General features: G+C 72.2%; 202 protein-coding genes, 1 tRNA gene and 7 pseudogenes (2 of these 210 running past the window's edge). 90 read left to right on the top strand and 120 right to left on the bottom strand.

Annotation, left to right across the window (positions count from 1 at the left end; translation table 11 throughout):
- Nucleotides 1–8, bottom strand: the 5' end (the start) of a protein-coding gene (locus tag ACRAS8_RS04285; RefSeq protein ID WP_438484422.1) for a hypothetical protein. 883 nt of this gene lie to the left of the window's left edge; 8 of the gene's 891 nt are visible here — the first part of the coding sequence; the start codon lies at nt 6–8; the stop codon falls past the left edge of the window.
- 20 nt (nt 9–28) lie between these two features.
- Nucleotides 29–400, bottom strand: coding sequence for a hypothetical protein (locus tag ACRAS8_RS04280; RefSeq protein ID WP_438484421.1), 372 nt, complete (start codon nt 398–400; stop codon nt 29–31).
- Nucleotides 401–538: 138 nt separating this feature from the next.
- On the opposite strand from ACRAS8_RS04280, the gene ACRAS8_RS04275 reads away from it, so the two are divergent.
- On the top strand, nt 539–3,814 hold the full coding sequence (locus tag ACRAS8_RS04275) for a CHAT domain-containing protein (protein WP_438484420.1): 3,276 nt from the start codon (nt 539–541) through the stop codon (nt 3,812–3,814).
- Nucleotides 3,815–3,914: 100 nt separating this feature from the next.
- Here the strand turns inward: ACRAS8_RS04275 and ACRAS8_RS04270 are convergent, their stop codons facing one another.
- Both ACRAS8_RS04270 and ACRAS8_RS04265 read right to left on the bottom strand, forming a co-directional pair.
- Nucleotides 3,915–5,204, bottom strand: coding sequence for a cytochrome P450 family protein (locus ACRAS8_RS04270; protein ID WP_438484419.1), 1,290 nt, complete (start codon nt 5,202–5,204; stop codon nt 3,915–3,917).
- Nucleotides 5,205–5,288: 84 nt separating this feature from the next.
- Nucleotides 5,289–6,053: a TetR/AcrR family transcriptional regulator gene (locus ACRAS8_RS04265; protein ID WP_438484418.1), complete on the bottom strand. Its 765-nt coding sequence runs from the start codon at nt 6,051–6,053 to the stop codon at nt 5,289–5,291.
- A 225-nt stretch (nt 6,054–6,278) separates the two neighbouring features.
- Here ACRAS8_RS04265 and ACRAS8_RS04260 point away from each other — a divergent pair, with 225 nt between their 5' ends.
- The 3 genes from ACRAS8_RS04260 (at nt 6,279) to ACRAS8_RS04250 (ending at nt 9,321) form a co-directional block, all read left to right on the top strand.
- Nucleotides 6,279–6,971: an RraA family protein gene (locus ACRAS8_RS04260; RefSeq protein WP_438484417.1), complete on the top strand. Its 693-nt coding sequence runs from the start codon at nt 6,279–6,281 to the stop codon at nt 6,969–6,971.
- Between the two features lie 575 nt (nt 6,972–7,546).
- Entirely contained in the window at nt 7,547–8,710 is a 1,164-nt protein-coding gene (locus ACRAS8_RS04255; RefSeq protein WP_438484416.1) for a PP2C family protein-serine/threonine phosphatase, read from the top strand.
- Nucleotides 8,711–8,880: 170 nt separating this feature from the next.
- Entirely contained in the window at nt 8,881–9,321 is a 441-nt protein-coding gene (locus ACRAS8_RS04250) for an SRPBCC family protein (protein ID WP_438484415.1), read from the top strand.
- Nucleotides 9,322–9,455: 134 nt separating this feature from the next.
- Here ACRAS8_RS04250 and ACRAS8_RS04245 read toward each other — a convergent pair whose 3' ends face one another.
- Complete coding sequence (locus ACRAS8_RS04245) at nt 9,456–9,743, bottom strand: hypothetical protein (protein WP_438484414.1); 288 nt, start codon at nt 9,741–9,743, stop codon at nt 9,456–9,458.
- 255 nt (nt 9,744–9,998) lie between these two features.
- Between ACRAS8_RS04245 and ACRAS8_RS04240 the strand changes: the two genes are divergently transcribed.
- The 3 genes from ACRAS8_RS04240 (at nt 9,999) to ACRAS8_RS04230 (ending at nt 12,396) form a co-directional block, all read left to right on the top strand.
- A complete protein-coding gene (locus tag ACRAS8_RS04240; RefSeq protein ID WP_438484413.1) occupies nt 9,999–11,132 on the top strand; it encodes a site-2 protease family protein in 1,134 nt (377 codons plus the stop codon).
- An 88-nt stretch (nt 11,133–11,220) separates the two neighbouring features.
- Nucleotides 11,221–11,985 carry a PP2C family protein-serine/threonine phosphatase gene (locus ACRAS8_RS04235; protein ID WP_438490340.1) on the top strand — a complete coding sequence of 255 codons (765 nt, stop codon included), beginning with the start codon at nt 11,221–11,223 and terminating at the stop codon, nt 11,983–11,985.
- A gap of 126 nt (nt 11,986–12,111) precedes the next feature.
- Entirely contained in the window at nt 12,112–12,396 is a 285-nt protein-coding gene (locus ACRAS8_RS04230; RefSeq protein WP_438484412.1) for a hypothetical protein, read from the top strand.
- Between the two features lie 238 nt (nt 12,397–12,634).
- Here ACRAS8_RS04230 and ACRAS8_RS04225 read toward each other — a convergent pair whose 3' ends face one another.
- The gene (locus ACRAS8_RS04225; RefSeq protein ID WP_438484411.1) at nt 12,635–13,522 is read right to left on the bottom strand and encodes a phenylalanine 4-monooxygenase; all 888 of its coding nucleotides are present in this window, start codon (nt 13,520–13,522) and stop codon (nt 12,635–12,637) included.
- A 271-nt stretch (nt 13,523–13,793) separates the two neighbouring features.
- Between ACRAS8_RS04225 and ACRAS8_RS04220 the strand changes: the two genes are divergently transcribed.
- Nucleotides 13,794–14,879: a sugar ABC transporter substrate-binding protein gene (locus ACRAS8_RS04220; protein ID WP_438484410.1), complete on the top strand. Its 1,086-nt coding sequence runs from the start codon at nt 13,794–13,796 to the stop codon at nt 14,877–14,879.
- Between the two features lie 355 nt (nt 14,880–15,234).
- On the opposite strand, the gene ACRAS8_RS04215 is transcribed toward ACRAS8_RS04220, so the two are convergent.
- Entirely contained in the window at nt 15,235–15,723 is a 489-nt protein-coding gene (locus ACRAS8_RS04215) for an Lrp/AsnC family transcriptional regulator (protein WP_438484409.1), read from the bottom strand.
- Nucleotides 15,724–15,923: 200 nt separating this feature from the next.
- Between ACRAS8_RS04215 and ACRAS8_RS04210 the strand changes: the two genes are divergently transcribed.
- A complete protein-coding gene (locus ACRAS8_RS04210) occupies nt 15,924–16,451 on the top strand; it encodes a DUF6624 domain-containing protein (RefSeq protein ID WP_438484408.1) in 528 nt (175 codons plus the stop codon).
- A 12-nt stretch (nt 16,452–16,463) separates the two neighbouring features.
- Here the strand turns inward: ACRAS8_RS04210 and ACRAS8_RS04205 are convergent, their stop codons facing one another.
- A complete protein-coding gene (locus ACRAS8_RS04205) occupies nt 16,464–18,788 on the bottom strand; it encodes a glycoside hydrolase family 3 N-terminal domain-containing protein (protein ID WP_438484407.1) in 2,325 nt (774 codons plus the stop codon).
- Nucleotides 18,789–19,025: 237 nt separating this feature from the next.
- Here ACRAS8_RS04205 and ACRAS8_RS04200 point away from each other — a divergent pair, with 237 nt between their 5' ends.
- The 3 genes from ACRAS8_RS04200 (at nt 19,026) to ACRAS8_RS04190 (ending at nt 22,575) form a co-directional block, all read left to right on the top strand.
- Nucleotides 19,026–19,553: a GNAT family N-acetyltransferase gene (locus ACRAS8_RS04200; protein WP_438484406.1), complete on the top strand. Its 528-nt coding sequence runs from the start codon at nt 19,026–19,028 to the stop codon at nt 19,551–19,553.
- Nucleotides 19,554–19,789: 236 nt separating this feature from the next.
- Nucleotides 19,790–21,292, top strand: coding sequence for an FUSC family protein (locus tag ACRAS8_RS04195; protein ID WP_438490339.1), 1,503 nt, complete (start codon nt 19,790–19,792; stop codon nt 21,290–21,292).
- A 191-nt stretch (nt 21,293–21,483) separates the two neighbouring features.
- Nucleotides 21,484–22,575, top strand: a complete 1,092-nt coding sequence (locus ACRAS8_RS04190) for a lactonase family protein (RefSeq protein WP_438484405.1) — start codon at nt 21,484–21,486, stop codon at nt 22,573–22,575.
- A 342-nt stretch (nt 22,576–22,917) separates the two neighbouring features.
- Here ACRAS8_RS04190 and ACRAS8_RS04185 read toward each other — a convergent pair whose 3' ends face one another.
- From ACRAS8_RS04185 to ACRAS8_RS04160, 6 genes are all read right to left on the bottom strand, one after another.
- Complete coding sequence (locus ACRAS8_RS04185; RefSeq protein ID WP_438484404.1) at nt 22,918–23,856, bottom strand: hypothetical protein; 939 nt, start codon at nt 23,854–23,856, stop codon at nt 22,918–22,920.
- A 72-nt stretch (nt 23,857–23,928) separates the two neighbouring features.
- Nucleotides 23,929–24,969, bottom strand: a complete 1,041-nt coding sequence (locus ACRAS8_RS04180) for an N-acetylglucosamine kinase (protein ID WP_438484403.1) — start codon at nt 24,967–24,969, stop codon at nt 23,929–23,931.
- The gene (locus ACRAS8_RS04175; RefSeq protein WP_438484402.1) at nt 24,962–25,993 is read right to left on the bottom strand and encodes a phospholipid scramblase-related protein; all 1,032 of its coding nucleotides are present in this window, start codon (nt 25,991–25,993) and stop codon (nt 24,962–24,964) included. The genes ACRAS8_RS04180 and ACRAS8_RS04175 overlap by 8 nt, the downstream gene beginning before the upstream one ends.
- Nucleotides 25,994–26,033: 40 nt before the next feature.
- Nucleotides 26,034–26,711 (bottom strand): uracil-DNA glycosylase, encoded by a 678-nt coding sequence (locus tag ACRAS8_RS04170; RefSeq protein WP_438484401.1) that lies wholly within the window; start codon nt 26,709–26,711, stop codon nt 26,034–26,036.
- A 55-nt stretch (nt 26,712–26,766) separates the two neighbouring features.
- Complete coding sequence (locus ACRAS8_RS04165) at nt 26,767–27,852, bottom strand: WD40/YVTN/BNR-like repeat-containing protein (protein ID WP_438484400.1); 1,086 nt, start codon at nt 27,850–27,852, stop codon at nt 26,767–26,769.
- Between the two features lie 91 nt (nt 27,853–27,943).
- Entirely contained in the window at nt 27,944–29,047 is a 1,104-nt protein-coding gene (locus ACRAS8_RS04160) for an NADH:flavin oxidoreductase/NADH oxidase (RefSeq protein WP_438484399.1), read from the bottom strand.
- A 208-nt stretch (nt 29,048–29,255) separates the two neighbouring features.
- Here ACRAS8_RS04160 and ACRAS8_RS04155 point away from each other — a divergent pair, with 208 nt between their 5' ends.
- On the top strand, nt 29,256–29,627 hold the full coding sequence (locus ACRAS8_RS04155) for an ArsR/SmtB family transcription factor (RefSeq protein ID WP_438484398.1): 372 nt from the start codon (nt 29,256–29,258) through the stop codon (nt 29,625–29,627).
- Nucleotides 29,628–29,672: 45 nt separating this feature from the next.
- Here the strand turns inward: ACRAS8_RS04155 and ACRAS8_RS04150 are convergent, their stop codons facing one another.
- Nucleotides 29,673–31,046, bottom strand: a complete 1,374-nt coding sequence (locus ACRAS8_RS04150; RefSeq protein WP_438484397.1) for an FAD-dependent oxidoreductase — start codon at nt 31,044–31,046, stop codon at nt 29,673–29,675.
- A gap of 138 nt (nt 31,047–31,184) precedes the next feature.
- Between ACRAS8_RS04150 and ACRAS8_RS04145 the strand changes: the two genes are divergently transcribed.
- Nucleotides 31,185–32,132 (top strand): DUF6214 family protein, encoded by a 948-nt coding sequence (locus ACRAS8_RS04145; protein ID WP_438484396.1) that lies wholly within the window; start codon nt 31,185–31,187, stop codon nt 32,130–32,132.
- Between the two features lie 204 nt (nt 32,133–32,336).
- Here ACRAS8_RS04145 and ACRAS8_RS04140 read toward each other — a convergent pair whose 3' ends face one another.
- Nucleotides 32,337–32,984 carry a TetR/AcrR family transcriptional regulator gene (locus tag ACRAS8_RS04140; protein WP_438484395.1) on the bottom strand — a complete coding sequence of 216 codons (648 nt, stop codon included), beginning with the start codon at nt 32,982–32,984 and terminating at the stop codon, nt 32,337–32,339.
- Nucleotides 32,985–33,421: 437 nt separating this feature from the next.
- Nucleotides 33,422–34,153 (bottom strand): MgtC/SapB family protein, encoded by a 732-nt coding sequence (locus ACRAS8_RS04135; protein ID WP_438484394.1) that lies wholly within the window; start codon nt 34,151–34,153, stop codon nt 33,422–33,424.
- Nucleotides 34,154–34,701: 548 nt separating this feature from the next.
- Here ACRAS8_RS04135 and ACRAS8_RS04130 point away from each other — a divergent pair.
- From ACRAS8_RS04130 to ACRAS8_RS04120, 3 genes are all read left to right on the top strand, one after another.
- Nucleotides 34,702–35,481: a hypothetical protein gene (locus ACRAS8_RS04130; protein WP_438484393.1), complete on the top strand. Its 780-nt coding sequence runs from the start codon at nt 34,702–34,704 to the stop codon at nt 35,479–35,481.
- Between the two features lie 448 nt (nt 35,482–35,929).
- The gene (pls, locus tag ACRAS8_RS04125; protein ID WP_438484392.1) at nt 35,930–39,889 is read left to right on the top strand and encodes an epsilon-poly-L-lysine synthase Pls; all 3,960 of its coding nucleotides are present in this window, start codon (nt 35,930–35,932) and stop codon (nt 39,887–39,889) included.
- The gene (locus ACRAS8_RS04120) at nt 39,886–41,289 is read left to right on the top strand and encodes a M1 family metallopeptidase (protein WP_438484391.1); all 1,404 of its coding nucleotides are present in this window, start codon (nt 39,886–39,888) and stop codon (nt 41,287–41,289) included. The genes pls and ACRAS8_RS04120 overlap by 4 nt, the downstream gene beginning before the upstream one ends.
- An 81-nt stretch (nt 41,290–41,370) precedes the next feature.
- Here the strand turns inward: ACRAS8_RS04120 and ACRAS8_RS04115 are convergent, their stop codons facing one another.
- The 4 genes from ACRAS8_RS04115 to uriH all read right to left on the bottom strand — a co-directional run bounded on the left by ACRAS8_RS04115 (nt 41,371) and on the right by uriH (nt 44,945).
- Nucleotides 41,371–41,853, bottom strand: coding sequence for a DUF5709 domain-containing protein (locus ACRAS8_RS04115; RefSeq protein ID WP_438484390.1), 483 nt, complete (start codon nt 41,851–41,853; stop codon nt 41,371–41,373).
- Between the two features lie 83 nt (nt 41,854–41,936).
- Nucleotides 41,937–42,353 (bottom strand): DUF2795 domain-containing protein, encoded by a 417-nt coding sequence (locus ACRAS8_RS04110; RefSeq protein WP_438484389.1) that lies wholly within the window; start codon nt 42,351–42,353, stop codon nt 41,937–41,939.
- A 169-nt stretch (nt 42,354–42,522) separates the two neighbouring features.
- Entirely contained in the window at nt 42,523–44,001 is a 1,479-nt protein-coding gene (uriT, locus tag ACRAS8_RS04105; protein ID WP_438484388.1) for a uridine transporter UriT, read from the bottom strand.
- On the bottom strand, nt 43,998–44,945 hold the full coding sequence (gene uriH, locus ACRAS8_RS04100; protein ID WP_438484387.1) for a uridine-preferring nucleoside hydrolase UriH: 948 nt from the start codon (nt 44,943–44,945) through the stop codon (nt 43,998–44,000). Before uriH ends, uriT begins: the two co-directional genes overlap by 4 nt.
- Before the next feature lie 280 nt (nt 44,946–45,225).
- On the opposite strand from uriH, the gene ACRAS8_RS04095 reads away from it, so the two are divergent.
- From ACRAS8_RS04095 to ACRAS8_RS04085, 3 genes are all read left to right on the top strand, one after another.
- On the top strand, nt 45,226–46,290 hold the full coding sequence (locus tag ACRAS8_RS04095; RefSeq protein ID WP_438484386.1) for a LacI family DNA-binding transcriptional regulator: 1,065 nt from the start codon (nt 45,226–45,228) through the stop codon (nt 46,288–46,290).
- A gap of 61 nt (nt 46,291–46,351) precedes the next feature.
- On the top strand, nt 46,352–46,867 hold the full coding sequence (locus ACRAS8_RS04090) for a lytic polysaccharide monooxygenase auxiliary activity family 9 protein (protein ID WP_438484385.1): 516 nt from the start codon (nt 46,352–46,354) through the stop codon (nt 46,865–46,867).
- 189 nt (nt 46,868–47,056) lie between these two features.
- Nucleotides 47,057–48,004: a hypothetical protein gene (locus ACRAS8_RS04085; protein WP_438484384.1), complete on the top strand. Its 948-nt coding sequence runs from the start codon at nt 47,057–47,059 to the stop codon at nt 48,002–48,004.
- 182 nt (nt 48,005–48,186) lie between these two features.
- On the opposite strand, the gene ACRAS8_RS04080 is transcribed toward ACRAS8_RS04085, so the two are convergent.
- The 3 genes from ACRAS8_RS04080 to ACRAS8_RS04070 form a co-directional block, all read right to left on the bottom strand.
- Nucleotides 48,187–48,621: a DUF779 domain-containing protein gene (locus tag ACRAS8_RS04080; protein WP_438484383.1), complete on the bottom strand. Its 435-nt coding sequence runs from the start codon at nt 48,619–48,621 to the stop codon at nt 48,187–48,189.
- A gap of 178 nt (nt 48,622–48,799) precedes the next feature.
- Entirely contained in the window at nt 48,800–49,726 is a 927-nt protein-coding gene (locus ACRAS8_RS04075; protein ID WP_438484382.1) for an aminoglycoside phosphotransferase family protein, read from the bottom strand.
- A 488-nt stretch (nt 49,727–50,214) separates the two neighbouring features.
- Nucleotides 50,215–51,135, bottom strand: a complete 921-nt coding sequence (locus ACRAS8_RS04070) for a ScbA/BarX family gamma-butyrolactone biosynthesis protein (protein WP_438484381.1) — start codon at nt 51,133–51,135, stop codon at nt 50,215–50,217.
- A gap of 99 nt (nt 51,136–51,234) precedes the next feature.
- Between ACRAS8_RS04070 and ACRAS8_RS04065 the strand changes: the two genes are divergently transcribed.
- Entirely contained in the window at nt 51,235–51,894 is a 660-nt protein-coding gene (locus ACRAS8_RS04065) for a ScbR family autoregulator-binding transcription factor (RefSeq protein ID WP_438484380.1), read from the top strand.
- 84 nt (nt 51,895–51,978) lie between these two features.
- Here ACRAS8_RS04065 and polX read toward each other — a convergent pair whose 3' ends face one another.
- Complete coding sequence (gene polX / locus ACRAS8_RS04060) at nt 51,979–53,709, bottom strand: DNA polymerase/3'-5' exonuclease PolX (protein WP_438484379.1); 1,731 nt, start codon at nt 53,707–53,709, stop codon at nt 51,979–51,981.
- 311 nt (nt 53,710–54,020) lie between these two features.
- On the opposite strand from polX, the gene ACRAS8_RS04055 reads away from it, so the two are divergent.
- Nucleotides 54,021–54,686, top strand: a complete 666-nt coding sequence (locus tag ACRAS8_RS04055; RefSeq protein WP_438484378.1) for a nitroreductase — start codon at nt 54,021–54,023, stop codon at nt 54,684–54,686.
- 80 nt (nt 54,687–54,766) lie between these two features.
- Here ACRAS8_RS04055 and exaC read toward each other — a convergent pair whose 3' ends face one another.
- The 4 genes from exaC to ACRAS8_RS04035 all read right to left on the bottom strand — a co-directional run bounded on the left by exaC (nt 54,767) and on the right by ACRAS8_RS04035 (nt 59,476).
- Entirely contained in the window at nt 54,767–56,290 is a 1,524-nt protein-coding gene (gene exaC, locus ACRAS8_RS04050; RefSeq protein WP_438484377.1) for an acetaldehyde dehydrogenase ExaC, read from the bottom strand.
- 173 nt (nt 56,291–56,463) lie between these two features.
- Nucleotides 56,464–57,729 (bottom strand): GAF domain-containing protein, encoded by a 1,266-nt coding sequence (locus ACRAS8_RS04045; RefSeq protein ID WP_438484376.1) that lies wholly within the window; start codon nt 57,727–57,729, stop codon nt 56,464–56,466.
- Nucleotides 57,730–57,818: 89 nt separating this feature from the next.
- Nucleotides 57,819–58,871 carry a DUF6114 domain-containing protein gene (locus ACRAS8_RS04040; protein WP_438484375.1) on the bottom strand — a complete coding sequence of 351 codons (1,053 nt, stop codon included), beginning with the start codon at nt 58,869–58,871 and terminating at the stop codon, nt 57,819–57,821.
- Nucleotides 58,862–59,476, bottom strand: a complete 615-nt coding sequence (locus tag ACRAS8_RS04035; RefSeq protein ID WP_438484374.1) for a DUF6230 family protein — start codon at nt 59,474–59,476, stop codon at nt 58,862–58,864. Before ACRAS8_RS04035 ends, ACRAS8_RS04040 begins: the two co-directional genes overlap by 10 nt.
- 144 nt (nt 59,477–59,620) lie before the next feature.
- On the opposite strand from ACRAS8_RS04035, the gene ACRAS8_RS04030 reads away from it, so the two are divergent.
- A complete protein-coding gene (locus ACRAS8_RS04030; RefSeq protein ID WP_438484373.1) occupies nt 59,621–60,277 on the top strand; it encodes a TetR/AcrR family transcriptional regulator in 657 nt (218 codons plus the stop codon).
- A gap of 125 nt (nt 60,278–60,402) precedes the next feature.
- Here the strand turns inward: ACRAS8_RS04030 and ACRAS8_RS04025 are convergent, their stop codons facing one another.
- Nucleotides 60,403–61,674 (bottom strand): glycoside hydrolase family 18 protein, encoded by a 1,272-nt coding sequence (locus ACRAS8_RS04025; protein WP_438484372.1) that lies wholly within the window; start codon nt 61,672–61,674, stop codon nt 60,403–60,405.
- Nucleotides 61,675–62,040: 366 nt separating this feature from the next.
- Between ACRAS8_RS04025 and ACRAS8_RS04020 the strand changes: the two genes are divergently transcribed.
- The 3 genes from ACRAS8_RS04020 to ACRAS8_RS04010 all read left to right on the top strand — a co-directional run bounded on the left by ACRAS8_RS04020 (nt 62,041) and on the right by ACRAS8_RS04010 (nt 65,697).
- The gene (locus ACRAS8_RS04020; protein WP_438484371.1) at nt 62,041–63,213 is read left to right on the top strand and encodes an acyl-CoA dehydrogenase family protein; all 1,173 of its coding nucleotides are present in this window, start codon (nt 62,041–62,043) and stop codon (nt 63,211–63,213) included.
- A 202-nt stretch (nt 63,214–63,415) separates the two neighbouring features.
- A complete protein-coding gene (locus ACRAS8_RS04015; protein ID WP_438484370.1) occupies nt 63,416–64,570 on the top strand; it encodes a hypothetical protein in 1,155 nt (384 codons plus the stop codon).
- Complete coding sequence (locus ACRAS8_RS04010; protein WP_438484369.1) at nt 64,567–65,697, top strand: phosphotransferase family protein; 1,131 nt, start codon at nt 64,567–64,569, stop codon at nt 65,695–65,697. Before ACRAS8_RS04015 ends, ACRAS8_RS04010 begins: the two co-directional genes overlap by 4 nt.
- A 21-nt stretch (nt 65,698–65,718) precedes the next feature.
- Here the strand turns inward: ACRAS8_RS04010 and ACRAS8_RS04005 are convergent, their stop codons facing one another.
- A complete protein-coding gene (locus ACRAS8_RS04005) occupies nt 65,719–66,144 on the bottom strand; it encodes a hypothetical protein (protein WP_438484368.1) in 426 nt (141 codons plus the stop codon).
- Nucleotides 66,145–66,356: 212 nt separating this feature from the next.
- On the opposite strand from ACRAS8_RS04005, the gene ACRAS8_RS04000 reads away from it, so the two are divergent.
- The 5 genes from ACRAS8_RS04000 to fxsA all read left to right on the top strand — a co-directional run bounded on the left by ACRAS8_RS04000 (nt 66,357) and on the right by fxsA (nt 72,073).
- Nucleotides 66,357–66,797, top strand: a complete 441-nt coding sequence (locus ACRAS8_RS04000) for an Lrp/AsnC family transcriptional regulator (protein WP_026248099.1) — start codon at nt 66,357–66,359, stop codon at nt 66,795–66,797.
- Between the two features lie 61 nt (nt 66,798–66,858).
- The gene (locus ACRAS8_RS03995; RefSeq protein WP_438484367.1) at nt 66,859–68,508 is read left to right on the top strand and encodes an amidohydrolase; all 1,650 of its coding nucleotides are present in this window, start codon (nt 66,859–66,861) and stop codon (nt 68,506–68,508) included.
- Between the two features lie 544 nt (nt 68,509–69,052).
- Entirely contained in the window at nt 69,053–70,714 is a 1,662-nt protein-coding gene (lnt, locus tag ACRAS8_RS03990; protein WP_438484366.1) for an apolipoprotein N-acyltransferase, read from the top strand.
- Nucleotides 70,711–71,466, top strand: a complete 756-nt coding sequence (locus ACRAS8_RS03985) for a polyprenol monophosphomannose synthase (RefSeq protein ID WP_438484365.1) — start codon at nt 70,711–70,713, stop codon at nt 71,464–71,466. Before lnt ends, ACRAS8_RS03985 begins: the two co-directional genes overlap by 4 nt.
- A gap of 34 nt (nt 71,467–71,500) precedes the next feature.
- On the top strand, nt 71,501–72,073 hold the full coding sequence (gene fxsA, locus ACRAS8_RS03980) for an FxsA family membrane protein (RefSeq protein WP_438484364.1): 573 nt from the start codon (nt 71,501–71,503) through the stop codon (nt 72,071–72,073).
- Nucleotides 72,074–72,172: 99 nt separating this feature from the next.
- Here fxsA and ACRAS8_RS03975 read toward each other — a convergent pair whose 3' ends face one another.
- From ACRAS8_RS03975 to ACRAS8_RS03965, 3 genes are all read right to left on the bottom strand, one after another.
- Nucleotides 72,173–72,550 (bottom strand): RNA polymerase-binding protein RbpA, encoded by a 378-nt coding sequence (locus tag ACRAS8_RS03975; protein WP_026170122.1) that lies wholly within the window; start codon nt 72,548–72,550, stop codon nt 72,173–72,175.
- A 276-nt stretch (nt 72,551–72,826) separates the two neighbouring features.
- Nucleotides 72,827–73,693, bottom strand: coding sequence for a glycerophosphodiester phosphodiesterase (locus ACRAS8_RS03970; protein ID WP_438484363.1), 867 nt, complete (start codon nt 73,691–73,693; stop codon nt 72,827–72,829).
- Nucleotides 73,690–74,283 (bottom strand): YczE/YyaS/YitT family protein, encoded by a 594-nt coding sequence (locus ACRAS8_RS03965; protein WP_438490338.1) that lies wholly within the window; start codon nt 74,281–74,283, stop codon nt 73,690–73,692. The genes ACRAS8_RS03970 and ACRAS8_RS03965 overlap by 4 nt, the downstream gene beginning before the upstream one ends.
- Nucleotides 74,284–74,477: 194 nt before the next feature.
- On the opposite strand from ACRAS8_RS03965, the gene ACRAS8_RS03960 reads away from it, so the two are divergent.
- The gene (locus tag ACRAS8_RS03960; protein WP_438484362.1) at nt 74,478–75,983 is read left to right on the top strand and encodes a PLP-dependent aminotransferase family protein; all 1,506 of its coding nucleotides are present in this window, start codon (nt 74,478–74,480) and stop codon (nt 75,981–75,983) included.
- Nucleotides 75,984–75,990: 7 nt separating this feature from the next.
- Here the strand turns inward: ACRAS8_RS03960 and ACRAS8_RS03955 are convergent, their stop codons facing one another.
- Together ACRAS8_RS03955 and ACRAS8_RS03950 are read right to left on the bottom strand one after the other, a co-directional pair.
- Nucleotides 75,991–77,613, bottom strand: coding sequence for a hypothetical protein (locus ACRAS8_RS03955; RefSeq protein WP_438484361.1), 1,623 nt, complete (start codon nt 77,611–77,613; stop codon nt 75,991–75,993).
- A 2-nt stretch (nt 77,614–77,615) separates the two neighbouring features.
- Nucleotides 77,616–77,810: a hypothetical protein gene (locus ACRAS8_RS03950; RefSeq protein WP_438484360.1), complete on the bottom strand. Its 195-nt coding sequence runs from the start codon at nt 77,808–77,810 to the stop codon at nt 77,616–77,618.
- Between the two features lie 192 nt (nt 77,811–78,002).
- Here ACRAS8_RS03950 and ACRAS8_RS03945 point away from each other — a divergent pair, with 192 nt between their 5' ends.
- A complete protein-coding gene (locus ACRAS8_RS03945; RefSeq protein WP_438484359.1) occupies nt 78,003–78,464 on the top strand; it encodes a YchJ family protein in 462 nt (153 codons plus the stop codon).
- A gap of 5 nt (nt 78,465–78,469) precedes the next feature.
- Here ACRAS8_RS03945 and ACRAS8_RS03940 read toward each other — a convergent pair whose 3' ends face one another.
- Both ACRAS8_RS03940 and ACRAS8_RS03935 read right to left on the bottom strand, forming a co-directional pair.
- Nucleotides 78,470–78,883 carry an RNA-binding S4 domain-containing protein gene (locus tag ACRAS8_RS03940; protein ID WP_438484358.1) on the bottom strand — a complete coding sequence of 138 codons (414 nt, stop codon included), beginning with the start codon at nt 78,881–78,883 and terminating at the stop codon, nt 78,470–78,472.
- A 60-nt stretch (nt 78,884–78,943) separates the two neighbouring features.
- A complete protein-coding gene (locus ACRAS8_RS03935) occupies nt 78,944–80,068 on the bottom strand; it encodes a Ku protein (protein WP_438484357.1) in 1,125 nt (374 codons plus the stop codon).
- A gap of 31 nt (nt 80,069–80,099) precedes the next feature.
- Between ACRAS8_RS03935 and ligD the strand changes: the two genes are divergently transcribed.
- From ligD to ACRAS8_RS03915, 4 genes are all read left to right on the top strand, one after another.
- Entirely contained in the window at nt 80,100–81,005 is a 906-nt protein-coding gene (ligD, locus tag ACRAS8_RS03930) for a non-homologous end-joining DNA ligase (protein ID WP_438484356.1), read from the top strand.
- A 52-nt stretch (nt 81,006–81,057) separates the two neighbouring features.
- Nucleotides 81,058–81,600, top strand: a complete 543-nt coding sequence (locus ACRAS8_RS03925) for a hypothetical protein (RefSeq protein WP_438484355.1) — start codon at nt 81,058–81,060, stop codon at nt 81,598–81,600.
- A 41-nt stretch (nt 81,601–81,641) separates the two neighbouring features.
- Entirely contained in the window at nt 81,642–82,865 is a 1,224-nt protein-coding gene (locus ACRAS8_RS03920) for a D-alanyl-D-alanine carboxypeptidase family protein (protein ID WP_438484354.1), read from the top strand.
- 281 nt (nt 82,866–83,146) lie between these two features.
- A complete protein-coding gene (locus ACRAS8_RS03915; protein ID WP_438484353.1) occupies nt 83,147–83,359 on the top strand; it encodes a cold-shock protein in 213 nt (70 codons plus the stop codon).
- 79 nt (nt 83,360–83,438) lie between these two features.
- Here ACRAS8_RS03915 and ACRAS8_RS03910 read toward each other — a convergent pair whose 3' ends face one another.
- The 3 genes from ACRAS8_RS03910 to ACRAS8_RS03900 all read right to left on the bottom strand — a co-directional run bounded on the left by ACRAS8_RS03910 (nt 83,439) and on the right by ACRAS8_RS03900 (nt 85,341).
- On the bottom strand, nt 83,439–84,014 hold the full coding sequence (locus tag ACRAS8_RS03910; protein ID WP_438484352.1) for a GNAT family N-acetyltransferase: 576 nt from the start codon (nt 84,012–84,014) through the stop codon (nt 83,439–83,441).
- 50 nt (nt 84,015–84,064) lie between these two features.
- Nucleotides 84,065–84,259, bottom strand: coding sequence for an antitoxin (locus ACRAS8_RS03905; RefSeq protein ID WP_438484351.1), 195 nt, complete (start codon nt 84,257–84,259; stop codon nt 84,065–84,067).
- Between the two features lie 65 nt (nt 84,260–84,324).
- Entirely contained in the window at nt 84,325–85,341 is a 1,017-nt protein-coding gene (locus ACRAS8_RS03900; RefSeq protein WP_438484350.1) for an alpha/beta hydrolase, read from the bottom strand.
- A gap of 152 nt (nt 85,342–85,493) precedes the next feature.
- Between ACRAS8_RS03900 and ACRAS8_RS03895 the strand changes: the two genes are divergently transcribed.
- Entirely contained in the window at nt 85,494–85,784 is a 291-nt protein-coding gene (locus tag ACRAS8_RS03895) for a hypothetical protein (RefSeq protein ID WP_438484349.1), read from the top strand.
- A 21-nt stretch (nt 85,785–85,805) separates the two neighbouring features.
- On the opposite strand, the gene ACRAS8_RS03890 is transcribed toward ACRAS8_RS03895, so the two are convergent.
- From ACRAS8_RS03890 to ACRAS8_RS03865, 6 genes are read right to left on the bottom strand one after another with little or no spacing between them, the layout of a single operon-like run.
- Complete coding sequence (locus tag ACRAS8_RS03890) at nt 85,806–88,877, bottom strand: alpha-mannosidase (RefSeq protein WP_438484348.1); 3,072 nt, start codon at nt 88,875–88,877, stop codon at nt 85,806–85,808.
- 54 nt (nt 88,878–88,931) lie between these two features.
- The gene (locus ACRAS8_RS03885) at nt 88,932–91,016 is read right to left on the bottom strand and encodes an endo-beta-N-acetylglucosaminidase (protein ID WP_438484347.1); all 2,085 of its coding nucleotides are present in this window, start codon (nt 91,014–91,016) and stop codon (nt 88,932–88,934) included.
- Nucleotides 91,013–92,284 (bottom strand): glycoside hydrolase 5 family protein, encoded by a 1,272-nt coding sequence (locus ACRAS8_RS03880; protein WP_438484346.1) that lies wholly within the window; start codon nt 92,282–92,284, stop codon nt 91,013–91,015. Before ACRAS8_RS03880 ends, ACRAS8_RS03885 begins: the two co-directional genes overlap by 4 nt.
- 32 nt (nt 92,285–92,316) lie before the next feature.
- Nucleotides 92,317–93,168: a carbohydrate ABC transporter permease gene (locus tag ACRAS8_RS03875; RefSeq protein ID WP_438484345.1), complete on the bottom strand. Its 852-nt coding sequence runs from the start codon at nt 93,166–93,168 to the stop codon at nt 92,317–92,319.
- A complete protein-coding gene (locus tag ACRAS8_RS03870; protein ID WP_438484344.1) occupies nt 93,165–94,043 on the bottom strand; it encodes a carbohydrate ABC transporter permease in 879 nt (292 codons plus the stop codon). Before ACRAS8_RS03870 ends, ACRAS8_RS03875 begins: the two co-directional genes overlap by 4 nt.
- 8 nt (nt 94,044–94,051) lie before the next feature.
- The gene (locus ACRAS8_RS03865) at nt 94,052–95,347 is read right to left on the bottom strand and encodes an ABC transporter substrate-binding protein (RefSeq protein ID WP_438484343.1); all 1,296 of its coding nucleotides are present in this window, start codon (nt 95,345–95,347) and stop codon (nt 94,052–94,054) included.
- Nucleotides 95,348–95,626: 279 nt separating this feature from the next.
- On the opposite strand from ACRAS8_RS03865, the gene ACRAS8_RS03860 reads away from it, so the two are divergent.
- On the top strand, nt 95,627–96,703 hold the full coding sequence (locus tag ACRAS8_RS03860) for a LacI family DNA-binding transcriptional regulator (protein ID WP_438484342.1): 1,077 nt from the start codon (nt 95,627–95,629) through the stop codon (nt 96,701–96,703).
- Nucleotides 96,704–96,768: 65 nt separating this feature from the next.
- On the opposite strand, the gene ACRAS8_RS03855 is transcribed toward ACRAS8_RS03860, so the two are convergent.
- The 3 genes from ACRAS8_RS03855 to ACRAS8_RS03845 form a co-directional block, all read right to left on the bottom strand.
- Complete coding sequence (locus tag ACRAS8_RS03855) at nt 96,769–97,221, bottom strand: spore-associated protein A (protein ID WP_438484341.1); 453 nt, start codon at nt 97,219–97,221, stop codon at nt 96,769–96,771.
- Between the two features lie 145 nt (nt 97,222–97,366).
- Nucleotides 97,367–98,245, bottom strand: coding sequence for a lysozyme (locus ACRAS8_RS03850; protein ID WP_438484340.1), 879 nt, complete (start codon nt 98,243–98,245; stop codon nt 97,367–97,369).
- Nucleotides 98,246–98,626: 381 nt separating this feature from the next.
- Nucleotides 98,627–99,283: a transglycosylase SLT domain-containing protein gene (locus tag ACRAS8_RS03845; RefSeq protein WP_438484339.1), complete on the bottom strand. Its 657-nt coding sequence runs from the start codon at nt 99,281–99,283 to the stop codon at nt 98,627–98,629.
- Nucleotides 99,284–99,833: 550 nt separating this feature from the next.
- Between ACRAS8_RS03845 and ACRAS8_RS03840 the strand changes: the two genes are divergently transcribed.
- The gene (locus tag ACRAS8_RS03840) at nt 99,834–100,058 is read left to right on the top strand and encodes a hypothetical protein (RefSeq protein ID WP_438484338.1); all 225 of its coding nucleotides are present in this window, start codon (nt 99,834–99,836) and stop codon (nt 100,056–100,058) included.
- Between the two features lie 102 nt (nt 100,059–100,160).
- On the opposite strand, the gene ACRAS8_RS03835 is transcribed toward ACRAS8_RS03840, so the two are convergent.
- From ACRAS8_RS03835 to ACRAS8_RS03815, 5 genes are all read right to left on the bottom strand, one after another.
- Complete coding sequence (locus ACRAS8_RS03835) at nt 100,161–100,853, bottom strand: transglycosylase SLT domain-containing protein (RefSeq protein ID WP_438484337.1); 693 nt, start codon at nt 100,851–100,853, stop codon at nt 100,161–100,163.
- Nucleotides 100,854–101,296: 443 nt separating this feature from the next.
- The gene (locus ACRAS8_RS03830; RefSeq protein ID WP_438484336.1) at nt 101,297–102,190 is read right to left on the bottom strand and encodes an alpha/beta fold hydrolase; all 894 of its coding nucleotides are present in this window, start codon (nt 102,188–102,190) and stop codon (nt 101,297–101,299) included.
- A 270-nt stretch (nt 102,191–102,460) separates the two neighbouring features.
- Complete coding sequence (locus ACRAS8_RS03825; RefSeq protein ID WP_438484335.1) at nt 102,461–103,699, bottom strand: beta-ketoacyl-[acyl-carrier-protein] synthase family protein; 1,239 nt, start codon at nt 103,697–103,699, stop codon at nt 102,461–102,463.
- Nucleotides 103,696–103,902: an acyl carrier protein gene (locus ACRAS8_RS03820; RefSeq protein WP_438490337.1), complete on the bottom strand. Its 207-nt coding sequence runs from the start codon at nt 103,900–103,902 to the stop codon at nt 103,696–103,698. Before ACRAS8_RS03820 ends, ACRAS8_RS03825 begins: the two co-directional genes overlap by 4 nt.
- A 334-nt stretch (nt 103,903–104,236) precedes the next feature.
- The gene (locus ACRAS8_RS03815; protein WP_438484334.1) at nt 104,237–104,689 is read right to left on the bottom strand and encodes a MarR family winged helix-turn-helix transcriptional regulator; all 453 of its coding nucleotides are present in this window, start codon (nt 104,687–104,689) and stop codon (nt 104,237–104,239) included.
- A gap of 191 nt (nt 104,690–104,880) precedes the next feature.
- On the opposite strand from ACRAS8_RS03815, the gene ACRAS8_RS03810 reads away from it, so the two are divergent.
- The 6 genes from ACRAS8_RS03810 to ACRAS8_RS03785 all read left to right on the top strand — a co-directional run bounded on the left by ACRAS8_RS03810 (nt 104,881) and on the right by ACRAS8_RS03785 (nt 109,672).
- On the top strand, nt 104,881–105,291 hold the full coding sequence (locus tag ACRAS8_RS03810; protein WP_438484333.1) for an organic hydroperoxide resistance protein: 411 nt from the start codon (nt 104,881–104,883) through the stop codon (nt 105,289–105,291).
- A 498-nt stretch (nt 105,292–105,789) separates the two neighbouring features.
- Nucleotides 105,790–106,077 (top strand): DUF6400 family protein, encoded by a 288-nt coding sequence (locus ACRAS8_RS03805; RefSeq protein ID WP_438484332.1) that lies wholly within the window; start codon nt 105,790–105,792, stop codon nt 106,075–106,077.
- Nucleotides 106,078–106,079: 2 nt separating this feature from the next.
- Nucleotides 106,080–106,304: a hypothetical protein gene (locus tag ACRAS8_RS03800; RefSeq protein ID WP_438484331.1), complete on the top strand. Its 225-nt coding sequence runs from the start codon at nt 106,080–106,082 to the stop codon at nt 106,302–106,304.
- Nucleotides 106,305–106,781: 477 nt separating this feature from the next.
- Complete coding sequence (locus ACRAS8_RS03795; protein WP_438484330.1) at nt 106,782–107,651, top strand: SCO6745 family protein; 870 nt, start codon at nt 106,782–106,784, stop codon at nt 107,649–107,651.
- A gap of 413 nt (nt 107,652–108,064) precedes the next feature.
- A complete protein-coding gene (locus tag ACRAS8_RS03790; protein ID WP_438484329.1) occupies nt 108,065–108,763 on the top strand; it encodes a hypothetical protein in 699 nt (232 codons plus the stop codon).
- A gap of 219 nt (nt 108,764–108,982) precedes the next feature.
- Complete coding sequence (locus tag ACRAS8_RS03785; RefSeq protein ID WP_438484328.1) at nt 108,983–109,672, top strand: pyridoxamine 5'-phosphate oxidase family protein; 690 nt, start codon at nt 108,983–108,985, stop codon at nt 109,670–109,672.
- 145 nt (nt 109,673–109,817) lie between these two features.
- Here the strand turns inward: ACRAS8_RS03785 and ACRAS8_RS03780 are convergent, their stop codons facing one another.
- On the bottom strand, nt 109,818–110,519 hold the full coding sequence (locus tag ACRAS8_RS03780) for a TVP38/TMEM64 family protein (protein WP_438484327.1): 702 nt from the start codon (nt 110,517–110,519) through the stop codon (nt 109,818–109,820).
- Between the two features lie 269 nt (nt 110,520–110,788).
- On the opposite strand from ACRAS8_RS03780, the gene ACRAS8_RS03775 reads away from it, so the two are divergent.
- The 3 genes from ACRAS8_RS03775 (at nt 110,789) to ACRAS8_RS03765 (ending at nt 113,547) form a co-directional block, all read left to right on the top strand.
- Nucleotides 110,789–110,980 (top strand): hypothetical protein, encoded by a 192-nt coding sequence (locus tag ACRAS8_RS03775; protein WP_438484326.1) that lies wholly within the window; start codon nt 110,789–110,791, stop codon nt 110,978–110,980.
- A 174-nt stretch (nt 110,981–111,154) separates the two neighbouring features.
- Entirely contained in the window at nt 111,155–112,330 is a 1,176-nt protein-coding gene (gene tuf, locus ACRAS8_RS03770; RefSeq protein ID WP_438484325.1) for an elongation factor Tu, read from the top strand.
- Between the two features lie 308 nt (nt 112,331–112,638).
- Entirely contained in the window at nt 112,639–113,547 is a 909-nt protein-coding gene (locus tag ACRAS8_RS03765; RefSeq protein ID WP_438484324.1) for a spermidine synthase, read from the top strand.
- 319 nt (nt 113,548–113,866) lie between these two features.
- Here ACRAS8_RS03765 and ACRAS8_RS03760 read toward each other — a convergent pair.
- A pseudogene (locus ACRAS8_RS03760) lies at nt 113,867–115,181 on the bottom strand (MFS transporter).
- A 307-nt stretch (nt 115,182–115,488) separates the two neighbouring features.
- On the opposite strand from ACRAS8_RS03760, the gene ACRAS8_RS03755 reads away from it, so the two are divergent.
- Both ACRAS8_RS03755 and ACRAS8_RS03750 read left to right on the top strand, forming a co-directional pair.
- Complete coding sequence (locus ACRAS8_RS03755) at nt 115,489–115,659, top strand: DUF4442 domain-containing protein (protein WP_438484323.1); 171 nt, start codon at nt 115,489–115,491, stop codon at nt 115,657–115,659.
- 147 nt (nt 115,660–115,806) lie between these two features.
- Complete coding sequence (locus ACRAS8_RS03750) at nt 115,807–116,259, top strand: DUF4442 domain-containing protein (protein WP_438484322.1); 453 nt, start codon at nt 115,807–115,809, stop codon at nt 116,257–116,259.
- Nucleotides 116,260–117,232: 973 nt separating this feature from the next.
- Here the strand turns inward: ACRAS8_RS03750 and ACRAS8_RS03745 are convergent.
- Both ACRAS8_RS03745 and ACRAS8_RS03740 read right to left on the bottom strand, forming a co-directional pair.
- Nucleotides 117,233–118,399 (bottom strand): endonuclease domain-containing protein, encoded by a 1,167-nt coding sequence (locus ACRAS8_RS03745; RefSeq protein ID WP_438484321.1) that lies wholly within the window; start codon nt 118,397–118,399, stop codon nt 117,233–117,235.
- A 281-nt stretch (nt 118,400–118,680) separates the two neighbouring features.
- On the bottom strand, nt 118,681–119,010 hold the full coding sequence (locus ACRAS8_RS03740; protein ID WP_438484320.1) for a hypothetical protein: 330 nt from the start codon (nt 119,008–119,010) through the stop codon (nt 118,681–118,683).
- Nucleotides 119,011–119,512: 502 nt separating this feature from the next.
- Here ACRAS8_RS03740 and ACRAS8_RS03735 point away from each other — a divergent pair.
- Nucleotides 119,513–119,941, top strand: coding sequence for a DUF4870 domain-containing protein (locus tag ACRAS8_RS03735; RefSeq protein ID WP_438484319.1), 429 nt, complete (start codon nt 119,513–119,515; stop codon nt 119,939–119,941).
- 133 nt (nt 119,942–120,074) lie between these two features.
- On the opposite strand, the gene ACRAS8_RS03730 is transcribed toward ACRAS8_RS03735, so the two are convergent.
- From ACRAS8_RS03730 to ACRAS8_RS03710, 5 genes are all read right to left on the bottom strand, one after another.
- The gene (locus ACRAS8_RS03730) at nt 120,075–120,398 is read right to left on the bottom strand and encodes a histone-like nucleoid-structuring protein Lsr2 (RefSeq protein ID WP_438484318.1); all 324 of its coding nucleotides are present in this window, start codon (nt 120,396–120,398) and stop codon (nt 120,075–120,077) included.
- A gap of 770 nt (nt 120,399–121,168) precedes the next feature.
- Complete coding sequence (locus ACRAS8_RS03725; RefSeq protein WP_438484317.1) at nt 121,169–123,451, bottom strand: hypothetical protein; 2,283 nt, start codon at nt 123,449–123,451, stop codon at nt 121,169–121,171.
- A 962-nt stretch (nt 123,452–124,413) separates the two neighbouring features.
- Complete coding sequence (locus tag ACRAS8_RS03720) at nt 124,414–124,632, bottom strand: hypothetical protein (RefSeq protein ID WP_438484316.1); 219 nt, start codon at nt 124,630–124,632, stop codon at nt 124,414–124,416.
- A 2,891-nt stretch (nt 124,633–127,523) separates the two neighbouring features.
- Nucleotides 127,524–128,240 carry a MerR family transcriptional regulator gene (locus ACRAS8_RS03715; protein WP_438484315.1) on the bottom strand — a complete coding sequence of 239 codons (717 nt, stop codon included), beginning with the start codon at nt 128,238–128,240 and terminating at the stop codon, nt 127,524–127,526.
- Nucleotides 128,241–128,251: 11 nt separating this feature from the next.
- A complete protein-coding gene (locus tag ACRAS8_RS03710) occupies nt 128,252–129,139 on the bottom strand; it encodes an alpha/beta fold hydrolase (protein WP_438484314.1) in 888 nt (295 codons plus the stop codon).
- 238 nt (nt 129,140–129,377) lie between these two features.
- Here ACRAS8_RS03710 and ACRAS8_RS03705 point away from each other — a divergent pair, with 238 nt between their 5' ends.
- Entirely contained in the window at nt 129,378–129,899 is a 522-nt protein-coding gene (locus ACRAS8_RS03705) for an alpha/beta fold hydrolase (protein WP_438484313.1), read from the top strand.
- Between the two features lie 41 nt (nt 129,900–129,940).
- Here ACRAS8_RS03705 and istB read toward each other — a convergent pair whose 3' ends face one another.
- Both istB and istA read right to left on the bottom strand, forming a co-directional pair.
- Complete coding sequence (gene istB / locus ACRAS8_RS03700; RefSeq protein ID WP_438484312.1) at nt 129,941–130,732, bottom strand: IS21-like element helper ATPase IstB; 792 nt, start codon at nt 130,730–130,732, stop codon at nt 129,941–129,943.
- Nucleotides 130,732–132,237, bottom strand: coding sequence for an IS21 family transposase (gene istA, locus ACRAS8_RS03695; RefSeq protein WP_438484311.1), 1,506 nt, complete (start codon nt 132,235–132,237; stop codon nt 130,732–130,734). Before istA ends, istB begins: the two co-directional genes overlap by 1 nt.
- 165 nt (nt 132,238–132,402) lie before the next feature.
- Here istA and ACRAS8_RS03690 point away from each other — a divergent pair, with 165 nt between their 5' ends.
- The gene (locus ACRAS8_RS03690; protein ID WP_438484310.1) at nt 132,403–132,747 is read left to right on the top strand and encodes an alpha/beta fold hydrolase; all 345 of its coding nucleotides are present in this window, start codon (nt 132,403–132,405) and stop codon (nt 132,745–132,747) included.
- Between the two features lie 313 nt (nt 132,748–133,060).
- Nucleotides 133,061–133,777, top strand: coding sequence for a GntR family transcriptional regulator (locus ACRAS8_RS03685; protein ID WP_438484309.1), 717 nt, complete (start codon nt 133,061–133,063; stop codon nt 133,775–133,777).
- A gap of 697 nt (nt 133,778–134,474) precedes the next feature.
- Here ACRAS8_RS03685 and ACRAS8_RS03680 read toward each other — a convergent pair.
- Nucleotides 134,475–134,867 carry a nuclear transport factor 2 family protein gene (locus ACRAS8_RS03680; RefSeq protein WP_438484308.1) on the bottom strand — a complete coding sequence of 131 codons (393 nt, stop codon included), beginning with the start codon at nt 134,865–134,867 and terminating at the stop codon, nt 134,475–134,477.
- A gap of 117 nt (nt 134,868–134,984) precedes the next feature.
- On the opposite strand from ACRAS8_RS03680, the gene ACRAS8_RS03675 reads away from it, so the two are divergent.
- On the top strand, nt 134,985–135,452 hold the full coding sequence (locus ACRAS8_RS03675; RefSeq protein ID WP_438484307.1) for a MarR family winged helix-turn-helix transcriptional regulator: 468 nt from the start codon (nt 134,985–134,987) through the stop codon (nt 135,450–135,452).
- 422 nt (nt 135,453–135,874) lie between these two features.
- On the opposite strand, the gene ACRAS8_RS03670 is transcribed toward ACRAS8_RS03675, so the two are convergent.
- Complete coding sequence (locus ACRAS8_RS03670; RefSeq protein WP_438484306.1) at nt 135,875–136,483, bottom strand: TetR/AcrR family transcriptional regulator C-terminal domain-containing protein; 609 nt, start codon at nt 136,481–136,483, stop codon at nt 135,875–135,877.
- Between the two features lie 118 nt (nt 136,484–136,601).
- On the opposite strand from ACRAS8_RS03670, the gene ACRAS8_RS03665 reads away from it, so the two are divergent.
- Nucleotides 136,602–138,074 (top strand): FAD-dependent monooxygenase, encoded by a 1,473-nt coding sequence (locus ACRAS8_RS03665; RefSeq protein WP_438484305.1) that lies wholly within the window; start codon nt 136,602–136,604, stop codon nt 138,072–138,074.
- 159 nt (nt 138,075–138,233) lie between these two features.
- Here ACRAS8_RS03665 and ACRAS8_RS03660 read toward each other — a convergent pair.
- Nucleotides 138,234–138,398: pseudogene (locus ACRAS8_RS03660) on the bottom strand (IS701 family transposase); the annotation flags it as partial.
- A gap of 516 nt (nt 138,399–138,914) precedes the next feature.
- On the opposite strand from ACRAS8_RS03660, the pseudogene ACRAS8_RS03655 reads away from it, so the two are divergent.
- Together ACRAS8_RS03655 and ACRAS8_RS03650 are read left to right on the top strand one after the other, a co-directional pair.
- A pseudogene (locus tag ACRAS8_RS03655) lies at nt 138,915–139,217 on the top strand (DUF4442 domain-containing protein); the annotation flags it as partial.
- 556 nt (nt 139,218–139,773) lie between these two features.
- On the top strand, nt 139,774–140,436 hold the full coding sequence (locus tag ACRAS8_RS03650) for a DedA family protein (protein ID WP_438484304.1): 663 nt from the start codon (nt 139,774–139,776) through the stop codon (nt 140,434–140,436).
- Nucleotides 140,437–140,590: 154 nt separating this feature from the next.
- On the opposite strand, the gene ACRAS8_RS03645 is transcribed toward ACRAS8_RS03650, so the two are convergent.
- A complete protein-coding gene (locus tag ACRAS8_RS03645; protein ID WP_438484302.1) occupies nt 140,591–140,800 on the bottom strand; it encodes a hypothetical protein in 210 nt (69 codons plus the stop codon).
- 186 nt (nt 140,801–140,986) lie between these two features.
- Nucleotides 140,987–142,918, bottom strand: coding sequence for an ATP-binding protein (locus ACRAS8_RS03640; protein ID WP_438484301.1), 1,932 nt, complete (start codon nt 142,916–142,918; stop codon nt 140,987–140,989).
- Between the two features lie 295 nt (nt 142,919–143,213).
- Here ACRAS8_RS03640 and ACRAS8_RS03635 point away from each other — a divergent pair, with 295 nt between their 5' ends.
- From ACRAS8_RS03635 to ACRAS8_RS03600, 8 genes are all read left to right on the top strand, one after another.
- Nucleotides 143,214–144,227: an alpha/beta hydrolase gene (locus ACRAS8_RS03635; protein ID WP_438484299.1), complete on the top strand. Its 1,014-nt coding sequence runs from the start codon at nt 143,214–143,216 to the stop codon at nt 144,225–144,227.
- A gap of 718 nt (nt 144,228–144,945) precedes the next feature.
- Nucleotides 144,946–146,160, top strand: a complete 1,215-nt coding sequence (locus ACRAS8_RS03630) for an ATP-binding protein (protein WP_438484298.1) — start codon at nt 144,946–144,948, stop codon at nt 146,158–146,160.
- A complete protein-coding gene (locus ACRAS8_RS03625; protein ID WP_438484297.1) occupies nt 146,157–146,570 on the top strand; it encodes a roadblock/LC7 domain-containing protein in 414 nt (137 codons plus the stop codon). Before ACRAS8_RS03630 ends, ACRAS8_RS03625 begins: the two co-directional genes overlap by 4 nt.
- A complete protein-coding gene (locus tag ACRAS8_RS03620; RefSeq protein WP_438484296.1) occupies nt 146,567–146,947 on the top strand; it encodes a DUF742 domain-containing protein in 381 nt (126 codons plus the stop codon). Before ACRAS8_RS03625 ends, ACRAS8_RS03620 begins: the two co-directional genes overlap by 4 nt.
- Nucleotides 146,922–147,512: a GTP-binding protein gene (locus tag ACRAS8_RS03615; RefSeq protein ID WP_438484295.1), complete on the top strand. Its 591-nt coding sequence runs from the start codon at nt 146,922–146,924 to the stop codon at nt 147,510–147,512. Before ACRAS8_RS03620 ends, ACRAS8_RS03615 begins: the two co-directional genes overlap by 26 nt.
- A gap of 11 nt (nt 147,513–147,523) precedes the next feature.
- Nucleotides 147,524–148,888 (top strand): cytochrome P450, encoded by a 1,365-nt coding sequence (locus ACRAS8_RS03610; RefSeq protein ID WP_438484294.1) that lies wholly within the window; start codon nt 147,524–147,526, stop codon nt 148,886–148,888.
- A gap of 159 nt (nt 148,889–149,047) precedes the next feature.
- The gene (locus ACRAS8_RS03605) at nt 149,048–150,289 is read left to right on the top strand and encodes a cytochrome P450 (RefSeq protein WP_438484293.1); all 1,242 of its coding nucleotides are present in this window, start codon (nt 149,048–149,050) and stop codon (nt 150,287–150,289) included.
- Entirely contained in the window at nt 150,286–151,050 is a 765-nt protein-coding gene (locus ACRAS8_RS03600; protein WP_438484292.1) for an enoyl-CoA hydratase/isomerase family protein, read from the top strand. The genes ACRAS8_RS03605 and ACRAS8_RS03600 overlap by 4 nt, the downstream gene beginning before the upstream one ends.
- A gap of 85 nt (nt 151,051–151,135) precedes the next feature.
- On the opposite strand, the gene ACRAS8_RS03595 is transcribed toward ACRAS8_RS03600, so the two are convergent.
- On the bottom strand, nt 151,136–151,702 hold the full coding sequence (locus tag ACRAS8_RS03595; protein ID WP_438484291.1) for a gamma carbonic anhydrase family protein: 567 nt from the start codon (nt 151,700–151,702) through the stop codon (nt 151,136–151,138).
- Nucleotides 151,703–151,846: 144 nt separating this feature from the next.
- Between ACRAS8_RS03595 and ACRAS8_RS03590 the strand changes: the two genes are divergently transcribed.
- Nucleotides 151,847–152,593 carry an acyltransferase gene (locus ACRAS8_RS03590; protein ID WP_438484290.1) on the top strand — a complete coding sequence of 249 codons (747 nt, stop codon included), beginning with the start codon at nt 151,847–151,849 and terminating at the stop codon, nt 152,591–152,593.
- Nucleotides 152,594–152,666: 73 nt separating this feature from the next.
- On the opposite strand, the gene ACRAS8_RS03585 is transcribed toward ACRAS8_RS03590, so the two are convergent.
- On the bottom strand, nt 152,667–153,521 hold the full coding sequence (locus ACRAS8_RS03585) for an EamA family transporter (protein ID WP_438484289.1): 855 nt from the start codon (nt 153,519–153,521) through the stop codon (nt 152,667–152,669).
- On the opposite strand from ACRAS8_RS03585, the gene ACRAS8_RS03580 reads away from it, so the two are divergent.
- Nucleotides 153,453–153,590 (top strand): hypothetical protein, encoded by a 138-nt coding sequence (locus tag ACRAS8_RS03580; protein ID WP_438490692.1) that lies wholly within the window; start codon nt 153,453–153,455, stop codon nt 153,588–153,590. The two genes, ACRAS8_RS03585 and ACRAS8_RS03580, sit on opposite strands and share 69 nt — an antisense overlap.
- A 44-nt stretch (nt 153,591–153,634) precedes the next feature.
- On the opposite strand, the gene ACRAS8_RS03575 is transcribed toward ACRAS8_RS03580, so the two are convergent.
- Together ACRAS8_RS03575 and ACRAS8_RS03570 are read right to left on the bottom strand one after the other, a co-directional pair.
- On the bottom strand, nt 153,635–154,042 hold the full coding sequence (locus ACRAS8_RS03575; RefSeq protein WP_438484288.1) for a CoA-binding protein: 408 nt from the start codon (nt 154,040–154,042) through the stop codon (nt 153,635–153,637).
- 172 nt (nt 154,043–154,214) lie between these two features.
- Complete coding sequence (locus ACRAS8_RS03570; RefSeq protein WP_438484287.1) at nt 154,215–154,988, bottom strand: type VII secretion system-associated protein; 774 nt, start codon at nt 154,986–154,988, stop codon at nt 154,215–154,217.
- Nucleotides 154,989–155,222: 234 nt separating this feature from the next.
- Here ACRAS8_RS03570 and ACRAS8_RS03565 point away from each other — a divergent pair, with 234 nt between their 5' ends.
- Both ACRAS8_RS03565 and ACRAS8_RS03560 read left to right on the top strand, forming a co-directional pair.
- Nucleotides 155,223–155,849, top strand: coding sequence for a YigZ family protein (locus ACRAS8_RS03565; protein ID WP_438484285.1), 627 nt, complete (start codon nt 155,223–155,225; stop codon nt 155,847–155,849).
- A gap of 128 nt (nt 155,850–155,977) precedes the next feature.
- Nucleotides 155,978–157,477, top strand: coding sequence for an APC family permease (locus ACRAS8_RS03560; RefSeq protein ID WP_438484284.1), 1,500 nt, complete (start codon nt 155,978–155,980; stop codon nt 157,475–157,477).
- Nucleotides 157,478–157,510: 33 nt separating this feature from the next.
- Here the strand turns inward: ACRAS8_RS03560 and ACRAS8_RS03555 are convergent, their stop codons facing one another.
- Nucleotides 157,511–159,919 (bottom strand): glycoside hydrolase family 65 protein, encoded by a 2,409-nt coding sequence (locus ACRAS8_RS03555; RefSeq protein ID WP_438484283.1) that lies wholly within the window; start codon nt 159,917–159,919, stop codon nt 157,511–157,513.
- Entirely contained in the window at nt 159,916–160,680 is a 765-nt protein-coding gene (locus ACRAS8_RS03550) for an HAD family hydrolase (RefSeq protein WP_438484282.1), read from the bottom strand. Before ACRAS8_RS03550 ends, ACRAS8_RS03555 begins: the two co-directional genes overlap by 4 nt.
- 215 nt (nt 160,681–160,895) lie before the next feature.
- Between ACRAS8_RS03550 and ACRAS8_RS03545 the strand changes: the two genes are divergently transcribed.
- Nucleotides 160,896–161,762, top strand: coding sequence for a universal stress protein (locus tag ACRAS8_RS03545; RefSeq protein WP_438484281.1), 867 nt, complete (start codon nt 160,896–160,898; stop codon nt 161,760–161,762).
- A gap of 94 nt (nt 161,763–161,856) precedes the next feature.
- Here the strand turns inward: ACRAS8_RS03545 and ACRAS8_RS03540 are convergent, their stop codons facing one another.
- The 4 genes from ACRAS8_RS03540 to ACRAS8_RS03525 all read right to left on the bottom strand — a co-directional run bounded on the left by ACRAS8_RS03540 (nt 161,857) and on the right by ACRAS8_RS03525 (nt 165,822).
- On the bottom strand, nt 161,857–163,218 hold the full coding sequence (locus ACRAS8_RS03540; protein WP_438484280.1) for a nicotinate phosphoribosyltransferase: 1,362 nt from the start codon (nt 163,216–163,218) through the stop codon (nt 161,857–161,859).
- Nucleotides 163,219–163,294: 76 nt separating this feature from the next.
- Nucleotides 163,295–163,594, bottom strand: coding sequence for a DUF1876 domain-containing protein (locus tag ACRAS8_RS03535; protein WP_438484278.1), 300 nt, complete (start codon nt 163,592–163,594; stop codon nt 163,295–163,297).
- 148 nt (nt 163,595–163,742) lie between these two features.
- Nucleotides 163,743–164,636 carry a universal stress protein gene (locus tag ACRAS8_RS03530; protein WP_438484277.1) on the bottom strand — a complete coding sequence of 298 codons (894 nt, stop codon included), beginning with the start codon at nt 164,634–164,636 and terminating at the stop codon, nt 163,743–163,745.
- A gap of 220 nt (nt 164,637–164,856) precedes the next feature.
- Nucleotides 164,857–165,822: a LysR family transcriptional regulator gene (locus ACRAS8_RS03525; protein WP_438484276.1), complete on the bottom strand. Its 966-nt coding sequence runs from the start codon at nt 165,820–165,822 to the stop codon at nt 164,857–164,859.
- A gap of 228 nt (nt 165,823–166,050) precedes the next feature.
- On the opposite strand from ACRAS8_RS03525, the gene ACRAS8_RS03520 reads away from it, so the two are divergent.
- The 4 genes from ACRAS8_RS03520 (at nt 166,051) to ACRAS8_RS03505 (ending at nt 172,886) form a co-directional block, all read left to right on the top strand.
- On the top strand, nt 166,051–167,421 hold the full coding sequence (locus ACRAS8_RS03520) for an aminopeptidase P family protein (protein ID WP_438484275.1): 1,371 nt from the start codon (nt 166,051–166,053) through the stop codon (nt 167,419–167,421).
- A 165-nt stretch (nt 167,422–167,586) separates the two neighbouring features.
- On the top strand, nt 167,587–168,753 hold the full coding sequence (locus ACRAS8_RS03515) for an exonuclease SbcCD subunit D (RefSeq protein WP_438484274.1): 1,167 nt from the start codon (nt 167,587–167,589) through the stop codon (nt 168,751–168,753).
- Nucleotides 168,750–171,929, top strand: coding sequence for an AAA family ATPase (locus ACRAS8_RS03510; RefSeq protein ID WP_438484273.1), 3,180 nt, complete (start codon nt 168,750–168,752; stop codon nt 171,927–171,929). Before ACRAS8_RS03515 ends, ACRAS8_RS03510 begins: the two co-directional genes overlap by 4 nt.
- A 183-nt stretch (nt 171,930–172,112) precedes the next feature.
- Complete coding sequence (locus tag ACRAS8_RS03505; RefSeq protein ID WP_438484272.1) at nt 172,113–172,886, top strand: ScbR family autoregulator-binding transcription factor; 774 nt, start codon at nt 172,113–172,115, stop codon at nt 172,884–172,886.
- A gap of 137 nt (nt 172,887–173,023) precedes the next feature.
- On the opposite strand, the gene ACRAS8_RS03500 is transcribed toward ACRAS8_RS03505, so the two are convergent.
- Complete coding sequence (locus tag ACRAS8_RS03500; RefSeq protein WP_438484271.1) at nt 173,024–173,701, bottom strand: ScbR family autoregulator-binding transcription factor; 678 nt, start codon at nt 173,699–173,701, stop codon at nt 173,024–173,026.
- Between the two features lie 254 nt (nt 173,702–173,955).
- Here ACRAS8_RS03500 and ACRAS8_RS03495 point away from each other — a divergent pair, with 254 nt between their 5' ends.
- Nucleotides 173,956–174,825, top strand: coding sequence for a ScbA/BarX family gamma-butyrolactone biosynthesis protein (locus ACRAS8_RS03495; protein WP_438484270.1), 870 nt, complete (start codon nt 173,956–173,958; stop codon nt 174,823–174,825).
- 144 nt (nt 174,826–174,969) lie between these two features.
- On the opposite strand, the gene ACRAS8_RS03490 is transcribed toward ACRAS8_RS03495, so the two are convergent.
- From ACRAS8_RS03490 to ACRAS8_RS03470, 5 genes are all read right to left on the bottom strand, one after another.
- Nucleotides 174,970–175,743: an SDR family NAD(P)-dependent oxidoreductase gene (locus ACRAS8_RS03490; protein WP_438484269.1), complete on the bottom strand. Its 774-nt coding sequence runs from the start codon at nt 175,741–175,743 to the stop codon at nt 174,970–174,972.
- Nucleotides 175,744–175,838: 95 nt separating this feature from the next.
- Entirely contained in the window at nt 175,839–176,285 is a 447-nt protein-coding gene (locus ACRAS8_RS03485) for an Lrp/AsnC family transcriptional regulator (protein ID WP_438484268.1), read from the bottom strand.
- 151 nt (nt 176,286–176,436) lie between these two features.
- Complete coding sequence (locus ACRAS8_RS03480; protein WP_438484267.1) at nt 176,437–178,131, bottom strand: DUF885 domain-containing protein; 1,695 nt, start codon at nt 178,129–178,131, stop codon at nt 176,437–176,439.
- Between the two features lie 102 nt (nt 178,132–178,233).
- Entirely contained in the window at nt 178,234–179,634 is a 1,401-nt protein-coding gene (locus ACRAS8_RS03475; RefSeq protein ID WP_438484266.1) for a GNAT family N-acetyltransferase, read from the bottom strand.
- An 83-nt stretch (nt 179,635–179,717) separates the two neighbouring features.
- Nucleotides 179,718–181,304 carry an alkaline phosphatase D family protein gene (locus ACRAS8_RS03470; RefSeq protein ID WP_438484265.1) on the bottom strand — a complete coding sequence of 529 codons (1,587 nt, stop codon included), beginning with the start codon at nt 181,302–181,304 and terminating at the stop codon, nt 179,718–179,720.
- A gap of 208 nt (nt 181,305–181,512) precedes the next feature.
- Between ACRAS8_RS03470 and ACRAS8_RS03465 the strand changes: the two genes are divergently transcribed.
- Both ACRAS8_RS03465 and ACRAS8_RS03460 read left to right on the top strand, forming a co-directional pair.
- Nucleotides 181,513–181,935, top strand: a complete 423-nt coding sequence (locus tag ACRAS8_RS03465) for a VOC family protein (protein ID WP_438484264.1) — start codon at nt 181,513–181,515, stop codon at nt 181,933–181,935.
- Between the two features lie 118 nt (nt 181,936–182,053).
- Entirely contained in the window at nt 182,054–182,953 is a 900-nt protein-coding gene (locus ACRAS8_RS03460; RefSeq protein WP_438484263.1) for an RNA polymerase sigma-70 factor, read from the top strand.
- Here ACRAS8_RS03460 and ACRAS8_RS03455 read toward each other — a convergent pair.
- Nucleotides 182,939–183,586 carry an aspartate/glutamate racemase family protein gene (locus ACRAS8_RS03455; RefSeq protein WP_438484262.1) on the bottom strand — a complete coding sequence of 216 codons (648 nt, stop codon included), beginning with the start codon at nt 183,584–183,586 and terminating at the stop codon, nt 182,939–182,941. The two genes, ACRAS8_RS03460 and ACRAS8_RS03455, sit on opposite strands and share 15 nt — an antisense overlap.
- 296 nt (nt 183,587–183,882) lie before the next feature.
- Here ACRAS8_RS03455 and ACRAS8_RS03450 point away from each other — a divergent pair, with 296 nt between their 5' ends.
- Nucleotides 183,883–184,629, top strand: coding sequence for a GntR family transcriptional regulator (locus ACRAS8_RS03450; protein WP_438484261.1), 747 nt, complete (start codon nt 183,883–183,885; stop codon nt 184,627–184,629).
- 162 nt (nt 184,630–184,791) lie between these two features.
- On the opposite strand, the gene ACRAS8_RS03445 is transcribed toward ACRAS8_RS03450, so the two are convergent.
- Entirely contained in the window at nt 184,792–185,952 is a 1,161-nt protein-coding gene (locus ACRAS8_RS03445) for an ROK family protein (protein WP_438484260.1), read from the bottom strand.
- Between the two features lie 159 nt (nt 185,953–186,111).
- Here ACRAS8_RS03445 and ACRAS8_RS03440 point away from each other — a divergent pair, with 159 nt between their 5' ends.
- Complete coding sequence (locus ACRAS8_RS03440) at nt 186,112–186,603, top strand: hypothetical protein (protein ID WP_438484259.1); 492 nt, start codon at nt 186,112–186,114, stop codon at nt 186,601–186,603.
- 29 nt (nt 186,604–186,632) lie between these two features.
- On the opposite strand, the gene mug is transcribed toward ACRAS8_RS03440, so the two are convergent.
- From mug to ACRAS8_RS03405, 7 genes are all read right to left on the bottom strand, one after another.
- Nucleotides 186,633–187,181, bottom strand: coding sequence for a G/U mismatch-specific DNA glycosylase (gene mug, locus ACRAS8_RS03435; RefSeq protein ID WP_438484258.1), 549 nt, complete (start codon nt 187,179–187,181; stop codon nt 186,633–186,635).
- 12 nt (nt 187,182–187,193) lie between these two features.
- Nucleotides 187,194–188,627 (bottom strand): adenylosuccinate lyase, encoded by a 1,434-nt coding sequence (gene purB / locus ACRAS8_RS03430; protein WP_438490336.1) that lies wholly within the window; start codon nt 188,625–188,627, stop codon nt 187,194–187,196.
- A 145-nt stretch (nt 188,628–188,772) separates the two neighbouring features.
- Nucleotides 188,773–188,928: a hypothetical protein gene (locus ACRAS8_RS03425; RefSeq protein ID WP_438484257.1), complete on the bottom strand. Its 156-nt coding sequence runs from the start codon at nt 188,926–188,928 to the stop codon at nt 188,773–188,775.
- Between the two features lie 188 nt (nt 188,929–189,116).
- On the bottom strand, nt 189,117–191,498 hold the full coding sequence (locus ACRAS8_RS03420; protein WP_438484256.1) for an ATP-binding cassette domain-containing protein: 2,382 nt from the start codon (nt 191,496–191,498) through the stop codon (nt 189,117–189,119).
- Nucleotides 191,499–191,554: 56 nt separating this feature from the next.
- A complete protein-coding gene (locus ACRAS8_RS03415; RefSeq protein ID WP_438484255.1) occupies nt 191,555–191,965 on the bottom strand; it encodes a VOC family protein in 411 nt (136 codons plus the stop codon).
- A gap of 10 nt (nt 191,966–191,975) precedes the next feature.
- The gene (locus tag ACRAS8_RS03410) at nt 191,976–192,419 is read right to left on the bottom strand and encodes a helix-turn-helix transcriptional regulator (protein WP_438484254.1); all 444 of its coding nucleotides are present in this window, start codon (nt 192,417–192,419) and stop codon (nt 191,976–191,978) included.
- A gap of 71 nt (nt 192,420–192,490) precedes the next feature.
- Nucleotides 192,491–193,369, bottom strand: a complete 879-nt coding sequence (locus tag ACRAS8_RS03405; RefSeq protein WP_438484253.1) for an SGNH/GDSL hydrolase family protein — start codon at nt 193,367–193,369, stop codon at nt 192,491–192,493.
- Between the two features lie 88 nt (nt 193,370–193,457).
- Between ACRAS8_RS03405 and ACRAS8_RS03400 the strand changes: the two genes are divergently transcribed.
- Nucleotides 193,458–194,081 carry a TetR/AcrR family transcriptional regulator gene (locus ACRAS8_RS03400; protein WP_438484252.1) on the top strand — a complete coding sequence of 208 codons (624 nt, stop codon included), beginning with the start codon at nt 193,458–193,460 and terminating at the stop codon, nt 194,079–194,081.
- On the opposite strand, the gene ACRAS8_RS03395 is transcribed toward ACRAS8_RS03400, so the two are convergent.
- The 7 genes and pseudogenes from ACRAS8_RS03395 to ACRAS8_RS03365 all read right to left on the bottom strand — a co-directional run bounded on the left by ACRAS8_RS03395 (nt 194,056) and on the right by ACRAS8_RS03365 (nt 201,564).
- On the bottom strand, nt 194,056–195,297 hold the full coding sequence (locus tag ACRAS8_RS03395; RefSeq protein WP_438484251.1) for an FAD-dependent oxidoreductase: 1,242 nt from the start codon (nt 195,295–195,297) through the stop codon (nt 194,056–194,058). The genes ACRAS8_RS03400 and ACRAS8_RS03395 overlap by 26 nt on opposite strands.
- 129 nt (nt 195,298–195,426) lie before the next feature.
- Nucleotides 195,427–196,446, bottom strand: coding sequence for a hemolysin family protein (locus ACRAS8_RS03390; RefSeq protein WP_438484250.1), 1,020 nt, complete (start codon nt 196,444–196,446; stop codon nt 195,427–195,429).
- Nucleotides 196,443–197,780, bottom strand: coding sequence for a hemolysin family protein (locus ACRAS8_RS03385; protein WP_438484249.1), 1,338 nt, complete (start codon nt 197,778–197,780; stop codon nt 196,443–196,445). Before ACRAS8_RS03385 ends, ACRAS8_RS03390 begins: the two co-directional genes overlap by 4 nt.
- A gap of 237 nt (nt 197,781–198,017) precedes the next feature.
- On the bottom strand, nt 198,018–198,443 hold the full coding sequence (locus ACRAS8_RS03380; RefSeq protein ID WP_438484248.1) for a GNAT family N-acetyltransferase: 426 nt from the start codon (nt 198,441–198,443) through the stop codon (nt 198,018–198,020).
- A gap of 72 nt (nt 198,444–198,515) precedes the next feature.
- Complete coding sequence (locus ACRAS8_RS03375; protein WP_438484247.1) at nt 198,516–199,424, bottom strand: LLM class F420-dependent oxidoreductase; 909 nt, start codon at nt 199,422–199,424, stop codon at nt 198,516–198,518.
- A gap of 136 nt (nt 199,425–199,560) precedes the next feature.
- Nucleotides 199,561–199,980 (bottom strand): phage tail protein, encoded by a 420-nt coding sequence (locus ACRAS8_RS03370; RefSeq protein WP_438484246.1) that lies wholly within the window; start codon nt 199,978–199,980, stop codon nt 199,561–199,563.
- A 184-nt stretch (nt 199,981–200,164) separates the two neighbouring features.
- Nucleotides 200,165–201,564, bottom strand: a pseudogene (locus tag ACRAS8_RS03365) (APC family permease).
- 244 nt (nt 201,565–201,808) lie between these two features.
- Here ACRAS8_RS03365 and ACRAS8_RS03360 point away from each other — a divergent pair.
- Nucleotides 201,809–202,096: a hypothetical protein gene (locus tag ACRAS8_RS03360; protein ID WP_438484245.1), complete on the top strand. Its 288-nt coding sequence runs from the start codon at nt 201,809–201,811 to the stop codon at nt 202,094–202,096.
- Entirely contained in the window at nt 202,093–202,464 is a 372-nt protein-coding gene (locus ACRAS8_RS03355; protein WP_438484244.1) for a fic family toxin-antitoxin system, toxin component, read from the top strand. The genes ACRAS8_RS03360 and ACRAS8_RS03355 overlap by 4 nt, the downstream gene beginning before the upstream one ends.
- Before the next feature lie 97 nt (nt 202,465–202,561).
- Here ACRAS8_RS03355 and bioD read toward each other — a convergent pair whose 3' ends face one another.
- The 3 genes from bioD to bioB form a co-directional block, all read right to left on the bottom strand.
- Nucleotides 202,562–203,296 carry a dethiobiotin synthase gene (bioD, locus tag ACRAS8_RS03350; RefSeq protein ID WP_438484243.1) on the bottom strand — a complete coding sequence of 245 codons (735 nt, stop codon included), beginning with the start codon at nt 203,294–203,296 and terminating at the stop codon, nt 202,562–202,564.
- Between the two features lie 84 nt (nt 203,297–203,380).
- Nucleotides 203,381–204,685 (bottom strand): adenosylmethionine--8-amino-7-oxononanoate transaminase, encoded by a 1,305-nt coding sequence (locus ACRAS8_RS03345; RefSeq protein ID WP_438484242.1) that lies wholly within the window; start codon nt 204,683–204,685, stop codon nt 203,381–203,383.
- Nucleotides 204,678–205,829 carry a biotin synthase BioB gene (bioB, locus tag ACRAS8_RS03340; RefSeq protein ID WP_438484241.1) on the bottom strand — a complete coding sequence of 384 codons (1,152 nt, stop codon included), beginning with the start codon at nt 205,827–205,829 and terminating at the stop codon, nt 204,678–204,680. Before bioB ends, ACRAS8_RS03345 begins: the two co-directional genes overlap by 8 nt.
- A gap of 227 nt (nt 205,830–206,056) precedes the next feature.
- On the opposite strand from bioB, the gene ACRAS8_RS03335 reads away from it, so the two are divergent.
- Together ACRAS8_RS03335 and ACRAS8_RS03330 are read left to right on the top strand one after the other, a co-directional pair.
- The gene (locus ACRAS8_RS03335; protein WP_438484240.1) at nt 206,057–207,253 is read left to right on the top strand and encodes an 8-amino-7-oxononanoate synthase; all 1,197 of its coding nucleotides are present in this window, start codon (nt 206,057–206,059) and stop codon (nt 207,251–207,253) included.
- A gap of 277 nt (nt 207,254–207,530) precedes the next feature.
- Complete coding sequence (locus ACRAS8_RS03330; RefSeq protein ID WP_438484239.1) at nt 207,531–207,977, top strand: ATP-binding protein; 447 nt, start codon at nt 207,531–207,533, stop codon at nt 207,975–207,977.
- A 94-nt stretch (nt 207,978–208,071) separates the two neighbouring features.
- Here ACRAS8_RS03330 and ACRAS8_RS03325 read toward each other — a convergent pair whose 3' ends face one another.
- The 5 genes from ACRAS8_RS03325 to ACRAS8_RS03305 form a co-directional block, all read right to left on the bottom strand.
- The gene (locus tag ACRAS8_RS03325) at nt 208,072–208,563 is read right to left on the bottom strand and encodes a C40 family peptidase (protein ID WP_438484238.1); all 492 of its coding nucleotides are present in this window, start codon (nt 208,561–208,563) and stop codon (nt 208,072–208,074) included.
- A 416-nt stretch (nt 208,564–208,979) separates the two neighbouring features.
- Complete coding sequence (locus ACRAS8_RS03320; RefSeq protein WP_438484237.1) at nt 208,980–209,297, bottom strand: hypothetical protein; 318 nt, start codon at nt 209,295–209,297, stop codon at nt 208,980–208,982.
- A 6-nt stretch (nt 209,298–209,303) separates the two neighbouring features.
- Complete coding sequence (locus ACRAS8_RS03315) at nt 209,304–209,939, bottom strand: ATP-dependent Clp protease proteolytic subunit (protein ID WP_438484236.1); 636 nt, start codon at nt 209,937–209,939, stop codon at nt 209,304–209,306.
- A 45-nt stretch (nt 209,940–209,984) separates the two neighbouring features.
- On the bottom strand, nt 209,985–210,221 hold the full coding sequence (locus tag ACRAS8_RS03310) for a hypothetical protein (RefSeq protein WP_438484235.1): 237 nt from the start codon (nt 210,219–210,221) through the stop codon (nt 209,985–209,987).
- Nucleotides 210,222–210,275: 54 nt separating this feature from the next.
- A complete protein-coding gene (locus ACRAS8_RS03305) occupies nt 210,276–210,506 on the bottom strand; it encodes a hypothetical protein (protein ID WP_438484234.1) in 231 nt (76 codons plus the stop codon).
- A 1-nt stretch (nt 210,507) separates the two neighbouring features.
- On the opposite strand from ACRAS8_RS03305, the gene ACRAS8_RS03300 reads away from it, so the two are divergent.
- On the top strand, nt 210,508–211,131 hold the full coding sequence (locus ACRAS8_RS03300; RefSeq protein ID WP_438484233.1) for a hypothetical protein: 624 nt from the start codon (nt 210,508–210,510) through the stop codon (nt 211,129–211,131).
- Complete coding sequence (locus ACRAS8_RS03295; RefSeq protein WP_438484232.1) at nt 211,100–211,297, top strand: hypothetical protein; 198 nt, start codon at nt 211,100–211,102, stop codon at nt 211,295–211,297. Before ACRAS8_RS03300 ends, ACRAS8_RS03295 begins: the two co-directional genes overlap by 32 nt.
- Nucleotides 211,298–211,402: 105 nt before the next feature.
- Here the strand turns inward: ACRAS8_RS03295 and ACRAS8_RS03290 are convergent.
- A tRNA-Met gene (locus ACRAS8_RS03290) sits at nt 211,403–211,476 on the bottom strand.
- Nucleotides 211,477–211,720: 244 nt separating this feature from the next.
- A pseudogene (locus ACRAS8_RS03285) lies at nt 211,721–212,230 on the bottom strand (alpha/beta hydrolase family protein); the annotation flags it as partial.
- 309 nt (nt 212,231–212,539) lie between these two features.
- Between ACRAS8_RS03285 and ACRAS8_RS03280 the strand changes: the two are divergent.
- A complete protein-coding gene (locus tag ACRAS8_RS03280; protein ID WP_438484231.1) occupies nt 212,540–213,817 on the top strand; it encodes a hypothetical protein in 1,278 nt (425 codons plus the stop codon).
- A gap of 720 nt (nt 213,818–214,537) precedes the next feature.
- On the opposite strand, the gene ACRAS8_RS03275 is transcribed toward ACRAS8_RS03280, so the two are convergent.
- Both ACRAS8_RS03275 and ACRAS8_RS03270 read right to left on the bottom strand, forming a co-directional pair.
- Complete coding sequence (locus tag ACRAS8_RS03275) at nt 214,538–214,867, bottom strand: histone-like nucleoid-structuring protein Lsr2 (RefSeq protein WP_438484230.1); 330 nt, start codon at nt 214,865–214,867, stop codon at nt 214,538–214,540.
- Between the two features lie 243 nt (nt 214,868–215,110).
- Nucleotides 215,111–215,341: pseudogene (locus ACRAS8_RS03270) on the bottom strand (DDE-type integrase/transposase/recombinase); the annotation flags it as partial.
- An 893-nt stretch (nt 215,342–216,234) separates the two neighbouring features.
- On the opposite strand from ACRAS8_RS03270, the gene ACRAS8_RS03265 reads away from it, so the two are divergent.
- Nucleotides 216,235–217,881, top strand: coding sequence for a hypothetical protein (locus ACRAS8_RS03265; protein WP_438484229.1), 1,647 nt, complete (start codon nt 216,235–216,237; stop codon nt 217,879–217,881).
- Nucleotides 217,882–218,001: 120 nt separating this feature from the next.
- Here the strand turns inward: ACRAS8_RS03265 and ACRAS8_RS03260 are convergent, their stop codons facing one another.
- From ACRAS8_RS03260 to ACRAS8_RS03240, 5 genes and pseudogenes are all read right to left on the bottom strand, one after another.
- Nucleotides 218,002–218,694, bottom strand: coding sequence for a hypothetical protein (locus ACRAS8_RS03260; RefSeq protein ID WP_438484228.1), 693 nt, complete (start codon nt 218,692–218,694; stop codon nt 218,002–218,004).
- Between the two features lie 57 nt (nt 218,695–218,751).
- Nucleotides 218,752–219,225 (bottom strand): hypothetical protein, encoded by a 474-nt coding sequence (locus ACRAS8_RS03255; RefSeq protein WP_438484227.1) that lies wholly within the window; start codon nt 219,223–219,225, stop codon nt 218,752–218,754.
- Between the two features lie 563 nt (nt 219,226–219,788).
- A pseudogene (locus tag ACRAS8_RS03250) lies at nt 219,789–220,046 on the bottom strand (transposase family protein); the annotation flags it as partial.
- 10 nt (nt 220,047–220,056) lie between these two features.
- Entirely contained in the window at nt 220,057–223,929 is a 3,873-nt protein-coding gene (locus ACRAS8_RS03245) for a hypothetical protein (protein WP_438484226.1), read from the bottom strand.
- A gap of 1 nt (nt 223,930) precedes the next feature.
- On the bottom strand, nt 223,931–224,378 hold the end of the coding sequence (locus ACRAS8_RS03240; RefSeq protein WP_438484225.1) for a hypothetical protein. It continues 1,925 nt past the right edge of the window; 448 of the gene's 2,373 nt are visible here — the last part of the coding sequence; its start codon lies off the right edge, out of view — the gene reads right to left on this strand; the stop codon is at nt 223,931–223,933.

The following is a 224,378-nucleotide window of genomic DNA, read 5'->3' as shown; positions in this document are numbered from 1 at the left end:
ACCGGCATCACAGGAGAGGGCCCATCGATCAGTCCGCCAGCAGCTGCATGGCCGTCCCGAGCACGGCGCAGCGCGGGCGTTGGCCGCCCGGTTCCCGGGTCACCGCGCGCCCGCACCGCCCGGCCGGGCAGCCGTACCGCTCGCCGTGGCTGTGTCCGGAGCCCAGCCCGGCGACGGTGGCCGCGCCGCCCCAGGCGTCTCGGCCCTGTCCGGACGGCGCGATGCCCAGCCGGGCCAGCAGCGGCGCGGCCGGATCTCCGTTCCGCACCGCGGCCAGTCCGTCCGCCAGTTCTGCCGCCAGCGGCGTGCCGTGCACCGCCCGACTCAGCGCGGCGAGTTGGGAGCAGAGCGCGGCCAGATCCGGGTCGTCACTGCCGTGCACGGGTGCTGTCGAGGCCATGGGATGCCCTTCCGATCGGGCTTATGCTGAATTGCCTGGGGAGGCCGTCGGGCCCGTGCGGGGAAGGAAGTCCGTACGGGGTGCAGGGGTGAGAAGAGGTCAGAAGAGGTCACTCATTCTCGGGCCAACGGGGGCGCGATGCGAGAGCTTTCACGGGATCCGGCGCGGGATCCCTCACGGGACGGTTCGCGGGACGGGCTGCTCCTCTCGGTACGGCAGGCCGTGGCCGCCGTCCGCGACACCGGCGACATCGGCGCACTGCGGGCGCTGGAGCGACAGGGGGTGGTCACCCGGCTGGTGATCAGCATGGACGACGCCCGGTGCCCGGACCTCGCGGCGCTGCACGCCGTCGGCATGGCCCGCTGGCTGCAGTACGTCGCCGGCCCCGAGGGCGCGCACCAGGCCGAATGGGAGGCATCTCTGCAACCGCTGTCCTGTGTCTACGCCAGGGAGCCGGATGCGGTGCCGCCCGAGGCCGCCGCCGTACTGGAGGCGGTGCGTTCCGGCCGCCGTCTGGGCGGCCCCCGGGTGCCCCGGGACGTGCGCCGCTGGGTGCTCGCCGGCCTGCGCCTGCGCGAGGAGCTGTCCGAGGACTTCCGCGCGGTGATCCGCGGGTTGGACCCGCGCGGCGGCCGACCACAGCGCGACGCGGCCGCCCTCCGTCCCTTCCTCGACTTGACTCCACGTCATCATGCCGTGCGCGTAAGGGCGTTGCGCCTGCTGTCGGTCGCCCTCCAGATGAGCTACCGCGCCACCGGTGACGCCGCCACCCTGGCCGAAGCGGTCCGCCTCGGCCGTGAACTGCTGCTGCTCATCCCCGCGGGAGGGGCGCGGTGGGCCGACGCGGTCGCCCAGCACGCCCGTGTTGTCGGCGACCACTACCGCCACACCAGCGACCGGGGGGACATCGACGAGGCGGTCGAGTGCGGCCGGGAGGCCCTGCGGCACACCCCGCCGGACAGTGAGTGGCTGGCGAGCCGGCTCGACGAGTTCGGCATGCACCTGTCGTGGCGCCACGACGTCAGCGGCGCCCCGGCCGACCTCAACGCCGCGATCGACGCCGGCCGCGGCGCGGTGCGGGCCGTCCCCGCCGGGTCACCGGACGCCGTCTCCCACCGGGCCCGGCTGGCCGGGCTGTTGGTGAAGCGCCACCGGGTCACCGGAGACGGAGCCGCACTGGACGAGGCAGTGCAGCTGGTCCGTGGGGAACCGCACCCGCTGCCCGCACCGGGCCGCGACGGGGTCCGCCTCGCGCACGCGGAGGTGCTGCACGCCCAGTACCGGCGCACCGGGCTGGCGGGTGTGCTCTATGACGCCATCGAGCTGTACCGGCAGGCCGCCGCCGAACGGCGGGGACATCGCGGCAACCCCACCGAACTCGCGACCGCCCTCAGCCACCTGGGCAACGCCCTCTACGACCTCTGCGCCGACTTCCCCGTCGCCGGCGGCCCCACCCGGGGCGAACAGCCGCCCCCGGAACCGTCCGCGCTGCGCGAGGCCGTCGCCGTCCACCGCGAGGCCGTCGCGGTGAGCGCGGCCGACGACCCGCAACGCCCCGGCTACCTCAACAACCTCGCCCGCAGCCTGCGCGAACGGGCCCGCGTCGAAGGTCGCGCGGACGCCCTCGACGAGGCGATCTCGCTGCTGCGCGAGGCCATCGAGACCGCCCACCCCGACCACGCCTTCCGCTCCGGCATGCTCTCCCACCTCTCCGCGGCCCTGTTGGAACGCCAACGGCACAACGGAGGCGACGAGCCGGAACCCAAGCTCATCCGGGAGGCGTACGCCTTCGCCGAGGCCGCCGCGCGGAACGCCGTCGGCCCGCCCGGCGAGCTCATCCGCCTGCACCGCGCGCTCGCGGAGCTGGCCACCGCCACCGGCCGCCACCGGGAGGCCGCCACGGCCTACGCCCAGGCGGTCTCCCTGCTACCCCAGGCGGTGCCCCACCAACTCCACGGCAGCGAATCGGAGAACCAACTCGCCCGGCACGGCCAGGGACTGGCCGCCGACGCCGCCGCCGCGGTCCTCACCGCGGGCGGCCCGGACGCCCCCGCCCGCGCCCTGGAGCTGCTCGAACAGGGCCGCGGCATCCTGCTCACCCGCGCACTCGGACTCCGCGGCGAGGAGGAAGCACTCCGGGACGCCGCCCCGCACCTCGCGGACCGGCTGATGCGGCTGCGCGCCGCCCTCACCACCGCCCCCGCCGTGGCCGGCGCCGCCCCGGGCGACCGACGCCACCAACTCGCCGAAGAATGGGACGCGGTGGTCACCGAGGCCCGCCGCCTGCCCGGCCTGGAGGGGTTCCTCAAGCCGCCGAGGCTCGCCGCACTGCGCCCGGCGGCCGCCGGTGGCCCGGTGGTGACCGTCAACACCAGCCCGCTGCGCTGCGACGCACTGGTCCTCACCGGCGGGGGAGTGGCCGCCGTGCCGCTGCCCGCGCTCTCGCACGCCGAGGCGGAGTCCCGCGCCGCACGCTTCGCCGAGGCGCTGCGCGTCGCCGAGGCCCCCGGCACCGCCCTCGTGGAACGCCTCACGGCCCAGGCCCACCTGCGCGAAACGCTGGAGTGGCTCTGGGACACCACGGCGGCCCCCGTCCTCGCCCACCTCTCCCACACCACCGCCCTCAGAAACACCCCGGCCGCCACAGGCCCCGCTCAGCCGCCCCGCCTCTGGCTCTCCGCCACCGGCCCGCTGGCCCTGCTGCCGCTGCACGCCGCCGGCCACCACACCGACCCGGACGGCGCGCGCTCCCTCCTGGACCGGGCGGTTCCCTCGTACACCCCGACGGTCGCCGCCCTCGCCGCCGCCGTCCGGACGACCGCCCGCCGCGGCAGGCGGTCCTCGCGCTGTGCGCCGCTGGTCGTGGCGATACCGGAGACGCCCGGCTTCGCTCCCCTGGCCGGCGCCCTCACCGAGGCCCGCGCCGCCGCCGATCGCTACGGGCCCGACACCGTCCTCGTCACCGGCCCGGAGGCCACCCGCGCACGGCTGCTGGCGGCCCTGCCCGCCAGCACGCACGTCCACTTCGCCTGCCACGCCGTCGCCGACCCGACGAGCCCGTACGGCAGCCACCTGATCCTCCACGACCAGCCGCTGACCGTCGCCGAGATCTCCCGGCTCCGCCTCCCGCATGGTGAGTTCTGCTATCTCTCGGCCTGCGCCACCGCCCGTTCCGGCCGCTTCCCCGACGAGGCCGTCCACATCGGCGGCGCCTGCCACCTCGCCGGCTTCGGCCAGGTCGTCGCGACCCTCTGGCCCGTCGAGGACACCACCGCCGCCGAGGCCGCCCGCCTCTTCCACACCAGCTCCCGCCCCGGCCCCGCCCACGCCCTCCACGAGGCGATACGCACCCTCCGGGCGAACGCCCCGCTGCTGCCCAGCAGATGGGCGGGACACATCCACATCGGGCCGTAGGAGGCGGAGGCGGACACGCCGACGTCACCCGCCCACGCCGGGGCGCGTGCGACCGGGCGGAGCCTCGTCAATGCGAGGCGCCGTCCGGTATGGGCGACCGTCAGCCGAGCCGGACCGGCAGTGCGGCGAGCCGCCAGTTGCCCGGCAGCGGCACGCGCTGGAGCGCTTCCGGTTCCACCGCCAGGGCCACGTCCGGGTAGTGGGCGAGCAGCTTGCCGAACGCCACCTCGCCCTCCTGACGGGCCAGGCCGGCACCCAGGCAGTAGTGCATGCCGTGCCCGAAACCGACGTGGTTCTCGGCCCGGCCCGCCGGATGGCGCGTGAGGTCCAGCCGGTCGGGGTCCGCGTAGTGGCGGGGGTCGAAATTGGCCGCGACCAGGATGGGCGTCACGGCCTCGCCCTTCTTGATCTGCACCCCGGCCACCTCGACGTCCTCGGTGGCGTACCGCATCTGCGTCAGCTGCACCGGACCGCACCAGCGCATCAACTCGTGCACGGCACGGGGCAGCAGCTCCGGATCGGACTTCAGCAGCCGCAGCTGATCGGGATGGGTGAGCAGCGCGGCAGTGCCGTTGCCGATGAGATGGGCGGTGGTCTCATGACCGGCGAGGACGAGGGTCAGGACCATCGTGACCATTTCGATGTCGCTGAGCCGGCCGCCGTCGTCGTCATGCACCCGGATCAGTTCGCTGAGCAGATCGTCGGTGAGCGCCGCCCGCCGTTCCCGGATCAGCTCGTGAATGTGCTCGACCATCGCCGGGAACGCCCCGCTGAGCGACTCCGGTTGCAGTGAGACGAGCTTGGCGCCCCATTCCCGCCACTGCGGCCGGTCCGCCTCCGGAATTCCGACCAGTTCGCAGATGACCGTGATGGGCAGCGGATAGGCGAAGTGCTTGATGAGGTCGACGACGCCGTCCTCGGCGTGTTCGGGCAGCCGGCGCAGCAGCTCGTCGGCTATCTCCTCCACCCGTGGCCGCAGATCGGTGATTTTGCGGGCGGTGAACGCCCGGGAGACGAGCCGCCGGAGCCGGGTGTGATCCGGGGCGTCCATGTTCAGAATGCTGCCGGAGAAGTACACCCGGTAATGCTCGGGCAGGCCCATGAGTGCCAGCAGCCGGTCGGTGGGCGTCCCTCCGCCCTCGCCACCCGCCGCGCACCTCGGGTTGTTGGCGAAGCGGTGGTCGCGCAGAACGTCACGGGCCTCGTCGAAGCGGGTGATGAACCACACCGGTGTGTCGTCCACGAACCGGCCGCGGACCACCGGTCCCCGCTCGCGCAACTCGCCGTATCCGGTGAACGGGTCGGTGAGCAGAGCCGGTTCCATCACGTTCGGCTCGCCGGGGTGTTTGCCGACGTGCTCGCTGAAGGGCGAATCCGCCAATTCGGTCATGGCTTTCTCCTGTGAAATGAGCCTGGGGCGACACGGATGCCGCGATGTGGTGCGGCCGGATTCGTGCCGCGGCCGTGCGGGCGTTCAGTCACGCAGTTGCCGGCGCATCTCCCGGGCGCCGTACTCCTCCACCTGCTCGTACAGCGGGATGATTTCGCGCGCCGCGGAGGCCAGTGCCTCCTCCACGGTCGCGTCGCGTGAGAGGCCGGAACCGGACTCGGAAACGGCCCCGGCGTCCGGCGCACGGAAATCCTCCGCCGGAATTTCCAATACGCTGCGGATGGTCTCGGCGAGCAGGGCGCCGCGGACCTCCGGAGTGTCCGGCGCGCGGTCGTACAGCATCGCCTCGGCCATGAAGAAGCCGGAGGTCGTGGCCTGCAGGATGTACTGCTGGTGCCGGACGTCGGTGTCGGTACGCACCAGCCCGTGTTCCCGCAGCACTTCGAGATAGCGCAATGCCACCTGGTGGGTGAACGCGATCAGTTCGGCGAATTCCTTCTTCGCGGCGTCGTTGAGCCGGCCGAGAATATCGACGTCGTCGGTGTAAAGGGCCCGCAGGACGGGCTCCTCCAGGAAGTCGCGGTAGTAGCCGTGCATCATCCGGCTCGGCAGGACATCCCGTGCATCGGCCCGCATTCGCGCCAACTGCCGCCGCTGACCGCGCGATTGGGCCTGCAGTACGACGGCCAGCAGCAGGGAGTCCTTGGTCTTCCAGTGCAGATAGACCGTCCCCTTGCCGACCTTGGCGCGGCGGGCGATCTCGTCGATCGTCACCCGCCGATAGCCCCAGGCGAGCAGCAGTTCTCCGGCGGCCTCCAGGATGCGCTCACCGCGCTCGGCCCGTTCCACGTACCCTCCTCCGTGTCCGTGACCAGATTTTGAATCCGGTCACGGAGTCAAAGCTAGGCCGGGTCCGGTTGCCCCATAAGGCGCTTTCCGGCCACGCCCGGCCGGTGGCACGGGAGTTGGCGCCCTCGCGTATCGGCCCCGAACGGCCGGGAACCATGGCATCGTTCGCCAGAGCCCGCGCCGACCGCGCCGAGGCGGTGACGGGACCGAATCGAGGAGGATGCCATGCTCAAGACCTTCGCCGAGCTGTCCACGCCCCTGGTGGCCGACGCCTGCGTCCGGCTCGGTGTCCCGCTGCGCGCCGCTCCGCCCGGCATCGGCGCGGTGGTTTCCGGCCACCGGATCGCCGGACCCGCACTGCCCGCCCGCCACTACGGGAGCGTCGACATCTTCCTGGAGGCGTTCACCGACGCCCGGCCCGGCGACGTCCTTGTCATCGACAACGGCGGCCGCCAGGACGAGGCATGCGTCGGCGACCTGCTGGCCCTCGAGGCGCAGGCAGTGGGTCTGGCCGGCGTGGTGATCTGGGGGCTGCACCGGGACACCCCGGAACTCGTCGAGATCGGCCTCCCGGTCTTCAGCTACGGGCGCCATGCGCCGGGCCCGGTCCGGGTCACCGAACGGGATCCGGACGCCCTGGTCAGCGCGCGCTTCGGCGCCCACCTGGTCACCGCCGCCGATGTCGTCCTCGGTGACGACGACGGAGTGCTGTTCGTCGCCGCGGACCGCGCCGAGGAGGTACTGGAGACCGCACGCACCATCTGGGAGACCGAACGCGAACAGGCCCGCAGAATCCGCGCCGGCGAGACCCTGCGCCGGCAGACCGCCTTCGACGACTTCCTCGCGCGCCGTGCCGCCGATCCGGCCTACACCTTCCGGCAGCACCTCCGGCGCGTCGGCGGAGCGGTGGAGGAATAGCGAGGTCGGGGGAGGAGGCTCAGGCGCCGGCCGACCGCAGGGGCGCGGCCGGCGCCTCGCGTACAACCTGGGGTTGACGCCGCGTTACCACCCTCGGGTTGATGCCGCCGGACAGCGGATCGCGGACAGTGGAACACGTCGCGGGGCGGCGGAGAACCGCGCCGGACGGACCCGACCGACTGTCCGAAAAGAGGAGCCATCATGAACGACTTCGCAGCACACCGGCCGGCACGTACGGAGCGGTGTACGGGAGGGCGTGGGGAAGGGCGTACCGAAGGGCGGCCGGAGCCACGAACGCAAACCGCGCACGGCACTGCCAAGGGCGTCGGCGGCCGACGGGACAAGGGCCGAGAGGAGGTGACATGCCGCCGATGGCGTAATCGTCGGGCTGGCTGGCCGTGCGCGTCACGCTGTGGGCCTTGGGCACGGTCTGGCAGGAGCAGGAGTCCGGCAGGAGCCGGTGGCGGGAGCCCGGGTGAACAGGTCGCGTGAGTGGGTAGTTGAGCGGTGGCGCTGAAGACTGGGATGACGGCGTTGGCGGGTCCGGTCCCTGCGGCGAGGCAGGAGCCGCCGCCGTGAGGTTGTCGGATCGCGGCCGCCCCGTCCAGCGGATCTCCGGACTGGTGGACAGCAACGGATTCGAGGCGCCGACGGTGCCCACGTGGATGCGCTGGCTGCCCGGCCTCTACGTCCTGGCCGTACTGCTGGTGGAGTTCATCACCCCCACGCAGTGGGCCGTGAGTTCCCTGCTGATCGCCGTTCCGGTGCTGGCCGCCTTCACCCACGGCCCCTTCGGTGTCGCCGTCGTCACCGTCTTCGTTGTCGTCCTGGAAGGCGTGCTCGCGGGAACGCCGTGCTGCACGGGCCACAATCCACATCAGTTATGGGAGAACCACTATGTCGCGACGTATATCTCCACCATCGTCGTAGGGATCATGGGCGTGGCGCTGGCCTGGTACCGGCAGCGTCAGCAGCGGCACCTGGTGCGGGTCAACTCCGTGGCCGAGGCGCTGATGCGGACCCTGCTGCGGCCGGTGCCCCATCAGGTCGGCAAGGTGCTGGCGGCCGGTCTCTACCGCTCGGGCGAGGTCGGCACCATGGTGGGCGGAGACCTCTACGACATCCGTGCCACGAGGGCCGGCGAGCGGGCCATCATCGGTGATGTCCGGGGGAAGGGGCTGCAGGCGGTCCGCACCGTCGCGGACATCCTCGGCAGCTTCCGCGAGGCGGTCCACGACCCGGGTGACCTGCTGGCGGTGGCCACCCGAATGGAACGCCGACTGGCGCGAGAGGCGGCCGAGATCCCCGACGAGGAACTCTTCGTGACCGCGGCCCTGGTCGAGTACGACGCCGGCGCCGAGCAGGTGACGATCATCAACCACGGGCACATCGAGCCGGTGCTGATCTCCGGTGGGAAGGTGACCGCTCTCACGGGGCCGCCCGCCCTGCCGCTGGGGCTGGGCGGACTGGCCGCCGACCCTCCGGTCTCGTACACCCATCGCTTCACCTGTGACGATGTGCTGCTGCTCTGTACGGACGGACTGATCGAGGCCCGGGATCACACGGGTGCGTTCTATCCGCTGCTGGACCGGCTCGGCCAGCGGTTCGGGGGCCGGCCCGCCCCCGGACCGGCCGACGTCATCGACTTCCTCAACGCCGACCTGCCCCGCCACACCCGCATCCTCCATGACGACGTGGCGATCCTCGCCATCGCACCGTGCCGGAAAGACCCCGCCTGACGGCTTCGCCTGACGGACACCCGGGGCGGCGGGCGGTCGGGGACGGGGCAACCGTGGCTGGTCAGGGCGTTTGCATGCAGGCGTAAGCGCACTCGGGTCGCTTCCGGCCCTTGGGCGGAGGACCCTGGAGACGTAATGGGGGTGGCAGTGAAGAGGTTGTGAGGTGTCCGATGAGCACTCTCGAAGAACACATCGACATCGGTGTTCCCCTCGAAACGGCCTGGGATTGCCTCCATCGTGCGGAGAGCTATCCCCGCTTTCTGAACGGCGTCCGGGAGGCCCGGCCGGAGGGTGAACGGCGGGCGCACCTGGACGTCGACGCGGGCGGCCGGACCCAGGAGTTCGAGGTGGAGATCGTCGACCGGGAGATGGAGAACGTGATGACGTGGCAGACCACGAGTGGCCCCGATCTGGCGGGGACGTTCTCGCTGCTGCCCATCGACCGGGGGCACACCCGGCTCCAGGCCCGGTTCGAGTACGACCCGGGCACGATCAAGGAGACCTTCGGCGGGCCCCAGGGGTTCGCGCAGGCGGTCGCGATCGAGCGGGGCGTGCGCACCGATCTCCAGCAGTTCAAGCAACTCGTGGAGGCGGAGGGCAGGACCAAGTAGGAGGAGAAACACGTAGCAGGACGAGAAGGAGGAGAAGGAGGAGAAAGCGGAAGGAGGCGGACGCCAGGCCGGTGATGACGGGGCAGTGCTCCGGGACGGGGCGGTGCTCCGGCCGGGGGCGCTGCTGCTCGGGCTCAGACGAGGAAGCGTTCGGGCATCGGGCGCTCCACGCCGTCCAGTTCGAGTGTGCAGCGGGGTGCGGTGGGGACGAGCCGCGGCTCCCGGACAAGTACCCGGAAGAGCCGGGCGGGGTCGTCGGGAAGTTCGCCGGTGAGGAGGTTCAGGCCGGTGCTGTGTTCCTTCTGGTAGGCGACGACCTTGCCGTTGACCAGGAGCTCTATTTCGCCGTCCCGGCCCGGGCCGACGTTCACGGTGATCGAGTGGCCACCCTGATCGAGGTGGAAGTGATGGCTGCGTCCCATGGCCCTCGCCTCCGTCCCAGGGCGGTGTGCGTTTCCGTGCCGGCGGCCGCACAGCCGGGCGTCCGCACCTCCAGGTTAGTTCCGGGGACGGGGCGGCACCGGCCGGGGCGACGACGGAGTTCGCCAGAAGACGAAGTTCGACAACAGAGGGGGCGAGTGACAATGGGGGGTGAGTGCCGTGCCGGGCGGTCCGTGGAGTGCGGGGCGTGGGGCCCTGCCCGGAGGAACCACCGGCAGGACCGGCGGGAGACGCTGATGAACGGCTCGGTCCGGATCGGACATGTCGTCGGGGTGCCGCTGCGCATGCACTGGAGCGTGCCGCTGCTGGTGGTGCTGTTCGCGTACGGCCTCGGACGGCAGACGCTGCCGGTGATCGCTCCCGGCCGTTCGGCCCTGGTCTACGCCGTGGCCGGCGTCGTCGGGGCCGCGCTGCTCACCGCCAGTCTGCTGCTGCACGAGACCGCGCACGCCGCCATCGCGCGGCGCAAGCAGATCTCGGTAGAGGACGTGACCTTGTGGGCGCTCGGCGGGATCACGCGGATGGGGCGGCCGCAGAGCGCGTCCGCGGCCTTCGCCGTGGCCGTCAGCGGGCCGCTGACCAGCCTGGTCATCGGGGGCGTGGCACTCGGGGCCGGCTTCGGGCTCAGTGCGCTGTCGCTGGGTGCGGTGCCGGCGGTCGTCCTGGTGTGGCTGGGCTGGGCCAATGTGTTTCTGGGTGTGTTCAATCTGCTGCCGGCCGTCCCCCTCGACGGGGGCCGGGTGGTGCAGGCGCTGCTGTGGTGGCGCACCGGCGACCGCGACCGGGCCGATCTGGCGGCCTCCCGGGGCGGGCAGGTGATAGGCGGGCTGCTGGTGGCCGCCGGCTGGATATCCGTGCTGCGCGGCATAGCGGGCGGGCTGTGGCTGGCGGTGATCGGGCTGTTCATCATGGTCGTCGCCGGGTCGGAGCGGCGCCGTGCGACGCTGCAGTCTGCGTTGCGCGGGGTGCGGGCGGCCGATGCGATGTCCAGCCCCGTGACGACCGGGGCGGACTGGCTGACGGTCCAGCGCTTCATCGACGAGGTGGCGGTGCGGACCGGGCACTCCACCGTCCCGCTGCTGGATTTCGAGGGCCGGCCGAGCGGTGTGGTGCAGCTCCGCAGGCTCGCGTCGATACCGCTCGCCCAGCGCGAGGAGCTCCGTGTGCGGGACGTGGCGACGCCGCTGTCCCAGTGCGCGGTGGCCGCGCCGGACGATCTGCTGACCGAGGCGCTGGACAAGCTGTCCCTGCGGACCGGGATGCGGATCCTGGTCGTCGACGCGGGGCATCTGGTGGGGATCATCACCGCGAAGGACGTCTCCCGGCTGATGCAGCGGCACACGCTGAGCGGCCGGGCGGGGACCGGGTGAGCCCGCGGGGCCCGGGGCGCGGCGGGATGCGTCGCGGCGGGCCCGGCGGGGGAGCGACCGCGAGGGAGCGACGGCCATGGACACGCCGATGCGGTACATCACGGTGGCGGCGCTCAGCCACACCGGCCTGGTCCGGGAGCACAACGAGGACAGCCTGGTCGCCGGACCGTGGACGCTGTGCGGCACGGTGACCGAGAACCCCCAGACGCTGGTGTTCCCCGTGGGCAGTCCCCTGGTGGTGGCGGTCGCCGACGGCATCGGCGGACAGCCGGGCGGTGAGGTGGCCAGCGCGCTGACCGTGGCGCATCTGGCGGCCCTCGGGCCGTCGCTGGACAGCGAGGACGCGGTACGGCAGGCGCTGATCCGGTGCAACCGCGCGGTGTACGCCGCGGCCGAGCGGGACCGGGCGCTGACGGCGATGGGCACCACGGTGGCCGGCACCGTGATCCTGCCCGATGCCCTGCTGGTCTTCAACGTCGGCGACAGCCGCGTCCTGGAGGCCGGCGAGGACGGGCTGCGTCAGGTGAGCGTGGACGACAGTCCGCCGCTGCGGGAGGGGCAGCGGACCACGTCGCTGGTGACGCAGGCGATCGGCGGCGCGCCCCGGTTCAGTGCGATCACCCCGCATGTGCGGTCCGTGCCCCTCGCCCAGGACCGGCGGTACGTGGTCTGCACCGACGGACTGACCGACCCGGTCCTGGAGGAGGAGATCGCCGGGGTGCTGCGGGCACACGACGGCGGGCGGGCCGTCTTCGAGCTGTGGAAGGCAGCCCTGGAAGCGGGTGCACCGGACAACATCACGTTGGCATTGGTCGCCGTCGAGGGAGAGGAGGAAGCGGAACCGGCCCGCTGAAGCGCCCGGCCACGGGCGCCGACGGAGACCAGGACGGTGAACTGGCGCCCGCGTGCCGTCGCAGGCACGTGGCGGCGTCGGCCATCTGCCGGGTTGTGAGCGGCGTGTCATGGCTAGCGGTGTGTCATGGCTGATGACGACGAGCGTCAGGCCGCGGTCCGTCCTGGTCGCTGCCAGCAGGTCCATGGCCGCCACGGCGGTGTCCGGGGCGAGCGCCGAGGTGCTCTCGTCGCATGGTGGCACGTCCGGTTCGGCGGCCAAGGCGCAGGCGAGGGCCACCCGTTGACGTTCGCCCCTGGTCAACTCGTGCGGACAGCGGCCGGCGAAGTCGGCGGCCAGCCCGGCCCGGTCGAGGAGTTCGGCCACCTGGCCGGTGATGTCCGGCCCGGTGGCCCGGCGGTGAAGGCGTAGCGGGCGGGGCAGCGTCGCGCCGACGGTGCGGGCCGGGTCGAAGCGTGGCCTCGTCGCAGCCGGACGGCCCGCACACCCCCGCTGAACTGCCGGGCGCGACGGTGAAATCGACGTCGGTGCGGGCGGGACCCGCCACCACCGCTGCCGTCCTCCCGCAGCGCCGTTACGCCACCGCCCTGCGCACGCGCGCCACCCGCACACCCGTCCCGGCCGTGCAGCCGTGGACGACCCGGTCCGCCTATGACCGGTCGCGGGGCATTGGCGGCAACCCCAGCCGGTCGCCGGTGTCGTCGTCGAATTCCGCACAGAACGCACCGATCGCATCCTCAAGATGGGAGAAAGACCGCGCTGCGAACAAAACGGATTGATAGCCGGAAATACGGTACGGAGTGCTGGCTGCCTGGCACATGTCCAGTTCGCGCACTTCTCGGACATCTTGCGCGGCGATCTCCCCGTACGACGACAAAAGTGCCGCGCCGAAGGCTTTCGGCACGCCGGATTCGGTCATCAGCCCGTATTCGAGGGTGTACCAATAGACCCGGCTCAGAATGTCCAGCGCCTCCGCTGTCCGCACCCGGTTCGCGGCCCGGCCGATGACCCGGTACAGCTCCGCGATGCGCGGCGACGACAGATGGATCCCGTGCCCGAACACGTCGTGCAGGACATCCGGTTCGGGGGTGTACAGCGGCACGGCCGGATGGCGTACGAACTGCACCGCATGGAAGTAGCCGTGCTCCATCGCCCCCAGGAACCGCTCGTTGGGCACCACCCCGCCGGCCAGGGTGAGCGCGAACCCGGTGCGGGCCCGCAGCCCGGGGGTGATGTCGGTGTGCTGCGGAACCCCCTCGGCGGGGATCTCGGCGTCGTCCCGCGCCGCCAGCACCTCCCGGCAGGCGTGCGCCTGGTGCGCCGGGGCCAGCGCCTGATGCACCGTCCGCCAGGTCCGGTGCTCCTCCTCGGTGTACGCGACGCCCGGATACGGCGTCCCCACCTGGTGGTTCTCGGCGCGGGCCGCCAGGGCGTCGCGCCGCCGCCGGTAGCCCTGGTCGCAGCGCCCGGGATGCTCGTTGGCGCGCCCCAGCCGCCCCTCCGCGGAGATCGGGGTGTACTTCCGTGCCGTGCTCATGGCTGTGAACCTGCCCCGCCGCGGGGCGAAGTTCACCTGGCGTAGCCCGCCGTACCGCGGGGCACCGGCGGCCGCCATCGGCCCGCCCGCCGCACCCCGCCGCACCCTTCGGTATCTCAACGCAGATCCCGCTTCCGTATCGTTATTACTTCGTTTCTTGACGATTCGGGCTTCGGTGACGTTCACTCAGCCATTCATGGGCCGAGTCAGGGCGGCCCCTGTGGAGGTACTTTTCATGAGGCCGATGAAGGCAATGAACGCAGTGAATGTGATGAATGCAACAATACGTCGCCGCGTCGTCGTCAGCGTGTTGGCGCTTTCCCTCGCCGCTCCTCTGGCGGCCTGCGGAAGTGATCATCAGGACGCGCCCGAAGGGAAGGACCACATCGGCCTCCTCCTTCCCGAGAACAAATCGACGCGCTACGAGAAATTCGACCACCGCATCATTTCCCGCAGAGTCGCCGGGCTCTGCCTCGCATGCACGGTGGACTACGGAAACGCCGAGTCCAGCGTCGAGACCCAGCGCACCCAGTTCGAGGCCCTGGTGAAGAAGGGCGTCAAGGTGATCATCCTGGACCCGGTCGACGCCCGCGCCGCCAAGGACTGGGTGGACTCCGCCGCACGTCAGGGCGTACAGGTCATCGCCTACGACCGGCTCGCCGAGGGCGACGTCAAGGCGTATGTCTCCTACGACAACGAGAAGATCGGCCGGCTCCAGGGCGAGGGAATTCTGGCCGCGCTCGGCTCCCGGGCGGCCACCGCGGACATCGCGATGTTCAACGGCTCCCCGGACGACCCGAACGCGCCGTCCTTCAAGAAGGGCGCGCACGCCGCTCTCGACGGCAAGGTGCGCAAGATCGTTTATGAGAAGGACATTCCCGGGTGGTCCGAGGCCACCGCGAAGAAGGAGATGACCGATCTCCTCAACGCCCGTGGTGCACAAGGCGTCGACGCGGTCTACTCGGCAAATGACGGGATGGCCGGCGGTATCGCCGACGCGCTGAAGTCCGCCGGGGCGAAAAACGTTCCGCTCGGTGGCCAGGACGGTGAACTGCCCGCCCTGCAGAGGGTGTTGAGCGGCACTCAGTCGTTCACCATTTACAAGCAGGTGCGGCCGGAGGCGGAGACCGCCGCGGAGCTGGCCTTCCGTCTGCTGCGGGGGCAGAGCATCACCTCGCTCACCTCCACCACCGCCGACAGTGCCAGCCGGACCGGCATCCCCGCCAAGCTCTTCAACGCCGTGATGGTCACCAAGGCGAACATCAAGGACACCCTCGTCGGCGACGGCGCCGTCCGTACCGACCTGCTGTGCACCCCGTCCGTCGCGGCGGAGTGCGCCTCCCTCGGCATCAAGTGAGCCGCCCCCGGGGCCGCCCCGCACCACCACGGCCGGCCCCGGGCGCCACCCCCACCGCGGCCCGCCGGACCTAAGGGCGCTTCTGACGGATCTCCGCGGCGTCGCGGCGTCTGCACGCACTCCCCCACGCCTGAACGGCGGGGGGGGGGAACCCCCTTGCGGTGTTGCCGAAATGTCTCCATGGCTCCGCTATGAAGCCATCCCGGCGCCTTGTGATCGGCTCGGCTTCCGAGGGATGGATCAAAGAGCCGAGACGGAGCGAGCGAGGGGGTACCTCCCGCGCCCTTAAGGCGTGGGGGAGAGGGGAGTGCACCAGGCGCCGCTCCTTCCTCCACGGAGATCCGTCAGAAGCGCCCTAGCCCGTCTGTCCGGCCGCCGCCGCCCCGCCCACGGCCTCGACCAGTGGCAGCATCCGATGTGGCACCCGCTCGCGCAGCGCCATTTCCGTGCGGGTGCGCACCACCCCCGGCAGGCTGATCAGCCGCTGGATCACATCCTCCAGATGCGCCGCGTCCCGGGCCACCACCCGCGTCAGCAGGTCCCCGCCGCCGGTCGTCGAGAACGCCTCGATGATCTCCGGCACCTCGGCCAGTGCGGTGGCCACCTCCTCCAGGTGGCCCTGCGTCACCTCGATGTGCACGAAGGCCAGCAGCGGATGGTCCAGCGCGGCGGGCGAGAGCCGCGGGCCGTAGGCGGTGATCACCCCGTCCCGCTCCATGCGGTCCAGCCGCGCCTGCACCGTCCCGCGCGCGACGCCCAGCATCCGGGCGTACTCCCGCACGCTCGTCCGCGGCTGCTCCAGCAGCAGCCGCAGGATCTTCGCGTCCAGCGGGTCCACGGACATCGGCCCACGGCCTCCTCACGGTCGGCGGGTTGGTCGGCGGTGCGCCGAAAGTGCTCGGAGCGTTCCGGGGATACATCCATTATCCAGCCGCCGAGCCCCTCCTGTCACCGTACCCAAGAACGATCTTTTGTGCCGATTCGGGCCTTTAGCGTTGAGGCACCCGACCCGACACGGGGTCACCGACGAAGCCTGGAACGCAGATGACGCACGACGCCCAGCCGTACCCCACCGACGACGAGCTCGCCGCGGTGGCTGCCGAACTCGTCGCCATGGCCGCCGAGGACAACGCGGCCGCCCCCCGCGCCAACAGCGATGACTTCGCCGACCAGTTGGCCTGGCGCCGGCTGACCGCCCGCCACGCCGACCGGCTCACCGAGATCCTCGACGTCCACGGCTGGCCCACCGCGGACCGCTTCGGCGCCGACGCCGCCCGCGCCGCCTGGCTGATCGCCCAGCACGCCGACCGCCAACTCGACGTCCAGCGCCGCGCCCTGAGCCTGCTCGAACGCGCCGTGGCCGACGGCCTGGCAAGCCCCCGGGACCTGGCCTTCCTCCAGGACCGCACATGCGTCAACGACGGCCGCGAACAGCTCTACGGCACCCAGATCGCCGGCGTCCGCAACGGCACCCCCACCCCCTGGCCCTGCCAGTCCCCGGAATCGATGGACCGGCGCCGGGCAGAGGTGGGCATCCCACCCTTCGACGACTACGTGGCCCAGTTCTCCTGAGCACCGCCCGCCTCAGAACACCCTGAGCGTCGTCTTCGTCGCGGTGGTCGAGCTGGTGCCCACGTAGAGGTCGAAGGTGCCGGGCTCCAGGCGGAAGTCGCCGTGCGGGTCGTTGCTCCAGAAGCCGAGGTCGTCGGCGGTCAGACGGAACGTCACCGTGCGGGTCGTCCCCGGGGCCAGGGTCACCCGCCGGAAGCCGCGCAGGCGGCGGACCGGCTGTGCGAGGCTGGCGGTCCGGTCGTGGAGGTAGAGCTGGACGACCTCGTCGCCGGTCCGGGAGCCGGTGTTGGTGACGGTCGCCGCGACCTCGACGGTCTCGCCGCGGCGGAGGGCGGTCGCCGCGATCCGGTCGGTGCTCACCTCGGGCGCGCCGGTGCGGAACGTCGTATAGCTCAGCCCGTGGCCGAACGGGAACTCCGGCCCGTCCGGGAGGTCGAGGTACTTCGAGGTGTACTTGTCGTCCGGGTCGTAGGGGCGGCCGGTGTTCTCGTGGTTGTGGTGGATCGGGAGCTGGCCGACCGAGCGGGGGAACGCCACGGGCAGCTTGCCGCCCGGGTTGGCCCTGCCGAACAGTACGTCGGCGATGGCGTGGCCCGCCTCGATGCCGGGGTGCCAGGCCACCAGCACCGCGGGGGTCCGGGCCAGCCAGCCGCCGAGGGTCAGCGGGCGGCCGTTGACCAGCACCACCGCGAACGGCCGGCCGGTGCCGGCGATCGCCTCGACCAGCCGTTCCTGGGCGCCCGGCAGCCCGATGTCGCTGCGTGCGGCGGCCTCCCCGCTGAGCGCCGGCGGTTCGCCCACCACCACGACCGTCACCTCGGAGGCGGCGGCCGCCGCGACGGCCTCCGGGATGCCGCCGGTGTCACCGTCCTGCGGGTCGACGCCGCGGGCGTGCCGCACGGTGCTGCGCGGTGCCGCCTGGCGCACTGCTTCCAGCACCGTGCCGGCCGGGAACCTCCGGGCGGCGGGCGGCATCACCCATGTCCCCAGCAGGTCGGGGGAGTCGGCGAACGGCCCCACCACCGCGATCGAGGCGGCCGTCGCGCGGAGCGGCAGCACCCCGCGGTCGTTCTTCAGCAGCACCATCGACCGGCTCGCGGCGTCCCGGGCCGCCGCCCTGGCCTCGGCCGACGGCTCGCCGATCGCCTTCCCCTCGTCGGTATACGGGTGCGCGAACAGCCCCAGCGCGCACTTCAGCCGCAGCACCCGGGCGACCGCCTCGTCCAGCCGCTGCGCACTGATCCGCCCCTCCTGGAGGAGCCGCCTGCCGTGGGTGACCAGGGTGGTGCTGGTCATCTCCATGTCGACGCCCGCGCCGAGCGCCAGCCGCGCGGCGTCCGCGTCGTCCTCCGCGACCCCGTGCGCGACGAGTTCCCGCACGCCGTTCCAGTCGCTCACCACCATCCCGTCGAAGCCCCACTCCCGCCTCAGGACGTCGGTGAGCGTGTGGGGATTGGCGTGCGCGGGCACGCCGGCGATGGTGTTGAACGAAGCCATCACCGTGGCCACCCCGGCGTCCACCGCGGCCTGGAACGGCGGGAGATACAGGTTCCGCAGCCGGAACTCGGAGACGTCCACGGTGGTGTAGTCGCGGCCGCCCTCGGCGCCCCCGTACGCCACGAAGTGCTTGGCGCAGGCGGCGATCCGGTCCGGGCCGGTGAGCCGGTCCCCCTGGTAGCCGCGGACCTTGGCGGCGGCGAACGCGGCGGTCAGGTACGGGTCCTCGCCGTTGCCCTCCGCGATCCGGCCCCAGCGCGGTTCGTGCGTCACGTCCATCATCGGCGCGAAGGTCCAGTGCACTCCGTTGGACCGGGCCTCCCGCGCCGACACTTCCCCGTCCCGCGCCGCGTCCCGCGGATCGAAGCTGGCGGCCTGCGCCAGCGGGATGGGGAACGTCGTCCAGAAGCCGTGGATGACGTCGAGCCCGAACAGCAGCGGGATGCCCAGCCGCGACTCCTCGACGGCGATTCGCTGGAGCCGGTTGCAGGTACGCGCGCCGAAGATGCTGAGCACCGAGCCCAACCGCCCCGTGCGGGCGGCCTCTTCGACCGCTTTGGTCCCCGGCCCGCCGGGCCCGGTGTCGTACGCCCACGGGAGCTGCTGCAACTGCCCCAGTTTTTCCTCGGGGGTCATGCGCGCCAGCAGTGCGGCGACCTGCCGGTCGTAGGGTCCGGGCCGGTCTCCGGCCGCCGGCGCGGCCTCCGACGTCTCGGCCGGCTCCGTCGCGGCGGTGCGGGGGTGCGCCTGTGCCCGGGGCGTTCCGGTGTGCGTCAGACCGGCGGCCGCCGCGGTACCGCCGGCGGCGGCGAGCAGGGAACGACGTCGCAGCCCACCCATGCCTCCACCTTTTCATCCGAAGCGGGGTAAAGGTTTTCTCAAGGCGCCAGAAGCGGAAGTGACGGTAAGTGGGCGGGCGTTGACCGTCAAGAGTCATGCACGAGCCGGTACGAGAGTCATGCGCGGGTCGGTAGGGGATCTGCGTCGGATCCATGCCCGGTTCCGTGCCCGGTTCCGTGCCTGGTTCCGTGGCGGCCGGGCTGGCCGCGGGACCGTGCGGCGGATCATGATTGCGGCATGACGAAGCTCCCCACGCCGCTCACCGCCGCACGGCTCGACGACTTCACTCCCGGCCACATGACCGAGATCCTCGGCGACGAGCCCGACCCCTTCGGCGTCGACGACGTGGGCCTGACCTGGCTGCCCAAGGAAGAGCACTTCGGCATCCGGCTCGACGGCCGCCTGGTGGCACACGCCGGCCTGCGGTGGCTCCCGATCGAGATCGACGGGACCGCGACCTCGGTCATCGGCGTCGGCGGGGTCGCGGTGGCGTCCGACCTGCGCGGCCGGGGGCTCGCACGGCGGGTGGTGGCGGCCGCGCTGGACCATGCCCGCACCATGGGCCCCGACCACGCTCTCCTCTTCTGCCGCCCGCCGCTGGTCGCCCTCTACGCGCGGCTCGGCTGGCGGGAGGTCCGGGCGGAGGTGCGGGTCGAGCAGCCCTCCGGGCCGGTGGTGATGCCGCTGCGGACGATGTGGACGCCGCTGCGCGACGGGGCCGGGTGGCCGTCCGGTCCGGTGCGGCTGCGCTCCCTGCCCATGTGAGGGCACTGCTGGTCGGAGGGCACTGTCCAGGCGGGCGCGGTCGGGTCAGGCCGTCCCGGCTGGACCGTTGGCCCGCTGATGGCGCACCGAATCCGCTTCGCGCTGGGCCAATGGCCCAGTATTTTCGTCTTCTCTTGAGCCAGTCGACCGCCTGATGGTGAAATGATCCCGTCGATGGCGCTGCGGATTCCGCGGCGCCTTTTTCATGGGTTTTAGGGGAGGCCGTGCTGAAGAGGATGTTCGTGGCCCCGGATCCCGGACGGCTGCGGCTGCGCAGCGCCGCCCGGGCCGTCCTGGGCGTCGGGGCCGCGGTGACGGTGGCGGGACTCGTCGTCCAGTCGCTGCCCGCGGCCATCGCCGGCGGGCTCGCCGCGCTGCTCGCGCTCTTCACCGTCGGCGACCCCACGGTGCGCGGCCAGGGCGTGACCACCGCCCTGCTGCCGGCCGCCGGCCTTCCGGTGCTGCTCGCGGCGACCGCGCTCCACGGACACCCCCTGCTGCGCGATGCGGCGTTCCTCGCCGTCGTCGGCGCCGGCGTCTACGCGCGCCGCTGGGGCCCGCGCGGCCACGCCCTGGGGATCTTCGCGTTCATGATGTTCTTCATGGTGCAGTTCCTGCACGCGACCCCCGCCCGGCTGCCGGAGCTGTGCGGCGCGCTCGCGCTCGGGCTGCTCGCCTCGTCGGCGGTCCGCTTCGGCCTGTGGTGCTACGAGCGCCGGATGCCGCCGCCGGCCGCGGTGCCGCCGCCCGCCGGCCGCGGCCTGGCCCGGATCACCACCCGGCAGGCCGTCCAGGCGACCGCCGCCTGTGGCTTCGCGCTCGCCGTCGGCCAGGTGCTGTCCCAGGACCGCTGGTACTGGGCGGTGGTCTCGGCCTGGTGGATCTTCGTCAACACCGCCTCCCGTGGCGAGACCCTGATCCGCGGCTTCCGGCGGGTCCTGGGCACCGTCACCGGCATCGCGATCGGCCTGCTGGTCGCGATCCCGCTGCACGGTGCCCCGGTCCCCACGGCCGCGCTGGTGGCCGTCTGCGTCTTCGGGATCTTCTACGCCGCGGGGCCGTCGTACAGCTGGATGATGTTCTTCGTCACCGTCATGGCCGGGCTGCTCTACGGCCTGCTCGGTGTCCTGCACCCGGGGCTGCTGGCGCTGCGCCTGGAGCAGACCGCGGTCGGCGCACTGGGCGCCGCGCTGGCGGTGGCGCTGGTGCTGCCGGTCACCACACACGCCGCGACCGACGCCTGGATCCAGCGCGCCGTGCACTGCGTACGGGACTGCACCGCGGTCGCCGCCCGCCGGCTCGCCGGGGACGACGGGGCCGACCCCGCCCCGCACGTCGCCGAGCTGGAACTCCTGCTGGCCCGCGTGCGGCTGTCCCTGGTGCCGCTGCTGCACCCGCTCAACCCGCTGCGGCACCGCAAGGCCCGCGCGCGCCAGGTCGTGGCCTGCCTGGACGAGTGCGCCGCGCAGGTGCGGGGCCTGGCCGAGGTGGCAGCCGACCCGGCGGCCTCGCACGACGCCCGGCTGGCCGCGGCCTGCCAGCGGGTGGCGGCCGTGGTCGGCACGCTGTTCGCGCCCGGCCCGGACGCCGGCGCCGCGCTCGACGGCCCGGCCGCGGCACCGGCGCACCACCCCGGCGCCGAACGCGCCCTGGCCCACCTGCACGGCCTGGAGTCCGCGCTGACCGCACTGGCGCACCCGGTGCGCAGCTCGCCCCGGGCGCCGTTCGCCGCGTCCTGACGCCGGCCGGGCGGGTGGGCCCGGGCGCGCCGGCCGCCGCCCCGTCCACTTCCGGCCCTCACCGGCGCCGCCCCCACCCGCCCTGTTAGCGTCGCCCGCACAGCGGGGCACCGCCCGGACGGCACACCCCGCGCCGAAGCGGCGCCCGGCCGGTCGGGCCCGGCAGACAGGCGGACGAAGGGCGGCGACCAGTGGCGACGACGGGACCAGCGGCCGAGCGGACCACCGGTGGACCGGCGCGCGGGGACGGCCCGCGCGCCTACCTCGGCTCCTTCACCACCGCCGGTGGCCTCGGCATCACCACCGCGGCCGTCGACCCGGATACCGGGGCACTGACCCCGCTGCACTCCACGGACGCCGTCCCCAACCCCTCCTACCTGGTGCCGGACCCCGGCCGCCGCCTCCTCTACGCCGTCAGCGAGACCCCCGACGGCGCGGCCGCCGCCTTCCGCCTCACCCCCGAGGGCCCCGCCCTGCTCGCACCGCCGGTCCTCGTAGGCGGCGCCGACCCCACCCACCTCACCCTGACCGCCGGCCACCTCGTCACCGCCAACTACGGCTCCGGCGACGTCAGTACGCTCCCCGTACGGGACGGCGGCGCACTCCATGGCCCCGCACGGGTCCTCGCCCACTACGGCAGCGGCCCCCGGACCGACCGCCAGGAGGGCCCGCACGCCCACTGCGTGCGGCCCGACCCCACCGGCCGGTGGCTGCTCAGCGTCGACCTCGGCACCGACGCGGTCCGGGTCTGCACCCTCGACCCGGCGACCGGCACGCTGACCGTGCGGCACGAGACGCGCCTGCGCCCCGGCGGAGGGCCCCGCCATCTCGCCTTCCACCCGCGCGGCGACCTCGTCTGCGTCGTCAACGAACTCGCCCCGACCCTCACCCTCTGCCGGTGGGACGCCGACCGCGGCACGCTGACGCCACTGGGGGAGACCCCGCTGCTCCCCGACGGAGCCGCGCGCACCGGACCGATGTTCCCCTCCGCGCTGGTCCTCTCCCACGACGGCCGGTTCGCCTGGGCCGCCAACCGCGGCCACGACAGCGTCGCGGTGCTCTCCCTGGACGCCGCGGCCGGGACCGCCGCACTCGTCACGACCGTGCCGTGCGGCGGCCACTGGCCCCGCGACCTCGCCCTGCACCCCGACGGGCGGCACCTCTACGCCGCCAACGAACGCTCCGGCGACGTCACGTGGTTCACCCTCGACCCGGAGACCGGCGTCCCCGTCCGCGGCGGCTCGGTCCCGGCGCCGGCCGCCTCGTGCGTGGTCTTCGCCTGACGGACCGCCCGGCGGGCGGCCACTCCTTGGGGAAGCGCCCACCGAAGTACACCTCGGTCCGCGGTCGGGAAGCGGACCTCCAGGAACGCCTCCCGGGGGATGCGCCGCAGGGCGCACGAACGGCCGGCGGAGCGCCCCGCTCGGGGGCTCGCCGGCCTCGCCGGGCCCCCGGGGTCCCTTCCGCCTTCACGAGCCGCCTGACGGGCGTTCATGCCGCTCGGCGGGGTGCGGACGGGGGAGGGGGAGGCGCCGGGCAGCGCGGAGGGCCGCCCCGCGTGCGGCGCGGGACGGCCCTCGGTGAACGGAATGCGGCTCCGGTCGTGCCGCCGGTGCCGCGCGGGCCTACCGGACGGGCGCCCCCAGGCCCTGGCCCGGCAGGGTGATCCCCACCGTCGCCGCGTAGTTCGACAGGACCAGCCGGCCCACCGCGCCGTACGCGCCCAGCGCCTCGGCCGAGGCGCAGCCCGCCTCCTCCGCGGCCGCCCCCAGCAGGCCGTCGGCGAGTTCCGGACCGATCAGGTACGGGGCCAGCGCCAGCTGCTGCGAGCCGGACGCGCGCAGCTGCTCCGCGGTGCGGGCGATCGCGCCCTCCTCGTCCAGGCCGGCGGCCAGTACCGGCACCGCCAGCCGGGCGGAGAGCAGCATGCCGGTGATCCCGGCGGCCTGCACCGCCTCCTCGCCGCCGACGGTGGCGAGGATGATGCCGTCCGCCGCGGTGGCGACGGTGAACAGCCGGGCCCGGTCGGCGCGGGCCAGCCCGGCCTCGGACAGCCGGACGTGCAGCGCCTCGGCCAGCAGCGGGTGCGGGCCCAGGACGTCGGTCAGTTCGGCCCCGGAGGCGCTGTTCAGGACGGCCTGGCGTATCCGGCGCAGCAGCGCGCTGTCCGGGCCGGCCAGCAGCGGGACGACGACCGCGGCCGGGCCGGGGTCGGGCTGACCGGTCTCGGCCGCCCGGGCGTTCTGCTCGGCGGCGGCCGCGGCCAGGACCGCCTCCAGGGACGGGAACTCCTCGTCGCCGCCGTCGACGTAGCCGATCCGCGCGTCGAGGCCGGGCAGCTCGGAGCGGGCGATGCTGGAGACCTCCTCAGCCAGGCTGCGCGAGGTGGCGGACGGGGTGCCGGGCACGGCCAGGACCAGGGCGGGTGCGCCCTCGGGTGCGGCGAGCGGCTCCGGCTTGCGGTGGCGGCCGGAGGGCCGGGTGCGCGGCGTGCGAACGGGCAGGCCGGGGGCTGCGGCGTCAATGCGGGGCGAGCCAGGTGCGGGCCCAGTGGGGGAACTCATGGCGCCGCATGCTAACGCCTCGTCGCGCCCGGCCGCCGAGGGAGGGTTCTGCCACGAGGTATCCGTCCCGTTTTATCCCGCGCGTCGTGGCGGCGCGGCCGCCGCATGCCCTGTGATCTGCAACAACTTGCCGTCGACGGGCAGTGCCAGGCGGTCCGTGGCCAGTGCCGCCGCGAGCGCCAGCGCGCCGTCGAGCGGGCTTGCGGACGCCTCGATCGGACGCGCGCCGGGCAGCCGTTCGGCGAGCGCGGCGCGGAGCGGGGACAGCAGCGGTGCGCCCAGGGCGAGCAGGCCGCCGGTGAGCGCGACCGCGGCCCCGGGACCGGGCGGACAGACCGCGGCGGCGGAGTCGGCGACATGGCGCGCGGCGTCCGCCAGGATCCCGGCGGCGACCGTGTCCCCGTCCGCGCAGCGCGCCACCTCGGGGGCGAACGAGGCCAGTACGGCGGGCCGGTCGGGCCTCGGATAGAGCGCGGCGGGCAGCCTGGTGACCGGGCCGAACACCGCCTCCGCCCGGGCCAGCAGTGCCGGTGAACCACCGGGGCGGCCGTCGTGGGCGCGCAGCGCCGCCTCCAGCCCGGCCCGCCCGATCCAGGCGCCGCTGCCGCAGTCGCCGAGCAGATGCCCCCAGCCGTCGGCCCGGCGCCAGCCGCCGGCCGGCGTCAGGTCGGTGCCCAGGGCGACCAGTCCGGTGCCGGCGGCGACCACGGCACCGGGCCGCTGGCCGAGCGCCCCGGCGTAGGCGGTCACCGCGTCGGCGGCGAGTGCCAGGCGGCGGACCCCGAAGGCGGTGGCCAGCGCCTCGGGCAACCGGGCGCGCAGCGCGTCGCCGAGGGTGCCCATGCCGGCGGCGCCGACGCACACCGCGGCGAACCGGTCCGCCCCCGCCTGCCGCGCCAACGCGGCGCCGGCGGGAAGGAGTTGGGCGAGCATATGGTCCGCGTCGAGGCCGGCCGGGCCGGTGCGGACCGGCTCGCGCGAGGCGAACGTGGCCACCGGCTGGGGCGGTTCGCCGCCGGTGCCCACCCGGGCCACCGCGATCCGCAGCCCGGACCCGCCCGAGTCCACCCCCAGGACGTGGTCCCCGGCGCGTGCCCCAGCGGACTCAGCCAAGGCCGCGGGAGTCCTGCTTGAGGGCGGTGTCGACGGTCAGCGCGGTGGCCACGACCAGGCTCGACAGCGGGTCGGGCAGCTGCCGGTGGATCTGCAGGACGTAGTTGTCCGCGGTGGTGAACATCGTCTTGGCCAGGCCCTCCCAGGTCTTGGTGATCCGGGCGATCTCGGTCTCGGTGTGGTCGACGATCGCGAAGTTCCAGGCGCGCCAGTTCTCCGCCTTGATGGCGCCGACCTGCCGGCCGTCGGCCGTCATCGCGAAGTTGATCTTCCCGATGGCGTTCTGCTGGACGATCTCGCCGACCGGCCGGCCGTCCGGACGCGCCACCAGCACCTTGGACTTGATGAGCTTCGCGGGCCGGGTCAGCACCAACTGCGGCTGCCCGTAGGCGTCCCGGATCTCCAGCTTGTGGGTCATGTACTGGTCCAGGCTGGAGACCACCCGGAACACCTTCCGCGCGGTGCTCTGGCCGACCTCGACGACCGAACCGAGGGTGTTGCCGTTCTGGTCGTAGACCGCGTACTCGTTGCTCACCTCGATGAGCTTGGCCTTCTGGTTGACCACCAGCACGGGCTCGGTGAAGAGCGTGCCGCCGCCCGGCCCGGTGGGAGCCACCCCGGCCCGCTGCTGCACCTGGCGCTGCACGCCGGCCTGCTGCTGTGCCTGGTGGTGCGCCTCGGCCGAGTACGGAACCGGCTGGCCCGGCTGCTGCCCCGGCATCTGCTGGGGGTGGCCGCCCTGCTGGCCATAGGGGACGCCGCCGGGCTGCTGCCCGTACGGGGCCTGGGCCGGCTGCTGCGCGTACGGCTGCGCCTGCGGCTGAGGTGCCTGAGACTGAGGTGCCTGCTGGGGTGCGGGCTGCGCGGCGTGCGGGGCGCCCGGCGGACCGGCCTGCTCCGGCGGCTGCGCCTGCTGACCCGGGTGGGTGTGCCCCGTCCACTGGGAACCGTCCCACCAGCGGAGCTGATGGGGGGTGCCCTGCGGATCGGCGTACCAGCCCGCAGGGATGTTCGCATTCGTCATGTGCGGAACACTATCGTCCGGCCGCGGAGCACGGCCGGGGTCAGGGCAGCCGCCAGTCCACCGGCTGGGCGCCCTGCTGGACGAGGAGGTCGTTGACCCGGCTGAACGGCCGCGAGCCGAAGAAACCGCGGTCGGCGGACATCGGGGACGGGTGCGCGGACTCCACGGCCGGCATCCCGCCCAGCAGCGGTCGCAGATTGCGCGCGTCTCGCCCCCACAGCACCGCCACCAGCGGGCCGCCGCGCGCCACCAGCGCCCGGATGGCCTGCTCGGTGACCTGCTCCCAGCCCTTGCCGCGGTGCGCCGCGGGCTTGCGCGGCGCCGTGGTCAGCGCTCTGTTCAGCAGCAGGACGCCCTGCTGGGTCCACGGGGTGAGGTCGCCGTTGGACGGCCGGGGCAGCCCGAGGTCGGAGTGCAGCTCGCGGAAGATGTTCTCCAGGCTCCCGGGCAGCGGCCGGACGTCCGGCGCCACGGAGAAGCTCAGCCCGACCGCGTGCCCCGGCGTGGGGTAGGGGTCCTGTCCGACGAGGAGCACCCGCACCTCGTCGAAGGGTTGTTGGAAGGCGCGCAGCACATTGCTGCCGGCCGGGAGGTACGTCCGGCCCGCGGCGATCTCCGCCCGCAGGAAGTCGCCCATCGCGGCGATCTGTCCGGCGACCGGCTCAAGTGCCTTGGCCCAGCCTGGTTCGACGATGTCTTGGAGAGGTCGTGCAGCCACGGGATCACCCTACTGGCCGATGTGCCCTCCCCCTCAAATCCCGGTCAACCGCCGCTCAGGCCACCGCCGCCGCCCGCACGCACAGCACGTCCGGCAGATGCGAGGCGAGCTGCCGCCAGCTGTCGCCGTCGTCGGCGCTGGCATAGAGCTCGCCGCAGCGGTTGCCGAAATACACCCCCGCGGGGTCGGCGTCGTCGACGGAGAGGGCGTCCCGCAGCACCGTGCCGTAGTGGTCCTCCTCGGGGAGCCCGGCGCTCAGCGGCTCCCAGCTCGCGCCGGCGTCGGAGGTGCGGAAGACGCGGCAGCGGTGCCCGGCCGGCACCCGGTCGATGTCGGCGGTGATCGGGAAGAGGTAGGCGACGTCGCCTCTTCGGGGGTGGGCGGCCACCGCGAAGCCGAAGTCGGAGGGCAGGCCGCCGCCGACGTCCGTCCAGGTCGCCCCGGCGTCGTCGCTGCGGTAGACGCCCCAGTGGTTCTGGAGGTAGAGCCGGTCGTGGTCGACCGGGTCCGGCGCGATCTTGTGGACGCACTGGCCGAACTCGGGGTGCTGGTCGGGCAGGAAGACCGCCTTGACGCCGGAGTTGGACGGCGCCCAGCTGGCGCCGCCGTCGCGGCTGCGGAACACGCCGGCGGCGGAGACCGCGACCGTCACCGCGGCGGCGTCCCGGGGGTCGGTGACGACGGTGTGGACGGCCAGGCCGCCGCCGCCCGGCACCCACCGCTCGCGGCTCGGATGCTCCCACAGCGCCCGGACCAGCTCGAAGGTCTCGCCGCGGTCCTCGGAGCGGAACAGCCCGCCGGGCTCGGTGCCGGCATAGACCACCTCGGGCGCCGCCGGTCCCGCCGGGTGCAGCTGCCACACCCGCTCCAGTGAAGTCCCGGTGTCCTCGGGGTACTTCACGGCCGGACGGGCCGGCTCCTGCCACGTCTCGCCCAGGTCGTCGGAGTGGAAGACCGACGGGCCCCAGTGCGCGCTGTCGGCTCCGGCCAGGAGTCTGGGCCGCGCGCCGCGGGTGTCGATCGCGAGGGAGTAGACCGCCTGGGCGGGGAAGTGCGGTCCGCTCAACCGCCAGGCCCCGCGCCGCCGGCGGCCGATGAACAGCCCTTTGCGGGTGCCCACCGCGAGGATTACGTCTGTCATGCCGGAACACCTCCGGGACGCCGTTGTCTCAGATGGTTGCCAGTGTGCACCCGGCCACTGACAACGGCGTCCCGGTCGGTGTCCGCGCTGGTCAGACGGCCCGGTGGTACTGCTGCGGGATATGCACGGCGGCGCCGAGTTCGCGGGCGGCGTGCTGGGCGAAGCTCGGCGAGCGCAGCAGCTCGCGGCCGAGCAGCACCGCGTCGGCCTGGCCGTCCGCGACGATCTTCTCGGCCTGCCGGGCCTCGGTGATCAGCCCGACGGCGCCCACCGCGAGGCCGGCCTCCTTCTTGACGCGCTCGGCGAACGGCACCTGGTAGCCCGGCCCCACCGCGATCCTGGCGTTCGGGGCGTTGCCGCCGGTGGAGGTGTCCAGCAGGTCGACGCCGTGCTCCTTGAGGTCGCGGGCGAACCGCACGGTGTCGTCGGCGGTCCAGCCCTCGCGGTCGTCGCCGTCGTCCTCGCTGAGCCAGTCGGTCGCCGAGATCCGGAAGAACACCGGCAGGTCCTCGGGCCACACCGCGCGCACCGCGTCGACGATCTCCAGGGGCAGACGGGTCCGGTTCTCGTACGAACCGCCGTAGGCGTCGGTGCGCCGGTTGCTGTACGGGGAGAGGAACTGGTTGATCAGGTAGCCGTGCGCACCGTGGATCTCGGCCACCTGGAAGCCGGCGGCGAGCGCCCGGCGCGCGGTCTCCGCGAACTTCCCGACCAGCTCGGCGATCTGCGCCGTCGACAGCTCCTCGGGGGTGGTGGACGTCTCGTCGAAGGCCAGCGGACTCGGGCCGACCGGCCGCCAGCCGTACCGCTCCTCGGGGCGCAGCGCGCGGCCGCGGTCCACCCAGGTCCGCTCGGTGGACGCCTTGCGCCCGGCGTGTGCGATCTGGATGCCGGGGACGCTGTTCTGGGCCTTGATCGCGTCGGTGATCCGGCGGAACGCCGCGGTCTGGGTGTCGTTCCACAGTCCCAGGTCGTAGGGGGAGATCCGGCCCTCGGGGGCGACCGCGGTCGCCTCGGTGAGGATCAGGCCGGTGCCGCCCGCGGCCCGCGCCGCCAGATGCTGAAAGTGCCAGTCGCCGGGGGCGCCCTCGGCCGGCCCCTCGGGGGCGGCGCTGTACTGGCACATCGGCGCCATCCACAGGCGGTTGGGGACGGTCAGCGACCGAAGGCGGAGGGGTTCGAAGAGTGCGCTCACGGCAGGCTCCTGTACCTGGACGAGGACGACGGACGGGGTCGCGGCGACCCCACGCTTCTACGATAGGCATCGTATTACGGCGGATGTCAAACTACGATGGTTCTCGTACAATGGGGACCTCGGAGGCCGCAGCGACCACCGGGAACGCCCCGCGCGAGCGCGCCGCCGGCCAGCCGCCGGTCAACAGATCCGCAGGTCAGGAGCCGTCATGACGACCGAAACCCCCGTCGCCGGGGCCGCCTCGGGCGCCCGGTCGCTGCCGCATCCGGAGCGCGCGGACATCCGGCTCGCCCAGGTGCTCCACGCCCTCGCCGACCCGATGCGGCTGCGGATCGTCTGCGCCCTGGCCGCCGCCGAGGGCGAGCTGAACTGCGCGGACATCGAACTCCCGGTCAGCAAGTCGACCTGTACGCACCACTTCCGGGTGCTCCGCGAGCACGGCGTGATCCAGCAGTTCTACCGCGGCACCGCCAAGATGAACGGCCTGCGCCGCGCCGACCTCGACGAGCTGTTCCCCGGCCTGATCGACGGCGTCCTCCGCGCGGCCGGCCTCCAGGAACGCCGCCTCGGCGAACGGTGAACGGGCCCGCACCGGCGGCGGCACGGGCCCGGCGGGCACCGCGGCTCAGCGCCCCGCCATCGCCGACCGTGCCGCGCGCAGCAGCCCCTCCCAATCGGCCAGCTTGACCGTCCCGCGGCCCAGACTGCGGCCCCGCTCCGCCTCCGCCGCCTCGATGGCCAGCCAGCCCCGCCACGGCACCGGCCGCGCCCCGGCCCGCTCCAGCGCCGCCACCGGATCCGCCGCCACCGGCCGCCGCGCCAACTCCGCCGCGTCCGCCAGCAGCGACGTCGCGGTCTCCTTGGCGCACGGCCGGTTGGTGCCGATCACCCCGGTGGGGCCGCGCTTGATCCACCCCGCCACATAGACGCCCGGGTACGGCTCCCCGTCCCGCAGGACCCGCCCGGCCGCATGCGGCACCGTCCCGGTCGCCTCGTCGAACGGCAGCCCCGGCTGCGGCAGTCCCCGGTAGCCCACCGACCGCAGCACCAACTGCCCCTCGATCTCCTCGTGTTCGCCGGTCCCCGTGACCCCGCCGCGCCCGTCGGGAACGGTCCGCTCGAACCGCACCGCCCGCACCCCGGCCACCGGATCGCCGAGGATCTCCACCGGCCGCAGGAAGAACCGCAGATGGATCCGGCGCAGCCGGCCCACCCCCGGCGCCCTGGCCACCGGCCGCTCGGCCCAGTCGTGCAGCACCTCGATGTTCCGCCGCGCCGGGGCGGGCAGCGCGCTCGGGTCGCGGTACCCCGGATCCAGCGCCAGTTCCTCCGGCCGGACCAGCACCCGCGTACCGGGCAGCGCGCCCAGCTCCCGCAGCTCCTTGGTGGTGAACTTGGCCTGCGAGGGGCCCCGCCGCCCCACCATCCACACGTCCTCGACCAGGCTGTCGGCCATCGCCCCCAGCGCCCCCTGCGGCATGTCGGTGGCGGCCAGCTCGGCGGCCCCCCGGGACAGCATCCGGGCCACGTCCACCGCGACGTTCCCCACCCCGATCACCACCGCCGAACGGGCCGTGAGCGCGAAGCCGTCGGCCGCCGCGTCCGGGTGCGCGCTGTACCAGGCGACGAAGTCGGTGGCCGGGTGGCTGCCGGGCAGCCCCTCCCCGGGGATGTCCAGCCGACGGTCGGTGGCGGCGCCCACACAGAACACCACCGCGTGGAAGATCTTCCGCAACTCCGCCAGACCCACCCCGGCTTCGCCCACCTCGAGGTTCCCCAGGAAGTGCACCCGGGGGTGCTCCAGCACCGTCCGCAGGTTGTTCTGCAGCGACTTGATCTTCTCGTGGTCCGGTGCCACGCCGTACCGCACCAGCCCGTACGGGCATGGCAGCCGGTCCAGGACATGGACCTCGATGTCCGGGACGGCCTCCTGTCCGACCAGCGTCTGGGCGGTGTAGACACCGCTCGGTCCGGAACCGATCACAGCGACACGAAGCACGGGTGGCCCCTTCCGCGGAGTACCCCCAGGATCGCACCGGCGGCCGTGCGGCGGGAGAGCTGCGCTATCGGGGTTGCTCCCGGTCCGATGAGCGTGCCGCGCCCCTTGGCCGGGTGAGCTGGAGGCTAGGTTTTGTTTGTGTCGGAAAGTGAGTTTTATACCGATAACCCCCGATATAAAGCGCAAGGTGGGGCGCTGGCGTGGCCCGACTGGGAGCTTCAGGCGCAGGGCTCGGCCGCGTCCGAACTGGGCCCCTGGTTCAGTGCCCGGCTGTCCTTCCCCCACGGCGCCCGGATCGACGTCCTGGTCACGGTCAACGGCGACCGCCTCACCGTCGAGGACGTCCGCGCCGACCCGCCCCTGACACTCGACGACCTCGCCTCCCTCGCCCACTGGATCGAGGGCCCGCTCGACGACGCCTGCCGGGCCGCCACCGGACGCCCTCCGAAGTCCCCGGGCGGCGCCGCGGCGGCCCTCGATCCGGCGTCCGGCCCGGCTCCCGCCGCACCGGAAGGGCCCGAGGGCGCGGCCCGGCCCCGGCGGACCCACGCGGGCACCAACGCCCCGGCGGACGACGTCGTCCACGGCGAGGGCGCACTCTGCGGCACCGACACCGCACCGACCGACACCGCACCGGCGGCCGCCACCACCCCGGCCGGTACGGCACCCGACGACGGGACGCCCGCACCGCCGCCCGGCGCCGCACCGGACGACGCCCCCGGCCCGGCGCCCACCGCCGCCACCGAGGCGGCTCCCGGCACGGCGCCCACTGCCGTGACTGCCGGGGACGACGGCCCGGAACCGGATACCGGCCCGCACCCCGCGCCGGGTGCCACCCCGGACGACGGGGCGGAACCCGACGCCGCCCGGCCGCCCGCCGAGCCGCGCTCGGCCGTCCTCGTCCGCTCCCGGGCCGGCGAACGCCGCAAGGTCGCCGCGGCGGCCTACCGCGCGGCCCAGCAAGAGGGCCGTGATCCGATCCAGGCCGTCATGCACGCCACCGGCCGCAACCGCCGCCGCGCCCTGCGCCTGATCGCCGGCGCCCGCGACGCCGGCCTGCTGACGCCACGTCACAACAAGCGGTAGGGACGCCCGGTACGAACCACGACCCCCAACTCCCGCCCACGCAGACGACTTCATGACCCCGACACCCGATTCATGACCCCGACACCCGAAACGCTCGAAGCGCCCGAAACACCTGAAACACCCGCAGTGCCACCGCGCATGCACAGCTCACACCGCACCCGCAGCTCCCGCCGTGCGCGTCACGGTCGGGGGCCGTCGTCCCCGTCAAGCGCCGGGGCGCTCGCGGATCGTCGTGCCCTCGGGCGGTCGTTCGCCCGGCGGAACGCCCAACTCCCAGGCCAGTCCGTACCGTTGGAAGAGTTCGGCACGCAGCCGGACGCGCGGCATCTGGGCGCCCGGGAGCAGCATCGGCACCACCGAACCCATCAGCAGCGCGCGGAGCATCGGATAGTCCGTGTCGGGATCGGCCGACCCGTAGGCCGTCACCGCCTCGCGCAGCAGCTGGGCCAGCCGCTGCTGCTCCGGGCACTGGATGAATCCCGGGGACGTCAGGAGGCCGGCCATGTGGGTGCGCATCAGCAGCGGTTCGTCGTGGGCCAGTCCCAGGATCGCGTCGATCGCGCGGGCCAGCAGCTCCCGTCCGGCGTCCCGCCCCGTCGGGCGGGGTTCGCGCTCCAGGGCGGCCTGGAGCGTGCGGTGCATCAGCCGGTGCACCGCCGACTGGAGAAGCTGGTGCTTGCCGGGGAAGTAATACGAGATCAGCCCGCGGGCCGCCCCCGCGCGCTGGGCGATGTCGCCGAGCGTCGTGGCCTCGTAACCGCGCTCGCCCACCAGCTCGACCGTCGCCTGTAAGAGCCGCTCGCGGGAGCGCCGCCGCAATTCTTCGTTGACCGATGCGCTGCGGGGGGACATGCTGTAACTCCTGCGTTGACTGGCTGAGAGCCAATATACTCAGTGCAGGTTCCGGAGACCCGCTCGTAAGGGCGGTAAATCCGGCCAGGCTGCCTGATTCGGGCGACGCGGGGGATCGCCCGAATCAGGCTCGCGCCCTTTCCGGGGCCGGGGTGTGCCCGCCTTCCTTGCGCGCCTGTCGTCGCTCGCACACTCCTTGTGCCTCACGCATCCCTTGCGCCTCGTTGCGCCTCGCGCATCTTGTTGCGTACCGAGCGCACCGCGCCCCCGGCGCCACACGGTGCCGCGCGGACTCCAATTCCCCATGAAATGTGGATTCTTGGTGAATGGTGGTGGAGGGAGGAGGTGAGGAAATGTAGGCGTGCGTTCTTTTGTGTTTCCTTTTTCGTAAAGAAGGTTTCGCCTGGCGGGAGTTGGGAGCGGGCTCTCGGGACGGATCAGGCCAGTGCGCGTTGTTCCGCGGGGAGTTCGGGCTCTTCGAGATGCCAGTGGAGGTCGCGGACGTCAGGCTCCAGGGAGAGCCGGGCGATGACCTGCTCCAGGGCCTGGGCGGGGGCGCCGGAGACGGTGACCGCGGCGCGGATGCCGGTGGTGTCCTCGGCGTCCCGGCGGGCCCGCAGGCTGACGGGTGTCAGTCCGGAGCCGGTGAGCGCCTGGAGCAGGAGGGCGCGGATGTGGGTCTCCGCGCGGCGCTCGCAGACCACGTGCACGGTGGCGTGCACCGCCGCGTCCGGGTCGGAGCCGGCGGCCGGGGCCCGGTCCAGCAGCCGCCCGGCCGGGCGCAGCACGAGGTGGACGGCGAGCACGGCGAGGGTGCCGAGGACGGCGAGTTCGAGCCGTCCGGAGGCGGCCAGGACGCCGGCCGCCGCCGAGCACCACAGGGTGGCGGCGGTGTTCAGCCCGCGGACCCCCGCCCCGTCCCGGAGGATCACCCCGCCGCCGAGGAAGCCGATGCCGGAAACGACGTAGGAGGCGACCCGGGTGGGGCTGCCGGAGTCCCCGACGGCGGTGCTGTAGAGGACGAAGAGGGTGGCGCCGGTGGCGACGAGGGCGTTGGTGCGCAGCCCGGCCATCCGGGCGCGCCACTGGCGCTCGACACCGATGAGCGCTCCGCAGGCCACGCCGGTGGCGAGCCGGACCAGGAAGTCGACGATGGTCAGGGTGTGCATGGGAGCACCTCCTCGGGACGGGGGAAGGCTGGGGCGTGGGTGCGGCCGAACGGCCAGTGGGTCAGGGCGACTTGGGTGGTCCTGATGACGCGATGGTGATGGCGATTACGACGGCCAGGGGCAGGGCCAGGCGGCGGGCGCGCAGCACGGTGACCCGTGACGGCGGTCGGCCGTACGGGGCGTGGTGCGGCGGGGAGGCCGCGCGGGGAGGTCGGTTACCGCGTGCCGGCAGGGTGCGAGGGCAGGCGGAAACGGAGTCGATGGTGACCCGGACTACTGCAGTCCATGTCTCTCGCCTCCTTCCGGCCGGGCGCACCCGGGGTGCCGTCGTCGATCTCCCGACGGGTGGGATCAGTGGCCTGTGTCCGTGGCGACGCCGCACCGAACGAGGTGACCGCTGCGTCAAACCTCCAGGAGTGTAGCTCCCCGACAGGGTCACTTGCGCATGCGTGCAAGTCCTGACGGATTCTTGATGGCGGGCGGCTCCGCTCGGCCGGTCCGGGGTGCGGCGCTGGACACCGTCCCGGCCCCGGGTGAGCATGAGGCGCATGTCCCACGACCCCGAGCCCGGCGAGGCGGGCGACGCCGGCACCCAGGCCGAGCGCCTGGACCGCATCGAGGCACTGCTGGCGCCCGCCATGGCGGGGGTGGAGGAGGCGGGGCGGCGGCTGCGGCCGGCCTGGCGGCGGGTGACCCGCGGCGAGCCCCGCTGGCCCTCGACCCTCGCGGTGCTGGTGGCGGCGGCGCTGCAGGGCCTCCTGCCGGGGCGGCTGACGATCCGTCCGGGCTGGCTGCTGCCGGGCCTGGAGACGGCGCTGCTGCTGGTGCTGGTGGTGGCCGATCCGTTCCGTATCGAACGGGTCTCCCGGCTCTACCGGTGGGCGGGGCTGGTGCTGATCGCGATGATCAGCGCGGCGAACGGCTGGTCCGCGGTGCATCTGGTGATCGGGCTGGTGCGCGGCACGGAGGGCGGGGACGCCGGGCCGCTGCTGGCGACCGGCGGCGGGATCTGGGCCACCAACGTCATCGTCTTCGCGCTGTGGTACTGGGAGTGGGACCGCGGCGGTCCGGTCGCCCGGGTCCACGCCGTGCGCCGCTACCCGGACTTCCTCTTCCCGCAGATGGCGACGCCGGAGCTGGCTCCGGAGCACTGGGAGCCGCAGTTCGCCGATTACCTGTATCTGTCGTTCACCAACGCCACCGCCTTCAGTCCCACCGACGTGATGCCGCTGACCCGTTGGGCGAAGCTGCTGATGCTGTTGCAGTCGGCGGTCTCGCTGCTGACGGTCGTTCTGGTGGTGGCCCGTGCGGTCAACATCCTCAAGTAGCGTGCGCCGGGCATCTCGCGGAGCGTATGGCGGCGTCAAAAAAGGTGTGGGGGCGGTGTGATGAGGGTATGGCAGCGTCATGACGGGTCGATGAGACGGCCGTGAGATTCCGATGAATACTTGCGCGGTTGCGCAATATTTGATCAAGGCTTGACCGGGTGCCTCGTAACCATTCGACCGCAAGGCTCTGACCTGCGGTTTTGAGGGTGCGGGGGAGTGGTGCCGAAAACAATCCCCGGCAGCGGTCAATTCTTTCCCATGACGTGGTCAGGAGCGGGAGCCGGATTCCGGACGCTGCCTGTCCAAGCGCCCGGTTTCCGTTTTCACAACACGTTCGATTGGGGGAACGGGCAACCCGGGCCGCGAACCGGTGCCCGGGCGGCGGCATCTCTAGTGGCGAACGTCCGAGGGTTTCCACCCACCGGCACCGAACAACAGAGGCATAGCGATGTCGTCGCCCCTTCTCGAATCGTCCTTCGAGCCGTCAGAATCCGTGCCCCCACGGGCCGTCTACCGCACCGTCGGCACCCCGGCCCCGCGAACTCTGCTCGACGTGCTCGATGCCACCGCCGCCGCACATCCCCAGGCGATCGCCCTGGACACGGGTGCCGAAGTGCTCACCTACCGCGATCTGTGCACCGAGGCCGAACGCCGCGCACGGCAGCTCAGGGACCGCGGAATCGGTCCCGGCGACCGGGTCGGAGTCCGTGTGCCCTCCGGGACCGCCGAGCTGTACCTGTCCATCCTCGCCGTCCTGCGCAGCGGAGCGGCCTACGTACCGGTCGACGCCGACGACCCCGACGAGCGGGCCGCCACCGTCTTCCGCGAGGCCGCCGTCTGCGCCGTCCTCGGCCCGGCCGGCCCGCCGCCCGGCCTGGCCCGGCCCGCCGGGGCCACGCGCGCCCCGGGCCTCCAGGACGACGCCTGGATCATCTTCACCTCCGGCTCGACCGGCGCGCCCAAGGGCGTGGCGGTCAGCCACCGCTCCGCCGCCGCCTTCGTCGACGCCGAGGCCGCACTGTTCTGCCAGGACCGGCCGCTCGGCCCCGGCGACCGGGTGCTGGCCGGGCTGTCCGTCGCCTTCGACGCCTCCTGCGAGGAGATGTGGCTGGCCTGGCGGCACGGCGCCTGCCTGGTGCCCGCCCCCCGCTCGCTGGTCCGGGCCGGTCACGAGCTCGGCCCGTGGCTGGTCGAGCGTGGCATCACCGTGGTCTCCACCGTGCCCACCCTCGCCGCGCTCTGGCCGGACGAGGCGATGCGCCGGGTCCGGCTGCTGATCGTCGGCGGCGAGTCCTGCCCCGCCGGGCTCGTCGACCGCTTCGCCGGTCCCGGCCGCGAGATGTGGAACACCTACGGCCCGACCGAGACCACCGTCGTCGCCTGCGCCGCCCGCCTCCTGCCGGGCGAGCCGGTCCGCATCGGCCTGCCCCTGGAGGGCTGGCAGCTCGCCGTCGTCGACCGGGCCGGGCGGCCGGTGCCGTACGGCGCGGAGGGCGAGCTGCTGATCGGCGGCGTGGGCATCGCCCGCTATCTCGACCCGGTCAAGGACGCCGAGCGCTTCCGGCCCGACGACGTGCTGGACACCGACCGCGCCTACCGCACCGGCGACCTGGTCCGCGCCGAACCCGAGGGCCTGCTCTTCGTAGGACGCGCCGACGACCAGGTCAAACTCGGCGGGCGCCGGATCGAGCTGGGCGAGATCGACGCCGCGCTGGCCGCGCTGCCCGGCGTCCGCGGCGCCGCCGCGGCCGTTCAGACCAGCCCGGCCGGCACCCAGGTCCTGGTCGGCTACATCGTCCCCGACCGGCGCACCGCCGACGGCTCCAGCTTCCAGCAGGACAAGGCCCGCGCCCTGCTCCAGGAACGGCTGCCGGCCCAGCTGGTGCCCGTCCTGGCCGAGGTCGAGAGCCTGCCCACCCGGACCTCCGGCAAGGTCGACCGCAAGGCGCTGCCCTGGCCGCTGCCGGCCGCCCCGGCCGACGCCGGCTCCGGCGACCCGGCCGCGGCCCTGCGCGGCACCGCCGCCCGCCTCGCCGAGATCTGGACCGACCTCCTCGGCGTCCGCCCCGGCCCGGACAGCGACTTCGTCGCCCTCGGCGGCACCAGCCTCGTCGCCGCCCGGATGGCGTCCCGGCTCCGCGCCCACCACCCCGGTGTCTCGGTCGCCGACCTCTACCGCCACCCCGTGCTGCGCGACATGGCCGAACACCTCGACTCGCTCGGCGGCCCGGTGGACGAGGTCCGCCCGGTCCGCCCCGTCCCGCGCCGCGCCGGGGTCGTCCAACTCCTCGTCCAGACCGGCCTGTACGGCATCGCCGGGCTGCGCGGACTCGTCGGGCTCGCGCTCGCGGACAACATCCTCGGCCGGCTCGCCCCGCAGGTCTGGGCCCCGCACACCGCCTGGTGGCTGATCATCGTCGGCTGGGTGGTGCTCTACAGCGCCCCGATGCGCTGCGCCCTCGGCGCCCTCGCCGCCCGGACGCTCGCCGGCTCCCTCCGCCCCGGCGCCTATCCGCGCGGCGGCGCCACCCACCTGCGCCTGTGGACCGCCGAACGCGTGGTCGCCGCCTTCGGCGTCCCGTCCCTGCTCGGCACGCCCTGGGCGCGGCTCTACGCCCGGACGCTGGGCTGCGCCACCGGGCGCGACGTGGCGCTGCACACCATGCCGCCGGTCACCGGCCTCGCCGAACTCGGCGACGGCTGCAGCGTCGAACCCGAGGCCGACATCTCCGGCTGGTGGCTCGACGGCGACACCCTGCACATCGGCACGGTCCGGATCGGCGCCGGGGCCCGGGTCGCCCACCGCAGCATGCTGATGCCCGGCGCCGTCGTCGGCCGGGACGCCGAACTCGCCGCCGGCGGCTGCCTGGACGGCGAGATCCCCGACGGCGCCTGCTGGACCGGCTCCCCGGCCCGCCCCGCCGGCGCCGCCGAGCGGATGGCCGGCGCCGCCTGGCCCGCGCCCCGGTGGCAGCGCTCGCGCCGCTGGACCGCCGCCTACGCACTCGCCCTGCTGGGCCTGCCGCTGCTGGCTCTGCTGTCCGCCGTCCCCGCACTGGCCGGCGCGTACTTCCTGCTCCGCGACAGCGGCACCCTGGGCACCGCCGCGGTGCGCCTGCTGGCGGCGGCACCGGTCTTCGCGCTCCTCACCGCCGGCTGCTCGATCCTGGTGACCGCCGGCGCGGTGCGGCTCCTCGGCCGCGGCATCACGCCCGGCCTGCACCCGGCCGGCGGCGGCGTCGCCTGGCGCGCCTGGCTGGTGACCCGCCTCCTGGACGGCGCCCGCGGCAGTCTCTTCCCGCTCTACGCCAGCCTCGGCACCCCGCACTGGCTGCGGCTGCTCGGCGCCAGGGTCGGCAAGCACGCCGAGATCTCCACCGTGCTGCCGCTGCCCTCCCTGCTGCACGTCGAGGACGGCGCCTTCCTCGCCGACGACACCCTCGTCGCCCCCTTCGAACTCCGCGGCGGATGGCTGCGGTTGGGCACCGTCCGGATCGGCCGCCGGGCCTTCGTCGGCAACTCCGGCATCGTCGCCCCCGGCCACGACGTCCCCGACCACAGCCTGGTCGGCGTGCTCTCCAACGCGCCCGCCGACGGCGAACCGGGGATGTCCTGGCTGGGCCGCCCCGCCATGCCGCTGCCCCGGGTGGCGGCCCAGGCCGACCCGGCGCGCACCTTCGCCCCGCCGCGCAGGCTGGTCCTGGCCCGCGCCGCCGTGGAAATGTGCCGGGTGCTGCCCCTGATGTGCGCGGTGGCCCTCGCCGAGGGCGTGTTCCTCACCGAACAGGCCGCCTTCACCCACGGCGGCCTCGGCCTCGCGGCGCTGATCGGCGCCCCGCTGCTGCTGGCCTCGGGCCTGCTGGCGCTGCTCGTCACCACCGCCGCGAAGTGGACGCTGGTCGGCCGGTTCACCGCCGGCGAGCATCCGCTGTGGTCCTCGTTCGTCTGGCGCAACGAGCTCTACGACACCTTCGTCGAGTCGCTCGCCGTGCCCTCGATGGCCGGCGCGTTCACCGGCACCCCGGTGCTCAACTGGTGGCTGCGCACCCTCGGTGCCAAGATCGGGCGCGGGGTCTGGCTGGAGAGCTACTGGCTGCCGGAGACCGACCTGATCACCCTCGCCGACGGCGTCAGCGTCAACCGCGGCTGCGTCCTGCAGACCCACCTCTTCCACGACCGGATCATGCGCCTGGACACCGTCCGCCTCGCCGAGGGTTCCTCACTCGGCCCGCACGGCATCGTGCTCCCCGGGACCGACGTCGGGGCGCGCGCCTCGATCGCACCGTCGTCCCTGGTCATGCGCGGCGAGAGCGTACCCGCCCACACCCGCTGGGCCGGCAACCCGATCGCCGGCGAACGCCCGGCCCGCCCCGCCGCGGCCCGTGCGGAAGGCGGTGCGGCCGCGTGACCCGATGCAGCCGGCGCGCGCTCCTCCGGGGCGCCGCCCTGCTCCCGCTCGCCGCGACGGCCGCGGACGGCCTCGCCTGGTCGCTCTCCGAGCGCTACTTCCCGCGGCACGGCACCTACGCCCACGACACCGTCTCGTACGACCTGCACCTGACCTACCGCCCGGCTGACGGCGGCCTCCACGGGCGGGCCCGCATCGAGGCGGTGGCCAACGGGCCCCTGGACCGGGTGGAGTTGGACCTCTCCCGTCTGACCGTGCACACCGCCCATGTCGACGGGGCCCGGGTCCGCACCCGCCAGCAGAACGGGAAGCTCTACCTGGCGACCCCGCGCCCGCTGGCCACCGGCGCCAGCTTCACCATGGACATCGGCTACCGAGGACGGCCCCGGCCGGTCCGCTCGCCGTTCGGCCCGATCGGCTGGGACCGCACCGGCGACCCGCACGGCGGGACCCTGGTCGCCTCCCAGCCGCTCGGCGCCCCGTCGTGGTTCCCCTGCAACGACCGCCCCGACGACAAGGCGGCCTTCACCTTCCGGATCAGCGTCCCGCAAGGCCAGCACGTCCTCGCCAACGGCACCCTGCTCGAACGCCGCCGCAGCGGGCACCACGAGTGCTGGACCTACCACCACCCCGGCCCCATGGCCCCGTACCTCGCCGCGCTCTACACCGGGCGGTTCCGGCACGACAGCGGCACCGCCCGCCTCGGCCCGGACCACCCGGCGATCACGCTGCACAACTCCTATCCGGCGCGGCTGGCCGAGGACGCGGCGTACGACCTGGCCCGCCAGCCGGAGATGCTCCGGGCGTTCAGCGAACGCTTCGGCCGCTACCCGTTCGAGGCGTACGGCGCGGTGGTCGTCGACGCCGAACTCGCCGCCCCGGTCGAGAACCAGACCCGGTCGGTGTTCGGCAGCAACCACATCGACGGGGAGCGCGGCGCGGAGACCCTGGTCGCGCACGAGATCGCCCACCAGTGGTACGGCAACAGCGTCAGCCTGCGCGACTGGCGCGACATCTGGCTCAACGAGGGCTTCGCCACCTACGCGGAGTGGCTGTGGTCCGAGCACATCGGCGAGGACACCGCCGACGAGATCGCCCGCCGGGAATGGCGCACGCTGCGCGACCGCCCCCAGGACCTGCGGATCGCCGACCCCGGCCAGCGCCGGATCTTCGACGACCGGGTCTACGTCCGCGGTGCCTGCGCCCTGCACGCGCTCCGCCGCGCCGTCGGCGACCAGCGGTTCTTCGCCGTGCTCCGCAGCTGGCACAGTGCGCACCGCGGCGCCAGCGCCGACACCGGGGCCTTCCTCGCCCACGCCGAACGCTGCGCCGGCCCCCGCGCCCGGCCGCTGCTGCACACCTGGCTGTACGAGAAGCCGCTGCCCGTACTGGCGGCCTGAACATCCCGCGTCCCGGATGGCGGGCGGCCGCCACGCCCGCCACCGGGGACGCCCGGCTCGGCCCCGCCTCTCGGCCAGGCCCTACATCTCCCCCTCGACCGTCCCGCCCACGTCGTGGGCGATGTGCACCGCCGCCTCCTCGGCGGACGCCGCACCCCCGTCGATGCCGACGTCGCGGGCGGTGATGTCGTTGCTGCCGCCGCCGCGCCAGAAGCCCTCGTCGTAGCTGACGATCCGCCCGGCGCGCTCCTCGCCGACCTGGTCGTCGTAGGGCTCGCCGTCGCCGTCCGGCAGGTCGCCGATGCCGTCGCCGTCCCGCGCGCAGACGTCCGGCAGCTCGATCGAGAGCCGGTGGGCCAGCGACTCGCGGTCGTGCTGCTCCTGTGCGGTGGTCCCGTCGTGGTTCACCACGAACGGGCGCTCCGGCGGCGAGTAGCCCGTGTCCAGCGTCTCGTCGAGCCCCGGCTCGTCGAGGGCGTCCTCCATGTCGAGGTCGTTGGGGTTGTCCTCGGGGGCAGATCTGGGCGGCTGGTAGACCTCGTCGCCCATGGCGTCGTCGGACATTGCCGCCCTCCTTTTCGCCTCCGTACGGGGTCGGTCGGTGCGCTCCGTCATGGCCATTGTCCGCCGGTGAGCGCCGCTCGGCCTCAGGAGCGCCGGTCCTCGGTCCCCAGCCCGAGCGACTCGGCGATGCCCTGCACATTGCCGTAGCGGTGGTGGGCGGGCAACTGCTCGGCCATCGTCACCAGGCGGTCCGGGGCGTGGTTGCCGCGCAGCGTGCGGATGATGTCGCCGCGCTCGGCCGGATAGACGCTGCGCCCGAGGTACTGGGCCAGCTCGGAGCGCAGGCCGACGTCGCGCTCGGACATGCCGTGCGGGGTGCCGCCCCGATAGACGCTCTCCGGAGAGGGGGCCGCCACCGGCTGGTCCTCGCCGGCCGGCTCCAGCTCGCGGCTCTCATCCGTGCGCAGGGAGCGGTCCAGCGACATCTGGCTCCGAAGCTGCTTCTTCATCATGTCGTCCCGGGCGGGACCGGTCTTGTCCATACCGTGTTCCATGACCATTGCTGCCTCCGTTGCCTCCGCTTCCAGTCTCCCTTTTCCCCCGGCCCTGACAACAGGACGGGACGGGCTGGGCCGCGGCCGGCCGTGCCGCTCGTACGACGCGACCGCCCGCCGCCCCGGGGTCCGGGTGCGGCGGGCGGTCGCGTCACAGGGCCCGGGCGGTCGGTCGTCAGTCCTTGGCCTCGGCTGCCACCGGCTTCGGGATCAGGAACGACGTCGCGATGGCCAGCGCCAGGATGACCACACCGGCGATCATGCCGGCGGTGTAGCCGCCGGCCGAGGCCGGGTCGGCGGGCGCCAGCGCGGTCTTCACCGCGTACAGCGCCGCGAAGCTCAGCCCCGCGCCGAGGTTGAAGGCGCCCGCGTTCAGACCCGGCAGGAAGCCGGGGTTCTCGCCGGGGGAGAGGACGATGCCCAGCCCGTTGAGGACGATGTTGGCCACGCCGGCGTAGGTGATGCCCACCAGCAGCGAGGTCACCAGCAGCAGCACATGCGACTGGCTGTGCATCGTCAGCAGCATCAGCACCACCGACCCCACGGAGCCGAAGAGGCCCAGCCGCAGGATCCGGCCGTAGCCGAAGGTCGCGGCCAGTCGGCCGGCCACCGGGCCCATCGCCAGTCCGGCGAGCGCGTACGGCGTCAGCGTCCACCAGGCGGACTGCTCGGCGGACATCCCCAGACCGGCCTGCGCGTCCTGGGCGAAGGCCGGGATCAGGCCGTTCATCACCGCGAACACACCGGTCATGGTCAGCACCGTGGTCAGCAGCAGCGACCAGGTGGCCCGCTGCTTGAGGTGCCGGGTGGCGACCAGCGGGTGCCCGCTGCGGTTCTCGGTCCGCCAGAACAGCGCGAACGCGACGGCGGCCAGTACCACCAGCACCGCGACCATCGGCCAGTCGGCGGCGGCCAGCTTCCCGGCCTCGTTCAGCGCGATCAGCAGCGCGCCGACCGAGACGACCAGCAGCGCCACACCGGGCCAGTCCATCCGGGCGGCGCCTGACGACCCGGATCCGGGGTTCGCCGGCGCGTCCAGGACCGCGGCCCTGGACTCCGGGGTCAGGGTGGCCACCAGGGCGGTGGCCACGGCCGCGACGACCGCCATCGCCCAGAAGACCGACTGGAAGCCGTGGTGGTCGGCGAGGTAGCCGCCGGCCAGCGAGTCGACGCCGGCGATCCCGCCGTTGACGGCGGTGATCACGCCCAGCAGCGTGCCGTACTTCTTCGGCTCTTTGACCTCGACCCGCAGCATGATCAGGCACAGCGGGACGACCGGCCCGCTCACGCCCTGGATGATCCGCCCGGCGAACAGCATCGGGACGCTCGTCGCCAGCGCGGCGACCACACAGCCGACCGCCATCAGGGCCAGCATGCCGGCCAGCACCCGGCGCCGGCCGAGGACGTCGCCGAGCCGGGGCAGGAACAGCGAGAACAGCGCGGCGGAGGTGAAGAACGCGGTCTGCGTCATGCCCACCTCGGCGGAGCTGGCACCGAGCGAGTCCTCGATGCTCTTCAGTGCCGGGCTGAGCATGCTGGCGTTCAGCTGGAAGGCGAAGCAGGCGGCCAGCAGCGCGGTGACGAGTACGCCGATCCGGACGCCGGACCCGCCGCCGGTGACCTCGGTGGTACGTGGTGCGGTGGAGAGGTTCATGCCCGGCCTTCGCCGATCCGCTCCAGAGCGTCCACCACGAGGTTCCAGAACCGCTCGTGGTCGAGCTCGACCGCGACCTGGGTGTGGCAGTCGGCCGGCGCCGGCGCGCGGAAGTCGGTGACGGTCATGCCCAGGGTCAGCGCGCCGCGCAGCTCGATGTCGACCGGCGCCTTGCGGACGGTCATCACGTCCGGGTCGATGACGTACGCCACCGCGCACGGGTCGTGCACCGGCGGGTGCTCGAAGCCCTGGTTCTCGCGGTACGCCTCACGGAAGAAGTCCAGCAGCTCCAGCACGAACCGGGACGGCCCGGTGCCCAGCGCGGCGATCCGCGCCTCGACCTCGGGGGTGGCCAGCGCCTGGTGCGTGAGGTCCAGGCCGACCATGGTGACCGGCCACTTCTCGTTGAAGACGATGTGCGCGGCCTCGGGGTCGATGATGATGTTGAACTCGGCGACCGCGCTCCAGTTGCCCTCGTGGTAGCCACCGCCCATCAGGACGACCTCGCGCACCCGCTCGGCGATCCGGGGCTCCTTGCGCACGGCCATCGCGATGTTGGTCAGTCCGGCGGTGGGGACGATCGTGATCTCGCCCGGCTCGTGCGACAGCACGGTGTCGATGATCAGGTCGACGGCGTGCCGGCGGTCCAGCTCGAAGGCCGGCTCGGGCAGTTCGGGCCCGTCGAGGCCGGTCTCGCCATGGATGTCGGGGGCGGTCTCGACGGACCGGACCAGCGGCCGCGGGTTGCCCGCGGCGAACGGCACACCGGTGATCCCGGCGATCGCCGCCACCGACAGCGCGTTGCGGGTCACCTTCTCCAGCGTCTGGTTGCCGACCACGGTCGTCACGGCGACCAGTTCGACATCGGGATTGCCGTGGGCCAGGAGCATGGCGATCGCGTCGTCATGCCCCGGGTCGCAGTCGAGGATGATCTTTCTGGCCAACGGGAGAGCCCCTTTGCTCTGCGGAACGGTGAAGCGGGGTGAACTCGATCTCCGGGGCGCGCCGCGCGGCAGGAAAACGTTCTCCGGAAATTTCGCTCATACGCCGCGGAGATGTCAATGAAACATCAAGGAAGTGTGAGGCAGGTGACCTGCCTACCCGCTGGTACCGAGCCGTACGGAGCTGGTACGCCTGTACACGGGCGGTGATAACGTTTGCCGCCATCGTCCGGGACGGCGCCGCTCGCACGGCGGCCGTCCCGTAGTGGAAGGGCACGCCGTCGTGGCCGAAGTGACCTTGCGGGACGTCGCGGACGCGGCGGGCTGCTCCGTCGCCACCGTCTCCCGCGTGCTGGCCGGCACCCGTCCGGTCGGCGCCGAGACGGCCCGCGCCGTGCGGGCGGCGGCCGACCGCCTGGGCTACCGCCCCAACGAGGTCGCCCGCGCGCTGCGCAGCCGCTGCACCGGCACCGTCGGCCTGGTCCTCCCGCAGATCACCAACCCCTTTTTCCCCTCCCTGGTCCGGGAGTTGGAGCACGTCCTGCACGCCGAGGGCCGCGCTGTCCTGCTCGCCGACTGCGACGACGACCCGGAGACCGAGGCCGCCCGGATCGCCGCCCTGCTGAGCCGCCGGGTGGACGCCCTGTTGCTGATCCCGGTGGACGAGCGGCGCAGCCGGGACGCGGTGGCGGCCGCCGCGGCACGGGTGCCGCTGGTGCTGCTGGACCGGGGCTGCGGCCCCGGCGTCGCCGACTCGGTCGCGGTCGACAACGCCGCCGGGATGGCCCTCGTCCTGGACCACCTCGCCGCCACGGGCCGCCGCCGCCCGTGCTTCATCGGTGCCGCCGGAACCGCCTCCGCGGCGGTCGAGCGGCGCACGGCCTACGCGGCGGGGGCGGCCGGCCTCGACCCCTCCGCGCCCGAACGCGCGGTGCTCGGCGACTTCTCCGTGGAGTGGGGCCGAGCCGCCGTGGACCGCGTCTGGCCCGCCCGGCCGGACGCCGTGATCTGCGCCAACGACCTGATCGCGGCCGGTGCCCTGCAGCGCCTGCGCCAGCTGGGCGCCGACGTCCCCGGCGAGGTCGCGGTCACCGGCTTCGACGACATCCCGCTGGCCGGTCTCGCCGATCCGGCGCTGACGACGGTGCGCCAGCCGGTGGCCGAACTCGCCGCCGAGGCCGCCCGGTTGCTCGCCCGCCGCCCCGCCGCGGCCCCGGTCCCCGGCCCCCGCCGCCCGGTGCGCACCGTCCGCCTCGCCCCGGAACTGGTGGTCCGGGCCTCCAGCGCGACGGGTGGGGCGCGCGGTGAGCGCGTGCGACCTCTTGACCGTACGCGGTCAGAGCGTTAAGTCTGGACCAATTGCTCGGCACGTCCCCGCGTCAACCACCCCCCTACGCGAAAGGGTTGACATGGACAAGAAAAGAAGGCTGGCTCTCGCCATAGGCGCCGGCATCGCCCCCCTCCTCGTCGTCACCCTGCCGGCCGGCCCGGCCAGTGCTCACGGCTATGTCTCCTCGCCCCCCAGCCGGCAGGCCCAGTGCGCGGCCGGCACCGTCGACTGCGGCCCCATCAAGTGGGAGCCACAGAGCGTCGAAGGGCCCAAGGGGCTGACGAGCTGCAGCGGCGGCAACAGCCAGTTCGCCGATCTGGACGACGACTCCAAGCCGTGGCAGGTCACCCCGGTCAGCAGCAGCGAGACCTTCACCTGGCGGTTCACGGCCCGTCACGCCACCAGCAACTGGCAGTACTTCGCAGGCGGCCGGAAGGTCGCCGAGGTCGACGGCCACGGCGCCCAGCCCCCGGCCGAGGTCTCCCACACCGTGGACTTCGGCGACATCAAGGGCCGGCAGAAGATCCTCGCGGTCTGGAACATCGCCGACACCGCGAACGCCTTCTACGCCTGCATCGACGTCAACATCGGCTAGCGACGCCCGCTCGACCGGATCCCCCTTCCCTTCCCTTCCCTTCCGTTCCCTTTCGTCGCCGCTCCGCTCACCGTCCCCACGGTCGCCCCGCGTCCCGTCCCCGGCCGCGGGGCGACCCCGCTGTCGGAGGCACCCGTTACCATCGGCGCATCCAAGGCCGATGCGGCCGGCCGCAGCCGGGAGGAAGAGATGGGACTGTTCCGCCGAGGACCGAAGCGGGATCCCCGCGAGCTCGCACGCGACGAGGAGTTCGGCTTCTTCTCGGAGCGGGAAGGCCGCGTCTTCAGATCCGAGGTACGGCAGGCGTTCGCCGAGCGCGGCCTGGAGGTCACCGTGTACGCCGGCGTGGTCACCGACTCCGCGGGCCGCCAGTTCGGCCTGGGCAATCTGGCCGCCGTCTGCCACCGCGACCGCCGCGGCGGTCGCTGCTGGCCGGGGCTCGTCCGCGACCACGTCGGCAAGGTGCTGCGCACCATGGACGGCCCGCAGCCGCTGGAGATCCTCTCCCACGACGAGATCCGGGCCTGCCTCTACCCCCGGATCGTCGCCCAGGAGACCCTGCCCGCCTCCGACTCCTTCCACTACGGCCACGAGCCGGCGCCCGGCCTGTGCGAGGTGCTCGCCCTCGATCTGCCCGAGGCCGTCCAGATGCTCAGCGAGGACTCCCTCACCGACCTCGGGGACGTCGCGGAGCTGCGGATCCGCGCCATGAACAACCTCCGCGCGCTGCCGGTCGAGGGGCACGAGACGGTGCGGCGCGCCGACGGCTCGGCGTTCGAGGTGCTGCTGGGGGACTCGTTCTTCACCGCGAGCCGGGTGCTGGTCCTCGACGACCTGGTCGAGCGCCTGATGGGCACCGCCCTCACTCCCGACGGCGCCCTGGTCGCCCTGCCCTTCCGCCACCAGCTGGCGTTCCACCGCATCCACGACGCCCAGGTCATCCCGGCGCTCCAGGCCATGGCGCAGTTCGCGGCGGCCGGCCACGAGGACGCGGCGGGCGCGATCAGCCCCCGGGTGTACTGGTGGCGGCGCGGACGGATGACACCACTGAGCGAACCGGACGGCGACGGGCTGCGGGTGGTGGTCGACGTGGAGTTCCAGGACATGCTGGAGCGCCTGGTCCAGGACGAGCCGTAACCGCCTGCCGCCCGCCCGGAGGCCCGGGTTCCGATCGTACGGAATTCTTCCGCGAGATCCCCACCGGGCGGGAACTCCGGCCGCCGCCGGCTCGTTGGACCCGGTGAGACCCCGCGCTTTCCCCCGTGCGCGGGGTCTCACCGTTTCCGCCGGAGCGTCCGCTCCCGCCCGTCAGCAGGACCCTATCCGTCGAGCCTTGCCCGCTCCTCGTCCGTGAAGAGCCGAGAGCGGATCAGGAAGCGGACCCCCTCCGGTGCCTCCAGCGAGAAGCCGCCGCCCCGCCCCGGTACGACATCCACCGTCAGATGGGTGTGCCGCCAGCGGGCGAACTGCTCGCCCGACATCCAGAAGTCCACCGTCTCGGGCACGCCCGCCACCGCCAGCCGCCCCAGCAGTACATCCGACCCGCCGGTACGGAACTCCCCGGCCGGGTAGCACATCGGCGCACTGCCGTCGCAGCAGCCGCCGGACTGGTGGAACATCAGCGGACCGTGCCGCTCGCGCAGGGTGCGCAGCAGCGCGGCGGCGGTGTCGGTGAGCGCGATCCGCGCGGCGCCGTCGTGCGGCGGGCCGGCTCCCCGGTCGTCCGCGGTGCCTGTGACGTCCGTGTCGTGCACGTGCTGCCCCCTTCGTCGGCCGGACACGTACGGCGGCCCCTGCCGGGCGGGAGTCGCCCCGCCCGGCAGCATGGCAGAAGCCGCCCGCACCACGGAACACGGCACCGCACGACGGCCCCCTGAGCGGCACCGGTGGAGACCCCCCCGCTCAAGGGACCTCATGCCCGGCCGACGGGCCTCACATCCGGTGCTCCAACAGGGCGGTGGCGATGGCCACTTGGTCGGGTTCGAGCGCGGACTCGCCGTCCTCGATCTCCCACAGGGCGTTCTGCAGCACCCGGCCGAGCGTCCAGCCCGCGGCCCGTTCGCGGTCCAGACCGACCACCTCCGTCAGCAGGTCGAAGCGGCGCAGCACCGCCCGCCGCACATCGCCGGTGGCCACCACCTCGTCCCACCGGTTGCGCAGGGCGGGCAGCAACTCGAAACCGGGGTCGCCGGCCAGCGGCTCCGGATCGATGGCCAGCCAGGGCTCCCGCTCGCCGGCCAGCACGTTGTCGTAGTGCAGGTCCCAGTGGAGCAGACGGTCCCCGCTCTCATCGAGCAGACCGGCCACGGCGGACGCGCAGCGGCGCACCAGTTCCCGTTCGGCCGGGTCGCGCAGCGCGCCGACGGCCCCCGGGGCCTGGTCGAGCATGGCGGCGGCGACGTCCGCGAGCCGCCGCAGCCCCGGCGGGGCCGGCACCGCCACCAGCCGTGCCATCAGCTCGGCCAGGATCCGCAGCGCCTCGGTGTCGTCGGGCACCGCCGACAGCGGCCTGGCGGCGTCCAGCCGTTCCAACAGCAGGGCGGCGCCGGCCTCGTCGTGGTCGAGCAGCCGCACGATGCCGTTCCCGCCCCAGGCCCGCAGGCCGGCCGCGGCACCCTCGGTCTCCTCCCTCGGCTGCTGGAGCTTGAGCGCGGCCGGCGTACCGTCCGGCCGCCGTACCGGCAGCACGAGCGAGGCCATGCCGTAGCGGGCAGGGCCGTCCGGCCGCAGCGCCCAGCGGTCGAGGAACTCCGCGCCCTGCGCGGGCAGTCGGGCGAGCCAGGCGCGCTCCGCGGCGCCGTGCGCACCGTAGGAGGCGGCGAATGCCTGGGGGACGTCGATCGGGGGCGACGTGGTCATGAAGAACTCTCCTTCGTGGATCCGGATCCGGGATGCGATGCGGTGACGAAGGAGTCGGCGGGGGTGCCCGGGCTGCGGGCAGGCGTCAAAGCATGGCTCCACCCTAACGCGGCCGGCCGAGGCGGGCCGCGGCGGTGGCCGGCACACGGGGCGGGCCGCGCGGCCGGGCCCGCCCCGCTGGCGCTGCGGGTACGGCAACTTCCGTACGCCGGAATGGAGTTACTGCCTACCGTCAGCGCCGTTCCCGGCGGATCCGGATACATCGGTGGCGGGCCCGGAGCCCTGGGCGGGAATGCGGGCCCCGCCCAGCCCTGTACGGCCGGTTCCGCCAGGGCGCGGACCCACCAGTCGGCCGGCGCGGCCGGCCGGGGTCCGACGCCCATCACCCGCATCCCCGCCGCCGCGGCCGCCCGCAAGCCGCAGTCCGAGTCCTCGACGGCCGGCGCGCGGGACGGCCGGAAGATCGATAAATGTCCATACTTTATGCCCTATGCGTAACTGAGGGTGCCGTAGGCCGTTGGTGTGCCGCCCTGGACGAAGCGGAACACACAGGTCGCGTCGTGCCGGGTGTACAGGACGCGCGCGGACGGCGCGAGTTCGGTGAACCGGACCGCCCTGAGTCGCCCGGCGCACGGCCGGGCCAGCGCACCCCCGCTGCGGTACGCGACGGCCTGTCGCGCCGCCTCCAGCAGCACTATTCCGGGCACGTGGTCGGTGGGGTGGTCGAAGAGGAACGGGTGCAGCGGGTCCGCCGGCGCCACCAGAAGTCCTTCCCCGTCCTCGGCCAGTACGGCGTCCTGGGGGTGGTTCACCGTCAGCGCGGTGGTGTCCGGCCGGTGCGTCGCCGGGGGCCCGCACGGCGCCGGGCCGGCCGCGCCCCGTGCCCGCAGGGCGGCGTAGACCGCCCGGTCCACGAACCGCACCCCGCCGCCGCCCCGCCCGAACACCGCCCCGCGGGCGGCGAAGACGGCGGACAGGCGCAGGCCGGTGACGGACCCGTTCGGAGCCCGCCGGACGCCGCTGACCTCGGTGCGGCAGCTGACCTCGGTCGCGCCCGGCCCGGCCGCCGGCTCGTTCGCCGGCGCCAGGCGGAAGTGCAGGTCGGTGATGATCGCCCGGCATGCCGGCGGGACTCCGTGGAACCGCAGCGGCACGTACAGCCCGAGCTGGCGCAGGGTCTCGACCAGAACCAGCGGGCTGTGCCGCTCCGATCCGTCGCGGGGGAACGTCGTGTGGGCGCGCGGCCAGCACGCCGCCGCCTCGAAGACGTCCGGGGCGGCCGTCGGCCGGACGTCCGTGAGCAGGACCTCCGCCACGGAGGTCCGGTGCACCAACTCCCGCTCGACGGTCCGGGACCAGCTCAGCGGTCCGGGCCCGCCGCCGGCGCTGCCGACAGGTGACGACTTCATATGACCAGGGAATATCGAATGCCGGACACCTGCACCCGTGAAATGGCGGGGGCCGGGCGCGGTACATTTCCTGCAGAGGGCACGAGGACGACATCCGAGGTGCATGTGCAGAGCCGGGCGAAGACCACCCGCAGGTTCCTTCTGGAAGCGGCCGCGACCCTGTTCGACGAACGGGGCTATGCCGGGACGAGCATCAGCGATATCAGTACCCATTCCGGCCGCACCAGTGGCGCGATCTATTTCCACTTCGCCAGCAAGGAGAAGCTCGCCCTCGCCATCGTCGAGGAACACTTCGCCACCTGGCCGCAGTTGATCGGCCGTTATCGGCAAACCGGGGTGCCGGCACTGGAGAAACTCGTCGGGCTGAGCTTCGAAGTGGCGCGGGCGTTCCGGGACGACATCGTGGTCCGGGCCGGGGCCCGCCTCTGGGCCGAGCGCAAGGCCATCGAGACCCAGCTGCCGACGCCGTTCCTCGGCTGGATCGAGGCCGTCACCCAGCTGTTGGAAGAGGCCGCCCGCAACGGCGAACTCGCCGTCGGCGTGGCGCCCGCCGCCACCGCGCACGGCGTCGTCTGCGCCTTCTTCGGGCTGCACACCGTCTCCGACGCCCTGGAAGGGCGGCGGAACATCGAGGAGCACCTGGGCGACCTGTGGCTGCTGCTGCTCCGCGGCCTCCAGGCCGAGCCCGACCCCGCGGCCCTGCTGGACCGGGTGCGCCGGCGGGCCCGCGACCAGGAGCCGGCCCCCGAGCCGGCCTGACGGACCGCGTGACGTACCGCCTGACGTACGGCCGGACGCACCGCCGGACGCACCGCCGGGCGAACCGGCGGACGGGGCCGGTCGCTACGCCCGGCGGCCGCCGCGCAGAAAGCGCCGGAGTCTGGTGAGCGGCCAGGTGTTGATGACGTCGTCCGCGGTGAGCCAGCCGCGCTGCGCGGTGCCCACCCCGTAACGCATATACGGCAGATGCGTGGTGGAGTGTGCGTCGGAGTTCACCGCGAATTTCACGCCGTGGCGCTTGGCGCGCAGAATGTCCTCGTCGCACAGGTCCAGCCGCTCGGGATGGGCGTTGATTTCCAGCGCGGTACCGGTCCGCGCGCAGGCCGCGAAGACCTCGTCGAAGTCCGCGTCGATTCCCGGGCGTTTGCCGATCAGCCGGGTGGTGGGATGGCCGATGATCGCGACGTACGGATTCTCGCAGGCGCGGACGAGACGGCGGGTCAGGGCCTGCCGGCTCTGGTTGAAATGCGAGTGCACCGAGGCCACGCAGAGGTCGAATTCCGCCAGGAATTCATCGGGCCAGTCGACCTCCCCGTCCGGGCCGATGTTGAGTTCGGTGCCGTGCAGCAACCGCATACCGCGGTGCTTCCGGTCCAGGGCGCGCACCTCCTCCCGCTGCGCCAGCATCTTCTCGACGGTCATCCGCTGCATGTAGAGGTTGGGGGCGTGGTCGGTGACCGCGTAGTACTTGTAGCCCCGGGCGGCGGCCGCGGCGACCATGTCCTCCAGCGAGGACAGCCCGTCGGTGAGGTCGGTGTGGGTGTGCAGATCGCCCCGGACGGCGTCCTCGGCCACCAGGTCGGGAAGTTCGCCGCGGAGTCCGGCGGCGACCTCGCCGCGGTCCTCGCGCAGCGGCGGCGCGATCCACGGCAGCCCCAGCCGGGCGTAGATCTCCTCCTCGGTCTCCGAGGTGACCAACTCCCCGCTCTCGGCGTCGAACAGCCCGTACTCCGACAGCTTGAGCCCGTGCCGTACCGCGATCGCGCGGGTGCGGATGTTGTGCGCCTTGGCCCCGGTGAAGTACTGCAGGCCCGCGCCCCAGGACGCCGGCGGCAGCACCCGCAGATCCACCTGGAGGCCCTTGGTGGTGCGGACCGAGGTCTTCTTCTCGCCGTGTGCGATGACCTCGGCGGTGGACGGGAGTTCCGCCAGCGCCGCCATGAACGGCGCGGAGTGCTCCGCCGCCACCAGGATGTCGATGTCCCCGATCGTCTCCCGCATCCGGCGCAGCGAGCCGGCGTAGGTGCACCGCTCACAGCCGGTGACACGGGACAGCTCCCCGGTGACCTGCTCGGCGACGTCCATCGCGGCACTGATCAGGATGCGTCCGCCGCCCGCCTTCTGCAGCAGCGAGATCCCGTGCAGGATGTTCTCCTCGGTCTTCTCGCCGAACCCCTTCAGATCCCGCAGCCGCTCCTCGTGGACGGCGTCCAGCAGCTGGTCCACCGAGGTGATACCGAGGTCCTCGTAGAGCACCAGAGCCTTCTTCGGCCCCAGGGTCGGGATGGTGATCAGCTCCCGCACCCCCGCCGGGATCGTCGCCCTGGTCTCCTCGATCACCGAGACCCGGCCGGAGCGCAGATACTCCACCACCTTCTCCGCGATCGACGCCCCGACGTGCGGGATCTCCCGCAGCCCCTTCGCGTCGAGCTTCGAGACGTCGGCGGGATGCCCACCGATGGCCCGGGCGGCCTTCTCGTACGCCCGGGCCTTGAAGGCGTCACCACCACTGATCGCGATGAGGTCGGCGTACTCCTGGAGCAGCGCCTCGACCTCCTCATTGGCGCGGACCATATCTCCAGGGTGCCCCCACGACCCCGGGGCGGCATGCGCAGGCGAGGGGCGGGGGCGCCAGACCACCGGTCCGCGCCCTGAGAACGTCCGCTCAGCCGCTGAACGCCGCGGTCCCCGGAGCCCCACCGGCCTCCGGGTGCCCACTCCGCGCCCGCCGGCCAGAAAGGGGGCCGCATCGGCAGGGGTGAGGTGTCCGGTTGCCGACAACGGCTCAACTGCCCGTCAGGGGAATGCCATTGCCGGGTGACGGTCGCCGCCGACCGCTGCATACCGTGGGGAATGATCGTTGTTGCGGGAGAGGGAGCCAAGCCGTGGATGTGTACGAAGCCGTGGACAGTCGCCGCGCGGTGCGAGCGTTCAGCGATGAGCCGGTTTCCAGGGAGATACTCGAACGAGTGCTGGCCGCGGCGACACGGGCTCCGTCGAGTGGGAACCTCCAGCCGTGGCATGTGTATGTCGTGGCCGGCGAGCCCTTGGCCGAACTGAAGAGGCGCGCGACGGCCAGGGCACAGGCCGGAGACCCGGGTGACGAGCGGGAGTACCCGATGTACCCGGCCGAACTGACCTCGCCGTATCTGGACCGTTTCTCCGCTGCGGCCGCCCAGCGTTACGCGGCACTGGGAATCGAGCGCGACGATCCCGACAGGCCCAGAAGGATCGCCACCTTGAACTCCGAGGCGTTCGGGGCACCGGTCGTCCTGTTCTGCTATCTCGACCGCACGATGGGGTTCGGACAGTGGGGGGACGCGGGGATGTACCTGCAGACGGTCATGCTGTTGCTACGGGCGGAAGGGCTGCACAGCTGCCCCCAGGTGATGTGGACGATGTATCGCAGGACCGTCGCCGAGATGGTCGGAGCCGACGACGGGCTCGTACTGTTCTGCGGTGTCGCGGTGGGATTCGAGAAGGAAGGCGTGCCGGCTCTGCGTACGGGGCGGGCGGGCATGACGGAAACGGTGAGCTTCATCGGAGTGTGACCGCTGGACGGTCGCGTTCCTTGACGCCGCCGTCCGGCGCCTGACCGGTGGAAGACCAGGTCAGGCGCCTTGCTGCGAGCCTAGAAGAACCCGAGTTTCTTCGGTGAGTACGAGACGAGGATGTTCTTGGTCTGTTGGTAGTGGTCCAGCATCATCTTGTGGTTTTCGCGGCCGATGCCGGACTGTTTGTAGCCGCCGAAGGCGGCGTGGGCGGGGTAGGCGTGGTAGCAGTTGGTCCACACCCGGCCGGCCTGGATGGCGCGGCCCGCGCGGTAGGCCGTGGAGCCGTCGCGGGTCCAGACGCCGGCGCCGAGGCCGTAGAGGGTGTCGTTGGCGAGGGTGATCGCCTCGTCGAAGTCGCCGAACGAGGTCACCGCCACGACCGGGCCGAAGATCTCCTCCTGGAAGATCCGCATGTCGTTGTGGCCCTCGAAAATGGTCGGGCGGACGTAGTAGCCGCCCTCCAGCTCACCGCCCAGTTCGGCCCGGGTGCCGCCGGTGAGGACCCTGGCGCCCTCCTTCTGGCCGATGTCGAAGTAGGAGAGGATCTTCTCCAGTTGGTCGTTGGACGCCTGCGCGCCGATCATGGTGTCGGTGTCGAGGGGGTGGCCCTGGACGATCTTCTCGGTGCGGGAGACGCCGGCCGCCAGGAAGTCCGCGTAGTGCCCGCGCTGGATCAGCGCACGGGACGGGCAGGTGCACACCTCGCCCTGGTTGAGGGCGAACATGGTGAAGCCTTCGAGGGCCTTGTCCTGGAAGTCGTCGCTCGCGCGGGAGACGTCGTCGAAGAAGATGTTGGGGCTCTTGCCGCCCAACTCCAGTGTCACCGGCCGCAGATGCTCGGACGCGTACTGCATGATGAGACGGCCGGTGGTGGTCTCGCCGGTGAACGCGACCTTGGCCACGCGACGGTTGGACGCCAGGGGCTTGCCGGCCTCGACGCCGAAGCCGTTGACGATGTTGACGACGCCCGGCGGCAACAGGTCCGCGATCAGGCTCATCAGGTAGTGGACGGAGGCCGGGGTCTGTTCGGCGGGCTTGAGGACCACGGTGTTGCCGGCGGCCAGCGCCGGAGCCAGCTTCCAGGTCGCCATCAGGATCGGGAAGTTCCACGGGATGATCTGGCCGACCACCCCCAGCGGCTCGTGGAAGTGGTAGGCGACGGTGTCCTCGTCGATCTCCGAGAGGGTGCCCTCCTGGGCGCGGAGGGCGCCCGCGAAGTAGCGGAAGTGGTCGATGGCGAGCGGGATGTCCGCGGCCAGCGTCTCCCGTACGGGCTTGCCGTTCTCCCAGCTCTCGGCGACCGCCAGCGTCTCCAGGTGCCGCTCCATCCGGTCGGCGATCCGGTTGAGGACGGCGGCGCGTTCGGCCGCGGGGGTGCGGGCCCAGGCGGGAGCGGCGGCGTGCGCCGCGTCCAGGGCACGCTCGACGTCCTCGGCCGTGCCGCGGGCGACCTCGGTGAACGGCAGGCCGTTGACCGGCGTCGGGTTCTCGAAGTACCGGCCCTGGGCGGGCGCCACGAACTCACCGCCGATCCAGTGGTCGTAGCGGGACTGATAACTCATCACGGCATCGGTGGAACCGGGGTTCGCATAACGTGCCATCGGTGGACTCCCCCTTGCTCGCGCGGCGCGGCCCGCCGCTCCCGTGCGGCGGGCGGTGGGGGGAGGCTAGGGCGGCGGAGGTTGCGCGAACGTTGCACCGCGGTCGCGCGGGATGCGTCATGCCCCGGACGCTGCCCCAGCCGGTAGCCCGCGTGATCGCCGCGCTCGACGCATCACGCCTTCGGCCGCGCCCCCAGCCCGTACTCGGTGCGCAGCCGTCCCGCCGCCGCGGTGGACGCGCGGCGGGCCGGGGAGTGCGCCGGCAGGGCGGCGACCAGGGCCTCGTGGATCTCCAGGTCGTGTTCGCCCCAGGGCGTGTGGGCCCACGCGCGCAGCTGGTCCGGGTCGCCGGCGGCGAGCAGGGCGCGGCGCAGACGGTCTTCCAGCGCGGTGCGCAGCCGGCGGATGCCGGGCGCCTCCGAGGAGGGCAGCAGCGGGCCGCGGTAGGAGTCGAGGGCGGAGCTGAGGTGATGCGTCGTCATGTTGCTTTCCACCGCGTCGACATCGGTCTCCACCGGTGTGGTGAGACGGTACGGGCGGGAGCGGAGGAGCGGGCCGACGAGTTGTCGGAGGCGGGAGAGTTCGGCTCGCAGGGTCACCGGGCGGATCTCGCGCTCGCCGTAGAGCAGCACGGCGAGCTGATCGCCCGTCAGGCCCGCCGGGTGGTGGGCGAGCAGCACCATGATCTCGCTGTGTCTGTGGCCCAGGCGCAGCCGTTCGCCGTCGCGCACCAGCAGTGCCTCGTCGCGGCCCAGCGCCGTGAGGAAGGTCCCCGACCGGGTGGACCGGGCGGCCAGATGGGCTTCCGCGGCGCGGGCGGTCGCCTGGACCAGGGCGAGGCTGTGCGGGCTGGCCAGATGGTCGCCGCCGGTGATGTCCACCGCGCCCAGCAGCCGTCCGGTCCGTACGTCGTGCAGCGGGGCGGCGGCGCAGGTCCAGGGCTGCACCCGCCGGTTGTAGTGCTCGGTGGCGAAGATCTGCACGGCGTGGTCGGCGGCGAGCGCGGTGCCCGGTGCGTTGGTGCCGGCGTGGCGTTCGTCCCAGCGCGCGCCGGCCACGAAGTTCATCCGCTCGGCGTGGCGCAGTACCCCGCGGTGCCCCTCCACCCACAGCAGTCGCCCCTGCGGGTCGCAGACCGCCAGCAGATGGGCCCCGTCCTGGGCGATGCTGCCCAGCAGTTCCCGGAAGACCGGCATCGCCCGGGCCAGGGGATGCGTCTCGCGGTAGCTGCGCAGTGCGGACTCGTCGAGTTCGACGGGGGCGACGCCGTCCGGTGCGGCGCGGGCCCGGGCCGAGCGGCGCCAGGAGTCGGCGACCACCCGCCGGACCGGCGGTGCCACCGTCCCGTCGCTGAGGAACGCCTCGTGCGCCCGCCGTACCGTGCGGATGCGCTCGGCCGGATCGGCGCCCGCCTCCATCGCCAGCCAAGGGTTGACCACGCGTCACCTCTCCGATGCGGCTCCTGCCCCGTATGCCTGATGGTGCTCATGCCGGACAGGGCCGTAAACCCCGCCTCGGGCGGGCCGGCTCAGTGGCCGCCGGCCGTGCCGCCCGCCCGGAGCCGCAGGCCGTCCGCCACGATCAGGTCCGAGGTCACCAGGGCCTGCTCGGCGGTCACCCGCGTCATATAGACGAACGGCGGGACAACCGGCGGAACGGGGAGGGTGTCGGGGGTGAAGGTGAGGCAGAGCACCCCCTCGATGCAGCCGCTGAACTTGGTGAGGTAGAGCGTCACCTCGCCCTTGAGTTTCAACGCGTCGGCATTCAGGCCGAGTTGGGGTCCCTGTGCGTCGTGGGTGGTGAGGCGGTAGTCGGTCAGTGCGGCCGCCTTCATACGCAGGACCATCACCTTCAGGGGGCCGCCGGCGGTCGGGACGGTGGTGACGCCGGCCAGGGTGAAGCCCTGCGGGGCGAAGCGGGTGGTGGTCACGGTCGGCGGGGTGGCGGGCGCCGGAGGTGGCGTACCGTCGGCGTCGGCCCGCTGCGCCGGGCCGCCGAGGGCGGTGAGCAGCGCGAGCGGCAGTCCGACGGCCAGTGCCCTGGTGCCGGTGGTGCGGCGGGCGGGCGTCCCGTCCGGTGCGGCCGCCTCCGACCCCGCCGTGCCCGCCACGCCCTCCGTGCCGTCCGGCTCCTGGTCCGGTGGTGCCGCGGGGGCCGGGCCGCCGCCGGACCCGCCCCGCGCCGGCGTCCAGCCGAATCCCATCGCGCTGCCCGCGATCCCCAGTCCCATCCCGACCAGGAACCCGCCGAGGTTGGTCGCGGCGAACGAGAGCACCGACAGGATCAGCGCGTTGATGCTCACGTAGTGGTGTGCGGACGGGGTGCACCACAGGAACAGTCCGGCCACCATCAGCGCCAGTCCGATGCCCAGTGCGGCCAGCCCGCCCAGTCCCAGGCTGACCAGCACGGGCAGCGGGGCGAACGGCACCAGCAGCAGTTCGGCGCCGCCCAGCAGGAGCAGCAGCCCGGCCCAGAACGGCCGGGTCCGGCGCCACCGTCGCAGTGCCGCCCGCCGCGCGGGCCAGGGCAGCGTCCGGTCCAGCCGGGCGCCCCAGCGGGCCCGGCGCGCGCTCAGAAACACGCCCGGCCGTCCAGGCCGACGCTCACCCGCAGCCCCTTGAGGCGGAAGTTGCCGCCGGTGGCGGACCAGGCATGCGACCTGACGCCGGCCACCTCGATGTCGCCTGCCTGGAGCCCGAACTTCCCCCGCGGGCCCCTGACCCCCGGCACCGCGTCGAGGGTGCCGGCGTCCCGGCCGATCTGGGCGGTGCCGAACCGGGCGTCGCCGACCAGGTCCTCCCCGTCGATGACGAGGTTGTCGGCGCGCACCGGCCCGGCGTCGCCGCCCGCGGTCAGCTTGAACACCACCGTCCCCAGCGGGGTCTTCACCCGCGCCGCCTGGCAGATGTCGGAGAGGTGTGCCTGGCCGATGCCCAGCAGGGCGACCGGGTGGCCGTGGTCGTCGGTGTCGCGGTCGGTGTGCACGTACGAGGCGAGGCCGTTGCTGGTCAGTTTGCCCGAGGCGACCTGGAAGTTGGTGCCGGACACCGCGAAGGACGCGGCCAGCACGCCCTGTGCCATCACGGTGGCCAGCGCGCCGACGGCGAGGACGGCGGGCACCGCCACCGCCGCGGTCTTCTTCCAGGAGGTCCGCCCTTCGGGCGCCGTGCCGTTCGGTGTGCTCACTGCTTCCTCCCCGGGGCAGCGGTCGAATGCGCGAGGGAAGTGCTCGGTGGAGCTGTCCGCGGGGGCCCGCCGCAGACCGGATGACGCACATGACGTTCTGTCATACTGCGCAAAAATCCTGGCAGTTGGAGACTAGGGCGGATTTTGAACAAGAGTCAACAGCGCGGACGGACGGCCTCGCGGGAGGCCCGCGGCACCGGCCGTTCCCAGGCGCGCCGCGCCGAACTGATCGCCATCGGGAAGAAGCTGTTCGCCGACACCTCGTACGACGCGCTGTCCATGGACGACATCGCGCGCCAGGCAGGGGTCGCCAAGGGCCTGATCTACTACTACTTCACCAACAAGCGCGGCTACTACTTAGCGATCATCGAGGACGCGGTGGCCGAACTGGTCGAGCGCGCCGGCAGCACCCACGACCTGCCGCCCGCCGAACGCGTCCGGCGCACCGTCGACGGCTATCTGCGCTACGCCCAGCACCACCAGGCCGCGTACCGCACGATCGTGACCGGCGGAGTCGGCTTCGACGCGGAGGTGCTGGCCATTCGCGCCCGGGTCCGGGCCCGCCTGCTGGGCACCATCGCGCGCGGTGCCTGGGGCCGGGAGGAGGTGCCGGCGCTCGCCCGCACGGCGCTGACCGGCTGGCTCTCCAGCGTCGAGGGCGTCACCCTCGACTGGATCGAGGAGCAGGAGCTGCCGCGCGAGACGGTGGTGGCGCTGCTGGTGCGCGGGCTGGGCGACACCCTGCGCCTGATAGAGGAGTTCGAGCCGGGCTGCCCGGCGCCGCCCCGGTCACTTACCTGACGTAGCGTCAAAAGAGAGCCAGGAGCGGGCGGAAGGCCGTCGCCTCCCGCCCGCCCGGGTTCCCCGTTTCCCGCGACGGCTCTCGACGGGGTGGTCAGCCCCGTCCGCGCGGTACTACGGAGCGGCTACTTGATGGCCTTGATCAGCTCACCGTCCGGGGTGTCGCCGCTCAGCTCCCAGAAGAACGTGCCGCCCAGCCCCTGGGCGTCCTTGTAGGTCATCTTGGTGCCGATGGTCTGCGGAGTGTCATAACTCCACCACTGGTCACCGCACTTGGCGTACGCGGTGCCGCCCACCGTGCCGGTGGCCGGGCAGCGGGCCTTGATCACCTTGTAGTCGTCGATGCCCGCCTCGTACTTGCCGGGTGCCGCGCCGGTCGCGGTGCCGCCCGGTGCGTCCTGGGTGACGCCCTGCCAGCCGCGCCCGTAGAAGCCGATACCCAGCAGCAGCTTGTTCGCCGGGACGCCGAGCTTCTTGAGCTTGGCGATGGTGTCGGTGGTGTTGAAACCGGCCTTCGGTATGCCGTCGTACGACGCCAGCGGCGAGTGCGGGGCGGTCGGGCCCTTGGCGTCCCAGGCACCGAAGTAGTCGTAGGTCATGGCGTTGTACCAGTCGACGTACTGGGAGGCGCCGCCGTAGTCCGCGGCGTCCATCTTGCCGCCGTCCGAGGCGTCCGCGGTGATCGCCGCGGTCACCAGGCCACCCTGGCCGAACTTCTCCCGGACCGCCTTGAGCACGCCGGTGAAGGCTTCCTTGCCGCTGGTGTCGCAGGTCAGACCGCAGGCGTTGGGATACTCCCAGTCGATGTCGATGCCGTCGAAGACGTCCGCCCAGCGCTTGTCCTTGACCAGGTCGTAGCAGGACTGGGCGAACGCCGCGGGGTTCTTGGCGGCCTCGCCGAAGCCGCCCGACCAGGTCCAGCCGCCGAACGACCACAGCACCTTGAGGCCGGGGTGCAGCTTCTTGAGCTTGCGCAGCTGGTTGAAGTTGCCGCGCAGTCCGTTCGGGTCGTCCCAGGTGTCGGCCTTGCCGTCGACGCTCTGGTCGGCGGTGAACGCCTTGTCGTAGTCGGCGTAGGAGTCGCCGATGCCGCACTTGCCGCCCTGGACGTTGCCGAAGGCGTAGTTGATGTGCGTCAGCCTGTCCGCGGAGCCGGAGGTCTCGACGTTCTTGACCTGGTAATTGCGGTCGTAGATGCCCCAGTCGGTGAAGTACCCGACGACCTTGTCGCCGCCGGCCGCGGCGGCCGGGTGCGGGGCGGCGGTGGGGGCGCCGGCGGGCGACGGGTGGGCATGGGCGGAGCCGGCGAACAGCGTGCCGGCCAGGGCGGCGGTACACAGCGCGGTCGCGGTGGCGATCAGCTTCCGTGGCGCGCGCGTCCGATGCGCTCTGAGCATGTCTTCTCCTCGGAGGGGGGCGAGGGCGGAGCATGGTGGCGTCCCGGCCGGCATGCCTGCCGATTTGGCATGAACGCGCGGAACGTTGCAGGAGAAGGTAGAAGGACTAGACCAGTGAGTCAATGGTTCGGACCAATTTGCCGGCGGTCCGCCCGGCTTCGCCAAACCGCCCGGAACTGCCCGGAGATCGAAGATCGACCCGTGACGCCGGGCCGCCGATCGGGCATACTCCTACCGCCACAGCCGCAGGTCATCGCCTTCCGCGACCCGGAACGCGATCATCGGCGAGGCACGACGGAAACCGGCGCCGCCGCCTTACCCCATGCGCGCGTCGCCGCAGCGCCCGAGAGGGAGGAGAGCGCCGCCATGACCGAGTATGTTCCCCCGCCGGTGGACCGCAGGCTGCCCACCGAGGAGGCCCGCGACCTGATGGCCCTGGTACGGGAGCTCGCCGAGCGCGAGATCCGGCCAACCGCCGCCGAGGAAGAGGAGGCCGGCCGCTTCCCCCGCGCCCTGTTCACCCTGCTCTCCGAATCCGGCCTGCTCTCGTTGCCCTACGCCGAGGAGTTCGGCGGCGGCGACCAGCCCTACGAGGTCTACCTCCAGGTACTGGAGGAGCTCGCGGCCGCCCGGCTCACCGTCGGCCTCGGCGTCAGCGTGCACACGCTGGCCTGCCACGCGCTCGCCGGATTCGGCACCAAGGAGCAGCGCGCCGAGCACCTGCCGGCCATGCTCGGCGGCGGCCTGCTCGGCGCCTACTGCCTGTCCGAGCCGTCCGCCGGCTCCGACGCCGCCTCCCTGACCACGCGTGCCACCCGCAGCGGCGACACCTGGACCCTGGAGGGGACCAAGGCGTGGATCACCCACGGCGGGGTGGCCGACTTCTACACCGTGCTGGCCCGCACCGGCGACAGCGGCCCGCACGGCATCACCGCCTTCCTGGTGCCCGGTGACGCCGAGGGCCTCACGGCCGCCAAACCCGAGCGCAAGATGGGCATGAAGGGCTCACCGACCGCGCAGCTGCACTTCGACCGCGTCCGGGTCCCCGACTCCCGCCGGATCGGCGACGAGGGCCAGGGCTTCACCATCGCGCTCTCCGCCCTGGACTCCGGCCGCCTCGGCATCGCCGCCTGCGCCGTCGGCGTCGCCCAGGCGGCGCTGGACGAGGCGCTCGTCTACACCGCCGACCGCCGCCAGTTCGGCCGCCCGATCGCCGACTTCCAGGGCCTGCGGTTCATGCTCGCGGACATGGCCACCCAGGTGGAGGCGGGCCGCGCGCTGTACCTCAGTGCCGCCCGGTTGCGCGACGCCGGACTGCCGTTCTCCAAGGAGGCGGCGATGGCCAAGCTCTTCTGCACGGACACCGCGATGAAGGTCACCACCGACGCCGTCCAGCTCCTCGGCGGCTACGGCTACACCCTCGACTTCCCGGCCGAACGCTATATGCGCGAGGCCAAGGTCCTCCAGATCGTCGAGGGCACCAACCAGATCCAGCGGATGGTGATCGCCCGGCACCTGGCCGGACCCGAGTCGCACTGAGCCTGTGTCGTTCCACCCCAACTCGCCATGGATATGTGGCGAGTTGGGGAATTCGTAGCGCCGGCCCAGTGGTGCCGCCCGACGGTGCTCCCGGCGACCCTCTGGACTGCGGCCGCACTGTGGCCGCCCCACGCGATCTGACGTACCGTCAATTTCCCGTGCTTCCCGGGGAACCGCCGTCCGACCGCGCCCAGGAGGGCCCGTGACCGACCGCCCGATCGCGCTCGACGAATACCCGATCCACCAGGCCCCGCTCTCCATGCGGCAGGTGGCCACCGGCGACCGCAACGCCTACGACCGCTGCATCTTCCACGTCCTGGACCACAGCGGCCGCGCCCTGCTCATCGCCGGCCTCGGCGTGTATCCCAACACCGGCGTCATCGACGCCTACGCCACCCTCCGCCTCGGCGACCGGCTGCACGCCGTCCGGGCCTCCGACGCCCTCACCGACGACCGCCTGGCGCTCACCGTCGGCCCGCTCACGATCACCGTCGAGGAACCGCTGCACCGCCTCCGGCTCACCTGCGACCCCGACCTCTCCGACCCGGACGGCCTCTCCTACGAACTGACCTGGACCGCGTCCTTCCCCGCCGTCTGGGAGCCGCACCACACCCAGCACCGCGGCGGCCGGCTCGTCCTGGAGGGCCGCCGCTTCGTCCAGGCCGGCACCTGCACCGGCACGATCCACGCGGCCGGCGAGCGGCTCACCGTCACCGCGGGGGAGTGGACCGGTACCCGGGACCGCAGCTGGGGCGTGCGCCCGATACCCGGCGAGGACGGCGGCCGGGCCGCCGCCGAAGCACCGACCGAGGGGTTCCACTGGATCTGGTGCCCGGTCCGCTTCGACGACCGGTTCGTCATGGTCATCGTCCAGGAGGACGCCGACGGCCACCGCACCCTCAACGAGGCGCTGCTCGTCCGCGACGGCGCCCCCGACCGCCAACTCGGCTGGCCCTACGCCGACATCAGCTACCGCCCCGGCACCCGACACCCCGAACGCGCCGTCCTCCACCTCACCGACCCCACCCGCAAGCCCCTCGAACTCACCGCGGAGATCCTCACCTCCTCGCCGCTCGCCCTCGGCGCCGGCTACCCTCCCGCCGACGACTGGCAGCACGGCACCTGGCAGGGGCGCGGCTGGACCGACCGCCGGGTCTACGACCTCACCGACCCGGCCGCCCACCCCCGTGCCGCCTACGGCGTCACCGACCACGCCGCCCGCTTCACCCTCGACGGCCGCACCGGCCACGGCATCTTCGAGCACGGCAGCTTCGGCCGCCACGACCCCAGCGGCTTCACCGGCTACGACTCCGTCGCGCCCGACCGCGCCCGGCGCCCGGGGGAGGCGGCCCGATGAGCACCGCGCCCCGCCCCCGCACCACCACCAGAGACCCCGAAGACCTCACCCGCCGGCTCACCGCCTGGCTCGCCCCCCGGCTCCCGGGCGCCCGCGTCTCCGGCGTCACCGTGCCCGCCGCCAACGGCATGTCCAGCGAGACCCTGCTCTTCGACCTCGACCACCCCGGGCCGGGCTCCCCAGGGCTCCCGGCCGCCCCCGAGCGCGGAACGGCCCCCGCCTCCTGCGCCCTCCGGCTCGCCGCCGATCCCGCCGCGTACACCATCTTCCCGCGCTACGACATGCCCCGGCAGTACCGCACCATGCGCCTGGTCGCCGACCGCACCGACCTGCCGGTGCCCCGGACCCTCTGGCTGGAGGAGGACCCCGCGCACCTCGGCGCGCCGTTCTTCGTCATGGCCCGCGCCGCCGGCCGCGTGCCGCCCGACGTCATGCCCTACACCTACGAGGGAAACTGGCTGCACGACGCGACCGACGCCGAGCGCGACCGGCTGGAGGCCGCGAGCGTCTCCGTCCTCGCCCGCCTGCACGACCAACTCCCCGCGGAATCGGCCGAGTTCCTGGCACTCCCCGGAACCGGCAGCCCGCTGCGCCGCCATGTTGACGCCCAACACGCCTACTACACCTGGGTCGTCGACGGCCTCACGCGTTCCCCGCTCATCGAGCGCGGCTTCGCCTGGCTCGCCGACCACTGGCCCCAGGACGCCGACAGCACCGTACTGAGCTGGGGCGACGCCCGGATCGGCAACATCGTCTACGACGGCTTCGAACCGGCCGCGATCCTCGACTGGGAGATGGCCGCTCCGGGCCCCCGCGAACTCGACCTGGGCTGGATGATCTACCTTCACCGCTTCTTCCAGGACCTCGCGGAGCGCGATGGTCAGCGCGGCCTGCCCGACCTGCTGTGCCGCGACCGCGTCGAGAGCCGCTACGCCGCACTGACCGGGCACCGGCCGCGCGCCATGGAGTTCCACACCCTCTACGCGGCCCTGCGGCACGCCATCGTCATGCTCAGAGTCGCCTACCGCCAGGTGCACTTCGGGGAGGTGCCGGTGCCGGACGACCCCGACGGGCTGATCCTGCACCGGGACACGCTGGAGGCGATGCTCGCCGGCCGCTACTGGTGAGCCGCGGCCGGCCCGCGGACGTCAGACCTGGCGTCGCGCGCGCGGCACCCGGGCCGACCGTTCACCCGGCCCGCCGGGGTGCGAGAACGGCTGGCGGCGCCAGTCCAGGCCCTCGGGCAGCGTCAGCAGGACGGCCGCGTCCTGCTCGTGCGCGTCCCGCATGTCGTCGGTGTCCGCGGCGTCGGCCGCCGGCCGGCCGGAGCCCTGGCACACCGTCAGCGCGAACGGGTCCCAGGGCGAGGGGCACAGCGCGTGCTCCGGGAGGGTGTCCTCGTCCGCCAGCAGCGCGATCGGCTGCCCGCAGTCCGGGCAGGTCACACGGTAGATCTCATAGGTGTCGAAGGGATCGTCCGCACCGTCCTCGACCGGGAAACCGGAACTGTCGCCCTCCTGGGCGCCGGCGTTGGCCGCGGCGGAGTCCTGCTTCAGGCGTCGCATGATGTCCATCCCCCTCGGGTGGGCCACTGGGACCGCTGCTTCGTTCGTGTGACCGGCGGTCTCGGCCAACACCAGCAATGCCCTTCATGCCGGGCGCATAATCGCCGGCGCCCCGCGGACCCGGCACCATCGGTGTGGCATTCCTCACACGGGGCGGTGCTCGGGCGCCTGCGGTATGCCGCGCGCTGCGCGCCCGCGCCCGCGCACAGTAGGTTGAACGGGTGGAGGAGTTGGACCGACAAATCGTGGATCTGCTCGTCAAGGACGGGCGGATGAGCTACACCGACCTGGGCAAGGCCACCGGCCTGTCCACCTCGGCGGTGCACCAGCGGGTGCGCCGCCTGGAGCAGCGCGGGGTCATCCGCGGCTATGCCGCCATCGTCGACCCCGAGGCCGTGGGGCTGCCGCTGACCGCCTTCATCTCGGTCAAACCCTTCGACCCCAGCGCCCCCGACGACATCGCCGACCGGCTCGCCGAGGTCCCCGAGCTGGAGGCCTGCCACAGCGTCGCCGGTGACGAGAACTACATCCTCAAGGTCCGGGTCGCCACCCCGCTGGAGCTGGAACACCTCCTCACCCGCATCCGCAGCCTGGCCGGCGTCTCCACCCGGACGACGGTGGTCCTCTCCACCCCCTACGAGGCCCGCCCGCCGCGCATCTGACCCGGCCGAGAAGCGACCCCCGGGCACCGGGCGCCTCCGCGCGGGGGCGAAACTGTCCGGTATGAGCGAGCGCAACCCGGACAGTTCCGAACGGCACCCCTCCCGCACCGTCCTCCTACGGGGCGGTGAGGTGCACAGCCCGGCCGACCCCTTCGCCACCGCGATGGTCGTCGAGGGCGACCGGATCGCCTGGGTGGGAGAGGAGGGGGCCGCCGACTCCTTCGCCGACGGCGTCGACGAGATCGTCCACCTCGACGGCGCGCTGGTCACCCCGGCGTTCACGGACGCACATGTGCACACCACGGCCACCGGGCTCGCCCTCACCGGCCTGGACCTCTCCGGCGCCGCCACCCTCGCCGACGCGCTCGACCGGATCCGCGCCCACGCCGCCGGCCGCCCCGCCGGGAGCGTCCTGCTCGGCCACGGCTGGGACGCCAGCGCCTGGCCCGAGGGCCGCCCGCCGTCCCGCGCCGAACTGGACGCCGCCGCCGGCGGCCGCCCCCTCTACCTCACCCGCGTCGACGTGCACTCCGCGGTCGTCACCACCGCCCTGCTCGACCTGGTCCCGGGCATCCGCGACCGGTCCGGCTTCCACCCCGAGGCGCCCCTGACCGGCGACGCCCACCACGCCGTACGGGCCGCCGCGCACGCCACCGTCACCTCCGCCCAGCGCGCCGAGGCCCAGGCCGCCGCGCTGGCCCGGGCGGCCTCCCTCGGCATCGGCACCGTCCACGAGTGCGCCGGCCCGGAGATCTCCAGCGAGGACGACTTCACCGCACTGCTCGCCCGGGCAGCGGCGGGCACCGGCCCCCGCGTCGTCGGCTACTGGGCTCAACTCATCGCATCCGCAAAGGAAGCCGACCGGATCCGGGAGCTCGGCGCCCGCGGCGCCGCCGGCGACCTCTTCGCCGACGGCTCCCTCGGCTCGCACACCGCCCACCTGCACGCCCCCTACGCCGACGCCGGCCACACCGGCGCCGCGCACCTCGACGCCGACGCCATCGCCGCCCATGTCGCCGCCTGCACCGAGGCCGGCATCCAGGCCGGCTTCCACGCCATCGGCGACGCCGCCCTGACCGCCGTCACCGACGGCGTCCGGGCCGCCGCCGAGCGGGTCGGCACGGCCCGCGTCCGCGCCGCCCGGCACCGCGTCGAGCACGCCGAAATGCTCACCGACACCACCGTCGCCGCCTTCGCCGACCTGGCCCTGACCGCCTCCGTACAGCCCGCCTTCGACGCGGCCTGGGGCGGCCCGGACGGCATGTACGCCACCCGCCTCGGCGCCGAACGGGCCGCCGGCCTCAACCCCTACGCCGCCCTGCTCCGGGCCGGCGTCCCGCTCGCCCTCGGCTCCGACAGCCCGGTCACCCCGCTCGACCCCTGGGGCACCGTGCGCGCCGCCGTCTTCCACCGCACCCGCGCCCACGGCATCTCCGCCCGCGCCGCGTTCACCGCCCACACCCGCGGCGGCTGGCGCGCCATCGGCCGCGACGACGCCGGCGTCCTGGTGCCCGGCGCCCCCGCCGACTACGCGGTCTGGCGGACCGGCGACCTGATCGTCCAGGCACCCGACGAGCGCGTCGAGCGCTGGTCCACCGACCCCCGCTCCGGCACCCCCGGCCTGCCCGATCTCACCCCCGGCAACGACCTCCCGCAGTGCCTGCGCACGGTGGTCGGCGGCCGGACGGTTTTCGACCGGCCGATCGAGTGACATCGCAGGTGCCGGTGGTGCCGGGCACGGTGCCCGAACCTGCCTGCCCCACCTGGGAAGGCTCGGCACTGACCTGGGACGACGCGAAAACGACGCAGGCGGAGCGACTGTTGACAGCAGGCGCCGGTCGGCCGGTAGGTTCGGCCGAGTCCACCACAGGACGTCCGACCGGGAGACCTCCGCGCAGCCGTCGAACGCAGCTGGGCCATGGGGCGGCGAGCCATCCGGCACACCGCCACTGGGAGCCAGGTCCAGCGCCAGGGCGATGGCGAGGTCGGTCGGCAGGTGCGACCCGGGTGGGGCCCGGCGCTCAGTAGACAACGGCTCTCGGTCGACCCGCAGCCAGCGGGCCCCAGGCCGGCCCGAAGGGCGCCGGGCCCTGATCCGCACCCCCAGAACCCCGAACGCTCCGGCACCGCGCCCCTTCTCCCCGTGTTCCGTCCGTCGCGTTCCGTGCCCGGTCCCGCACCCCGCCCCCGCGCCACCGGCCCTCCCATGTACGGTCAGCTGACAACCGGACGACCTTGCAGGAAGGCCCGCGACCGTGCCATCGGGTTCCGACACCACCGCAGCAGCCGCGCGCGGCACCGCGCCCGACGGCCCGGTGCCGTCCGCGGCGAACGGCGAGCGCCGCCCCGGCCGCGCCCGCCGGCTGGCCGCCCTGGCCCGCCGCGAGGCGCTGCGCACCGCCCTGGCGGCCGTCGCCGGCAGCGCGCTGGGCCTGGCCTTCCCGCCGTACGGGCTGTGGCCGCTGTCCCTGGTCGCGGTGGCCGCGCTGGCGCTGCTGACCCGCGGCCGGCGGGCCCGCCAGGGTGCCTGGACCGGCTTCGCGTTCGGGCTGCCGTTCTTCCTCATCCTGCTCAAGTGGCTGCACGTGGTCGGCTGGGACGCGGTGGTGGGCCTGTCCGTCGCCGAGGCGCTCTTCGTGGTGCTGCTGGGCGCCGGACTGGCACTCACCTCCCGGCTGCCCGGCCGGCCGCTGTGGGCCGCGTGTCTGTGGGTCGCCCAGGAATGGGCCCGGGACCGGCTGCCGTTCGGCGGCTTCCCGTGGGGGCGGCTGGCGTTCGCCAACACCGGCTCGCCGTTCACCCCGCTCGCCGCGCTCGGCGGCGCCCCGCTGGTCACCTTCGCCGTCGCGCTGGCCGGCGCGCTGCTGGCCGGCTGCGCGGTCGCCCTGTGGGGGATGCGCCGGGGCGGCGGCCCGCGTGCCCTGGTCCGGACGCTGGAGGCGTTCGGACTGGCCGCCGCGGTCACGGTGGCCGGACTGGCCGTCCCGGTCCCCACCAAGGCCGACGACACGGTGCGGATCGCCGTGGTGCAGGGCAACGTCCAGCAGCCCGGCATGGACTTCCTGGGCCGCCCGATGAAGATCCTGGACAACCACGCCACCGCCACCGAGAAGCTCGCCGACGACGTCCGCCACCACCGCGTGCCCAAGCCGGACCTGGTCATCTGGCCGGAGAACTCCTCCGACCTGGACCCCTTCCAGTTCCCGCAGGCGTACGACCGGATCGAGGAGGCGGTCAGGGCGATCGGCGTGCCCGTCCTGGTCGGCGCCCTGATCGACCACCCGACCAAGCGGGGCTACGTCTTCAACGAGGGCATCGTCTGGGACCCCCGGACCGGCCCGGGGGCCTCGTACACCAAGCAGCACCCGGTGCCGTTCGGCGAGTACGTCCCGTTCCGGGAGCAGCTCAGCAAGATCATCACGCGGTTCCAGCGGGTGCCCCGCGACTTCTACCCCGGTGACCACACCGGCCTGCTGAAGGTCGGCCCGGCCAGGCTCGGCGACGTCATCTGCTTCGAGGTCGCCTACGACGAGATCGTCCACGACACCGTCCGCGCGGGCGCCCGGGCCCTGGTCATTCAGACCAACAACGCCACCTACGGGCGCACCGGCCAGCCCGAGCAGCAGCTGGCGATGTCCAAGCTGCGGGCCGTCGAGCACGGCCGGGCCGTGGTCACCGCGGCCACCAGCGGGATCAGCGCGGTGGTCGCCCCCGACGGGACCGTTACGCACCAGATTCCCGAATTCACCCAGGGTGTGGTCTCGGCCCGCATCCCTCTGCGCGACGAAACGACGCTCGCCGACCGCGTTGGCGCGGCTCCCGAGTGGCTGCTCGCTATCGTGGGCCTCCTGTCCTGCGGGGCCGCCGTCATCGCCGGCCGGCGCGGGCGTACGAAGGACGAGAAGGGACAGCAGTGACAGACGGTCAGCGGCAGTACGGTCCGCTCGGCACCACGTTGGTGATCATTCCGACGTACAACGAGGCGGAGAACATCAAGCCGATCGTCTCGCGGGTGCGGTCCGCCGTCCCCGAGGCACACGTCCTGATCGCGGACGACAACAGTCCCGACGGCACCGGCAAGCTCGCCGACGAACTGGCCGCCGAGGACGACAAGGTCCACGTCCTGCACCGCAAGGGCAAGGAGGGGCTGGGCGCCGCCTACCTCGCGGGCTTCCGCTGGGGCATCGAGCACGGCCACGGCGTACTGGTGGAGATGGACGCCGACGGCTCCCACCAGCCCGAGGAGCTGCCCCGGCTGCTCACCGCACTCAAGGGCGCCGACCTGGTGCTGGGCTCGCGCTGGGTGCCCGGCGGCCGGGTGGTCAACTGGCCCAAGCACCGCGAGATCCTCTCCCGCGGCGGCAGCACCTACTCCCGGCTGATGCTGGACGTCCCGATCCGCGACGTCACCGGCGGCTTCCGCGCCTTCCGGGTGGAGACGCTGCAGGGCCTGGGCCTGGACGAGGTCGCGTCCCAGGGCTACTGCTTCCAGGTCGATCTGGCCCGCCGGGCCGTCCGGGCCGGTTTCCACGTCGTCGAGGTGCCCATCACCTTCGTCGAACGGGAGCTGGGCGACAGCAAGATGAGCCGCGACATCGTCGTGGAGGCCCTCTGGCGGATCACGGCCTGGGGCGTCGGTTCCAAGGTGAGCAGGATCCGCGGTCGCTGACCCCGGTTCGGAACGGGCCAGGCACACTGGTGGCATGACGTTCGGAGCCACGCCGCCATCGCCCGGTCCCCGCCCACCCCGTTCGCGCGTCCGCCGGTTCGCGCCGTTGGGCATCGCCGCCTGGATGGTGCTGGAGATCTGGCTGCTGACGGTGGTCGGCGGCGCCACCAGCGGCCTGACGGTCTTCCTGCTGTTGCTCGCTGGGGTGCTCGCCGGCGGCGCGGTGATCAAGCGGGCCGGCCGCCGTGCCTGGCGCAACCTCACCGGCGCCCTGCAGACCGGCGGCGCCCCCGAGGCGCCCCGCGCGACCGGCACCGCCGGCACCGGCAACACCCTCCCGATGATCGGCGGGCTGCTGCTGATGGTGCCCGGCCTGCTGTCGGACGTGGCCGGGCTGCTCTGCCTCTTCCCGCCGACCGGCCGGCTGATCCTGCGCCGCGCCGACAAGCTGCTGACCCGGTCCGGCAGCTTCACCGCCGGGTCCTTCGGCGACGTGTACCAGCAGGCCCGCATGCATCGCCCCGACGGCAAGGTCGTCCCGGGCGAGGTGATCCACCCCGACGAGCCGCCGGCCGCCCGGCGCCAGGACCCGCCGCTCACCCGCTGAACGCGGGCCGCGGAGACCGCGCGGACACGGCAAGGGCCGGTGCCACCGTCGGTACGGTGGCACCGGCCCTTGCCGTGTCGCTCTGCTCGGTCCGCCTCGTCAGGCGGACTTGCGGTTGCTGTCGCGCGGATGCACGGCGATGTTCATGGTGCCGGAACGCAGGACCGCCAGCCGCTCGGCCAGCACCTCCTCCAGCTCCTCGCGGGTCCGCCGCTCCATGAGCATGTCCCAGTGCGTACGCGCCGGCTTGCCCTTCTTCTCCTCAGGACCATCCCCATCCACCAGGAGCGAGGGTGCGCCGCACACCTTGCACTCCCACTCCGGCGGAATCTCGGCCTCAACCGAGAACGGCATCTCGAAACGATGTCCGTTCTGGCATGCGTACTCCACCGCCTGGCGCGGGGCCAGGTCGATGCCGCGGTCGGTCTCGTAGCTGGTCACCACGAGGCGCGTGCCGCGGAGAGCTCGCTCACTCATGAATCGTGCCTCCCGGGCTTTGTCGCCCACAGGACAGGTGTCGCTGTCGTCGTCATCCGGTCAACGTCCGGTCGGCGGTGAAGATTCCCGTCATCGGGACATGCGTCGCCTGCGTCGCCCGTCGTGCCGCCCCTTGTTGTACCCACCAACGCCCGGTTTGTCACATCTGGCAGCAGATGTCACCCAGCGCCTCAAGGAGTTGAGCGCGCAGTAACGGTCCGCCTGGTGAGCCAAAGGCGTACACTACCGCCCCACGCCCTGAAGGGCTAAATCCGGTCAGTTACCGGATTCCCGGCCGCGGCGATCGCCTGCCGTGCCGGCATCCGATCCCGGGCGCGTGGCCTGGACCCAGCACCCCCGGTCGGTCAGGACCGTGCGCAGGGTTTCGAGGCGGTCGGTCATGATGCCGTCGACGCCCAGATCCAGCAGGGCCCCCATCCGTTCTGCGTCGTTGACCGTCCACACGTGGACCTGCAGGCCCAGTGCGTGTGCGGCGCGCAGGAAGAGGGGATCGACGACGCGGATGCCGGACTGCCGCTCGGGGACCTGGACGCAGACCGCGCTGCGCCGTACCGCCGCGCCCAGCAGCCGGTCCAGCGGCAGCGCCCCGCGCCCGTAGGAGCGCAGCCGCAGCCCGGCCACCCCGCGGGTGCCCAGCGAGCTGGCCATCCGGCCGCCGGCCAGCCGCTGTGCCCGGGCCACCCGGGCCTCGGAGAACGAGCCGACGCACACCCGGCCCCAGGCGCCGGTGCGGCGCAGCAGGGCCAGCAGCGGCTCCAGTGCGCCCTCCGCCTTCAGGTCGACGTTCCACCGCGCCTCGGGGAACTCCTCCAGCAGCTCCTCGAACAGCGGCAGCGGCTCCCGGCCGGCGACCCGGGCCCGGCGGACCGCCCGCCAGGGGAGGTCCGCGATGGCGCCGCCGGAATCCGTGACGCGGTCCAGGGTCGGATCGTGGAAGGCGACCAGGGCGCCGTCCGAGGTGGCGTGGACGTCGGTCTCCAGGTAGCGGTAGCCGAGGTCCACCGCGCGGCGGAAGGCGGCGGCGGTGTTCTCCAGGCCGTCCGCGGCCCCGCCGCGGTGAGCGAAGGGCAGCGGGCCGGGGTGGTCGAGATAGGGATGGCGCAGGCGTATCGCAGGGGTCACTCCGGCAGTATCGCGCGCTCCGGTGACGGCTCGGGGGAGCGGGCCACCACGGTGGACGGCCGCTCGGGCAGCCCCTCGACCGCGAACCGGCGCAGGAAGAACTGCGCCAGCGGCCCGATGGCCAGGGCGTAGACCACCGTGCCCACCCCGAGCGAGCCGCCGAGCGCGAAGCCCGCGGCCAGCACGGTCACCTCGATGCAGGTCCGCACCAGCCGGACCGGGCGGCCGGTGCGCCGGTGCAGGCCGGTCATCAGGCCGTCGCGCGGCCCCGGGCCGAAGCGTGCCGAGATGTAGAGGCCGGTCGCGGCGCCGTTGAGGAGGATCGCGGCGGCCAGCAGCGGAATACGGACGGCCAGTGGCCCCAGTGGGGGGACGAGGTCCAGCGTCGCGTCCATGACGAGCCCGAGGATCACCACGTTCGAGACGGTGCCCAGGCCGGGGCGCTGGCGCAGCGGAATCCACAGCAGCAGGATCAGCGCGCCGGAGACGATGGTGACGGTCCCGATCGTCAGCCCCGTATGCCGGGCGATGCCCTGGTTGAGCACGCTCCACGGCTCCAGGCCCAGCCCGGCGCGGACCATCAGGCCCATGCTCACGCCGTAGAGCACCAGCCCCGTATAGAGCTGTACGAGTCGGCGCGGCAGATGCGGCCGCCCGGTGCCGGACCCCTGGGTGATGGACACGACGTTTCCCCCTCCTGGCAGGATTGGACTGGTGCGTGCCACCATGTGGCATGTACCGGCTCGGCATGTAGAGCCAATTCGGGGAAGGTGGACTGATCTTTATGGCGCAGTGGACTTCCGCGGTAGGGGCGCCGCAACTCGCCCGGCTGCTCCGGTCGCAGGACCCGCGGGCCGCCGAACTCACCGCGAACGGACGGAAGTTGCCCGCCTACCGCAGTCTGGCCGACGGCGTCCGCCGGCTCGTCCTCGAAGGCCGGGTGCCGGTCGCCGCCCGGCTTCCCGCCGAGCGCGAACTGGCCGCCGCGTTCGGTGTCAGCCGCACCACCGTCGCCGCCGCCTATGAGGCGCTGCGCGCCGAGGGCTTCCTGGAGTCCCGGCGCGGCTCGGGCAGCTGGACCGCCGTCCCGGCGGGCAGCCCGCTGCCCACCCGCGGCCTGGAACCGCTCCCACCGGAGGCCGCGGGGTCGATGATCGACCTCGGCTGCGCCGCCCTGCCGGCCCCCGAGCCCTGGCTCACCCGCGCCGTCCAGGGCGCCATGGCCGACCTGCCGCTCTACGCCCACACCCACGGCGACTACCCGGCCGGTCTGCCCGTGCTGCGGCAGGCCCTCGCCGACCGCTACACCGCCCGCGGCATCCCCACCATGCCCGAGCAGATCATGGTCACCACCGGCGCGATGGGCGCCGTCGCCGCGATCTGCCGCCTGTGCACCGGCCCCGGCGAACGGGTGGCCGTCGACTCGCCCTCCTACGCCAACATCCTCCAGCTGATGCGCGACGCCGGCGCCCGGCTCGTCCCGGTGGCCCTCGGTGAGCGGCTGGCGGGCTGGGACATCCCGGTCTGGCGCCAGGTGATGCGGGACGCCGCGCCCCGGATGGCCTATGTCGTCGCGGACTTCCACAACCCCACCGGCAGCCTGGCCACCGAGGACCAGCGCCGCCGCCTCGTGGACGCCGCGCGCTCGGCCGGCACCCTGCTCGTCGTCGACGAGACCATGACCGAGATCGTGCTCGACCCGGACACCGAACCGCCCCGGCCGGTCTGCGCGTTCGACCCGGCCGGCAGCGCGGTGATCACCGTCGGCTCGGCCAGCAAGGCGTTCTGGGCCGGGATGCGGATCGGCTGGGTGCGGGCCGCGCCCGACCTGATCCGCAGCCTGGTCGCCGCCCGCGCCTACTCCGACCTCGGCTCGCCCGTCCTCGAACAGCTCGCCATCGCCTCCCTCCTGGAGGGCGGCGGCTGGGAGGAGGCCGTCCGGATACGCCGCGAACAGGCCCGGGAGAACCGCGACGCGATCGTCGACGCGCTCCACCGGCACCTGCCCGACTGGGAGTTCAGCGTGCCGCGCGGCGGCCTGACCCTGTGGGCCCGCACCGGCGGGCTGTCCGGCTCGCGGATCGCCGAGGCGGGCGAGCGGCTCGGGGTGCGGGTCCCCTCCGGGCCGCGGTTCGGCGTCGACGGTGCCTTCGAGGGCTTCGTACGGCTGCCGTTCACGGTCAGCGGCGCGGTCGCCGAGGAGGCCGCGGTCCGGCTGGCAAAGGCGGCCCGGCTGGTGGCGACCGGGGCGCCGGTGGACTCGGAGCCGCCGCAGGCCCTCGTCGCCTGAGCGGGCGTCAGTCGCCGTTGACCGGTGCCGCGTCGGTGTGCTTGGCGAGGGACACCGTCCAGGCCGCGTCGTCGGCCGGCTCCGGGTCGTCCGCCGGCAGACCGTCGTCCGCCGGCAGCCCGCTGTACTTCGGCAGCAGCTCCAGGACGGCCTCCCGGTGGGCCTCGACGGCGGTCTTGTCGAACGGGTCCGGGGTGGCCGGCACCTGGAGGCGGAGCACCGGGCCGCCGCCGAGCCGGGCGTAGCCGCGGCCCGGCGGGACGTAGGGGGGCGGCGTGGTGCTGGGCGGGGCGCCGAGCACCGCCCGCACCTCCTCGGCGGTCGCCGGACCGAGCACCACCCGCGCCTTGGTGTGCGTCCGCACCGGGTCGCTCAGCAGCTCCGCGGTCTCGAACTGGTCGGCCGCCGCCACCGTCACCTGTGCCGCCCGGCCGTGCCGCAGCGGCACCTGGAGCAGCCGCTGGGGGTCGCCCCGGCCCTCCACCGACGCCAGATGGGACAGCGCCGTCAGCTTGTCCGCGATGATCCACAGCGGCCGCCGGGCGTTCGCCGGCGCGGGCCGCCCGGCCTGCTGCGCCCGGTTGGCGACGACCAGCCGCCGCTCGGTCTCGTGCGCCGCCCACTCCAGCGCCGCCAGCGCCCCGGCCAGCCCGCTCTCCACCGCCAGCACCCCGTGCCGCCCGGCCAGGCACCCGAACTCGCCGGTGCCGCCGCCGTCGATCACCACCACATCGCCGTCCCGCAACGCCTGGAGCGCGATCGAGCGCAGCAGCGTCGTACCGCCCGCGCCCGGCTGCCCCAGCGCCAGCAGATGCGGTTCGGTGGACCGCCGGCCGGTGCGCCACACCACCGGCGGCACGTCCCGCTCCTCGTCCCCGCACACCACCGGCAGCGTCCGCTGCACGGATTCCGGATCGGTGAAGCCGAGCACCGTCTCGCCCGGGGAGGTCACGAAGGGCTGCGCCGCGATGTCCACCGGCAGCGGCCCGAGCGCCGTCATCACCAGCTGGTTGGCCTCCTCGTGCCAGTCGAAGCGGTACTCCCGGCCGCGCCCGGACTTGGCGTGCAGCAGCTGCTCGACGCGGGCCCGGGCGCCGGCCTCGCCGTCGGGGAAGTACGCCGGGTACGCCAGGCGCAGCCGCGCCGGCCGGCCGTCCTCGTCGAAGGCGTACTCGGTGAACGCCTCCTGCCAGTCACCGTCATGGGCATACAGGAGTCCGGGGTCGTCCTCGAAGGAGAAGCAGGGCACCAGCGCCTCGTAGAGCGCCCGCAGCCGTCCGGTCTCCGCCTCGCTCGGGCCGGGCGCCACCTCCGCCTCCGGCTCCTGGTACCGGCCCACCCAGGCCGCCACCGCCGTCACCGCGACCAGCGCGAGCAGCGGCCCGTACGGCACCAGCGCCACCAGCACCACCCCCGCGCCGGCCACGAAGCACAGCGTCCCCCGCTGCTCCTTGGGGGTCGCGGCCCAGCGTTCGCGCCCGGCCGCCGCCAGCCGGCGCAGGCCCCGGCCGATGGTGATCAGCGGTTGGAGCACCTCGCTCGCGCCGTCGGCGGCGCTCCGCGCCAGCTCGCGGCCGCGGGTGACCGGGGCGTTGCCGGTGAGGATGCGGGGCAGGGGGTGCCGGGCCACAGCTAGAGCTTGATCCCGCCGAGGAGGCTGGCCAGGCTCGCTCCGCCGGCCTTGATGCTGGGCGCGATGGCCGAGCCCGCGAGGTAGAACCCGAAGAGGGCGCAGATCAGGGCGTGGGACAACTTCAGGCCGTCCTTGCGGAAGAAGAGGAAGACGATGACACCGAGCAGGACGACGCCGGAAACGGACAGAATCATGGGGTTCTCTCCTGGGTGTGGGGACGGTCACCGTGAGTTCTTCCAGTCTCACGGCCGGTATCAAGCCAAGAAAAGCCGCAAATGGCGGATTTATCGTGGAAATCCCTCAAATGGTCCAGATGTGGGGTGCCTTGACGGGCCCACACCCCGCCCGCCGCGGACCCGTCCCGCCCGACCCGGCACAATCGAGGCGTGTCAAAGCCCAGAAAGCCGTCGAAATCCCCGAGGCAGCGGACCCGGCAGCAGCCGCCCGCGCCGACGCCCGTCACCGAGGACGCACCCTGCCCGTGCGGCCGCGAAGCGAGCTACGGCGCGTGCTGTGCCCCGTTCCACCGGGGCCGCGCCGACGCCCCGACGGCCGAGCGGCTGATGCGTTCCCGCTACAGCGCCTTCGCCGTCGGCGACACCGCCTATCTGCTGCGCAGCTGGCACTCCACGACCCGCCCCGCAGCCCTCGAACTCGACCCCGCGCAGCGCTGGACCCGTCTGGAGATCCTCGACGCGACCGGCGGCAGCGCCTTCCACACCGAGGGCACGGTCGCCTTCCGCGCGCACTACACCGTGCGTGGCCACGCCGGCAGCCAGGAGGAACACAGCCGCTTCGCCCGCGAGGACGGCCGCTGGGTGTACGTGGACGCGCTGCCCGACGCCTAGGGCGCTCAGGGCCCCTGGTCGGGGGCCGGGCCGGTGCCGAGGTGGCGGCGCAGCTGGTCCAGTTCGCGGCGGTCGCGCTTGGTGGGCCGGCCCGCGCCGCGGTCCCGTACGGCGATCACCGCGATCTCCTCGCGTGGCGGCGCCGGCGGGCTGTTGTCGACGTAGCACTCGACGGCGACCGGGGCACCCACCCGCTTGCGCACCAGCCGGGTCACCACCACGATGCGCTCCCGGCCGGACTGCCGCAGCCGTACCTCGTCACCGGGCCGTACGGCGTGGGCGGGCTTCACCCGCTCGCCGTTGACACGCACATGGCCGGCGCGGCAGGCCGACGCGGCCATCGAGCGCGTCTTGGTGAGCCGCACCGACCAGATCCAGCTGTCGACCCGGGCCGTGGTCGTCCCCTCGTCTGAAGCCATGCTGCGACTCTAGCGCCAGGCCGAGGGGGACGGCCCCGGACCGCCGCCGCGGCGGCGGGACTACGACGCGGTGGACTTCGACGTCCGTTTCGCCCTGGTCTGCTTCTTGGTCGCGGTCCGGCCGGTGCTGCCGGTCCCGCCGCGCTCGGCCGCGGCGGTCTTTCCGGCGGCCGGTGAACCGCCGCTTCCCGTACGGGCGTTGGACCTGGTGCCGCCGGTCTTCCCGCCGGTGGTCCCGCCGCCGGCGGATCTGCCGCCCGCCGTCGTCTTGGTGGCGCCGCGCTTGCCGCCCGCGGTCCCTCCCGCCGCGGTCTTCTTCGCCGCCGTCCTCCCGCGGGTGGCGCCACGGCCCCGGAGCGGAGTGACCGACGCACCGCCCTCCGCACCCGTCCCGCCCTCGTCCAGGGCGCCGCCGCGGGCGGCCCGGACGCTCTTCTCCAGCGCCGCCGTCAGGTCGATGACCTTGGCGCCGGGGACGGCGGAGGTGTCGGGCGCGGCCGGGGTACCGCCCTCCAGCTTGGCGGCGACGAGTTCCTCCACCGCCTCGCGGTAGTCGTCGTGGAGTTCGGTCGGGTCCAGCTCGCCCAGCGAGTCCATCAGGGTCTCGGCCAGCTGCATCTCGTTCTCGCGGATCCGGACGTCCTCCGGCGCGATCCCCTCCGCGGAGCGGATCTGGTCCGGCCACAGCAGCGCGTGCATCACCAGCGCCCCGTCGTGCGCCCGCAGCATGGCGAGGGTCTCCCGCCCCCGCATCGCCACCTTGCCGATCGCGACCTTCCCGTGGTGCTCCAGCGCCTCCCGCAGCAGGGCGTACGGCTTGGCGGCGGCGGCCCCGTTGGGGCCGAGGTAGTACGCCTTGTCGAGCTGGAGCGGGTCGATCTCGGCGGGGTCCACGAAGGAGAGGATCGACAGCGTCTTGGCCGTCGGCATCGGCAGCCGGGACAGGTCCTCGTCGGTGATCGGCACGACGGTGTCGTCGCCGGGCGGCTGGTACCCCTTGCCCACCTCCTCGTTCGGCACCTCCTCGCCGTCCAGTTCACAGACCTTGCGGTACTGGATCGGTGCGCCGTCCTTCTCGTGGATGCGGACGAAGGAGACCGGGGAGCCGCGGTCGGTGGCGCTGTAGGTCTTCACGGGGATGGTGACCAGGCCAAACGATATGGACCCATTCCAGATAGATCGCATGGTTCGTCCCTTATGTGGGATTCTCAATGGTATGTCGCCGATCACCGTCGTGGAGGGGCGGCGCCTCTCGCTGACGAACCTGGACAAGGTCCTCTATCCCGAGACCGGCACCACCAAGGGTGAGGTGGTGCACTACTGCACCACCACCGCGGACGTCCTGCTCCCGCACCTCCGCGACCGCCCGGTGTCCTTCCTCCGCTACCCCGACGGGCCGGACGGCCAGCGCTTCTTCACCAAGAACGTGCCGCCCGGCACGCCCTCCTGGGTGAAGAGCTGTGCGGTCCCCCATTCGAGGTCGGGGCCGGCCCGCCAGGTGCTCCTCCAGGACCTCGCCTCCCTGGTCTGGGCCGCCAACCTCGTCGTCGAACTGCACACCCCGCAGTGGACCTGCGGCGCACCGGGCGTGGCCGACCGGCTGGTCTTCGACCTGGACCCGGGGGAGCCGGCCACGATCGTGGAGTGCTGCGCGGCCGCCCTGTGGCTGCGCGACCGGCTGGCCGCCGACGGCCTGGACACCTATGTCAAGACCAGCGGCTCCAAGGGTCTGCACCTGGTCGTCGCCGTCGAGCCCACCTCCTCCGACCGCACCACCGCCTACGCCCGGACGCTGGCCGTCGAGGCCGGCGCGGCCCTCGGGGACCTGGTCACGCACAAGATGACCCGGGCGCTGCGGCCCGGCAAGGTCTTCATCGACTTCTCCCAGAACGCCGCAGCCAAGACCACCGCCACCGCCTACACCCTGCGCGCCCGCCCCGCCCCGACCGTCTCCACCCCGGTCACCTGGGACGAGGTCGCCGGCTGCACCGAACCGGGCCAACTCACCTTCCTCTTCGACGAGATCGCCGCGCGCCGCGCACGCCACGGCGATCTGCACGCCCCGCTGCTCAGTCCGGAGGGCGCGCGCCCGGTGCCGCGCGGCGTCCGGCGTCCGGCGTAGCGGCGGGCTGCTCATCGCCTACGGTGCGGCCACCGTCGTCGGCAACACGGTCGTGGGGTGGTTCGCCGACCGGCACCCGGTCGGGGTGCAGGTCGCCGGACTGGCCCTGAACGCCCTCTTCCTCGCCGGCTTCGCGCTCCTGGCGCAGCCGGCCGTCCCGGCGGTGGCGATGATGCTGGGCGTCGGGCTGGTCGGGGTGACGATGAACCCGGCGATGGCCACCCGGGTCCAACGCACCGGAAACGCCGGGCCGTTGGTCACCACGGTGCACTCCTCCTTCATCACGCTCGGGGTGATCGTGGGCTCGTCCTTCGGCGGCCTGCCCTGGACCCCTACGGCCTGCGCACGCCGCTGCGGCTCGGCGCCGGGCCGGCCGTGCTGGGGCTGCTCACCCTGCTGCCGGACCTCGTCCGCGGTGCCCGGCCGGACGCGGACAGCCGGCCCGGGGCGCTGGGAGCCCGGCAGGTGTCCGCGCCGGGCGGAGAGGCGCGGGAGGTGGGTGCCGCGCGGTCCTGACGGCGCGGCGGGGGAGCGGGAGCGGCCGGCCGGCTTCGCGGACCCGGCGGGGCCCGGCCGCCGGAACCGTATGGAGTAGGCCAACCGGCGCGCGGCCCGAGGCGTTCTTAGCGTGGCCCCATGCCGACAGCGACCTGGTCCCCCGTCAGAGCCCTGACCGCAGCGGCGGTCTGCGCCACGAGCCTGCCGGCCCTGGCCTGCCCGGCGGTCGCCGACGGCCCCAACGGCATCGACGACCTGCGCGGCGCGCCCCCGGCCCCGCTCCGGCACCTGCTGGACGAGCCCGGCGTGCAGTTCCTGCCCCGGCCGGGCGTGCCCGAGCCGCCCCGGGTCTCGGCCCTGTCGTGGGCCGTGACGGACCTGGGCAACCACCGGATCCTCGCGGCCAGGGACGCCCACCGGCAGCTGCCGCCGGCCAGCACCCTCAAGACGCTGTTCGCGCTGACCGTGCTGCCGAGGTTCGCCCAGGGCACGGTGCGCACCGTCTCCGGCGCGGACCTGGCCGGCATCGAGGCCGGCAGTGCGCTCGCCGGCCTCCGGGAGGACCTGCGCTACCGCGTCGGCGACCTGTGGCGCGGCGTCTTCCTCAGCTCCGGCAGCGACGCCGTGCGCGCCCTCGCCACCATGAACGGCGGCTGGCACAAGACCATCGAGGACATGCAGGTGACCGCGCGCCGGATGGGCGCCCGCGACACCCTCGTGGAGTCCGCCGACGGCTTCGACACGCCCGGCCAGTTCTCCTCCGCCTACGACCTCTCCCTCTTCGGCCAGGCCGGGCTGGCCGACCGGGACTTCGCCCGCCTCGCCGCCACGAAGACCGCGCTGCTGCCCGAGGACGGCGGGCCGGACGCGTCCGGCATCCAGAACACCAACCGGCTGCTGGTCGGCTCGCACGGAGTGGCTCCCTACCGGGGCCTGATCGGGGTGAAGAACGGCTACACCTCGCACGCCGGGAACACCCTGATCGCGGCCGCCCGGCGCGGCGACCGCACGCTGCTGGTCACCGTGATGCACCCGCGGTCCGGCGCCGAGAACGCGGTCTACGAGGAGGCCCGGGCCCTGCTGGACTGGGGGTTCGCCGCAGCGCCCCGGGCCGCGGCGGTCGGCGCGCTGCCGGCCTCGTCCCCCGACGGGTACGACGCCGGGACGGAGCCGGCCGCCCACCGGCCGCCGGCCACCGCCCCGCACCGGGCGCCGGCCGCCGGTCCGGCCGGCCGCACCGGCGACGTGGTCGTCTGGTCCTTCTGCGCCGCCGGGGTGGTCGCCCTGGCCGGGCTCGGCACCGCGCTGTGGTGGCGCCGGCGGCGGCCCGCCGGTCCCTGGGACGGCGGACCGGTCTCCTGACGACCCCCGGAGTCGTACAGGCGTCCGATCGACCGGGGATGCGGAGGGCGCGGTGTGGCCTTGCCCGGTGAAGGATGACGCGTTTGCCATGGTTTGTGGTGACTGGCGGCCTCGGTCGGTGTAGCGTCCTGATCAGCTGTCGTGGTTCCGAAGTGCCGGGCGCCCGTGTCGCATTCACGGGCGTTCTTTGTGTCCGGTACGTCTCCGGACCAGGGCGATCACCTCCGGATTCCGCGGGTTGCGGGAGCCGATTCGGGCCCATAGAGCGAAGGAGACGCAACATGGCTTCGGGCACGGTGAAATGGTTCAACTCGGAGAAGGGCTTCGGCTTCATCGCGCAGGACGACGGCGGCGCCGACGTCTTCGCGCACTACTCGAACATCGACGCCACCGGCTACCGCGAGCTGCTGGAGGGCCAGAAGGTCACCTTCGAGGTCACCCAGGGTCAGAAGGGCCCGCAGGCGGAGAAGATCAAGGTGCTGGCCACCCCGTGATCGCGGCCCCGCCGGAACCGACGGCGCCCGCCCCCGCGCAGTACGCAGGGGGCGGGCGCCGCCGTATGGGACGTCCCGACTACGGGCACCGGTCGTTGAGGATCTTCTGGAACAGCCGGTGGTCCCGCCAGGCACCGTTGATGAACAGGTACTTCTCCGCGGTGCCGTAGAGGGTGAAGCCGCAGCCGGTCAGGACCCGCTGCGAGGCGGTGTTGTCCAGCAGCGTGCCCGCCTCCAGGCGGTGCAGCCCCAGCTCCCCGTCGGCCGCCGCGCACACCGCCCGCACCGCGGCGGACGCCAGCCCGCGGCGCAGATACCCGGCGTCGATCCAGTAGCCGACGCTCGCGCTGCGCAGCGGGCCGTAGGTGATCTGGGACAGGGTGATCGCGCCCACCACGTCCGGCTCCCCGGGCCCGTCCGGCTCGCGGACCAGGACCCAGGGCATCAGCCGCCCGGCGTCCCGCTCCGCCAGCTGCGCTCGGAGGCGCTCCGTCTGGCCGGCCGGCGTGTAGTACCCCTCCGCGCGGACCGGTTCGGTGGCGCGGAGGTGGTCGAGACTGCGCTGGTAGGACCGGGCGAACCCGGCGGCGTCCGCCAGTTCGGCGGGGCGCATCAGGACGTCGGCGGCGAGCCGGGCGGACGTGGTGGTGATCATCCGTTCAGGCTAATCCCGGCCCGGGTCCTTGTCCCGGGCCGGGCGCGGAGTTACTGCGGCGGCTGGTCCGTGTCCCGGTCCGTCCCGCCGAGCTGCTCCTTGAGCTTGTCCTGGGCGGTGTCGACCTGGCTCTGGTACTTGCCCTGGGTCCGTTCGTCGACGTAGTCGCCGGCCTTGTCGATGCCCTTGCCTGCCTGCTCCTCATGGCCCTTGAGCAGGCTCTTGAGCTTGTCCAGCACGGACATGGGTCGTCCTCCTCAGCGACGGACCCCCCTCGGCTCCAGCATCACCCCCGAACGGACGATCTGCATCACGAGTCGCTGGGAACCGGGGCCTTCAGATGGTCGCTGATGAATTTCATGGAGCTGGTCTCCATGCCCTTCTGGTAATCCCAGGCATTGTGCCGGCCGCCGGGAATGACCTGGAACGCGGTGTGGATCGGACCCTTTCCGTACTTCTCCTGGAAGCGGCGGATGGGATTCAGCACCGAGGCGCCTTCCTTGCTGCCGGCCTGGAACGCCAGATACACTTCGGGTCCGCCCTTCTTCAGCAGGCCGGCCGCGAGCTTTTCCGGGTTGTTGGCGTCCTTCTCCTTCTGGTGCCCGGCCCACATCGGGGAATCCGGCACGATGTCCGGGCCGCTGGCTATCGCCGCCTTGAACTTCTCCGGGTACTTCAGCACCGACTTCAGTCCGGCGAAACCGCCCGAGGACGAGCCCATGAACGCCCAGCCGTCCCGGGACTTGAAGGTACGGAAATTGGCCTTGACCAGATCGACGACGTCGTCGGTCAGCCAGGTGCCCATCTTCTGCTGGCCGGGAATGTCACTTCCGTCGTGGTAGCGGGTGTCCGGATTGAGCATCGGCATCACCACGATGAACGGCAGGCTCTTGCCTTCCTCGGTCCACTTCGTGAGGTTTTCCTGGAGCTTGATGTCGCCGCCGACCCAGTAATTGGTGACGCCTTGCTTGTCCTTCGGGCTGCCCAGGCCGCCGGGCAGGGCGATCAGCACCGGAAAACCGCTCTTGGCGTATTTGGGGTCCTGGTACTGCTTGGGCGCCCACACCCAGACGCTGCCGGTGACGCCGGATTTCGCCCCCTTCAGCGTCGTCCGGGCTATGTGCGTGCCGTCGTCCAGGGTGCGGGTTATTCGGAACTCGCTCTTCGTGCCGCTGGGCATCCTGGTGTCCTGGTCGACCGGCTTGACGGAGGCGGACGAGCCGCCCGCGTTGAAGTCGACCGGCTTGCCGTTCTCCGAACAGCCGGCGAGCAGGGCGCAGGAGGCGACGAGGACGGCCGCGAGGCCGCGGGCGTAAGGGTGTTTCAACGGTGGCTCCGCTACTGACGATCACACGCGAGTGACCATGACGATCAAGTGCAAGTGCCCATAAAGAGGGAATACACGCCCTTGCGGTTCCCTCGTGCGCCCAACGGCCCGCTCGACGGGCAGCCCGCCCCGGTCCGGCCGAGAATGCAGCGGTGAGCGATGAACACCGCGGTGCCGACGACACCGCCGCCCGCGCCGTCCCCGGCGACGAGGAACGACGGCTGGCCAGAAAGGCGCTCGCCGGCCGCGCCCGGGACGCGGCGGATCTGTCGCTGCTGATGGACATGCTCGGCCTGGACCCGCGCCGGGACCCGGGCCGGGACGCCCCGCCCGGGCCCCGTCCGCTGCGCGGGAACCGCGGCCGCGGCGCCGGCCGGGACCGGCGGGCGGCCCGCCGGGACACCTGCCGCGACGCCCGCACCCCCTCCGCCGACCCCGGCTGAGCCACCCCCGCGCCCCGCAGATCAGCCGGCCGCGTGCGCGCCCACCGCCCGGCACAGCCGCAGTGTCACCAACTGGAACGGCCGCAGCGCCATCCGCACCGTGTCGCCCTCCCGCTCCAGGGCCGGACCGTCCTCGGCAGGACGCTCCAACAGGTCCGTGGCGACCGCCCCCGCCAGCGGGAAACCGCAGGTCAGGGTCGCGCGGGCGCGTGCTCCGCGGGCCTCGTGGAGCCGGACCACCACATCGCCGCTGCGGTCGTCGGCCAGCTTGACCGCGGTGACCACCACCGCGTCGTCGTCCACCGCGACCAGCGGCGGCACCGCCCCCGCCCCGGTCACCGCCCGCTCCGGCAGATTGATCCGGTACCCCTCGCGCACCGCGTCCCCGATCGTCGCCCCCGGGACCAGCGCGTACCGGAAGCGGTGGATGCCCTGATCCGTCTCCGGGTCCGGGAAGCGCGGGGCGCGCAGCAGCGAGAGCCGCACCGTCGTGGTGGTGCCCCGCGCCCCGCCGGGCCCGCCCTCCCGCACGGTGCGGGTCACGTCGTGCCCGTACGTCGCGTCGTTGACCAGCGCCACGCCCCAGTCCGGCTCACCGGCATGCACGAACCGGTGCACACACGCCTCGAACTTCGCCGCCTCCCAGCTGGTGTTGGTGTGCGTCGGCCGGTACAGATGCCCGAACTGGGTCTCCGCCGCGTACCGCTCCGCGTGCAGATCCAGCGGGAACGCGGCCTTGAGGAACTTCTCGGTCTCGTGCCAGTCCACCTCGGTGTCGATGTCCAGCCGCCGCTGCCCGCGCGCCAGCGTCAGCGTCTGCACCACCCGCGAGCCGCCGAAGCGCCGTACCACGCGGACCGTCGCGGCCTCCGGGGCCGCCGCGGCCAGCACCACCTCGTCCGCGTCGGTCAGATCGGTCACCACCCGCCGGTAGAAGGCGTCCACGTCCCAGGCGTCCCACATGGTGGGGAAGTCCGGATGGATCTGGAGCAGGTTCGCCGCCGCGCCCGGAGCGACCGCCTCCCGCCCGGCGGCCCGGTCGTACGCGGAGACGACCAGACCGCGACCGTCGATCTCGACCCGCAGCAGATCGTGCTGGAGGACGAACCCGCCGCCGGGGCGCGGCCCGGCGGCCACCGGCCCGCCCGACACCACCGGCCCGCCCACCGCGCCCGCCGCCACCCCGCCCCGGGCGTGCGGCGCGGCGTTCGCCACCAGCCGCCGGTCGCCGCCGCCGGCCAGCGCCGTCAGCGCGCCGCCGATCAGCGCCTCCAGCTCGGCGGCGACCGCGGCGTAGGCCCGCTCCGCCTCGCGGTGCACCCAGGCGATGGACGAACCGGGCAGGATGTCGTGGAACTGGTGCAGCAGCACTGTCTTCCAGATCCGGTCCAACTCCTCGTAGGGATACCGGAATCCGACGGTGACCGCGGCGGTCGCCGACCAGAGTTCGGCCTCCCGCAGCAGGTGCTCGCTGCGGCGGTTGCCGCGCTTGGTACGCGCCTGGCTGGTCAGCGTCCCACGGTGCAGTTCGAGGTACAGCTCGCCCACCCACACCGGCGCGTCCGGATGCTCGGCCTCGGCCCGGGCGAAGAAGTCGGCGGGCCGCTCCCACCGCACCACCGGCGAGCCGTCCAGATTCCGCAGCCGCCGCGCCTTGGCGACCATCTCCCGGGTGGTGCCCCCGCCGCCGTCGCCCCAGCCGGTCGGCGCCAGCGAGTGCCGAGCGGTCCCCTTCTCCTTGAAGTTCCGTGCCGCGTGGGCGAGTTCGGCGCCCGACAGTCGGCAGTTGTAGGTGTCCACCGGCGGGAAGTGGGTGAAGATCCGGGTGCCGTCGATGCCCTCCCAGCGGAAGGTGTGGTGCGGAAAGGAGTTCACCCGGCTCCAGGAGATCTTCTGTGTCAGCAGCCACTTCGCCCCGGCCGCCCTGATGATCTGCGGCAGCCCCGCCGCGAAACCGAAGGTGTCCGGCAGCCACACCTCGTCGTTCTCGACCCCGAACTCCTCCAGGAAGAAGCGCTTGCCGTGGACGAACTGACGGGCCATCGCCTCCGAACCGGGCATGTTGGTGTCCGACTCCACCCACATCCCGCCCGCCGGGACGAACCGCCCCTCCGCGACCGCCCGCCTGACCCGGGCGTAGACCTCGGGACGGTGCTCCTTGAGCCAGGCGTACTGCTGCGCCTGCGACATGGCGTAGACGAACTCCGGCTCGTCGGCCAGCAGCGCCGTCATGTTCGCCGTCGTCCGGGCCACCTTCCGCACCGTCTCGCGCAGCGGCCACAGCCACGCCGAGTCGATATGGGCGTGCCCCACTGCGCTGATCCGGTGCGCGGACGCCGCGGCCGGCGCCGCCAGCACCTCCCGCAGCCGGCGCCGCGCCGCCGCGGCCGTCCCGCCCACGTCCTGCAGGTCCACCGCGTCCAATGCCCGCTCCACCGCCCGCAGCACCTCCCAGCGCCGGGGAGCGTCCACCGGCAGCTCCGCCATCAGCTCGCCCAGCACCTCCAGGTCCAGGGCCAGCTCCCACACCTCGGTGTCGAACACCGCCAGGTCCATCCGCGCCAGCCGGTACAGCGGCGCGCTGCCCGCGGTCTCCGGATCGCCCAGAGCCGTCGGCCGGAACGGGGGGACGCCGAGGACGACGGGGTTGGACGCGGCCTCCAGATGCCACTCGACCCGCTCGCCGCCCCGCACCGGAGCCCCCACCCGCACCCACTGGTTCCGCGGGTTCAGGCCCTTCACCGGCGTCCCGTCCGGGAGGTACACCAGCGCCTCACACTGGAACCCTGGCATCCGCTCGTCGAACCCCAGGTCAAGCACCGCCTCCACGGTGCGCCCCGCCCACGCCTCGGGCACCGTCCCCCGCACCCGGAACCACGTCGTCCGCCACGGCGCGCCCCAGGCATCGCCCACCGCCACCGGCGTGTGCGCGGCGGCCAGCCCCTCGGCCACCGGCACCGGCTCACCCGGCCTGCCCGGCGCGACCCAGGCCGCCACCTCCAGTGCCACGGATTCCGGATACACGGCGGGCCGGATGCGTTCGTCGAGGACCCGCTTCAGACGGGCTTCGACCAGTGCGCGATCGTCATGCATGGCGTACGGCTCCAGAGGTCGGGGAGACGGGGGTGCGGCGACGGCCGGCCGGGGTCACCACGGGTACCGGACGGCCGCCGGCGCGGAGTGGGCGAACAGCTCGTCGACGGCGCGGACGGTGAGCAGCGCCGCCGCCTCGCCGCCGGCCCGGCGCAGCCCCGGCACGAAGAACGCGGTACCGCAGGTGCCACCGAGGAACACCCGGCGCCCACACGGTAGATGACGGTGCAGCACATACTGGCGGACCTGACCGGGGGCGCGCCGCCAGGCCAGCCGGAGCGCGGTCGCGCCGCCGACGGTGCCGGCCCCGGTGACCCTCGCCCCGCCGGGCGCGGCCGGCTTCCCGGCCCCGTCGTGGACCGCCAGCGCGCCCAGCCGCCAAGCCACCGCGCGCCCGCCCCGCCTGGTCAGCCGCACCCCCAGCGCGCGCACCGTCCCCCGGCCGAGGGCACCCGGCCGCAGCGTGACCGTGCGCCAGCCGCCCTCGGCCCGTACGGTGCCGGCCGGCAGAAAGGCGTACGGCGCGGGCGCACCCGGCGCGGGGGAGTCCCGCAGCGCCACCGCCACCTCGACGCTCACCGGGCCGGATCCCGGATCGGCGCGGTGCACCAGCTCCAGCACGGTCCCGGGCCCGCACGGCAGCCGGGCCGGGAACAGGTCCAGCACCGCGGGGGAGGGCAGCGCCCCGCGCACCAGCAGCGCACTGCCGCCGCGCCAGGCACCGGCGAAGTCCAGGCACACCTCCGGGCGCGGGCCCTCGGTACGGACCACCCAGCGGCGCGGCGGCAGCCGGTCCTGGAGCCCGAGGTGGTTCCACGGCGCGTCCGAGGCGACCGTGCCGTGCTCGTACCAGCGCAGGCCGTGACCGGTGTTGAAGGAGGTGGCGAACGGCACGGCGGTGACCGTCGAACGGTCCGCGACCACGCCCGCCGGTGCCCGCCACTCCCGGCCGCCGCCCGCCGGCCGGGACGGATCGAGTGCCGCGCCGGACCAGAACCGGTCGTCCGCCGCGTGGAAGCGGCCCGGCGTCCGCCCGGCGGGCAGGTGGTGCAGCGTCCACTCGGGCCGGTAGAAGCCGTACGACACCACGGGGTCGCGGCCGGGTGGCGCGATCGCGTCCCAGTCCACCGCGGTGCCCCAGCCCGCCGACTCCACATCGACGCCGGCCCACAACGCGTACCGGCTACGGCCCAGTCGGCCGGCCAGTCGCCCCGAGTCGGCGAGGGTCCGCGCGGTCCACCGGAAGTCCAGGAACACCGAGTCGGCGACCGGCCCGGCGGCGTCCTGGAAGAACTCCTGGTTCCGCGCGTCGAGCGCGCCCTGCCAGGCCACCCTGCCGTCCCGGTCCATCGCGTCGTACCAGGTGATCCGCAGGCCGTGCCGGGCGCCCGCGGCTCGCAGCGCCCGCAGGAACCCGCGCGTCTCCGCGGCGAGCGCGGCGTCCCCGCCGTCGGTCTCGGCGTTGACGAACCAGCCGTCGAAGCCGTACGCCCGGGCCACCGCCGCCAGCTTCGCGGCGAGCGGATGGCGCCCCGCGGCGTCCCGCCGCACCAGGTCACGGGTCCAGCGCAGCTGCCCGCCGTAGGCCGCCGGGGGCAGGAAGACGGTGCCCAGCACCGGTACGCCGTTGCGGTGCGCGGCGTCGACGACCGGGGCGGTGGGCGCGAGGATCAGCCCCTCGCCGGCCGAACCGCCCCAGAAGACCAGCTCGTCGAGGTACGCCCAGTGCGTCGGAGCGTAGACGTCGGCGGTGGCCGAACCCTGGGACGGCAGGCCGGAGGTGGGGCCGAAGGAGACCAGTGCGCTGATCCGGGCCCGGCCGGCGCGGGCCGTGGTGTTCGCCGGCGTCGGGGTGAACCGCTCGGCGAGCGGCACCGACGCGGCGTTGAACGCCAGATCGCGGTCCGTCTCCGCCGTCCAGGACGCCAGGCTGCGCCAGACGACACCGTCCGCGGGCGTGCCGTCGGGCAGCGAGTCCGGGAACCAGTACGCGGCGTACGGCTGGAGCGGCGCGGCACCGCCGGCAGCGGCCACGGCTCCCGACAGGGCGGCCGACGGGCCGAGCAGAGCGGCCGCGGCCCCCGCCGCACCCGCGTGCAGCACCCGGCGGCGGGGGAGTGGCCGGGGCACGCCGCTCATCGCCGCACCACCTCCTCCGGAGTGCACACCTCGGTGATCCCGCGCGCCGCCAAGTGACCCGAATCGGCGGCCAGTTGGGCGAGGACGAGGGCGGGCCGGGCGCCCTGCGCGGCCAGTTCCGCCCAGGCTTCGAAGACCGGGCCGCCCGGCGCGCACACCGAACGCCGCGGCGCCTCCTCGACGTCGCCGGCGTCGACGACCAGCGCGGTGGTCCGAGCCGGCGGCCGGTGCGGACGGTCCCGCCAGTGCGCCGCCAGCTCCGCGAAGGCCCGGCCCACCGGCTTGACCACCCCGTCCTCGGTGAGCAGCCCCAGCCCGTACTCCAGCTCCGGGAAGTCCGCCAGCGACCGCGGGACGTCGCCGGAGCACCACCACGTGACACCCCAAATCCCCTGGCAGTCGAGGACGTTGGTGACGGTGGCGGTGGCGAAGCGGGCCGCGCGGTCCTCGGGGATGTGCGGGGCGGGGGCGCCCACCTCCTGGAGCCACACCGGGCGGTGCGGGTCCCGTGCCCATGCCTTGGACAGCTCCACCAGGTACGCGGCGTGCTGCTCGGTGGCGGCGCCGGCCGGGCCGTGGCGCTGCGCCGTCCCGTTGAACACCCAGGAGTGCACGGCCGTCATGGCGCCGAGCCGGGCGGCCTGCGCGGGGGTGAAGGGATGGACGTCGAGGTACCAGGCGGCGTCGTACGCGGCGTGGAGGTGCGGCCGGCCCGGCGCGCCCCGCTCGCAGGCGGCCAGCATCCGTTCCAGCCAGGCCGCCGCCTGCCCGCTGGTGATCCGGTCCGGATCGGGGTGCGGGGCGTCCGCGAACTGGTTGAACTCGTTGCCGAGGGTCATCCCCAGGAAGGCGGGCCGGTCGGCGAGCGCGGCGGCCAGCGTCCGCAGGTACTCCTCCTGGCCGGAGAGGACCTCGGGATCGGTGAAGAGGCTGCGGCGGTGCCAGGTCCGCGTCCAGGCGGGCAGGAAGTCGAAGCTGGACAGATGGCCCTGGAGGCCGTCCACCGCGACGTCCAGTCCGCGGTCGGCCGCCGCGTCCGCCAGTCGCACCAGCTGCTCGACGGCGCGCGGCCGGATCAGCGTCCGGTTGGGCTGGAACAGCGGCCACAGCGGGAAGACCCGGACGTGGTCCAGGCCGAGCGCGGCGACGGCGTCCAGGTCCGCGCACACCGCGTCCGGGTCGAAGTCCAGCCAGTGGTGGAACCACCCCCGGCTCGGCGTGTAGTTGACGCCGAAGCGGATCCGGCGCGGCTCGTGGGCTACGGGCATGACGGAACCTGTCCCTCCGGGTGGATGCGGCATCAGCCCTTGACGGCGCCCTCCTCGACGCCACGGAAGAAGGAGCGCTGCAGTACGGCGAAGAGCACGATCAGCGGCACGACGGCGATCACCGAACCGGCCGCGACCAGCCGCTGGTCGTCCGCGAAGGTGCCGTGCAGATAGTTCAGGCCGACGGTCAGGGTGAACTTCGACTGGTCGCTCAGCACGATCAGCGGCCACAGGAAGTCGTCCCAGGCGCCCATGAACGCGAAGACCGCGACCACCGCCAAGGTGCCCCGCACCGACGGCAGCGCGATCCGCACGAACCGCTGCCAGGCATTGGCGCCGTCCACGAAAGCCGCCTCCTCGACCTCGTACGGCAGCGCCGCGAAGGCGTTCCGCATCAGCAGCACGTTCATCGCGCCGACACAACCGGGCAGCACCACCCCGACCAGGGTGTTGTTCAACTGCAATTGACGCAACGTCATGAACTGGGCGATCATGACGCTCTCCACCGGCACCAGCATCGCCATCACGAACACCACCACCGCGACCCGGCGGCCGCGGAACCGCAGCCGGGCCAGCGCATAGCCGGCGAGCGCCGCGCCCGCACAGTTGGTCAGCACATTGGCGACGGCGACCTGCAGGGAGTTCAGCGCGAAGTCCCACACCGGGATCACCCGCGCCACCGCCGCGTAGTTGCCGAGCGTCGGATGGTGCGGCAGCAGACTCGGCGGAGAGCCGTAGAGATCCTCGCCCGGACCCTTGAGGGACGTCGACAACTGCCACAGGAACGGCCCGACGGTCAGCGCCAGCACCGCGAGCAGCAACAGATAGCGCACCAGCAGCGAGCCTCCGGCCCGCCTCCGCCGGCGCCGCTCCGCCCCGGTCACCGCTCCTCCCCGCGGTGGGCGCGCAACACCAGCAGCATCAGCCCGAGCGTGAGCACGAAGACCACCACCGACAGCGCCGAGGCGTAACCGACCCGCCCGCCGAGCCCCGTCCCGGCCTGCTGGACGAGCAGCACCAGCGTGGTGTCCTCCCCGCCGGGCCCGCCGGCCGGCCCGGCCATCAGATACACCTCGGAGAACACCTTGAAGGCGTTGACCGCGGACAGCGCGGCCACCAGCACCATCGTCGAGCGCACCGCGGGCACCGTGACCGTCAGGAAGCGCCGCACCGGGCCGGCCCCGTCCACCGCGCACGCCTCGTGCAGCTCCCGCGGCACCTGCGCCAGCGCCGCCAGATAAACGATCATGTAGTAGCCGAGGCCCTTCCAGACCGTCACCGCCATCGCACTGAGCAGCAGCAGCCAGGAATCGCCGAGAAAGCCGACCCGGCCGAACCCCAGCGCCTCCAGCAGCGCGTTGACCAGCCCCCGGTCGTCCAGCAGCCACACCCAGATCAGCCCGACCACCACCACCGAAGCCACCACCGGCAGATAGAACGCGGCCCGGAAGAACGCGATCCCCGGCACGCTCCGCCGCACGAGCAGGGCCAGCAGCAGCGGCAGTACCACCAGCGGCGGCACCACGCCCAGGACGTAGAGCACGCTGTTGCGCAGCCCCGTCCAGAACATCGGATCGGCCAGCATCTCCCGGTAGTTGGCACCACCGGTGAACCGCCCCGCCTTCAACGTCCGGGCGTCGGTGAACGAATGCGCCACCGTGCTCACAAACGGATAGAGGCTGAATCCGCCGACGACCAGCAGGCCGGGCGCGAGGAACAGCCAAGGGCTGATGGCCGACTGCGTACGCCGCCTCCCCATCTTCGGCCTCAGCCGGCCGTCAGCAGACGGTCGCACTCCGCCACCGCGGAATCCAGCGCCTCCTTCGGCGACTGCTTTCCCCGCAGGGCCCGGGCCACCGCATTGCGCAGCACCGTCTTCATCTGATCACTGAGCAGTACCGGGGTGTAATTCACCGCGGTTTTCAGCGACTTCGCCGCCGCCACCCGCACCCGCGTCGTATCCGTTCCGTCCTCCTTCGTGAAGTACGGATCGTCCAGCGAACCCTTCGTGCTCGGAAAGACCGTGACCTGCCGCGCGAACGCCATCTGGTGCCGCTTGTCCGTCACGAAGTGCGCGAACGCCACCGCCGCCGGCTTCACCCGGCTCCGCGCGTTCACCATCAGGCCCTGGACGTACATATTGGCCCTGCCGGTGTTGTTGACCGCATCGGTGATACCGATGTTCTTGTAGAGGCCCGGCGCGTCCCGTTTGAAGTTCACCAGATCGAGCGCGCTGCCGGGATTCATCGCCACCGACTGCTGCGCGAACTTGCGCCCCGCCGACTCGGCCACGGCCGTCAGCGCCTGCGAGTCCAGCGCCCCGGCCGTGTACAACTGCCGGTAGCGCGTGAGGAGTTCCACGCCCTTGGGCTCGTTGAAGGTGAACTCCGTGCCCCGGGCGTTCATCAGCCGCACGCCGTAGCGGCCGAAGTCCTCGATCGACGGCGTGCCGGCCAGCATCGCGATCCTCCGGTCGCTGTTCCGCGCCATCGTCAGCGCGTCCGCGAACAGCCGGTCGTAGGTGACCGGCGGTTTCTCCGGTTCCAGACCGGCCTTGCGGAAAAGGTCCTTGTTGTAGAACATCGGGCCGGTGTTGAGATACCAGGGAAAGGCGTAGACACCCGGCATCCCCGGCATCCGCTGGCTCTGCCACGCCCCGTCCAGATACTCGCCCCGGTACTGCCCCGCCGCCTTGCCGAGGTCGAGCGCCAGCCCGGCCTTCGCCAGCGGATACGCGAGATCCGGCGACACGTTCACCACATCCGGCAGCGTGCCGGCGGCCGCGTCCGCACTCAGCTTCTGCGCATATCCCTCGGCCGGCTGGTCGATCCACTTCACCTTCGTGCCCGGGTACTTCTTCTCGAACTCCGCGACGACCCCGTCGAAGAACTTCTGAAAACGCGCCCGCAGATTCCACGTCTGGAAGGTGACCTGCCCCGTCACCTTCCCCGAGACACCGCCCACATCCCCGCCGCCGTCCGGAGCACCACACGCGGACAGCGAAAGCGCGGTGGCGGCGAGGACCGCGGTGGCGGCGGATGTCCGAAGGGAACGACGACGCATGGCCGGCTCCTTGGCTGCAAGTGCGCGGACGTGCTCGGACCGGAGAACTGTCGTACTCGTCGCCTCAGGGATCCGGTTCCACGGCGCGGTGCGGGCCATCCTGGGCCTTCCGGATCCGCGACGCGGCAGACGGTACTAATGCGCTTTAGAAGGCGTCAAGACCGCGTTACCCCACGGGTTTTGCGGTGCGAGCGCCGTTCCTCCCGGACCTTGTTTGACAGTCCCGGCCGCCCTGATCAGACTGTCGGCACTCAGCGGTCCGGCCCGGAGGAGCCCGCGATGACAGCGCCCGGTGAGGCCGCCCGCCGCAGACCGGCGCGCCGCCCGACCATCAAGGACATCGCCCGGCGGGCCGGGGTCTCCGAGAGCGCCGTCTCCTTCGCCCTCAACGGCCGCCCGGGCGTCTCCGACGGCACCCGCGCCCGGATCCGCCGGGTCGCCGACGAACTGGGCTGGCAGGCCAACAGCGCCGCCCGCGCCCTCTCCGGCGAACGCGCCGGCTGCCTCGGCCTGGTGCTGGCCCGCCCGGCCCGCACCCTGGGCGTGGAGTCCTTCTTCCTCCAACTCGTCTCCGGCATCCAGGAAGTGCTCTCCGCCCGGCACACCGCCCTGCTCTTCCAGGTCGCCGAGGACCTCGACACCGAGTGCGCGCTCTACCGCCGCTGGTGGGCCGAACGCCGGGTGGACGGCGTCCTCGTCGTCGACCCCCGCACCGACGACCCCCGCCCCGCCCTCCTCGCCGCCCTCGGCCTCCCCGCCGTCACCATCGGCGGCCCCGCAGGACCCGCACCCGCCGGTGCGCTGCTCTCCACCGTCTGGGCCGACGACGCCAGGGCCATGGCCCGGATCCTGGACCATCTGCACGGCCTCGGCCACCGCCGCATCGTGCACCTCGCCGGCCTGCCCGGCCTCGCCCACACCGCCCGCCGCATCCACTCCCTGCGCACCGAGGCCGCCCGCCGCGGCCTGGACGCCCGGCAGGTCCGCTCGGTCACCACCGACTACTCCGACGCCGAGGGCGCCGCCGCCACCCGCCGCCTCCTCGACGCGGCCACCCCGCCGACCGCGCTCGTCTACGACAACGACGTGATGGCGGTCGCCGGCGCCTCGGTGGCCGCCGGCCGCGGCATCCCCGTACCGGGCCGGCTGTCCGTCGTCGCCTGGGACGACTCCCCGCTGTGCCGCGTCGCCCATCCCCCGCTCACCGCGCTGGTCCGCGACACCGCGGGCTTCGGCCGCCTCGCCGCCGGCGAACTCCTCGCCCTCCTCGACGGCGGCTTGCCCCGCACCGTCGAGGGCGAACTCCCGCACCTGGAACCCCGCGAGAGCACCGGCCCGCCGCCCCGATGCGCCTGACGGCCCACCGCCGTACCGAAATCCCCCCGACAATCCCCCCCAACCCGCCCGCCAGGGCTGGAGTTTCAGTGCCGGACGACCATCCCGGCCGCCAGCCGCCCGCAGTTGGAACCGGCGACCCGGACGCTCACCGACTCGACGGCCCCGCCCCAGTCCACGCACCTGCCTTTCGCCGCGAGAAAGACCGGCCCGGCGAATGCGGTGTATTTCCCGCTGTCGAATACCGGGGCGGAACTGTGGTCGGACGGCCCGAGTTCGGCACGCACGATCACCGCCTTCCCCGGCGTGTTCCGGACCGTCACCACACAGTTCTTTCCGGTCTTCGCGCTGTACGTCAGATAGACCGTGCCCTTTCCGCTGACCGGTGCGGAATTCACGACGCGATAGCCGCTGCCGCACGCCCCGTTGTAGGCCCCGCCGGCGAGTGGCGCGGCCGATGCGGTGCCGGCCAGGCCCATGGTGGCCGTTCCCGCCAGCGCCAGTGCCGTCGAACCGATGAGAAGAGAGGAACGCTTCATGGAAAACCCCCGTCGGGTGGTGTCCTTCGCGTGGTCGTGCACCGAATCGGTGCTGCACCTGTTGGACACCAGCCGGACGGGGAAGGTTGTACGCGAAATTCCGCCAGTGCGGGTGTTTCCGCGTGCGTCCCTTTCCGGCTCCGCGTCAGTCGTCGTCGTCCGGGCCGTAGGCCAGCACCTTCAGTCGGCTGTACGGGCCGTTGAACCTGTTGTGGTCGCCGACCGTGTGCCCGGAGGACGTGTGCTGCCAGATGCTGTGGAAGCGCCAGCCGGCCGGCAGGGTCCCGACGGACGAGCCGTAGCGCGGGATCCACAGCGGGTTGCTGCGGCCGAACCGGCCGGAGTTGCCGGTGCACCGCTTCCACCAGTTCGTCGAGGTGTAGATCACCGCGTCCCGGCCCGTCTGCTCGCGGTAGGTGTGCACGAAGTCGGCGATCCAACTCACCATGCCCGCATGGCTCCTGCCGTAGCAGGTCTCCCCGTAGGGGTTGTACTCCATGTCCAGCGCCCCCGGCAGCGTCCGGCCGTCCCGCGACCAGCCGCCGCCGTGGTGGGCGAAGAAGCGCGCCTGCGACGCGCCGCTGGAGTGGTCCGGCAGCGCGAAGTGGTAGGCGCCGTGGATCATCCCGGCGTTGTACGCGCCGTGGTACTGCTCCTCGAAGTAGGGGTTCTTGTAGTTGTTGCCCTCGGTGGCCTTGACGTAGGCGAACCGCACCCCCATGTGCCGCAGCTTCCACCAGCCCACTCTGCCGTTGTGGCTGGAGACGTCGACCCCGGCCACCGACCGCCGGGGCCAGGCGCCGCGTGGCTCCGAACCCCCGGACCGCGAGATGCCCTCGTGCACGGCGATGGTCGAGCCCATCCAGTCCTGCTCGGGGTGGGCAGGGGTCTTCCCGGCGTCCGGTCTCGCGGTGGCCGTGTCCGGGACGCCGAGCGGCAGTGCGAGCACGGTGGCGAACGTGACGAGGACGCCGGCGGCAAGCGGGACCGTACGGCGGGCCGGTGCGGATCTGCGCAAGGGCATCTCGTGCCTCCGAAGGACTTCGGTCGAGTCAGTTTCGGCAGCTTTTGAGCAGAATCCTGCCGATGAAATGACTTATACGCTGAAATGACCGATTCCATGGCTGCATGGGTCCGGGGTCCGCCGTCCGGCCGGGCCATCTCACTCGTCTGGGCGGCCTCCGCGGGCCCTCCGCCCGGCGGCCATGGCACAACGAACAGAGCCGTGGCGCAGCGGGCGAAGAAGGCGAGGGGCAAAGAAGACGAGCGGGCCCCGGCAGTGCCGGGACCCGCTCTCCGCTCAGCGGCGAACGCGCCATGTCGCCGCCTCGCCGGTCATGTGTGCCGACCCCGCCGGGCCGTCCGTCGCGTCTGTCGCGTCTGCCGCACCGGCGTCGACGGCGGCTCAGTAAGCGGAGTTGACGTTGTCGATGGAGCCGTAGCGGTGCGCCGCGTAGTTGGCGGCGGCGGTGATGTTGGCGACCGGGTCGGTCAGGTCATGGGCCGTACCCGCGACGTGGTAGGTGTCGAAGGTGGGCTGGATCACCTGCAGCAGACCCTTGGAGGGTATGCCGTTCTGGGCGTTCACGTCCCAGTCGTTGACGGCCTCGGGGTTGCCGCTGGACTCGCGCATGATGTTGCGGTGCAGGCCCTCGTAGCTGCCGGGGATGCCCTTGGACTTCATGATGTCCAGCGACTGCCGGATCCAGCCGTCGAGGTCGTTCGCGTACGTCTTCGGCGCGGCCGGGCGGTCGGCGGAGCGGCTGGCGGCCTGCTCGGCCGCGCGGTCCTGCTTCGCGACGGCGGTGACCTTGATGTGGTCCACGACGGACGCCTTCACGGGGCGCTCGGCCGCGGCGCCGGCCCTGGCGGGCATCCCGTCGGCGCTCACCGGCTTGACCGCGGCCGGCGCGTGCGCGGCCGTGGTCGCGGCGTTGCCCGGGGCCGCGGTGACGGCCAGACCCGTGGTGGCACCGGCGGCGGCCAGAACGGCCACACCGATCTTGTGGGTGCGGGTGATGCGGGTGATCCGGGCAGCGCGGGGCAGGGTGAAGCTGGGCATACGGGGGTGACCTCTTCCAGGTACTGGGGACGGGGAGGCGGCCATCGTTGGCGCGTTCGGACCGGAGGCTCCTGGCCGCGATCACCCTCGGGGCGGGAAGTGCGGCGCGCTCTCGGTGCGACGGGATCCATGGTTAACGGCCGACCCCACGGGTGGCAATGCCCCCTTGTACTACCTCTCTTCGTGAGATGTAGCGCGATGCCCGAATTGGGTAGTTATCGACCCAGTGCTTGCGGGCCGGGCCACCTCCGCCGTCGACTAGGCGGACTCGTACGTGACGTGCGTCGCGTGCCCCGCGTCACCCGCCGACGCCCTCCAGAGGCCACGCGGAACCCCTCGCGTGTTACCTGGGACACATCCGAATTGCCCACCGTCGCCCCGCACTTCACGCCCGCCGGGCGCACCGGAAGGGGATCGCGCCCGGCGTCCGTCGATACGGCGGCCCGGGTCGTCCGTTCGTAGCAGCGACCGGGCTGTCGCACGGCGGCCGGACCGCGGGTCCCCGAGAGTGAGACCACGCACAACCACCACTCACCGTAGGGAAGTGCTTATGCTCCGTCGCATCACCGTCGTGCTCGCCGGCCTCACTGCCGCCGGATTCCTCACCACCACCGGCGTCGCCGCGGCGGCCCCCGCCGACCACCACCACGGGCACCGGCCCCAGTACGAGAGCCGGCACCATCTGACCCCGAGGGAGCGCGAGGGCCTCCGTATCGCCGCCCACGTCCTGGACGTCCTCTTCGGCGGCCCGTCACGCCGCGACCACATGTACTGACAGCATCCGACGCCGACGCCGACGGCAACGGCCCTGCCCGCACAGTGCGGACAGGGCCGTTGCCGTTCACGTCGCGGCGCCTCGGGGGCGCGGAAAGCCGCCTCAGTAAGCGGAGTTGACGTTGTCGATGGAGCCGTAGCGGTGCGCCGCGTAGTTGGCGGCGGCGGTGATGTTGGCGACCGGGTCGTAGAGGCTGTGGGCCGTACCCGCGACGTGGTAGGTGTCGAAGGTGGGCTGGATCACCTGCAGCAGGCCCTTGGAGGGTATGCCGTTGCGGGCGTTGATGTCCCAGTCGTTGATGGCGTACGGGTTGCCGCTGGACTCGCGCATGATGTTGCGGTGCAGGCCCTCGTAGCTGCCGGGGATGCCCTTGGACTTCATGATGTCCAGCGACTGCCGGATCCAGCCGTCGAGGTTGTTCGCGTACGTCTTCGGCGCGGCCTTCGGCGCCTCCTTGGCGATCGGCGCGCGCTCCGCGGCGCGGCTGGCGGCCTGCTGGGCGGCGTGGCCCTGCTCGGCGACCGCGGTCACCTTCAGGCCGTCGGCGACCGACACGGTGGCCGTCTGCTCCTGCTCCTTTGCTGCCTTGTCCTTGTCGACGACCGGCAGGCCGTTGGCGCCGACCGGCTTCACCACGGCGGACGCGTGCGCGGCCGGCGTCGCGGCGTTGCTCGGTGCCGCGGTCATCGCCAGTGCGGCCGCGCAGCTCGCGGAGGCCACCAGTACCGCGGAGATCTTGTGCGTGCGGGTGAGGCGAACGGTGCGGGGCAGAGAGAAAGAAGGGGGCATGGGCATGCGGAGGTGACCTCTTCCAGGGCGGGGTGGCGGGGGAGGTGGCCATCGGTGGCTGTCCCGGGGGACCGAGGGTCAGTGCCGCGCTCGCCGCTCCGGCAGAGTCCGCAGGCTCGTTCTCGGTGTTACGCCAAACATGGTTAGCGCCGGCCCGCGATGGTGGCAATGATGCCGTGTACTACCCGTCTTCGTGCATTCGGGCGGGATGTCCGCAATGACGCCCGTAATGCCCGGCCGCGCCCGCCCCCGGACTCGACTAGCCCGCCTCGTACGTGACGTACGTCGCGTGCCCCGCATCACCACCGCGGGCCCTCAAGGCCCCCTCCGCACACGGCAGTTTGTTGCCCCGGTCACAGCCCGACGGGGCCGGTCCGCCGCCTCCGGCGATCCCGGCCCCGTCTCTGCGTGCCCGCCCGGCTACGACCCGTGCCCGCCGGGCCCTCCGCTCACACCCGCGCCGGACCGGCGACCGTCCGCGCGCCCGCCGCGGCCTGCCGCCCCACCGCCGTGGGCGGCCGGTCCGTGAAGAACCGCGCCACCAGATCCGCGACCTCCTCCGGCCGCTCCAGCACCACCCAGTGGTCCGTGTCGGGAACGACCAGAAAGCGGCTGCCCACGATCGTCGCCGCGAAGTCCCGCTGCCGCGCCGGGGACGTCACCGTGTCGTGCTCACCACTGAAGACCAGCGTCGGGACGCCCGACAGGCCCCCCGAGAAGTCCGGCCGATCGGTCAGCGCCCGCTTCAGCGAATCCACCGCGTGCGGCGAGTGCAGCGCCGCCTGCAGCATCGCCCGCCGCACATAGCGGTACGCCAGCTCCCGCCGGGCCACCGACCGGCTCTCGTCACGGCACAGCAGCCCCTCGGCCACCATCGTCGCGAAGGTGTCGGTGTCCCCCTCCCTGAGATGCCCCGCGGCCCGCTGCCAGTGCGCCACCTGCCCCTCGCTGATGTGCGCCGGCACCCCGCCCAGCACGAGCCGGGCGATCCGCCCCGGAAACCGCCGGGCACACCCGAAGGCCAGCCCTGCTCCGTAGGAGAAGCCGAAGAGATTGATCCGCGGCACACCGAGATCGTCGATGATCCCCAGGATCGCCGCACACAGCACGTCGATGCCCGGCCCCGGCGGCAGCGGCTCCGCGGTGCCCATCCCCGGCAGATCCGCGGTCACCAGATCCGCCACCGGCCCCAGCCGGTCCTCCATCTGCGGCCAGCCGAACATCCCCTGCAACGCACCGCCCAGCACCATGACCGGCTCGGTACACCGCTCCGTACCCCGCAACACCCGGTACGCATACGACACTCCGCGCACCGACAGCGAACGGATCACTTCCTCGGACATGGCATTCCTTCTCGAAGAGGCTCCACGCGGCCCGGAGCACCCGCGCCCCGGCCCGACCGGACAGGTCCTGGGGTCCTAGGGCGCTTCTGACGGATCTCCGCGGCGTCGCGGCGCCTGGCACGCACTCCCCCACGCCTGAACGGCGCGGGGGGACCCCCTTGCGGCGTTGCCGAAACGTCTCCATAGCTCCGCTATGAAGACCTTCCGGCGCCTTGCGATCGCACGCACCAGGCACCGCTCCTTCCTCCACGGAGATCCGTCAGAAGCGCCCTAGCGGGTCAGGACGAGCGCCGCGTTGTGGCCCCCGAACCCCAGCGACGTCTTCACCGCGCAGTCGAACGCCGCCGGCCGGGCCTCGGCGCGCACCACGTCGATCGGGATCCGGGGATCGGGCACCGTGAGGTTGGCGGTCGGCGGCACCAGCTGCTGCTCCAGCGCCAGCACCGTCAGCGCGGTCTCGATCCCGCCCGCGGCGCCCAGCGTGTGCCCGGTCATCGCCTTCGTCGACGTCACCAGCGGATGCTCGCCGAGCACCCGCCGCAACATCACCGCCTCGATGCGGTCGTTGAGCACCGTCGAGGTGCCGTGCGCGTTCACATGACCCACGTCACCGGGCCGGACACCGGCATCCGCCAGCGCGCTGCGCAGCGCCCGCTCGATGCCCCGCCCCTCGGGATCCGGCGCCACCGCCGCGTACGCGTCACTGGAGGCGCCGTAACCGGCGATCTGCGCGCGGACCGGCGCCCGCCGCGCCCTGGCGTGCTCGGGCCGCTCCAGCACCAGCAGCCCCGCACCCTCGCCGACCACGAAGCCGTCCCGGTCCACGTCGAACGGGCGGCAGGCCGCCGCCGGGTCGTCCCGCCGGGTGGAGACCGCCTTCATCTGGCAGGCGCTGGCGATCAGCAACCGGGACAGCACCGACTCCGCACCCCCCGCGATCGCGATGTCGCAGGCCCCGGCGCGCAGCAACTGGTGCGCGGTGCCCACCGCGACGGTCCCGGAGGAGCAGGCGGTCGCCACCCCCAGGCTCGGCCCGTGCGCCCCGAGATCCATGCAGACGCTGCTGGCCGCGCTGTTGATGACGGTCAGCGGGGCGAGCTTGGGGGAGACCCGCCGGGCGCCGTGCCCGGCCATTGCCGCGCTCTGCTGGTCGTAGAACGGCAGCCCGCCGTGCGCGGAACCGATCACCACCGCGACCCGGCCGCTGTCCCAGCACTCCGGGTCCAGCCCGGCGTCCCCGACCGCCTCCCGGGCGGCGATCACCGCCAGCTGCGAGAACCGGTCCATCAGCCGCTGGGTGGCCACCCCGAGCAGCGCGGTGGCGTCCAGATCCGCCGCGGTGTACATGAAGTCGCAGGGAAGATCGGCGAGTTCGTCCTGCCGGGACACATTGCCCGGCACCACGTCATGGGTGATGGCGTGCCAGGTGGCCTTCGTCCCCACGCCGGCCGCGGTCACCAGGCCCAGTCCGGTCACGGCCGCGGTGAACGGCTGCTGGCGGGCCGTCACGCGGCGACTTTGCCGTCGATGGCCGCCACCAGCTGTCCCACCGTGTCGCGCGAGGTCAGCGACACCTCTTCCAGATCGACGTTCAACTGCTCCTCGATGAGCACCCGGAGCTCTTCCAGGGCGAGGGAATCCAGCCGTAGGTTGCGCAGCGGGGTGTCGGCGTTCACCTCGCCGCGCGCGACCCCGAACCGTTCCTCCAGCAAGGCGTTGACAACTTCTGCCGCATTCACGTGGCGCTCCTCCGCTGTTCGTAGGCGATGCCGCCAACCGCGTCCTGGGCGGGATTCAGCCGGTCGTCCCGGCTGGTTTGGCCACCCTTTATACGCCTTTGTCCCGGCTGCTCCCCAACCGTGGTAGCTCAATGGGGTGATGGGCGCGCCGGAGCGGGGGAGGGGCTCCCTTCGAGGCGGCGCGGTGCCGCGGGAGGCAGCTCGCTGTCTAACGCCCGAAGGCGCGGCGAGGTACGGGGCGAACACCCACGGATGCGCGGCGATCTCTGCGCCGCGCCCGCCCGGTGGCGACTCCTCAGGCTTCGTCTCAGGCTTCGTCGAGCGCGCCGGTGACCCGCCCCAACAGGCCGCGCAGCGTACGGAGTTCGTCGACGGTGAGCCCGGTGGCGGCCAGCATCCGGCGGGGGACCGGCAGCGCCCGCTCCCGCAGCTGCACGCCGGCCTCGGTGAGCCGGATGATCACCGAGCGTTCGTCCTCTGGGCTGCGCTCCCGGTGCACCAGGCCCGCCGTCTCCAGCCGCTTCAGCAGCGGCGAGAGCGTCCCGGAATCCAGCCGCAGCCGCTCGCCGATGCGCTTCACCGGCTCCGGCCCGTGCTCCCACAGCACCAGCATGACCAGGTACTGGGGGTAGGTCAGGCCCAGCTCCTTGAGGGCGTCCCGGTAGACGTTCCCGAAGGCCCGCGAGGCGGCGTGCAGCGAGAAGCAGACCTGGTGGTCGAGGCGGAGCAGTTCGGCGTCGGAAACGGGCTGCGTGGTCATGGCCCCAGGGTAACGCGCCCAACCCAATCAAGTTGTATTCAACTTAGTTGCGTGCAGTTTACTTGCGCACAACTAAATTACGTGCGACTGTGATGGCGGGCCGGGTCCTCCGGTCGCCCGCCCGGCTTCGGCCGCCGGCCGCCGTCTCCACGACCCGCCCCGTCCACCACGCGCAATCGAAGGGACCCCACATGGACGCGCTGTACACCGCCGCCGCCACCGCCAACGGCCGCGAGGGCCGGGCCGTCAGCTCGGACGGCCGGCTCGACCTCGCCCTGGCCCTGCCCCCGGCCCTCGGCGGCGACGGCAACGGCACCAACCCGGAACAGCTCTTCGCTGCCGGGTACGCCGCCTGCTTCGCCAGCGCCATGGCCAACGTCGGCCGTCAGATGAAGCTCGACACCAAGGACGTCGCGGTCACCGCCGAGGTCTCGATCGGCAAGGACGACACCGGCTTCGGCCTCGCCGTCGTGATGCGGGTCGAGCTCCCGGACGCACTGGCGGGCGAGACCGGACGCCAGCTCGTCGAGGCCACCCACCAGTACTGCCCCTACTCGAAGGCCACCCGGGGCAACATCGACGTCGAGCTGGTCATCGAGTAGCCGGGGCAGGGGTGGGCGAGGGAGCGGGACGGGGGAGCGGGCCGGGGAACGCGGGTGGCGCGGGGTGGCTCACCGGCGGAGATGCGGGGATGGCGGGAGTGCCGCAACGAACGCCGGCTCTCCCGCCCCCGCTCCGTCGCCGCCGTCGCTCGCCCGACAAGTCCTCCTCCGCCCCCTCCCCACCCATCGGTGGAGGTCACTCGCAGACGTCTGCGGACGGACGGCACCTGATAGACATCCCGGGCGACGGCCCGGGGTGCGCTCCAGCGATCATCGTCCCGAGCTGTCAGACGTCCCGCCGCCGGGCATGAGATCCGTCACGCCCGGCCACCCGGCCGTTCCGCCCCGCCCCGATATTCCGCCTTTCCGGCGCCCTCCCGGGGCGCACACCCGGAGGGCTTCTCCGGCTGACGCTTCCTCAATCCCGTCGGGCTTGCTAAACACGTCCGATCGGGGGTACTCGTCCGAATCGTCCGTGAGTGGTACAGGAAGCGCAGCATGACCGACCACACCAGCCCCTCAGGCCCCGGAGCCGACATATCCCGCGTCACCGGGCTCTCCGCCGACGGCACGCGCGGGACGTTCGAGTTCGACCTCACCGACCACGAAGCCCGACGCCGGGCCGAGGTGCTCACCGCGCTCGACGACACCTGGGACCCCGCCGCGGTGCTGGCGGACGAAGCGGAGGCCCAGCGGCTCCTCTACTCCGGTCTCGACGCCGACCAGCAGGCCCTCTACGCCCGACTGGTCGCCGACGGGGTGCTGCCGGCCGCCGAACAGGGCTAGGCATGCTGCCGATCGACCCCACCGCCGACATCGGCCGCCGCGCCTGGGTGCCCTGCCCCCGCTGCCAGGACCACCAGGACTGCGGCACCTGCCGTGACGGCCGCACCTGCAGCGCCCACTGGCGCTACCTGCTGTCCAACAAGGGTCCTCTGCTCCACCTCCAGTGCCCCACCTGCGCCCACCTCTGGTCCTGGAACTCCGGCTTCGGCGCCGACGACCGCCCCTGACCCTCGGCGACGACCGCCCCGAGGTGGCCGCCGACTGCCGCGCCGCCGCCCGGTCGCCCGGCGCCGGCCACCGACTCCGCGGCGCCCCACCGCGTCACGGGCCACCCGTATCACGGGCTACCCGTCGCCCGGCCTCCTCGACGGTTACTCGGCGCCCGCCGCCTCACCGAGCGCGCCTCCCCCTCTCGCCTCCTCCTGCTTCTCCCCTCGTCTCCTCTCCTCGGCAATCCGTCTCCGTCCCAGCCACGCACCTGCACCGCACTTTCCGAGCACCCTGCTCCCGATTCCCCATTCCCGGCTCCCGGCGCAACTTCCCTGCGCCCCCGCCCGAACAGCGCTAGCGTGCGAGGCACCAGGCACCAGGCACCAGGCACCAGGCACGAGGCGCGGATCCAGTCCCGGGCAACGCGTCCGGCCCCGGGCCCCATTCCTACCGGCGCCCGCCGTACCTTCCCGCAGCCCACCGAGGAGCCGACCATGGAGCCGCCCACCGCACAGCGGGCACGATCGCTCTGGCTGATGACCGAGCCCCTGCACGCGGTCTGCTACTTCGACGGCCGCTGCCGGGCCCTGGGCAAGGACCTCGGCCTCAAGGGCTTCTGGATGGGTTACTTCGCTGCCCGCACCGCGCCCCTGGGTGCCGTCGAACCCGCGGCGGCCACTGCCGTCCTCGGCGTCTTCGCCCCGGGTATGGTGGCCCGCGCGCTGCCCGCCGCATGGAGCGTCGTCAGCCTCGCCCACGTCCTCGACGAACGCGGCACCCGCGCCGCCCATGCCCTCCGCGCGATCGCCCCGGACCTGGACCGCTCCGCCGCCGCACTGCTGCCCCGCCTCCAGACGCTCGTCGACGCCGCCCCCGACACCGCGCGCCCGCTCTTCGCCGCCAACCGCGCCCTGTGCGACCACGCTGACCCGGTGGAACGCCTGTGGCAACTCACCACCGCACTGCGGGAGTTCCGAGGGGAGGCCCATCTGGCCGTCCTCGCCGACCGGGAACTCGACGGCTGCGAGGCGCTGGTCCTCACCGCCGCCACCGGCCGGGTGCCCGCCGACACCATGCGCGAGGACCGCGGCTGGACAGAGGAGGAGTGGGCGGCCGCCGCTGACCGCCTCCGCTCCCGCGATCTCCTCGACGCACAGGGCAACGCGACCGCGCCGGGACTGCGCGAACGCACCCACATCGAGCACGAGACCGACCGCCTGGCCGCCCGGCTCCTCCGCCCCCTTCCCCCGGCCGAGGCCGACGACCTGCTGGAGCTGCTGCACCCCGTCGTCCGCCGCATCCTCGCCGCCGACGTGTTGCCCTTCCCCAACCCCATCGGCCTGCCCCATCCCGACACGCCGTAACGACATCCCAGACCGCGCCACCGAAGCATCCGGTATCACCTTTCCCCCGTCGGAACGTCCGGTACGAGCCGCCGACCCGCGGCACGTCCGGCTGATTCACAAGGTAACGCGCCGCACTGACAACCGACTTCTCCCCGGCGAGAGGGACCCCTGCGCTGCAGCATGATTGTCGGCTTCGCTACGACGTGATTGTCATTTGGTGGTCCGATGGGTGCTTTGGGGTGCTTTGCAGCGACAGATCGGATCACCTCCGACGGAAGCGGCGTTGTCTGAGTATGGATCCGAGAGAATTGTGGGACCGCAACGCTGTACTGGCAGAAGCGTTTTGCCGTGGTGACGAACGTGTCCGGGAAGCGCAGGCCAGACTTGACGAGGCGCAGGCCGATCGCTCCCGTGTCCTGGCGGCGTTCGCATTGACAGTCGGCAGTACGGGCGCGGTGGCCGGACTGTTCGGGCTCAACGAACGGGAAGTGCGGGTCGCCCGGCGCACGGTGGGCAAGGACGACGCCCGCGCCGTCGCCGAGGAGCTCCTCTCCTCCGCCCCGCGCATGCCGCCTAAAGAGCCGGAGGATCCGTCCCCACCATCCTCCGATCCCTCTTCCGACGGTTCCCACTTGGCCGGCAGTCGCCAGGCCGCTCCGCCGATGGCCGGCGTCACACCGGAACAGAACTGGTCACCCGCCATGGACGCGGTCCTGATCGGCAGCTGGCAGACCGGCGTCGACCTGCGGGAGCTGGCCGCGGAATTCGGCCTCGACCTCTCGCGCCTGATGGCACGCGCCCAGCAGCTCTCCGCCCAAGGGCGCTTCTACCCCGGCCCCACCGAGACCTACGCGGGTCGTCACCGCCGCGGCCCCGGTGAGGGCCAGGAGTCCGAATACACCATCCCCGCCCAGCAGTCGGCGACATGGAACGGGGTGGCCGCCCAGAACATGGCGTCCGGCTGGCACACCGGAGCCATGCCCCCCACCACCGAACCCGTTACCGATGTCTCCTCCTTCACCTCCGACTGGGACAGCGCCCTCGCCCCCTGGGGTTCGATCGCTCCCTCCCACGAGGACCCCGCAGCTGCAGCCCACCAGCCATGGGCCCAATATCACCTCAGCTCCTGAAGACTCTCCCACGGAATCAGTTGTCACGTAAGTCATTCGCAACGAATTCAGTGAACTATCTGGCCTGAATATTGTGAAGTCGTTACTCTGACGGGCAGTCCCGCTGGGCTGCCCGCTCGCGTACGCAGCCCCGCCTCCTGGCCAGTGCGCGACCGATCCCGTAGCACGGCAGCCCGTAGCACGGCAGCCCCGAGCAGACAGGTAGACAGGCACACAGTCATGACCACGTCCATACCCACCCCGGCCCGCACCCTGACCGAAACCGACCGCACCCGACACCGCCGGCTCCGCGGGCAGGGCAGCCTCGACCGCGCCGAACTCGACGCCATCCTGGCGGCCGGCTTCGTCTGCCACCTCGGAGTGACCGTCGACGGCACCGTACGCGTCGTCCCCACCGTCTACGGCTCGGACGGCACCACCCTCTACCTCCACGGCTCGGTCGCCAGCCGCAGCCTCGTTTCCTCCCCCGGTGCCGACGTCTGCGTGACCGTCACCCACGTCGACGGCCTCGTGCTGGCCCGCTCGGTCTTCGAACACGGCGTCAACTACCGCAGTGCCATGATCTACGGCGTACCCCGCCCGGTCACCGACGACGAGGAGAAACTGGCCGGACTGCGCTGCCTCACCGACCAGTCCGCCCCCGGCCAGTGGGAATACGCACGACAGCCCAACCGCAAGGAACTGGCCGCCACCGCGCTGCTCGCCCTCTCCCTCGACGAGGCATCGGTGAAGATCAGGACCGGCGCCCCGGACGACGGCGACGGCCCGGACGCCGAACTCGGCCTGTGGGCCGGCGTCCTGCCCCTCCACACCACATGGGGAACCCCGGAACCAGACCCCGTTCTGGACACGAAGACACAGCTCCCGCCCCACATCGCGGCACGCGAGGGCACGCCCGCCTCTTCGTAGCCGTGTGGCCGTGTGGCCGTGGAGCTGTGAGCCGTGTAGCGGTAGGGGCCCAGGTTCGTAGATCGGTCCGGCTGGGTGGGGCCCGTCGGGCCTGTGAGTGTGTCGAGACGCCGCCCCCGGCCGCGCGGGCATGCGTCCGCGACGATCAACCCCCGCGCAGCGCCTTCCGCTTGTGCCAGGCGAAGGCCACCGCCATCAGCCCGCTGACCGCGATGAAACCCATGGACAGCAGGAACGCAGGCGACGTGGGCGCCGACGCCCGGGCGCCCGCCACCGCATAGGCCGCCGTGTTGGGGAGGCTGCCCAGGGCCGTGGCCAACAGGAACGGACACCAGCGCATACGGGACACGGCCGCGGAGTAGTTCGTGGCGGCGAACGGCAGCCCGGGGAGCAGCCGGATCACCAACATCGACCGGAACCCGTGCTCGCTCAACTGCCGGTCGGCGGCGGCAAGCCAACGGGCGCGCAGCAGCGGACGCAGCGCGTCCTGCCCGAGCAGCCGACCGAGCCCGAACGCCAACCCGGCCCCCAGCATCGTCCCGGCGAGCGTCGTGACCAGCCCCGACTGACTTCCGAAGAGCGCACCCGCGGCGAGGTTCAGGACCGGCCGCGGGACGAAGGCGGTGGTGCACACCCCGTACGCGAGGGCGAAGACCACCAGCGCGGCCGGCCCCGTGAACCGGGCGGGCCAGCCGCCGGACAGCAACCGCTGCGGGTGCCACAGCAGCATCGCGGCCGCGGCGCAGGCCAGGAGCAGAAACAGCAGGGCCAGGCGCGACCAGGGGGAGAACAACACACGCGTGCAGTGCGCGGCGAGGCCGTCGGGCGTTGCGGCGGGGGCGGGCATCCGGGGAGCGTATCCGAAGCGTGCTGCGCGCCGCCGGAATCCGGACCGCAGCACCGCGAACCGACACCGCGAACCGACACCGCGAACCGACGCAGCGAACCGAGACCGCTGGCCGGGACGAGATGAAGCCGGCCGGATGAGATGAAGGAGCAGAGCCTAGGGGCCGACGGCTGTTGCCCCACGCCTGTTGGTCGTTGGGCCCGCTTGAGTGAGACCCCAGGCCCGTAAATCGCTCGACGCCGGATCAACGTCCCGGCACCATATGACGCATGTTCCGGCACGCCTTCCTTTCGATGCCGTCCGCGGTCGCACCGACCGTCGCGGACGCGCCGAAGGCTGCCGCCGGATTCCGCGTCGCGGCCCCGGTGATCGAAGTTGCCGCCACCGCCGGCGTGGCCGCCACTGCTCCCGTCGCCGCAGCCGTTCAGGCCGCCGTCGCGGCAGGCGGCGCGCGAAGCTGACCCTCTCCGGATCGTCCGGCGGACCCCGCAGGGGGAGGGTCGGAGCGGACCGGGGGTCCCCACGGCGCCACATCGCCGTCATCACCGCATTCCCGAATTCCCAAGTTCGCCAATTCTCGAATTCCGAATTCCGAATTCCGAATTCCCGAGTGCATTCCCGCGAGGAAGAACACCATGCCCAAGACGGCATACGTCCGGACCAAGCCGCATCTGAACATCGGCACCATGGGTCACGTCGACCACGGAAAGACCACGCTCACCGCCGCCATCACCAAGGTCCTCAGCGACCGGGGCAGCGGCACGTTCGTGCCGTTCGACCGCATCGACCGGGCCCCCGAGGAGGCCGCCCGCGGCATCACCATCAACATCGCGCACGTCGAGTACGAGACCGGGACCCGGCACTACGCCCACGTCGACATGCCCGGCCACGCCGACTTCATCAAGAGCATGGTCACCGGCGCGACCCAGCTCGATGGCGCGATCCTCGTCGTCTCCGCGCTCGACGGGGTCATGCCGCAGACCGCCGAGCACGTCCTGCTCGCCAAACAAGTGGGCGTCCGGCACATCGTCGTCGCGCTCAACAAGGCCGACGCGGGAGACCCCGAGCTGACCGACCTGGTGGAGCTGGAGGTGCGCGAACTGCTCACCACCCACGGCTACGACGGCGAGCACCTGCCCGTCGTCCGGGTCTCCGGGCTCCGCGCCCTGGAGGGCGACCCGCGCTGGACGGAGGCGATCGCTGCCCTGTTGGACGCCGTGGACACCTACGTCCCGGTGCCCGAACGGTATGTGGACGCACCGTTCCTGCTGTCCGTCGAGAACGTCCTGACCATCACCGGACGCGGGACCGTCGTCACGGGAGCCGTCGAACGCGGCACGGTGCGGTGCGGCGACCAGGTGGCGGTGCTCGGCGCGGAGACACTGGCGACGGTCGTCGCCGGGGTGGAGACCTTCGGCAAGCCGATGGAGTCCGCCGAGGCCGGGGACAGTGTCGCGCTGCTGCTGCGTGGGCTGCACCGCGAGCAGGTACGCCGGGGTGACGTCGTCGCGACGCCCGGCAGCGTCACGCCGCGACGCCGCTTCACCGCCGAGGTGTATGTGCTCTCCACGGAGGAGGGCGGTCGGCGCACGCCGCTGACCACCGGCTACCGGCCGCAGTTCTACCTCCGTACCGCGGACGTGGTCGGCGCCATCGACCTCGGCGAGCGGGCGGTCGCCCGTCCCGGCGAGACGGTGACGGCCACGGTCGAACTGGGCCGTGCGCTCCCGATCGAGCCGGGCCTCGGCTTCGCCATCCGCGAGGGCGGCTGCACCATCGGCGCAGGCACAATCCGCACCACGGAAGCCTGACCGCGGACTGACCGCACGGCGACAGCCTGACCGCACGGCGACGAAGCGGCCAGTCGCCGGACGACGCGGCCAGTTCCCGGACGTTGCAGCCAGTTCCCGGACGCTACGGCCAGTTCCCGATCGTTCCCCGGGAACTGGCCGTACGGGACCGTACGGGAACTGGCCGCAGTGAACCACCGCACAGGGGCACGCCACAGCAGATCGGCTCACCCCGGCCGAGAGATCGGCTCACTCCGGCCGAGGGGGTTGCGGGCCGGCTGAGGGGGCTGCGGGCGTGGGGCGCCCCGCCCGCCCGTCACAATGGCAGGGTGCATAACGAATCACTGGCCGCCGAGGATCCGGTCCCCGTCACCCGCACCGTCGACCACGGGACCGCCAAACTCCTCCCGGACATCGATCGCCCCCGCGCATGGCTGCTCACCGTGGACGGCGCACCGCAGTCGTATGTCGACCTCGACGACCCGACCCACCTGGAGTTCGAGTACGCCCGCCGGCTGGCGCACGTCCTGGACGAGGCCGCGCCCGAGGGGCAGCCGCTGGACGTGCTGCACCTGGGCGGTGGCGCGCTGACCCTCCCGCGTTACGTGGCCGCGACCCGCCCGCGCTCCCGCCAGCACGTGATCGACTCCGACCGCGGCCTGCTAGACCTGGTGGCGGAGCACCTGCCGCTCCGGGACGGCTCCAACTCCGACGTCGACTCCGACTCCGACGTCGACTCCGGCTCTGGAATCACCCTGCACGCGCAGGACGCCCGAGCGGCGTTGGAGGCGGCGCCGGAGGCGGGCGTGGACGTGATTGTGGCGGACGTCTTCACGGGCTCACGCATACCCGCGCAGCTGACCTCGGTCGAATACGCGCGCGCAGCCGCCCGCGTGCTGCGCCCCCGCGGTTGCTACGCCGCCAACCTCGCCGACAGCGCTCCGTTCGACTTCCTGCGCAGCCAACTCGCCAACTTCGCCGCGGTGTTCGCCTACTTCGCCCTGATCGCGGAACCTTCGGTGCTGCGCGGTCGTCGCTTCGGCAACGCCGTGCTGGTTGCCTCGCACGCGGAGCTTCCGATCGCCGCCCTGGCTCGTCGCGCTGCCGGCGATGCCTTTCCCGCTCGTGTGGAACACGGTTCGGCCCTGCGACGTCTGATCGCCGATGCGCGTCCCGTGCCCGATGGTCAGGCACTCCCGTCTCCTATGCCTCCGGACGGGGCCTTCAGCGTCGGCTAGGTAGGTGGGTGGTTGGGCGGCTAGCTGGCTGCAGTTGGTTGGTGGTTGTTGGCGGCTTGTTGGCTGGTGGTTGGCTGTTGCTTGGGGCCGCTCGCTGCAACCGCCCACTCACCTCATCGACATCCGTCCCTTCGTGCCTTCCTTTCTGCTTCCCGCTGCCCTTTCTCGTTCGCTGTCGGTTTCGTTGTCGGCGCTGGGCCCCTGGGTGGTCGGGGCGGGGTCCGCGTGTGGTCGGAGCCGGGGCCTGTGTCCGGGGCTGTCTCCTGCCTTTGTAGGAGCCTTTGCTGGGGCCGCTTCCTTTCTTCTTTTACGGCAACGATTACGGAGAGTTATTTGTTCCGTTCGTTGTGTTGCTGGTGTTTGGGCTGGTCGGAGTGGGTGGGGGAGGGGAGGTGGTGACGGTGGGTTTGGGTGGGCGGTGGGTGAGATGGCGGACGTCGGGGACGCAGAGGACGGCGGCTGTGAGGAGCGCGATCAGGGAGGCGCTGGCCCATAGGGCGGCGGGGCGGCCGATCAGGTCCTGGGCGGGGCTGGCCAGTGCGGTGGTCACGGGGACCATCGCCAGTGAACCGAGCCAGTCGTAGGAGGAGACCCGGGAGAACTTCTCCTCGGGGATCTCCTGGTGGAGGGCCACCATCCAGTTCACCGAGGAGACCTCGATCGACACCCCCGCAGCGAACATGATCGCCGCGAGCCAGCCGACCGGTACCGGTATGGCGAGCGCGGCGGACGGGAGGGCGAACGGGAAGACGCAGAGGGTGCCGGTCAGTAGGAGGCGGCGCGGTTTGAGTCGGGTCATCAGGAGCGCGCCGATCGCGGTTCCGGCGCCGAGCGCGGCCAGGGTCAGGCCCCAGGGGCCCGCGCCGCCCAGATACTCCTCGGCGACCAGTGGTCCGTAGACCGACTGCACTGCCACGACCACCGCGTTGACGATGGAGAATTGCGCAACGATCGCCCACAACCACGGCCGGGACGTCACCTCCCGCCAGCCGTCCCGGAGGTCGTTGCGGATCCCGCCGCTGGGAGTGCGTTCCGGGATGCCGCTCACGTCGAGGAAGGCGCGCAGTGCCCCGGCGACCGCGAAGGCGGCGGAGTCGATCGCCAGCACCCACCCCGGGCCGATGGCCGCGACCAGGGCGCCGCCGAGTGTCGAGCCGCCGATGGTCGCGCCGTTCACCCCGATCCGGAACACGGCGAAAGCCCGCCCGGCCTGCTCTCCGGAGACGCTGGCCAGCACCATGCCCTCGGAGGCCGGAAGGAAGAACGCCTGCCCGGTGCCGCCGATTGCCGCCAGCAGTGCCATCCGCCACAGGTGTGCCGTACCGGACAGGACGAGGAGCGCGAACAGGCCCTGGGGAGAGGAAGTTGACGCTGTTCGCCACGACCATCACCCGGTGCCGGGGGAGCCGGTCTGCGACCGCGCCTCCGACCAGCAGGAAGAGGACGAGCGGCACCATACAGGCGGCGGAGACGAGCCCGACGCCGGTGGCGGAGCCGCCCGCGTCGAGGACCGCGAATGCGGTCGCGATCAGTGCACCGTTGCTGCCGAGGCCGGCGATCACGGTGGCGGAGCTGAGGAGGACGAAGTTCCGACCTGCCCAGGTGGGGCGGGTCGCCATCAGGTCGGCCGCCATCAGCGGGGTTCCCGTCGGTGCGATGGGCGTGATCGGTCCGGTGTTGCCAGGGTGGGTGTTTCGAGGGGCCATGCATTCAGTGCTGACGCTTTCAGGGCTGGGGCTTTTGGTGGACGTATGCCCCGTGTTCCTAGCGGGGGTGCCAGCGGTGGGGTTCGGTTCCGTCGTGTCATGGGCGTTGACGATATGGGGTGTGGGAGGTCAACGCCTTTAATTTCGGCGGGTTTTGGGGAGCGAGGAGTGGAGGGGCGCGGAGAGCGTCGGGCGGCCTCTTCACAGCTAAGCTACTGATAGGTAACATGGTGGCATGTCCTCAGGGTCCCTGCCGCCGATCGTCGACATAATGGCGGCATCCGTGCCGATGGTCCGCACCCTGGGCCTTGAGCTCACCGAGACCACCGCCGGGCGCACCGTGGTCCGCATGGCCGACCGGCCCGACTTTCGCAACCACGTCGGCGGCCCGCACGCCGGGGCGTAATGCCCCATGGGTGCACGTCGGGGTTCCGTGCGGAGTTGCCGATCTCGCCAGCGGAGCGAGTTCGCGATCCGAGGGGCTTCTGTCGGGCCAGTGGTGTGCCGGGGATGGGGATGGCGGGCGATGCTACCGATGGGTAACATTGAGTCCATGACAGTTGAGAACACGTCGATCGGCGAGATGCTCGCGGCCACGGTGCCGATGGTGCGCACTCTGAACCTGGAGTTCCTGGAAGTCACTCCGGAACGCGCCGTACTCCGACTCCCTGACCAGCCGGAGTTCCACAATCACATCGCCGGCCCGCATGCGGGTGCCATGTTTACGCTGGCTGAGTCGGCCAGCGGTGCCATCGTCCTCTCCGCGTTCGGGGATCAGCTCTCACGGGCCGTCCCGCTGGCGGTGCGGGCTGAGATCGGCTACAAGAAGCTTGCCAAGGGGCCGGTGACGGCCACGGCCACACTGGGGCGTCCGATTGCCGATGTCATCGCGGAGCTCGACGCGGGGCAGCGCCCGGAGTTCCCGGTGAGCATTGCCATCCAGCGCGAGGACGAGGCGGTCACGGGTGAGATGACCGTGGTGTGGACTCTCCGCCCCAACAGCTGAGTTGAGGGCCAGGAGCACGAGGATTTCGGATCCCTCCTGGCTTCTGGTCGGCAACGGAGTGGGGGTGTCCGAGCATCGGATGCCCCCACGTCGGAGCTGGGTGGCGTTGCCGATCGGTGGGATTGGTGGAGTTATGGGGGAGGTCGAAGGGCGAATCCCTGGGGTGAGCTGGACCAATTCCCCACGGATCACGCCGCTCACTACCGAGCTGGAGCTGCTCCAATTGTTCAAATCGCTATCTCCACGGTACTCGGAGGATGTCGGTCGGTGGCATTTCGGTCGACTGGTCAACCGGCGCCAGCTCGTGCATGACCACGAGACCCTGCCACCCACCAGCGAGGTACCAGTCCGGCAGTCGGTGAACGATGTCCATCGGGCGTTACGGTGATCTCTGCGGGTGCAACTCGGCCGCTCGTCGAGGAGAGGAACCACTCTCAGGCCGGGAGATAGCAGCACCTGCAAAGAGGAACTGGAGCAGCGCCTGGCTGCCGAAGCCGCCGGTTCCTCTCCGCTCACGCGGAGAGGACTTCCCCGGGCATGCCGCCACCGGATGCCTGTGCGGATCGGCTCTGCTCGCGCCGAGAGGATGAGGTGGCCACCCTGGACGTGAGTAGGGCGTACTGGATTACCTCTGCTTGCGCGGAGAAGGGGGCAGTTGGTGGTGGTCGCCGGCCAGGATCATCACCTCCGCTCTCACGGAGAGCGCGTGTTGCCCTTCCTGACGGTGGCTCGGGTGGCCGGTCCGCCTCTGCTTGCGCGGAGAGCGGTTGCGCGCCATGAACTCCTGGGCGGAGGGCGATGGTTCGCCTCCGCTTGCGCGGAGAGCAGCCCAGGGCCAGGCCGCTGACCGGTCCCACCGAGCTTTGACTGCTTGGGCAACTCTGCTGCGCATTTCGCTGGGGTGTGTGGGGTGACGGTGTCGGGGGCAGCGGCTGCGAGGTGGCGTTGGGGTGTCGGGTCTCCCGGTGCTGGCTCAGAAGAGTGCCAGGCCCTCGCCGCTGGTGTCCGCGATGACTGGCCGGGACTGGGCGGGGAGGTCGTCCAGGCGGTCGGGGCCGGCCGCGGCGGCTAGGGCAGGGGCTGTCTGGGCCAGCCAGGCACGAAACCGTTCGGCGGCTTCGCGGTAGGGGACTTGCGCCAGGACGCGGTGTTCGCCGGAGGGGCAGAAGTCGACGGCGACGGTGAGCAGGCAGGAACGGGGTGCCTGCCAACTGCCCGTCCAGGACACGCGCAGGACACCGCAGGGCTCGCGCCCGCCGGGGGCGCGGTGGGCGGGGCGCAGTGATCGGCAGGCTGTGTGGTCGGTCCATGCGGCGAGGTGGGGCAGGGGCAGGGTGGTGCGTGCGCGGCAGCCTGGGCAGCGGTGCCAGTGGCGGAGCCAGTCGTCGGTGTCGGTGTGGAAGAGGCGCCTGTAGCGGTTCGCCACGCGGATGTCGTTGCTGTAGAGGTGGTCGGGGCGTTCTTGTGTGTTGCAGGACTGGCAGACGGGGGCGCGGACGTAGCCGTGTTCGTGGCAGTGGTCGAGGACGGTGGCGGGCGCGGTGCGGCAGACCGCGCATGCCCATCCGGCCACCTTGCGGGAGATACCGGGCTTCTTGCTGAGCACCGAGTACAGCTGGCCGTCCAGCTCTTTGCCGTACGGGCGCGGTGAAGCAGTGGGGCTCTGGGGGCTTGTCGGCTGCGGACCGTCGGCGGCTCGGGCCTGCCGGGGGAGGGAGGGCGGCTCGGTGACGGCTGCGGTTGCCTGGCGGGTCCGTGCGGCTTGCACCCACTGCGTTTCGGCGTGCTCGGCCGCATCCAGCAGCCTGACCACGGCGCGCGGCAGCCACCACGTCCGCTGCGTCCCGCCGCGGGTCTGCTCCACGAGCATCTGTCGCCAGTCGATCCCCGCCAGAGGGTACGGCCGGCCGACGTCACGTCGTACTGCCTGCCCGGGGCCGCCGCCCAGTTCCTGCAGTTCCCGTACGAGGCGCCGGCGCCAACACAGCGGCGTTTCCTCGTTGCCCTCGTGCTGCGGCGCTCCGCGAAACGGACCGATGCGGATGAGGTCCTGCCGATCCATCCTCATCGCGTTCAGTTCCGCGGCCGCCCGGCGCACCCGGGCCTCCATGGACACCTCGGCCAGGCACTCGAACTCCATGCCCGTCCAGCCCTGCCTCACGTAGAGCGTGACCTCAGGACCCTCGTCGACGGTCTGCGTGATCCGGTACGCCTCAACCGCAGAAGAGACATCGTGACCATCGACCTCGATGACTGCGTCCTTATCGGGACATGTAGCGATGCGAACGCAGCGCACGTCTGGACGCATGGTGCTCATATGCCCGCGACCCTGGGTGCGCGAAGAGCGCCCGGACGGCCCGAGAGGCTCCGCAGAACGGCTCTCGGGCCGGTGCGTCTGCCTGCCGTAGCGTGAGCGATGTTCTAGTTCGGCAACCGGTCCAGGAAAACGCGGTGGGCCTTTTGTAATTCTCGCAGTCGCTGCTCAGCCTCCCCCAGATGCCTGAGTGCCTTGGCCCGGGCACGCAGCTCCTCGACGGCTTCACCAGCGTGCCGCCTGCGAGCGATCCCGTCCGAGATCGAGTTCCGCTCGCCGCGCAGCCACTCCACATCCCTGCGCACATCGCGCAGCTCGTGGTCCAGGCTGAGGAAGGCATCGATGTCGACATGGACGGCGCGTTCGGCCAGCGCCGTACGCGCGTACTCGGGTTGTGTGCGGATGAGGGTGACGTCCAGCATCAGCTGTTCTCCCATTCGACCAGGCCCTCGGCGAGAGCGTGATCGCTTGGGACGCGGGCGAGAATGGGCAACTCGCGGGATCCCGGTTACTTGGCTCTGTCGTCGCGTTGCTCTCAAAGCTCTCAAAGTGGGACGCCTGGTTGTCGCAAAGCCAGCGATTTCACCCCAGGGATGGAGGGCGGGGCCGGCTGATCGCTTCGCGACACAGGCGGGGCGAAGCATTGACGGCCTCCGCCCTGTGCTGTGGTGCACAGCTCTGCCGCCCACTGGAGATGTCCGACTCATCCCGTAGAGTCATCCTGAGTAGCAAATTCGCACACCCGTACTGCAACGAGAATTATGGGGGCATCGACGCATGGTCGAGTTCCACAAGCCCGACGAGTCGCAGCCGCAGCCTCCCCGCGGCGCGACGCCTGGAAACGACGCAGGTCCTGGCCCGTACGGATCAGGACCGGGATGGGGACCAGGCGGACAGCCCGGCTACCCGCACCCGATACAGCCGCCGTCGACCGCAGCCATGTGGACCCATCTCTCCGCGCTGCTCACCATCACCGTCGGCGCGAGTTTCTGCTGCGGCCTCGGCGGGATCCTCGGCTGGCTCGCCCCGATGACCATCCGCAACAATCCCCGCAACCTGCATGACCCGCTCGTCCGCCATCACGGCGCCCAGGCGATGAACTTCGGCATCACCCAGGGCATCGTGGTGGTCTTGGGCTTCATCATGTACGTCAGCGGTGTCATGACCCTCTCCCTTGCCACGGTGGACCAGCACTCCGAGCCGGTCGTCCCGCTCGCCCTCCCGATCGTGCTGCTGAGCGTGCTCGCCCTGCTGGGAGCGTTCGTCATCACCGGCATCGTTTTTGCCATCATCGGCACCGTCAAGGCCAGCCGCGGGCAGATGTGGTCTTATCCGAAGTTCGTCGCCTGGCCGATGGTCAAGGCGTAGGGCAAATCTGGGGAGGCTAGTCTCGACACGATCGGAGTCCAGCCACTCTGGAGGTAAAATCGTCCTCGACTTGCTAAGTGCTAGGGAGAAGCCCCTCATATGACATGAGGGGCTTCCGTCTTATTTGGGTAGATTAGTGAGCCTTCTGGTATGCCTCGCGAATGTCTGCCGGGACACGACCGCGGTCATTGACCTGGTAGCCGTTCTCCTTCGCCCACGCCCTGATCGCCGCGGTGTCGTCACCACCGGCGGTGACCTTCCGGGGTTTACGAGCCCGGCCGGTCTTGCGCCCGGCCTTAAGGAAGGGGCCAACGGCCTCAAGCAGCTTGTCGTAGCTGTCCGGGCCGAGGTCGATCTCGTACGCCACGCCATCGAGAGCAATGGTGTGCGTTGCCGCCTCTGAGGTCTCTTCGCCCGTGAGGTCGTCTGTATAAACGATTACGGTCTTCTGTGCCATGGGGCAAAGTGTAAAGGATTCTGCTGCTTCCCTCTCCGCGGTTGACCGCACGGGGAGATTTCGGTAGAGCATCAAATGCTAGTCGGGAGTGAGTTCAGGCGATCGCGAAACTCGCGTACAGGATGGCGTGAGATGCATGGATTCGACCGGAGGAGACCGTCAGCCTGTTCAGGGCGCGGGTATCGAACTGAGTTGATCTTCCAGCCACTCGACCCGTGATTCACGGCGTCGAGTTCGCCGCCGATAGCGCGAGCCCGCTGGTGATTTTGAACCCGTGTTGTCGGTCGATCGGTTGGTTCTGACAAGTTCCGCTCGCCCGGTCCTGGCACGGACCAGGCAAGCTTCGAAGTCAGAGTTGCCGATCCAGGAGCACGTTCATTGGGCTGAAGCCTGCGGCTTGACAGAACGCACGAGCGCCCTCATTGAAGCGCCAGGCATCCGTGACGAGGCGTCGGCAGCCTGACGCGTCCCACCTCGCGAACGGCTTCGAGGAGTGCCGTGCCACGCCACTACGGGCAGCATCGGGGACTACGGCAATTTGATACTGCCGAGCTGGTTTTGACTCGGGCGAGGCCGTATCCGAGGGATTTTGCCTTCCGTCCCGTCGGCGAGGGGCACAGTGACTGATGGATCGGCTCTCTGAGTTCGGAAGAAGGCTTCGGGGACATCCAGTTCGGGGAGTCGCGGAACAGGTCGGGACGGTGCCTCTGGTGCAGGCCGGGCCCGATCCGCTCAGTCATTCCCTGGGCGACGCTGCCCGGTGCCTCGCCTCATTGTTCTTTGACTGCGATGCCCTTGAGGTTGTAGACCTTGCAGTTGTTGGATGTCTCCTTCGAGCTGTGCCAGACCTGCAAACGGATAGTGTGCGGATTTTCGGGCTCGATGGCGTGGGCCTTGCCGTCTGACTCGATCAGAACCGACCCGTCCTGACTGCCGTCCTTTTTGGCCGTGACGTATGTGGGAAGTTTGAAGGCCGGGTTGAGTTTGCTGCCCTTCGGCAGGCCGTCGAAGTACAGCTGCCATTGCTTGATCCGGTACTTGCTCGCGGCCAGCTGGAAGTCGTACCAGCAGATTTGGCCCTTTGGTTTCTCCACCTGCTCGAATGATCCGCTGGCTGGGACGGTGACGTCGATTTTCGGCAGGGTGATCGTGGTTTTGACCGAGTCTGAGGTCTTCGGCGCGGTGTTTCCGTAGTTCGGTGTCTCCACCTTGGAAGTGGCCGTGATGGGACCGGTGAAGTTGAGTTTGACGGTGCCGGTCACCCGCAGTGTGGCACTGCTGCCCTTGGGCATCTTCAGCGACTGCTTCAGATCCCCGTTGTCCACCGATCCCTTGTCGAGTTTCTCCGCCCCACCCGACAGTTGCGGTTCCTCCAGCTTTGGGGCTGTCACCTCGTCCGGGATCTTGCCGGTGACCTCCACCTTGGGGACGTCGGTGGAACCTTCATTTGTCACCGTCACCGTATAGGTGAGCGGCTTCCCTGCTTCCCCGGTCGCCGGACGGCCGCCCATGCTGAGTGACACCTTGCCGGTGGGAGCGGTGACCGTGGTTGCGACCGAATCGGAGGTCTTGGTCGCGGTGTTGGCGTAGTTCGGTGTCTCCACCTTCGAGGTGGCGGTGAGGGGGCCCTGGTAGCCCGACTTGACCGTACCCTTCACGGCCAGGACGGCTTGACCGCCCGCAGGCAGTTTCACGGACTGTTTGAGATCACCTTTGATCACCGATCCCTCGCCGATTTTCTCCGCGCCACCCGACAGCTCGCACTTCTCGATCTTCGGGTTGATCACCTCGGCGGGAATCGTGCCGCTGATCTTCGCCTCCGGCACGGTGTTGGTGCCTCCGTTGGACACCGTGACCGTGTACTCGATCGGTGTGCCGGCGTACGCCTGCGAGGGCCCGCCCATCTTCAACGGCACCTTCGCCTCGGGCAGGCGCACCGTGGTCGACAGGGAATCGGATGCCTTGGTTGCGGTGTTCGCGCACGTGGCCGACTCGACCTTGGCCGTGTTGGGCATGGTGCCGGCAAAACCGGTCCGGATGGTGCCCTTGATCGTCAGGGTGGCCTTGCCGCCGTTCGGGAGCTTCAGTTTCTGTTCCAGGGCACCGTTCGTGATGGATCCCTCGCCGACCTTTTCCGCCCCGCCCGACAGGTCGCACTTCTCGATCTTCGCGCCGGTCAGTTCCTTTGCTACGGAGCCGGTGACCTTGGCGTCGGGAACGTCGTTGGGGCCCTTGTTCTCCACCGTGATGGTGTAGCTGAACGGTTCACCCGCCACCGCCGTCGTGCTGCCGGCGATGCTCAGCGGCATCTCGGCCGGCAGGGTGATCACCAGATTGCGGACCTCGTAGTGGTTGGTAGCCGCCCCGGTGGCAGCGGACAGGCCGAGCTTCAGCTGTTTCGGTGGCTTCTTCTGGCCGTCGACCTTGGTGAGATCGAAGTCCTGGATCAGCTTCTGCACACCGTTGGTCCCGTGTACGCCGACCGACACCTTTCCGCTGATGATGGTCAGGTGCACACGGGTCGGCTTCTCACGGGAGAGGCTCAGTTGCGGCAGGTCGGCTCCCTTGCAGTACGCGAAGCCGGAGTTCTGGTCTCCCCGGCCGCGGACCACCACCTGGTTCTTCGTTACGCCCGGACCGCCGGTGCCGGCGTGTTTCTCGGAGGAGAACGCGCCCCACTGGTCGATGCCGATGCCGACGTATCCGTCGTTGACTCCGGGCTTGTTGGTGGGGTGGTGCCTGGCATAGCCCAAAGCTCCGCCTGGTCCGCCGACGTTCTTCAGGTCCTTGGATCCGTCGATCAGGTAGAACGAGATTCCGTCGCCGACGCGTCCGTCGTACGTGGATCCGCCCCAGGCCGCCAAGTCGAACTCCACCGTGATTCCCAGGCTGCTGGGGAATTCCTTGGTGAGGAATGCCGTGCCTGCTTGGGTGCTGGTCGCCGGCACCAAACGGAGCCATCCCTCGCCGGTCATCTTGGCGCCAGGGAAGAGTTTCCAATTGGTAGGTGCGGTACTTCCCGAGAAGCTTTCCCTCAAAGGAAAGACGCTCATGTTTGTCACCCCTGTGGTCTGTGAAGTCAATCCGCTATCCGGGCAGGGTTGACGGCGGCAGCAGTGGTAACCGCGTCAGCCGGGCCCGGCACACCGCATCGCGATGCGGTACTGACACTGCTCGGATGCCACTTCCTTCGCTCGGTGGCTTGCCGCGAACAGGTCAGTGGCATATACAAAATTCGTCCGTTCCAGTGAGCAGGCGCTTCGGGCAGACGCACCAGCGCAGCTCATGAGTGCCACCACCGGACTCATGGGTGGGAGCGCCGCTGCTGCTCCCGCTGGTCTGGCGCCTGGTCAGAGCTCTTCTCAATAGGGGTGTGAAGGGGGGCGGCATGCCGCGGGCGGTGGGAGGCCGGCCATGGATCGTGTGGGGCCGTGTGGTCAGGGGCGGGGAGCCAGGCGAGTCGGTCGGCGCCGCGGCGGCTGGGAACAGTGCGGTCGTGGCCGGGGGTGACGGACATGACGACCTGGTCCGTGACGCCCCGGTAGCGGCCCACGGGGGTGTCGGCGGTGAACGTCTCCGGCGGGCGGTTCTCGTGCGCACCGGGACTCCCGGCGACCTCGTGGGCGGGCCATGACCGGTCCGGCGGCCTGCTGCACGGCTGCCAGGATGCGCTGGTAGTCCGGCGGGAGCATGCTCTCCTCTGCATCCGGCGTGCGGTGCGGGATCAGCATCACCGGTCGGTCGCCCACCTGCCCGGGTGCCGGTGTGGCTGAGGCGCATTCGTCGGCGAGCTGCTCTCACCCGGTCAAGGACCGTTCGGCGACGGCGAGTTTGTCCCGCTCGGCCCGCACCTCCGCCAGCTGTTCGGTCAGCTATTCTTCGAGTGCGTGCAGTTCCGCACGGCGCGCGGTGGTCCTTTCCAGGAGTTCGGGATCCAGCATGCGTCGGATCGTAGAAGGCCGTCCGACCGCCGTGGGACGGAATCAGCGAATCGACTGCGGCCGTTGTCACGCGCTCACCGCACTGAGCGTTCCAATGCAGTCCGGTGGTCGGAAACCCACTGGTAGGCCCCCTGAACTTGCCTCACCGCCCCTGCGTCACGGAGCCGGACCATGGCGACGTCACCCGCATCGGCCTGGGACTGATGCCTCGCCAGCAGGTCCTGCCACCACAAGATCGTGGACACGAGACGTTGCCGGTCGGACAACTCATAGCTGTTAATGATCAGGCTCACGCACAGGACTTCCTCCTCGATGTCGGTGACCGAAGGGCCCAGATCGAGGTACTGCCGGCAGGTATGAGCGATGTCGTGGATCTGTGCGCCCGGCGCAGCACGGTCTCAGCCGATGAATGCAGTCGGTCGAAGCCCGCCACTGGACAGCTGAAGTGTGCTCCCCGCCGACGCGGGGGTGTTCCGCATCGCGTCGAGAAGGCAGGCGGACTCCGCTCGTTCTCCCCGCCGCCGTGGGGGTGCTCCGAGGCTGAGGCTGACATTTCCCATCGCTGCGGGTGTATCGCTGTCGATCGGCTGATCCCGGACTTACACGAGAGGCTCGATGTCGGAATATGAGTCTCAGAATGCTGGCGCTTTCGGCAGTTGCTGTCAGCGTCGTGGACGGCCTGTGAGGGGAATGACACTGAGGCTGAACTCTTCGAGAAGAACGTCATCGGGGGCTCTTTGATGGTCGAGCTGGGCGATGCTGCGCTCCAACGCAGCGACGTTCGCGGAGTTGTCGATGGTCGCGACGCCGTTCACGGTGACCTTCAACGGGTCGGAGAGGAGCGCGGTGATCCGCTCGTGCAGGGCCTCGGCAACGACGGCGCGGGCGGAGCCGAGACGCTGATACCGCTAGGTGAGGTCCGCAGAGCCAATGTCTGAGCCGAGCTGGGCCCGGAGCCAGTGCAGGATCTTGCTGTTCACGGAATGCTCCTGTCAAGGAAGCGCGGGGAGCTGGGTGCTCCCCGCCGCAATGGCTACTCCGGGGCGGCCTTCGCCTTCCGGGGAGGCTTACTCGGCCGTGTGATGGCCGGGGGCTCGCCCCCGGCCAGGCGCGGCGCAGGCCGATGAGAACCTCCGCGTCCGTGGTCAACCTCAGGTGGACGTAGGCGAGTTGGAGCTGGTCCAGTGATGTCAGCAGCGCGGTGTTGAGGCGAGTGCGTCGGTCTCCTCGACGGCCCGGGTCCCGCCAACCGGGGGAGAGGTGGATACCCGTCCTGGCCGCCCGCGCCGATCGTGGCCACAGTCGCGGCCACGGTGCCCACGGCGAACCGGATCCGGCCCGTGATCGTGCCGCCGTAGCGGTCCGTGCATCGCGTGCCCGGATGCCGGGCACGGCGCTACGCTCCGAGCTGCTGCCTGCGTCGACAGGCCCAGCGAGGACAACACTCCGATGCCGCTCCTTGAACGGACGACGCAGGAGCGCAACCGGCTCTCCGAGCACATCGACGAACTCGTGCGGACCCGGGCCACATTGGACGGCCTGATGGCCACGGCCCGGGACATCGGGAGAGCGAGGCACTCGCGCAAAGTGTCCGAGCGTGCCGTGGGTCAGGTGAGGGGGCGAGCGCCCCATGCCTTCTGGAGAGCTGACTGCATGCCTTCCCCAAGAACCAGGTGTGTCGTCCTGCCGGGAAGGGTGGGCAGCTCGGCCCGGTGGGTCACGGTTTCGGCACTGGTACGGCCGTACGGCAAACGGACAACCCCCGTCGGAGTCGACGAAGCAGTCCCGGTGCTCCGCCCCGTCCTCACTCCAGTGCAGAGTCACGAAGACCATCGGTCTCACCAGTCAGAATTCCTCCCCCGACGCCGTATCGGCCTCGCACTCAGCGGCGCTGTCGGCCGGATAGCGGCCCGTGATCGCCGCTGCCACCGGTGTACCGCTCCGAGGCAGCCTCTCGTGGGCGTCAACCCACTGTCACCACGGTGTTCGGATTCGACATCTCCACCCTCACTCAGGCACTCGGCGAATCGTCCTCTGTGCATGTGCCGATGGCCGGCAGGGTCACTACCCGGACCTCGGCATCCGGCAAGACCACACTCCGCGCCCGCAAGGGTTGCTTGCGCCGGAACGAGCCCGGACGGCGAGCGGCCCTCTGCGGCCACGACCCACTGCATCGTCACCTATGACGCAGACGGCTGCGTGAGCCCGGCTGTCCTGTCCGCGCTTCGAGAGCACCCCATCGCTCGTTGGACGTGCGCCGATACCGGCATCGGCGGGCTCTCCGGCGTGATCGTGAGTGAGAGCGAGGTGCGGGTGGCGCATCCCGCGAGAACCATGGGTCGTCAACTCGTAGGCCTTTTCCTCCCGTCGCCGCGGTCGTGGTGTTGTCGGGGGTCCTGCCCCTGCACGTGGCCGGCGGGACCGTCCGCAGATGATCCGGCGCTCCGGAAGACGGGGCACCTGGGGTTGCAACCGGCTCCCGCCGAGCTGCGTCTCCTCGTCTGCGAGGACTCGGCGTGCCGGACGAAACGGAAGGGCAGTCGATGTGGAACGGAACTACGGGCGCGGTGGTGTGCGCTGTGGTGGCCGTGAGGACGACGGGCACACCTGGGGGCCGGTCATAACCTTCCACGACCAGCAGAGACAACGCGTGGAGTTCTCACCCCGGATGCGTGGGACCGGGATGGGCCTGAAGACCGGGCGGTAGGTCCCAGTGGTGTACGAAGGCCGCCACCCCAGACGGCACGGGTGCACATGTGACGGCACGTAACGGGGCCGGCGGTGTTCCTGCTGCTCGGCGGAATGGCCTTCCTCGGCGCCGGCCTACTGATTGCCCTGAAGAACTGACCGCCTCAGCCAGCCAGCGGCACATGACGGTTCGCGAGCGGCCCCGGCATCTTCGGGTGACTTCCTTGAGAAACCCGGCTCCCGTGCCGGCCGTTCTCCCACGTTCGACAAGGACGACTACAAGCAGCGCCACGCAGTCGCATGCGGAATCAACAGACCGAAGCGCCATCGGGCGGCGGTCACGCGGTATGGCAAGCTCGCGGTCCGCTGTCAGGCGACTGTGCTGGTTACAGCCATCAACGAGTGGCTGTGACTGCCTGCCGTTGGCCGGTCGGGTCTCGTGGCACGTGTCGTATCTGCTGCCAGGTTCTGGGGGCTGGCGGACGGCCCTGGCCGATCATTCTTGGCGCGTCCGGGAAAGGAGCTCTGTCAGCCGTCGCCACGCCGGCGAAGCGGCGGTGACGTTGGCGTTCATCAGGGCGAGTGTCCCGGCACCGGGTTGTTCGTGCGCTGGCTGCTGCGCCGTCCAGGTCACCATGGCGGTGGCGAGGTCGAGCAGTCTCGGGTCGTCGGGTTCCCAGTCCATCGCCTCGTCACAGGCCAGATACAGACGCCGGAACTCCGGGTCGGCGAGTGCCTTTTCCTTCCCCGCAACCCACGTCGGCACTGATGCCGGTGCCAGGGCCACCAGCATGATCCAGGAGTCGCGTTCGATGCGCACCATCCGCTCGCTGACGCCGAGGGCACGCATCCGGTCGAGGACTTCGATGACCTCGGGGGGCAGGAAGAGGCGGTCTCCCGCCGCCAGTTCCGCGATGCGGCGCCGGTGGCGGGTGAGCTCGTGGATCTTCCGTGTCAGAGCCTGGTCGATGTCGGTGATGGCCTGGGCGAATTCCTCGGGCTGGGCGGCGAGGAGCTCGTCGATGCGAGCCAGGGGCACACCTGCGTCACCCAGGGTCTTGATGCGGATCAACTCCACCACGGCCTGGGCGTCGTAGCGCCGGTAGCCGGAGGCGTCGCGTTCGGGTTCGGCAAGCAGTCCGCGCTGGTGGTAATGGCGCACGGCCCGCACCGTGACTCCGGCGCGGTCAGCCAGCTGTCCGATGGTGAGCATCGGCACTCCTTTCAGCACACCCGCCGCCACAGATCACGGATGGCCTGGGTGACGGCGTCCGGGCAGTCCGCGGTGATCGTACTGTGGCGGGCTGCGCTCAAAACGCGGTGTTCGCCGTGCGTCACCGACGCGGCGAGGGCGTCGTAGAGCCGCCGCTTGCCCGCGTACAGTTGCCGCAGCTTCTTCGGGGACATGATCAGACGCATGCCGGGATCGACTCCCATCGCGGTCAGCGCGATCAGCGGCGTATCAGGCACGGGGCCTCCGGTCTTGAGCTCGTCGAGCCACTCCGGCTGGTTGCTGCGTTCCAGGGCACCCGCCCGCTGTGCGGCCACGGTGAGGTGGTGCGCGACCAGGGGCTCGCGGATGTCGCGCGGCCACGACGCGAACATCCGCCGATACATGCCCCGCGACAGCAGGCAGACCAGCCGCAGTGCCGCCGTGCCCGGGATCTTCTGAGGTCGCAGCTGCGGCATGTAGGTCTCCCAGTCCTCGACGAGGCCATCGAGGTAGACCACGCCCGCCACCTCCTCAGGAAACAACTGCACGAAGCGGCGACCGTAGGCACAGCCCAGTGAGTGCGCGACCAGCACGTATGGGGCCGGCACATCCGCGGCGTGCAGCAGTTCCCGCAGTTCGACGGCGACCTCTGCCAGGGGCCGTGGCAGATCGGCAGGACCGCTCCATCCCGTGCCGCCACGGTCGTAGACCACGGAGGTGGTGAATTGGCTGATCCTGTCGTGGATGTTGAGGTAATCCAGGCCGATCGCGCCGGCACCGGGCAGGAAGACCACGGTCGGGCCGCCGCTGCCCGAGCGATGAAGGAAAAGGCTCCGTCCGTTGATGTCGTAGAGGCGCCCCAGCGGGGCCTGACGCACAAGGCGTGTGGCGGTGTTCATGGACCGATGGTCCAACCCTGACGCAGGGGCAAGGTCAAACCGCCCGCCGAACCCGATGCTGCGCCCAGAACGGCCAACCCAAGGTTGGTGTCGGGTCGGCAGTCCTGCGGGATGCCTGTCGGGTAGGACGGGCGGCACGGGTAAGATCTCAGCTTGTTCTATAGAGATCTCAGATCCTCAGTAAGTCGCTGCCATATGGCCGAGAAATCTCTGTTTGTGACCAGCAAGGAGTTGAGCGATGACGGTCTTTGAACCGATCACGGGCCGCTATGTCACGGTCAACGGTGCACGCACCTACTTCGACGAGGCCGGCGAAGGTGTCCCGATCGTGTGCATCCACCCGGGGGCCACGGACTCTCGGATCTACCGGCACGTTCTGCCGTTGCTCGCTGAACGCGGATATCGCGCGATCGCGCCCGATCTTCCCGGGCACTGCCGTTCCTACCCGGCACAGTGGCAGCCGGGGACTTCCATTCACGACCACGCCGAGTTCGTGCACGCGTTCGTGCGCACGGTGCTGCCTGGAATCGCGCCCTTTGTGCTCGGCGCTTCCGTCGGAGGACTGACGGCACTGGATCTTGCCGCTCACCACGGAGAGGGCTATCGAGGCGTCGTCACGATGCAAGCAGCGTCGTGGACGCCACTGTCGGCCGAGGCTGCCGCGTTGCTGGCAGGTCGGACAAGCGCGCCCGATGCCGTGTCAACGGACTTCTGGAGCTCCCCGGAGGCGGACTGCAGATCTCCCCACTGGTGGACATGAGAAGTCCCCACTGGTGGACGTGGTCTTCCCCCGGGGTGGGGTCAGTGCAGGGGTCTCACCCCCTTGCCTGAGGTGGCCTCGGTGAGACGGAATGAATCACCCTGTGTCACGACGACGTGAGCGTGGTGCAGGAGCCGGTCGACGGTCGCGGTGGCCAGGGTCTTGGGCATGATCTCGTCGAAGCCGGAGGGGTGGAGGTTGCTGCTGACGGCCATGGCGCGTCGTTCGTAGGCGGCGTCGACCAGGCGGAAGAAGCCTTCGGCGGCGTCCGCGGAGACCGGCAGGAGGCCGATGTCGTCGACGATGATGAGGTCGCTGCGGATCAGCCGGGTCATGGCTCGGGCGAGGGAGTCGTCGACGCGGTGCCGGCGGACCAGGGCTCCGAGGTCCTCGATCGCGAACCAGGCAACCGTCATTCCGGCCTCGACCGCGGCTTGACCGAGGGCTTCGGTGAAGTGGCTCTTGCCCGTGCCGGAGGGCCCGCAGACGCAGAGGTTCTCCTTGCGGGAGATCCATTCCAGGGTCTTGAGCGAGTCCTGGATCTGGCGGGGGATGGAGGAGGCGGTCTCGTCCCAGTCGCCGAACGTCTTGCCGGCGGGGAACCCGGCGCGCTTGCGGCGGGTCCGCAGGTTAGCTGCGTCCCGGCCGGCGGCTTCCTCGGCGAGGAGGACGCGGACGACTTCGGCGGGGTCCCAGCGTTGGGCCTTCGCGGTGGGGATCAGGTCGGTCAACGACCGGCGGATGTGAGGGAGTTTGAGCCGCTTGGTCAGCTCGATGGCCTCGGCCAGAGGGTCGCCGTTGGAGCCCGAAATGGTGCGGAGAGGGGTGGCCATCAGTGCGCGTCCTTGTCGTTGGTGAGGCCGAAGCTGGACCAGGCCGAGGTTCCGGGCTGGAGGCTGTGGTCTTCGGAAGCCCGGGTCGGTTCGGCGACTTCGCGGCCCAGGTGGTGGTCGAGGATGGACAGCAGGTCGTTCTCGGCGAACCGTCCGGCGATCGCGGCGGTTCCCAGTGCCCGGTCGATTTCGGCTGGGGTGTGGAGTTTGGCGAGGGCGACGGCCTCGGCCATCTTCGGCCGCATTCGTCGGGCGCCCGCGGCGGCCGCTTCGATCAGCCAGGAGGCGGCACCGGGCCCCAGCTGCAGGAAGGCGGCTTCTTCGGCGGAGGCGGCTTTCGGGGTGCGGTCGCCGTCCTTGTTCTCGCGGGGCGGGTAGTGCTCGTCCTTGATCGAGGGGTTGCCTGGGGTGGACCGCTGGTGGCGGGCGGCCTCGACGGCGCCGTCGGCGTTGACCGCGGTGACGACGAGCTCGTCGCCGTGGAAACGGGCCCAGACCGTCCTTCCGACGAGGTGGTGCGGGACGGAATACCGCACCGATTCCGCGGAGATCGTGGCGTCGGATGCGACTTTGCGGGTCGTGCCGAACGCCGCGGTGAACGGTTCGTTCGGCAGCGGGTGCAGTCGCTGCTGTTCCTCGGCCAGGGCCTCGGCGGGCCGGCGTCTGATCGCCCGGTGGACCTTGTTGTTCACCTCGTCGGTGAACTGGCGGCAGGCTTCCTCCAGTTCGGTGAAGTCCTGGTAGGCGGGGCGGAGGTTGACGTCCTTGGGCACCAGGTCCCGCTTGGCGATTCTCACGGTCGCTTCGGAGCCGCCCTTGGACTGCGGATCGGCCGGGACACAGGTGCGGATCGTGAGTCCGTAGTGGTGGCCGACCTCGACAATCTGCGGATTGCGTATGGGTATTCGTGCGATGTGGTCGGACGTCACCGTCCGCTCGTTGTCTGTGAGGGCATAGGTGGGGACACCGCCGATCTTCCTGAGTGTGCTGTCCAGGCAGCCGGCGATGGTTGGCAGTGTCTTGTCCAGGACCGGGATCACCACCCGGAATCTGGACCAGGCCAGCCAAGCGCACCACAGCCAGGTCTTGCGGCCGCCTATCTTCGGCCCATCACCCCAGTCCCATTGGACCCACAAGCCCGGTTCGGGAATCCAAGGCCGAAAGACACGGCGGTGACCAGCCCGATAGGACTCCTTCGCCGCAGCGACCGCCCGCCGGGTGGTGCGGTCCGTGCCCGCGAAGCCCATCGCCCGGATCTTGTCGTGGACCGCGTCGGCCCCGATCCGGCCGCCGGACCGCTCGATCAGCTCCTCGATCTTCGGCATGAACCCGTCGATCATCTTCGGCCGCTGCTGACGCCGGGTCGGGTCGTTCCCCTTGCCGCGAAGCTCGACATACCGCTTCACGGTGTGGTGGTCGACACCGGCCAGCTCGGCCGCCGCACGGTAACTCCCCGTGAGGTCGAACGCTTCCAAAATCTCCATGATCTCCTCTTTTGTCTTCACGCCGGCCAAGGAAACAGGCCGGCGGATCAACACGCCGGGGAGACCACGTGTCCGTCAGCGGGGAGGAATCGTGTCCGCCAGTGGGGAGCCGAATCGTCCACCTATGGGGAGCTTTGCACGTCCGCCGTCAATGCCGGCTGGACGGATCACCTTGAGTATGCGGCGGTGAGCTCGGCGAGCAAAAAGCTGACAGTCGAGCAGGAAACCGAGCTGAGGTGGCTTCAGCGCAGCACTTCCCAGCAGGCCGGTCAGTTCGACGGTCAGGCGTGGGCTTCCCACGATCTGCGCGGCCGACTCGGCGATGTGCGGTGCCCGGTCCTGCTCGTGCAGGGCACCGACGATTTCTTCGTTCAGGATGGGCTGGTCGATGACACGGTCGCCGAGATGGGCTCGACGGCGCAGCTGCTGAGGGTGCCTGACATCGGGCATTACCCGCCGCTTGAGAATCCGGAGTGGGTTGCGCAGGTCGCAGACACTTTTGTGAAGCAGCTGACGGAAACGACGGACTGATCGTTTGCCCTGGCCCCTGTTTCGCCGCCCTCGGGCCGACGGGTTCGATTGCGCCCCCACCAGGTCCGGTGACGAAAATGCCGACAGAGGGGCCCGGTAAGACCGGACAGCGGCGGGAACTGCCACGAGGCGCAGCCGACAGCTGGCCGCGAGAACCTCGCGGCCGGCTTCTCGCGGGTCACTTTTACGGCGTCGGCCGCCATCTGCGGCACACGATCGCCTCGGACAGAACCACTTGTCGGATCCAGTGCCTGCTCGGACCGCTTAGATCCAAGACATTCTGACTGGGATATCAAAGCCCTAGGAGGGGTGCGTGAAGTACCTGCCCGCCATCCTCAGTACGGACCACCCCGGCCTGAGCGCCACCGAGCGCGCGTATCTCGCGATCAAGCGGCGGATCATCGAGCTTGATCTGGCGCCCGGCGCCCATGTCACCAAGACGGATCTGACGCGGTTGACCGATGCCGGCACCATGCCGGTGAGAGAGGCTCTGACCCGGCTGCAGCGCGATGGGCTGGTTGATGTGCTCCCTCGCTCGGGATACCGGATCCTGCCTGTGACCTTGAACGGGACACGCGATCTGTGCGCCTTCCGCCGGCTTCTGGAGACGGAGACCGCCGCCCTCGCGGCAGAGCGCGGCTGCCCGCAGGACGATCTCGACCGTATGGAAGAACTTCTCGGCCAGTCTTACGAGCCACGCGATACGGAGAGCATCGAGGCATTCCTCCGCGCCATTTTGGAGTTCGATGCGATCATCGCCGACAACTGCGGTAACGACAGGCTGGCCCGGTCGGTCATCCAGGTCTTCGACGAGCTGGAACGAGTTCTGCGGATCACCTTGGGATCCCTTCCGTTCTCGGCATCAGCCGCGCATCAACGACGCGCGGTCTGGGAAGCGGTCCATGACCGCGATCCGGTTGCGGCCCGAGCCGCCATGGACGACCGCACGCGAACCTCTCAGCAGCAGATCATCGATGCGCTCACGGCCAGCCCGTCGATTGCCGAGGCCAGCATCACCATCTCCCGATGAGACGTCTCCGTTGCCTGCGGATCCCCCTTCTTCAGGACGATGTTGGCGGATTCGGTGATCTTTCCTTGGCGCTCTTGTCTGGTGGGGCGGTCTGGTTCGCATCGGCTCCATCGCGCACGGAAGCAAGGAAGGGCTGCGGTGCCGCTGGGCCCTATGCCCGCTGCGTCCGTTCCGGAGGCTACTGCGGGTGGCTCGGCCCGCTGTCTGAGGACGAGCAGTTCACTTCGGCGTTTCCGTGCCAGGGTGGTCCGGCATGGTCGCCAGGTCAGTTGGCGATGGTCAGTGTGCCGCAGCTCGCTGAGGGGCTGACGGACCGGCACACCGCGGACGCGGTGCGCAGGTGGATTGCCCGCCCGTCTTGAACCACCGGATCAGGCCCCCGAACTGCTGCCGCAGTCGCTCGGGGTACGGGCCGTACTCGCCGATCGGCAGGTACGGCCCGGTGAAATCCCAACCCAGACCGGCCAGTTGCACTCGCATCACGTAACACGGCCCGTCGAGCCAGAGCGTGTCACGACGGCACATCCCGCAAATTGATCATGACTCGGTACCCGCCCTGGTCGCGTATCCGTGCCGTCGCGCGACGCGAAGGTGGGGACCGCCGAGGTAACTCGCAAGGGCTTTGTCGCGGACGTTGGCCGCGCGAGGCGTGGCCTCGCCAGAGCGTGGCCTCTCTGACCGGCTTCGGGGTGGCTGCTCAGCGGGCACTGCCGAGATCGCGGTCGTCTTCGGTGCCTTCGAGCATGAGGGTGGTCTCCTCGATCCGGCGAAAGCGCCCGTCGGGTGCGAACTCCCCGAAGAGGTAGACCTCCATGCGCACGGTGGCCCCGTCGTTCTTGGTGACGCTCACCGTGTGCCGGTCGGCGTATCGGTCACCGTCCACGACCTCGTCGTGCACCTGGACCGAACCGCCTGCTACGACTTCGCGCAGGTGGGCGATGTGCGCCAGGAACTCCTGCCGGTTGTCCCACCGGCCGTCGGTGCGCTGACGGTAGTCAGGGGCGAAGTGGCGGTTGGCTGCCACATCCAGGTCGAGTCCCGGGGTGAGGAGCAGATCGGTGAGCGCCGTGCTGATGTCGGTGCGAAACATGGGCCTTCCTTCCGTTGCCATGGCTGTCGACGCGGTGCGCCGAACGAATAATGCGTGCTTGAAGCACGCACCTACAGTAACGCAAGAAGCGTGCTCTGCGCACGCTAATCTGGAGGCATGACGAACGGGACCGGGAATGAGATCGCCGACGCGCTGGGATTGCTCCTACGGCGGAGCACCCGCGACCACCTCTACGCACAGCTGACCGAGGGCCTGGGAGAGGCGGTCGACGACGTCACCTACCCGGTGCTCAGCGGCCTGGCCCGAACCGACCCCTGTAGCGCCGCCGACCTCGGTCGCGAGATCGGACTCGACCGCACCACCGTCACCCGGCGGGCTGACCGGTTGGAGCAGGCCGGCCTGCTGCGGCGCGAACCGGACCCCGCGGACGGCCGCGCGACCCTGCTCGCTCTCACCGACGCGGGCCGCGATGCAGTGCGCGCCACCAGGCAGCGATTGGCCTCCCGCATCGAAGACTCGCTCGGCTCCTGGCCTCGCGAGGATGCCCGCACCTTCGCCCGCTGCCTGCGGCGATTCGTTGACGAGGGCCCCTTCGCCCCCGGCAGCACGCGGGAGACTGACTGACCGTCACCTCCCTCTCGCGCACCCGCGAAGCCCGGACATGACTCGACGAACCGCTTGGTCAATCTGTGGGATTCAGCCTCGCGGCCGGGTCCGCTTCGGTAGACCGTCGTGGGTAACCCGCGTGCAACTGGACGACGTAGAGCGGGAGTTCGCCGATCCCTATCAGCATGTGAGGGTTCTCGGGGTCGCGCGGAGACGGGAGGAGCCGAGGGCCGAGGCCATCGAGGTCGCCCTCGACGGGCGCACGCCGCTCTTGGATGCTTTCAAGGGGCTGGTCCGCAAGAGGTTCCCGGACCACTGGTCGTTCCTGGGGGTCCGGGCGCCGGTGTTCCCGTGTGGGCGGGTGGCCTGCCGCTTGTCCCAGTCGATGGTGAACGCGGTGTGGTCGAAGCCAACGCCGGCACGTGCCTGGAGTGAGCTGTTCAGGCTGGCCCCTCGGCCCGGGGAAGGCCGGCGATGAGTAGGTCGAGGGCGAATTCGAATCGCTGGTCGAAGCTGTCTGGGCCGACGTATGGCAGAACCTCGGCCAGGGCCGGGTAACTGTCGACCGGTGCCTGGTCGGGGAGGAGGGCCGGTGCGGTCTCCTGGGCGGCCTGCTGTTCCTGGGTGAGGCCCAGGGTCAGGTAGAAGATCGTCCAGTGGGTCCACGCGGCTGTGCGTGGTGAGTGGCCGGCTGCCAGCAGGGTGGCGATCACGGTGTCGGCGTAGCGCAGCGTGTGGGGTTCGGCGGCGAAGACGCCCGCGACCATTCTGGCGGCGTCGCGGTGGGAGAGCAGTGCCGTGCGGCAGCGGCGGCTCAGTTCCTTGAGCCGGTCGGGGAATGCCTCGGGCAGCGGTTCGTCGAGGCAGTGTGCGAGGAGTTCGTCGGAGGCCAGTTCGAGCAGGCGGCCCTTGCTGGAGGCGTGCCAGCGGACGGTGTTGTGCTGTACGCCGAGCCGGGCCGCGACGGCGCGCATGGTCACGCCGTCCAGCCCGTGCTCGTCGAGGACTGCCAGCGTGGCGGCGACGATCTCGTCCTGCGTCGTACCCATCCGATGCGCCTCTCCGGTCGGCTTCCGCGCCCTGCCGTCCAACCTCTGTTGTCCAATGGACAATTCTAGGGCATGCTCGCTCTTGTCCAATGGACAAGAGCGAGAGGAAGTGGCTGTCATGCTCGACGTGCTCATCGCCGGGGCCGGCCCGGTGGGGCTCTGGCTGGCCGCGGAGTTGCGCCTGCATGGGGTGGAGGTGACCGTCGTGGAACGCCGGGCGGCACCGGACGGACGGTCGCGCGCGGTCGGCATGCAGGCCGGCACGCTGGACACCTTCGCCACCCGCGGACTCGCGGAGCGGTTCATCGAACAGGGCACCCCGGTGCCGACCGGCCACTTCGGGGCGGCGACCACCAGGCTGGACTTCTCCACGGTCGGAGCGGTGCACCCGTTCATGCTGGCGCTCGGGCAGTCCGTCACCGAACAGCTCCTGGAGGAGCACGCAGTTGCCGTGGGCGCCCGGGTGCTGCGCGGGGAGGAGGTCGTCTCGCTCACCCAGGGGCCGGACGCCGTCGAGGTGGTGGTCCGGGCCGGCGGCACCCACCGGGCCGTGCGAGCCCGCTGGGTGGTGGGCTGCGACGGCACCCGCAGCGCGGTGCGCCAGGCGGCCGGCATCGACTTCCCCGGTCAGGACACCACGCTGACCGGGTGGCTCGCCGACGTCGAACTCGACGATCCGCCCACCGCGCAGCTCGCCGCCACCGGACCGGCCGGTTCGTTCCTGGCGGCCCCGATCGGCGACGGCGTCCACCGGCTGGCGGGCCTGTCCACGGCCACCATGCACCATGGCACCGGTGAACCGCTGACCTTGGAGGAGGTGCGCGAGCAGACCCGCACGCTCCTGGGACGGGACCTGGGCATCCGCAACCCCCGCTGGCTGTCGCGCTACGGCAACGCCACCCGCCAGGCCGCGCAGTACCGGGCCGGACGGGTGCTGGTGGCCGGGGACGCGGCGCACATGTTCTTCCCGGCCGGTGGGCAGGGCATGAACCTCGGCATCCAGGACGCCACCAACCTCGGCTGGAAGCTCGCCGCCACCCTCCAGGGCCGGGCGCCCGACGCACTGCTCGACAGCTATGACACGGAGCGCCGGCCGGCCGCCCGCGCCGTCATCGACAACACCCGTGCACAGCTTGCCCTGTTCGCAGCGTCGAGCCCGGAACAGATCGCACTGCGCGAGGTCTGGTCCGCCGCGCTCGCCGAACCGCGTACCAACCGCCGGTGGGCCCGCCGGATCGCCGGCTTCGACGACCCACACCCCGCTGACACCACACCCGGCACGCACCCGCTGAACGGCACGCGACTGGCCGGCCTCGCCCTGGACACCGCCGACGCACCCACCGCCCACCCGCTGATGCACCACGGCCGGCCACTGCTGCTGGACCTCGGCGGGACGCGGACGCCGTGTTCCGCAGACGGCCTGGAACAGCGGACAGTCACTGTCAACACCAAAACGGCGGATCCGATCTGGCGGGACGTCACCGCTGTTCTGATCCGGCCGGACGCCCGGATCGCCTGGGCCAGCACCGACACCGACCCGCAGCACCGGGCCACAGACTGCCTCACCGCCCTGCGCACCCTGTACAGCTGAACGCGCTCGGTGAGCCCACCTACCGGACAGCACCGGCCCATCAGTGCGGTGGGCCGGTGCTTCCTGCGTCCGGCTGTCGAGGCCGGGCTCAGCAGTCGGCGCAGTGAGTGCGCCCCACAATCGCGGTTACGGGTAGTTCGTTAAACCCGGCGGTAGAGATCAATGCCGTGTCCTGTAGTGATTGCGTCGATCAGGGCTTGGAGTTCGGAGGGCGGGTCCTTGTCCGTCCAGGCTTGCCACCACCAGCGCAGGGGGATGGCCGGGGCGAGCCAGGAACGGATGGCGCGTAGGGCCCTGGGCCAGCTGGGAAGTTGAGGCTGCTGGGGTCCAACCCGCAACGTGATGCGATGAGGAGGGGCGAGCGTCAACCGTATTGGTGGCGCGGGCGGTAGCGATCGCCGCTCTGCCGGCCTGTGCGGCGCCCCGTCACCGCATCCCACACGCCGCGCCCGGCACCGGGTTTCGCCACTGCGGGGGCCAACTTGGGGGTCGCGCCTGGCAGAGTGCCGGTATGTCTCCGGTCTCACGACGTGGGCCGGCAGACCAGGAGAACCGGGGAGCCGCCGTCGCCGTGCGGGACCGGGTAGTAGCTGAGACGGGTGTTGGGGGCGACGGCGACGACGGGCCACCGTCGGCGAGGTGCGCGCGGCTGATGACCGTCAGGTGCCGGTGACGTGCCAGGTCGTCATTTCCGGAGTAAGCAGACGGGCGTTGCCGTCGCAGGCGACGAAGGCGAGCCGGTCGTCAGGGGCGAGGGCGAGCCGTGGTCGCAGCCGTGCAGGAGCCGGCCTGACATTGGCGGGTGTTTCAGCGTGGTGTGGTGCGCGAGGGGTTCTGTTCTCCGGCGCGATGTTCACGCTCGCCGAGTCGGCGAGCGGCGCGATCGTGATGACGGCCTTCGGTGATCAGCTCGGCCGTGCGGTCCCGCTGGCGGTGGTGGGCGCCGAGATCGGCTACAAGAAGCTCGCCATGGGCCCGGTCACCGCCACCGCCGAGCTGGGCCGCTCGATATCCGAGGTCGTCGCCGAGCCGGACGCCGGTGGGCGCCCGGAGTTCCCGGTCAAGGTCGAGATCACCCGCGAAAAGGACGGAGCGGTCACGGGCGAGATGACGATTGTGTGGACGCTGCGCCCCGATCAGTGACCATGCGCCCCAACCAGCGACCACGATCAGAGACCCGATCAGAGAGTGCTGAGGGCCGCGCCAGGTGAGGGCGGGGGGGGGGATGGGGGGGGGGCAGGCGGCCAGCGAATGCTGCGGGGCGCGAAGCCGTGGAGCCCGCTTGAACGCCGTGCGGGCCGCCCGCCCCCGGGGTGCGCAGCCCGGCTCCGCCCTCCTGCCTGTCCCGCCCTCGTATGCCCGTACCTTCTGCCCGCCTCTGCCTTGCCTTCTGCCGGCTTCTGCCTTCTGGCTACCCTGACTGGCTGTCCGGCCGTCTGTGCCTCGCCGTCTGCCCACCTGCCCGTCTGTCCATCTGCCGGCTTCCGGTGTCAGGTGTCGTGGCGGGCGCCGAAGCGGGGGGCGTCCCGCGGCCGAGCCCGCCGCGGATGTGCCAGCGCGCGACCGGGAACCGTCGTCGGGATGACCCGATCGAGTACCCTGCCCAGGCGTGCCGGTGCGGCGCGCCTGGGAACGACCGATCGGTGCCGGGCACCGGGCAACGGCCCACGGGGGCCCAACATCAGCGGAGGAAGCGGCCTTGCACATCCAGGAGTGGCTGGAGACGGTACCCGCCGTGAGTGTCTACCTCCTTGTGGGGTTGGTCATCGGGCTGGAGAGCCTGGGTATTCCGCTGCCTGGCGAGATCGTTCTCGTCAGCGCCTCGATCCTGGCCGCGACCCAGGACCACATCAACCCCTATGTGCTGGGTGCCTGCGCCACCGCCGGGGCGATCATCGGTGACTCCATCGGCTACCTGATCGGTCGCAAGGGCGGCAAGCCGCTGCTGGCCTGGGCCGGCCGGAAGTTCCCCAAGCACTTCGGGCCGGATCATGTGGCCATGGCCGAGGCCAAGTTCGACAAGTGGGGCATGTGGGCCGTCTTCTTCGGCCGGTTCATCGCGCTGCTGCGGATCTTCGCCGGTCCGCTCGCGGGCGTGCTGAAGATGCCGTACTGGAAGTTCCTGATCGCCAACGTCCTCGGCGGCATCATCTGGGCCGGCGGTACCACGGCGCTGATCTACACCGTCGGTCTCGTCGCCGAGCCCTGGCTCAAGCGCTTCTCCGTGTGGGGCCTGGCCGCCGCGGTGCTGTTCGGCATCGGGTCGTTCCTGCTCATGAAGTACCGGGCGAAGAAGGCCGCGGCGGCGCGCGAGGCGGCGGAGCTGGAGAAGTCCCCGGTCGCCGCGACCCGGGCCGACTGAACCGGCCGGCGGCGCACGAACGAGCGCGGCGCCCCGGACGTCCTGCCGATCCTGAGGACATCCGGGGCGCCGCGCTCGTGCATGACGTATGTCGAGCATGGCTGCGCCCCGGCGTCGCCGTACGTGTGTCTGCCTGTCTGCAGGCCGGCAGACGTTACGGCATCTGCCAGGTGTCCGGTCCGCCGTCGCGCCACTCGATGACGCCGGTGTCGTGCCAGACGAAGCGGGCGGTGGAGAAGCCGGCTCGGCGCAGGATGGCCGCCACGTCGCCGGGGCGCAGCGCCCGTCCCAGGTCCTGGCCGTGGAGCGTGACGCGGCGGCCGCCGGTGCACGGCGGATGCACGATGACGGGGGCACGCTTCATGTCTCCAGGATGCGACGGACGGAGTGCCTCCGCATCCCGACCGCAGTCGCGGTGTCACGTACGGTGCCGGGCTCTGGTGGCGGCACCGCCGCCCCCGTGCTCCGCTGTCCGCTTCCCAGAGCCGCCGACCGGTCGTGCATCAGCCCGTGAGGCCGGATGAGTCGGGCGCGGTTCGGCCCGCCGGCCTCACGGCCCCGCGCGCAGCCGTGAGAAGAACGGCTGGGGGTGGGGGTCGGAGGCGCCGCGCCGCCACCAGCGGGCTTCGCCGCCGAGCGCGCGGACAGTCGCGTCGGCGCGGATGCCGCGGCGCAGGGCGGCCAGCATGGTGCGGGCGCCCACGATGAACAGCGGGTCGCCGATCAGCTTCTTGGCGACCAGGGCCTTGCGGCAGGCCCGGAGGGCGTCGGCCGGGTCGCCGTGGGCGCGTTCGATGAGCGCGCGGGCGTAGAGGATCGTCGAGTGGAGCCAGAAGTCGCAGTCGGCGTGGCGGGCTTCCCAGGCGCGGCGGGCCGCGGCCCGGGCCCGGCCGGCGTCGAGCGGGGCGAGTGCGATGGCGAGCAGCGCCCAGCTGTGGGCGGGCCCGGGGCCGAACCAGGTGTCCCGGGAGGTGTGCCGGGCGGCCTCCTCCAGGCAGGCCACGGCGGTCGTGGTGTCCTCGCGGTAGAGCGCCAGCACGGCGTGGGCGTGCGCGATACGGGCCAGGCCGTCGGTGTCCGCGTGCATCACGGCCGCCTGCCATGCCTGGGCGAGGAGGGGTTCCGCGGCCGCGGGGGCGTTCTCCTGGGCGGCGAGGTAGCCGGCCAGCCACAGGGCGCGGGCCCGCAGCGCGGTGTCCTCCTGGGCGAGCGCCAGCAGCCGGTCCAGGTGGGCGCGGCCCTCGCGGCGGAACCCGCAGGCCGCCCACTGGAACCACAGGGAAACGGCGATTTCCAGGGCGCCGAGCGCGTCCTCGGCGTCCAGCGGGGGCCGGGTCAGCGCCGCGTCGAGGTGGTGCTGCTCGTCCTCGACGAGGCGGACCGCGAGCTGCTGGCCGGTGCCCTGCCAGGTGATCTGGGCCTCGGCGGCGAGCGCCGCGCAGGCCTGCCGGAAGCGGCGCAGGGCCCCGGCCTCGTCGCCGGTCTCGCGCAGCCGGGCCCGGCCGAAGTCCCGGGCGGCGCGCGGCAGCCGGTAGCGGGGCGGCAGCCCGGTCCCGGGGCCGGCGGCGACATCGGCGTCCCGTACGCGTTCGAGGACGGAGGCGGCGCGCAGGCGCTCCAGCGCGGCGTCGACGGCGGATGCAGGAACGTCACTGCTGGTACAGACGCACCCCGCGAGCCAGGGGTCGAAGTCCCCGGGGAGGACCGAGAGGCAGGCCCAGACCCGGCGGTCGAGCGGGGAGCAGAGGGCGTAGCCGGCGGCGTGCGCGGCGTGCAGCGAGGTGTGGCGGGTGGTGGGGGAGGGGCCGGAGTAGTGCAACGGGCTTTCCTGGTCCAGCCGGGCGGCCAGTTGGGACAAGGTCATCCGGTCCAGTTGCCGGGCGGCCAGCCCGATGGCGAGCGGGCAGCCCTCCAGCGCCCGGCACACCGCGACCAGCAGTTCCGGGGCGGCGGGACCGGTGCGCGCCGCCAGGAGTTCCACGGCCGGTCCGGCGATGCCCTCGCCGAGTGTCACCGGCAGCGGGGCGAGGGCGAGGACCCGTTCCCCGGGCAGTCCCAGAGGGCGGCGGGCGGTGGCGACGATCCGCAGGGCCGGTTCGGTCCGCAGCAGCTGCCGGACCAGGGCCGCGCAGGCGTCGAGCAGCGGGTCGCAGTCGTCGAGGAGAAGGGTCATGCGGTGGGTGCGGCAGTGCCCGGCGAGGTCCTCGACGGTGCCCGGCGCGGGGAGACCGGCGGCGCGGCGGAGGGCGCCGGGCAGCTCGGCCGCGGTCAGCCCGTCCCAGCAGGCGATCCGGAGGACGGCGCCGGGGCGGTCGGCGGTGCGTTCTTCGAGGACGGCCCGGGCCAGCAGGCTCTTGCCCACTCCGGCCGGTCCGGTCAGTGTGACCGGCGCGGCCCGGTCCAGCAGCCCGGCCAGCTGCTCGTGCTCGACCGCCCGCCCCACTACGCCGGGCAGCGGCCCGTGATCGGCCCACGCGGTCATCGGTCATCCCCAACCACGGCACAGTGCCGCGCACTTCCCCAGGAGCGATCCACGATGCCAGAACCAGCCGCCGGGTAAACAGCGGACGGGGTTCACCGTTAGGGGGAAACCGGCTCGGCGGCTTTGACGTGGCGTTTCGTCCTGGTGCTGATACAGAACGGTAAACCCCAGGTCACGAAGGTGGGGGCGGCGTCCGGCAGTCGGGGGACCGATCTTAGAGTGATGGCTTTCGACCGGATTCGCGGTGGCACCGTGGTGTCCCGCCCGGCCCCGAGTGCCTGAGGAGATCGTTCCGATGAAGTCCGTGCGCGTCCGAGCTGCGGTGAGTGTGGTGGCCCTGGGGCTGCTGGCCGGGTGCGGCGGGCCGGGGCAGGACGTGGTGGACGCCTCGAACGTGCCGCGGCTGCGGGCCCACGCCGCGGACGCGCTGAACGGGCGGCCGCGGACCGTGATGCCGCAGGGGCCGCGCTCGGTGTTCACCGCGTACCGCACGACGGGCGACGACGGCACCGAGGTGGTGCACACCAAGTGGCACGGCCGGGCGTCCGGCTACACCGGCGACATCTGGGCATGGGTGCCGCCGCAGTACAACCAGGCCAAGTACGCCCGGAGCGGCTTCCCGGTGCTGATCGCGCTGCCCGGAGCCTGGGGGTACCCGTCCAACTACTGGGCGGATGCGCCGTTCGCGCTGGAGGAGCGGCTCGCGGAGTGGTCGAAGGAGGGCAAGACGCTGCCGTTCATCCTCGTGATGCCGGTGCTCAACCCCCGCAAGACCTACTACGACGGCAGCGACATCCCGGGACAGCCCAGGATGGGGAGCTGGCTGACCCGGGACGTGCCGGCGTTCGCCCGGGCCAACTTCCGTACGTACGCGTCGCGGGACGGCTGGGGCTTCATGGGCTCGTCGTCGGGCGGGTTCGCGGCGCTGAAGGCGGTGCTCAAGGAGCCGCACCGGTTCAAGGCGGCGATCGTCAACGGTCCCGACACGGCTCCGGACTCGCCGCTGTGGCAGGGGCATCCGGCGGAGAAGCTCGCCAACGATCCGCGGCATCTGGCGCGGCAGTTGGCGGCGCGCGGCGGGCCGCAGGTCTACCTGGCCTTCGAGCTCGGCAGCAAGGAGGACGCGGTGCCCGATGTGAAGCGGTTCGTCAGCGAGTACACCGACGGGGCCCGTGGGCCGATCCACTCCACGCTCTTCGAAATACCGGATGGTGTGCACAGCGGGCACACCTACATCAAGCGCATGCCCGAGTCGCTGCACTGGATCAGTGAGCAGATGGTGGGGCCGGTGGCGGCGCCTTCGGTCTGACGGGCTGACGGCCTGTCGGACCGAGGGGCCGACGGGCTGTTGGCCGCCGGGGCATCGGCCGTGGCCGGTGGGGAGTTGGCGGTGGGTCTCGGACAATCTCGTGCTGCCGCCGGTGCTCCGTGAGCCACGATCGGCCGGCTGGTATCGGGTCCGCGCGGGGCCGAGTGGGCGCCGGACGCGGCCCGTTGACGCCGCCGGACGCCGGTCGCTGGCGAGGCGTACGGGGCTTCTTCCGGTGTGCGGCGGTGCGGTGAACGACCTGCGGGGCACCCGGTGCCACCGGTCCGGCCTGCGGATTCGCGGTGCGTTGCGTTCGTTACCGCGTAGTTCGGAGTGCTAGCGGGTCGTCAGGAAGCGGCTCTCCTTCTTGCGTCCCGTGGCCGCTCCGGGAGCCAATGGGCCCAGAAGGGGCCTTTGTTGAATCTCCGTCAGGTGCCAGAACGTTACGGATCGCTGTTGGACTTGAGTCGATGGCGTGATGCTAAGATCATCGCACTTGCCAACCGGGTAGTCACCTGCTATGGCAAAAGGGAATTCCGCGCATTGGCCTGAGAAAATCGCCAACCCGGGGAGAGGTATGCCATTAACCGGGCCTTCAGAGGCTTTCTGGCAGGCGACTGTGCGCGGCCGATCGTCTATTGTCCGGGGCCGCGCGTGATCATCCACACGGCAGCCGGGCATACGGCACCTGGTGGCTTCGTCGTCCGAAGAGAGACCTATGACGCAATACTTCCAGGATCCAGCGCTGTGGGCCTTGGTCGCTGGTACACCTGTCGCCGCTACCGCGATTATTCGTGGCCGGAAGAAGATCTCGGAGCTGAGCAAGGAAAAGCTTGAGCTGAAACAGCACTACGCGCAGCTGGAAGAGCACTACGCGGAGGCCGTGGAGGAGGCCAAGGAGCGCGCCGAGGAATCCACCAAGAACACCCTGAAGTCCGCGATGCGGACGCTTCAGGGCCTGGCGAGCGAGCAGCAGCTGGCGATCTCCAAACTCCAGGACGCCTACGGCGAGCATAAGATCCTGCAGGATCTGCTCGATATCGACCACATGAACTCGCAGTTCGCGCGGCGGGCCCAGTCCATCGCCGTGCTCTGCGACGGATGGCTCGGCCGGCGCCGTAACGACGCGTCGCTCTACGACGTGGTCCGCAGCGCGAAGGGCCGTATCCGGCACTTCACCCGCGTCGAGATCCGCTCGCAGAGCAATTTCGCCATCGTCAGCCGCGCCGTGGAACCGGTGGCACTGGTCCTCGCCGAATTGCTGGACAACGCCACCAGCTATTCCGCGCCGGAAACGGTGATCGAGATCAATATCCGCCCGGTACCCAAGGGCGTGTGCATCGTCGTGGACGACGCCGGTGTCGGCATGAACGAGGAGGAGAAGGCCCGGGCCGGCCAGCTGCTGTCCAGCGGTAATTCCGCGAGCGTTTCCAGCCTCGGCAATCCGCCGCAGTTCGGCTTCACCGTCATCGGTGTGCTGGCCGCCCGCTACGGCTTCACGGTCTCGGTCGACTCCACCTCACCGTACGGCGGTGTGCGCGCGGTCGTCCTGCTCCCCGACGAGTTGCTCACGTCCCTGCGCGAAACCGAGGAGGGTCCTGCCGTGGCCGCGTCCGCTCCGTTGCCGCCCGAGCATCCTCCTGGCCGGCAGGGCTTTCCGACGCCGGGCAGGCACCGGGCGTCGGCCCCTCCGCCGGGTTTCGGCGCCCCGGACGCCGACGCTCCGGACGTGGCCGAGACGACCGCCGGCGGGCTGCCGAAGCGCCGCCGCCGCGGGGCGATATCGATCGTGCCGGCGGCGGACGAGGGCACCCCCGCTCCACCGGCCCGCGACAGCGCCCGGACGGCGTCCGTCATGGGCGCTTTCCAGCGCGGCACGCAGTCGGGCCGTCGTTCCACCCCAGCAAGCAGTGAAGGGCATGAGGTTCCGTGAACTACGATCTGTCGTGGATGCTTGACAGTGCTCTGGAATTGCCGGAAGCGCAGCATGCCATCCTCGTCTCCGCCGACGGTCTGCTCATGGCCCGTTCGAAGGAGGTCGGCCGGGACCACGCCGACACGGTGGCCGCCGCGATGAGCGGTATGCAGTCGCTGAGCCGTACGGTCGCCGATTTCTGCAAGAGCGCCGGCCCCGCCGTGCGCCCGCAGTGGCGGCAGACGCTGGTGGAATTCGACCACGGCTGGGTCTTTCTCATCTCGGCGGGTGAGGGTGCCTATCTCGCGGTGTCGGCATCGCCCGATGTCGACATGGCAGAAATCACGTTCCGGATGCAGCAGTTGGTCGGCCAGCTCGGCAAGGCGCTGACCAGCCCTCCGCGCGAGAGGGCCGATATCCAACCATGACGACCGATGACGAGCCGGAGCTGGTACACGAGGCAGCGGAATTAGTACGGCCGTACGTCATCACCAACGGCCGGGACCTTGTCGACGACAGCACGTTCACGTTGCTGACACTGGTCACCGTCGCTCAGGATCCGCCCCGGACCCAACCGCTCGACCCGGAGAAGCAGCGCCTGTTGGAGCTGTGTGCCGGGGGTTTCCTGTCGATCGCCGAGATAGCCGGGCACACCGGTCTGCCGGTGGGTGTCGCCAGGATTCTGGTATGTGATCTCACGGAGGAGGGCCATCTCTATGTGCGCGCGCCCATCCCCAGCGCTCAGCTTGTCGAACGGCAAATCCTGGAGGAGGTGCTGAATGGGCTCCAGGCTCGCTTTGGATGACGGTGTGTACCTGCGGAATTCGGTGCAGACCGCGGCGAAGATCCTGGTCGTCGGCCACTTCGCCGTGGGGAAGACCACGTTCATCGGAACCATGTCGGAGATTCCGCCGCTGCGCACCGAAGAGGTGATGACGCAGGCCAGCGCGGGCATCGACGATCTGCGGGCGGTGCCGGAGAAGACCACGACGACGGTCGCCATGGACTTCGGGCGGCTGACGCTGAGCGAACGGCTGGTGCTGTACCTGTTCGGAACTCCCGGCCAGCAGCGTTTCGTTCAGGTCTGGGAGGACATGACGCGCGGGGCACTGGGGGCGCTGATCCTGGTCGATCCGCAGCGCCTCCAGGAGTCCTTTCCTGTCATGGACCTGGTGGAACACTACGGCATCCCGTACGCCATCGCCGTGAACCGCTTCGACGGGACTCCGGAGCATTCGCTCGACGAGATCCGGGAGGCGCTCGACCTCCTGCCGGAGACGCCGGTCGTCAACTGCGATGCGCGTGACCAGAAATCGTCGGCGGATTCTCTGATCACGCTGGTCCGCTATCTGCAGTCCCGCCTCAACTAGGAGTGCCCCCCATGCAATCTCATCCGGAATTCCAGACTCCGCCACCGGGTTGCCCCGCACATGCCGATGGCATGCGAACGTCCCTGCACGGCCCGGAATTCGCCGCCGCGCCGCACGCGGTCTACGCGCGGCTGCGGCAGTACGGCCCGAGCGCACCGGTCGAACTCGCCCCCGGAGTGGAGGCGGAACTCGTCACGGACTATGCGACGGCGCTGCAGGTGCTGCAGAACCCGGACGTCTTCGCGCGTGACTCCCGCCGCTGGCGGGCGCTCAACGAGGGCCGGGTGCCGCTCGACAGCCCGGTGCTGCCGATGATGATGTACCGGCCGAACGCCCTCTTCTCCGACGGCGCCGAGCACATGCGGCTGCGCCAGTCGGTCACCGCGAGCCTGGCCAGGGTGGACACCCATCGGCTGGGCCGCCATGTCGGCCGGGTCGCCGCTTACCTCGTCGGCCAGTTCAGCAGCCGCGGCCGGGCCGACCTGGTCGCCGACTACGCCCAGCTCCTGCCGCTGCTGGTCTTCAACGACCTCTTCGGCTGCCCGGAGGAGATCGGCGACCGCCTCGTCTTCGGGATATCCGGCATCTTCGACGGGGTCGAGGCGGAGAAGGCCAACGAGGTCCTGACCGAGGCGTTGAGGGAGCTGGTCGCCCTCAAGCGGCGCTCGCCGGGCGACGATGTGACCTCCTGGCTGACGCAGCATCCGTCCGGGCTCTCCGACGAGGAGATGGTCCACCAGCTCGTCACGCTGATCGCGGCGGGCACCGAGCCCACCCAGAACATCATCACCAGCGCCCTCCTGCTGCTGCTGTCCGACGAGCGGTACGCCGGAGACCACAACGCGGCCGGTCTGCTGGTCGACGACGCCATCAACGACGTGCTGTGGAACAGTGCCCCGATCGCCAACTACGGGGTGCACTACCCCGTGCGCGAGGTCGAGATCGGCGGGGCCAAGCTCGCCGCGGGGGACCCCGTGGTGATCAGCTTCGCGGCCGCCAACACCGACCCCGCGCTCTCGACGGGCCGTCAGATGCTCAGCAAGCGTGCTCATCTGGCCTGGGGTGCCGGCCCGCACGCCTGCCCGGCGAAGGACCCCGCGACCCTGGTCGCCAACCTCGCCATCGAGAAGCTGCTCAATTCCCTGCCGGACATCGAACTCGCTTTGCCGACGGAGAGTCTGACCTGGCGGCCCGGCCCATTCCACCGTGCGCTCGAAGCACTGCCCGCGCGTTTTACCCCGGTCCGGCCGGAGCGGCGTTCGCCCGGTGCGTCCGCTTGGGGGCAGGGTGCGCCCGAGAATGCCCCGGCGCAGGTGCAGAGTGGGACGCAAAAGGGCAAGTGGTGGAGTTCATTCCTGTCCTGGTGGAAGGTGTGATCTTTACGACAGACCTTATGCCGCCGCGGTGCGTAAAAGTTCAAGTACGCGGGTAGTCAGGGCTGGTCCATCGGTTCTGGTGTCTTGAACGAAGGAGTTACCGCGGTGGAGCCCGGCATAGTTTCCCTGCCCACGTCCCCGGCTGTCGACCGGCGTTCCGTGGCAAGGCTGTTCTCCCGTCTGCGCACCCCGGACGGGCAGGCCAATCCCTTGCCGTACTACGCGGAAATCCGGTCGATGGGGGACGTTGTTCCGGCGCCCTGGGGCGGCTACCTCGTCAATTCCTACGGCCTGTGCGACCGGATCCTGAGGGACAAGTCCTGGCTGGTGCCGGACAGTTCATGGCGCGCTCGGCAAGGCGGGGCGCCGCGCTGGACGGCATCCTCCGCACAGGAAATGGCCGCGATGCTGCCGGGGCTCAACCCGCCGCACCACACCCGTGTGCGGCGGTCGGTCGGCAGGATTTTCGACCGCGGTTCACTGGCTGATATCCAAAAATCCGTCGAGCGTTTCACCGAAGAACTCCTCGACGAACTCGACGTGCAACTGAAGGACGGCGAAGCGGATTTTTGTGCCCTGGTCAGCGACGAATTGCCGGTGCTGACGATAGGGGAATGGCTCGGGCTGCCGACCGCCGACCATCCCTTGCTGCGGTCCCTCACCCATGACCAGGTATTTGCCCAGGAGCTGCTTCCCTCGGCCAGTCAGCTCGCCCTCTCGGACGCCGCGACCGGAATTCTGCGCGAGTATTTCACCGCCCTGGTGAAGGAACGCCGCAGGGTTCCGGGAGATGACCCGGTCTCGGGCTGGATCAGGACCTGGGACCACCTCGAACGGGACCGGGAGAAAGCCGACGAGGCCGTCTACCGGCTGGTGCTGTTCGTGGTGCTGGCCGCGCTGGAGACCACGGCCAACCTCCTCTCCACCGCGGTGTGGCTGATCACTTCGCACCCCCGCCAGATGGGATGGCTCCGTGCGCACCCGGAGAACATCCCCGCGGCCGTCGAGGAGGTCCTGCGTTACGACTCGCCGACGCACGTGGTGACCCGGGTCGCGGGCGAGGACACCGTGCTCGCCGGTGCGCCCGTCCGCAAGGATCAACCGGTGCACTGCATGGTCGGGGTGGCCAATCACGACCCGGCGCAGCATGTGGACCCCCACCTCTTCGACGCCCGGCGCAGGGCCAGCCACCTCAGCTTCAGCAGCGGCGTCCACTACTGCCTCGGCTCCGCGCTGGCCCGGCTGGAGGCGCAGACCCTGCTGACGGCCGTGCTCAGACGCTTTCCCGGACTGCGGCCGAGCCGGACGCCCGAGTGGGCGCCGCGGGTGGCCTTCCGGCGGCTGCTCACCCTGCCCGTCGCCCAGGCGGGGCGCCGGGGTGAGGTAGGAAGGCGAGCATGATCGAAGACTTCAAGTACCTCGTCGTCCGGAACGAAGGGCCCGTGCTGACGGTCCGGCTGAACAGCCCGGAGACCGGCAACGCGCTCTCGGAGCCGGTGCTCGACGAACTCCTCACCGTGCTGCGGGGGATACCGCACGAGCCCGGCATACGCGTGGTGATCCTCTCCGGCGCCGGCGCCGACTTCTGCCTGGGGGCCGACCGCCGGGAGTTCGCGGAGTCGCTCGCGGCCGACCCCACCGGAGCGGGCGTGCGGGTCGTGGGCGCCAAGGCGCGGCAGGTGTGCGACGCACTCGCCACCACCGAGGCCGTCACCGTCGCCCGCCTGCACGGCGGTGTGATCGGCGCGGGGATCGGGCTGGCGCTCTTCTGCGATCTGCGGGCCGGCGCGGACAACTGCCGTTTCCGGCTGCCGGAGGCGGCGCTGGGGGTACCGCCCGCCTGGGGCGGGGTGCTGCCGCGGCTCATGCACGAGGCCGGTGCCGCCAGGGTCCGCGAACTGATCCTCACCGCGGACACCTTCGACGCCGCCACCGCCCAGCGGATGTCGATCCTCCACCAGGTCGTGCCCGAGGCGGAGCTGGACGGGGCGATCACCCGCTGGATCAAGCCGCTGGTGCGGCGGTCGCCCACGGCGTTGCGGACCGCCAAGCTCATGATGAACGCCTACGGCAACGCCCATCGGCTCGCGGACGCCACGCTGTTCGACGCGGAGCTGCTGTCCTCCGCGCTGAGCGCGGGCCATCAGGCCCGGCGGGACTGACCCCGTCCGGAACGGGAGACGCGGACCCGACGCCGACCCTTCGGTGCGGCCCTGACCAGGCCGCACCGTCGCGCATCCGGAGCCGTCAGTCCGTGGGTTCCCCGGCCTGTGTGCCGCCCGTGGCGAGCGGGACCGCCGCGCGGTGGCGTGCGGCCAGCTCCACGTACACCGCGGCGTTCAGCTTGACGGACTCCCGTTCCTCCGCGGTCAGTTCCCGCCTGACCTTGGCCGGCACCCCGGCGACCAGCGAGCCCGGCGGCACCCGCATGCCCTGCGGCACCAGTGCCTGGGCCGCGATCAGCGAACCCGCCCCGATGTGCGCCCCGTTCAGCACCGTCGCGCCCATCCCGACCAGTACGTCGTCCTCGACGGTGCAGCCGTGCAGGACGGCGTTGTGGCCGACCGAAACGCGATCGCCGACCGTGACCGGGAAGCCGGGGTCCCCGTGCACCGTGCAGTTGTCCTGGATGTTGCTGTCGGCGCCCAGGACGACGGGGCCGCTGTCGGCGCGCAGCACGGCGTGGTACCAGACGCTGGCCCCCGCGGCCAGGGTGACGTCGCCGACGACGACGGAGGTGGGCGCGGTGTACGCCCCCGGGTCGATGTGCGGCCTCGCGCCGCCCACCGCCGCGATCAGTGCACGTTCTGCCATCTGCGCCTCTCCTCGCCGGTCGGGTGCCGCGCCACCAGCACCGTAGACGACCGCCGCGCGGGGTGGGCGGGGCGGCCGGGGGTGGGGTGAAGATCACAGCCCGGCGCGCGGCCGGTGGCCGGGCGCGCTGAGTACGGTGTGCGGGTGCCGATAAACCAGAACGTGTTCTCGTCCCTGACGGCCTGGCGGCGCCGGGCGGTGTCCCGCGCCGTCCACCGCGGGGCGCGCTGGGTGCGGGAGACCGGGGCGGTGACGGCCGAGCGCCCGGGCCCGTACCGCTTCCGCCGGATCGGCACCGGCACCCGGCTGGCCTTCCCGCAGGGGACGGTCTTCGGCGACCCCTGGATCGAGCTGGGCGCGCACTGCGTCATCGGCCAGGACGTCACGCTCACCGCGGGCATGATGCCCGATCTGGACCTGGGCCCGGACCCGATTCTGACGCTGGGCGACGGTGTGGTGCTGGGCCGCGGCAGCCATGTGATCGCGGACGTCCGGCTGACCGTCGGCGACGACTGCTTCTTCGGGCCGGGCGTCTACGTCACCACCACCAACCACAGTTACGACGACCCCGAGACGCCGATCGGCAGGCAGTGGCCGCGCAGCGAGCCGGTCGCCATCGGGCCGGGCGGCTGGATCGGGACCGGGGCGGTCATCCTCCCGGGCGCGCGGCTGGGGCGGAACGTGGTGGTCGCGGCCGGGGCGGTGGTGCGCGGGGAGGTCCCCGACCACGCGGTGGTGGCCGGGGCACCGGCCAGGATCGTCCGCCGCTGGGAACCGGCCACGGGCTGGCAGCCGCCGCTGCGCACGCCGGCGCCGGTGCCGATCCCCGAGGGCGTGACGCCGGAACAGCTGCTGGCGCTGGGGGAGTGGGAGAAGGCGGACAGGCCCTAACGCTGGTACGCCTCTTGGCCGTTGTCCGTCCGGCCCTTCCTGATCGGGTGGTCCGGCTCTCTTGTGGGCTTCGTCAGCCGTGGGATGCCAGGACGAGGGAGCCGACCAGGGCGAGGGAGGCCCCGGCGGCCTGGACGGCGCGCAGGCGTTCCTTGAGGACGCCGAGGGCGGCGAGCGCGGTGACGACCGGGTACAAGGAGGCGAGGACCGCGGCCATGGTGACCGGGCCGTGCTGGGCTGCGACGGAGTAGGTGCCGTTGGCAGCGACGTCGGCGATGCCGATGAAGGCGAGCGCGGGGAGCGACCCGCGCAGCGCGGACAGGCCGCCCTCGGGCAGCGCCGGGGTGCCGCGCCGCACCGTGGCGTACAGGGCCGCGCCGCCGACCGCCACATTGCACAACCGCTGGACGAAGAGGGCCAGGAAGAGGCCGGTGACGGTGGTGGACGCCTCCGCGATCAGGGCCCTCACCGCGCCGAAGCCGAGCGCGGAGGCCACGGTGAGCACGATCGTCCGGCGCTCGACGCTCGCCCCGCCGAGCTGGGGGCCGCCGGCCAGCAGTACGCCGACCACCGCGACGACCATGCCGGCGGCCTGGAGGAGGCCCGGCCGTTCGCCCGCGAGGATGCCGACGCCGAGCGGGACGAGGACGGTGCCGAGCGAGCCGAGCGGGGAGACCACGCCCGTCGGGCCGAGGGTCGGCGCGCGGTAGAAGCAGAGCATCGCGGCGGGGCCGACGACGCCCGCCGCGGCCGCGCACCACAGCTGTGGCCCGGCCTCCCGCCAGCCGCCCGTGGCCAGCACGATGCCGCCCAGTGCCAGGGCGGCCAGGGTCTGCGAGACCACCACGACGGTCAGGGCGTGCAGCCGCCGGGTGAGCAGTCCGCCGCCGGAGTCGGAACGCTGAAGTACGAGGCCAAGGTCCCGCACGGCTACCGCAACGACGGCCGGGAACCGGTGGAGATGACCATGGCGGTGATCATTCTGCCGCCCCGCTGAGGCCGCCGGCCGGCCGGGGCGGCCGACCGCCGGGTGCCCGCCGCTCAGCCCAGGCGCGGTATCTCGATCGCCGGGCAGCGGTCCATCACCATGGCGAGGCCGGCGTTGCGGGTGCGCCGGGCCGCGTCGTCGTCGATGACGCCGAGCTGGAACCAGACCGCATCGGCGCCGACGGCGACCGCTTCGTCGGCGACGGGGCCGGCGAGCTCGCTGCGGACGAAGACGTCCACCACGTCGATCTTGAACGGGACGGCGGCCAGCGACGGGTACCCCTGCTCCCCGTGCACCGTCTCGGCTCTGGGGTGCACGGGGACGATCCGCTTGCCGTAGCGCTGGAGCACGTCGGCGACGCCGTACGCGGCGCGCCGCTCGTTGGCGGACAGTCCCACGACCGCCCAGGTGTCTCCGAGTTCGGTGAGGATCCTGCGGATGGTGGCCTGGTCGGCGTCCATGGGGGCTCCCGTCGTCCGCGGTCGTGCGCGGTACTCGGCTCAGTGCTCGGTCACCTTGGGTAACGGCCGGCGGAGCCTGATCATTCCTCGGCCGCTGCCCGGATGACGGGTCGTCCGGGCAGCAAGACGCCCCGCCCGAAGGGGAAGACGGGCGGGGCGGGTTCGCGGGGCGTCAGCCCGTGCCGCGGGCCAGGCCGGCGGCGACGACGTCGCCGGACACCGCGGAGCGGGCCGGCTTGCCGATCGCGCGGCCGCCGACGGCCGGTTCGGCCGGGCCGGCGCCGGTGCCCGGCCACCGCGCCGCGGCGCCGGCCGGTTCCCGGGCGGGCCGCGCGGTGCCGTCCGCGGCGGCCAGCGCCGCCCGCAGCCGCTCGGCCTCCACGACCATGCTCACCGGCCCGGCCGGGTTGACGTAGAGGGCGTGTCCCGGCGGCAGTTGCTCGACCAGTTCGGCCGCCGGCCGCTGGTCGTAGAGCAGCCGCCCGGCCGACTCCAGATGGGCGGCGGCGGTGTAGACGGGGACGACGGGGGCGCCCTCGGGGGAGGCCGCGGTCAGGGGCGCCCCGGTGGCGGTGACCAGGAAGGAGACCTCCGCGCCGGCCAGCTCCTCGTAGACCGCGCTCTCCGGGCCGTACCCGGTGGCGGACAGCTGCACCGCGCGGTCCACCGGGTCGGTGGGGGCCGCCCAGTCCAGCATCTGCGGCGACGGCCGGTACTCCGGGTTGTCCCGCCACTCCTCGATCGCGCCGTCCGGGCCCGACCGCCACTGGCCGATCACCGCCCACAGCGGGGGCGCCTCCTCGCCCGACCAGGTCAGGTCCACCATGGCCAGCCAGTGGTCGGGGGTCTCGCGGGCCGCCTCGACGACCTCCGGCGGCGGCACCGGCATTTCGTCGCCGGTCACCGGAGTGCCGGCCGTCATCGCCGCCAGTGTGCTGTCGTCCATCGAGCCCTCCGCCGAGCCGCCGTTCCGTTCCCGCCGGCCGTGCCTCCGTACGACGGGTCCCGCTGGGCCCACAGTGCCCACGGGGGCGGCGGACGTCTCCCCGACGCACCGTACGGACGGCCCGGGTACGCCGGGTGGCGGTGCGCGGTGCGCCCGTACGGCGGACACCGCAGCGCGGCGCGGGGCGCCGGGTGCCCGGACCACCTCCGCGCGGCGGGCGCATAGGCTGGTCGGATGCAGGACCAGTACCGGACGCCGGCCCGCGAGGGTGTCCACGAGATCGAGATCAGCAAGTCCCGCTTCCTCTGCGCGCTCGCGCCGGTCGCGACGGAGGAGGAGGCGCAGGACTTCATCGCGCGCGTCCGCCGGGAGCACCCCACCGCCCGGCACCACTGCTTCGCCTACGTCCTCGGGGCCGACGGCGGGATCCAGAAGGCCAGCGACGACGGCGAACCGGGCGGTACCGCCGGGGTGCCGATGCTGCAGATGCTGGTGCGGCGCGAGGTGCGCTATGCGGTCGCCGTGGTCACGCGGTACTTCGGCGGCATCAAGCTGGGGGCGGGCGGCCTGATCCGGGCCTACGGGGGCGTGGTCGGCGAGGCGCTGGACGTACTGGGCACGGTCACCCGGCAGCGGTTCCGGCTGGCGACGGTCACCGTGGACCACCAGCGCGCGGGCCGGCTGGAGAACGATCTGCGCACCACGGGGCGGGCGGTGCGCGAGGTGGCCTACGGGGCCGAGGTCCGCATCGAGGTGGGGCTGCCGGAGGCGGAGGTGGACGGGTTCCGTGCCTGGCTGGCGGACACCACGGCCGGGACGGCCCGGTTGGAGCTCGGCGGGGAGGCGTACGGGGAGGTGTAGGCGGGGACGCCGGGAGCCGGGCGGTTCCGGGCGGCACCGGTGCGCGGTGGCGGTGGGCGTGTCAGCCTGGGGCCTCGCGGAACGGGCCGCGGCCGGCGGGTGCGCCGGCAGGGGAAGGGGCTTGAGACATGCCGGACCTCCTGGGTGAGCGGGTGGGATTCGTCCGCCGGATCGGGCTGTTGCAGGCCACCGCGATCAACATGAGTCAGATGTGCGGCATCGGGCCGTTCGTGACGATCCCGTTGATGGTGGCGGCGTTCGGCGGGCCGCAGGCGGTGATCGGGTTCGTGGCGGGTGCGGTGCTGGCGCTGGCGGACGGGCTGGTGTGGGCGGAGTTGGGGGCGTCGCTGCCGGGGGCGGGCGGGAGTTATGTGTATCTGCGGCAGGCGTTCCAGTACCGCACCGGGAAGCTGATGCCGTTTCTGTTCGTCTGGACGGCGATGCTGTTCATCCCGCTCGGGATGTCCACCGGCGTCATCGGCTTCGTGCAGTACCTGGGTTATCTGTGGCCGGGGATGAGCCGGGGGCAGGGGGATGCGGTCGGGCTGGCCGTCACCGCGGGCGTCGTGGCGCTGCTGTGGGGCCGGGTGGAGCGGATCGCCCGGCTCGCCGTGGTGCTGTGGACGGTGATGATCGCCGCCGTCGGCCTGGTGATCATCGCGGCGTTCACCCACTTCAGCCCGGAGCGGGCCTTCACCTACCCCGCGCACGCCGTGGACCTGACGGCGGGTCACTTCTGGGCCGGGTTCGCCGGCGGGCTCACCATCGGCATCTACGACTACCTCGGCTACAACACCACCGCCTACATGGGCGCCGAGATCAGGCGGCCCGGCCGCACCCTGCCGCGGGCGATCCTGTTCTCCATCCTCGGCATCATGGCGATCTACCTGCTGCTCCAGATCGGCACGCTGGGCGTCGTCGACTGGCGCGAGATGCTCGACCCGCACAGCACCGCCGGCTCCTCGGTGGCCTCCGCGGTCCTGGAGCGCACCTGGGGCCGGACCGCCGCCGACGCCGTCACCGTGCTCATCCTCGTCACCGCCGTCACCTCCGTGCTGACCGGTCTGCTCGGCGGCTCCCGGGTCCCCTGCGACGCCGCCCGGGACCGCGTCTTCTTCCGCCCGTACGGGGCGCTGCACCCCCGCCACCGCTTCCCCGTCCTGGCGCTGCTGACCATGGGGGGCCTCATGGCGGCGGGCTTCCTCCTGGGCCGGCACACCGATCTGGCGACCGTCATCCAGCTGCTGACGACGGTGATGGTGCTGGTGCAGGCGCTGGCCCAGATCGCGGCGGTCACCGTGCTGCGGCGCCGGCAGCCGGGGCTGCGCCGGCCCTACCGGATGTGGCTGTACCCGCTGCCGAGCCTGGTCGCGCTGGTCGGCTGGCTGGTGATCTACGGCTACGCGGACCGCAACTCCCCGGGCCGGCACCCCGTCGAATGGTCGCTGGCGTGGGTCGCGGCGGGGGTGGTGGCGTTCCTGGTGTGGGCCCGGCGCGAGCGCGAGTGGCCGTTCGGGCCGAAGCGGATCAGCGAGGAGTATGCGGGGGCGGACGCGGGCCTGGACCCCGATGCGGCCTCGGAGGCCGACGCGGGCGGGGATGAGGCGTCGCTTGCTCAGCGGGACTGATGAGGCGTCAATTCGCCCGTTATAAAGGCGACTTCAGGTGTCCGGGAGGGTGATGGTGCGGGTGGTGCCCGGGGCGACGGTGAAGGGGCGGCCGCACAGCCGGACCCGGATCGCGGCGTGTTCCGAGTCCGGCACCGTGATCCGCACCACGCGGTCCGCGCGGATCCGCAGGTCGATGTCCCGGTGGCGGCGGTAGCGGATCCGCACGCCGAACTTGGACAGCTGGGGGAGCGGCGCCGGGTCCAGCCACAGGGCGCGGTCCCGGGTCTCCAGGCCGGTCAGCCCGCGCTGCACGAAGTCGACGGTGCCGGCCATCGCGCCCAGGTGGACGCCCTCCGCGGTGGTGCCGCCCTGGACGTCCGCGACATCGCCGGTGAGGGCCTCCGCGCAGTACGTCCAGGCGTCGTCCCGGCGCACCCGGGCCAGCACCCAGGCATGGACCACCGAGCTGAGCGTCGAGCCGTGACTGGTGCGCCGCAGGTAGTGGTCGACGGTCGCCCGCCAGCTGTCGTCGTCGAGGTGGTAGCCCAACTGCTCGAAGAGACCGGCCAGTTCGGCGGGCGGGAAGAGGTAGCCGAGCATCAGCACGTCGGCCTGCTTGGACGCCTGGTAGCGGTTGACGGTGTCGCCCTCCGCCTCCAGGATCCGGTCCAGCCGCCGGATGTCGCCGTAGCGGGCGCGGTAGCCCGCCCAGTCGAGCTCGGCCAGCCGCTCGTAGCCGGCGAACTGGCTGATCAGGCCCCGGTGGAACGGGACGTGCAGGCGGTGCGCGACGTCGTCCCAGTGCTGGCGCTCGTCGTGGGAGAGCGCCAGCCGCTCGAACAGCGCCCGCCGTCGCGCCTCCGGCAGCCTGCGGCACAGGTCGAGGGCGCGCGCCAGCACCCAGGCGGCGGTGACGTTGGTGTAGGCGTTGTCGTCCAGACCGGGCAGGTCGGCGCCCGGATACGCGTCGTGGTACTCGTCCGGGCCGACCACCCCGCGGATGCGGTAGCGGGCGAGCGCCGGGTCCCACTGCGCGCTCGCCGCCCAGAAGCGGGCGATCTCCAGCAGCATCTCGGCGCCCCTGGTGTACAGGAACGCGGTGTCGCCGCTGGCCTGCCAGTACCGCCACACGTTGTAGGCGACCGCCGAACCGACGTGGTGCTGGAGGTGGGAGTGGTCCGGCAGCCAGCGGCCCGAGCGCGGGTTGAGGTGCAGCCGCTGGGTCTCCTCGCGGCCGTCGCTGCCGCTCTGCCACGGGTACATCGCGCCCGCCCGGCCCGCCTCGCGCGCCGCCCGGCGGGCCGCCGGCAGCCGCCGGTGGCGGTAGTCCAGCAGCGCCCGGGACACCTCGGGGAAGCGCAGGTTGAGAAACGGCAGCACGAACAGCTCGTCCCAGAAGACGTGCCCCCGGTACGCCTCGCCGTGCAGGCCGCGGGCCGGCACGCCCACGTCCAGCCGCGCGGTGTGCGGGGAGACCGTCTGGAGTACGTGGAAGATGTGCAGCCGCAGGATCCGGCCGGCCTCGCCGGGGACGTCCAGCCGCACCTGCCGCCACAGGTGCTGCCAGGCACGGTGGTGCGAGGCCAGCAGCCGGGGGACGGCCGGGGCGCGCCGGACCGCCTCCAGGGCCGCCGGGAGCGGTGCCGCGCGGGCCAGGTCACGGGAGGTGTGCAGGGCCACCGTCTTGTCGACGGTCGCCGGGACGCCGGGCCGGAGGGGGACGGTGAGCACCCGGCGGGCCGCGCGGGGCGCGAGGGCGGCGCGGGCGGTGCCGCCGCGGGGCGCGGCGCGGGTGCGGGCGGCCAGCGCGATCGTGACGCCGGAGGTGAGGGTGCGGCAGCGCAGCCAGAGGACGCCGTCGTCGGCCGCACCGGTCTCCCAGCCGGTGAGGTGGGTGTCGGCCAGGTCGCGGTAGCGGGCCACGCCGCGGTTGCGGACGTCGCCGTCCAGCCCCGCCGCCACCTCCACCTCGCCGGACCAGCCCTCGGCGGTGAACACCGCGCGCTGCACGGCGAGATCGGGCTCGCCCATGTGCACCAGGCGGCGTTCGGTGACGGTCAGCCGCCGCCCGGCGCCGTCCTCGTAGGACGACCAGCGGGTCAGGGTGCCGCGGCGCAGGTCCAGCGTGCGGCGGTGGCCGGTGAGCTGCGGGTGGTCGGGGGAGAGCCACGGGCCGGGCTCCGCGGCGTCCGCGGGGCGGATGCGGTAGCGCAGCGGCAGCCAGTCGGGGAGGTTGACCAGGTCCTCGTTCTCCACCCGGAGGCCGGTGACGACGGAGGTCAGCCGGTTGTAGACGCCGGCGGCGTAGGTGCCCGGGTAGTGGGCGGGGCCGCACGGGGCCTCCGGGGCGGCGCCGCGGGTGGCGAACCGGCCGTTGCCGAGCGTGCACAGTGCCTCCCGCAGCCGCTCGTCCTCGGGGACGTACCCCTCGTACGTCCACGTCCAGGCGGGCGCCGTCATCGGGCCGCCCCAGGGGCCAGCAGTTCGCCGGGGTCGGTGACCACCACGTCGGCGCCGCGGCGGCGCAGCTCGGCCGCGTGCCCCGGGGCGCCGCTCCGGTCGACGCCCACGACCAGGCCGAAGCCGCCGCGGCGGCCCGCCTCGACGCCGGCCACGGCGTCCTCCACCACGGCCGCCGCGCCGGGCGGGACGCCCAGCCGACGGGTCGCCTCGGCGAAGAGCGCCGGGTCCGGTTTGCCCGGCAGACCCAGCCGCGCCGCCTCGTTGCCGTCCACCACCGCCCCGAACAGCCCCAGCAGCCCGGCCCGGGACAGCAGCTCGGTGGCGTGCCGGGACGCGGACACCGCGGCGCAGCCGACGCTCTCGCCGCGCAGCGCGTGCAGCAGCCGCACGCTGCCCGGCCACACGGCCGCCCCCCGCTCCCGCAGCAGCGCGGTGTACACCTCGTCCTTGCGGGCCGCGACCGCCGCCACGGTGCCGGTGCCGGGCGGGTCGCCGGGGGAGCCGGGCGGCAGCGCCAGGCCCCGGGAGGCCAGGAACGCGGCGGCGCCGTCCAGCCGGGAGCGGCCGTCGACATGGCGGAGGTAGTCGTCCACCGGGTCGAAGGGCCGCTGTCCGCCCGCGGCCGCCAGGCAGCCGTCGAACGCCTCCCGCCAGGCCGCGGCGTGCAGCCCCGCGGTGTCGGTGAGCACACCGTCGGTGTCGAAGACCACGGCCCGCACCGGGCGCAGACACGCGGCCAGCGGTGACGCGGCGGACATGGCGGGTCCCTCCGGCAGCCCTCGTCGGCAACTCGTCCCTCCATGGCACCACGACATCCGCGCCGGGGCCGCCCACGGCCGCCCGCGGGCCTGGCGGGCACCGGCCCCCGGGGCACACGATGGAAGGGGCCGAAGGACGCGACCGGCCGCCGCGGCGCGGGCCCGGCGCCCGCCCGGCACGGCCACGGCCCGAGCGACGGAAGGCGGTGGGCACGATGGAACTCCCCCTGGTCGTAGGCGTGGACGGATCGGACGCCGGGCTGCGCGCCCTGGACTGGGCGGTGGACGAGGCGGCGCGTCACGGCCTGCCGCTGCGCCTGGTGTACGCGTCCCGGTGGGAGCGGTACGAGGGAGTGGCGCCGCGGGAGGACGCCCCCGAGGAGCAGGCGATGGCCGACCGGGTCGTGGCGTCCGCCGCCGACCGCGCCGCCCGCCGCAACCCCGAGGTCGAGGTCTCGACGCAGGTCCTGGCCGACGACCCGGTCGCCGCGCTGCTCCGCGAGGCGCCCTACGCCACCGCCGTCGTCCTCGGCTGCAAGGGGCGCGGGGAGTTCGCCGATCTGCTGCTGGGCTCGGTCAGCCTGTCGGTGGCGGCCCGCGCCCGGCATCCGGTGGTGGTGGTCCGCGGCGACCGGGCCGGGCTGGAGAGCAGCCACGGCCGGGTGCTGCTCGGCATCGGCGACACCGCCAAGGGGGCGGCGGCCGTCCGGTTCGCCTTCCGGGAGGCGGAGGCCCGCGGCTGCGTCCTCGACGCGGTGCGCGCCTGGCGCTGCCCCGCCTACGAGACCGCCGACCGCGCGCAGCGGGCCGCGGGGCCCGAGCACCACTACGAGCAGCAGGCGTCGGCGCTGGTCGACGCCGTGGTGGCCGAGGAGGCCGAGGCGCATCCGACGGTGCACGTCCGGCGCACCACCGTGGAGGGACCGGCGCACAAGGTGCTGGTCCGGCGGTCCGCCGCCGCGGATCTGCTGGTGCTCGGGGCCCGGCAGCGGCACGGCCACTTCGGGCTGCAGCTGGGCCGGGTCGGGCACGCCGCGCTGCACCATGCGGCCTGTCCGGTCGCGGTGGTGCCGCGGGGCTGAGGCCGGCCGGTCGGCCGCGGCCCGGACCCGCGTCGCATCCCGTCGCGGCCGTTCGCCCCCGGCCGTGGCCGGCCGCGCCAGGGCGCGCCGAGCCTCAGGCGTAGTGCTCGTACGGTGCCAGCACCGCCCGCTCGATCCGCCGTCGGACGTGCTCCGCCAGGACGGCCAGCGGTGTGGAGACCGAGGCCGGCACCGGGACCGGCGACCGGATGGCGCGGGCCGCCGCCGGCAGCTCCGCGAGGTCCGCCGCCAGCCGGGCCCGGGCGTCCGCCAGCGGGGCCCGCGGCGTGCAGCGCACCCCGTCGCGCATCAGCGTCTCCAGCAGCGGCACGCTGCCGTACGGCACCGGCTCCTCGGCCAGCCCGATCACATCGCGGCAGCCCGGGTGCCGGAAGACCTGCTTCCGGCCGGGCGCGGTGACCTTCGCCGACGACAGCTTCATCACCGGCCGCCCGTCGTACGCCACGAGCTTGTACGCCGAGTCCAGATACGGCGCGTCGGCGCTCACCCCGACCCGGGTGCCCACCGCGAACACATCGATCGGCGCGCCCGCCCGCACCAGGTCGTCCACCGCGAACTCGTCCAGCCCGCCGCTGGCCACGATCCGCACCCCCGGCAGCTCCGCCCGGTCCAGCGTCGCCCGGGCGCGGACCGCCAGGGCCCCCAGGTCGCCGCTGTCCAGCCGGATCGACGCCCCCTCGGCGCGGTCCATGGCGTGCAGCACCCGGGCCGCCGCGGCCACCCCGGAGTCGACGTCGTAGGTGTCCACCAGGAGCGTCACCGGCCCCGGGTGGGTCCGCAGAAAGGCGGCGAACGCGGCCTCCTCGTCCTCGAACGCCTCGACGTAGGAGTGCGCCATGGTGCCCACCGCAGGCAGGCGTTCGGCATGGGCCGCGGCGACGTTGCTGGTCCCCGCGAAGCCCGCCATCGCCGCCAGCCGCGCGGCGCGGAAGCCCGCCTCGGTGCCGTGCGTCCGCCGCAGCGAGAAGTCCACCACCGGCCGCCCGCGGGCCGCCAGGACGCACCGCGCGCACTTGGCGGCGACGGCGGTCTGGTGGCTGAGCTGGTTCAGTACGAACGTCTCGACGAGCTGGGCCTGCGGCAGCGGCGCGGTGATCTCCAGCAGCGGTTCGCCGGCCAGCACCACCCGGCCCTCCGGTACCGCCCGCACCTCGCCGGCGAAGCGCAGTCCCAGTAGCGGCGCCAGCTCCGCGACGGGCCGGCGCAGCGCCTCGGCGAACACCTCGACGTCCTCGGGTCCGATCCGGAAGCGGGAGAGGTAGTCGAGCACCGACTCCACCCCGGCGGCGACCAGGAAGCCCCGGTCGGCGGGGAGTTCCCGGACGAAGCAGCTGAAGGTGGCCGGCCGGGTCATGCCCTCGCGCAGATACGACAGGGCCATGGTCACTTCGTACAGGTCGGTCGTGGTCGGACCGGCCGTCGTCGCGTCCGGCATCGCCGGCTCCTTCCCGGGGCGGGCCGCGGCGGCGGGCCAGGGTGGCGCGACCCGGCCCACCGGCCCGCGGGCGGCCTCAGGCCAGCTCGTCCGCCCAGCCGTAGAGGGTGCGCCGCTCGTGGCCCGGCGGCGCGGCGCCGGCGCCCGCCAGGTCGCGGTCCGCCAGCCGGATCAGCTGCCCGGCGAGGTCCTTCAGGGCCCGGCCGGCCGCCAGCTCGTCCCCGATCACCGGGACGTCGGGGTCCTCGGGGTTGCAGCGGGCCCGGCCGTGCCCGGTCAGCGCCCGGGTCCCGGTGTCCAGTTCCACCCGGGCCCGGGTCGTCCCGTCCTCCTCGGTGACGATCAGCCGGACCGGCCACTCGGTGCTCTTCGCCATGGCTCACCTCCGCGGTGCCCAGGGGCCGCGCCGGGCGGGATCCGCTCGCCGCCCCCTGCCACCCATTGTTCCGAACAAACCGCCCGGCCCGCCTGTCCGCCCGGCCCGCCTGTCCGTGCGGGAGGCCCCGGTGAGACGGGCGGGCGGCTCACTCGTGCGGCACCAGCGCGACCGGGCACGGCGCGTGGTGCACCACCGCCTGTACGACGTGGCCGATCCGCGGCGCCGGGAAGCGCAGCTTGTGCCGGCGGCCGACGACCAGCAGCGCGGCGTCCGCGGCGTCCCGCAGCGCCGCCCGCACCGGGCTCTCCAGCTCGACCCGGGTGTCCAGCGCGACCTCCGGGAACTTCTCCTGCCAGGGCCGGAGCGCGTCCGCCAGCTGCTGCCGGGCGTCCGCGACCGTCTGCTGCGCGGCGACCGGCTCGACCCCGCCGCCGCGGTTGTACGCGTGCGCGGGCAGATGCCGGCCGTGCACCACGCGCAGCGGGACGCCCCGCCGGGCCGCGCTCCCGAAGGCGAATGCCAGCAGCGCCTCGCAGGGCTCGTGCAGGCTCAGCGCGGCCGTCACCGGGGCGCCGGGGGCCTGCGCCGCGGCGCCCAGCGGGGCCCGGACCAGCACCGTCGGGGTGCGGGTGTGCGCCACCACCTGGAGGCCGAGTTCGCCGATGGTGTAGCGCGCCACCGCGCCCACGTCCCGTGCCCCCAGGACCAGCAGCGACGACTGGCCGGCCGCCTCCTTCAAGGCGGTCAGCGGGTCGTCGGCCACCAGGGCCTCCTCCACCGGGAGGTCCGGGTGGCGGTCCCGGATGGCGGCCCGGGCGTCGTCGATGATGCGGTGCGGCCAGTAGTTCCGCTCGTCCTGGCCGCCTGGTCCGGGCTCCGGCGCCGGCTCCGGCCCGGCACCCGGTTCGGGCCCCAGCAGCACCCAGGCGTGCAGCAGCCGCAGCCGGGCCCGCCGCAGCTCCGCCTCGTGGGCCGCCCACAGCGCGGCGGCGGTCGCCTCGGGCGTCCCGTCGACGCCCGCGGTGATCACGTCCTGCATGACCTCACCTCGCTCACGGTCCGCTCGCCGCCGACGGGCGCGGCGGCGAGCCGCCGGGACTTCGGACTCACTCATCCAGTCTCCGACGGACCGGCGGCCGGCACCGGGCGGGCGCCACCGGGCGAGTGGCCCGGGGGCGGTGCGGCGGACCGGGGGCGGTGCGGCGTACCGGGGAGCGAGGGGCCCGTCCCGGCGGGGGACGGCGGTTCGGGCCGGCACTTCAGGCCGGCGGAGGCGCCTCCTCCGGATGCTGCCGTCGCCAGCGTGCGTGGGCCGGGCTGCCGGGGCGGGCGTCGAGATGGGCGGCGCGCACCCGCCGCAGGACCGCCTCCCCGTGCCGGGCGAGCGGGCCGTCGCGGTGCCAGGCCAGCAGATGCCGGTACCACAGCGGGTTCCCGGCCAGCGGACGCACCGCGACCCCGGGCACCTCGATGAACGTGGCCTGGCACAGGCTCACCGCCAGCCCCGCCCGGACGATCTCGACGAGCTGCCGCCCCTCGGCCTCGTAGGGGATCCGGAGCCGGCGGCCGGTCCGGGCGCAGACCGACGACCAGTGCTCGCGGGTGCGGTCGCCGTCCATACGGGGCGCCGCCCAGTCCTCCTCGACGAGCCGCTCCAGAGCCACCGCCGCCGCGGCCGCCAGCGGATGGTCCGCCGGCAGCAGCGCGAAGAGCGGCTCGGTGACGAGCGGGTGCAGCAGCACCCCGTCGGGCGCCGGCAGCTCCTGGCCGGGGTGGGCGCCGAGGACGGCGGCCTCCAGGCGGCCGGCACCGAGGTCGTCCAGCAGCGGCCCGGACGCGTGCTGCCCGCGCGCCGTCACCTCCGTGCCCGGCAGCAACTCCCGCACCGCCAGCAGGAGATGCCCGAGGAGCGGGGTGCCGACCGCGCCGACGCGGAGCCGGGTGGGGGCCGCGGCGCGGCGCGCGGCCCGCTCGGTGTCGGCGAGCAGCTGGTCCACGCCCGGCAGGATGGCGTGGGCCCGGGCCAGCACCAGTTCGCCCAGCGCCGTGGGCGCCGAGCCGGCCCGCCGGCGGTCGAACAGCGCGCCGCCCAGGAGGTTCTCGATCCGCCGCAGCTGGGCGCTCAGGCCCGGCTGGGTCATCCGCAGCGCCGCCGCGGCCCGGGTGAGGCTGCCGGCCTCGGCGATCGCGCACACCACGCGCAGATGCCGTATCTCCAGATCCATGAGCGGATGTTATGGACCGCCGGGAGGTTCCCGACAGGGTGTGCCGTCCCGCAGGCTCATGTGGCGTCCCGCACCCCGTGCCGGGAGGACGCCCACCCATGTCGCCGGGCCGGCCCACGGCGTGCGCCGCATCCCCCCGCGGGCGAGACGGGCGGAACGCCCACGGAACGCCCCACGCCCCGAATCGCCCCACGCCCCCCGAAACACCCCACCGACAAGGAGGAACCCATGACCGGAGCCCGCCCCACCGCCTGGCACACCGTCAGCCACGACCTGCCCGTCTCGCCGGAGCTCGAACGGTTCCTGGCGGGCGGCTGGGCGCCCACGCCGCTGCCCGACGGGATCCGGCTGCCCGCCGCCGACCGCACCCCGGCCCGCCGCCGGCGCCTGTCCGCCCGCTTCCCCGGCGAACGGCTGCTCATCCCCGCCGGGGACCTCACCGTCCGCTCCAACGACTGCGACCACCGCTTCCGGCCGCACAGCGCCTACGCCTGGCTCACCGGCCTGACCGGCGAGGACCAGGCCGGCCACGTACTGGTCCTGGAGCCCGACGGGTCGCGGGGGCACGAGGCGGTGCTCTACCTGCGGCCCCGTTCACCGCGCAGTGACGGCGGCTTCTACCGGGACCGCCGGCACGGCGAGTTCTGGGTCGGCCGCCGCCCCGACCTCGCCGAGGCCGAGCGGATGACCGGCCTGCGCTGCGCCCACCTCGACGAACTCGGCGCACCGCCCCCGGGCCGCAGCGCCGCCACCGACGGCGAACTCGCCACCGTTCTCAGCGAGTTGCGGCTGGTCAAGGACGCCTGGGAGATCGCCCAGCTCCAGCTCGCCGTCGACCACACCACCACCGGATTCGAGGACGTGGTCCGCGCCCTGCCGCGGGCCCTCGCCCACCCGCGCGGCGAGCGCTGGATCGAGGGAGTCTTCGGCCTGCGCGCCCGCGCCGAGGGCAACGGCACCGGCTACGAGACCATCGCGGCCGCCGGCGCACACGCCTGCGTCCTGCACTGGATCCGCAACGACGGCCCGCTGGACGCCCGGCAACTGCTGCTCCTGGACGCCGGCGTGGAGACCGACACCCTCTACACCGCCGACCTCACCCGCACCCTGCCGCTCTCCGGGCGCTTCTCCCCGGTGCAGCGCCAGGTGTACGACGTGGTGCTGGCCGCCCAGGAGGCGGGCATCGCGGCCCTGAAACCGGGCGCGCGGTTCCGCGACTTCCACCACGCGGCGATGCGGGTGATCGCCGAGGGCCTCACCGACTGGGGCGTCCTGAAGACCCCCGAAGGGGACCTCCACCGCCGCTACACCCTCTGCAGCAGCGGCCACATGCTGGGCCTGGACGTCCACGACTGCGCCCGGGCGCGCGCCACGGCCTATCTGGACGGGGTGCTGGAGGAGGGACAGGTGCTGACCGTCGAGCCCGGCCTCTACCTCCAGCCCGACGACGAGACGCTCCCGCCCGCACTGCGCGGCATCGGCATACGGATCGAGGACGACCTGGTGATCACCGCCGACGGGGCCCGGCTGCTGTCGGGCGCCCTGCCGCGGACGCCGGACGCGGTGGAGCGCTGGATGGGCGAGCTGCTGGCGGAATGAGCCGAATGAGCCGCCGGCGCGGCCCGGGACCGTCCAGGAGGCCGATGCGGACCCCGGCGCCGGCAGCGACTAGCGTGGTCGCCTGCGGAGGACGCCGCCCGGGTGGACAGGGGCCGGCGACGGCGCGGAAGGAGCGGAGAACATGCAGGTCGGAGCGGTGCCCCGGTGAGATTCCTGCATACCTCCGACTGGCACCTGGGCCGGTCCTTCCACCGCGTGAACCTCCTCGCCGCCCAGCGCGCGTTCCTCGACCGCCTCGTCGAGACGGTCCGCACCCGGGACGTCGAGGCGGTGCTGGTCGCCGGCGACGTCTACGACCGCGCCGTGCCGCCGCTGGCCGCCGTCGAGCTCTTCGACGACGCCCTGCACCGGCTGGCCGCGCTCGGCGTGCCCACCGTCATGATCTCCGGCAACCACGACTCCGCCCGCCGCCTCGGCGTCGGCTCCGGGCTGATGCGCCGGGCCGGCATCCATCTGCACACCGACCCGGCCGACTGCGCCACGCCCGTCGTCTTGGAGGACGCGCACGGACCGGTCGCCTGCTACGGGCTGCCGTACCTCGAACCGGCCATGGTCCGCGACACCCTCGGAGCCCCGCGCGCCGACCACGCCGCGGTGCTCGGCGCGGCCATGGACCGGGTCCGCGCCGACCTCGCCACCCGGCCCGCCGGCACCCGCTCGGTGGTGCTGGCGCACGCCTTCGTCACCGGCGGCACCGCCAGCGACAGCGAGCGCGACCTCACCGTCGGCGGCGTCGCCTCCGTCCCCGCCGCGGTCTTCGACGGCGTCGACTACGCGGCCCTCGGTCATCTGCACGGCTGCCAGACCCTCACCGAGCGGATCCGCTACTCCGGCTCGCCGCTCGCCTACTCCTTCTCCGAGGCCGCCCACCGCAAGTCGTCCTGGCTGATCGACCTCGACGCCGACGGCGGCGTGACGGCGGAGCGGGTGGACTGCCCGGTGCCCCGCCCGCTGGCCCGTATCCGCGGCCCGCTGGAGCAGCTGCTGGACGACCCCGCGCTGGCCCGGCACGAGGACTCCTGGGTCGAGGCCACGCTCACCGACGGCTCCCGCCCGGCCGAGCCGATGGCCCGCCTCACCCGACGCTTCCCGCACACCCTCAGCCTGGTCTTCGACCCCGACGAGGCCCCGGACCGCCCCTCCGCCTCCTACGCCCAGCGGCTGCGCGGCCGCAGCGACCAGGAGATCGCCGAGGACTTCGTCGCCCATGTCCGCGCCGGCCGCGGCGCCGACGACGCCGAACGCGCCGAACTCCGCTCGGCCATCGACGAGGTACGGGCCGCCGACGCCGTCGAGGAGGTGGCCCGATGAGGCTGCACCGGCTGACCCTCACCGCCTTCGGCCCGTTCGCCGGCAGCCACACCGTCGACTTCGACCGGCTCGCCCGCGACGGCCTGTTCCTGCTGCACGGCCCGACCGGCGCGGGCAAGACCTCCGTCCTGGACGCGGTCTGCTTCGCGCTCTACGGCTCGGCGCCCGGCGCCCGGCAGAGCGGCCAGGCCCTCCGCAGCGACCTGGCCGACCCCGCCACCCCCACCGAGGTGGTCCTCGAACTCACCGTCGCCGGGCGCCGGTTGGAGATCACCCGGCTGCCCGAGCAGCCCCGCCCCAAGAAGCGCGGCACCGGCACGACGAAGGAGAAGGCCCAGAGCCGCCTGCGGGAGTTCGCCCCCGCCGCCGACGGTGCCCCGGACGCGGGGGAGTGGCGTGCGCTCAGCCGCTCCCACCAGGAGATCGGCGAGGAGATCGGGCAGCTGCTCGGCATGAGCAAGGAGCAGTTCTGCCAGGTGGTGCTGTTGCCCCAGGGCGACTTCGCGCGCTTTCTGCGGGCGGACGCGGAGGCCCGCGCCCGGCTGCTCGGCCGGCTCTTCGACACCCGGCGGTTCGCCGCGCTGGAGGACCAGCTCACCGCCCGCCGCAGGGCCGCCGCCGACCGGGTCGCGGCAGGCGACGAACGACTGCTCGCCCTGGCCCACCGCATCGCCCAGGCCGCCGGCGACACCCCGGACCTGGCCGACCCGTCCGTCCCGGCGCCGTTCCCCCGGCTCTCGACTGCGCTCGAACAGGGGAGACCCCATTCCCGGCCCGCCGTGCCCGCCCAGGCCGGGCCCGCCGGCCGCGGCGCCCGCACGTCCCGCGGCACCGCACCGGCCCGCCCGGCGGACCCGGACGGCGCCGCCGCGCCGACGCCCGGCGAGCCCGGCTTCGCCGACGCGGTGCTGGCCCGGGCCGCCGTCGCCCGGTCCGGCGCGCGCGAGCGCCTGGACGTCGCCCGGGTCGCGGTCGCCGCCGCCGAGACCGCCGAACGGGCCGCGGCCGGGCGGCTGGAGGAGGCCCACGAGCGGGACCGGCTCCAGCGCCGCCACGCCGACGCCCGGCAGCGCGCCGACCGGCTCGCCGCCCGCGCCGGGGAACGCGACCGGCTCCGCACCCGGCTGGAGCGGGCCCGGGCCGCCGCCGAGGTGGCCCCCGTCCTCGCCCTCCGGAACGCCGCCTGGCGGGAGCTGGCCGCCGCCCAGGACGCCGAACGCCGCCACCGCGCACCGCTGCCGCCCGCACTCGTCGACGCCGGGGGCGACCAACTCGGTGAAGAGGAACGGGAGTTGCGCGCCCTCCTCGGCTCCCTCACGGCTGCCCGGCGGGCCGAAGGGCGCGCCGCCGACCTCGTCCGGGAACGCGCCGACCTCGACCGCGAGGCCCGCGCCGACGAACAGACCCTGCTGGACACCGCCGAGTGGCTGGCCGACTGGGACGCCGCCCGCGAGGCCCACCGGCGCCGCATCGACGACGCCCAGGAAGCCGTCCGGCGCGCCGAACAGCTCGCCGCGCAGCTCGCCCCGGCCGCCGAGCGGCTCGCCGCCGCGCGCCGCCGCGACCGCCTCGCCACCGAACTCGCCGAGGTCGAAGGGCAGTTGCTGGCCGCCCGGGAGCGCGCGGCGGCGGCCCACGAGCACTGGCTGGACCTCAGGGACCGGCGGCTGCGCGGCATCGCCGCCGAACTCGCCGCCGGCCTGACGGACGGCCGGCCCTGTGCGGTGTGCGGGTCCACCGCCCACCCGGACCCGGCACGGGCCGGCGCCGGCCACGTCGACCGGGCGGCCGAGGAGGCCGCACAGGCCGCCCACCGCCGCGCCGAGGACGCCCGGCAGCAGGCGGAGGACCGCCGCCAGTCCGTCAAGGAGTCCCTGGCCGCCGCCACCGCCGCGGCCGGCACCACTCCGACCGCCGAACTCGCCGCCCACGTCGAGCAGTTGACGACGGAGGCGGACCGCGCCCACACCGCCGGCGCCCGCCTGCACGCCGCCCGCGAGGAACTGGCCCGCGCCGAGCGGGAGTACGAGCGCCGCCGCGACGACCGCCAGCGGGCCGAGCGCCGGGCCGCCGCCCGCACCTCCCACCGCGAGGCCCTGGACCGCGAACGGGCCGCCCTGGAGGCCGAGCTGGCCGAGGCCCGCGGCGACTGCGCCAGCGTCGCCGACCGGGCGGCCCGGCTGGAGGCGCAGGCCGCCGCCCTCGCCGCCGCGGCCGAGGCGTCCCGTACTGCCGCGGCCTGCGCCGAGCGCCTGAAGGAGGCCGACGCCCGGCTCTCCGACGCCGCCTACGGCGCCGGCTTCACCACCCCACAGGACGCCGCCGACGCCGTCCTCCCGGACGCCGAACGCCGGGCGCTGCAGCGGCGCCACGACGACTGGCAGGCCGAGGCCGCCGCCGTCGCCGCCGAACTGGAACGCCCCGAACTCCGCGCCGCCGCGGCCCTGCCCGCCGCCGACCCGGACGCCGCCCGCACCGCCCACCAGGCCGCAGCGGCCCGGCTGCGCACCGCCACCACGGCCCTCGCCGCCGCCCGGGAACGCTGCGCCGCCCTCGACCGGCTCTCCGCCGACGCCGCCGCCGACGCCCGCGAACTGGCCCCGCTGCGCACCGCCTACGACCGCATCGCCCGTCTCGCCACGCTGGCGGCCGGCACCTCCGCCGAGAACGAGCGCCGGATGCGCCTGGAGTCCTACGTCCTGGCCGCCCGTCTCGAACAGGTCGCGGCCGCCGCCACCGCCCGCCTGCACCGGATGTCCGCCGGCCGCTACACCCTCGTGCACTCCGACGATCGCGCCGGCGGAGCCCGCCGCTCCGGCCTCGGCCTGCACGTCATCGACGCCTGGACCGGCCAGGAACGGGACACCGCCAGCCTCTCCGGCGGCGAGACCTTCTTCGCCTCGCTCGCCCTCGCCCTCGGCCTCGCCGACGTCGTCACCGACGAGGCCGGCGGCACCCGCCTGGACACCCTCTTCATCGACGAGGGCTTCGGCAGCCTCGACGAACAGACCCTCGACGAGGTCCTCGACGTCCTCGACGGCCTGCGCGAACGCGACCGCAACGTCGGCATCGTCAGCCACGTCCCCGACCTCAGAACCCGCATCCCCACCCAACTGGAGATCGTCAAGAACCGCACGGGCTCCACCCTCCGCCACCGGACACCGACCGGCACTTGAGGCCCGCCCCGCCATGCCGCGAAGCCCTCATTGATGCATATCGGGGCGAATCGCCTGCCTGGAAAAGAAACCGGGTAGTTGGTTTAATGGTTGACGTGCCGCAGCTGTTCCGTTCGCCCCCGCGCCCGTCGCACAAACCGTCGTCGTTTCGCTCCCCCTGGCCGTCTTGAGCAGGAGTCACCCATGACGATGCAGGCGAGGGCCGTCTCCACGCGCAATGCCCTGATCCGCTCCGCGGCGCAGACGTTCGACCAACATGGCTACGCTCACGCGACGTTGTCCGGGATCAGCTCCGGAGCCGGCGTGAGCCCGGGGGCGCTGCACTTCCACTTCGACACCAAGGCAGCCGTGGCAGCGGCCGTGGAGGCGGAGGCGGCCCGTACGCTGCAGGGCCTGGCGCGTCACGTACGGCGCAAGAGTCCTTCGGTGCTGCAGGCCCTGGTCGACACCAGCCACGTGTTCGCGCAGCACATCCGCTGGGACGTGGTGGTGCGCGCGGGCCTGCACCTGAACTCCGAGGCGCCCCAGGCTCTCGACATCAATCTCCGCGAGCGCTGGTTCACCTGCGTTCACGAGATGCTCGACCGGGCCGTGGCCGACCGGACGGCGTTCCCCGGTGCGACGCACGACGACGTCACCGCGACGATCGTGGCGGCCACCGTGGGAGCCGAGTCCCTCGGCCGGCAGAACCCTGACTGGCTCTCCAGGGACTCCCTGGCCGGCCTCTGGCGGCAGTTGCTGCCCGGGCTCGCCACGCCGGAAGCGTTCGAGAAGCTGGATCTCGCGGGCACGGAGTCGGTCATCAACGCCGCGGGCGGCGCGATCGGCCCCCGTGAGGGCCTCGCCAGGGCGGTACCTCGCGCGAGGAAGGGCCAGTCGGGCTCCCGTGCGCACGCCAGAGGGGGCACGGCTCGAAACCTCCAGGCCGGCCCGGGGACGACGAGCCCCCTCAAGTGACGGATCGACCCAACAAGGACCAACGCCGACAGCCGGGTACGTCATGTTCGCCCGGCTCATGCAGCCTGGATGAGGCCGGGCGGCGGAGATCCACGCGTACCGCTCAAGCGGAGGACTGCGCGCCCAAGCGCACCACTTCAGGCATAGACCGGCACATCGGCACTGCCACCGGCTACCGCACCCTGCGTCTGGTGTGCGTGCCAGATCCGGGCGCCGCGGTCCGGCGAGGTGTCCAGCTTTGCCAGTACACCGGGCACGGCGATGCTGGGAAGCAGGTGATCGTAGAGCCGGGAAATGCGGAGTTCGAGAGACTCCCCGTCCTTGAGATCGGAGGTCACGATCTCCACGCCGGTCCATGCCGCGACGATGATCATCGCGGTTTGCTCCGGAACGGTGTTCGGCAGCAGTTCGCCCTGCGCCTTGGCCAGGGCGAGGTACTCGCCCATGAGGGTCGCCCAGGCCGTCCAGGACGTGCCGAACATGGTGCGGGCCTTCTGGTCGGCCGACAGGCGAATAGCGGCACTCAGCATGGGTTCTCGCGGCACCCGGTGCGCGAGGACCAGCCCCAGGTCCACACACTCCTGAAGTTTGGACTCCTGCGGGATGACGCCCTCGGTGGTGACGGCCTCGGCGAGCACACCCCGGGCCAGGGCTTCCTTGGAGTCGAAGTGGAAGTACAAGGCGCCCTTGGTCACGCCTGCCCGCGCGATGATCTCGGTGATGGTCGCGGACTCGTATCCGAGCTGGTCGAACACGACGCCCGCTGCCTCTAAGATCTGCCGGCGCGTCTGTATCGCCCGTGCCTGCTTCGCCATGACGGACCCTCCCTCACTACCGCACGCAGCTCACCTCCCCGATTGAGCGAGTGCTCTGTGGTGGTGTACCTCTGCATTGAAAATCAAACCGGTGAGTACGTATCTTATCATCAGCCAGCCGAGCGCTGTCTTCGAGGTACCGAGGGGGTCCTATGTCCAGGCCATTGTTCAGGCCCGACCACAAAGAACGTTCTGCCGCACCGGAAGGGAGCTTGCCACTCCCCGCGACGCAGTGCGTCGAATCAAGCGCACGCGTGCCCAAGAGTTTCGTCCATCTCCGGCGCGACGACTCCGTACTGGTCACGGGCTGGCAGCGTTCCAGCGCCATGAACTACCAGGTCACGGCCAGTTGGCCGGCGCCGGGCAACGAGGTGCCGGGCCGTGGGTTCCGGAGCGGGACCATGACGGTCGCCCAGACGGTGCGGCAGGCCGGACTGCTGCTCGCGCACGCGGAGTTCGGGGCTCCTCTGGACTATGCGATCCTGCTGCGCACCTTCGATTTCGCCTTCGACATGGATTTTCTGGGAGCCGAAAACAAACCGGCCGACCTGATTATTAATGTCGCGTGCGAACCCACCAAGACGCGCGGCCGTGCCATCAACAGTCTGCTCCTGACGATGAGCATCCACTTCGAAGGACGGCAAGTCGGCACGGCGAGCACCAGCTTCGAATGGATCCCTCCGGCGGTCTTCCGCCGCCTCCGGGGTGCCCACGCCGAGGCGGTGAGTGAACAACCGCCGCTGTCGGCTCCCGTCGCGCCGGCTCAGGTGGACTGCACCACCGATGTCGAGGTGGTGCTCGCCCCCACGGACGACGCCGGCCGGTGGCTGCTGCGCAGCGACTTCCGGAACACAGCGCTGTACGACCATCCCGTCGACCACGTTCCCGGCCTCGTGCTGATCGAGGCCGCCCAGCAAGCCGCCCGTTTGGTGGCGTCACCAAAGACCTTCCGGGCGTCAGCCGTCAACACGGTTTTCCACCGTTACGTCGAGTTCGACAGCCCTTGCTCGATCGAAGCGCGCCCCGGCGAAACTGAGGTCGAGGGCGCCACGGCGGTGTCCGTAACCGGCTATCAGAACGGCGAATTGGCATTCACCGCCGTCCTCACCGGCTCCAGCTGCTGACGTTCGGCCATCGCCGCGGACAGCGGTAGCGCGAACGGGCCGACCGGCTGCCCGAAAGGGACAGCCGGTCCAGGCCCGGCCACGGTGCCATCCACACGACAGTTCCGTGGCATACCGCAAGCGGGTATCTCCCGTGCCCAGGTGTCACACCATGGTGTAACCACCGTCCACGGGCATTACCGTTCCCGTGACGAAAGACGACCGGTCGCTGCACAACCACGCGACCGCCTGGGCGATTTCCGCAGGCTCGGCGGTACGAGCCTGCGGAGTCGCCTGGTGCAGCTGCTCCTCCAGCCCGGGGTTCCGGTCGAACCAGCCGGCAATGATCTCGGTACGGGTCGTACCGGGCGCTACCGCGTTGACGCGGATACCGTGCTGCGCGTATTCGGCAGCCGCCGCCTTGGTCAGTCCGATGACGGCGTGCTTGGAGGCGATATAGGGCGCGGCAGCAGGAATTGCCTGCAGCCCGGCGACACTGCTGTTGTTGACGATGGATCCGCCCGTACCGCAGTCCAGCATCGCGGCGATCTGGTGTTGCAGGCAGTGCCACACGCCACGGACGTTGATGTCCATGATTTCGTCGTACGCGTTCTGTTGCATCAGGTGCATGGGCTCCTGATCGCAGCCGATGCCCGCGTTGTTGAACGCCAGGTCCAAGCGCCCGTACTTCTCCACCGTGAATTCGACGGCACGTTTCACGTCTTCGTCCTGAGACACGTCCATGGCTATGCACGATGCCTCGGCGCCGGTTTCACGGATTTCCGTCACGAGAGCAGTGAGGCGGTCGACCCGGCGGGCCGCAAGCACCACCGACGCACCTTCTGCCGCGAAAATCTTCGCGGTTGCCGCGCCTATCCCGCTGCTCGCTCCCGTAATCAGGGAAACCTTGCCGGACAGCAGGCCGTTCTTATCAGTCATGCCGGGATTCTGCCATCGTGCGTGGTGGGCCCGCACACCGCGTGGGCAGGGCGGATCTTCAACTCGCAAAGCTCAGCGGGACGCCGGCCGGAGGGTCAGGTTCGGACCGGACGTCGGGGGACCGGTGAGGAGTACACGACGCTGGTGGCCACCTCGCCCAGGGTGCCGATCCGGCCCGACACCTCCTCCAGGTGCTTCATCGACCGTGCCGCGACCTTGATGAACAGGCAGTTCTCGCCCGTGACATGGTGCGCCTCCAGGATCTCCGGCGTGTCCGCCACCAGGTCCCGGAACGGCCGGCCGTCCCCGCCGGAGTGCCGCAGCCGGACGAACGCCAGCACCGGCAGCCCGACCCGCTCCGGGTCGATCACCGCCGCGTACCCGGAGATCACCCCGGACTCCTCCAGGCGCCGCACCCGTGCGGACACCGCACTCGGCGACATGTTCAGCGCCCTCGCCAGCTCGGCTCGGCCCATCCGCCCGTCGTGCTGCAGGACGTCGAGGATGCGCCGGTCGGCGTCATCAGGGGAGTATCCGGTCATCCCCGCTGTCTAGCAGGGGAGTCACCGGCAGAGCAAGGGTCTCCGGCGGACCGATCGGCCGGGCCTCGGCAGCCGGTCCCGGCCCTCCGCTGAGCGCCGCGGCCGGCCCTCGCGGGATCGTGGTGGCCGGCCGCGGGAGTGGGTGACCCGGTCAGAGGGCCGAGAGTTCGGTCAGCAGGTCGTCCAGGCCGAGCGAGCCCTGGGACAGCGCCGCCATGTGCCATGCCTTCAGGTCGAAGTCCGCGCCGTGCCGGGCGCGGGCGGCCTCCCGGCCCTGGAGCCAGACGCGCTCGCCGAGTTTGTAGCCGATCGCCTGGCCGGCCATGCCCTGGTAGCGGATGATCTCGCTCTCGACGTAGTCGGCCGGGCGGCTGCTGTGCGCGGCCATGAACGCGTGCGCCAGCTGCGGCGTCCAGCGCTCGCCCGGGTGGAACGGGGAGTCGGCCGGGATCGCCAGCTCCAGGTGCATGCCGATGTCGATGATGACCCGGATCGCCCGCATCATCTGGGCGTCCAGATAGCCCAGCCGCCGCTCCGACGTGGTCAGGAAGCCCAACTCGTCCATCAGGCGCTCGGCGTACAGCGCCCAGCCCTCCACGTTGGCGCTGACCATGCCGACCGAGGTCTGGTAGCGCGACAGCCGGTCGGCGACGTGCGCCCACTGCGCGAGCTGGAGGTGATGGCCCGGCACCCCCTCGTGGTACCAGGTGGAGACCAGGTCGTAGGCCGGGAACCGGGTCTGGCCCATGGTCGGCAGCCAGGTGCGGCCGGGCCGGGAGAAGTCCAGCGACGGCTGGGTGTAGTACGGGGCGGCGGCGCCGCCGGGCGGGGCGATCCTGGACTCCACCCGGCGGACCCGCTCGGCGAGGTCGAAGTGGGTGCCGTCCAGCGCGTCGATGGCCTCGTCCATCAGCGACTGGAGCCACTCCCGGGTCTCCTCGACGCCCTCGACCGCCTCACCGTGCTCGTCGCACCAGGCCAGCGCCTCCCACGGGGTCTTCGCGCCGGGCAGGACCTTCTCGGCCTCGGCCTCCATCTCGGCCAGCAGCCGGTGGAACTCGGACCAGCCGTAGGCGTACGCCTCTTCGGGGTCGATGTCGGCGCCGTTGTAGTAGCGGGCGAGCCGGGCGTACCGCTCGCGGCCGACCACGTCCGGCGCGCCCTCGATCGCCGGGGCGTAGACGTCCCGGAACCAGTCGCGCAGCTCCACCAGGGCGCCGTTGGCGGCCTCGGCGGCCGCGTCCAGCTCGGCGCGCAGCGACTCCGGGCCGGGGGCGGTGAACTCGGCGAACCAGCCGCCGTCGGTGCCGATCCACTCGTCGAGCTGGCCGATGACGGTGGTCACCTGGAGCGGCCCGGCGGGGAGGTTCTGCTCCAGGCCGGCCTGGAGGGCGGCGCGGTAGCCGGCCAGCGCGGCCGGCACGGCGCGCAGCCGCCGGGCGATCGCCGCCCAGTCCTCCTCGGTGTCGGCGGGGGTGAGGAGGAGCGCCTCGCGCACGTGGTGCGGCGGCGAGCTGAGGTTGCTGACGGCGCGCAGCCCCTCGCCGGCGTCGTGGACGGCGAGTTCGGCGGTGAGTCGTTCGCGCAGCAGCCGTGCGCAGACCTTCTCGGCGGGGCTGTCCGCGCCCGGCCGGGCCTCGGCCTCGGTGAGCCTGTCCAGGGTCGTACGGGCGAGCTGCGCCACCGCTTCCTGGCCCTCGGGCGAGAAGTCGGGGAGCCTGCCGGAGCTCTCGGGGACGCCGAGGAAGGTGCCGGTGATCGGGTCCAGTTCGACGAGGGCGTCGACGTAGGCGTCGGCGACCTGGCGGGGCAGCGGACCGCCCGCGGGAGTAGTGGTGTTGGACATGCGGGCCATCCTCGTACGGATCGGCCCGCCGCGTCACCATCATTCCGTCGGACGGGCCTGTCGCGGCCGGTACCGCTCTCCTCCGGTACCGGCCGCACCGGCTCAGCCGCGCCGGGAGCCGTCCCGGAGGCGCAGCTGCGGGCCGTCCGCACGCCGGGCGGGGAGGCCGCCGGGGCGCGCGGTGATCACCAGCGTGCCCTCCTCGATCTGGTAGTCCAGCGGCAGCCCCAGGCCGCGCATGGCCGCCACCATGCCGGTGTTGGACGCCTTGGTGATGGCGTAGACGCTCTCGCAGCCGGCCTCGGCGGCCATCGCGATCAGCCGCCGCAGCAGCTCCGTGCCGATGCCGCGCTGCTGCCAGGCGTCCTCGACGAGCAGTGCCACCTCGGTCTCGTCGCCGTCCCACAGCAGGTGACCGAGGGCCACCAGCCGCCCGGAGGCGGTCTCCACGGCCAGCGTGCGGCCGAACCGCGGGCTCAGCAGATGCCCGAGATAGCGGTCGGCGTCCCCGACCGGGCCGTGGTAGCGCTGCGCCAGCGTCCGCGTCGAGCAGCGCTCGTGCATGGCCCGGGCGGCGGCGAGATCGCCGGTGTCGACGCGGCGGACGGTGATCTCGTTGCCCTCCGGCAGCGTGAGCACGTCGCGCCGCGGCGGTATCCGCTGGCCGAGCCGGGCGTCCAGCTCGACCAGTGCCCGCACCCGGGCGAACTCGGTGGGGGTGAACGGCACCTGTGGCCGTTCGATGGTGAGCGAGCCCCCGGAGGGGTCGCGGAACTTCATGGTGTGCTCCTCCAACACGCCCTCCGCGGGCACTTCTTCGGCCTGCGGCTGGCCGGTGAGTGACCGGGCGGGCACTGAGTGGATGGTGCAACGGCCCAGCAACTGCCGCAGGGCCAAGGGGAGTTCGGCGGAATCCAGGGCCGTGCGGGTGGCCAGGCCCAGCATCCGGGTCGGCGCGTCGGCGAGGTCGTGCGCGTCGGCCCGCTCCAGCCAGACGTCGCTGCCGCCGGCGCCGGCGACCGTGCCGGTCAGCTCCGCGGGGGCCAGGCCGGCCGGGGTGCGCAGCAGGAACTCGTCGACCGTCCCCGTGGACAGCGGGTGGGCCTGCAGGCTGAGGATGTCCACCCGCAGCGTGGCCAGCGCCGTGCACAGGGCGGCGAGGCTGCCCGGTTCGTCGCGGACCGTGGTCCGCATCCGCCACAGCGCCGTCTCCGGGGCGCCGGCCTCGGCGGCCGGTCCGGCCGGCGCGGTGGCTCCGGCGGCCGCGGGATCGGTCGATGGCGGGGCCGTCTCCTGACGGCGTGCCCACCATCCCCGGCAGCCCACCGCGGCCAGCAGGGCCAGCGCGGCAACGCACAGCAGCACCCGGCCGGACGGCCCCGGGAGCAGGGCGTCGACGGCGGCGTCGGCCACCGCCACGGCCGTGAACAGGGCGGCGAGCGCGACGGCGGCCCGGCGCCGGTCGGGGCGCCGGACGGAACGGGCGGAGGTCGCTTCAGTCATGCGGACAGCCTCGCGGACAGGTGTTGCCTGGTCGCCAACACCTTGTGTCGGACGGGTAAAAGGCGCATTGGGCACATTGGCCTCTACTGTCCTACCCGTCCCGGTTGCAGCGTTTTGGTGAACAACACCTCGCCGCCCTCCTGACGCAGCCGCACCGTCAACTCCCCGCTTCCCCCGTCGATATCGACCTCGCCGAAATACTGCGGACTCTCCGCCGGGGAGACGTTCGCACGCTCCGGTGCCTTGATGAACGGCTGCTCCGGCCCGAAAGTTCCATCGAGCTTCACGGCCGGGAAACCGCCCGCGGAGAGCGGCCCGGACACGAACTCCCAGAACGGCTCGAAGTCCTTGAACGCCGCCCGCTCGGGCGCGTAGTGCTGCGCCGAGGTGTAGTGCACGTCCGCCGTCAGCCACAGGGTGCCGGTGATCCGCCGGTGCTTGATGTGCCGCAGCAGCTCGGCGATCTGCAGCTCCCGCCCCAGCGGCGCCCCCGGGTCGCCCTGCGCCACCGCCTCGAAGTTCACCGGGCCGTCCGTGACCACCAGCCCCAGCGGCATGTCCGCGGCGATCACCTTCCACACCGCCCGCGACCGCGACAGCTCCCGCTTGAGCCAGCGCAGCTGCCCGGCGCCCAGGATGCCCTGCGGGTCGTCGGTCTGCCGGCCGGGGGAGTTGGCGTCGCGGTAACGGCGCATGTCCAGCACGAAGACGTCCAGCAGCGGCCCGTGCCGCAGCACGCGGTACACCCGGCCCCGGGCGTCCGGCCGGAGCGTCCGCACCGGGAAGTACTCGCCGAACGCGCGCAGCGCCCGCGCGGAGAGCACGTCGGCGTCCTTGACGCGGTACCGGTCGTCGTCCAGCAGCTGGCCCGGATACCAGTTGTTGTGCACCTCGTGGTCGTCCCACTGGATGATCGCCGGTACCTGGGAGTTGAACCGGCGCAGGTTCTCGTCCAGCAGGTTGTAGCGGAACGCGGCCCGGAACTCCGCCAGTGTCTCGGCGACCTTGGACTTCTCCTCCGTCGTGACGTTCCGCCAGATCCGGCCGTCCGGCAGCGTCACCCGCTCCGGGATCGGGTTGTCGGCGTAGATGTTGTCGCCGCTGCACAGGAAGAAGTCCGGGTCCCGGCGCCGCATGTCCTCGTAGATCCGGTAGCCGCCGCGCTCGGGGTTGATGCCCCAGCCCTGGCCGGCCAGGTCCCCGGACCACAGGAAACGCGTGTCCCGGCGCCGCTCGGGCGCGGTGCGGAACGTACCGGCCACCGGCTCGCCCGTGCGCTCCGGATGGTCGGGGTCGGCCAGCAGCACCCGGTAGTGGATCTGCTCCCCGGCCGGCAGTCCGTGCAGCGCGGTCACACCGGTGAAGTCCGTGCCCGGTCCCAGCAGCGGCCCGTGCCACGTACGGGCGTTGCGGAACGACTCGGTGGCCGCGGTCTGCACCACCATCCGGGCCGGCCGGTCGGACCGCGCCCACACCAGGCCGGACGACGCGGTCACGTCACCGGCCTGCACTCCCCAGGAGGCGCGCGGCCGGCCGCCGTGCACCAGTGCCGGTGCGGCTGCCGCCGGCGCGGCCGCGGCCACCGTGGGCAGCGCCATCGCCGCGGACCCCGCCGCTGCGCCCTGCAGGAGCGACCGCCGCCCGAAGCCGCCGCCGGAACCCTGGCCCATCTCGCACCTCCGTGCTGCGTCCGATCTCGTCACGCCCCGTTCGTATCGCCACCCGGTGCCCTGCGGGCGAACTCCCGGTGAACACCCGCCGTATGACCCCGGATCGGACCAGCGTCGCAGGACCATCGACCGATCGCCAGGGACCGCCCGCAACGCCTACGGTCCGATAACGCGCCGCCGCCCGGCGGCCCCACGAAAGGCGCCACCCATGCCCGACCTCGGCACCGCATCCCTCCGCCTGGCCCGCCCGTCCCGCGACCTGGCCGCCGCCGCCCGCTTCTGGCAAGACGGGCTGGGCCTGCGCGAGCTCTACCGCCACACCTCCGAGGCCGGCGAGCACTCCCTCCTGATGCTCGGCCTGCCGGACGCCACCTGGCACCTGGAGCTGACCCTCGACCCCACGGGCGCGCTCCATCCGGCACCCACCCCGGACGACCTCCTCGTCCTCTACCTGGCCGGGCCGGTCCCCGGCGACCTCGTCGCCCGGCTGGAGCGCTGCGGCGGCACCCGCGTCCCCGCCCACAATCCCTACTGGGACGCGTGGGGCGTCACGATCGAGGACCCGGACGGCTACCGCCTCGTCCTGTCCACCCGCGACTGGAACAACGCCCAATACCTGGCCGCGCCTTGAGACCACCGCTCCCGCCCGTACCCGAAGCCCGCGCGGAGCGGCCCGCTTCCCGCGCGGGGAACGCCGCCGGACGGCAATCCCGCTGGACAACGCGCGCACCGGACGCTGGGATGGGACGGTGCCGACCGATCCCGCCGACGACGCCACCGAGCTCTTCGAAGCCCACCGCCCGTTGCTCCACGGTGTGGCCTACCGCATGCTCGGCCGGGTGGCCGACGCCGAGGACGTCGTCCAGGACGCCTGGCTGCGCTGGTCCGCCGCCGACCGGTCCGAGGTGCGCGAACCGCGCGCCTATCTCGTCCGGATCACCACCCGGCTCGCCGTCGACCGGCTCCGCCAGGTGCAGTCCCGCCGCGAGTCCTACGTGGGGCCCTGGCTGCCGGAACCGCTCGTCACGGACGTCCTGGCCCCCGGCCGGCCCGCCCCGGACGGCGCGGAGCGGGCGGCGCTCGCCGAGACCGTCACCTTCGCCTTCCTCCTCGTCATGGAGGCGCTCTCCCCGTTGGAGCGCGCGGTGTTCGTGCTGCGCGAGGCGTTCGACTACCCGTACGCGGAGATCGCGACCGTCCTGGAGCGCAGCGAGGCCGCGGTGCGCCAGCTGGCCGGGCGGGCCCGCCGCCATGTGGAGGAGGGCCGGCCGCGGTTCGACGTCGACCCGGACCGGCAGCGGGAGTTGACCGTACGCTTCCTGTCCGCCGCCGCCGGCGGCGACCTCGACGGGCTGCTCGACCTCCTCGCGGCGGACGCCCGGCTGGTCGGGGACAGCGGCGGCAAGGCCAAGGCCCCGCTGCGGATCATCGACGCGCCCGACAAGATCGCCCGGTTCCTCATCGGCGTCGTCCGGATCTCCCCGGCCGACCTGGAACTGCACTTCCTGGAGATCAACGGCGGTATCGCGCTGCTCACCCGCCTCGGCGGCACCCCGGACTCGGTCTTCCAACTCGCCATCCGGGACGGCCGGATCGAGACGGTCTACCTCGTCCGCAACCCCGACAAGCTGGCGTCACTGGCCCGCTAGCCGGGCCGCCGCCCGCAGGCCGCTCCGCGGGCTCGCCAGTACCGGCACGCCGCCGTCCGCGAACCGCTCGGCGGCGGGTGCCATGGACGCCTGCGCCAGGACGAGGGCGTCGACCCCGCCGGCCTCCCGTACCCGGCGCACCGCGTCGGCGACCGCCGCCAGGCTCCCCTCCTGGTCGCCGGCGGTGAAACGCTCCCAGGCGTCCGGCACGAGCACGGTGCGCACCCGCGCCGTCCGCCCGGCGCGGCGGGCCTCGTCGGCGATCAGCTCCGTGGTGGGCGCCAGGGTGCTCTCCACCGAGGCGAGGACCGCGATCCGGGACCCGGTGGCGACGGCCTCCGCGGCCATCGGCCGGTCGACCCGCAACACCGGCACGCCCAGCGCCGGCCCGGCCGCCTCGGCCACCGTGCCCAGCGTCGAGCAGGTGCACAGCACCGCCCCGGCCCCGGCGCGCACCAACGCGCCCAGCTCCCCGGCGACCTTCTCCGCGACCGCGTCGGGCCCCGACTCCCGTGCGGCGGCAAGGAGTTCCGGCCGTACCAGATGCCGCAGCGGCAGCCCGGGGGCGTCCGTGTCGCGCAGCGCGTCGAAGACGGGGACATGGACCGGCGAGGTGTGCAGCAGGGCGAGCATGGCAGGAGGGTAGCGCCCGCCCGGAGGCCTGCCGGCGGCCGGGGGAGCCGCGGTGAGCGGGCGGAATCGGTGGGCGAATTGGTCTTGACCAAGGGTGGGGGCGGTCATATCGTCGGGATACTGCAACAACCTTTCATAAAGAAGCGCTCAATATCCGGTGCGCGGGCGGACCGGCCGACGACGGCGGTCCACGTGCGGGCCAGGGCGCGGCGACCCGCGGCGCGGGCCGTCACATTTCGGGGCCCGCGCGCGGGCCGTACGTCACCGGGTCCGGATGCGGGCCCGCGGCCATGGGGGTGGGGACCACGCAGCTCGAAACGGCTCCGGAGCCCAAGTACTGGCATCTGAAGACCGTGCTCAGTGACGCACTGGACACCGAGTTCGCGGTCGGTGAGGTGCTGCCCAACGAGCGGGATCTGGCGGCCCGTTTCGGCGTCGCCCGGGCCACGCTCCGGCAGGCGCTCGAACAGCTTGAACTGGAGGGCAGACTCCAGCGCCGCCGCGGTGTCGGCACCACCGTCGCCCCGCCGCGGGTCGGCGTCGCCGTCGACCCCGCCCGGGACACCTGGCCCGGTGCCGCCGGCGACGACTGGCAGCCGGTCGCCGCCAGCGCGTCCGACACGGTGCCCGCGGCGGTGGCCCGTCTGCTGGAGACCATTCCCGGGGAGGCGGTCCACATCGTGCGCCGCAGCCGGGTCTCGGCGGGCCGGCCGGTCGCCGCCGAGCTGCTCTACGTCCGCGCCGACGCGGTTCCCGGCTGTGCCGCAGCGGCCGTCGACGACCCGGCCGCCCGCGCCCGGGCCGTGCTGCACGCCCTCCAGGAGCGCGATCTGGACGGCCAGGAGCGCACCGTCGAGCTGGGTTCGGCCCGCGCCGAGGACGCCAAGCAGCTGGACCGGCTGCCCGGTTCTCCCGTCCTCGTCGTCACCACCCGCTATGTCTCCCAGGGCCGGGCCGCCGCCGTCGCGGTCTCCACCTACCGCGCCGACACCTGCCGGCTCACCTTCGGGGAGCGCGAGGCGGAGCCGCTGCTCGCCGGCTGACCGGCCGTCGCCGTGCCTGAGGTGCCGCCCCGGTTGCGGCACCGTACGGCGCCGCCCGTGTTCTTCCGCTCTTCACGGTGTGGGGCCCGCTACGGGGGCGTGTGCGTGCGTTCCCGGTGGCGGGCCCTTCGCCGTCGTACCGTCCCGGCGCGGGCGCGCGGTTCAGCGCCGCCGCCCCGTCACCGTCCCCTCCACGGCGAAGAGTTCGCCCTCCACGTGGTCCAGCGCCAGCCGCAGCGCCCCGGTGGCGATCGCGGCCGGTCCCAGCCGCGACAGGACCACCTCCGGCGGGCGCAGGCAGTAGCGCGCCAACTCCCGGCGCAGCGGCCCGAGAACGCCCGCCAGCCCCGACGCCCAGCCGCCGATCACCACCAACTCCGGATCCAGGGCCAGCACCAGCGCCGCGACGTCGTGCACCAGCCGTCGCAGGAAGCGGTCCACCGCCTCCCGCGCCTGCCCGTCCCCGTCCCTGGCCGCCGCGAACACCGCCGCCACCTGCCCCTCGTCCAGCGGGTGCAGCGGCTCGCCGGTCGTGGACAGCAGCGTCTCCGGCGTGGCCTCCCGGCCCAGCAGATGCAGTGCGCCGATCTCCCCGGCCGCGCCGCCGAATCCGCGGTGCAGCCGCCCGCCGATCAGCGACCCGGCCCCCGGACTCAGCCCGGCCAGCACGAACACCACGTCGTCGGAGCCGGTGGCCGCGCCCTGCCAGTGCTCCGCCACGACCGCCGCGTTGGCGTCGTTCTCCACCAGGACCGGGCAGCGGAACGAGCGCCGCAGCCGTCCGCCGAGCGGCAGTCCCGTCCAGCCGGGCAGCGCGGTGCCCAGCCGGACGGTGCCGTCCGCCTCCATGATGCCCGGGCCGGCCACCCCGACCGCGCGCAGCGAACTGCGGGCCACGCCCGCATGCCGCAGCAGGTCGGCCACCATGGCCCGCACCCGCTCCAGCCGCTCCTCGGGCGGCGCGGTCTCCGCCACCGCGCGCTGCGCCGAGTCCCGCACCCGCCCGCTGAGGTCGGACAGCAGCGCCGCGACGCGGTGCGGGCCGATCTCGATGCCGAGCAGATGGCCGGCCTCGGTGCGGAAGCGGAAGCGGCGGGCCGGGCGGCCCTGACGGCGGGCCTCGCCCTCCTCGGCGGGCGCCTCGGCCACCAGCCCGGTCTCGATGAGCCCCTCGATCACGCCCTCGACCGTCGGCCGGGACAGGCCGGTCACCTGGACGAGGTCGGTGAGCGTGGGGGAGTCCGCGGCGCGCAGCGCGTGCAGCACCACCGCGGAGTTGATCCGTCGCAGCAGGGAGGGGTCCCCGCCGGTGAGCCGACCCAACGTCCGTCTCCTCGCCTCGCCTGTCTGGCGGATCGTAGCCGGTCAGCGGGTGTGCGGCGAGCCCCGGGAACCCCGCGGGCACCGGACCGGAGCGGCCCGCGGCGCCGATGCGTTGCGCGCGCACGGCCAATTGTCAGACCCCCGCGGTTTACTGACGGTATGACGACAGAACCCCCGCGCGACCCGCGGACCCAGCCACCCGGCGGACCGCCCGCCGGCCTCGTCGCCCGGCTCGACGCCTTACGCGTGCGCCCCTTCCCGGAGCGGACGGAGCACACCGCGGCCGGCACGAGCGGCCCGGGCTTCCATGTGGCGCGCCTGTGGGCGACCGGCCCGCTGTGGGACGCGGACCCGGCGGACGCCGCGGCCGCCCGGGAGAGCTGCGTCGAGGAGCTCGCCGCGCTGGTCGCGGTGGTGTCCTTACGTCGCGGCGAGCCCGTCGTCCACGAGCTGGCGGAGGCCCTGGAGCGGAGCGCCATGGGTCTGCCCGTCCCGCCGCCGCTGGCGCTGCTGGCCGGCCTGGTGCCGCGGCTGTACGTCTGGCGGGACGGCCGCCGCTGGTTCGCGGTCGGCGCGGGCCAGGCCGGCGACGGTCAGCCGCACCAGGTGCTGGCCGCCACAGCGGACGGACCGCTGCCGGGGGGTGGATGACCATGTGGCCGGTGCGCACCCGCCGCGGGTCAGGAGTCGGCGAACGCCGCGGCGCGCAGCCGGCCGTACTCCTCCGCCATGGTCGCCAGTGTCCAATGGGCGTTCAGGCCGCTGGGGTTGGGCAGCGCCCAGATGCGGGTGGCGCCCAGGGTGCGCTCCTGCGGGCCGATCGCGGCGCGCTTGTCGTCGAAAGCGACGCGGTAGGCCGTGACGCCGGCGACCGCGAGCCAGCGCGGCCGGAGCCGGGCCACCTTCTCCGCCAGCAGCCGGCCGCCCTCGCGGTACTCCTGCGCGGTCAGCTCGTCGGCCCGCGCGGTCGGCCGGGCCACGACGTTGGTGATGCCCAGGCCGTGGTCGAGCAGTTCGCCCTGCTCGGCGGGGCGGAACAGCCGGGGCGTGAAGCCGGCCGCGTGCAGGACGGGCCAGAAGCGGTTGCCGGGGCGGGCGAAGTGGTGCCCGGTGACCGCCGTCATCAGCCCGGGATTGATTCCGCAGAACAGCACCCGCAGCCCGCCCGCGACGACGTCGGGGACGACGCGGTCGCGGGCGGCCTCCAGTTCCTCAGGGGTGAAGCGCATGCCGGCTCCGGGTCAGAGGATCGCGCCGGGGGTGTAGGCGGCGGCCTCGGGGTGCTGCTCGGCGATCTTCTCGATCCGGGCGACGACGGTGGCCACCTGGTCGGCGGCCGCGCCGGTGAAGGACAGCTTGTCCGCCATCAGCTCGTCCAGCTGCGCCCTGTCCAGCGGGAGCCGGCCGTCCGCGGCCAGCTTGTCGAGCAGTTCGTTGCGCTCGGCGCCCTGCTCGCGCATGGCCAGGGCCGAGGCCACCGCGTTCTCCTTGATCGCCTCGTGCGCCTCCTCGCGGCCCACCCCGGCCCGCACCGCGCCCATCAGGACCTTGGTCGTGGCGAGGAAGGGCAGGTAGCGGTCGAGCTCGCGGGCGACCACGGCCGGGAAGGCGCCGAACTCGTCGAGCACCGTCAGGAAGGTCTCCAGCAGCCCGTCCAGCGCGAAGAACGCGTCCGGCAGCGCCACCCGGCGGACCACCGAGCAGGAGACGTCGCCCTCGTTCCACTGGTCGCCGGCCAGCTCCCCGGCCATCGAGGCGTAGCCGCGGAGGATCACCATCAGGCCGTTGACGCGCTCGCAGGAGCGGGTGTTCATCTTGTGCGGCATCGCGGAGGAGCCGACCTGGCCGGGCTTGAAGCCCTCGGTGACGAGTTCGTGCCCGGCCATCAGCCGGATCGTCTTGGCCAGCGAGGACGGCGCGGCGGCCAGCTGCACCAGCGAGGTCACCACCTCGTAGTCCAGCGACCGCGGGTAGACCTGGCCGACGGAGGTGAACGCCTGCCCGAAGCCGAGGTGGGCGGCGATCCGCTGCTCCAGCTCGGCGAGCTTGGCGGCGTCCCCGCCGAGCAGGTCGAGCATGTCCTGGGCGGTGCCGACCGGGCCCTTGATGCCGCGCAGCGGGTAGCGGGAGAGGAGTTCCTCGACCCGGGCGAAGGCGACCAGCAGCTCGTCGGCGGCGGTCGCGAAGCGCTTGCCCAGGGTCGTGGCCTGCGCGGCGACGTTGTGCGAGCGGCCGGCCATGACCAGCTCGGAGTGCTGGGCGGCCAGCGAGCCGAGGCGGGCCAGCACGGCGACCGTGCGGTCCCGCACCAGCTCCAGCGACAGCCGCACCTGGAGCTGCTCGACGTTCTCGGTCAGATCGCGGGAGGTCATGCCCTTGTGGATCTGCTCGTGTCCGGCCAGGGCGTTGAACTCCTCGATCCGGGCCTTGACGTCGTGCCGGGTGACCTTCTCCCGCTCGGCGATCGAGGCCAGGTCCACGGTCTCCAGGACCCGCTCGTAGTCGGCCAGAGCCTGCTCGGGGACCGCCACCCCCAGGTCCTTCTGGGCGCGCAGCACCGCAAGCCACAGCTTCCGCTCCAGCTTGACCTTGTACTCGGGGGACCACAGCACGGCCAGCTCCGTGGAGGCGTAGCGGCCGGCCAGGACATTGGGGATGCGAGGCTTCGCAGACACAGCAGTCACGTGGCCAGAGTCTACTGGCGATTTGCGCAGGCCAGCGCCCCGGTCCCGGCTGTACGTTCCTACAGGCGCCGTGCCCCGGCGCGGGCCCCCACCGTACCGTCCGGTCACCGCGCCGCACCCGGGGCGGCCCGTGCCGTCAGACCTCGTCGTCCTCGGCCCGGCGCTCGCCCTCCGCCTGGGACGGCTGGGTGCGCATCGTCTCGGGGTGCCGCGCCTCCTTCGGGTCCCGGTCCTCCTCCAGCCGCTCGCCCTCGGCCTGGGAGGGGGTGGTGTACTCGTCGTACTGACTCATGGCGGCCTCCGTGCAGTCGGAACGTATCCGGACAAAACGAGCGTAACGCCTGGCCTGGCCCGCGGCCCGCGCCGATCCCGCGTACGGGGACGCCCCCTCGGGCCCGCCGTCGTGTGCTCGGGCCACGACGCCCCAACGGCGCGCACCCGGCGCGGCGTTGGGGCGTCGAGAGGGGCCCGGTGACCCGGTCAGGCGCCGACGTAGGCCGCGAGATGCTCGCCCGTGACGGTGGCGCGGGTGGCGACGAGGTCGGCGGGGGTGCCCTCGAAGACGATCCGGCCGCCGTCGTGGCCGGCGCCGGGGCCGAGGTCGATGATCCAGTCGGCGTGCGCCATCACCGCCTGGTGGTGCTCGACGACGATCACCGACTTGCCGGAGTCGACGAGCCGGTCGAGCAGGCCCAGGAGCTGCTCGACGTCGGCGAGGTGCAGGCCGGCGGTCGGCTCGTCGAGGACATATGTGCCGCCCTTCTCGGCCAGGTGCGTGGCCAGCTTCAGCCGCTGCCGCTCGCCGCCGGAGAGCGTGGTGAGCGGCTGGCCCAGGGTGAGGTAGCCCAGCCCGACGTCGGCGAGCCGCCGCAGGATCCGGTGGGCGGCCGGTGTGCGCGCCTCGCCCTCGGCGAAGAACGCCTCGGCCTCGGCCACCGGCATCGCCAGCACCTCGCTGATGTCGCGGCCGCCGAGGCGGTACTCCAGCACCGACGCGTCGAACCGCTTCCCCTCACAGTCCTCGCAGGTGGTGGAGACCCCGGCCATCATCCCCAGGTCGGTGTAGAGGACGCCGACGCCGTTGCACGTGGGGCAGGCGCCCTCGGAATTGGCGCTGAACAGCGCCGGCTTGACACCGTTGGCCTTGGCGAACGCCTTGCGGATCGGGTCGAGCAGCCCGGTGTACGTGGCCGGGTTGCTGCGCCGCGAACCGCGGATCGGGCTCTGGTCGACGGAGACGACGCCCGCCTCGGCGGGGATCGACCCGTGGACGAGCGAGCTCTTGCCGGAGCCGGCGACGCCGGTGATCACGGTGAGCACGCCGAGCGGGATGTCCACGTCGACGTCCCGGAGGTTGTTGGCGCCGGCGCCGCGGATCTCCAGGGTGCCGTTCGGCTCGCGCACCGCGTCCTTGAGCGAGGCGCGGTCGTCGAGGTGGCGCCCGGTGACGGTGTCGCTGCCGCGCAGCCCGTCGACGGTGCCCTCGAAGCAGACGGTGCCACCGGCCGTGCCGGCGCCGGGGCCGAGGTCGACGACATGGTCGGCGATCTCGATGACCTCCGGTTTGTGCTCCACGACGAGCACCGTGTTGCCCTTGTCCCGCAGCCGGCGCAGCAGGCCGTTCATCCGCTGGATGTCGTGCGGGTGCAGGCCCGCGGTCGGCTCGTCGAAGACATAGGTGACGTCGGTGAGCGAGGAGCCGAGGTGGCGGATCATCTTGACGCGCTGCGCCTCCCCGCCGGAGAGGGTGCCCGCGGGCCGGTCGAGCGAGAGATAGCCCAGGCCGATCTCCACGAACGAGTCCAGGGTGTGCTGCAGCGCGGTGAGCAGCGGCGCCACCGACGGCTGGGCGAGCCCGCGCACCCAGTCGGCCAGGTCCCGGATCTCCATCCGGCAGGCGTCGGCGATCGAGAGCTTCTCGATCTTCGCGGCGCGGGCGTGTGCGGCGAGCCGGGTGCCGTCGCAGTCGGGGCAGGCGGCGAAGGTGACCGCGCGCTCCACGAACGCCCGGATGTGCGGCTGCATCGCCTCCTTGTCCTTCGACAGCAGCGACTTCCGGATCCGCGGGACCAGCCCCTCGTAGGTCATGTTGATGCCCGCGATCTTCATCCGGGTCGGCTCGCGGTGCAGCAGGTCGTGCAGTTCCCGCTGGGTGAAGCCGCGGATCGGCTTGTCCGGGTCGAAGAATCCCGACTCCGCGTAGAGCCTGGAGTTCCAGCCGCCGCCGGTGTAGCCGGGGACGGTGAACGCGCCCTCGTTGATGGACTTGCTGTCGTCGTAGAGCTGGGCCGGATCGAGGTCGGAGACCGCCCCGCGGCCCTCGCAGCGCGGACACATGCCGCCGACCCTGTTGAAGGTGACCTTCTCCGCCTTCTTGGCGCCGCGCTCCACCTTGATCGCGCCGGACGCGGAGACCGAGGGCACGTTGAAGGCGAAGGCTCCGGGCGGGCCGACGTACGGCGTGCCGAGCCGGCTGAAGAGGATCCGCAGCATCGCGTTGGCGTCGGTGGCGGTGCCCACGGTGGAGCGCGGGTCGGCCCCCATCCGCTGCTGGTCGACGGATATCACGGTGGTCAGCCCGTCGAGGACGTCGACCTCGGGCCGCGCCAGGGTGGGCATGAAGCCCTGGACGAAGGCGCTGTAGGTCTCGTTGATCAGCCGCTGCGACTCGGCCGCGACGGTGTCGAACACCAGCGAGCTCTTGCCGGACCCCGAGACGCCGGTGAACACCGTCAGCCGCCGCTTGGGGAGTTCGATGCTGACGTCCTTGAGGTTGTTCTCCCGCGCGCCGTGGACGCGGATCAGGTCATGGCTGTCGGCGGCGTGCTGCGCGGGCAGGTCCGGCCGTGCGGCGCTGCTCATGGTGTCTCCCTCTGCGAGGCGGGGCCGCCGGGTTGCGGCGGCGGTCGTCGGACGGCTCAGCGGATCTCGTTGATGCGGATCAGGTTGCCCGCGGGGTCGCGGAAGGCGCAGTCGCGCACCCCGTAGGGCTGCTCGGTCGGCTCCTGGACGACCTCGGCGTCGCCGGCCTGCAGCCGCTCGAAGGTGCCGTCGAGGTCCTTGGTGGCCAGGACGATGATGCCGTAGGTGCCCTTGGCCATCATCTCGGTGATGGTGCGGCGTTCGTCGTCGGTGACGCCCGGGTCGGCGGCCGGCGGGTGCAGCACGATGGCGGTGTCGGGCTGGCCGGCGGGGCCGACGGTGATCCAGCGCATGGTGCCGCCGCCGACGTCCTGGCGGACCTCGAAGCCGAGGGTGTCGCGGTAGAAGGCGAGGGACGCCTCGGGGTCGAGGTGCGGGAGGAAACTGGCGTGAATGGTGATGTCCATGGCGCTCAGGCTAGGTCCGGCCGTTCGCCCGCGCTTCTCGATTCCTGACCGGTCTGGTGACCTGCTTCGCGACGCACGGCGGCGGCTCCGGCGCGGTGGCCGCCGCGGCGCGCCGGTAGGCGCCGGGCGGCACCCCGACGAGTTCGGTGAAGCGGGTGCTGAAGGTGCCCAGCGACGCGCAGCCGACCGCGAAGCAGACCTCGGTGACGCTGAGGTCGCCGCGGCGCAGCAGCGCCATCGCGCGCTCGATGCGCCGCGTCATCAGGTACGCGTACGGCGACTCCCCGTAGGCGAGCCGGAACTGGCGGCTGAGGTGCCCGGCCGACATGTTCACGCCGCGGGCGAGCGCCTCGACGTCCAGGGGCCGTGCGTACTCCCGGTCGATCCGGTCGCGGACGCGGCGCAGCAGGGCGAGGTCGCGCAGGCGCTGGGACGCGGCGGGTTTGCTGGTCACGTCCGCGATCGTGCCACGCGGCGGCGGAGTTTCCCAGGCGGTGAGGGGGCGGGCGGTCGGGCCGGCCCCGCTCAGGACGGCGCCACCCGCCGCCAGCCCGTCACCGGGCCGGGGTCGGCGTGGTCCGCGGGCGCTATCCAGAAGGCCCGGCCCTGCTCGGCGTCGAACTGGGCGCCCGCGCGGCCGTCGCCCGAGGAACGGCCGGTGAGCCGGCGGCCGATCCACGGCACCAAGTGCTCGCGGGCGAACCGCAGATCGGCGGTGCGGCGGGCGGCCCAGCGGGGCGGGGCCGCGGGCGGCAGCGGGGCGTTCCAGTCCGAGGCCGCGGGCAGTCCCAGGGTCTGCCAGACGGCCTCGGCGACCCGGCGGTGCCCCTCGGCGTTGAGGTGCAGCCGGTCCTCGGCCCACATCCGCGGATCGGCCAGCGCCTCGGACGCGTAGAGGTCCACGACCAGGGCGCCGTGCCGGGCGGCCAGCTCGTCGATCCGCGCGAAGAGCTGCGTCATCCGCGGACGGAAGCGCTCCAGGACCGGCCCGCGGCGGCCCGGGCTGCGCATCAGCACCAGCTGCCCGCCGCCGCGCGCCAGCAGCTCCGCGCAGTCCGCGAGCCGCGCGCACACCCGGTCCACGTCGCACGTGGGGCGCAGCACGTCGTTCAGCCCGCCGACCAGCGTCACCAGGTCGGCGCCCATCGAGGCGGCCGGGCCGCACTGCTCGTCGGCGATCTGGTCGATGAGCTTGCCGCGCACGGCGAGGTTGGCGTACCGGAAGCCGGGCGGGGGGAGCGCGTCGGGGGTCCGGTCGTCCGCCGGCCGGGAGAGGCCGGCGAGCCGGGTGGCGAGCAGGTCCGCCCAGCCCCGGTAGGAGCCGTCCGGGAGGGTGTCCGACATGCCCTCGGTGAAGCTGTCGCCCACCGCGACAAAACTCGTGTACCGCACATTGGTCTCCATGGCGCGGTGATCCTATCCCGCGGTGTACGGTCGACAGCGGCCGGAGTACGGGCCGCGCAGGGATCGGAAAGACAGAGGTGGGCGTGGGATGAGTCCTCGGCGGGGCACGGATCCGGAGGCGGCGACGTTCACCGAACGGGCCCGCCGGCAGCAGCTGATCGACTGCACCATCGACCTGATCTCCACCCGCGGCTACCCCGCGACGTCGCTGTCCGCGATCGCCGAGCGGGCCGGGGTCTCCAAGGCGGCGGTGCTCTACCACTTCTCGTCGAAGGACAACCTCACCCGGGCCGCGCTGACCCAGGTGCTGGACCAGTTCGGCGACCATGTCCGCGCGCGGGTCGAGGCGGCCCCGGACCCGCTGGCCGCGCTCGTCGCCTATGTCCGCGCGATGATCGGCTACCAGCGGGACCACCGCCGCCAGGTCCGGGTGATCACCGAGATGCTGCTCGACGACCACGGCGGCACCCGTCTGAAGACGCCCGGTTCGCACGACACCTACGGCCGCTGGCAGGCCCTCGCCGATCTCCTGACGGAAGGTCAGAAGGCGGGTGTGCTGCGGGAGTTCGACCCACGCACGATGGCGCTGGCGATCGGCGGCGCGATCGACGGGGTGATCGGGCACTGGCTCGCCCACCCGGACCTCGATCTGGACGCCGCCGCCGCCGAGTTGGAGACCTTCACCCTCAACGCCGTGGCGCGCCGGGACTGACCCTGGCGAAGTCCGGCGTCGGCTCCGGCCGGAAGCCGACGCCGCCGAGATAGCCGGTGACGGTCCGCAGCGCCGGCACGCTCCGCAGCAGCCGCATCGGCACCGGCAGCCGGTCGCCGCGCAGCGTGCCGTCCAGCGCGGCGCGGATCATGGCGTGCTCCTGCTCCTGAGACTTCTGGACCAGCGCCATCGGCCACTCCCGCCGCCGCTGCACCCGGGCCAGGTCGTCGCTGCCGACCGTCCCGCGGCGCAGCGGGCCGGCCAGGATCCGGGCGGCGGCCACCGCGTCCTGAAGGGCGAGGTTGACGCCGACCCCGCCGACCGGCGACATGGTGTGCGCGGCGTCCCCGAGGCAGAGCAGGCCGGGCCGGTGCCAGCGCCGCAGCCGCCCGAACGTCACTTCCAGCAGCTTGACCTCGTCCCAGGAGCCGATGGTGCCGGTGACCTTGTCGTCCCAGCCGAACAGCGCGCCCAGCCGGTCCCGCAGCCACTGGATGTCATGGGCGCGCATGGCTGCGTCCTGTCCCCTGCCGATCAGGTAGGACGTCTGGAAGTACGACCCGCGGTCCATGGTGACCGCGGCCTGGCCGCCGCCGAACCGGCCGAAGACCCGGCCCCCCTTGAGGGCGTCGGCCGGGGCGTCCACCCGGATCTGCCAGACGTCCATCGGGACGTCGAAGTACCGCTGGCGCATCCCGGCCAGCTCCCGGATCACGGAGTCCCGGCCGTCGCAGGCGAAGGTCAGGTCCGCGGCCAGTTCCCCGGGCTCGCCGTGCTCGTCGACGTAGCGCACCCCGGTCACCCGGCCGCCGTCGGTGCGCAGCCCGGTGGCCCGGGTGCGCATCCGCAGGGTGAACGAGGGCTCCTTCGCCGCCGCGCGGGCGATCAGGTCGAGGAAGTCCCACTGCGGGACCATGGCGAAGTACTTGTGCCGGCCGGGGATGCGGCGCATGTCGGCCAGCACCACGGTGGTGCCGTCGATCTGGACCCGCATCTCCTCCAGCTTCGGGAACGGCAGCCGCGCGAACTCCGCGCCGAGGCCGAGGTCGTCGAGCAGATTCAGGGTGGACGGGTGGACGGTGTCGCCGCGGAAGTCGCGCAGGAAGTCCCCGTGCTTCTCCAGGACGGTCACCTCGATGCCGGCCCGGGCCAGCAGGAGTCCGAGCATCATGCCGGCCGGGCCGCCGCCCACCACGCAGCATGTCGTGCGGTTCATGGTGTTCCCCCTCGTCGCGTGCGCGTACGGATGCGTGACCGGGCGCCGCGGTACCGCGAGCGCGGACGCGACTGACCGATCGGTTAGCAATCTAACCGATCGGTCAGTGAGGGGTTCCGCGGGGTGGGGTCAGGCCGCGGGCTGCTGCAGCACCAGCTCCCGCAGCACGTCCTCCATCGTCACCAGCCCGGCCAGCCGGCCGTCGTCACCGATCACCGCGGCCAGGTGCGTCCGGGAGCCGCGCATCGCGGTCAGCACGTCGTCCAGCGGGGTCGCCGCCCGCACCCGGGCGATCGGGCGCAGCGCCGACACCGGGAACGGCGTGGTCCGCGGGGCCGCGTCCAGGGCGTCCTTGACGTGCAGATAGCCCAGGATGCGCCGGGTGTCGTCGACAACCGGGAACCGCGAGAAACCCGACTCGGCGGCCAGGTGCTCCAGCTCCTCGGGGGTGGCCCCGATCCGCGCCGAGACCACCTCGCTCACCGGCAGCACCACGTCCCGCACCGGGCGGCGGCCCAGCTCCAGGGCGTCCCGGAGCCGCTCCTGGGCCCGCTCGTCGAGCAGCCCGGCGGCCCGCGCGTCCTCGACCAGCCGGGCCAGCTGGTCGTCCGAGAAGGTGGCCGCCACCTCGTCCCTGACCTCCACCCGCAGCAGCCTGAGCAGCCCGTTGGCCAGCGCGTTGACCGCGAAGATCACCGGGCGCAGGGCCCGGGTCAGCGCCACCAGCGGCGGGCCCAGCAGCAGCGCGGTGCGGACCGGCTCGGCCAGCGCCACGTTCTTCGGGACCATCTCGCCGAAGAGCATGTGGAGATAGGTCGCCACGGCCAGCGCGATCACGAACGAGACCGCGTGGACCAGCGCGGACGGCACCCCCACCGCGTCGAACGCCGGCGAGAGCAGGTGCGCGATGGCCGGCTCGGCGACCGCGCCCAGCACCAGCGTGCACAGTGTGATGCCCAGCTGGGCGGCGGCCAGCAGCGCCGAGACGTGCTGCAGGCCCCACAGCACGCTGCCCGCCCGCCGGTTCCCGGCCTCCACGTACGGCTCGACCTGGCTGCGGCGCACCGAGATCAGCGCGAACTCGGCGCCCACGAAGAAGGCGTTGACGACCAGGGTCAGCAGACCCACGAACAACTGGAGCGCGGTCATCGGCCGGCCTCCTCGCCGCCGGCGGTGCCGGACGCGGGGGCGTGCAGCAGCACCCGCGCCGCGCGGTGGCCGGCGGCGTCGAGCACGTCCATCGTCCAGCCCGCCACCTCCACGGTGTCGCCGGGCCGCGGGATCCGGCCCAGCTCGGTGGCGATCAGCCCGGCGAGGGTCTCGTACGGGCCCTCCGGCAGCCGCAGCCCGATCCGGGCCAGCTGATCGGTGCGGGCGGAGCCGTCGGCCTGGTAGGCCGCCCGTCCGTCGGCGTCGGTGCCGGCCGGCGCCAGATCCGGGATCTCCAGCGGGTCGTGCTCGTCGCGGACTTCGCCGACCACCTCCTCGACGATGTCCTCCAGGGTGGCGACGCCGGCCGTGCCGCCGTACTCGTCGATGACCACGGCCATCGTCCGCCGCCCGGAGAGCCGGTCCAGCAGCCGGTCCACGGTCAGCGTCTCGGGCACCAGCAACGGCTCGCGCAGCAGCTCGGAGACCGGGTGCCGGGGCCGCAGATGGGCGGGGACGGCCAGTACGTCCTTGATGTGCGCCACGCCGACGACGCTGTCGAGACTGCCGCGGTAGACGGGGAAGCGGGACAGCCCGGTGGCCCGGGTCGCGTTGGCGACGTCCTCGGCCGTGGACTGCACCTCCAGCGCCACCACCTGCACCCGCGGGGTCATCACGTTCTCCGCGGTCAGATCGGCGAGGTTGAGGGTCCGGACGAACAGCTCGGCGGTGTCCGCCTCCAGCGCGCCCGCCTTCGCCGAGTGCCGGGCCAGCGCCACCAGCTCCTGCGGGCCGCGCGCGGACGCCAGCTCCTCGGCCGGCTCCAGGCCCAGCCGCCGGACGGTCCGGTTGGCGGTGTTGTTCAGATGGGTGATCAGCGGTTTGAAGGCGGAGCTGAAGCCGCGCTGGGCGGTGGCGACGCGCTTGGCGATGGCCAGCGGGCTGGAGATCGCCCAGTTCTTGGGGACCAGTTCGCCGACGACCATGAGGACCACGGTGGACAGCGCGGTCCCCAGGACCAGCGCCACCGAGTCCGAGGCGGATCGCGACAGCCCGAGCGCGGTCAGCGGGCCGGCCAGCAGGGTCGCGATCGCCGGCTTGGCGAGCATGCCGATGATCAGGCCCGTCACGGTGATGCCGAGCTGGGCGCCGGAGAGCTGGAAGGTCAGCGAGCGGACCGCCTTGAGGGCGCTGTCCGCGCCGCGCTCGCCGCGGGCGGCGGCGCGCTCCAGATCACCGCGCTCCACTGTCGTCAGCGAGAACTCCGCCGCGACGAAGACGCCGCACGCCAGGGTCAGCAGGACTGCCACGGCCAGCAGGAGCAGGTCGGTCATCGGGTCACCTCCGTCCCATGGTCGGACACGTTCGGGAGGTTCGCGCCCCGTCGCAAGGACGCACGACGACTGGGAGGCTCGGCCATGGCCGACGCTCACACACCTTTCGCAGGGGAGGGGTCCGGGAGTCCGTCGTCCCGGGAACTCCATGGTAAAGGGTCGGCAAATTCGCTGGGCTGGTGTGCGGCGGAGCCCGCCCCGGGGCACAGGACGGGCTCCTCGGCCACGGCACGGCGCTCAGACCTCCAGCGGCCTGACCCAGCGGCTCCACTGCGGCTCCGGCGCGTACCCGGCCGCCCGCCACGCGTGGTGCGCCGTCTCGTTGCGGTCCAGCACCATCGCGTCGGCCCGCCGGCCGCCGAGCTTCACAAAACGCTCTTCGGCCGCCGCCAGCAGCGCACCGCCGATCCCGCGCCGCCGCTGGTCCGGACGGACCGCCAGCCGGTACAGATGGCACCGCCACCCGTCGAAGCCGGCGATCACCGTGCCCACCAGCTCCCCGTCCCGCTCGGCCAGCAGCAGCGCCTCCGGATTGCGCGCCACCAGCCGGGCCACGCCCGCACGGTCGTCGCTGATGCTGGTGCCCTCGGCGGCCAGCTTCCAGAAGGCCAGTACAGCGTCGAGATCCGCCGGGCCGCCGGCGCGGATGTGAAGATCACTCATGGCCGGATCCCATCACCGGACCCGGCGGCCTGTCGACCGGATTTCGCGATGCGGACGGCGTCCGAACTCCGGTCAGCTGCCCTTGAGTTGCTCGACGACCGGCGCGAACGCCTCCAGGGACCGGTCCAGGACGGTGATGTACGAGAAGCCGTGGCGCTCCCGGCACTCCCGCAGCTGGTCGGCCATCTGCGCCGGCGTCCCGATCAGCAGCGTCGGCACCTCCAGCGCCTGCTCCTCGTCGATCCCGACCCCGTGCGCGACGAACTCCCGGGCGGCGGCCCGCCGGTCGTCGGTCACCAGCACCTGCTGGACGAGGATGTTCCGCTCGGCCGGCTCGGCGCGGTCCGCGGCGTGCGCCTCGTGCTCCGCGTACTCCTCGTAGGCCGCCACCGACGCGGCCACCTGCTCCGCCGGCAGCAGCTCCAGCGTGCCCTCCGGCCGGCCCGGCGCCTGCCGCGCGCCGGTGAACGCCGCGATGTCCGCGTGCCGCGCCGCCAGCCGCAGCATCCGCGGGCCGTTGCCGCCGATCAGCAGCGGCGGGCGGGGCCGCTGGACGGCCTTCGGCAGATGCTCGGGGTCGCCGAGCAGCCGGTCCAGCTCCCGGATCGTGTGCTCCAGGTGGTCCACCCGCCGGCCGGGCGTCCCGAACGGCAGCCCGGCCGCGTCGTGTTCGTCCTTGACGTACCCGGTGCCCAGGCCCAGCTCCAGCCGGCCGCCGGTGAGCGCGTCGGTGGTGGCCACCTCGCGGGCCAGCAGGGACGGGTTCCAGAATCCGGCGTTCAGCACGAAGGTGCCCACCCGCGGGCGCTCGGTCGCCTCCGCCGCGGCCACCAGCGCGGGGAACGGCGACGGCCACCCCAGGTGGTCCGGGACGAGCAGCACGTCGTAGCCCAACTCCTCGGCACGGCGGCACTTCTCGCGCCAGGCCGGCCCGGTGTCGAGGGTGAGCAGGTTGACGCCGAAGCGGAACGGACGCGGCATGAGGCCCCCTGAGGACGCTGGTCGTCGTCGGATCGTGCGTGTGCCAGGACGTGCCAACCGCCATGCAATCACGGCCCGTTCGGCGTCGTACACGCAGTATTCGGGACCTCGGCGGGACCGGCACCGGGGCTCCCCGTCAGGCCGACACGGTCAGGTCCTCATACGCCAGGGTCACCGACTCCTCGGCGGCGTCGGCGCCCGCCGAGGAGTCCGGGGCCTCCCACGCGGTCGGGAGGGCGCCGATGAGGCGGTAGCGGCGCAGCGGGGTGCGGTCGGCGGCGTAGTGGACCACCGTCACCGTCTGCCGGGAGTGGTCGCCGCCGCGTTCCCGCAGGCATCTGGTGAGCCAGTCGGTGAAGGCGGCGCTCTTGTCCGGGCCGCGCACGATGGTGACCTCGCCCGGCCGCCCCACCCCTTCCGGGAGCGCCGCCGTGCCGGACGGTGCGGTGCCGAACGCCGGGCCGGAGACCGAGCGGACCGTCTCGACCTGGAACGCGCCGAGCTCGACGGCGACCGCCGCCGGACGCCGGTCCTCGGAAGTGTCGTCGATGGGCATGGGCTACCTCCGGGCACAGGGACGGGGCCGGCCGGCCCCGTGTCGACAGCCCGACCGCTGCCCGAGCCGGCCCGGGCGCATTCCGGACCTCGCTCGAACGGGGGCAGGAAGAACGATTCGGCTCGCTCGAACGGCGCTGTGCCGCGCCGGCGCCCCGACGACGGGCCACCGGGCGCCGCTCCGCTCACCGCCGCCGGCCGCCGCCGGGCCGCGCACGCACCCGCTGGGTCACGTACCCCGCGGCGCCGACCGCCAGCAGCAGGCCGACGGTGCTCAGCGTGAACGTCTCGAAGGCGAGCCGGGAGACACCCCACACCGTCCGGAAGCGGTACGGGATCCCGAGCGCCGCCTCCAGGGTGCCGGGGAACAGCGCCACCCAGGAGCCCAGCAGGATCCAGGCATAGACCAGCAGCGCCGCGACGGTGAACCCGCGGGTGCCGAACGGGACTTCGTAGGGCCGGGGCACCTCGCGGTGGCGCAGCCGGAGCGCCGGCAGCGCCGGGATCACCGCGAGGTACGACAGCAGCAGGGTGGTGATCGCCACCGAGAGCACCACGCCGAAGGCGGCCGCGGCGTCGCCGTGCGCCAGGCGCATGGCGGTGACCATGAAGGCGGTGGCGGTCACCCCGGACAGCAGGTTCATCCGGACCGGGGTGCCCAGCCGCGGATGGAAGGCGCCCAGCGCCCGGGTGAAGAAGCCGCCGTCGGCCGCGGCCATCGCCTGCATCCGGTCGGCGACGATCATCCAGGCGCTGCCCTGGGTCAGCAGCGCCACCGCGAACAGCACGGCGGCGGTCAGCAGCGGCCCGCGCCGGCTCCCGTAGATCCCGAAGACCAGTTCGGCGGCGTCCATGAAGCCGCCGAGCCCGGTGACCCGGCCCGGCGGCGCGGCCGACAGGATCGCCACCACCGGCAGCAGGTAGCAGGCGGCGGCGACGGCGCCGGACACCCCGATCGCCACCGGCACGTCGTGCTGCGGATCGAGCATCTCGTCGCCCGCCGCGTTCGGCGCCTCGAACCCGACGTGGCGAAGAGCAGCACCGGCACCAGCGTCAGGAAGCCGGCGGCGGTGGGGGCGAAGTGCGCCTCCGCCAGCCCCCGGAAGCCGTGCCGGACGCCGTAGGCCACCGCCGTGGCGGTGAAGAAGGCCAGCGCCAGGACCTTGGCCGCGGCCCCTGCCGTGGTGATCCACTTGCCGCGGCGCAGCGAGACCACCGCGGTGAGGATGGCGGCCCAGATGAAGACCAGTTTGAAGGCGTAGTCGGCGACGGTGCCGGAGCCCAGGGGGAAGACGAAGCCGTTCCACGCCCCGGCGGCCAGGAACGCCGGCGAACCGCCCAGCCAGACCGGGTTGGTGACCCAGTAGAACATCGTGGTCAGCGCGGCCGGCAGCCGTCCGAACGCCACGTCCACCCGGACGTACGGGCCGCCCTCCTGCGGGAACGCGGCCCCGGTCTCGGCGAACAGCAGGGCGTACGGCAGCAGGAACCCCACCGCGAGCACCGCGATCCAGGTGACGGCCTGCCCACCGCCCGCCGCGATCTGCCCGATCACGTCGAAGGAGACCACCGCGGCGACGCCCATCGCCATGATGTCGAACCGGCGCAGACTGCGCCGCAGGTGCGGGACGGGGCGGGGACGGACACAGGGGCGCTCCTCCGGGGCGGACGGCCGGGCGCCGCGGCCGCCCGGGGGATCACATCGTGCGGCATCCGCCCGGGCGGCCCGGCGGTGGCGCGGCGGGCGGGCCGTGCCGGGCGCCCCGATCGGCCCGGGAGCCGGCCGGCGCACCTTGTCGGTGCTAGCAGATCCGCGCTAGCGTGGAGGCGTGGCGAAAACGCAGTTGAACGTCCGGGTGGACGAAGCCACCGCCGAAGCGGCGCGGGAGCGCGCCCTCCAGCGGGGAGTGAGCGTGAACCGCTATATCGAGGAACTGGTCCTCAGGGACGCCGGCGAGGTCGGCCAGACCTTCGTCGAGGCCGCCGCGGACTTCATGAAGCAGTACGAGCGCCTCTTCGCCGAGGAGTTCGGCCCGGACTCGGGCCCCGAAGGCCCCCGCACCGCCCCCGGCCACCGGGACGCCCCCCACCGGGAAGGACAGCCGGGCACAACGTGACACTGCGCATCGATCTCGCCTGGCTCCTCCTGATCGCCGAACAGCACACTCCCGGGGACCCGCAGGTCACCGACTGGGGCGCCCTGATGGCCGCGGTCGGCCGCCACGAGGCGGAGATATTCGGCGTCCCCGTCTACCCCGATCCCGAGGACCGCGCCGCCGCACTGCTCCAACTACTGCTCCACGTACCGGCGTTGGAGCGCTCCAACGCGATGTTCGCCACCGCCGTCGCCTACGGCTTCCTCGTCGCCAGCGGCCTGAAGGTCGCCATCTCCCCCGAGCAGGTCCGCGAGCTGGCCCGCATGGTCAAGGACGGCACCACGGACGTCCGCGCGATCGCCGACGAGCTGCGCACCTGGACGGGCTGAGTCGGGGCCGGCCGGTCCGGTTCGGTCCCGTTCGATCCGGTTCGGTTCGGTCCGGTTCCTCGGCCCGTCGGACGTCCCGGAGAGCCGGACGGCGGAACTACCGCGCGGGCGCCGCCGGTTCGAGGCGTGCGACGTCGGCGGGGGCGAAGGCACCCGAGCCACCGAGTCGCGGTGCCAGCCAGCCCGGGGCGGCGGCCCGGAAGGCGTCCGGCGGCAGCGAGCCGGAGCCCTCGGGCACCAGGCCGAGGAGCGGGGCGCCGGCGGCCCCGGGCAGGTCGCCGAGGTTGCAGCGGGCCGCGAGGTCCGGCTCGGCCGGCCAGCTGCCGACGACGACACCGGGGCACTGCAGGCCGTAGGTGCGCAGCGCCAGCGCGGTCAGCGCTGTGACGTTGAGGGTGCCGAGTCCGGCCTGGACGACCACCAGGACGGGGGCGCCGGCCATCCGCGCGGCGTCGGCGAGGGTGTTCCCCTCGTCGTCGAAGCGGACCAGCAGCCCGCCGGCGCCCTCGACCAGGACCAGGTCGTGCGAGGCGGCCAGTTTCGCCGCGGCCTCGGCGATCTCCTGCGGGCGCACCGGCGGCAGACCGGCCCGGCGCGCCGCCCGGTCGGGCGCCAACGGCTCGGGGAAGCGGGCGAGTTCGCTGAGCGTGACCGTGCCGGCCAGCCGCGCGACCTCGGCCGCGTCGCCCGGTTCGTTCGCCGCGACGCCGGTCTGGGCGGCCTTGAGGACCGCGACCGAGCGGCCCTGGCGGAGCGCCGTCGCGGCGATCGCGGCGGTGGTGACCGTCTTGCCGATCTCGGTACCCGTACCGGTCACGAACAGCACCGACATGTGTGTGCCTCCGAACTCTTCGCTGGTGGTGGGGGAGGGGCGCGGGCGGGGCGGACCGGCGGCCGGCCCCGCCCGCGGCGCGGTTCAGCCCGCGCGGGCGGCCGCGCGCACCGCGGCGCAGATCCGCGCCACGTCCTCGTCGCCGGTGATGTACGGCGGCATGGTGTAGATCAGGTCCCGGAACGGGCGCACCCACACGCCCTCCTGGACGGCGGCGCGGGTCGCCGCCGCCATGTCCACCGGGTGGTCGAGCTGGACGACACCGATCGCGCCCAGCACGCGCACCTCGCGCACCCCCGGGAGCTCCGCGGCGGGCGCCAGGCCCTCCCGGAGCCCGGTCTCGATCCGCTTGACCTCCTGTGCCCAGTCCTGGGACAGCAGCAGTTCGACGGACGCCTCGGCGACCGCGGCGGCCAGCGGATTGCCCATGAAGGTCGGGCCGTGCGCCAGCACCGGCAGCGCGCCGCAGGAGATCCCGTCGGCCACCTCCGCGGTGCACAGCGTCGCCGCGAGGGTCAGATAACCCCCGGTCAGGGCCTTGCCCAGGCACATCACATCGGGTGCGACCCCGGCGTGTCCGGCCGCGAAGAGGGCGCCGGTCCGGCCGAAGCCGGTGGCGATCTCGTCGAAGACCAGCAGCACGCCGTGCGCGTCGCAGGCGTCCCGCAGCACCCGCAGATAGCCGGGGGAGTGGAAGGACATCCCGCCCGCGCCCTGCACCACCGGTTCCACGATGACCGCGGCCAGCTCGTCGGCGTGCCGGGCGACCAGCTCGCGCAGATGGTCCGCGTAACCGGGGTCGACCGGTGCGTCGAAGCCGGGCGGCGGCGCGTCCGCGAAGATCTGCCGCGGCAGCACCCCCTGCCACAGTTCGTGCATCCCGCCGTCCGGATCGCAGACCGACATCGGCTGCCAGGTGTCGCCGTGGTAGCCGCCGCGCCAGGTCAGCAGCCGCTGTTTGCGCGGTCTGCCCACCGAACGCCAGTACTGCAGGCACATCTTGACGGCCACCTCGACCGACACCGAGCCGGAGTCGGCGAGGAAGACGTGCCGCAGCGGCTCGGGGGTGAGGTCCACCAGCCGCTTGGTGAGCCGGACCGCGGGCTCGTGGGTGAGCCCGCCGAACATCACATGGCTCATCCGGTCCAACTGGCCGCGCACCGCGTCGTTGAGCACCGGGTGGTTGTAGCCGTGCACCGCCGACCACCACGACGACATGCCGTCGACCAGCTCCACGTGCCCCTCGGCCGGCCGGCCCAGCCGCAGCCGGACGCCGGCGGCCGACTCGACCAGCAGCGGCTCGCTCCGGCCGGGCATCGGCCCGTACGGGTGCCAGACGTGCTCCCGGTCGAGGGCCAGCAGCTCCTCCGGGGTGAGCGGCTCAGGCATTGGGCGGCAGGTCGGTGCCGGCGCCGCGGCGGCGCACCGCGACCAGGTCGGTCCTGGCCCCCTCGGTGGGGGCCGGCACGGCGGCCGCCGCCCCGGCCTGCGGCGCCGCGTCCGCCGCGTCCCCTGCGTCCGCCGCCTTCCGGCGGTGCGCCGGCAGCGTGGCGGTGTCCGTGCCCTCCACCTCGAACCCGGCATCCGCGATCATCGCCAGGTCGTCCTTGCCGGCCTGGCCCTCGCTGGTCAGGTAGTCGCCGAGGAAGATGGAGTTGACCAGGTGCAGCGCGAGCGGCTGCAGACTGCGCAGATGCACCTCGCGGCCGCCCGCCAGCCGCACCTCCACGTCCGGGCAGACGAACCGCACCATCGCCAGGATCCGCAGGCAGCGCTGCGGGGTGAGGTGCCACTCCTTCGCCAGCGGCGTGCCCTCGAACGGGATCAGGAAGTTGACCGGCACCGAGTCCGGGTCCAGTTCGCGCAGCGCGAAGACCACGTCGACCAGGTCGGCGTCGGTCTCGCCCATGCCGGCGATCAGCCCGGAGCAGGCGGACATCCCCGCCGACTGGGCCTGCTGGACGGTGTCGACGCGGTCGGCGAAGTCGTGCGTGGTGCAGATGTCGCCGTAGGTGGCTTCCGAGGTGTTGAGGTTGTGGTTGTAGGCGTCGGCGCCGGCCGCGCGCAGCCGCTCCGCCTGGCCCTCGCGGAGCAGCCCCAGGCAGGCGCAGATCTCGACGCCCTCGTTCTGCTCCTTGATGGCGGAGATGGTCTCCGAGACCCGCTCCACGTCCTTGTCCGTGGGCCCGCGGCCGCTGGCGACCAGACACACCCGCTTGGCGCCGCCGGCCACGCCCGCCGCTGCCGCCCTGGAGGCGTCGTCGGGCTTGAGCCAGGTGTACTTGAGGATCTCCGCCTTCGAGCCCAGCCGCTGGGAGCAGTACGAGCAGTCCTCCGGGCACAGGCCGGACTTGAGGTTGACGAGGTAGTTGAGCTTGACCCGCCGCCCGAACCACGCGCGGCGCACCTTCCCCGCCGCGGCCACCACATCGAGCAGTTCGTCGTCGGACGTCGCCAGTACGGCGAGCGCCTCGTCACGGGTCGGCACCTCGCGCCGGAGTCCCTTGTCCACCAGTGTGTTCAGCAGGTCCATGGCGATGATCCTGGCGTACGCCCCGGCCCCCGGCCAAGGAGGATTCCCACAATGGCGGTCGATCGGGGTGTGTGTATCACCACACCGTCTCCGTGCGGAACGACCGCTAACGTCTATCGACAGCCCACAATCGGGGCGCCGCCAACCAGTTGCCGGAAGCCGTTCCGCCATGCCCGTTCGCCGGGCCCGGAACGGGCCGTTCCCGGGCCGACCGACGAAGGACGCCGATGCTCCAGGATCCCGCCGCCCCGCCGCTGTCGCGCGCCGCGGCCACCCGCCCCGCCTCCGGCGTCGCGTTCGACTGGATCGACACCGCCCGCGCCGAACGCCGCCGCGCCGGCCTGGTCCGCACCCTGCGGCCCCGGCCCGCCGACTCCCCGCTGCTGGACCTGGCCGGCAACGACTACCTCGGACTGGCCCGGCACCCCGAGGTGACCCGGGGCGCGGCCGAGGCCGCCGGCCGGTGGGGCGCGGGTGCGACCGGCTCCCGGCTGGTCACCGGCAGCACCGAACTCCACGCCCGGCTGGAGCGCGAACTCGCCGAGTTCTGCGGCTTCGAGGCGGCGCTGGTGCTCTCCTCCGGGTACACCGCCAACCTCGCCGCGGTCACCGCGCTCACCGCGCCCGGCACCCTGGTCGTCTCCGACGCCGGCAACCACGCCTCGCTCATCGACGGCTGCCGGCTCTCCCGGGCCCGCACCCAGGTGGTCCCGCACGCCGACCCGGAGGCCGTGCGCGGCGCGCTGGCCGCCCACCACGGGCGGGCGCTGGCGGTCACCGACGCGGTCTTCTCGGTCGACGGCGACGCCGCGCCGCTGCCCGCGCTCGCCGACGCCTGCCGGACGCGCGACGCGGCCCTGCTGGTCGACGACGCGCACGGGCTGGGCGTGCTGGGCGAGGGGGGCCGCGGGGCGCTGCGGGCCGCCGGGCTGGCCGGGGACGCCGACGTGGTGGCTACGGTGACGCTCTCCAAGTCGCTCGGCGCCCAGGGCGGTGCGGTGCTCGGCCCGGCCCGGGTCATCGAGCACCTGGTCAACACCGCCCGCTCGTTCATCTTCGACACCGGCCTGGCGCCGGCCGCGGCCGGCGGCGCACTCACCGCCCTGCGGCTGCTGCGCCGCGAGCCGCACCGCCCCGCGCGGGTCCGGCAGGTGGCGCGGGAGCTGCACGCCCGGCTCACCGCGGCGGGCCTGACGGCGGTCCGCCCCGACGCCGCGGTGATCTCGGTGCGCGCCCCCTCCCCGGAGGCGGCGGTCCGCTGGGCCGCGGACTGCCGGGCGGCCGGGCTCGCGGTCGGCTGCTTCCGCCCGCCGTCCGTGCCCGACGGCATCTCCCGGCTGCGGCTCACCGCCCGCGCGGACCTGACGGACACCCAGATCGCCACCGCCGCCGACACGATCCTGGCGACCGCCCCGGTGGCCTGACGGCGCCGTCCGGCGACGGCGGCAGCCGCGACACCACGGGCGGCGCGCCGCCCCGGACGGCCCATACACCCCAAACGCCCTCCGCCGCAGCAGAGTTCACCGCATCGGGCGAGAGAACGACGCTAGAAATCCGTATGTCTTGGGCGATGGCCCACCACACCGGCAGCATGGGTGGCAGTCTGGCGCACAGTACACATCCGAGGCCGCCGGCACCGGCCGGCATCCCTGGCTTCCCGGCGCCGCAGGCGCGCCTCGGTGGGAAAGGGACGGCGTCGTCATGGCAGACCACCAGGAATCCACCCGCACTCTGCCGAGCCTCCCCGCCTCGGTCGCCGCCGCCCGCGGACACGTCCGGGAGGTCCTCGTCCAATGGGGCCTGCCGCCCGGCTCGGCGGCCGCCGACGACCTCCTGCTGATCGTCTCCGAACTCGCCACCAACGCCGTCCAGCACACCCGCGGCCGCTCCCCGGCCTTCACCGTCGCCCTCCGTCTCGACCGCGACGAACAGCTGTGCCTGGGCGTCACCGACGCGCATCCCCGCCCGCCGCTCCGGCTGCCCGCGGCCGTGCAGCAGGACAACGGCCGGGGCCTGGTCATCATCCGCTCCCTGGCGGCCTCCCGCGGCGGCCGGCTCTGGGTAGAGCCCGTCGCGGCCGGCGGCAAGACGGTCTGGGTGACGGTGCCCTGGCCGGCCACGGCACCGTGCCGGGCCGACGGCGTCTGACCCGCCGCTTTTCGTGCCGCGCTCGCGCAGCCGGCGCGGCGGCGCCAACCGCCGGATGACGCCAGGCCCGTCGGACCGCGTGTGCCCGCCCGGGTCAGAGCACCCGCCCGTACCAGACGGAGCGGCTCCAGATCCGCTCCAGGCGGACCACCGCGCCGGCCTTGGGGGCGTGCCAGATCCGGTCGTCGCCGGCGTAGATGCCGACGTGGTAAATGCGCTTGCCGGAATGGAAGAAGACCAGGTCGCCGTCCTTGCGGGAAGAGCGCGAGACGTGCTCGGTGTGGCGGTACTGCTGGACCACGGTGCGCGGCAGGGCCCGTCCGGCGCGCCGGTAGGAGTAGCGGGTCAGTCCGGAGCAGTCGAAGCTGTCCGGCCCCTGGGCCCCCCACTTGTAGGGGGCGCCCTCCTTGGACGCGGCGACCCGCAGGGCCTTGGCGGGCACGGAGACTAAGGACACCTCCGCGGCCGTTCCCGGGGTCTCCGCGGCCACACTGGGAACCGCGGCGCCGCCCAGGGTGACCAGGGTGAGGGCGGAGACGGTGCCGGCACGCGCCAGCAGATGCGGCATCTGCACGCGCATGGTCATGCGCAACAACCCTTCGTCAGCCGGTGATCCGGACGACGGTGGGATCAGCTGTCCGTCCGGACCGCCCCGTCGCTGTGGCGGGGGCTTGTCGTCGAAGGGATCGTCACGCACCGCGCGCCCGATTTCCGAGCTGAAAATGCGGTGTGTGACATTGGTCACGGTTGCGCTGTTTGGGTGGACTTGCGGCGTACGGGGCGGGATCGGCGGCGGAGACGGGGCCGGGACCAGCGCCGAAACCCGGGGCATCCGGGAAATGTCCGTGACCCGCGCAATTCCTCGCCCTCCCGGCACCGCCGCGCACGCTACGCCGTCTGTGCACGCCGGAGCCGTACGTGTCCCGGCGCGCGGGGCGCCGCGTCGGCAACGGTCCCCGCGCCGGGGCCCGTACGGCTCCGGCATGCCCCGCGACGGCGGGGTCAGACGCCGGTCCGGGGGCCGTCCTGGGGCGGCACGGTCACCCGTCGCGCCCGGCGCTCACCGTCCAGCACCCGAAGGGCCCGGCCCAGGGTCGCGGTGTGCAGTTCGCGCTCCCCGCGCTGGTGCATCAGGGTCAGCGCCTCCCGCAGTTCGGTGGACTTGCTCACCAGTGCCTGGGCCGCACGCAAGCCGCTGTACGTGCTGGTGCCGCGGGCCGGGTTGATCCGCCCCAGCAGGTCGACGATCTCCAGATAGCTGTCGATCAACTGCCCCTCGGCGCGGGTCAGGGCGGGCAGCGGCGGGAGTTCCGGCAGCATCGCGCATCACTGCCCGACGGGCCGGCGGGCCGCGCCCTTGCGGCCGAGGGTCGGGCCGTCGATCAGGCCGTACTCCTGGGCGGCGGGCACGTCGAAGAAGGTGTCCCGCTCGATGTCCGCGGCGATCCGCTCCCGGGGCTGACCGGTGTGCTCGGCGAGCATCTCCTCCAGCTTGGCGCGGGTGCGCAGCAGTTCCTCGGCCTGGATCTGCAGGTCGGAGGTCTGGCCCTCGGCGGGTTCGCCGAACGCCGGCTGATGGAGCATCACCCGTGCGTGCGGGAGCGCCAGGCGCTTGCCGGGGGTGCCGGCGGCCAGCAGGACCGCGGCCGCCGAGAATGCCCGGCCCAGACACACGGTCTCCACGTCGCAGGAGACGAAGCGCATGGTGTCGTAGATCGCGGACATCGCGGTGAACGAGCCGCCGGGGGAGTTGATGTAGAGCGAGATGTCCTGGCCCGGTGCGGCGTGTTCGAGGTGGACGAACTGCGCCATCACGTCGTTGGCGGAGGCGTCGTCGATGGCCGTGCCCAGGAAGACGATCCGTTCGCTGAGCAGCTTGGAGTACGGGTCCAGCGTCCGGGTCCCGTAGCTGGTGCGCTCGGTGAACTCCGGCAGGACGTAGCGAGTCGACGGCGGCAGCATGACCGCTCCCTTCCTCTGTAAAAAATGTACAGGACGTACATCCCGTTAGAATGGAATCGCGATCCTAGTGATCAAGTCAAATGCCCAGGTCAGAGGCCGTTTTGACTGTTCGTCGAGGGCGTACGTCTCACAAATTTCTCTACGAACCTTCGTTTGGATCACCGGGCGGCAGAGGAAGATGCCTGCGATGTGACGTCCGGCCGGGTAGATGGTTGCGGCCTTCTCGTAGCGGGTGGCGATGCCTCGCCCCTGCTCGATGACCGGGTCCACGAGGGTCTGCACGACCGAAGTCGGACACTCATGCGCTCGTGGCCATGGGCAGTGTCGTGTGTGGCCTCAGGACATAGATGACATGCGCTGCTGCTCGGCCTTGTCACAGTGCTGGAGCAGATCGTCTGGATGCGCCTCGCCCGGGGAGAGGTGACCTGGGCGCAGGTGGCCATCCTCGTCGGCGTGACCGCGGCACTCGGCACCGTCTTCGCGCTCAACTTCACGATCGGTCACCTGCGGACCGCACGCGAGCAGGTCAAGCGGCTGGCCGCGCACCAGGAACGCCGAACTGCGCAAGGTGTTCGGCTACGTCGTGCGGGAGGCGGTCACCAACGTGCTGCGGCACTCCGACGCCGAACTGTGCACCGTCCGCATCGGGCCCGACTGGGTCGAGGCCACCGACAACGGCGGTTACACCGGCGGGGCGCGCGCCGGCAACGGACTCACCGGCCTCACCGAACGGCTTGCCGCCGTGTCGGACACCCTTGAACACGGACCCACCCCCGGCGACGGGTTCCGGGTCCTCGCCCCGCGGGCCCGACCCGGCGAACCACCTCGCACCATCACAGGAAGGCGAGCCGACATGATCCGCGTCCTGCTGGCCGACGACCAGGCACTCGTACGCGGCGCCCTCGCGGCCGTGCTCCTCCTCGAACCCGACATCGACGTGGTCGCCGAGATCGGCACCGGCACCGAGGTGTTGGCCGCCGCGCAGCGGACTACGCCCGACATTGCGCTGCTCGACGTAACAGATGCTCGGCCGGGACGGCCTGACCGTCGCCGCCGAGCTCCAACAGGCGTTGCCCGGCTGCCGCACCATCATCTGCACGACCTTCAGCCGGCCCGGCTACCTCTCGCGGGCGATGGCCGCGCCCGCGGCCGGCTGCGTCGTGAAGGACTCCCCGTCCGAACAACTGGTTGACGCGATCCGCCGCGTCCACGCCGGCCTGCGCTTCGTGGATCCGGCGCTGGCCGCGGAAGCACTGGCCGGCGGCGCGAGCCCACTGACCGGCCGCGAGGCGGACGTGCTGCGCGTCATCAAGCAGCACAACAACGGCCTCAAGGCGACCGGCTACCCGACGGTCTGACACGCACAGCCCGACGGGAGCGGCCCGTCCGATCGCAGGAGTGGATCCGAGGCGACTGCGTACGCAGTGAGGGACTGGTGGAATCCACCAGTCCCTCACATCAAGTAGCGGGGACAGGATTTGAACCTGCGACCTCTGGGTTATGAGCCCAGCGAGCTACCGAGCTGCTCCACCCCGCGACGGCACGCTGAACTCTACGTCACTGTCCCGGATCAGCCGAATCGGTTGTCGTTCCAGCTCGCTGGCGCCCCCCTTTGCGCCACCGCATCCACGCCCAGCCGGTGAGACGAGCCATCAAGGCTCTGGCTCTGCGCGGCGTAAGTCAGGGTCGGGAAGGCCGCTCTCCTCGGAGGTGGCGCGTGCGAGGGCGGCCCAGTCATGCGGCTCACTAGCATTCGACCCGTCGAGTGAGCTGGGGCCGACCGTCTGCGCGTCACACGCTTGCTGCCAGGCGGAATCCCCGGGGTAGAGCTCGGTGCGGAGGTAGGCCCAGGTGAGCCGCTGGACCGCGGTGACTCGCTCGGGGTTCTCGTCCGTGGTCTCGGCGGCGTCGCATCCGGAAACCCCGCCGAGCCCGTGCTCTGCGCCGAACAGGGTGATCAGGGACTTGGGGCCGGGGGAGAGGACGTACGGATCGGTGTGCCAGCCGGTGCCGCGAACCGTCAGGTGGGGAGAGGGGTCCTTGTCGCCGGCGACCACGAGCGCGGGTGTCGTCATCGCGGAGAAGTCCGTGGTCAGGAAGAACCAGTAGCTCTCGGCCACGAACTCAGTGAGGGCATCGCCGCCTCTGCCGGGCGCGGCGAGCAGGACACCCGCCTTGATGCGGGGCTCGGCCAGGTTCGCTTCCGTTCCGTCGCGGGGATCGGTGAGCCGGGCGCCCAGCAGCAGGCCGGCGGTGTGCCCGCCCATCGAGTGCCCGGCTACAGCGACCCTCACAGACCACAGAGCAATACTCCCCCCGATTTTTTGGCCCACGCCTCCGTACAGCTCTGGACCAACAACCTGCCTCTCACCTGCATAGATCGCTCTCCGAACCGCCCCGCAGCCCACCAACTGTCGAACTCGGGATGGCGCCAGCTACGGAATGACTCCCACCGTAATTTCCCAGCCATACGCCGATTGGAATTCAGCCAACGCCACATGTGGCCTAAACAAGTTCGAACATTCTTCTTGTGATTGACGTCGACTCGGTACTTGGGCAGCCTTCGGTGACCCAGTCGGCGATCGGAAGATGGTGTTCAAGTGGCCAATGGAAACGGTAACTCTGCAGGCGAACCGTATGTCATTCGCGGCCGGGGCGAGGACAAGGCTCCGGAAAATTCCTTCTGTCTGTTCGCCGACGTGAACTTCAACGTGGGGGGACCGCGCGACAAGATCCTCGTCATTCCCGCCAACGGAACGGCAAACAATTTCAGCGACTACGGCTTCAACCAGAGCGACGACGGCGTGAGCAGCGTCGTCAACAACACCGGAAAGAACAACATTCTCTTCACCCGGACCAACCAGGGCGGTTCGCAGCTACCCGTGGCCGCTAACTCGGTGATTGCAGACCTGACCAAGATCCCGCTCTCGGAGAGCCCGACCCACACGTGGAACGACCAGGCCCAGTCGGCTCTCGCGGCTGCCAAGCCCGTCCCGCTCCCGGTCTTCACCGAGCCCAAGGCCGGCGCGCAGACCCAGAACCGGCGGCAGGCAGTACGCGGCAGTACCACCCCCGACGCGCAGCAGGTGCTGCTCTACGAAGGGGCCAAGCAGCTGGGCACGTGCCCGGTCAAGGACAGCACGTGGGAGTACACGCCGGACACCGACTGGCCGCTCGGGCAGCGCGACCTCTCGGCCATGGCCGTGCGGGACAACGTGACGTCCGGCAAGGCATACCTGCGCTTCTACGTCACCCTGCCGACTCCCGTCGTGGACATCCGCTCTCCCAAGGAGGGTGCCAAGGTGGACACCGGCGTCTCCGTCGACGGCGTCGCGTTCAACGCCGACACGGTGACGCTCACCGAAGGAGGTAAGGAGATCGGCACCGCCGAGGTGACCACAAACGTGTGGAGTTGCATCCCACAGGGCGCCTGGAGCCTCGGCAAGCACAGCGTGACAGCCAAGGCCGTGCGCGGCGCTCAGGAGTCGGACCCCGACACGGTGAATTTCACTGCGGCCGACCCGGACCTCAGGGTCGAGTGCAAGTTCAACTCCAGCTGGGAGGACGGGGAGACCCACAAGTACATCTACTCCTACGACATCACCATGCACGCCGGAGAAACGGCTGTTAAGCACTGGAATCTCGGCTTCGGACAGCTCCCCGACGGATCGGTTCTGGCAAAGCAGTTCGTCGCCATCTTCTGGGGGATGATCATCGAGGACGGTTCCCACGGCGAGGTTCTCCTCGGCTCCCCGCCCGAGGGTGTCCACATCGTCCCTGCCAAGGGCCATCTGACCATTACTGTGCAGGTGTTGGTCCCGAAGAAGGACGACGCGTACAAGAAGCTCTACGGCCTCTTCGCGAAGTCGCTCGCGTAGTAGCCGCCCGCGTCCAAAGGCCCGGCGGACCCTACCGGGCCTTCTTTCTCGGGTAGGTCCGCCACGAGGGCACTTGAACGCCAACGCCGCCTGGCTGCCCCTGTGGGCCATCAGCCACAACCTGCTGCGTAGCGCCGGAGCACTGGCCTCCGTCTTCCACGCCAAGGCCACCACCGTCACCCTCCGCGCGCACCTGATCCACGTTCCCGCCCGTCTCGCGCGATCCGCCCGACGTCTTACCTGCACCTGCCGGAAGGCTGGTCCTGGCGCGATGTGTTCACTGAACTGTTCACCGCCACCCACGCACCCGCTACAGGGTGACCGACCTGACCATCCCGCCCACGAGCGCCCGACCGGAACCTATGTGGAAAAGCTGGGCAGACCAGCGGACACCGCATGGCCTCCGACCAGCCATCACCCCGAAAACACAGAAACAGCCACGTCAGAACCCGGCCGGTGAATCGAGGCTAAGCAGAGCAGGGAGCGCCGGGGCGGTTTCTGATTCTCGGACCGGCGCTTCCTGCCCGAGGTTCGTCGCCGGACTTCAATGTCAGAGGAGTCCCGGCCAGCTCACGACGCCGTCCTCCGATCGGCTCCGGGGGGTGAACAACAATCGGTGCTGCCATACAGGCAGGATCCGTCTGGGGCGATCCGCTCGCATGCCAACGGGTATGAGGAAGGCCCCTCACTCTGTGAAGGGCCTTCCGATGTTTGAGTAGATCAGTGGGCCTTGGCGTACGCCTCGCGTACCTCGGCCGGGACTCGGCCGCGGGCCGATACGTCGTAGCCGGCCTCCTTGGCCCAGGCCCGGACGGCGGCGCTGTCCTCACGGCTGACAGCCGCTGCCTTGCGGGCCTTGCCGCCGGTCTTGCGGATCCGGCGTCCTACGTTGGTGAAGGGCGCCATTGCTTCCAGCAACTGGTCGTAGCTGTCGGGAGCCAAATCAATTTCGTACTCCACGCCATCCAAGGAGAGGACGTGCGTCGTGGCCTCTGAGCTTTCCTCGCCCGTGAGGTCATCGGTGTAGATAGTTACAACTTTCTGGGCCATGCGGCGATTGTATGAGCTGGCAGGAGGCGCTATCTGCCCCCGCGCGGACCTCTGGGAGAATCAAGCATGGGCATGACGAGGGAAGGGCTCGCTGAGGCTACACGGCTGGCGTCGACGCGCGCACTTTCCGAGGATCTACACCGCGCGGTTCATGGTCGCTTTCGAGCTGATCACCCCACATTGACTCATGCCCCGCACCCCACGGATCCGGCGGAGACATGGTGCATGGCGCTGCTACCCGACGGCCCGTGCGTCGCGCTTGCTGGTCACCAGGATGTCGAGGACGTGGCCGTCTTGGTCCACCGCGCGCCACAGGCAGCGCATCACGTTGACCTTGATGAACACCTCGTCCAGGTGCCACTTGTCACCCGGGCGGTACTGCCGGCGGCGCAGCTGTTCGGCGTAGGCAGGGCCGAAGGTGGCGCACCAGGCCCGGACGGTCTCGTACGAGACCGTGATGCCGCGCTCGAAGAGGGGAGCTTGTTGACAGCGCCCATCGGAGTGATGTACCAACTCGCCTCTGGGGTCTGGGTGTTGATCTCGGTCGCGCTGCCACGAGGTCATCTCGAGGGCGTCCAGGACGAGCTGCGTCTCCTTCGATGTGGCTGCTGAAGAAACCGCTGAGTTGGGATGTGGGAGGTTAGAGGGATGGTCATCGTCTGACCTGTGGCTCACTATGCGTGTTCGGGTAGTCCGCTGCGTCTTCGTGTAGTACGTCGCGGAGGTTTGCATGATCGTTTCCTATTGGTTTCCCAGTTTCCCGCCTGATCGGGCCGGGAGGCGGGAAACGCGAGCGAGGCTGTTACCGGGGCCGGAGATCAGCAACCTTCTCCAGCTACCTGCCCTCACCGCCGCGCTGACGGACACTCATGCAAGTTCGAGGCTAACGACGTGGCGCACACCCGGGCCCTCTGCCGCCCCTGAACGCCCCGGACTTTCCCGCGGTGGCGCTACTGCAGGAATCCCGCCGAAAGTCAAAGTTCTTCACCGGAGTGCAAACGACACTGAACTGATGTCGAGTCAATGAGGTGTTGCGGCCCGGGCACAAGTGACGCGTCGGGCGTGGCCAGGCCTGATCTCGCGATGGGGTGTTGTCAACGGTGTGATCCGAAATTTCGGCGCATGTGGCGCGCGTGGCCTACGTCGCCGTGAGTGACCTGACAGATGGAGAGCACGGCTCCGACTGCCATCGTTTGTTTATGTCTCTTTCTCGGCTGTCGGAGTATGGTCCGTCTTGGTCGGGCCGCCAGGGATCGGCATGATGGGTGCGTCCACGGTAAGCACCATTTCGAACATCGGTCGACTCGTTGTTCGACCGATTCCCGAGGCCTCGCGTTTCGCTGTGGGGCGCCAGAACGGAGACAGCAGTGAAAAGCAACACCGAGCCGTACAAAGAGATTGTGACGCAGGGCCTCGGCAGCCCCTATGGGCTCGCCATCGATGGCGCCGACAATGTCGCCTACGTGTGCTCGCGGGGCTCTCTCGTCAAGGTCGACCTCAAGAGCGGGAGCTCGAAGGCCGTTGCCGACGGATTAGGTGACCCGCACACCGTCGTTCTAGACGGCCACGGCAACGCGTACACCCCGGACGTCGATTCCGGCGGCAGGCTTCACAAGGTCGACCTCGGAAGTGGCAGCAAGGTCGCCATCGGCCCGACAGACCGGGCGGAGTCGATGGGTGTCGCGATGAACTCGCAGAAGAGCACCCTCTACCTCCTGGCCAGCGAGAGTGGCCCGCTGTACAAGCTCACCCCCGAGGGCACGGTCATCAAGAGCTATTCCGTCCCCTCCGGTACATACCACAGCGTGGCAATCGACAAGGACGAGAAGTACGCCTACGTGGTGCGGGACTACCAGACCATCCTCCAGGTCGACCTGGCGGGCGGTGCGACTTCCGACCTCGCGACCGGCTTCTCGCATCTGTACGACCTCGCCCTCGTCGAAGGCGACGCGCTCTTCGCCCCCGACGCTGCGACCGGGATCCTCTGGCGGGTCGACCTGAAGACGAAGAGCAAGGAACAGGTCGTATCTGAACTCGGCGATACGCACGGAACGGCCTCATGGGGCAAGGACGCTTTCGTCACCAACTCGAACGAGGGAAAGCTTTTCCGCGTCAAGAATGCCTTCTCGCCGGTGAAGCCGCCGGTCGTGACGGAGCCGACCGACGGCGCGAGGGTGTATCCGCAGCAGCACCTCAAGGGCACGGTGACCGACGCCGACAAGGTCGTGGCACGGGAAGGGGGCAAGGAAATCGGCTCAGTCGTGCCGACCGGCAAGGAATGGACACTAAATCCTGATAGGGACTGGTCGCTGGGGAAGCACGAAGTCGAGGTGTTCGCCCGCAAGGGAAAGGATGAGTCGATCTCGGTCGTCGTGCACTTCGACGTGGTCCCCGCACCGGTGCTGCCCCCGGTCATCACCGACCCGAAAGAGAAGGAAACGGTCGGCCTGCGCCAGCAGATCAAGGGAACTGCCGCCAGCGCCGACCAAGTCACTCTGACCGATTTCGGCAAGGGCCTTGGCCCCGCCCGGCTCATCGGAAGAGACTGGGCGTACACCCCCGTCCAGGAGTGGTCCATGGGTGCGCACGAGATCCACGCAGTGGCCCACAAGGGTGGCCAGGAGTCCCCGGACGCCGTCGTCCACTTCACGGTGACCGACCCGAATCTCACGGTGTCCCAGAAGCTCATGAGCCACTGGAAAAAGGCCTGGGACAAGCCGCAGTATATTTACTCCTTCGAACTGGCCATCAACGCCAAGAAGGACCGCACCGTCAAGTGGACCCTCAGTTTCGGCGTGGAAAAGGACGTGACGGTCGACCCGGACTGGGCCAAGAGTTTCTGGGCGCAGATCGTGAAGGACGGATCCGACGGCACAGTTGAAATCCAGAACAGCGACCCCACACACACCATCGACCCCAACAAACCTCTACCCATCGACATCCAGCTCTTGTGCCCGGGTGAGGGCCCTTCCTACGGAACCGTTTACAACCCCGTCGCTCACCGAAATGAGTAGGGAGGCCGGGTAGATCGCACACGCGGGCCCACTGCCGCCGACTCGGCAGTGGGCCCGTCGCGCAGCGGACACACCTACTACTCCAGTCGCAGTTCGCTATCACTGCTGGTCAGGAGCCCCTTACGCGGACATCGACACGAACACCAGGGATGCCCCGATATCGACGCCGGCCGCACGCGCGCTCCCTGGGTGGGCTCCAACCGTGGCCACACACGCCAGCTGGGCGCCCTGGGACCAGTACCGCACCACCACGGACGACAATTCGATGCCGCCGAGAACGTCCTCGAGTTCGTCGGGCATTCGCACCCCAAGGGCGTCGCACAGGTCCGCCGGCGACAGACCTTCCCCCTCCTCCGCCTGCCACTGCACCACCAGGCCCCACCCGCGAGCATGATCGCGCTCGAAGGTGCCGCTCAGCTGCATGCCCGTCCCGGTTCCTGTCAACTGCAGCTGAACGGACACCCGGAAGGTGCTCCCGACGGTGGTGTAGGTGACGCCCAGCGACAACACGGCCGGCGTCTGCCCCAGAGGGAAATCGAACACCGCATCGAATGCGAAAGTGCGCTGCTGTGCGCCTCCGCTGCCCGTGGTCTCGATGGTGACGGCCAGGTGCTCAATGGTCACCCCCTTCAGGGCATCGGGCAGGTCCTTTTTCCAGGCGCTGCTCACCCAGGTCGAAAAGTCGGCGAAGGAGATGTTGTCCGCGCTCCCGCACTGGCGGATGAAGTCGCCTTTCTGGTACACCACCGAAAGCTTGACATCCGTGCTTCCGATCTTCAGGTCCCCATACGGATCCGACGTGGCTTCAGGCATGTTGGGCCACCTTCGAGGATGATCCGGGCATCGGCCCTGTCCCGGCCGACGCCCTTGTTAGTAGGGCTGCTGCACGAAGTGGCAGTAGTGGTCGGGCGTAAACCAGGCCTCATCAGCCTGCACGTCGTACACGAGCCGCTCGACGCCCCTGGGGACCCACCGGTTGTTGCGACCCCACACGTGCACGTCGTACTCGTCGTATGCGTGTCCAGCCGGGAAGTAGGGGGCGAAGTTCGTGACAGCCGGCCCTGCCGCGGTGGCGTTCCCGCAGTAGCCCGGCACGTTCCGCATCGAGTTGAAGGGCCCCTTGTAGGCGATCCACCACTGGCCCTGAGCATGGGTCTCCGGATTAGCCCCGTTGAAGAAGTAACGCCAGTAGCCCGGCGCAGGGATCGGAATGGCCGGTTCGGGCCATCCCGTGGTGCCGTGGTTGAGCCTATAGCCGAGGGGAGCCTGCGAGTGGTCCCAGTTAGGTCCTGCGACGCGCGTGGCTGCTGTGACGCCCCGCCACCAGGCGGCCATGTTCTGCACGTACGCTGGCGCGACATAGTTGGGGAAGGGGGCCGAGCGAGGGGCCGGCGCCCGCAGTCCTGCCGGGCCCGCCGCAGGCGTTGCCGACGTCGCGGACCCGGCGCACACGAGTACGGCGGCCAGGGCCGCTACACCCAGAGACCGTCGCCTTCCCGACCGGCGTCGGTCCGGGCTGCGCAACCGCAGGGGCATCGTCATCACCTTCTCGGCACCGTTCGGGCAGGGCCGTGGCGCGCGGCGGCGATGCGCCGGTGCGGCCTCACGTGCCTCGAGCCGGGCTAGTCGCATATGAAACACAATCGGTTGCTCCCTATTAGTTGAGTGGTCGCTGAATGGCGGGCAGGCGGGACGGTATTGCGTCGGCCGCGCCCGCCCGTACGGGTGGAGTCCGGTTCGCGCGGGCGTTGGCATGTAGGGACGCGGGCTTGGGCGGCCGTCTGGCAGAGGTCGACCAGATTGGCTGTTCGCGGCCGCGTGGGGCTCAGGGTCTCGCGGCGCCAGGAAGTTGACGTTCCGTCACGCTTCACCAGAATCTTGCCTGAACCGTCCACAGAGGCCTCATCAATGCCTTGGCGCTCACAGATCCGGATGATCCGGTGGGTGTGGGCGGCGGTGAGGCCATGGGCACGGCCGGGCAGTGCGGGTGAGATCCACAGCAGCCGCCCGGCCGAGTCGGCCGCCACCTGCGTGTTCGCCCTGTGCTGACGGTGCTTGTCGGAGTAGGCGGCCCGGCTGTTGCCGGTCCGGCCGCACTCCGCCAGGGTGCTGTCGAGCAGGACGGTGACGGTTGCGATGTAGGCGTGTGCGGTGCCCGTGGAGATGGGCTCGTGATCAGGTTCTGCCATGGGTGGGCGTAGGGGGGCGTGGGTGGTCTGGTGTCTTGGGCGGGGTGGGTTTGAGTTGGAGGTAGCCGGTGTGGGCGTGGGGGAGGGGGCCGGGGGCTTGGTCGGTGGGTGGGGGTGGGGTGAGGGGGTGGTCTTCCCAGTCGGGTGTGGTGGGAGGGGAGCCGGGTGTGGTGGGAGGGGCGGGTTGGGTCCAGGCCCAGGTGCCGTGGTCTGTGCCGAGGAGGGGGGTGAGCATGGCGAGAGGGGCTGGGGGGGCGGTTGGAAGGGTGGGCGTTTTGGGGGTGGGGGCTGGTGGGATGAGGACGGGGCCGAGAGGGAGTGCGGGTTCGATGGTGCTCAGGGCCTGGTCGATGAGGGCGTGGGGGAGGGTCAGTTGGGTGACGGGAAGGATGTCGGTGATCGCGGTGATGGGGTTGTGGGGGGTTACGAGAAGTGTGATGTGGGTGTCCGTGGGGCTGTTGCCGGTGGGGTCCTGGGGGGTGAGGGTGATGTCGGTGTCGTTGTTGATGGGTTGGGTGTAGCTGCCGCCGGCGTAGGGGTCGGGGGTGCGGAAGTGCCGCCAGGTGGTGTCGTGGGGAAGGAAGTAGCCGAGGACGCCGTCGTTGGTGAGGCGGGGGTCGCCCAGGCGGACGGGCCAGGAGGCGGTGGGGGCCGGGCCGCCGTCGGCGAGGGCCTTGGGGGTGGTGTCGGGCAGGGGCGGGCCGTCGAGTTCAAGCCGCAGGCGGGTGGTGACCAGGGCGCAGGGGCGGCCGATGAGGAGGGCGAGGGGTCGACTGTCGGGGCCTTGGGGGCTGGGTGGGGTGATGCGGGCCAGGCTTTTGTCGAGGGAGTGGAAGAGTTCGGCCAGTGGGCTGAGGTCGTTGGCGGGGGTGGTGCTCTGGGAGGGGGAGAGCGGGATGAGGAATGAGGCGAGCTGGCGGTGGGCCTCCTTGAAGCCGTCGTCGTGGGGGGTCTGATAGCGAGAGTGGGGCAGGGGGCGGATACGGGCGTGAGTTGGGTCTTTGGCGAGGTAGTGGAGGTCGAAGAGGGGTTTTCCTTCGGGTGTGTAGCACAGGAGGGAGAGGCGGTCGCCGAAGCGGGTGGGGAGGAGCCAGCCGTGGACGGGGTTGCCGGTCTGGGCGATGGGGAGTTCGGGCAGGGGGGTGCCGGTGGGACTGTCGAGGTAGTCGAAGCGCAGGCGGCCGCCTTGGTGTAGACGGGGTGACAGGTCTGCCTGGGTGGTCGGGTTGGGGATGCCCTCGTAGCTGATGGTGTCCGGGTGGACCTGCATGGAGTCGGTCCAGACACCGTAGTCGGCGACGCGAGTGTGGGTGCGGCCGTAGGTGTCGATGATGGTGAGGCCGGTCAGTTGGACCTGTGCCGCGCGTGCGGGTGGGAAAATTCCGTCGCCCAGGGCAGCTTTGTCACTGGCGGCGTCGCCCACGATGTTCTGGGCGTCGAGGGGTAGGTGGGGGATGTTCGCAGTCAGGACGGGCGGCTCGGGGGTGAAGTAGCCGTCGGCCGGCTCGGGGTCGTAGGTGAGGTCGTCGGTTCCGTCGGGGGCTTGGACGCTGCGGGTTCGCAGGGGGATGTCGTTCTTGCGGTTGGCCAGTGTTTCGTTGAGGCCGACGAGGGTGAAGGACAGGGCGTTGAGGGTTTCGGCCTCGTGCTTGTGCAGCTTGTCGACCAGTCTGCTGCAGACTTTGTATGCCTCGCTTTCGGGGGTGAGGACGCTTTGGGCGTGTTGGAGGCGGTAGCGGGTGTGGGCGGCGAGGAGGGGGAGAAGGAAGCCGTAGCCGGAGAGTTTCCTGCACTTGGCTCTGTCCGTGATCTTTTTGACGTTCTTTTTGTGGGTGTACCGCGCGGGTGTGGTGCCCTGGGCGTCGGTGAACTCGTAGTGGGAGGTGGCGCCGGTGGCCGGTGTGGGGTACAAGTTGGCGCTCCATCTCACCAGTACCGGCTTCCACGGCTGATGCCACCAGTCGAGGTAGGGGTGTGGGCCCACAAGCTTGGTGAGGTGGTCGGCGGTGGCCTTGCTGCGTGGTGGGGTCTGGCTGGTGGGGGTGTGGGGCTGAACGATGGCGCGGGCGCCTTCGGCGAGGGTGTGGAACTCGTGCAGCAGGGCGGGCAGATGGATGGTGGCCAGGGGGGAGAGGTCACCGCGGAGTCTGGTCTGCTCGTCTTGGGAGAGCGGGGACCAGTCCGTGCCGGGGGGCAGGGTGGGGCGGACGGGGAGGGGGCCGCCGAGGTGGCCGTCGTGTTCGGGGGTGCGCTTTTTGTCCAGGAGCCGGCCCAGGGCGATGACGGGGTTGCCGCTTTGCCGGAAGGGGGGCAGTGGAGCACGTTGCAGGGTGTACTGCTGGGGGTTGATGTCGTGCTGGGTCTGCCAGGCGTTGACGGCCTTGGCGAGGTCCTCGGGGGTGTTGCCAGAGGGGATCTTCCCGGTGAGGTCCTTCAGCGTGGTATGGCAGTCGTGGATCTGCCGGGCCAGGTTCTGCATCGCGGTGCACTGGTCGCCGGTCGGTTTCTTGGGTTCGTCAGCGCCGGGGTTGCTGGTGATCCACCACAGTCCTTTGAGGCGGGTGGTGAGATCGGTGAGGGTACGTGCGGCACGGTCGTAGGTGTCCTGTGCGGTGTTGAGGTCTTTCAGGGCGTTGATTTGAGGCTTGGTGGGGGCCGGGGGCGGGGGTGAGACGGGGGAGGCTGCCAGCTGCCAGCGGTGGCTTCCCGGGTGGTGGGTGAAGGTGAAGTCGTGGCGGGTGTAGTCCAGTGCGTGGTCGGCGGCCGGTTCGAGGGTGTGGTCGGGCAGGGAGGGCCGCGGTGGGGCATCGAGCAGGTTGTACTCGACCAGTTCGAACATGGCTTCCTCGAGCGGGTCGAGCTGGCCCTCGTATCTCAGGAGGGCGGTGAGGGCCTCGACGGAGGAGTGGCCCAGGGCGGGCGTCACCTCGCCCGGCGAGGGCCGGCCCTCCAGATCCAGCGGGATCGGGTGACCTTTCCCGTCTAGGTCAGGGCTCAGATAGGGGTTGACCGATAACTTGTCGTTCCAGGGCATCCCCACGACTGCGCCGATGTAGAGGGTGCCTGTGACGTCGGGGAGTTCGGTGCCTGCGGGGAGGGTCCAGCCGAGTGCGTCGAGCGTCGTCTGCAGCCGTTCCTTGGGGGTGGTGAGCAGCAGGTCGGTGGCGGGAGCGGTGTACCAGCCGGCCACCAGGTAGTTGACGGTGATCTCGTTTCCGTTCAGCGCCGAGGGGGGAGGCTGAACCGCTTGGAGCCATTCCTTCTTGTCGTGGAAGGAGAGGATGTTCTGGTTGTAGGGCTGATAGCTGACGAACATCGGCATGCCGGAGCTGTCCGCAGTCAGCGGGATCTCGTTCTTCGGAGCAGGGACGGTACCCGTGCCGTCCAGGGGGATGACCTGACCGTACGACACCGTGGTGGGGAAACCGCCTTCGTCTTCTGCGGGAGCACCGGGCAGAAACGCCGCCGCGTAATCCACTTCATTGGCCTCGTCCTTGTTCTCCACCCCGGTGCGGATGAGCCAGGCCCGGACTTCCGGTTTCGGGGCGGGAGTGTCGGGCAGGGTGGGAAAACTGTGGCGCACGATCAGCCATCGGTTGGGCAGGTGCGGGAAACGCAGCCCACCGGGGGTGGCGGGATCGGGCCGTCCGGTGCGCAGCGCCGCCGGCAGTTCCCACTGCAGGCACACCCCGCGGAAAGCATCAGTCACCGGGCTGTGGGACTCGGGCTGGCCATGGGACTTCAGCTGGGAGAAATCGGGCTGGTGAAAACGCTCGGGGGGAGGGTCCATCGTGGTGTCGTTGGCCATCAGGGCGTCAACGGCCAGGGGGACGACGAGTGGGCGGGTGCCGGCGGACACGTCAGGCCCCTTTCGTGTCGATGTCGAGGAGGGCGGGAGGGTGCAACAGCTGGAACGCCATGAATTCGGGGTCGGACAGGCCCTTGGAGGGCTGCTTGCGCTTGATGGCCTCCAGGAGGCCTGGGGCGTCCAGGACCTTGACCCCGGTGGGCGGACCGGAGCGGAACACCGCCTTGACCGTCTCCCCGGTGGCTTCGCCCTTGACGTTACGCAGGATGACTTCGTCCCCGTCCCCGTCGCCGAAGCCGAACTCCAGCACATGTGCGGGCTCCCGCAGGACGACCTTCGTTGGGACCTTGTCAAAGAGCAACAGTGCGGTCTCCGGCCCGAGCTGGCGGCGGGTGATCAGCCGTGCTCCTCCCTCGACGCTGAACAGCAAGTCCTCGGACGTGTGCTGGGGGGCGTCGAGCCGGGAACGCGTGATGGGAGGAGCCGGGGGTGGGTCCTGC

Origin of the sequence: Streptomyces sp. S186 (assembly GCF_051603415.1) — a bacterium.
Lineage (GTDB): Bacteria > Actinomycetota > Actinomycetes > Streptomycetales > Streptomycetaceae > Streptomyces.
Note: the sequence above shows the minus strand (reverse complement) of the source record. Positions and strands in the feature narration are given on the sequence as shown.

Coding starts and splice junctions, on each gene's coding strand:
- ACRAS8_RS03620 (WP_438484296.1), top strand. CDS start 146,567: ATGACGACCGATGACGAGCCGGAGCTGGTACACGAGGCAGCGGAATTA.
- ACRAS8_RS03345 (WP_438484242.1), bottom strand. CDS start 204,685: ATGCCTGAGCCGCTCACCCCGGAGGAGCTGCTGGCCCTCGACCGGGAG.
- ACRAS8_RS04140 (WP_438484395.1), bottom strand. CDS start 32,984: ATGTCCCCCCGCAGCGCATCGGTCAACGAAGAATTGCGGCGGCGCTCC.
- ACRAS8_RS03805 (WP_438484332.1), top strand. CDS start 105,790: ATGACCGACCACACCAGCCCCTCAGGCCCCGGAGCCGACATATCCCGC.
- ACRAS8_RS03500 (WP_438484271.1), bottom strand. CDS start 173,701: ATGGCGAAGCAGGCACGGGCGATACAGACGCGCCGGCAGATCTTAGAG.
- ACRAS8_RS03950 (WP_438484360.1), bottom strand. CDS start 77,810: ATGATTCTGTCCGTTTCCGGCGTCGTCCTGCTCGGTGTCATCGTCTTC.
- ACRAS8_RS04165 (WP_438484400.1), bottom strand. CDS start 27,852: ATGACAGACGTAATCCTCGCGGTGGGCACCCGCAAAGGGCTGTTCATC.
- ACRAS8_RS03275 (WP_438484230.1), bottom strand. CDS start 214,867: ATGGCCCAGAAAGTTGTAACTATCTACACCGATGACCTCACGGGCGAG.
- ACRAS8_RS03480 (WP_438484267.1), bottom strand. CDS start 178,131: ATGTCCAACACCACTACTCCCGCGGGCGGTCCGCTGCCCCGCCAGGTC.
- ligD (WP_438484356.1), top strand. CDS start 80,100: ATGTCGCCGATCACCGTCGTGGAGGGGCGGCGCCTCTCGCTGACGAAC.
- istB (WP_438484312.1), bottom strand. CDS start 130,732: ATGGCCACCCCTCTCCGCACCATTTCGGGCTCCAACGGCGACCCTCTG.
- bioB (WP_438484241.1), bottom strand. CDS start 205,829: ATGGACCTGCTGAACACACTGGTGGACAAGGGACTCCGGCGCGAGGTG.
- ACRAS8_RS03965 (WP_438490338.1), bottom strand. CDS start 74,283: ATGGGCCTGATGGTCCGCGCCGGGCTGGGCCTGGAGCCGTGGAGCGTG.
- ACRAS8_RS03745 (WP_438484321.1), bottom strand. CDS start 118,399: ATGGAGTTCGAGTGCCTGGCCGAGGTGTCCATGGAGGCCCGGGTGCGC.
- ACRAS8_RS03795 (WP_438484330.1), top strand. CDS start 106,782: ATGGAGCCGCCCACCGCACAGCGGGCACGATCGCTCTGGCTGATGACC.
- ACRAS8_RS04275 (WP_438484420.1), top strand. CDS start 539: ATGCGAGAGCTTTCACGGGATCCGGCGCGGGATCCCTCACGGGACGGT.
- ACRAS8_RS03440 (WP_438484259.1), top strand. CDS start 186,112: ATGACGACAGAACCCCCGCGCGACCCGCGGACCCAGCCACCCGGCGGA.
- ACRAS8_RS03505 (WP_438484272.1), top strand. CDS start 172,113: ATGACGATGCAGGCGAGGGCCGTCTCCACGCGCAATGCCCTGATCCGC.
- bioD (WP_438484243.1), bottom strand. CDS start 203,296: ATGTCGGTGCTGTTCGTGACCGGTACGGGTACCGAGATCGGCAAGACG.
- ACRAS8_RS03455 (WP_438484262.1), bottom strand. CDS start 183,586: ATGCTCGCCCTGCTGCACACCTCGCCGGTCCATGTCCCCGTCTTCGAC.
- ACRAS8_RS03780 (WP_438484327.1), bottom strand. CDS start 110,519: ATGCCCGCCCCCGCCGCAACGCCCGACGGCCTCGCCGCGCACTGCACG.
- ACRAS8_RS03335 (WP_438484240.1), top strand. CDS start 206,057: ATGCTCCAGGATCCCGCCGCCCCGCCGCTGTCGCGCGCCGCGGCCACC.
- ACRAS8_RS03940 (WP_438484358.1), bottom strand. CDS start 78,883: ATGGCTTCAGACGAGGGGACGACCACGGCCCGGGTCGACAGCTGGATC.
- ACRAS8_RS03740 (WP_438484320.1), bottom strand. CDS start 119,010: ATGGGAGAACAGCTGATGCTGGACGTCACCCTCATCCGCACACAACCC.
- uriT (WP_438484388.1), bottom strand. CDS start 44,001: ATGAACCTCTCCACCGCACCACGTACCACCGAGGTCACCGGCGGCGGG.
- ACRAS8_RS03730 (WP_438484318.1), bottom strand. CDS start 120,398: ATGGCACAGAAGACCGTAATCGTTTATACAGACGACCTCACGGGCGAA.
- ACRAS8_RS04270 (WP_438484419.1), bottom strand. CDS start 5,204: ATGACCGAATTGGCGGATTCGCCCTTCAGCGAGCACGTCGGCAAACAC.
- ACRAS8_RS03835 (WP_438484337.1), bottom strand. CDS start 100,853: ATGCCCATGCCCCCTTCTTTCTCTCTGCCCCGCACCGTTCGCCTCACC.
- ACRAS8_RS03260 (WP_438484228.1), bottom strand. CDS start 218,694: ATGCCTGAAGCCACGTCGGATCCGTATGGGGACCTGAAGATCGGAAGC.
- ACRAS8_RS03810 (WP_438484333.1), top strand. CDS start 104,881: ATGGACGCGCTGTACACCGCCGCCGCCACCGCCAACGGCCGCGAGGGC.
- ACRAS8_RS03545 (WP_438484281.1), top strand. CDS start 160,896: ATGGAACTCCCCCTGGTCGTAGGCGTGGACGGATCGGACGCCGGGCTG.
- ACRAS8_RS03405 (WP_438484253.1), bottom strand. CDS start 193,369: ATGGAGACCAATGTGCGGTACACGAGTTTTGTCGCGGTGGGCGACAGC.
- ACRAS8_RS03755 (WP_438484323.1), top strand. CDS start 115,489: ATGTCCTCAGGGTCCCTGCCGCCGATCGTCGACATAATGGCGGCATCC.
- ACRAS8_RS04200 (WP_438484406.1), top strand. CDS start 19,026: ATGACGAAGCTCCCCACGCCGCTCACCGCCGCACGGCTCGACGACTTC.
- ACRAS8_RS03415 (WP_438484255.1), bottom strand. CDS start 191,965: ATGGACATCACCATTCACGCCAGTTTCCTCCCGCACCTCGACCCCGAG.
- ACRAS8_RS03485 (WP_438484268.1), bottom strand. CDS start 176,285: ATGACCGGATACTCCCCTGATGACGCCGACCGGCGCATCCTCGACGTC.
- ACRAS8_RS04220 (WP_438484410.1), top strand. CDS start 13,794: ATGAATGCAACAATACGTCGCCGCGTCGTCGTCAGCGTGTTGGCGCTT.
- ACRAS8_RS04210 (WP_438484408.1), top strand. CDS start 15,924: ATGACGCACGACGCCCAGCCGTACCCCACCGACGACGAGCTCGCCGCG.
- ACRAS8_RS03880 (WP_438484346.1), bottom strand. CDS start 92,284: ATGCCCGTAGCCCACGAGCCGCGCCGGATCCGCTTCGGCGTCAACTAC.
- ACRAS8_RS03705 (WP_438484313.1), top strand. CDS start 129,378: ATGACGGTCTTTGAACCGATCACGGGCCGCTATGTCACGGTCAACGGT.
- ACRAS8_RS03425 (WP_438484257.1), bottom strand. CDS start 188,928: ATGAGTCAGTACGACGAGTACACCACCCCCTCCCAGGCCGAGGGCGAG.
- ACRAS8_RS03840 (WP_438484338.1), top strand. CDS start 99,834: ATGCTCCGTCGCATCACCGTCGTGCTCGCCGGCCTCACTGCCGCCGGA.
- polX (WP_438484379.1), bottom strand. CDS start 53,709: ATGGTCCGCGCCAATGAGGAGGTCGAGGCGCTGCTCCAGGAGTACGCC.
- ACRAS8_RS03935 (WP_438484357.1), bottom strand. CDS start 80,068: ATGCGATCTATCTGGAATGGGTCCATATCGTTTGGCCTGGTCACCATC.
- pls (WP_438484392.1), top strand. CDS start 35,930: ATGTCGTCGCCCCTTCTCGAATCGTCCTTCGAGCCGTCAGAATCCGTG.
- ACRAS8_RS03550 (WP_438484282.1), bottom strand. CDS start 160,680: ATGTCCGCCGCGTCACCGCTGGCCGCGTGTCTGCGCCCGGTGCGGGCC.
- ACRAS8_RS03860 (WP_438484342.1), top strand. CDS start 95,627: ATGACAGCGCCCGGTGAGGCCGCCCGCCGCAGACCGGCGCGCCGCCCG.
- ACRAS8_RS03885 (WP_438484347.1), bottom strand. CDS start 91,016: ATGAGCGGCGTGCCCCGGCCACTCCCCCGCCGCCGGGTGCTGCACGCG.
- exaC (WP_438484377.1), bottom strand. CDS start 56,290: ATGGCACGTTATGCGAACCCCGGTTCCACCGATGCCGTGATGAGTTAT.
- ACRAS8_RS04175 (WP_438484402.1), bottom strand. CDS start 25,993: ATGACGAATGCGAACATCCCTGCGGGCTGGTACGCCGATCCGCAGGGC.
- ACRAS8_RS03385 (WP_438484249.1), bottom strand. CDS start 197,780: ATGACCGACCTGCTCCTGCTGGCCGTGGCAGTCCTGCTGACCCTGGCG.
- ACRAS8_RS04110 (WP_438484389.1), bottom strand. CDS start 42,353: ATGGTCATGGAACACGGTATGGACAAGACCGGTCCCGCCCGGGACGAC.
- ACRAS8_RS03395 (WP_438484251.1), bottom strand. CDS start 195,297: ATGAACCGCACGACATGCTGCGTGGTGGGCGGCGGCCCGGCCGGCATG.
- ACRAS8_RS03715 (WP_438484315.1), bottom strand. CDS start 128,240: ATGCTCACCATCGGACAGCTGGCTGACCGCGCCGGAGTCACGGTGCGG.
- ACRAS8_RS03560 (WP_438484284.1), top strand. CDS start 155,978: ATGCCGGACCTCCTGGGTGAGCGGGTGGGATTCGTCCGCCGGATCGGG.
- ACRAS8_RS03610 (WP_438484294.1), top strand. CDS start 147,524: ATGCAATCTCATCCGGAATTCCAGACTCCGCCACCGGGTTGCCCCGCA.
- ACRAS8_RS04155 (WP_438484398.1), top strand. CDS start 29,256: ATGACGACCGAAACCCCCGTCGCCGGGGCCGCCTCGGGCGCCCGGTCG.
- ACRAS8_RS04250 (WP_438484415.1), top strand. CDS start 8,881: ATGAGCACTCTCGAAGAACACATCGACATCGGTGTTCCCCTCGAAACG.
- ACRAS8_RS04280 (WP_438484421.1), bottom strand. CDS start 400: ATGGCCTCGACAGCACCCGTGCACGGCAGTGACGACCCGGATCTGGCC.
- ACRAS8_RS03675 (WP_438484307.1), top strand. CDS start 134,985: ATGACGAACGGGACCGGGAATGAGATCGCCGACGCGCTGGGATTGCTC.
- ACRAS8_RS03665 (WP_438484305.1), top strand. CDS start 136,602: ATGCTCGACGTGCTCATCGCCGGGGCCGGCCCGGTGGGGCTCTGGCTG.
- ACRAS8_RS04075 (WP_438484382.1), bottom strand. CDS start 49,726: ATGACCACGTCGCCCCCGATCGACGTCCCCCAGGCATTCGCCGCCTCC.
- ACRAS8_RS03320 (WP_438484237.1), bottom strand. CDS start 209,297: ATGCTGCCGGAACTCCCGCCGCTGCCCGCCCTGACCCGCGCCGAGGGG.
- ACRAS8_RS04225 (WP_438484411.1), bottom strand. CDS start 13,522: ATGAGCACGGCACGGAAGTACACCCCGATCTCCGCGGAGGGGCGGCTG.
- ACRAS8_RS03670 (WP_438484306.1), bottom strand. CDS start 136,483: ATGGGTACGACGCAGGACGAGATCGTCGCCGCCACGCTGGCAGTCCTC.
- ACRAS8_RS03315 (WP_438484236.1), bottom strand. CDS start 209,939: ATGCTGCCGCCGTCGACTCGCTACGTCCTGCCGGAGTTCACCGAGCGC.
- ACRAS8_RS04135 (WP_438484394.1), bottom strand. CDS start 34,153: ATGCACACCCTGACCATCGTCGACTTCCTGGTCCGGCTCGCCACCGGC.
- ACRAS8_RS03615 (WP_438484295.1), top strand. CDS start 146,922: ATGGGCTCCAGGCTCGCTTTGGATGACGGTGTGTACCTGCGGAATTCG.
- ACRAS8_RS04260 (WP_438484417.1), top strand. CDS start 6,279: ATGCTCAAGACCTTCGCCGAGCTGTCCACGCCCCTGGTGGCCGACGCC.
- ACRAS8_RS03640 (WP_438484301.1), bottom strand. CDS start 142,918: ATGACCGCGTGGGCCGATCACGGGCCGCTGCCCGGCGTAGTGGGGCGG.
- ACRAS8_RS03635 (WP_438484299.1), top strand. CDS start 143,214: ATGAAGTCCGTGCGCGTCCGAGCTGCGGTGAGTGTGGTGGCCCTGGGG.
- ACRAS8_RS03600 (WP_438484292.1), top strand. CDS start 150,286: ATGATCGAAGACTTCAAGTACCTCGTCGTCCGGAACGAAGGGCCCGTG.
- ACRAS8_RS03535 (WP_438484278.1), bottom strand. CDS start 163,594: ATGGCGAAGAGCACCGAGTGGCCGGTCCGGCTGATCGTCACCGAGGAG.
- ACRAS8_RS03735 (WP_438484319.1), top strand. CDS start 119,513: ATGTGGACCCATCTCTCCGCGCTGCTCACCATCACCGTCGGCGCGAGT.
- ACRAS8_RS03915 (WP_438484353.1), top strand. CDS start 83,147: ATGGCTTCGGGCACGGTGAAATGGTTCAACTCGGAGAAGGGCTTCGGC.
- ACRAS8_RS03920 (WP_438484354.1), top strand. CDS start 81,642: ATGCCGACAGCGACCTGGTCCCCCGTCAGAGCCCTGACCGCAGCGGCG.
- ACRAS8_RS03375 (WP_438484247.1), bottom strand. CDS start 199,424: ATGCCGCGTCCGTTCCGCTTCGGCGTCAACCTGCTCACCCTCGACACC.
- ACRAS8_RS03910 (WP_438484352.1), bottom strand. CDS start 84,014: ATGATCACCACCACGTCCGCCCGGCTCGCCGCCGACGTCCTGATGCGC.
- fxsA (WP_438484364.1), top strand. CDS start 71,501: ATGACGTTCGGAGCCACGCCGCCATCGCCCGGTCCCCGCCCACCCCGT.
- ACRAS8_RS03390 (WP_438484250.1), bottom strand. CDS start 196,446: ATGACCGCGCTCCAGTTGTTCGTGGGTCTGCTGACCCTGGTCGTCAAC.
- ACRAS8_RS04130 (WP_438484393.1), top strand. CDS start 34,702: ATGTCCCACGACCCCGAGCCCGGCGAGGCGGGCGACGCCGGCACCCAG.
- ACRAS8_RS03785 (WP_438484328.1), top strand. CDS start 108,983: ATGACCACGTCCATACCCACCCCGGCCCGCACCCTGACCGAAACCGAC.
- ACRAS8_RS04085 (WP_438484384.1), top strand. CDS start 47,057: ATGGGACTGTTCCGCCGAGGACCGAAGCGGGATCCCCGCGAGCTCGCA.
- ACRAS8_RS03330 (WP_438484239.1), top strand. CDS start 207,531: ATGGCAGACCACCAGGAATCCACCCGCACTCTGCCGAGCCTCCCCGCC.
- ACRAS8_RS03465 (WP_438484264.1), top strand. CDS start 181,513: ATGCCCGACCTCGGCACCGCATCCCTCCGCCTGGCCCGCCCGTCCCGC.
- ACRAS8_RS04010 (WP_438484369.1), top strand. CDS start 64,567: ATGAGCACCGCGCCCCGCCCCCGCACCACCACCAGAGACCCCGAAGAC.
- ACRAS8_RS03815 (WP_438484334.1), bottom strand. CDS start 104,689: ATGACCACGCAGCCCGTTTCCGACGCCGAACTGCTCCGCCTCGACCAC.
- ACRAS8_RS03870 (WP_438484344.1), bottom strand. CDS start 94,043: ATGGGGAGGCGGCGTACGCAGTCGGCCATCAGCCCTTGGCTGTTCCTC.
- ACRAS8_RS03420 (WP_438484256.1), bottom strand. CDS start 191,498: ATGAGCAGCGCCGCACGGCCGGACCTGCCCGCGCAGCACGCCGCCGAC.
- ACRAS8_RS03850 (WP_438484340.1), bottom strand. CDS start 98,245: ATGCCCTTGCGCAGATCCGCACCGGCCCGCCGTACGGTCCCGCTTGCC.
- ACRAS8_RS03995 (WP_438484367.1), top strand. CDS start 66,859: ATGAGCGAGCGCAACCCGGACAGTTCCGAACGGCACCCCTCCCGCACC.
- ACRAS8_RS04240 (WP_438484413.1), top strand. CDS start 9,999: ATGAACGGCTCGGTCCGGATCGGACATGTCGTCGGGGTGCCGCTGCGC.
- ACRAS8_RS04205 (WP_438484407.1), bottom strand. CDS start 18,788: ATGGGTGGGCTGCGACGTCGTTCCCTGCTCGCCGCCGCCGGCGGTACC.
- ACRAS8_RS03890 (WP_438484348.1), bottom strand. CDS start 88,877: ATGCATGACGATCGCGCACTGGTCGAAGCCCGTCTGAAGCGGGTCCTC.
- tuf (WP_438484325.1), top strand. CDS start 111,155: ATGCCCAAGACGGCATACGTCCGGACCAAGCCGCATCTGAACATCGGC.
- ACRAS8_RS03830 (WP_438484336.1), bottom strand. CDS start 102,190: ATGTCCGAGGAAGTGATCCGTTCGCTGTCGGTGCGCGGAGTGTCGTAT.
- ACRAS8_RS04020 (WP_438484371.1), top strand. CDS start 62,041: ATGACCGAGTATGTTCCCCCGCCGGTGGACCGCAGGCTGCCCACCGAG.
- ACRAS8_RS04185 (WP_438484404.1), bottom strand. CDS start 23,856: ATGAGTTCCCCCACTGGGCCCGCACCTGGCTCGCCCCGCATTGACGCC.
- ACRAS8_RS03570 (WP_438484287.1), bottom strand. CDS start 154,988: ATGGACGACAGCACACTGGCGGCGATGACGGCCGGCACTCCGGTGACC.
- ACRAS8_RS03865 (WP_438484343.1), bottom strand. CDS start 95,347: ATGCGTCGTCGTTCCCTTCGGACATCCGCCGCCACCGCGGTCCTCGCC.
- ACRAS8_RS03325 (WP_438484238.1), bottom strand. CDS start 208,563: ATGACCATGCGCGTGCAGATGCCGCATCTGCTGGCGCGTGCCGGCACC.
- ACRAS8_RS03530 (WP_438484277.1), bottom strand. CDS start 164,636: ATGCAGGACGTGATCACCGCGGGCGTCGACGGGACGCCCGAGGCGACC.
- ACRAS8_RS04115 (WP_438484390.1), bottom strand. CDS start 41,853: ATGTCCGACGACGCCATGGGCGACGAGGTCTACCAGCCGCCCAGATCT.
- ACRAS8_RS03510 (WP_438484273.1), top strand. CDS start 168,750: ATGAGGCTGCACCGGCTGACCCTCACCGCCTTCGGCCCGTTCGCCGGC.
- ACRAS8_RS04230 (WP_438484412.1), top strand. CDS start 12,112: ATGGCTGATGACGACGAGCGTCAGGCCGCGGTCCGTCCTGGTCGCTGC.
- ACRAS8_RS04195 (WP_438490339.1), top strand. CDS start 19,790: ATGTTCGTGGCCCCGGATCCCGGACGGCTGCGGCTGCGCAGCGCCGCC.
- mug (WP_438484258.1), bottom strand. CDS start 187,181: ATGCGCTTCACCCCTGAGGAACTGGAGGCCGCCCGCGACCGCGTCGTC.
- ACRAS8_RS03575 (WP_438484288.1), bottom strand. CDS start 154,042: ATGGACGCCGACCAGGCCACCATCCGCAGGATCCTCACCGAACTCGGA.
- ACRAS8_RS03775 (WP_438484326.1), top strand. CDS start 110,789: ATGTTCCGGCACGCCTTCCTTTCGATGCCGTCCGCGGTCGCACCGACC.
- ACRAS8_RS04235 (WP_438490340.1), top strand. CDS start 11,221: ATGCGGTACATCACGGTGGCGGCGCTCAGCCACACCGGCCTGGTCCGG.
- ACRAS8_RS03540 (WP_438484280.1), bottom strand. CDS start 163,218: ATGCCGGACGCGACGACGGCCGGTCCGACCACGACCGACCTGTACGAA.
- ACRAS8_RS03520 (WP_438484275.1), top strand. CDS start 166,051: ATGACCGGAGCCCGCCCCACCGCCTGGCACACCGTCAGCCACGACCTG.
- ACRAS8_RS03750 (WP_438484322.1), top strand. CDS start 115,807: ATGACAGTTGAGAACACGTCGATCGGCGAGATGCTCGCGGCCACGGTG.
- ACRAS8_RS03555 (WP_438484283.1), bottom strand. CDS start 159,919: ATGACGGCGCCCGCCTGGACGTGGACGTACGAGGGGTACGTCCCCGAG.
- ACRAS8_RS03525 (WP_438484276.1), bottom strand. CDS start 165,822: ATGGATCTGGAGATACGGCATCTGCGCGTGGTGTGCGCGATCGCCGAG.
- ACRAS8_RS04245 (WP_438484414.1), bottom strand. CDS start 9,743: ATGGGACGCAGCCATCACTTCCACCTCGATCAGGGTGGCCACTCGATC.
- ACRAS8_RS03975 (WP_026170122.1), bottom strand. CDS start 72,550: ATGAGTGAGCGAGCTCTCCGCGGCACGCGCCTCGTGGTGACCAGCTAC.
- ACRAS8_RS03400 (WP_438484252.1), top strand. CDS start 193,458: ATGAGTCCTCGGCGGGGCACGGATCCGGAGGCGGCGACGTTCACCGAA.
- ACRAS8_RS03380 (WP_438484248.1), bottom strand. CDS start 198,443: ATGAGTGATCTTCACATCCGCGCCGGCGGCCCGGCGGATCTCGACGCT.
- ACRAS8_RS03595 (WP_438484291.1), bottom strand. CDS start 151,702: ATGGCAGAACGTGCACTGATCGCGGCGGTGGGCGGCGCGAGGCCGCAC.
- ACRAS8_RS03960 (WP_438484362.1), top strand. CDS start 74,478: ATGGCGCAGTGGACTTCCGCGGTAGGGGCGCCGCAACTCGCCCGGCTG.
- ACRAS8_RS03630 (WP_438484298.1), top strand. CDS start 144,946: ATGACGCAATACTTCCAGGATCCAGCGCTGTGGGCCTTGGTCGCTGGT.
- ACRAS8_RS04070 (WP_438484381.1), bottom strand. CDS start 51,135: ATGAAGTCGTCACCTGTCGGCAGCGCCGGCGGCGGGCCCGGACCGCTG.
- ACRAS8_RS03370 (WP_438484246.1), bottom strand. CDS start 199,980: ATGCCCATCGACGACACTTCCGAGGACCGGCGTCCGGCGGCGGTCGCC.
- ACRAS8_RS03680 (WP_438484308.1), bottom strand. CDS start 134,867: ATGTTTCGCACCGACATCAGCACGGCGCTCACCGATCTGCTCCTCACC.
- ACRAS8_RS03475 (WP_438484266.1), bottom strand. CDS start 179,634: ATGACTGAAGCGACCTCCGCCCGTTCCGTCCGGCGCCCCGACCGGCGC.
- ACRAS8_RS03855 (WP_438484341.1), bottom strand. CDS start 97,221: ATGAAGCGTTCCTCTCTTCTCATCGGTTCGACGGCACTGGCGCTGGCG.
- ACRAS8_RS03725 (WP_438484317.1), bottom strand. CDS start 123,451: ATGAGCGTCTTTCCTTTGAGGGAAAGCTTCTCGGGAAGTACCGCACCT.
- ACRAS8_RS04025 (WP_438484372.1), bottom strand. CDS start 61,674: ATGCTCAGAGCGCATCGGACGCGCGCGCCACGGAAGCTGATCGCCACC.
- ACRAS8_RS03470 (WP_438484265.1), bottom strand. CDS start 181,304: ATGGGCCAGGGTTCCGGCGGCGGCTTCGGGCGGCGGTCGCTCCTGCAG.
- ACRAS8_RS03905 (WP_438484351.1), bottom strand. CDS start 84,259: ATGTCCGTGCTGGACAAGCTCAAGAGCCTGCTCAAGGGCCATGAGGAG.
- ACRAS8_RS03645 (WP_438484302.1), bottom strand. CDS start 140,800: ATGAAGCGTGCCCCCGTCATCGTGCATCCGCCGTGCACCGGCGGCCGC.
- ACRAS8_RS04090 (WP_438484385.1), top strand. CDS start 46,352: ATGGACAAGAAAAGAAGGCTGGCTCTCGCCATAGGCGCCGGCATCGCC.
- ACRAS8_RS04005 (WP_438484368.1), bottom strand. CDS start 66,144: ATGGACATCATGCGACGCCTGAAGCAGGACTCCGCCGCGGCCAACGCC.
- ACRAS8_RS03565 (WP_438484285.1), top strand. CDS start 155,223: ATGCAGGACCAGTACCGGACGCCGGCCCGCGAGGGTGTCCACGAGATC.
- ACRAS8_RS03800 (WP_438484331.1), top strand. CDS start 106,080: ATGCTGCCGATCGACCCCACCGCCGACATCGGCCGCCGCGCCTGGGTG.
- ACRAS8_RS03845 (WP_438484339.1), bottom strand. CDS start 99,283: ATGCCCAGCTTCACCCTGCCCCGCGCTGCCCGGATCACCCGCATCACC.
- ACRAS8_RS04215 (WP_438484409.1), bottom strand. CDS start 15,723: ATGTCCGTGGACCCGCTGGACGCGAAGATCCTGCGGCTGCTGCTGGAG.
- ACRAS8_RS03490 (WP_438484269.1), bottom strand. CDS start 175,743: ATGACTGATAAGAACGGCCTGCTGTCCGGCAAGGTTTCCCTGATTACG.
- ACRAS8_RS03710 (WP_438484314.1), bottom strand. CDS start 129,139: ATGAACACCGCCACACGCCTTGTGCGTCAGGCCCCGCTGGGGCGCCTC.